Raw genomic sequence first — 230,686 nt, forward strand, 5'->3', positions numbered from 1 at the left:
AAAGAATTTCCAAATGAAAAAAGTTACCAAAATTCTAAAGAAAAAATTGAAGATATATAATCCAAAATTAAAAGAAGAGTGTGGAGTTTTTGGTGTCAGCAATAGTGAAGATTCTGCGGCACTTACTGCCTTAGGCTTACATGCTTTACAGCACAGAGGTCAAGAAGGTTGTGGAATTGTCACTTTTGATGGCAAAAAATATCATTCTGAAAAAAGATTTGGTTTGGTGGGTGATAATTTCAATAAAGAAAAAGTATTAAATAGTCTACCTGGTAACTATGCTATTGGTCATAATCGATACAGTACAACTGGTGAAAACACTTTAAGAAATATTCAGCCTTTCTTTGCTGACACTAATGCAGGAGGCATAGGTGTTGCGCATAATGGAAATTTAACCAACTCCATTACCTTAAGAAATAAATTGGTTGAAGATGGTGCAATTTTTCATACGACATCTGATACTGAAACTATTGTCCAACTCATTGCAAAATCAAAGCGTAATAAAACTATTGATAAAATTATTGACGCAATTTTTCAAATTCAAGGTGGTTATGCTTTAGTTATGCTTACCCAAAATATTTTAATCGGTGTTAGGGATCCTCATGGAATAAGACCATTGGTGATTGGTAAAATTAAGAATAGTTTTGTATTTGCATCTGAAACTTGTGCGCTAGATATTATTGGCGCAAAATATATTAGAGATGTTGAAAATGGCGAAGTTGTTTATGTTGAAGAAAACGAATTAAAAAGTATTAAACCTTTTCCTCCTAGAAAAGTTCGCCCTTGTGTTTTTGAATATATTTATTTTGCAAGGCCAGATAGTTTACTAAATGGTAAATCGGCTTATGAGTATAGAAAAAAGTTTGGTATTGAACTTGCAAAAGAAAATAAAATTAAAGCAGATATAGTAGTGCCTGTTCCAGATTCTGGAAATTCAGCAGCTCTTGGGTTTGCCCAACATTTAGGGATAAATTTTGAATTAGGCTTAATTAGAAATCATTATGTTGGTAGAACTTTTATTGAACCTAGTCAAAAAATTAGAAGTCTTGGGGTTAAATTAAAATTAAATGCTAATCAATCTACGATTAAAGACAAAAGAATTATTTTAATAGATGACTCGTTAGTAAGAGGAACGACCTCTCACAAAATTGTTAAGATGTTATATGATGCGGGAGCTAAAGAAGTTCATGTAAAAATTGCTTGCCCAGAAATTAAATATCCTGATTTTTATGGGGTCGATACTCCAACTAAAAAAGAATTATTAGCGGCTAATAAAACTAATGATGAAATTTGTGAATTCATTGGTGCTAAATCTTTAGACTTTTTATCAATTGAAGGTTTGTATAGAGCGATGGGATTTGAAAAAAGAGACGAAATTTATCCACAACTTACAGATCATTATTTTACAGGTGAATATCCTGTTAAACCAATCGATATCTTAGGTGATGATAAAATTACACAACTATCTCTTTTAAGCACAGCATCAAATAATTAAATTTCTATATATAAAATATGATCACTCATAAAGAAAATATCATTAATTATTTCAAGTCCGGTATTAAAGAGGTTAAGAACTTTAAAATTGGAATTGAACATGAAAAATTTTTATTTGATCAAAAAACAAATAAACGTATCGACTACCCCACTATACTCAAAATGTTTTCAGCTTTAACTGAATTTGGTTGGCAGCCTATTATGGAAAAGCAAAATATTATTGGACTTCAAAAACAAGGAAAAAGTATTACTCTTGAGCCTGGAAATCAAATTGAGCTATCAGGTGATAAACTTAATAACATTCATGAGGCTTGTGCAGAATCTCATGACTATTTATTTGAATTACAACAGGTTACTAAAAAATTTGATTTAAAAATTGTAAGTTCAGGTTTTGATCCAATATCAACACGAGCAGAAGTGCCAAACAATCCAAAACAAAGATATATAGTAATGACTAATGATATGCCAAATGGTGGGCCCTTAAGTTTAGATATGATGTATAGAACTTGTGGTACTCAGTTAAATCTAGATTACGATTCAGAAAAAGATTTTATTAAAAAATTTAAGGTTGTAAATTCAATAGTTCCTATATCTATTGCCCTTTTTGCAAACTCATCCATTGTTGAAAAAAAAAATAGTGGTTACATGTCTTATAGATCAAAAGTTTGGCAAGAGACCTCTAGAGGTGGATTGCCTAAAGTTTTTTTTGATAACATGGACTTTGAAAAATATGCTGACTTTGCAATGAATTTTCCTCTTTTATTTATTCAAGACAATAAAGAGTACTTATCTGGAAACAATTATTCCTTTCAAGATTTTATGGATGGCAAAATTAAAGAGATCAATAACAGAGTTCCTACTGAAGATGATCTAACAACACACTTGAGTACAATCTTTACTGAAAATAGATTAAAAAAATATATTGAATTAAGATCAATGGATACTTGTGGGTGGGACTGCTTATGTTCAGGTCCAGCTTTTAACACTGGAATTTTGTATGGTAATTTAGATGAAGCATATGATTTAATTTCTAAGTGGGATAAAAACAAAATTATTAATGCCTACCTTGAGGCTCCAAAAAAAGGTTTTAATACAGAATTAATGGGTAAAGATTTACTTTACTGGTCTTCAATTTTACTTGGGATTTCTAAAAAAGGTCTTAAAACAAGAGATGTTTTAAGTAAATCTGGAGAAAGTGAAGTGAAATTTTTAAATCACCTAGATAAATTAATTGATAATAAGACAACAAACGCAGATCATATGATAAATAAATTTTCTAAAAATGAAAATTTAAATGACTTATATGACAAATAAAATAGTTGGTATTCAAGCTAACCATCCTTCAAAATTAAATCCAAAAAGTGATACAAGTGTATTTTTAGCAGTAGAGGCTCAAAGATTAAATTATAAAATATTCCATTATGACCCTAAGGATCTATCTATTATCAATGATAAGGTTTTAGCTAAAGGTTTTTTTATAGAATTTAATTATACAAATAAAAATTTTTTTAAGATTAAAAGTAAACAAACTTTAGATCTTTCAAAGTGTAAATATATCTTAATACGTCAAGACCCTCCTTTTAACTTAGAATACATCACTACAACCTACATCTTAGATAAAATAAAAAATAAAGTTAAGGTTATTAATAATCCAACGTCAGTTAGAAATGTTTCTGAAAAATTATATTCAGCAAAATTTCAAAAATTTATGCCAGCAACTATTTTTACTAGAGACCTTCAGGAAGTTTATAAATTTTTTAAAAAATATAAAGAAATGATTATTAAACCCATACATAGTTTTAGTGGAAATGATATTCATCTTATTAAGGGTAAGCTTAATAAAAAATTGGTTGAAAATTTTATAAAAAAACACGGGCATATTATGTGTCAAAAATTTTTATCTAAAATTAAGTTTGGTGACAAAAGAGTTTTTATTATCAATGGTAAAATTTCTGGTGCCATTTCTAGAGTTCCTAAAAAAGGCTCGTTCTTAAGTAATATGAGCAAAGGTGCAGTTCCTATTTCAATTAAACTAACACAGGTTGAAAAGAAAATTTCAACTATAATTGCAAAAGACCTTAAGAAAAATAATGTCTATTTTTCTGGTATTGATTTTATCGATCAAAAATTAAATGGAGATATTAATGTAACTTCTCCGACAGGTTTAAAAACTTATTATGACCTAACTAATATAAATCTTGCTAAGGTTTTTTGGAAAGGATTAAAAGCTTGAAAAATTTAACTGATCAACAAAAAGGTTCATTACTTGCATTTGTTGCAGTAATGTTTATCACCCCCGATAGCTTATTTATTCGGCTTTCTAATGTTGATACTTGGGGCTTAGTATTTTATCGAGGCTTAATTCCTTTTGTTACTGTTTTTTTAGGAATGTTAATAATCTATAGAATTAACTTTTTTAAAATGCTTTTTGCTAGTGGTTATTATGGTTTACTTTACATAGCGACATTCTCCGTTACCAATATTACCTTTGTGGTCTCTATACAAAATACTAATGTTGCTAATACTTTAGTCATGATTGCAATGGCACCCATGTTATCTGCAGTCTTAGGAGGTATTTTTTTAAAAGAAATGCCTGATCGTAAAACTTGGATTGCAATTTTTGTAACCTTTATGGCTGCAATTTATATATTTTACGACTCTATTCAGTTGGGTAATATTTTTGGCGATATTTTAGGTCTTATAACTGCTCTAGGATTGGCAGTTGGCGCAGTTACTATTAGAGCTGCAAAAGATAAAAATTTAATACCTGCCGCAGTAATTGGTAAGTTAATTGTGGCTTTATTTGCTCTAATGTTTATAGAAACCTTTGCTCTAGTTGGCAATGATCAAATTATAGTACCTTTAATGTGTATTTTATGTGTGGCAATCCCTTTTGTGCTGGTTACGATTGCTCCAAGATTTATACCTGCGGCTGAGGTTAATTTATTTTTCTTACTTGAGACCATTATAGGCCCTATTTGGGTATGGCTGATTATTAAAGAGCAACCAAGCCTTGAGACGATCCAAGGTGGAGTTGTGATCATAACAGCCATAGCTATTCACTCATTTATCAAGCTAAAAAACTCATAATAAAATCACATTTAAGACTTGATTTAAAAGTACATGGGAAATATGTACGGTCAAATTTATGAATAAAGTATTAAAGAATTCTTGGGCACTTTTTACGGGCATGGGTTTTCTAATGATGGCCTATGGGTTTCAAGGCTCTCTGCTAGGTGTTAGAGCGGTTGCAGAAGAATTTAGTTTAATGGCAACTGGCTTTATGATGTCAGGCTATTTTGTTGGATATTTCATTGGTGCAAAAATTATACCCAATATTGTAGCAAGCGTAGGACACATTAGAGTATTTGCAGCATTTGCATCTATTGCATCACTTATTGTTTTAATGCATTCAATTTTTGTTAATCCCTATATCTGGTTTATTTTAAGAGTACTCACTGGAATAAGCATGGTCTCAATTTATACTGTAACTGAAAGTTGGTTAAACGATAGAGCGACTAATAAAAATAGAGGTAGTATTCTCTCTATCTATATGGTTATTTTATATGGTGCCATGGGAATTGGTATGTTTCTTTTAAATTTTAGTGATCCAATTAAATTTGAGCCATTTATTTTAATTTCTGTACTTACATCAGCTGCACTGGTACCAATTTTACTAACTAAAAAGAAGCCCCCCACCTTTAAAAAAGTTAAAGGAATGAGTTTAAAAGATGTTTATGCTGCATCTCCCTTTGGAATGGTTAGTTCATTTTTTTATGGAACCATTCAATCAGCTTTATTTACATTACTTGCGGTGTACGCTGCATCAATGAATTTTACAATTTTTCAAATTTCTGTTGTAACTTTTTTATTAGCTATTTCTGGTGCCGTATCTCAATGGCCCATAGGTAAAATTTCTGACATATTTGATAGAAGAAAAGTAATCATCTATTCAACTTTTGGAGCAGCTTTTTTTGCGCTTTGTGCAATTCTAGCTTCAAGACAAATGTATTTACCTGGAGAATTAGCGACTAATAAAACTTGGTTTTATTTATCCTTAATTTTATTTTCATTTTGTAGTTTGCCAATGTTTTCTTTAATTCTCGCTCACACCAATGACTTTATCCCTAAAGAACAATTTGTTGCAGCAGGTGCTAGTTTACAATTTACGTTTGGTATGGGCGCTATGAGTGGTCCGTTTTTATGTTCAATTTTTATGAATATTGTTGGATTAAATGGATTTTTTGTTTTTATAATATTTTTTCATATACTTATTGGTTTATTTGGCTTGTATAGAAACACAATAAGAAAAGTTATTGAGAATCCTGACTCTCAGTTCGTTGCAATGCCATCAACTATTACACCAGTTGGAATAGAATTAAGTCCTAGTACAGAAGATATAGATGAACCTAAAAAAACTGAAGATACACAAGTTACTAATTTTTAAATAAGATTATTTAGGCGTATTGCCCAGCAACAAATCCAGATGACCAAGCCCATTGAAAATTATAACCTCCTAAATGACCAGTAACATCAACTACTTCTCCTATAAAGAATAAGCCCGGATGTTTCTTAACCATCATTGTCTTTGAAGATAATTCATTAGTATTTACACCTCCCAAGGTAACTTCTGCTGTTCTGTATCCTTCTGAGCCAGTGGGATTAATTGCCCATGAATTTATAGCATCACTTAATTGTTTAATTTTTTTTGAAGATAATTCACAAATATTACCATTAACTTCATTCTCTTTACATATTATTTGTGCAAGACGTTTTGGTAAAATTTCAGAAATGATTAAATTTATATCTTTTTTTGGTTCCAATTTTTTCTTGCTCTCTAATGATTGAAATAGATTTAATTTTGGGGCTAAATTTATATTAATATTATCTCCTAATTTCCAATATGAAGAGATTTGCAATACAGAGGGTCCACTTAAACCTCTGTGAGTGAATAACATGCCCTCTTCAAAAAATGTCTTTTTAAACGAAACCACAGCTTCAACTGATAAGCCTGCAAGCTCTTTACATTTAGCAAGAATTTTTTCACTAAACGTTAAAGGAACTAGCGCTGGTAATGTCTCAACAATATCTAGATCAAATTTCTTAGCCACTTCATAGCCAAAGTTACTAGCACCAATTTTAGGGATAGATAAACCGCCTGTTGCTATGATCAAGGAATTTGCAATGTATTGATTGGAGTTTGTGGTTATAAAGTACCCTTCATCTTTTTTTCCAACATCATCAACAATTACTTCTTTTTTAAGTACTACATTCGCTTTTTCACATTCTAACAACAGCATATCAATAATTTGCTGTGCACTTTCATCGCAAAACAATTGTCCTAATTTCTTTTCATGAAATTTTATATTGTGTTTTTTAATTAAATTGATGAAATCATTTTGTGTATATTGATTTAATGCCGATATGACAAACTTTGGATTTTGAGAAATAAATTTATTAGGCTTTGTATGAATGTTGGTAAAATTACATCGCCCTCCTCCTGATATTCTAATTTTTTCTCCTATTTTTTTTGAGTGATCCACTAAAAGAACTTTTCGACCTCTTTTGCCAGCCTCTATAGCGCTCATCATGCCAGCAGCGCCCGCACCAACTATAATTACATCATAGGCTTCTGTATTCATTATTTTTTCAATTAGTAATGAGGGGGTTTTTTATTATCAGTGATAATATTTGCGTCTGATCCGTCATTAAGCTCATTAATTCTTTTATTTAAATTTAAAATTTCCTGTTTTAAAGTTTTAATTTCTTTTTGTTGGGAGTACAGCTCCTCACTCATTTGTGATATTTCGTGTTGGAGAAAGCTAATTTGTTCTTCTAATTTTTTAACTAAATTTTCCATATAATGTTAATTTATGTGACTTTTGAGATAAAACAAGAATTGGATCTTTTTTGATTGATATAATTTGTCTTTCATTAAAATAGAGCTAATTGAGATTGCCCTAATTAAAAAATACATTATTGTATTAGCAATTAAAAAGTTATGCCTTCATTTGATGTAATAAGTAAAATTAATCACCAGGAATTTGATAATGCTTTAGCAAATTGCTTGAGAGAAATTGGTAATCGGTTTGATTTTAAGGGACTTAATATCTCAATTGAGCGAAAGGACCAAGTAATCACAACTTTAGCACCAGACGAATTGAAGTTAAAACAAGTTAACGAATTGCTACAAGTTCATCTAATTAGAAGAAAAGTAGATCCAAGAGTAATTGTTGTAAAAAATTCAGAAAATGCAGCAGGTTCATCTATTAGACAGGTTAGTGAACTTAAAGAGGGTATTAACCAAGAAAATGCTAAGAAAATTATAGCTGATATAAAAAAACTAAAGCTTAAAATTCAAATCAAAATTCAAGGGGAAGAACTACGAGTTGAAGGAAAAAAAAGAGATGACCTTCAAGAAGCTATGTCGGCCATTAGAGGAATTGATATTGGTCTTCCTGTAGAATTTGTAAACTTTAGAGACTAAAAATCATAAAATAGCAATCATAGGTTGAACTCATTTTAGACAGTATTTAAAAAAATTAATATAAATCTAGTTGAATATTAATAATTTCTTTGATCAAATAATTTTTTAAAATATGCCTTTAAAAAATAAAAAAAAAAGAAAATTAAATCTTCAAAAAATAAGTCTAGCTTAATAAAGCTAGCTTCTATTACCACCAATACTTTAAGTAATGCATATTCAAAATATAAACAAAACTTAGAAAAGAAAAAAATCAAAGAAATTAAGCTAAAAAAACTTCAAGAAAAAAATGAGATTTTAAAAGAACAAAAAGAATTAAAAATTTTGAAAGAAAAACTTGAAAAAGAAAATAATAAATTAAATTTAAAAGATAAAGAATTAAAAATTAAAGAAGAGTCTATTAAAATAGAAAATAAAAGACTAATTAAAAAAGATGAAGATTTGGGTCAAATTGACAAAGATCTCAGAGTAAAAGAAAAAGAGCTTAAGCTTAAAGAAGAAGAGCAAAATAGAAAAGAATTAGATTTAAAAGTTAGAGAAGAAGAACAAAAAAACAAAGAATTAAAGGAAAGAAGAAAAAAAGAAAAATTTTTAAAAGAATTAAGAGAGCAAGAGGAATTAAAGAAAAAAATTGAAAATATTAAATTGAAAGAATGGGAAGAAAAGTTTGACCAAGAACAAAAATTAAAATTACAAGAAGAATTAATAAAAGAACAGAAGTTTAAAGAAAGAGAATTTGCAAAAAAAGAGATAGATAACAATCAAGACTCAGAGGTAACTACTTCAGCTTTAGAAAATTTTAAAATTGACAAAACCTCTCAAAACTAAACTTGGATAAAGAAAACGCAAGTAAACTCTGGAAAATGATACAGGAAGCTGGCGATTATTTGGGGGGCTAGCGGGACACACTACCTCACACTACTCCACACTACCCTACACTAGTTATGCGGACTATTTAACTTTCATTAAAAATAAATCGCCCACAGACTCATCAATTTAATCAAAAAACTATACCTGCAACTATACTTTTTAGAGATAAATCAAATAGTCAATTCTAGAGGTTTTTGATAACATTTTATTATGAAAAAACTTTTAGGGATCATAGTTCTGGGTTTGTTGTTCAGTGGGAGTGCTTATGCAGGTGTTAATGAACCTGGAGTAACGTCTATTGCAGGGTGTGATAGAGGGCTTAAATTTCAACACAAAAAACTTATAAAAAAATATTTAAAAGAATTGATAAAAAAAAATGAAACTGGTGTTCTCTATGCTAGTTGTAATTATGACCTATATTCCTGGGCAGTTAATAAAGGTAAGGATTTAGAAAAACTTCATAAGAAAACATATAAACAATGTATGAAATCTGCTAAGAAACATACAGGCAAAGAATGTTATTTGTATGCAGTTAATGAAGAAATTGTTTGGAAATACGACAAGGCTAAAGCATCAACTATAGCAAAAACTAAAATAGCAGAAAGAAAAGCAGAACAAGAAAAGCAAGCACAAATTGATAAAAAACCAGGTAGATTTTTTGAAGATCAACCTGATGTTAATGATGATTATCAAGTTCATTTTTTTTATGTACTAGCTAAAGATTCTAAAGATAAAGAAATTGATATTAATGGCTGGCTGGAAAAAAGATTAACAACTGTTAATAATAAATTTGAGAAATGGTCAAAAAAAAATAAAAAATCTAATGGTGTTGGTCAAAAATTTAAATTTGATTATAGAAAAGATGGAAAGATAGATATTACTTTTGTTCGAATAGATTTGACAGAAGCAGGGCTTCCAAAATATCCAGAACGATTGATTTACGGATTCTTGTCTAAAGATAATTATTTAAATAATCCAAAAAAAACTTATGCAATATTTACTGGTTTTAAAGCTAAAGCAGGAGATAGTCATGGAGGTTCTGGTTCACCACCTATAACAACAATTTTTACTCCTGCAGGGATGTCTTTTGGTGTTACAGAAAAGGATAAAGTAATTCTTCATGAGTTATTTCATACTCAAGGAGCATCTTATAGTTGTGGAAAAAGAACATATGATGGTGCTCATGTTAAGGGATCAGATGTCTTAGCAGTAAATACAATATACCCAATAATTGATAGCAAAAATGATACTTACTATCTTCATGGGATAAAAGATTGCCCTGATTTATCAAAGAGTGTTTACTTAACTCCAACAGCAAAAGATTCATGGGATCCTTATTCAGTATATTGTCTTAAAAAAACTGATAATTTCAAAAAATTTATAAACAGCCGTGTACATAATGCGGACTGTCAAGTTATCAAACCTACACAGTAAAGTAAAAAATATGAAAAAACTTTTAGGGATCGTTGTTCTGGGTTTGTTGTTGAGTGAGAATGCTTATTCTAAAACAATAGTGGTTAAAGCTAATCCAGAAAAAGGTTTTAATTTTCCTTATTTGTTAAAAACTTCAAAAAAAACTTCAGATGCAAAATATTTAATTGTTGAGTCAAATAACACTGGTAACGGTAAATCAATAAAAGATATGACCAGTAAAGCTAAAAAGTCTCTGGGTTGGATTTTGGGTTCTGATATTGCAAAAAAATTAAATTTCCCTTTATTAATGCCTGTTTTTCCATTCGCTACTAAAGAAATTGAAAAAGATTTACCTAATTTAAAATGGCATTATTATTTTCCTCAATTAGATAGCGACACTATAAAAATAAATAATGATAAATACAAAAGAATTGATTTGCAGTTAATTGCCATGATTGACGATGCAAGAGAAAGATTGTTGAAAGAAAATAACCAAAGTATAAATGAAAAGGTTATTTTTACTGGTTTTTCATCATCCTCTCTATTTGCAGCAAGATTTACTTTTTTAAATCCAGACAGAGTATCAGTTGCAGTTGGTGGAGGAATAGGAGGTTTGCTACCTGTTCCAGCTGATAAAATTAATGGAATTGAAACTATATACCCTATTGGAACGTATGATTTTGTAAAAATTACTGGAAAAAAATTTAATCTAGAAGAATACAAAAATACACCTCAATTTTACTGGCAAGGAACAAAAGATAAATCAAATCCATTTAGGAAAGGTGCTGAAGATTTAACAGATAAAGAGTTTGGAATAGTAAAAAAACTTTTTGTAGATGGGCTACTTTTTGAATCAAGTCCTGTTTCTTTAGAAGTTAATACCGTGATGTGGAAAAATTCTCAAAAATACATAAATCAAATTGTAGATAATGTTAAATTTGAAAGCCCAAAAAACTTAGGACATCAAGTAGATAATAAAATGCTTCTTAAAAGTGTTAAATTCATAAAAGAAAACTTATGAAAAAACTTTAAGGGATCATAGTTCTGGGTTATAGGATTTTATAGGACAACTATACCTGCAACTATACCTGGAAGGAGATAAAACAATGATTAGACTAGTATGAACGAAGAAAACCGGCGTAAACTGTGGACTTTGATACAGGAAGCCGGACTTTATTTACTAGGACAACTTCCCAGTCATCCAAATCATCCTAAAGGCAGAAACCCCTACGCACATGTTGCCTTGTGTGTAAAAAATAAATTTCAAGCAAGTTATAAAGATATTCCAGACACTAAGTACGATGAAGTTGTAGATTATATTAATTTTTTAAAAGACAATCCAAATTAAGATAAAAAAACTTCATTTCCTTCAAAAATTTCTCCATCCTCCAAGGGCAGCAAATAAACCCCCATATCCATATGATTATAATTTCTTCTGAGTGTTAAAGGTAGATTGATATCTTGTTCATCTGAATTAATTCTCAAATTCGTTGCTGAACATCTCGGGATATGTCTTAAGACTTTAAATTGAGTACCATTAATTGTAATAGTTTTTCCAAGCCACTGTCTTTCTTTCCAAGCTTTTAAACCTTTGATATAAATATTTCCTCTAAAACGCTCAAACTCAATTTTTTGATTAATCTTTAACTCAAAATCTTTAATGCTATTTAAATTTATCAGTGAGATGGTGTTCGACACACTTTCACCACTTGTAGTATCATAAAAGGGATAAGCCTCATTTTTAAGCAAATAACTTGGCTGGGGTAAATCTTTTTCAAGCTCAATAATTTTATTAGCAAGCTCTTGTCTTTGCTCCTCACTATCAATTGATGAACAGATAATCTCTTTTGTATCCTCTGATAAATAAATACAATTATCTTTGAGTTCAAAATTATATTTATTAAGTGCAGGTGTATTTTTTAAAGTCATAAAATTAATTAGTTCTCTTTGTGTTGGATCTTGCTCTATTTGTTTTGCCTTTGTCAGATCCACTCCTCTAGAAAATGCTAAAATTCTATCGTGTAAAATTCCAATTTGCTTTTTAATAGTTGCTTTTTTAATATTTTGAAAAGACAGTGATTTAATTGGGGAAAAATATAGAGATGAAATAGTTAAACTCATTCTCTAAGGTTTATTTAGATTGATTTATACTTTCAAGAAAACTCTCAACATCTGAATTTTGAGTATTCCATGCAGCAACTAAACGAACTGCTTGGCCATCTAGCTCATCTTCATTCATTTTATACCCAAGTGAATTTAGGTGTTCAATCATTTCTCTTGGAAATTTTGCAAATACTTCGTTGGCTTGTGTTGGGTAAGCAAGTTTTATACTATTGTGTTTCACTAAACCGTCACTTAGCTTTTTACCCATTTCATTTGCTTGTTTAGCATTTTTTAACCATACATCATTTGAAATGTATGCATCTAATTGGGCAGAGACAAAACGCATTTTAGATAATAGGTGCCCTGCTCGCTTCATTAAAAAAGAAATATTACCCACTAACTCTGGTTTGAAAAAAATAATTGCTTCTGCTGCGATACAACCATTTTTTGTGGCACCGAAAGATAGAACATCTATTCCTGACTTCCATGTCATTTCAGCAGGTGTACAATTAAGAGCAACTAACGCATTAGCAAATCTTGCACCGTCCATATGCATATTTAATTTATGTTTGTGTGCTACATCAGCTATTTTTTTAATTTCATCTAATTCATAAACCTCACCTGTTTCACATACCTGTGTAATACTTACTGATGAGGGTTGCGTATGATGAACAATACCTGTTCCACTAATATTTTTTTCTAATTCTTCAGGAGTAATTTTACCATTAATGCCAGTTAAAGGGATTAATTTAGCACCACCCGTATAAAACTCAGGAGCACCACATTCATCAGTATTAATATGAGCTAGTTTATGACAATAAATATTACCAAATACAGGTGTCATAGTTGATAATGCAAGAGCATTAGCGGCAGTGCCTGATGCTGTTGGATAAACAATTACTTCTTTTTCAAATATTTCAGAAAATTTTTCCTGTAAAACTTTAGAGTAATCATCATTGCCATAGGGTGCACTATCTCCTTCGTTAGCTTTCATTAAAGCATCTAAAACTTCAGGACAAGCTCCTGCGACATTGTCAGAGGCGAATTTAACTCGCTCTCTTTTTGTTTTAATTGTTGCCATAATTATTGTTTTGGAAAATAATCTTTAAGTTCACCTTCACGGTAAACATCTGCTGTACAACAATGGAGACCTCCACCAAATGCATATGCCTCTCTTAAATCAACGGGGATTACTTCCATTCCTAATTTATCTAATTGTTCTGCTTGATATACTTCACTTTTTTCAACACACACTGTTTTAGGATCAAGCACCAATACATTCATTGATAACCAAGTAGAAGAATAACATAATGGAGGTGGTTCATTGTGTGCCGGCTGAGCACTATCAATTATTTTCCATCCATTATTTTCAAATAATTTTCTTTGTTCTTTTGGCAATCTTCTTTGAGGATTATTAATGATTAATCCTTCTTTAATAGGAGTAAAGGTTGCATCAATATGAATTGGATAAGGATCACCTGGAAAATTTACAGCGTGTACTCTGTGATCTTTGAAATGCCTTTTAAGCCAATCTATGCCTTTAAGATTAGTAGTAAATCCATGCTGTACTACTAAATCTTTACCAAATCTTAAAACATCTGCTGCATCAAATAATGGCTCTTCTTCAGTTGTTACAAAAAACTTGTCTTCAGTCCATTCTAATCTTTTTTGAATACCAATTTTATCTGATAAATAATCTTTTCTGTAATCTGCATCCGTTAACCTTGGTTTAGGCGCAGACTCGTGTCTCATATTTGGATCGTCATTATAATATTTTTGTAATAATGGTCGGTAACATAGGTATTCAAACCATCTGCATCGATAACTCATTGTCGCCTCTAAAATTTCACTGCCTACAGTTAACAAAACATCTCGTGGAGGCATACAGCCAAACATTGTTTCTGCTTGCCAATCTGGTGTTGAAATTTTTTGATTAAAATCTATTGGGTCTGGTCTATCGACTTTAATTCCTCTTTTTTCAAGCATGCTCGAAAAATCATCTAATAATTGATTGGCTTTATCGACTGTATCTTTAGTTCTTGGTCCAAACTGACCTCGCATATCACTGTCTTCTGGAACCTTTGCATCTAATGCAGGTTCTGGTGCTGGAATACAAGTGCCCTCAGCCTTACCAACAATTACATGTTTTAAAGGATCCCATTCGTTCCAACTGCTAACTATAGTCTTATCACTCATAATTTAGGATTTGATAATATTATGTTCTGGTCCAAAAGGAAACTTAGTAATATTTTCAGCACTATCTTTTCCTATAACTAAAATATCGTGTTCTCTGTATCCTCCTGCACCAGGATTACCTTCTGGTATCATGATCATGGGTTCCATTGAAACCACCATATTTTCTTCTAATACCGTATCAATATCTTCTCTAAGTTCTAGTCCTGCCTCTCTTCCATAGAAATGAGATAAAACTCCAAAAGAATGTCCATAGCCAAATGTTCGGTATTGTAGATAGCCTAATTCTGCAAATAATTCATTTAATTCATGACAGATGTCAGAACATTTAACTCCTGGTTTGATTAACTCTAAACCTCTTTTGTGAACTTTTATATTAGCTTCCCAGGCTTTCAATGATGCATCATCTATTTCATTTACAAATAAAGTTCTCTCAAGTGCCGTGTAATAACCTGAAATCATTGGGAAAGTATTTAAAGATAAAATATCACCTGATTTTAATTTTCGATTAGTTTTTGGATTGTGTGCACCGTCAGTATTTAAGCCAGACTGAAACCAAACCCAAGTATCCATGTATTCAGCATCTGGATATGTTTTGGCAATTTCTCGCTCCATTTTATCTCGGCCTGCAATTGCTATTTCAAGTTCACTTTCTCCAACTTTAATATGTTTAACAATTTCTTCTCCTCCAAGATCAGCAATTCTTGCTCCATTTTTAATCACTTCAATTTCTTCTTTAGATTTAATCATTCTAAGCTTCATTAAGTCTTGTGAAACATCACTAAAAGTTGAAAAAGTAAAAATAGAGTTAAGTTTTTCTTTAATATCAATAGTTACATGATCATTTTCTATACCAATACTTTTTGGCGGTTCGTCTCTACCAATTATAGAAACTATTGCTTTTAGAAAATTATCTCTTTTCCAGTCAGTATAAATTACATTATCACAGTGAGACCTTCTCCAAGGTTGACTAGCATCAATATTGGCAGAAATAGTTGAGATTTTATTTTCTGTTACAATGCAGCCATAAGGTCTACCAAATGAACAATAAATAAATCCAGTGTAATAAGCAATATTGTGCATTGAGGTTAAAATAATCATATCAAGATTATTTTTACTCATTGCTTCTCTTAATCCATTAACTCTATTTTGATACTCCTTATCAGTGAATGGTAGTTTTGCTTTATCACCATTGTGTAATGTAAAAAAATCTGGTCTTTCCATCTAAAGTTTCTAATTTAAAGCTATAAATCTTCGGTTGGATTTAATTGTTAAACTATAATAGATGATAGACATAAAAAGAAAGAAGCCACCTATTATAGTATTGGTTGATGGTATCTCATTAATACCTAAAATTGGTATCCAAACCCAAAAAATTCCACCTATAACTTCAGTTAACGATAGCAAGGTAAGTTCTGCTGCTGGAATAGCTTTAGAGCCTATTGAATATAAAATTAATCCCATACAAACTAATGTTCCATGCAAAGAAAACAAAGCACCATTATGGCTTGAAGATAAAAATTGCATATCATTACTTAGGATTACAATTGTTGCAACGGCAAAACAGAAAAAACCTGAAAAAGCTACAGTTGTAAATTTTGGTGTTTCTTTTTTCCATCTAAGGCTTACTGAGAAAACTGAAAAGCCTATAGAAGAAGTCATACCAAAAATAAGCCCCAATAAAGAACTTGGTTCAGTGTTTCCAAATGCAATAATTATAATGCCGATAGTTGCAATTATAATTGCTATCCAAACATTTAAAGAAATTTTCTCTTTTAAGAATAAAAAACCCAATAAAGCTGTAAAAAATGGCATTGCCGCTAAACAAAGTAAAGTTACTGCAGCACTTGTATTCGTGATTGAATAAATAAAGGTAATCATTGCAATACCAAGTCCTGTGCCACCTACAACTCCTGAAATACCAATTTTGAAATAATTTTTATAAAAATCTTTGCCCTCTTCAAAAAAAAGATAAAGATTTAAGACTAAAAAAATAGTTAATCCTCTTGTAAAGATATACTGCCATGGAACTAGATTGGGTTGATCCATGTATCTGACAACTAAAGGTCCAAAAGACCAAATAAGCCCAGCCAATAAGACAACAGGTATGGCTATCTTTTCATTTTTTAATTCATCCATGTTCAGATTATTTAATAGGTATTAATTAGGACTACAACAAAATAGCTTTCGACTAACTTATATTTTGATTAGGGGTGTTAATAAAAAAACAATCAATAATATCGCCTTTTTTAAATCTAGATTTACCTGCTGGCATTAAAGACCAGCTATTTGACTTAACAAATGATTTTATTCTAAAAGATTCTTGGCCCTGAAGTACCTCAACTTCAATTTTTCCATTTTTGGTTGTACTTAATTTACTTTTTACAAATTTGGTAAAATTCTTCTTCTTGTCAAAGCTATTTTTCAAAATTGCCTTTAATGGTTTTTCTGCATCGAGCTTTAAAATATATTCAATAAAGGGATAAACAAAAAATCTAAAACAAGCTGCAGATGAAATTGGATTTCCAGGTAACCCAAAAATTACTTTTTCTTTACCTTTAATTTTTGCAAATAATACTGGTTTACCTGGTCTAATGGCAACATTTTTAAAGTAGTTAGATAGTTTAAATGAATTTATAACACTTGGTATAAAATCAAATTTGCCTGCTGACACCGCTCCTGAAGTAATCATAATATCTGTATCTGATTTAAACATTTGATTTATTTTAGATTTAAAAATTTTTTGATGATTATCTCTTAAAATTCCACCATTTTTAAAATTAAATAGAAAGTTGTTATTTAAATTATTTAAATAAGGACCATTAGAATTTCTCACTTGCCAAAAAGGAACATTGTCTTTATTTGATATTTCATTTCCAGTTGAAAAAAATGCAATATTAATTTTCTTTTTTACAGTAATATTTTTAATACCTAGTGTCTTAAATGCTAGTAAATGATTAGGTTTAATGATGTTATTTTTCTTTAACACTAATTCTTTTTTTTTATAATCTGATCCTTGAAATCTAACATGGTTATATTTTTTTATTTTTTGATTAACTAAAAAATATTTTCTATTACTATTGCTTGGGTAAAAAATAATTTGTTCAATTGGAATGATTGTATCAAAACCTTTTGGGATAATTCCACCTGTCATAATTTCTACTGCTTCGTATTTATGAATCTTTTTCTTAAAAGGTTTGTTTCCTGCTGCAATAGAGCCAATAATTTTGAATTTTTGCTTAATACCTTTTTTTATATTATTTGTGTCTTTTGCATTAATTGCAAAACCATCAAATGCTGCATTGTTGCCTGCTGGATAATGAATGGGAGAATAAATATTTTCTGATAATATTCTATTTAATGAGTTTATACTTTTTATCTTTTCATCTTTTATTTTGATGACTCCTCTTTTTAAAATGTTTCTTGAGTTTTGATAACTAATCATTGCCTATCTTTGCTTTAGCTTTTTCTAAATCTTCTTTAGTATTAATATTAAAAAAAGGATCATCTTTTTCAAAGTCCATATTAATTACTTTAACACCAACGCTATTTGCCCAAACCTCTACTTTACGTTCTCCTTTATTTAAATCTTCCTCTAACTTATTCATCAATTCTAAAGACCATAACCCAAATATATTATGCCTGGTATTATTAGATTTGATAAAAAATAATTTACTTTCTTCGGGGTGAATTTCATTAAAAAAGTCTTTTAATATCTTATTTTTAAAGAATGGAGAATCTGTTGGGAAAGTTGAAACCCACTGATAATCTTTATTATTATCTTTAATCCACTTCATTGCAGTAAAAACTCCTCCCAAGGGTCCTAAATCTTTTTTAAAATCTTCAATAACCGAAATCTTATTAGATTTTTGAAAATCTATTGATTTGTTTGCAACAATTAGAATTTCTTTAAATTCTTCAATAATTTCAGATAGGATATAATCAATTAATAACTTATCAGCCAATTTTACTTGGGATTTGTCCATGCCCAACCTTACCGATTTCCCTCCCGCTAGAACTGTGCCTAAAATCTTGCTATGATCCATTTACAAAATATAAAACATTAAAGTTTTAATTAAAGAAATATAATGGACCTTAGAATTTTAGAAATTGCTGCACATACTGAAAATAATAAAGCAGTTAGTAATTACACTCATAAATCTAAAAATAAGAACCCCTTATGTGGAGATGAAATGGAAATCAGTTTAATTGTCAAAAATGATATTGTAATAGATATGGGTTATCAATGTAAATCTTGTGTTTACTGCCAAGCATCCGTTAGCTTGCTCTCTAGACTAATTAAGAACAAGAAAATCGATGACATAAAATCTTTTATCTCATTAAGTGGCAATTTATTTGAGGGTACTAAAGCTTTATTAAGCAAAGAATGGAGAGATTTTAAAGAAATCCTAGATAAAAAAAATTTAGCAAGAAAAGAATGTTTGCTGTTACCCCTAAAAACAGTTTTAAAGGCTTTAAATTCTTAATGATAAAAATTACCAAACCTCTTTTACAAAAAGCAATAATTGCTGGTTTCTTTTCTACACTAACAATTGGGGTCTTAACGTTACTTACTTATAAAAGTACATTGGGATATTTTCTAGCTGGATCATTTGGCTCCTCAATGGTTTTATTATTTGGTTTTCCAGAAAGTCCTTTTGCTCAACCCAAAAATGTTTTTTTTGGTCATCTGTTAACTGCGGCTGTTGGGGTATTTTTTGTAAACTTTATTTCGTTACCTATTTATATCAATATTTCACTCGCAGTTGGTTTTGGAGTTTTTTTAATGATATTACTAAATGTTGTCCATCCTCCAGCAGGTGGTAATCCTATTATGGTTATAATTGGCAGCGCTTCTTATGAATATTTAATTAATCCAATAATCTTAGGCTGTATTATAATTTTATTATTAGCAATTATTATTAATAAATTTATTCTAAAAAAAAATTATCCTTTAAAATAATTTATGAGCTCTAAATATAAAGTTTTGAAATATGATCTTAACAAATTTGAAAATATTGATGACTTAGTTTCAGTAGAAGAACCTTTAGAAATTTCTATAAAATATAAAGATAAAAATAATTGGATTACTAAAATTTTATCAATCACTATGCGAACACCTGGAAATGATAAAGATCTAGTTCGAGGTTTTTTATTTAATGAACAAATAATCACCAATATTAAAGATGTTGATTCAATTGAGAGTTATGGTGAAAAAGTTGGGCAATATAATATTCAAAATAAAATTTTAGCAACTGTGAATAACTCAAAAAATATTGATATCACAAAAATAAAAAGAGATTTTATAACAAATTCATCATGTGGGGTTTGTGGAAAATCTTCTTTAGATGCATTAGAAATTATTAAGTCAAATAAAACAGATCTAAATTTACCAAAGATAAGTAAAGAGATAATTATTCAATCACCCTCAATATTGAGAAAAAATCAGTCAGAATTTAGTAAAACTGGTGGAATACATGCGAGTGGATTATTTAATGCTAGCGGAGAATTAATCGACCTTAAGGAAGATGTGGGTCGTCATAATGCCTTGGACAAACTTATCGGCAGCACCCTTCTCGCTGGCCAAATAAGTCCCTTAGATCAATTCATCACTTGCTCTGGGAGACTTAATTTTGAGCTAGTTCAGAAAGTTTTAATGAATGATATTGGTATAATGATTGGGGTGGGTGCGCCAACAAGTCTTGCAATCGATTTAGCTAATAAATTTAACATAACTCTGATTGGTTTCGTAAAAAGTGATAGTTTTAATATTTACACCAATACCAAAAAAGTTATTGTGGGCTAACTTAAAAAAAGGAAATTGTGTCAAAGAATATTAGTAATTTGTCGGGTAGAATTGGCTTAAAAAATAATTTATTTAAGCAACTTTCTGAAAACCTTTTAAGCGACAATCCTAAAGATATAAAAGATATAGCAAAACAACACAATTTAGGTGTTTCAACTCTTCATGGTGCTGAGAGTTTTTATGAATTTTTAAGACCTTCCCACAGAGAAAAGAAGGCTTTTGTATGCAATGGTAGTGCTTGTATGTGTGCTGGCACTCAAGATCAATTAAAGAAAACACTTAAAGAAAAGTTGGGTGACGATAAAGTTGGCGAAATGTTTTGTTTAGGACATTGTTATGAAAATAAAGCTTTTCATTATGATGGTGAAAACTACGCTGGTAATGACATTGAAAAAATAGATCAAATCTTAAATGGTGAAGAGATTAAACAAGAAAAATTTTTTTCAAAAAGTTATGCAACGACAAGCTTCTTAATGGATGAAAAACTTTCTTCCTTTGATCAATTTAAAGATCAGTTAAATAACTTTTTAAAAACTGACAAAAAAGAAATAATTAAATCTCTTTTGGATTCTAATTTAACTGGCAGAGGTGGAGCGGGATTTCCAACGGGGATGAAATGGGATTTTTGCAGCAAAGCAAAGGGTGATAAAAAATATGTCATTTGTAATGCTGATGAAGGTGACTCAGGTGCATTCTCAGATAGATATTTATTAGAAGATCAACCTTTAAAAGTTATTTTTGGAATGGTCATTTGTGGAATGGTTATTGGTAGTGATGAAGGAGTTTTATATATAAGAGGTGAGTATCCAAAATCTATTGAGGCGATCAATGGATGTATTAACGAATTAAAAAAATTAAATTTATTAGGAGAAAATATATTGGGAACAGATTTTTCATTTGATCTTGGTATTTGTATTGGTCAAGGTGCTTATATTTGTGGTGAAGAAACTGCACTCATTGCTTCAATAGAAGGTAGAAGAGCAGAAGTAGATGTTCGACCTCCTTTTCCAGTAACAGAAGGTTTATATAAAAAACCAACAGTAGTTAACAATGTTGAAACATTAGCCGCCGCGGCTGGTATTTTAATAAATGGACCTGAAAAATTTTCTTCAATAGGTAATAAAAAATCTGCTGGAACAAAACTTGTTTGCCTTGATAGTTTTTTTAACAACCCTGGTGTTTATGAAATTGATATGGGAACACCAATGAGTAAAATATTTAATGAAATTGGAGGTGGTTATACAAAACCTGTTAAGGCCTTTCAAATTGGTGGACCTTTAGGTGGTGTGATCCCTTTAGGTGAGATTGATGATTTAAATTTAGATTTTCAAGAGTTTACAGCAAAAGGTTTTATGCTTGGACACGCTAGTGTTGTTAGTATTCCAAAGGATTTTCCAATGGTTGAGTATATTCATCATTTATTTGAATTTTCAGCAGAAGAATCTTGTGGAAAATGTTTCCCCGGCAGACTTGGTTCTTACCGAGGAAAAGAAATGTTTGACCAAGCTAAAAGTGGTACTGCTAAAATACCCCTTAAATTACTCAATGAATTACTAGTAACTATGCAAAAAGGTTGTTTGTGTGCACTTTGTGGAGCAATCCCTACCCCAATAATGAATATTCTTAAATACTTTGGTGATGAAATGAAAAATGATATAGTCAAGGATAATTAATGAGCTCTGAAAAAAGAAAAATAGCCTATATAGATGGAAAACCGCATGAAATAAGTGCAAATCACACTTCTATTTTAAAATTTGTTAAAAGCTACTTTGGTGAAAAAAAAGTTCCTACTTTATGCGATGATCCTAATTTAGCTCCATATGGTGCTTGTCGTGTTTGTTCGGTTGAAGTTGCGTTAGAAAAAGATGGTCCAACTAAAATTGTAGCCTCTTGTCATACGCCAGTAGTTGAAAATCAACATATCTTTACTTCTAATGAAGCGTTAACAAGCCTTAGAAAAAATATTGTCGAACTAGTTTTAACTGACCACCCAATGGAATGTGGAACTTGTGAAGTAAATAATAATTGCGAACTTCAAGATGTTGCAAATGACTTAGGTATATCAGATCATAGATATAACAGTCCTAAGCAACACAAGGGTATTACTAAAGATACATCTCACGATTATATGAGAATGAATTTAGACAATTGTATTAACTGTGGAAGATGTGTTCGTGCTTGTGACGAAATTCAAGGATCTTTTGTTTTAACAATGAGTGGCAGAGGATTTGAATCTAAAATTACAACTGATAACGATGCTTTGTTCGGAGATTCGTCTTGTGTATCTTGTGGTGCTTGTGCGCACACTTGTCCAACAGATGCTATCTCTGATGTTTTCCAATCAAAATCTGTTGCTGTAGATGAAAAAGTTAGAACTACTTGTTCTTACTGTGGCGTTGGATGTAATTTAGAAGCATCAATTAAAGATAATAAAGTTGTTGCAATTTCTACCCCTAAAGAATCTGAAGTTAACGCAGGTCACACTTGTATTAAAGGAAGATATGCATTTGGATTTTACGATCATCCAGATAGGTTAAAAACTCCTTTAATTAAAAGAAATGGAAAATTTGAAGAAGCTTCATGGGATGAAGCATATGACTTTATTAAAAAAGAATTAAATAGAATTACAAAAGAAAGTGGTCCTGATGCTGTAGCTGGAATTTCTTCTGCAAGATGTACTAATGAAGAAAATTATGTATTTCAAAAAATGATTAGAGCTGCAATTGGAACTAATAATATTGATTGTTGTGCAAGAATTTGTCATTCACCAACAGCTTGGGGAATGCAACAAACTTTTGGAACTGGTGCTGCAACTAATTCTACAGAAGATATTTATCACGCAGATTTATTTATGGTTATAGGAGCAAATCCTACAAATGCTCACCCAGTTACTGGAGCAAAAATTAAACAACAAGTAATGAAAGGAAAAAAACTAATAGTTTTAGATCCTATTACTACTGAATTAGCAAAACTTGCTGATCATCATATTAAACTTAGACCAGGAACAAATGTGGCTGTTTTAAATATGATGTTACATTTTATATTAAAAGCAAACCTTCATGATAAAGATTTTGTTAGAGATAGAACTGAAGGTTTTGCAAATTTCATTAAAGAAATTGAAAGACAAGATATGGATCATCTAGCGAAAGTTGCTGGTGTTGATAAACAGTTAGTTAAAGAAGCAGCAATTGCTTATGCGACAGCTAAAAACTCTATGGAATTCCACGGTTTAGGAGTTACTGAACAAGAACAAGGATCTAAGACAGTGATGTTAATTGCTGATCTTGCAATGATTACTGGAAATATTGGTAGAAAAGGTGTTGGAGTTAACCCATTAAGAGGACAAAATAATGTCCAAGGTGCAGCTGACATGGGTTGTCAACCTCATCAAGGAGCTGGTTACTTTGAAGTAGCTGATGAAAAAGTTCAAAATTTCTACACTGAAAAATATGGAGTAGTTCACCCAACCAAAGCAGGATTAAAAATTCCAGAAATGTTTGATGGGGCTATTAATAAAGAAGTTAAAGCGGTCTGGATTATTGGAGAAGATATTGTTCAAACAGATCCAAATAGTGCACATGTGGTTCAGGCAATGAACTCATTAGAATTATTAGTAGTTCAAGAAATTTTTATGAGTGAGACTGCAAAACTTGCAACAGTAGTATTACCTGGAACAACTTTCTTAGAAAAAAATGGAACCTTTACTAATACCGAAAGAAGAATTCAAAGAGTTAATCGAGCCGTTCCTCCATTACCTGGTACTAAAACTGATGGAACAATTGTAACAGACATGATGCAAAAATTAGGCTTTGACCAACCTGAATATGACGCTGATCAAGTTCTAGCAGAAATAGCTGATGTCGTTCCTTTCTTTAAAGGTGTAACAAGAGAAAGACTTGGCAAAATGGGATTACAGTGGCCAGTTCAAGAAGATGGAACAGACACTCAAATTTTACACCAAGAAACTTTCAAACTTGGAAAAGGACGTCTTAAAAATTTTGATTGGAAAGAGTCTACAGAAATTGAAACTAATAAAAAAGAATATCCATTAATCTTAACAACTAGTAGAGTTCTACAACATTACAATGCTGCGACGATGACAAGACGTACAAGTAACATCAATATAGTTTCTGAAGATTTATTATTAGTTCACCCAAATGATGCTAATAAAAGAGAGTTAAATACGGGTGATATAGCAAGACTTTATTCTGGACGAGGAGAAGTTGCTCTAAAAGTAGAGGTTACAGATAAAGTTAAAGAAGGCATAGTATTCACAACATTCCATTTTCCAGAACATATGGTCAATATGGTAACCGGTCATGGTAAAGATGAAGAAACAATGTGTGCAGAATACAAAGTTTCAGCAGTTGAAGTTCAAAAAATCTCAAACCAATTTAAAACTGAAATCAAACCAAAAGAAAATCAAGCAGAAGTTAACTAATCGATAAAATGACAATTGGTTGGCATTTCGACAATAGTTATTCAAGATTATCAAAAACATTCAAAGAAAATATCAACCCTGTTGCTGTAAACGCACCAGAAATATTAATATTAAATAAAGATCTAGCAAATAAATTAGATCTAGATTTTTCAAATGTTAATGATAGCGATTTATCAAAAATTTTTTCAGGAAATATGTTGCCTGAAGGATCTAACTCTATAGCACAAGCTTACGCTGGTCACCAATTTGGCCATTTTACAATGCTTGGTGATGGAAGAGCCGTTTTGATTGGCGAACACTTAACCAAAAATAATGAACGATTTGATATACAGTTTAAAGGTTCTGGTAGAACTCCATTCTCACGCAGTGGTGATGGTAGGGCTGTTTTAGGCCCTATGTTGAGAGAATATATAATAAGTGAAGCAATGCATTTTTTAAAAATACCTACTACTAGAAGTTTAGCGGTAGTTAAAACTGGTGAAGATGTGGTTAGGGAACAAATTTTACAAGGTGCAATTCTTACAAGGGTAGCCTTAGGCCATCTAAGAGTTGGAACATTTCAATACATTGCTGCAAAACAAAATATTAGAGATTTAGAAATCTTAATTAATTACACAATTGAAAAGTACTACCCCAATATAAAATCATCAAAGAATAAAGCATTAGACTTACTAAATGTTTTAATCGAAAAACAAACCCGACTTGTAATTGATTGGATGCGTGTTGGTTTTATTCATGGGGTTATGAATACTGACAATATGTCTATATCTGGTGAAACAATAGATTATGGCCCTTGTGCCTTTATGGATGTTTATGATCCTAAAACAGTTTTTAGTTCAATAGATCAACTAGGTAGGTATGCCTATGACAATCAACCAAAAATTACCAAATGGAATTTAACAAGATTTGCTGAATGTCTAATTCCTCTTATTAGTAAAAATGAAGATGAAGCAATTAAATTAGCCACAGAAGCTTTAAATAACTTTGAACAAAATTACGAAACAAAATGGTTAAATATGATGAGAGATAAACTTGGGTTATATGGTGAAGATAAAGAAGATAAAAATTTAATTATGGAATTATTAAATTGGATGTATGAAAAAAAAGCAGATTATACAAATACTTTTATTTTTTTGATGAATAATGCAATTAAAAATTCTGAAGTTTATGATAATGCCGACTTTGATTTATGGAAAACTAAATGGATGAAAAGATTAGTAATGTTTGGTAACACTCATGATAAATCTTTGGTTTTAATGAGTTCTTCTAACCCAATGGTAATACCTCGTAATCACAAAATTGAAGAGGCTTTAATATTAGCTAATAATGGTGATTTAACCTTATTTAATAAATTAACTGAAATTTTAAAAGATCCATATCAGGTTAATGAAAATGATTTAGAATTAATGTCCCTTGCTCCTCATAGTCATGTGAAGTATCAAACTTTTTGTGGAACTTAATTTTTTATAAAACGTATGGTTCTGGTCTAGCATTATTACCAAGAACTCTTTCAACAGAAAAATCACTAATATCAATCGTTTGATAAGATCCTGTAGAAATTAATTCAGTTAATGCTCTTCCTATTCCGGGGGCTTGCATTAATCCTCTGCCTGTAAACCCTGAAGCCATATATACATTCTCATATTTAGGGTGTTTGCCTACCACGGCGTTGTTATCTAATTTATTACAATCATAATAACCAGCCCATCCACCAGTTAATTTTAATTCTTCAAAAGCAGGAATTCTTTGTGCTAATGCAGGCCATACTAATTCCTCAAAATCATTCCAAGCTGGTTCTAAATCAGTAGCATCAAATACTGAATTAGGTGAACCTGCTAAATACTCTCCACCCTCAGGTCTCCAGTAAACTCCTGTTGTTAAATCTCCCGTTAATGGCATTTCTTTAATATATTTAGGGCATTTAACTCTAAAAACTGTGTGTTTTTGTGGAACCACTGGAATATCTTTTAATAATTCTTTAGTCCAACATCCTGCTGCCGATATAATTGTTTTAGCTTTGATATCAGAAATATTTTTTACTTCACCTTTAATAAATTCAGCACCTAATTCAATTGCCTTACTTTTTAAAGCACTATGAAACATAAAAGGATCAATCCATCCCTCACTTTGATTGTCAGTATAAGTTGCTGTTTCAATACCTTCACTATTTATATAAGGAAATATTTTTGATAGTTCAGAACCTTTGATATTTTTAGTTCCAGCATCACAAGCTTCATGATTTTTTAAGGCTTCATATTGTTCCTCGGCATGCTCTGGACCAAACATTAACAAGTAGCCATTTGTAACCATGCTTGCTGTAGGGTTTGGATTTTTTTCAGTTTTAAGTAATTCTGGTATTTGAAAGATAAATTCTCTAGCAAACTTTCCTAGTAATATGTTTTCTTTTTGAAAAAACTGTCTTCTAAATCCACCAAGTGATAATGGGAAAGAAGCTGTTTTATAAGTCGGGTCTCTTTCTATAACTTTTACCTTTCTACCTTCTTTAGATAAAAAATAAGCTGTAGCAGTCCCTATTATTCCACCACCTACTATTACAACATCATCCATAGTTTTATTTTAATTTAATATGATTAAACTTACATTAAGAATTAATGCAAAGAGACACCAAAGTAAATAAGGAATCATCAAATAATAACTGTACAAGTTGACACGCTTAAATCTAATTATGAGAATAATTATCAATAAGATTAAAATTACCAATACAATCATGGCTAAAACAATTTTATGAAAAACAAAAAAAACTATACTCCAAGTTGTATTAAAAATTAAATGAATGAAATAGATGTAAATAGTGTTCATGTCTCTATTTTTACTATGCCAAAATTTCCAGATAGCAATTGTCATAAAAAAATAAAGTGTTGTCCAAACTGGTGCAAAAATCCAATCTGGTGGATTAAATGAAGGTTTGATAATTAAAGAATACCAAGGCTCTTTAAAACCTACTGTAGCTAAACCTCCTATTGTGGATGCAGAAAAAGTTACAAGCGCAAATAATAAAAAAGATAAGAATTTGTTTTTTAACATATTTCTATTATACAATAGAATATGGAAGAAAAAAAAGTTATTTGGATAACCGGTGCAAGTAGTGGAATTGGTAAAGCTCTTGCAATCAAATTTGCAGAAAATGGGTGGGTAGTTGCTGCATCTGCAAGACGTGAAAATTTATTAAATGAACTTAAAAAAATTAATCAAAATATATTTCCTTTTCCTTTGGATGTTACTAAAGTCGATTCATGTAAATTAGTTGCAAAAGATATAATCAAACAATTAAATAGTATTGATATATGTGTGTTCGGTACTGGCATGCATGATCCAAAATCAGAGAAAAAATTTAATTTAGATAAGATAAGAGAAATAATGGAAGTTAATTATTTTGGAACAATGAATTCAATTAATTCAATCTATGATTATTTTTCTGAGAAAAAAAATGGTCAAATATCTATAATTTCTTCTGTTGCTGGCTACAGAGGATTACCTGCAGCTGGGGCATATTGTGCTTCAAAATCAGCACTTACCAGCTTTGCTGAAAGTTTAAACTTTGATATGAGAATGAAGAATGTACGAGTTTCATTAATCAGTCCTGGTTTCATAAAAACGCCTATGACCGATCAAAATGACTTTCCAATGCCCATGATTAAAACCCCAGAATTTGCTGCAGAGGAAATTTATAAAGGATTAGTAATCAAAAAAAGTTTTGAAATACATTTCCCAAAAGCCTTTACTTATTTTTTAAAATTTCTTCAAATGCTACCTAGTAGTTTATATTTTAAGCTAGTTGCTAGAGGCATGAAGAAAATTGATTATTAATTTTTTTTAAAGAAAACAGTCAATTCACCAACTTTAAAGCCAAATTTTGTAAGTGTGGCTCGATTAATTGCAACATCTTCATCCTGTTTAAAAATCCAATCATCAAAAGAAACTTTAATATTCTTTCCTTTAAATGGGACCATTAAATCATATTCAAATTTAAAAGCTGATCCATATTGATAGCCTTTAGCTGTACCCACTACATCAGGTGCCGTACCTTCATAGTAATTTTGATCAATCTTTTTTATTTCCCATATTCGATTTTGTTTTTCTCCATCTGTCCAATAAAAATCTTCTTTAAGAGTTAAAATATCTCCTTCAAAACTGCCGGTCATATCTGCTTTAAATTGTCTAGTAACCTTACCACTACGGTCTTGTAATAGACCCCATGCTTTAACCGGCCCATCAAAGTATTGCTCTATAGTCATAGTTGGTTTTGTATTTTTGAAATCTGTAGGCTTCATAGAGTTATTGTTTATACAACTTGCTGTAAAGAATAAAGCAATTATTAACACTGTTAATCTAGTTATCTTAAAGTTTATCATGTATCTCCTATTGTTATTTATTTTGTAGTGAAAATTGAATTAAGTCTATATTTTTTGATTTGAACCCAGCTTCACAATATGAAAGGTAAAATTCCCACATTTTTTTAAATTTTAAATCAAAACCTTGTTTTTTAATTAAGTCCCATTTTTTATTAAATATTTCTCTCCAAACAATCAAAGTCTCCGAGTAATGGTTGGCATATGAATTATATTCATTAAATTTTAATCCATTTTTATCAACATAATTTTGTAATTCACTTTTTGAAGGCAAAAAACCACCTGGGAAAATATATTTTTGAATAAAGTCTTCTTTATTTTTGTATCGATCAAATAATTGGTCATCGATAGTTATTGCTTGAATAGCAGCCGTGCCAGAAGGTAACAAATTATTTTTAATAGTATTAAAATAACTATTCAAGTAATCTTGACCTACCGCTTCTATCATTTCAATTGATGCAATATGGTCATACTTAGCTTTCAAATCTCTATAATCTTTTAATTCTATATTAACTTTTTCGTTTAACCCGTATTTATGAATTCGTTCTTTAGCAAATTCAAATTGCCTTTGAGAAATGGTTATACAATCTAATTTAACATCGTAATTAGTGCCTAAGTACTCAGCAAAACCTCCCCAACCACATCCAATCTCTAGCACTCTACTCCCACTTGATGGTTGTAAAAGGTCTATTAGTTTTTGATATTTATTATTTTGTGCTTCAAATAAATCTTGATCAGGTTCTTTAAATATTGCACTTGAATAAGTTAACGATCTATCTAGCCATAAAGAAAAGAAATCATTACCAAGGTCATAATGCCTTGCAATATTCTCTTTACTTCTGGTTTTAGTATTTTTAACAAACTTTCTCTTTATATAATTAATAATAGTTAAATCTAGAATCCCTGAAAACTTGTAAATGATACCTATGTTACGAGCAGTTAATTCAATTAAATCTGAAAGGTTATTTGTTGTAAAAAATCCTTTCATGTAAGATTCGCCCAATCCCACGCTTCCATTCTTAATCAGGTTATAAATGAAACTTTCATCTTTAATTTCTAATGAAACTTTTAAAATTTCATTTGGATCACCAAACTTTAGGACTTCGCCATTCATTTTTATAACTTCAAGATGTCCGTGCTTAATATTTTTTAATAAGCTAAATACAATTAAATCTGACAGTTTATAAATGAACATTAATTTTCTATTGTAATATTATTTTTAATTTTAATTTTTTTTTGAATAAACTTTATCTTTTTTATCCACAATTTAAATGCCTCAAAATGTATCGCCACAATAACTTTAAATGTCATTAATGGGTGTTTTAAGTAAGACTTGATTAAAGATGCATTATTTAATTCACTTTTAATCCCATCTTGAGATGCATAAAGAATTTTACCTTCTGGGTCTTGTACATCAATTATTACTGAAATTTTATTTCCAGGTTTCAATATTCTAAAAAAATAAACACAATTCATATTTATAAAAGGAGAAACATGAAATTTCTTTTTACAAATTTGCTGTACTAAATTTTCATTTTTATTAACTTTAAAGATATAAACGTGTTGTTCACCAAACGTATTTTTGACTTCATGCATGATTGATATAAGATTTGATTTATTATCATATATATAAAAGACACTTAGTGGATTAAAAACATAACCAAATATTCTTGGATAACATAAAAGTTTAATTTGTACGTCTTCATACTCTTGATTATTTTTTTTAGATTATCTTTAACCCAATTTTCAACTGAGCTACCATCTCTTGGTCCATGATCTACATCAAAAAAACTAACGATATTGAATTTATTATATGAAAATATTTTTAAATTTTTTTGTAATATATCTAACTCAGCAAGATCAATTAGTAATGAAAATACTTTATATTTAAAACTATGAATGGTTGGCTTGAATCTTTTGTGTATTACAGAACCTGTATAAATATATGAGTTTTTAATCATTAAGTTTTTTTAGCATTTCAATAGAAGATTTTATTCCATCTTCATGAAAACCATAGCCAAAATAACTTCCACAAAACAATATATTTTCTTTATTTTGAATTTTATGTAGTTCACCTTGATTTAGTAATGCCTCTGCATCGTAATAGGGATGAGTAAACGATACCTTTTTAAAGATTTTTTTAACAGGTATTTCCTTAAATGGATTTAAGGTTAAAAAAATATTTCTATCAATCTCTAGGTTTTGTAACTGATTTAACCAATAGGTAACTGACGTCTTTTCAATATTATTTGGATCCATTGAAGAGTTCCATGAACACCAAGCTTTCTTGTTTTTTGGCATAACGCTCTCATCAAAATGAATAACAGCAATATTACTTTTATATTTAAAATTTTTTAAAATTAATTCCTCTTCTGATGTTGGGCTATCTATAATATTTAACGCTTCATCTGCATGTGTTGCAATTACAACTTTGTCATAATCAAAGAATTCATTTTCTTCACCATAAAAAACTTTAATACCTGTACTTTGTCTAGTTATTTTATTAATGTTATAATTTTTGAAATGTTGACCACTAATTTTTGAAATTATTTTATCAACATATGTTTTGCTCCGATTTGCAACCGTATACCATTGCGGTCTATTTTTTATTTTAAACAATCCATGGTTTTTAAAAAAACTTAAAAAGAACGTCAGTGGCATTTGTGAGGCTTCATAGGGAGGCATTGACCAAATTGCTGAAACCATAGGAATAATATGATAATTTATAAAATAATCTGAAATTTTTATTTCTTTAAGATAATTTCCTAGTGTTGTGGATTGTATTTTTGCAATATCCAATTTTTCACAGTTTTTATAAAAGCTAAGAATTTCAAAAAACATTTTGATAAATTTTAAATTAAATAAATTTTTTTTATTTGAAAAAATTCCTTTTAACCCTTTGCCACAGTATTCAATATTAGTGCCCTCAACAGTAACAGAAAATGACATATCACTTTTTTCTATTGCAATTTTATTTTCAGAAAAAAAATTGATTAGATTTGGGTAGGTATTTTTGTTAAATACCATAAATCCAATATCTACAGCTATTTCTTTGTTTTGTCCGTAATCAACTTTTATTGTATTTGCGTGACCACCAAACTGATTTTCTTTTTCGAATAAATCAACTTTATGTTTTTTAGATAAATAATATGCTGCACTTAAACCTGATATGCCAGCTCCAACTACAGCAATTTTCATTTTATAATATTTTTATTATGCTGCTGTCTCTTCGTATTCGTCCATTGAAGGACATGTACAAAATAAGTTTTTATCTCCATAAACATTATCTACTCTAGCAACTGGAGGCCAAAACTTAAATGATCTTAAAAATTCAGAAGGATAAGCTGCCTCTTCTCTTTCATATTTATGATCCCATGTATTTGAAGCTAATTCAACGTGCGTATGTGGCGCATTCTTTAACGGATTATCTAATTTATCAAAAGCACCTGATTTTATCTTATCTATTTCTTGTTTAATCTTAATCAGAGTATCGCAAAACCTATCAATCTCCTCTAAGCTTTCACTTTCTGTGGGCTCAATCATCATCGTTCCTGCAACAGGCCAAGACATAGTAGGTGCATGAAAACCATAATCTATTAATCGTTTTGCAATGTCTTCCTCTGTTATTCCTGTTTCAGTTTTTATTTGCCTGATATCAATAATACATTCATGTGCAACGTTGCCATTTTTGCCTTTGTATAAAATAGGAAAAGAGCTGTTTAATTTATAGGCAATGTAATTAGCATTTAAAATTGCAACTTCTGATGCCTTTCTCAAACCTTCCGATCCCATCATCTTCATGTACATCCAAGATATGGAAAGAATACTTGAACTACCCCATGGAGCTGCAGAAATTGCACCCACACCTGTTGCTGGTCCACAATCTTTTACAACTGAATGGTTAGGCAGAAATTTTTCTAAATGTTTTTTACAGGCGATTGGTCCCATTCCAGGTCCACCTCCACCATGAGGTATACAAAAAGTTTTATGTAAATTTATATGACAAACATCAGGCCCAAATTTCCCAGGCTTTGCTATTCCAACAAGTGCATTTAGATTGGCACCATCCATATAAACTTGTCCACCGTTACTATGTACAAGTTCACAAATATCTACTATCTTTTCTTCAAAGACACCATGTGTCGAAGGATAAGTAACCATCAATGCTGCTAGATTATCTTTATGTTTTTCAACTTTATTTTTTAAATCTTCAAAATCTACATTTCCATGACTATCACAACTGACAACTACAACTTTCATGCCAACCATTTGTGCACTAGCAGGGTTTGTTCCATGTGCTGAACTTGGAATTAAGCATATGTTTCTATTATGATCTCCATTGTTTTCATGAAATTTTCTAATCACCATAAGTCCTGCAAACTCTCCTTGAGCTCCAGCATTAGGTTGTAAAGATACACCTGAAAACCCAGTTATTGAACGTAGCCAATTTTTTAAATCAGTAAATAATGTTCTATATCCTTCCATCTGCTCTAAAGGTGCAAATGGATGTGGTTCTGAAAATTCTCTCCAAGTAACTGGAATCATTTCAGCAACTGCATTTAATTTCATTGTACATGATCCAAGAGCAATCATTGATCTGTTCAATGCTATATCAGAATCTTCTAATCTTTTTAGATATCTCAACATATCTGTTTCTGAATGATAACTATTAAACACTTTGTGTTGTAAAAATTTAGAAGTTCTTAATAAGTTTTTAGGAATATTGGTTAAATTTTCATTCATCTCTTCTTTGATAGTTTCTGAACAATTAAAAACTTTAAGCAATTGATTAGCACGATAAACATTTTTCTTTTCATCAAATGAAACTGCTAACATTTGAGAGTTTACTTTTCTTATGTTGATATTTTCTCTTAATGCGTTGTTATAAATACTGTCAGTTTTATCTAAAGTTTTGATAGTAACTGTATCAAAGAAGTGTTCTGAGTATAATTCATAGCCTGTCTGCTTTAGCTTATCTGAAAAGTTTTTTGCTAATTGAGATGTGTTGTTAGCAATTTTAAGAATTCCCTCTGGCCCATGATAAACTGCATAGGCTGCAGACACTATTGCTAGTAAAGCTTGAGCTGTACAAATATTACTTGTTGCTTTGTCTCTTCTTATATGTTGTTCACGAGTTTGTAGCGCAAGTCTGTATGCTTTTTTGCCATGACGATCTACCGATACCCCTATAATTCTTCCTGGCATTGATCTTTTATACTCATCTTTTGTTGCAAAAAATGCTGCATGGGGTCCACCGTAACCCATTGGAATTCCAAAACGTTGTGAGCTTCCAACTGCTATATCCGCACCAAGTTCAGCAGGTGTTTTTAGTTTGGCTAACGAAAGTAAATCACAAATTAAAACTGCCTTACCTTTATTCTTATGAATTTGACTGATTGCTTCACTTGGATCTTTAATATCACCTAAAGTTCCAGGGTATTGAATAATACCACAAACAATTTCACCTTTGATATCTTTATATTCATCTCCAACAATAACCTCTAAACCCATAGGTTCAGCTCTTGTTTTAATAACATCGACCGTTTGAGGGTGACAATCTTTTGATACAAATACTTTATTACTTTCATTTTTACTAACTCTGTAACTTAGTCCGACAGCTTCAGCTGCCGCAGTACCTTCATCAAGTAAAGAGGCGTTAGCTATATCCATTCCTGTAAAATCAATAATCATTTGTTGGAAATTTAAAAGCATTTCTAATCTACCTTGGGCTACTTCAGGTTGATATGGAGTATACGATGTATACCAGCCTGGATTTTCTAAAATATTTCTAAGAATTACATGTGGTGTAAAAGTTCCATAATACCCCATACCTATAAAGTTTGAATTAATTATATTTTTTTTTGAAATTTCTTTTAGTTTTCTTAAAGCTTCATATTCTGAATTAGGCTCACCAATTTCAAGACTTTCTTTAAGTAAGATTTTTTCTGGAACTGTTTTGTTTATTAGTTCATCCAAATTTTTAAATCCTAATTCTTTGAGCATAAAATTTTGTTCAGTATCAGATGGTCCAATATGTCTTTTAATAAAATCTTTTTGTGAAGCTTTAAGCATTTTTAATTACCACTTTCTTTTGCAAATTTATCGTATTCCTCTATATTCATTAGAGTATCCAACTCTGCCTTATCTTTAATTTTAAGCTTAAAAAACCAAGCTTCATTTTCTGGATCACTATTTATTTTACCTGGGTCATCAACAATTGCTTGATTGTTTTCAACTACTTCTCCAGAAACTGGGGTATAAACATCACTTGCAGCTTTTGTAGATTCAACCACTCCTGCATTACCGTCTTTTTCAACATTTGATCCTAGTTCAGGAAGTTCAACAAAAACAATATCTCCCAACATTTCTGTTGCATGTTGTGTAATCCCTATTGTGGCTATATCACCATCCATTTTAATCCATTCATGTTCTTTTGAAAATTTTACATCACTCATTAGTTTGCTCCTTTCACATAGCTTTTTTTATAAAATGGTAATTTACATATTTTAGCTGGGTATTTTTTACCTCTAACTTCTAATAAAATCTTTGTATCTAATTTAGCATACTCACTTTGTACATAACCAAGTGTAATTGGTTTTTGTATGCTTGGTCCAAAAGTTCCACTTGTTATTTCTCCTATAACTTCATTATTCTCATTAAACACTTTTGTTTTTTCTCGAGCTATAATTCTTTCTTCAGGAGCAATGCCTACTCTTAATTTTTTAGTACCTGATTTTATCTGACTATCAATTTTATCAAACCCTCTGAAACCACCATTCTCTAACCTTTTTTTAGAGATTGCCCATTTAAGATTTGCCTCAATTGGTGTTGTCTCTAGATCAATATCATGGCCATATAAACAAAGACCTGCTTCCAATCTTAAGGTATCTCTTGCACCCAAACCTATTAATTTTGCCCCTTTTAGTATTAAATTTTTAACTAAATCCTCTACTTTGTTATTGCCTATTGAAATTTCAAAACCATCTTCACCTGTATATCCAGATCTTGTTATATAAACTTTATCATCTGAGTAATTAAACCAATCACCATTCATAAAATTAAGATTATCAGGACCTGCAATGACTTCTTTTAAGATATTAGCAGCTTTAGGGCCCTGAATAGCAATGAGTGATAAATCAGAATTTAAAACCATTTCATATTTATTATTTAATAATTTTGCTATGATTTGATAATCTTCATTTTTGCAAGCTGCGTTCAAAATAATATTGTATCCTCCTTCTACTTTTGTGATAATCAAATCATCGTGAATAAAGGCTTCTTCATTCATTAAGAAACTATACTTGCTTTGATTTAAGGAGATATTTTTTAAATCTAAGGGAAAAATTTTTTCTAAATCTGCAGTTAATTCCTCGCCACCTTTAATAAAAAGTTGTCCCATGTGAGAAACATCAAATAATCCTGCATCTGATCTTGTGTATTTATGTTCCTCTACAATGCCTTCAGGATATTGTATCGGCATTTCATAGCCTGCAAATGGAACAAACTTTGCTCCATGCTTTTGATGTAAATTGTAAAGTTTAGTTTTTATATTTTCCATATTAACTTTTATACCCATCTGTATGTTTGCCTGAGAGTTTTGCTCCTTCGGCGAGAACTAAATCTCTTTCCAGAGTTAATATGGTACGGTCCTTTTTGCCTGAGAGATTCCTGGGTGGTTGCTCCTTCGGCGCTACATAGTGTAGTCTCTCCCGTATGTTGTGATAATCTATGAGTTGATGTTAAGAGTCAACTTCTAATTTTTTTTTACTTGGAAAAAGCAATGCATAAAATTGCAGTAATACTGCAAAAAGAATAATACTGCCTCCAATTAATGTAAATAATGATGATCTTTCACCTGCAAATAAAAATGCCCATATAGGTCCTAAAACAGATTCGGATAACATTATAATACCAACCATCGCAGAAGGAGTGCTTCGAGCACCCATAGTTATAAATATAAATCCAAATCCAACTTGAAAAAAACCTGCAGTAAATCCTAAAAAGATATCATTAGAGGAAATCATAAGTTTGTCTGATAACAAATATCCAATAATACATGAGCTTACACCCGCAATAAATTGTGCGGGCACCATATCGACATTGGGAAATTTTCTCACAATCATAATCAGAACAGCAAATGTAATAGGCATACTAAAAGCTGCTAAATTGCCAGACATTTCTCCTGGTGATAAAGAATTTCCAACCATTAACAAAACTCCAGTGATCGCAAGGATAATTGATACTAATGTTAAAGATGTAATTGTTTCTTTTAAGAATAAGTATCCAAATATTGCTAGAAACAATATTTGTGTTGAAATGATAAAATTAGTGTTTGCAACAGTTGTATTGTACATCGCAAAAACATATCCACAGAAACCCAAGGATAAAATAATTCCACCAAAAAACCCTGGCAATCCTGAGTCATAAAATGCCTTAAATAATTTTTGCTTATAAGTGATTACTAAAAACAACAAAATTGTTAATGAAAAAAATAATGACCGCCAAAATAATATTTGCCACAAAGTTGCACCCTCGAATGATTTTACAATCAAACCTCCAAAGCTTAAGCAGCATGCACCCATAAAAACGAGTATCGGGCCAGGAATTTTGCTAATTATTTTCATTTAAATATTTATTTGTATCAATCGTATATGCTTTAAATATATTTTGAGCTTCTGCAAGGCTTACTTCTTTAAATCTTATTTTAGATCCAGGTGTAAATTGACCAACTTGATCTAAATCTGCTGAAATAACAACTCCGATCTTTGGGTATCCTCCAATAGTTCCATGATCAGAAAGCATTATAATTGGGTTTCCATCAGCTGGGACCTGGATTACTCCTCTTACAAGACCTTCTGATTTAATATTTGTGTTAACGATATTTTCTAACTTAGGTCCAGTCAATCTAATGCCCATTCGATCTGCATCTTTAGTTACTGAAAACTCATCATTAAAAAAACTATCTTGTGATTTTTTTGAAAAATAATTGAAATTAGTACCTTTAATTATTCTAATTAAATTATCAGATCTTTCATTATAATTTATTTTATTTTTTTTATTTAATACAAGATCTTGATTATTAATTAGAATTTTATCTTGTAGTGAATATTTTTTACCATTGTTTGGACCAATATTTGCTTTTGTATTTATTGAATAACTATTCCAAATCTTTTGTAATTTAAAACCATTGCTAACTGATAAATATCCATAAGCAGTATTTTTGGTTGAGATTATATCTAATTGCTCTTCATCATCTAAAGTATAACTTTCATAACAAGTGCCGTCTTCTATTGAACCATCTTTTTTAATAATCTTAAAAATTACATCACCAGTGATACAAAAATTAATTGAACCATTTTTTAATTTTAAGAGAGGGCCTTGATAAGCAAACTCTATAACTGCTTCATTTAACGAATTGTTTACAAGTTTATTACTTAAAACATAGTTTCTTTGATCAATTGCACCACTAATTGTAATGCCTAAGTGATACATATGATTTCTTCCAATATCTTGGATTGTTGTATTAACTCCTGCTCTTAAAACTTCAAAATATGTATTACTCATTCCAATTTAAATATTCTTCTTTAGATATTTGATAAAAACTAACTCTATCTCCAGGTTTAATTAAAGCAGGTTCTTTGCTGTTTAAATTATCAAAAATTTTTTCAGGGGTATTGCCTATAATGTTCCATCCTCCAGGGCTTTCAAAAGTATAAATGTTTACAAACTGCTCGGTTATTCCAACTGAACCTTTTGGAACTTGTAATCTTGGTGTCTCTAAACGATTACATCTAATGTCCTTATTTATATCTCCTAAAAAAGGCATACCCGCAATAAATCCTGTCATATAACAAAAGTATTCTTTATTTAGACTTAAGTTTAAAATTTCTTCTTTCGAGAGTTTAGTTATTTTTGAAATTCTATTAAAATCTAGACCAAATTCATCATCACAACAAACAGCAATCTTAATTTTTTTAAAATTATTCTTGGTTTGATTTTTAACATCTAATGCTAAAATTTTTTCTTTAACTTCGTTAAATGTAGTTTGAGACAAATCAAAATTGATGATTAATTTATTATAGGAAGGGATAATATTATTTATTCCAGTAATTTCATTTGTTTCAACTAACTTTGAGATTTCATTAAAATAACAAATTACATTTGAATTTATTTGTTCATTTACGTCTGATCCGAAATCACAATATACTGATGCGTCACCAAGATTTGATATATTTTTGATCATAGCATGTTATACTCCAAGGTATAGGTTATGGAAATTAATATCAATTGCGACTTAGGTGAAAAATCAAAATTTCATTCAATAGAAAATGATCCTGCTTTATTAGATATTATAAATTCAGCAAATGTTGCTTGTGGTTATCATGCTGGAGACAATGATACAATGAGAATGGTTGTCCAAATTTCAAAAAAAAATGGAGTAAGTATTGGAGCCCATCCTTCATTTAATGATCCAGAAAATTTTGGAAGAAAAAGAATGAATTTAAATTCATCTGAAATTTCAAAACTTATTATTGACCAATTTCAAACTCTAAATAAAATTGCTCAAGAGTATGGTGAAAAGGTTACTCATATAAAGCCACATGGTGCGTTAAATAATATGGCTTGTGAAGACTTAGAGCTTGCAACACTATTAGCAAAAACTATCTATCAAATTGATAAAGAAATAATCTATCTAGTGCCAACTGGATCTAAAATGGAAATAGCTGCAAAAAAACTCAATATGAAAATTGCATGTGAAATATTTGCAGATAGAAACTATGAAGATAATGGAAATTTAGTTTCTAGAAAAAAACCTCACGCTTTAATAATCAACCCAGAACAAGCAAAAAAACACGTATTAAGTATGGTAAAAAATCAGTCGCTTAATTGTCACAGTGGTAAGCAAATACCTTGTGAAATAGACTCTGTTTGCATACATGGGGATAATGAAAGTTCATTAGCTACTGCAAAATCAATTAAAAAAAATTTAATAGATAATGGACTTAAACTAAAACCACTTAACCTAATGAAAAAATTTATATAATTGTGAAAAATATTTTTGTTACTCTTTCTGTTTTAATTTTATTATTAACAAATTCTTATGCCGCTGGGTCTAGTAGTGACAGTTCTAGCAAAGTAAAATCAAATTATGATAAGGCAGTTACGATTATTAAAGCTGCAAAAAAATATGAAAAACAAGGTAAAACCAAAAAAGCCAACAAAAAATATGAAAAAGCTTTAGATCTTTTGGTTGCATCTAATAAAGAAAAACCAAATAAAGCTGATACTCTCAATTATCTTGGTTTTACAACAAGAAAGCTTGGAGATTATGCTGGAGGTGAAAAATATTATTTACAAGGACTTTCTATAGAACCCAACCACAATGGAATTAATGAATACTTGGGTGAACTTTATGTTGTTACTAACAGAATTGATTTAGCAAAAGAAAGACTTGATGTGTTAAAATCATGTAATTGTGAAGAATATGAAGAACTTAAAGCAATAATTGATGGTGGAAAAAAATCTAAATATTAGTTTTAATTATTTCGTGATGATCTGTCCTAAAATCAATTTAAGAAATTGTATGTCTTATTAAGCCTTTAATATATTGATTTATTATAGATTTTTACTATTATTCAATCATCTTGATTGAAGAAGGCATAATACTACTCCAAATTATCTTTATAGATATTATCCTAGCTGCAGATAACGCTATAATTATAGCTTTAATCGCAGCTAACTTCGTTCCAAAAAATAGAAAACAAATAATTCTCTGGGGTGTTGTGGGCGCATTAGTTTTTAAAGTTATTTTTGCATTATTTGCCACTTATTTATTTGAATTCTATTATATAAAAATTTTAGGTGGGTTGCTTCTAATTTGGATTGCTAACGATTTGAGAAAAGATTTAGTCGAGATGAAAAATAAAATAAAATCTCCAGTTAAAAAATCTACTGAACCATCTTATATACAAAGTGTTTACAAGGTATTATTTGCAGATATTACAATTAGTTTTGATAATGTCATTGGGGTAGTTGGGGCTTCTAAAGGTTACTTTGGTTTTATGATTTTTGGTCTTGTTTTATCTGTGGTTCTAACTGGTGCATTAGCTACTTATTTAGCTAACTATATTCAAAAGCATATTTGGATAGCATATGTTGGTTTATTTTTTATATTAATAGTTGGACTGCAATTAATCATTGGTGGATTGAATGATTATGGAGTCTTGTCAATAAATCAAACTTTTCAAAAATATTTTTAATTAACTTCAAATATTTTTCCATAACCTTTAACAATATTTTTGTTACCAACTAAATTCAAAGCATCCCATATCAATGTTTGATTGCTTGATAAAACGACTTTATTCAATTCTTTTTCAAGCTTATCAATAATTGATAAAACTGGTAAAGCTGTGCATGAAACAAACAAGGCTTCGCTTTCACTTAAATCAATTTTTGATAATACATCGAATAAATGTTCTTCTTCAACCTTGCCAATATCAAGATCCGATGCAATATCAAAATATGTTAAAGAGTTAACAGTAATATTTTGATCTTTAAAATAATTCAAAACTGTGTCGTTTATTGTTTTTGTATATGGGGTAAATACAGATATCTTTTTTATGTTCAGTTTTTTGAGAGCTTTAATTGCTGATGTAATGGGAGTTGTAACTTTTGCCTCTGGCTTTGCTGCATTGATTTTTGTCTTAATCACTTCATACCCAGCAGCAACAGTTCCTGAAGTGCATCCATAAGCAACACAATCTATTTTTTGATCAGGTAAAATATCATTTGTCACCTCTGTAATATCATCTGCCATTTTAGCTAATGTTTCATTAGTTAATGGGTTGTAGCAATGTATTCTATTAACGTAGAGATCTATATCTCTACCATAAATCACATTATTAAAGTCTTTTTCAATTCTAAAATCACTACCTAGGGCTATTAAACCTATTCTAGGGTTGGCTTTAGATATGAACTTTGGGTCAATTTTATTTAGTTTCATTGATAATCTCTATAAAGGTCGATTAAATATATATTGATTAAATAGTCTAGCTAAAATAATGTTTATATAAAGCGATACATAACTCGTCGTTATTCAAAAAATACGAAAGCGGGATCAGTCGTCTTTAAATTTAATTATTTAGGGAGGTTTGAATGAAATTTGGATATTTTTGTAACACTACCAATTGGGACCATAAACCATACACACAATTACTTGATGAAACTAAAGAGATAACTGAATATTGCGATAAAAATGATTGGGACTCTATTTGGTATACAGAGCATCATTTTAATCATGAGGGAATGGAGTCTTGTACTAATCCATTAATGATGGGTGCAGATGCTGCAGCTAGAACTAAAAAAATTAGAATAGGTCAAGCTTGTAACGTAATTACATTTCATAACCCAATACGTTTAGCAGAAGACATAGCATTATTGGATCAACTTTCAAACGGCAGAGTAGAAGTTGGTATTGGCAGAGGAATATATGGAAGAGAAGCGATAAATATGAATAAAGAGGCTGATCTAAAAGATCAGGCTAAAAATTTTCGTTTGTTTGATGAGACTCTAACTATTATGAAAAAAGCTTGGACAGAAAAGTTTTTTAGTCACAAAGGTGAATTTTATACTTACCCTACTCCTGGTTTTGTTTGGCAACATGATATGAGTCCACCAAGTAAAGAATTTCTAGATATCAAAACTAATGAAATAAAAAAAATAAGTATTGTGCCTAAACCAAAACAGTATCCACATCCTCCAATATGGCAGGTGGTAGATGGAGCAAGATCAATTGAATGGGCTGCACAAAATGGTTTAAATACAATAATGTGGATACCAACTGTAAAAGCATTGAAAACTAGATTTGAAATATATCGAGATGCAAAATCTAAAGCTGAAAATAGAGATGTTCCGCTTGGAGAAGGTATTTCTTTAGTAAGAGATATGTTTGTTGCAGAAACTATGGAAGAAGCAGAAAAATTAGCAGGTGAACATATTATAAAATATATGAAATGGGTTTGTCACTGGAGAGGCTTAGGAAATCATATGGATCCAGGAGAAGAACTACCAGAAACAAAACATAAATTAGATTTACTTAATTATGATTTTCTACATAAAAGAAACTTATTATTTGGAACACCAGAATATGTTGTTAATAAAATAAATGAATTAAAATCAGAATTAAATTTACAAAATCTTCAAGTTTGGTCTAATTTTCCTGGAATAGATCATGAAGCTTGCATGAGAAGTATAAAACTGTTTAATGATGAGGTTATACCAAAGATTAATCTAGATAATTCAAGTATAGAAAAGGCAAGTTAGTGAAATTAGAGCTTAGAAAGTTTACAAAATTTGTAGATAAAACTTTTATCGAAGGTGGCAAGGAAGCTAAAGAGCCAGTTTTGATGGTTTCTGTTGCAGCTGTATTCAAAAATCCATGGCATGGAAAAGGCTTTGTTGAAGATTTAAAACCAATTATTTTAGATTTGGCACCTAAATTAGGTGATATTTTAGTTCCAGAGTTAATAAAAGAGATTGGATCACCTGAAAAAATTTTAGCCTATGGAAAGGCAGGTACTGTCGGGCTTGATGGTGAAATTGAGCATGCTTCAGCATTTATTCATACTTTAAGATTTGGAAATAAATTTAGAGATGCGGTTGGTGGAACTTCTTACTTAAGTTTTACCAATACCAGAGGTCCAGCTGGATCCAAAATTTCTATTCCAATGATGCATAAAACAGATTCAGGTCTAAGGCCTTATTATTTAACTCATGAATTTACGATTCATGATGCTCCTTTTGATGATGAGATAGTTATAGCAATTGGTGGGGCCTCAACAGGTAGAGCTCATGCTAGAACAGGTGATCGTTATCAAGACATGAAAGAAATGGGATTAGATCCTAAATAAATTAATGTTTCAAAATTTTGATCCAAATCAAAATTATTATTCATTTAATGATAAAAATACAGTTCCTGTGGTTTTTATTCATGGAGTTGGACTTGATCAACGGATGTGGGAACCTCAAATTGAAGCTTTTAAAGAATATTCAATAATTACATATGATTTATTGGGACATGGCAAGACTATTCTCAATAAAGATGATGTAACATTAGATGATTTTTCGAACCAACTAAAATCGATATTAGAATTTTTAAAAGTGGATAAGATTAATCTTGTCGGTTTTTCTTTAGGCTCTTTAATTGCACTAAATTTTGCCTCTAAATTTCAAGACAAACTAAACAGTCTTGTTGTAATGGGTACAACATATAAAAGAAGCTTGGAACAAAGGTCTTTGGTTATAGAGAGATTTGAACAGGCTAAATTAAACAAACCTATTTCAAAGCAAGCCCTAAAAAGATGGTTTACCGATCAATACTTAAATGACCATCCAGAAACTTATAATCAATTTATAAAAATTTTGACAAAAAATAAAAAAGATCATTTAAATTTTTTAAAAGCATACAAGTTATTTGCTTATCATGAGGATAATGCAGATATAATTAATAATATTAAAACTAGGACCCTTGTGATGACAGGGTCAAATGACTCAGGATCTACTGTTGAGATGTCAAAATCCTTATGTGAAGATTTAATAAACTCAAGTTTTATTGAGATAAATAATGGAAAACATCTTTGTAGTATAGAGTGTGCAGATGATGTTAATATCAATCTTAAAAATTTTATTAATAGATAAATGACAAAAATTCAAAACTTTAAAATGTATATAAATGGACTGTGGGTTAATTCAGAGTCTGGAAAAACAATAGAAACTGTAAACCCAGAAAATAACGAAGTTTGGGCAACTGTTCCTGAAGCTAACGAGAAAGATGTAGATAAAGCAGTTAAGGCTGCACAAAATGCTTTTGAAAAATCTTGGTCAAACTTACACCCAAGAGAAAGAGCTAAGTATTTAAGATCTCTTGCAGATCAATTAAGATTAAACGCCAAACATCTTGGAACTATAGAAACAATTGATACTGGTAAACTTTTTAGAGAAACAAAAACACAAGCTAACTATATTGCTGAGTATTATGATTATTTTGCTGGACTGGCCGATAAAGTTGAAGGAACAGTTGTACCAATTGATAAACCAGACATGCAAGTTACGACTACTAGAATACCTATTGGTGTTGTTGCAGCGATAATTCCTTGGAACTCCCAAATGTTATTAACTGCAGTAAAACTAGCACCCGCATTAGCAATGGGTAATACTGTTGTGATAAAAGCTTCTGAACTAGCGCCTGTAACATTATTAGAGTTTGCAAAACTAGTTGAAAAATCAGGTATACCCAAAGGTGTTGTAAATATAATTACTGGTCTAGGTGAGCCTTGTGGTAAAGCTCTAACTACACATGACCTTGTAGAAAGAATTGCTTTTACAGGTGGTCCTGAAACTGCAAAACATATTGTTAAAAATTCTGCAGAAAATTTATCACAGGTAAGCTTAGAACTTGGTGGAAAAAGCCCTGTTGTCGTATTCGATGATGCCGAGCAAGAGAACGCACTAAATGGAATTACTGCTAGTATTTTTGGTGCAAGCGGTCAAAGCTGTATTGCAGGATCACGACTTTACATTCAATCTAAAATTTATAATGACTTTTTAAATAAGCTAATAGCAAAAGCTGAAAAAATAAAATTAGGAGCTCCTATGGATAATGAAACTCAAATGGGACCTTTAAATAGTTATAAACAACTAGAAAATATAGAAAAAAATATCAAAGCTACTGTTGAGCAAGGTGGGAAAATTCGGTGTGGAGGTAAAAGATCTAATATATCAAATAAAGGTTATTATTTTCCAGCTACAATTATTGAATGTAAAAATCATAATTTACCTACAGCAGAAAATGAATTGTTTGGTCCTATCTTATCTGTGATGAAATTTGAAACAGAAGATGAGGTTATTAAATTGATGAATGATAACAAATATGGTTTATCGTCTGGTGTTTTTACGTCTAATTTTGGAAGAGGTATTAGAGTTTCAAAAGCAATTAGAGCTGGAATAACTTTTGTAAATACTTATAGATTAATATCTCCGATGGCACCATTTGGTGGAATTAAAGATAGCGGATATGGCAAAGAAGCAGGAATAGAGTCGATTAAAGAGTATACAAGAATTAAGACCACATGGTTGAATTCATCTGATAAACCGATGTCTGATCCATTTACAATGGGCTAATATTTGACTGTCAGACATTATTTTTTAGTTTTATTTATCATGTTTCTTTTTGGAAGTTCTTATCCAATTAATAAACTTGCATTAAACACATCTTTAACACCTATATTGGCAGCTTCTTTAAGAATGTTAATACTTTTTGTATGTCTTGCTCCTTTTTGCAAATTTAAAATTCCAAGTAAAAAATATCATCTACCTTTATTAGGATTTTCTTTATCAATGGGTTTTGGTGTTTTTATTTTTTTAAATCTGTCTTTACAAAAGGCAACTATGGTTGCACCTATTATTATTGGAGCACAACTTGCAATTCCTTTTGCAATACTTTCTAGTTCTATTTTTTTAGGTGAAAAAGTTTCTTTTAAAATGTGGTTTTTAATTTTTATTTCTTTTTTTGGAATTTTTCTTATTGGATATGATCCAAATTTAAAAAGTGAAATTTTTGCAATTTTTCTATGTGCTATTTCTGCTTTTTTCTATGGTGTTGCAAATGTGTTTTCTAGATATATCAAAGATATAGATGTGAAATTAACAAACACAGTTATGGGCTTTACTGGTTTTATACTGCTTTTTCTTTTTTCCATTTTTTTTGAAGGAAATACAGTTTATCAATTACTAAATATTGATTTTTATACTTGGCTTTTATTACTCCATAATGGGGTGATGGTTTCTGTAATTGCACACACCTCATTATTTTATTTATATAAGTTTTATTCAGTAAACAAAATTATGCCCTTTTATTCTTTATTTCCTGTATTTGGCCTAATACTAACCTTCTTTATATTCGGAGAAATCCCAACTCTACTTAGTGCGATTGGTGGTTTAATTATAATATTTTCCGTATATAGGCTTCAAAAAATTAGATAATTCTCCTATTGAAAATTTATTTAAATAGTCTTTAATTTGGTTTTTATAAATCGTTAACAATTAAAGAGGAAAATAATGAAAAAACTATTTATTGCTGCATTTATATTCGTTTCTACTTTTTCAACGAATATATTCGCAGAAGTTAAAATGGGAATCATTTTAGGATTTACTGGTCCTATTGAATCTCTAACACCAGCTATGGCTGCATCTGCAGAGCTTGCATTTAAAGAAGCTTCTGACTCAGGTTCACTTTTAGGTGGAGAAACTATTTCAGTAGTAAGAGCAGATTCAACTTGTGTTGACTCAGCTGCAGCAACAGCAGCAGCCGAAGGTGTTATCTCACAAGGTGTTGCAGCTATCATGGGTGCTGACTGTTCAGGTGTAACTGGTGCTATTGCATCAAATGTTGCTGTACCAAATGGTGTAGTAATGATTTCACCTTCAGCAACATCTCCAGGATTAACAACTTTAGATGATAAAGGGTTCTTTTTTAGAACAGCTCCATCTGATGCTAGAGGTGGTCAAATTTTAGCTGATATTACTAAAGATAGAAGAATTAAAAGTGTAGCAATTACTTACACTAATAATGATTATGGTAAAGGGTTAGCAGATGTTTATGAAGCAGCAGTAAAAGCTCATGGCATTAAAGTAACAACTGTTTCAGCTCATGAAGATGGAAAAGCAGATTACTCTTCTGAAGTTGCAACTTTAGCTGCAGCTGGTGGAGACGCAGTGGCTGTTATAGGTTATCTAGACCAAGGTGGAAAAGGAATTATACAAGGTTCTTTAGACTCTGGTGCATTTGATAAATTTATTTTATCTGATGGTATGATTGGTGACTCATTAACTGATGCTTTTGGTAAAGATCTAAATAAATCTTTTGGTTCAATACCGGGTTCTATGAATAAAAAAACTGCAGGTACATTTGAAACTGTTGCTAAAGCAGCAGGAATTGATTCTTCTGGACCGTACACTGGTGAATCTTATGATGCAGCTGCATTGATTGTTCTTGCAATGCAAGCAGGTGGATCAGCTGATAGAGCTTCAATTGCTAAGAATGTAATGGATGTTGCTAATGCACCAGGAACTAAAATTTATCCTGGCGAACTTAAAAAAGGTTTGGATTTATTAGCAAAAGGTAAAAAAGTTGACTACGAAGGTGCAACTGGAGTTACTTTTACTGATGTCGGTGAAGCTACTGGATCATTTCTAGAAAAAGAAATCAAAGGTGGAAAATTTAAAAATAAAAAACAAAGATAATTAATATTTTTTTTAGAACCCCTAGCGATGAAAATTGTTAGGGGTTTTTTTTATTAAAAACTACTAAGCACTCTTAAAATTCCTATAATTGAAATAACAATTAAAAAATAAAATACTACTTTTCTATATGTTTCTTCTTTACTTTTAATAAAAAATTTATTTCCTATGAAAACTCCAATTGGTAAAATAATGATTAGTGGTATAGTTCGATAAAAAGTAGTTAGATCTACAATTCCACCTGTATAACTTAGAGTAAAAGCATATACGTCGGTTAAGAAAAATAAAGCAGCTAATGAAGCTCTTATAACTGCAGGCTGAATTCCTATAACCAATAAAAATAATGCCACAGGCATTCCACCTAATGTTGCAAATCCATTCACAGTTCCTGAAATTCCACCCGTAATAATTTTACTATAAAAATTATTAAGTCTCTTATTCAAATAACCTTTCATTAATAAAAATGAAAAAAAAATAACAATTAAACAAATAAAAATATGTGTAATATTTTGTGGAAGATATTTTAGTAGATATAAGCCTACAGGTGAGCCTATAGCTATCCCTACTAATAACTGAAACACAAATTTCCAATCGACTTTATTCCATACGTATGGAATCATAAAAATACTAATTAGCACCTCTAATATTAAAATTACTGGAACTATTTCAATCGTAGGCAATACAAAAGAGAAACCAGAAACACAAATGGCAGAAAAACCAAAACCATTAAATCCTCTAACTATTGAGGCGATAAAAACTACAAATAATATAAAAATTGCACTTGAAAGACTTATCTCAAGTAATGAGAGAAGACTCATTTAGAAAATGTATTTGTCCCCTAAATAAAGAGCAAAACCAATCATCATTCCTAATAATATATATTTCATAATTGGTTTATTTTATTTCTATTTTCTCTGGAAGTATACCTTTTGGACGATATCTCATGATCAACAGTAGTCCTATTCCCATCATCAAATATCTAAAATATGGAATACTTTCTATTAAATGAACTTTTAATACATGGGCATTATCTAAGCCTGATGTAAACATATTGATTAAGAATAAAGCAATTGGTGCAGCTTCTATCCATAAAAACCAAACAACAAAACCACCCAAAATTGCTCCAAAATTATTACCACTACCACCAACTATAACCATTACCCAAATTAAAAAGGTATATCTCATTGGTTGATAGCTTCCTGGGGTAAATAATCCATCTTGTGTAACTAGCATAGCTCCAGCCAATCCTACTATCGCTGATCCTAAAATAAATATTAACAAATGTTGTTTAACAACATTTTTTCCCATTGCATTTGCTGCTTCTTCATTATCTCGAATAGCCCTCATCATTCTTCCCCATGGAGAGTAAAGTGCTTTTTGAGTAAAGATTAATAAAATAACAACAACAATTAAAAATAAACCTGAATAGCATAGTTTAACAAATACAGATGATCCTTCTATTACTAATTGATTGAGGGCTGCTTGTTTATCTGAAATGCTTGAAATTACATCTAGCTTACTTGAATTAAATCTAGCTACTAAATTAACAAACCATTCTTTAGTCTGTAATTCAACTTCATAGGGTGCAGGTCTTTTTAAACCAATTACATTTTTAACACCTCTAGTTAACCAATCTTCATGTTTAATAATTGCTATAACTATTTCTGATATTAAAAGTGTTGCTATAGCTAAATAATCAGCACGTAAACCAAGTGCAACTTTACCAACTATAAATGCAAGACCAGCTGCAAAAAAAGCACCTACAATCCAAGAAAACATAATAGGAAGTCCCAGTCCACCAAGAAAACCTGTTGTTGCTGGATTTACATTTTCAATGGCTTCAATACTTGATTGAGTGGTAACTTTTATTATTATAATTCCTGAAATAATTATTAAAGCGATTCCATATGTTCTAAATTTAGACTTTTGAAAGTGCTTTAATATAAATTTTACAATAAATATCATCGCAATTATTAACCATAAAGCCATAAGAATACTAAAACCTCCTGCAACCCATGCTTCTTGCACTGGATCTACTGAAATTAGAACTGCAGCTAATCCTCCAAGAGCCGCATAACCCATAAGGCCAAAATTAATTAAACCTGCGTAACCCCATTGAATATTCGCACCCATAGTCATGACTGCTGAAATCAAGCACATATTAAAGATAGAAAGTGCAACATTCCATGACTGAAAAATACCAACAAAAATAATAAGCCCTAGCATGATTGTATAAGCTAAAATTACATTTAAATGTTTTCTCACAAAACTTTTCCTTTAAAAATACCATTAGGTCTATAAAGCAAAACAATAATTAATATTGAAAATGATACAGCAAATTTATAATCAGTTGAAAGTAGTTGTACTAAACTTTCAGGCTCCATACTTGCTGGCAGAATATACATAAAGAATTTCTTATATGCATAGGTTAAAAATATTTCTGAAAAAGCTATTACATATCCACCTAAAAAAGCTCCAAATGGATTTCCAATTCCACCAACAATGGCTGCAGCAAAGATGGGCAACATATTGTTAAAATAAGTAAAAGGTTTAAAGCTTTTGTCTAAACCATATAAAGCTCCTCCAATAGTTGCTAAAATACCAGCTATAATCCATGTAATCATCACTACTCTTTTAGGATCAATCCCTGACAATAAAGCTAAATCTTCATTATCAGAATAAGCTCGCATACTTTTTCCTGTTTTAGTTTTGTTTAAAAACCAGAATAAAGTTGAAACCAACACTATGGTTATAAAAATTGTTAATACCTGACTGGATTTAATTGCTAAACCTTCATTAAGTCCTGTCATCTCTTTAAATTCACCTGCCTTGATAATAAATCTCTCTCCATCATAAAATCTTCTATCTGCTGGACTAATTATTATTCTAACAATAGCTTGTGTTACAAACATAACACCAATACTAACCATTGCTAATTGAACAGGAGGGCTTTTGTTTGTTCTGTAATATTTAAATACGAATTTATCAACTAAAAGCATGTAGAAAATTGTCAAAACAATTGCAAATGGAATTGCAAGTAAAGCAGTAGGCAAAACACCAAGGGAAATTCCCAAAGATTGAAAATACCATGTAAATAAAATAGTAAACATTGTTCCAAAAGCCATCATGTCCCCAGTTGCAAAGTTAGCAAATCGTAAAATTCCATAAATTAAAGTTACAAATATTGCTCCTAATGCTAATTGCGATCCGTACGCAAGTGCTGGCATAAAAATATAATTTAATAATAAAATAATTGCGTTTAAAAAATCCATATTATTTATCCACCTAAAAAAGAGCTTCTTACTCTTGGGTCGTTTAATAAATCTTTTCCAGTTCCTGAATATTTATTCTCACCAGTAACTAATACATATCCTCTGTCAGAAATATTAAGTGCTTGTTTGGCATTTTGTTCAACCATTAAAATTGCAACATTAGTTCTCTTTACTTTTATTATATGATCAAATAATTCATCCATAACAATTGGTGACACTCCTGCAGTAGGTTCGTCCAACATTAAAACAGAAGGTCTGATCATCAATGCTCTTCCAAGGGCTACCTGTTGTCTTTGACCGCCTGATAATTCTCCAACTAATTGATTTCTCTTTTCTCTTAAGATGGGAAAAAGTTCATAAATCTCTTCCATAATATTTCTAAAATTATCATCTCTTAAGTAAGCACCCATTTCCAAATTTTCTTCAACACTCATACCTGAGAAAACATTTTTGGTTTGGGGGACAAATGAAATTCCTTCTCTAACTCTATCTTGTGGTGAGAATTTTGTAATATCTTTGCCATCAATTACCACAGATCCAGATTTTAAATTTAATAGTCCAAGCATTGCTTTCATAGCTGTTGATTTGCCAGCACCATTAGGTCCAAGAATAGAAACTATCTCTCCTCTATTCACATCCACAGAACATGAATTAATAATATCTGGTCCACTGCCATAGCCTCCAGTCATTTTTAAACCTTCAAAAAAAGCCATTAGTTCTCATCCTTTAATTTTGATCCTCTGCCTAAATAACTTTCTATAACTTTTTCATCCTTCTTAGCTTCTTCAGCGGTTCCTTCAAATAAAACTGAGCCTTCCGCCATAACAATAACAGGGTTACATAATCTGCTTATAAACTCCATATCATGCTCGATCATGCAAAAAGTATATCCCTCTTCCCTATTTAATTTATATATTGCAGTTCCAAGGTCTTTTAATAAAGTTCTGTTAACACCTGCACCAACCTCATCAAGTAATACTAATTTTGCATCAACCATCATAGTTCGTCCAAGTTCTAACAATTTTTTTTGGCCACCAGATAAATTTCCTGCTAATTCATTTGATAAATGTGTCAAATTTAAAAAATCAACTACATCCTGAGCTTTTTGTTTTACAGCAAGTTCTTCAGTTCTAACTAGACTTGGTTTCATTAAAGCAGTCATTAATTTTTCACCTGATTGATTTGCTGGCACCATCATTAAATTCTCTAGCACTGATAGATTTGTAAACTCATGTGCTATTTGAAAAGTTCTCAGTATTCCTTTGGAAAATAATTCATAAGAAGGAACATTGGTTATATCTTCATCATTAAAAAATACTTGTCCGGTTGATGAATTTAAGTTTCCTGCAATTAAATTAAACAGTGTTGTTTTTCCAGATCCATTTGGCCCAATAATTCCAGTAATTGTTCCTTTTTTAATATTAAAAGAGCAGTTTGATACTGCAGCAAGTCCACCAAAATATTTAGTAAGGTTTTTTATTTTTAAAATATCTTGGCTCATAAAATTTTACTTACTTAATCTTTTATGAATACTATTGAGTGTTTTGTCTAATTTCTTATAAAACCCTAGTTTAGTTAATTCTCTAACACCCTGCTCATTTAATCCTTTAGGTGTTTGTGACTCTTTTACTAAATATTTTAAATCTTTTTTAGAATTTATAACTGCATCTTCTGATAAAGCTAAAAATAAAGATGTAATGTATTTTTGTGCATTTTCTCTTTTAATACCCTTTTTTACCAACCAATTACTCATTACGTTTAATAATTCATAAAAAGGTGCCATCATTCCAGATATTGACCAAAAATTTATTGATAATTTTTCATTTTTAATTTCAACGGTCGTTCCAATTTTATTGAAAAAATCTTTTACTCTTTTATTAGGTGGACAAATAGGAACGGGTCCTTTTTTTAAAGAAATTGGAGGCAAAGGTATGGCTCTTACTATTTTTGCTTTTACCTTAATTGCTTTTTTTAATTCTAATAAAGTGATTGTTGAAATAAAACTAATAATTATTTGACTGGATTTAAAGTTAAGATTTTTTATAATTTTTTCACCTACAGTTGGTGTAATTGATAAAAAAACCCAATTGCAGTTATCCACTATTTCTTGATTGTTTTTAGCAATCAATACTTTTTTAAATTTTTTATTAAGTTGACTCGCAATTTTTTTATTACGAGGTGATATTATAATCTTATTGAATTGTATTTTTGAGTTACAAATACCTGTAATAACTGAAGATGCTATTTTACCAGTGCCTATAAAACCTAATTTCATTTTATAAATATAACAGCATTTATTTGAATAACGTGCAAAAAAAAAGCCCCACTTAAGGGGCTTTAAATTTTAAATTAATTGAATTATTTAATTAGAATGCTTTACCAATTGAAAGTTTAGCACCATATCCAGTTATACCGTCTGCAGTTACTGATTTAGCACTGTCAGCTGTATTGGTTAAAGTGGCACCATCAAATTCCATATAGGTTGCTTCAACTCTTACAAATGCACTATTATCTAAATCTGCATTGTAACCTAGACCTACAACAAAACCATCAAGTGAAGTGTCCCCATAAGCACCGCCTGTTGCTAGTACTTCATTAGTTACAACATCTACTTCCATGTAACCAGCTTTAGCATAAACGTTGTCGTTTAAAGCAATTGTTCCATAAACAGTCATCATATTTTCAAAATCAATTTGTACTTTGTTAAGACCTGTAGCTGAGCTATCTGATGAAGTTTGTGTGTTTTCAGTAGTTTCAGATTCTAGAGAATGAGGAACGTAATCTAGTCCTAAAGCAAATTTACCAAATGACTTTTCAACAAAGATTGATGCTATTCCAAATAATCCCTCTGCTTCATCACCATCTGAAGATGCGTTCTTTGTTAAAGTAGACCCTGCACTACTTGAGTGTGAACCTGAAAATTTCTCAGATGCGCCATCTACTTCAAAAACTCCTGCTGATAAAGATAATCCAGCTCTCATTTCAGCTTGAGCTGTAACTGCTAAAAGCATGAAACCTGAGATTAATGTTATTAGTTTTTTCATATTTTTTACCTTTTTTAATTAATTAGCTAATTGTGCGTAATTCATACATTAATTTAATTAAATTAGTACATTTTTTAACTGTAATAAATATAAATAATATTATGTTGTATTTTTACAACAATAAACTCTATAAAATAATGACTATTAATAAGTAAAATTGACTTTGATAAATAAAATTAATTTTTCAATCTTTAATTGAACAAATTACATACAATTTTTCAATTTTAATTGAAAAAAGAGCCTCTGATTCTTAATAACTCTCTACTTAGTTCTTTATTTTCCTTAAAGGGCCTTCTTCCATGTAGCCAAAAATAATTATTAGCCACAATGGTTGATCCAGGTACTAATTTAGTGATTACTTTATTCTTACTCTCTTCTAAAGCGTCTGATAATTTTTGTAAAAAAATTCCTTGATCCATATTTTTTGGTTCAGGGAATTGATCAATATAAGAAATATTTGGCTTACCGTTATCATCTGTTGTGAAAACTGGATGTTCAACTTTATATTCTATATTTTTACTTTTAGGAGATCCCCATACAAAGTTTTGTTTTCCTATGGGGTCATTAAATAAATCCTCACAATGTTCCCAGTCATCAAGATGCAACATTGCTGTTTCTCCTCCTTGGACATTTTGTTCTTCAATTTTAGTCATCAAAAGCCAATCTGTAATCTCTTTAACATATGTCCCATCTGTATGGAGATCCATATTTGTGTAAGCTTTTCTTAAGTACGAGTCACTTTTATCTTCATGTTTAACGTGAAATCTTGCATAATATTTTCCAGCCATGGCGTCATGGTTTGGATTGCCAATTAAATATGCAATTGCTGTTGATAATTTAACCAAAAAAATATCATTAATTTTTGAACTAATATTTTTTGGACCTATTATAAAACAACCTGTATTTCTATCTCTAATTATCGAGTTAAGTAATTTGCTTAACTTATTAGAAGTTAAATCATCTAAACTTTTAGCAATAGTAAATCGAGTAAATGGTTTGTATTCTAGAGCAGTAATATCAAATTTATTAAATGGAAATATTAATTTTTCTAAAATTTCATCGTTAATTTGAATGTTAACTATTCTTTTTGAACTTGGGTTTTCTGTTATGGTTAGTTCCGGTATGTCTTCCATTATATAAAATTACTTAATAATGTCATCATAATAGCAGAAATAACTGTTGGATAAACAAAATTTCTTTTTGAAATAAAGAAAATAAATAAACAAAATAGAACAACTAAAACTCTACTGGTATAAGTTGCATCAGATAATACTCCTACAGGAAATATTATTGTTCTAGCAATTAATGCAGCTAGTGTTGAGTATGCCAGACAATTGAACCATCTAAATAATTTTGAAGTCTCTTTTATTCCTTTCGATGAAATCACACCTAAAAATCTTGATAAAAAAGTTGCTAAAGAAGTAACTAAGATTGCAAGAACTACACTAGTTGACATTTAGTTCTCCTATAAAATAAGCAATCGTTCCACCAACAAGTCCACCTAATAAAATTGACCACTCAGGTGAAAAAAAATAAAAAATTGGCCCTAATATCAAACCTAATATTACAGAAAAAGTAATTTGAATTGTTTTCATTGCACCAACCATCATACATAAAAAATAAATTGGATTTAAAATTGCTAACCCCATCATCATATTTTTATCCAAATAATCAGATGCATAAAATCCTATAAATGTTCCTATTACTGCTGTAGCCCAAGTAGCGCAGCCAATCCCAATCCAAAAATCTATCCTATTTTTTTTGTCTACACTTTTGTAATTACTTTTCATTATTAGCCATGCTGAGACTGCTATAAAATGACATGAAAAATAATATTTCCATTTAGGTTGGCTTTTGTGCATCATCAATGGAAATAAAGAAACGGCCATTGGATATAGTCGAGCATTAACAAACCACACAGCTAAAAAAATATTTAATAATGATGCCCCAACTAACAATGACTCTGCCATAACTAGTGACCCTGGCAAAGCATAAGTTAACATTGTTGAAAAAATACTTTCCTGAATATTAAAGCCTAAATTTTTAAGAAGTGCCCCTATAGCAATAAAGCAACATCCAAGTGCTAATGCAGGACTATCTGGAGCTAATATAGATTTAAAACCTTTAAAGAAAAATTCTTTATTAATCATTAACCGCCAAGGAATAATCTACCCACATCAGGATTTTCTAATAAATCATTCCCTTTGCCAGCAATAGCAGTCTGACCTGATACTAAAACATAACCAATATCAGCAAACTCTAACCCTTTTTTGGCATTTTGTTCCACTAGAATAATAGTTTTCTTTTCTGTTTGTTGAAGATCTCTTAATATTTCAAAAACCATATCTATATATCTTGGTTCTAAACCAATTGAAGGTTCGTCAACGAGCAATACGGAAGGCTTCATAACTAGTGCTCTAGAAATTTCTAATAATCTTCTTTCACCACCTGATAAAACTTTTGCAGGTTGATTTCTTCTGTTTCTTAATCTTTCATATTTTTCAAAAATTCTTTCAGCTTCTTGATAAGACTCATCTGTGTTTTCTTTAGTATAGCCACCCATTAGTAAATTTTCTTCAACCGTCATGTCTGGAAAGACTGAGTTATCTTGCAAGATGTATGCTATTCCACATGACTTAAGTTTTTCAGCTGGAGTTAGATGCGTAATTTCTTTACCATCAATTTCTATTTGTCCTGAAAAGATATTTGTAAATCCATAAATAGAGTGAAGGATTGTAGATTTTCCAGCACCATTTGGACCAATTAAACATAGTGATTGAGCTTTGCTTACACACAAATCAAAATTATGAAGAATTTCCATCTTGCCATATCCAGCAGATAATTTTTTTATTGTTACGTGGTTATTATCTGGAGATAGTTTTTTTAGTTCTTCCGGTCCTGGTGCTTTTCCTAATACATCATATTGATTTGACATTATTGTGCTCCCAAGTAAGCGTCTAGCACACGCTTATCATTTTTAATTTCATCTGGAGTTCCATTTGCTAACATTTGTCCATGTGCTAAACAAAAAACTCTTTGTGCTAAATTCATAATTACTTTCATATTATGTTCTATAACTAACAAGGTAATCCCATAGTCTTTATTGACACTAATTAAACGGTCAATAATTCCATTAATTAATGTTGGATTAATCCCAGCTGTTGGTTCATCTAATAAAAGCATTTTAGGCTCATTCATTAAGGCCATCGCTAATTCTAATAATTTTTGTTGTCCAAAAGAAAGGTCTCCCGCTCTAAGTTTTCTTTTTTGATGAAGTCCTACAAACTTTAATAATATTTCTGCTTTATCAGTCAAATCTGAAGGTATTTTTTGGAAAACTGTTAAAATTCCATCGTTTTCAGGTTTGTGACTAATTAGCATATTTTGAATACAGTTTAATTTTCCATAAATTCGAGTTTGTTGAAAAGTTCTAAGCAATCCAAGTTTAGCAATAACTGGTACGGGTAATTCAGAAACTTCTCTATCATTAAATTTAATTGATCCACCATCAATTGGATAAGTTCCAACAATAGAATTAAATAAAGTTGTTTTTCCAGATCCATTTGGCCCAATTAATCCAACTATTGAACCTTGCTCAACTGACATAGAAATATCTACATTGGCTTTAACACCACCAAAAGATTTACTTACATTGGATATATCTAATATTGCCATTACTTTAATTCTACCTGTGCTGTTCGGTCTGCTTCATCAATTACCTCTCCAAATCTTTCAGGGTATTTTTCTCTTAACCATCCCATTAAGCCTTCTGGAAAATAAACAACGATTACAATAATTAAAACTCCAAGAGCCACATACTGCCAGCCTAAAAAGTAAGTCCAAAAACCTTCTTTAAATAAATGAAATAAAACAGCACCAACAAGTGGTCCCCATAAAGTTCCTTTGCCACCAAGAATTGCCATTAACACCATGAATACTCCAAATGTAGGTCCAGCAAATGCAATTTCATTAGGTTCAATGTAACCATTAATATGACCCATTAGTCCTCCTGCAATTCCAACAAAGAACGCTGATACCATCCAACCTATAATTTTATACCTCATAGTGTGAATGCCCATTGCTTCAGCTTTATCTTCGTTATCTCTTATTGCATTTAAAACTAATCCAAATCTCGTGCTGTAGGCCCACTTTAAAGTAATAAAAGTTATAACTGCTAAACCAAAACTTAAATAATACATAAACTGTGACGATGATGCATTAGATCCTAAATCTTTTGGCCAAACCGGAACTGTCATACCTTGTCCTGCTCCAATAATTTCAATTCCACCAGCAATTTCGCCAGCAGCAATTCCTAAGGCTAAAGTACAAATTGCAAAGTAATGCCCTCTTAAACCTAAAATTCCATAACCAATTACTCCTGCAATTATTGTTGGTATAATTCCTGCTAACAATATTCCAACACCAAACCCTTGAAAAAATTGTGGGACTGTATGAACAAAAGTTTTTTCTCCACCAGCATCTGTCCACTCAGCTAATGAAAAGAACATTGCTATTTGTGTACTTGAAGCAACATACATTCCAACTCCAAAAAATAAAATATTTCCAAATGTATTGTAACCCATTTGTCCCCCTTGAACGTCCCAAGTCATCGCAAGTACGATTAAAATATAAAGAAACGACATCTGAAGTTTGTAAGCAGGAAATATAAATGCTCCTACCAAACCAAAAATTATTAAACCCGCGTATAAAAGAGTATTTTTATTCATTATTTTAGATATTCTCTTTTTCTTGATAATTTAAATCTTCTATAAACTAAAATTAAAACAAGTAACGAGAATACAGCCGCTATTCTAAATTCTGTTCCTAGTAAATAATCTGCCCATTCTTCAAATATTCCGAGACCCATTCCTGACACTGCTACAGCTGGTAAATTTCCAAGTCCAGCAATGATTACAATCATGAACGATCTAACCGTGTAAGGTAATCCTGTGTATGGATGAAGTGTAAACGTGATCGCAACACAAGCTCCTGCTATTCCACATAGAGCAGCATTTATTCCAAATGTTGCTGCATAAACTTTTTCTGTATCTACACCTAAAATTTTAGCAGCTCTTGCATTTTGTGCGGTTGCTCTAATTGCTCTACCTAATTTTGATTTTCTCATATAGATCACCAAAATAACTGCAGTTATGACACAAACAGCGCCTGCAAATAACTTAGCATTAGGAATTGTAACCATATCATTAAATAACGTTGTTGTTCCAAAATCTGATTGAGCAACAACTACGTCTGCACCAAATGCAAAATTCATTAATTGTTGTGCTAAAATACTAATTCCAAAAGTTGCAAGAATTGATGTAAATAAATCTTTATCTACAACTTTATTAATAACCAATTTATACATTCCCCAACCAACGCAATACATTACAATTGGAGATACAATTATCCCAAAGGCTGGATGAATTCCTGAGAGATACATAAAGTAAGCGATGTATCCACCCATAATTACTAATTCACCTTGTGCGATATTTATTATATTCATCACGCCCCATTGCAAAGCCATTCCATAAGCAATTAATGCAAACAAAATACCAAGAAGTATTCCATCCATTGATGCTTGGACCATTAGTATTGGTGCTTGAAAAATTAGAAAATCCATAAATTCTTTAAATGTTTGTAAAAAAATGCCCCCTACAAGTAGAGGGCATTTAAATTATTTGAGTATTTATCTTTCAGACCAAGATGGAATTGGGTGTACCAACTCAGCTGATGCCCATTTTGTAGGAGCAACAACTTTGTTTTCACACTTACTACCATCATCGTTACATGACACTTGGAAAAGTACCATTGGCTTAGAAACGTTCTGTCCACCTTCTGCAAATTTTATGTTCCCATAAAAAGTTTGCATATCAGTTGCGGCTAAAGCGTCTCTAACTTTTTTAGTGTCAAATGATTGTGCTCTCTCGAACGCATCTTTAAATACTAATAAAGCAGCTGACGACTCTGCAGCTTGGTATGGCGGTGCATAACCAAATGCTTTTGTAAAATCTGCATCATAGGTAGTTCCATCTTTAAAGAAATCATCTTTGTAAGATAATGATTTATGCCATTGCGAAGCACAAAGTGCATACTCAGAAGCTTTACCATGCATCTTAGATAATTTAGCAGCATCACAGTGAGTCATTGCTAACATAGGAACATCAACTTTCATTTCTGAAATTTGTCTAACAGCTGTTAAAGCTCCTTTTGTGTGACCTGAAACCACAAGAACATCTGGTTTTACAGCTTTTACTTTAGATAAAGTAGCAGCCATATCATTAAGTTCTTTCGGTAACTTATCGTCAATGATGATTTTAGAACCTGTTCTTTTAGCAGCATCAAGAATACCTAATCTCACATCTTGAGAAAAGGCATCTTGTTCAAATGCCATTGCAATCTTAACTGGTTTTCCACCGTTTTTTTCAACTGCAAGGTCAATTGCTACATCAAGATATAAGTTTGCTGGAGCAAGCACTGCAAATAAATATTTATAACCCTTAGTGAATAACGATCTAGACGCACCGTTTGCTTCAACCATAGGAATTCCATATTTTTCAGTTACAGGAGCCATAGCTTTTGTAAGTCCTGAGCTATAAGGCCCAAGCATGTATTGAACACCATCTTGTTGAATTAATCTTTCTGCAAGTTGTGCTGCTCTTCCAGAGTTTGACTCGTCATCATAATAAATGATTTCAAACTTGTAAGTTTTTCCACCAACTTTAACACCCCCCATGCTGTTAATTCTCTCTACGGCTAAGTTATAGCCATTTTGAGTGTGAACACCATTAGATGAATATTTTCCAGTCAATGAAACAGCTGCACCTAAAATAATTTTATCCCCAACAACCTTCGCGAAAGATATTGTTGAAGCTGAAATTAAAAGAGCAATTGCAGAAACTAACGTAATTAGTATATTTCTGATTTTCATTTTTATTTCCTTCTATTAGTTTTAAATTTAAAGAAATATTAAACCTTTAAATGTAATTCTCCGCAAGTACTTAAAACAAAGTGTGACCTAATATTTTTGAATAAAAGCTATAATTAATGCGATTATTATTAATACGCACGCTGAAATTGTATTAATGGTTTTTGGATTTGCTTGTATCCAAACAATTAACTTTCTAGCAAGCACAGCATAAGCAACTAAAGATAAAAAATCTAAGACTACATATGTTGTGATTAAAATTACAAATTGGACAATATAATTTGAATTAAAATCTATAAACTGTGGAAAAATTAAAGGAAAGAACATCCAAGCCTTTGGACTTGTTCCTGCAACTAAAAAACCATCTTTAAAGAATGAAAAAAAACTTTTTGATGAAATATTATTTGAGTTTATATCTTTTGGTCTTGAATTATAAATATCATAAGCAAGATAAAGCAAATAAACTATTCCAATCCACTTAAAAATATTTAAAAAGTTTGGATTATCAACAAAAAAAGATCCAAGAACAAAAATTACTAAAGTTGCTTGAATAAAATTTGCAGTAACGTCTCCTAGTGCTGTCCAAATACATTTTTCAACCCCATAATTCATAGAATAAGAAATGATCACAATTCTAGGAGTTCCAGGGGTGATAAATAGAAATAAGATTATCTGTAAAAAGAGGAAATAATTTAAAGGTAGCATTTTGGGATTTTTAGGATAGTCCAAAAAAACCGGGAGCTAAAGATGGCTAAGATGGACTATCTAGACCAGATAATACCATGCCCTTAATTAAAATGCATTAATCATTTTTTTCAAATATAAAGGATTTATGAAAAAAAAAGGTCGCAGACCCATCACCAAGGTCAAAAATCCAGAACCGAAAATTGATGACCCAGATTGGATCATCTGGGCAGCTTGGGCAGACCGGATCACTTTTGAAGAAATTGAACAAAAGACTGGAAAGACAGAATCTGAGGTAATCAAGATTATGCGAAGATCTGTTAAACCTGCTTCATTCAGGTTATGGAGAAAAAGAGTAAATCAAAAGAGTATAAAACATAGAAAAAAATTTGAATATTCTAGAAAAGAAATTACTAGTAAAATTAAAAAGAATGATTATTTATAAGCAATGAAATCAGTTACTATTTATACAGGACCTCTTTGTAATTTTTGTGATGCTGCAAAAAGATTATTAACTAGAAACAATATTGAATATAAAGAAATCAACATTGCATCAGTAGATGGTGCAATGGATGAAATGATTACTAAAGCTAGTGGAAAAAGAACTATACCTCAAATATTCTTTGATGATCAGCACATTGGTGGTTACGATGAAGTAAGAGCCCTAGAAAAAGAAGATAAATTACAAGATCTTTTAAAATAAAACGAAATAAATAACTAAAAAAACTAAAGTATATTCAAAAAAACTTTTAAAAGATGTTATTTGTTTTTCATTAAATCTTTGATTGATATATTTTTTTAATAAATAAAAACCAACATTCACTAACAAAACACCAATTATAATACCAATAACTGTAGATTTAACTGTAAAATTTTTATAACCAAAGTAACAAGCTGCAATTAAGCTAAGCCAAGAAATTTTTGTAATAAATATTTTAAATATTATTCCAGCCTTCTTACTAAACACTGATTGTGTTTTTATTATTGAATAAGACCAAATAATACCGATTAAAAAAGTAGTATACTTAATAATCATTTTACGTTTTTGGCTTAAAGACTAAACAAACACCATTATTACAGTATCTTTTTCCAGTAGGGTTTGGTCCGTCTTCAAAGATATGACCATGATGTCCACCACATTTTTTGCAATGATACTCAACTCTTTCATACCCTAATAAAGTATCTGTTTTAGTTTCGAAAGCATCAGGTAGTGACTGATAAAATGAAGGCCAACCTGAGCCACTTTCATATTTAGCAGTTGAATCAAATAATTTTTCATCACAGTTAGCACAGTGATAACTACCTTCTCTTTTTTCATAGTTTAATTCACTAGTACCTGGAGACTCAGTTCCATCTTCAAATAAAACTAATTTTTGTTCTGCAGAAAGAATCTTATTTATTTTTTTAATCATGATGATAGATAATTGTTTTAATTTTTAAATAAATAATAAAACTTTATATAATGTTTTCAAAAAATTTCTACAAGAGAATAAATTATCAAATACACAAAAAGGCTCCATTTACAATTTTTTTTCATTTTTTTTTAGATAGACTTAAACATCCGCTCGTTAAAAATAAAAAAAAAAAATTAAAAAAAAAACATCAAAATTTTCTCCAATCAAAAAAAACTACTACAGATTATTTTTCTATAAATGCTTACTACTGGGACCTAATAATTAAGCGTAATTTTAAAGATTTTTCTTATTTAGAAATAGGTTCTTGGGAAGGAAATAGTGCTTTATATATCCTAAATAATTTTATAACAAAAAGGGTTGTGTGTGTTGATATATGGGACTTATACAAAGACATCTATAAAGAAGAACATTTTGAAAGATTTTTAAACTTTAAGTATAATTTAGATCAATTTAATAAAAGATTTTCTTTTTTTAAAAGTACCTCTGATAAATTTTTTGATAATAATAGTGAAAAATTTGATATAATTTATATTGATGGCGCACATGAGGCCTGTCAGGTTTATAAAGATATAAGCAATGCATGGAAAATCTTAAACAATAAGGGAATAATTATTTGTGATGATTATTTTTATGGAGATATTAGTTGTAATCTAGATAATAATTTACCAGCTTATTCAATAAATAAATTCCTATCACAAAATAAAAAAAAATAAAAATTATTTGTGTTAATAATAACCAAATTTTTTTTAAAAAAATATTTGATTAATTATTCAATTGTTCTAATTGGGCTCTCATTCACACAAGCTTCTAAGTTCTCAATCATTTGCATGTAAAACTTACTGTAATTCTCAGCTGTTACATAGCCTACGTGTGGCATTAACAATGCATTAGGTAAAAATCTTAATTTATTATTTTCAGGTAAAGGTTCTTTTGCATAAACATCAAGTCCAGCACCCGCAATAACATTGGTTGATAATGCAATAATTAAATCGTCTTCATTTATAATTGAGCCTCGTGACGTATTAATTAAAAAAGCAGTTTTTTTCATCATATCTAGCTCTTTTAATTTTATTAACTCCTTATATCTTTCACCACCTTGAACGTGGATAGATATAAAATCTGAATTCTGTAATAAATCTTCTTTACTGCAAGGTAATACGTCTAATTCTTTACAGGTATCTAAATTTAAATTTTCACTCCAAGCCATAACCTGCATGCCAAAAGCCTTACCAATTTTAGCAACCTCGGACCCCACTCTACCAAGTCCAATTAATCCTAAAATCTTTCCCTTAAGTTCAAAGCCAATAGTGGTCTGCCAATACCCTTGATACATATTATCAATTTCTTCTTTAAAATTTCTAGCAAGGCCCAAAATTAAACCCCAAGTTAACTCGGACGTTGGAGTAAAATTAATTTCTGTACCACTAACTATAATTTTTCTTTTTTTTGCAGCCACAAGATCTATTGCCTTATTTCTTGATCCACTAGTAATGATAAATTTAAGATCATTAAGATTATCTATTAAATTTTTAGTGATTGGCGTTCTTTCTCTCATTATTAATAAAGCCTCAAAATCAGAAAGTTGTTCAATAGCATCAGCTTCATCAATAAATGGTTCACTAAAAATTTTAAACTCATATTTTCCTGAAAGTTTTTTTAAATCTACAAACTCATGTGATACATTTTGGTAATCATCTAATATTGCAACTTTAAGCATTTTTAATTTCCTTATTTGATAAAAATAAACCTATTATAATTAAAATAGCTCCAATCAAATGAAAAAATTGAAATTTTTCATCAAAGATTATTATAGCCATCATAGTACTAAACAATGGAATTAAGGATAATGAAATACCTGCTCTATTGGCACCTATAATTGATACCGCTCCAGCCCAACAATAATAAGATCCAATGCTAGGAAAAAGTGCAAGAAAAGCTAGAGTATAAATCAAGTTAACATCAAATTGAATCACTTTTCCATTTGAAAATTCGTATAAAAATTGTGGTAATACAGTAATCAATCCAAATGTACAAATGACATGCACTAACGCTAACAATGGTAAGTTAAATTTTTTTCTTTTTAAAAGAGTTGAATAAACTCCCCAAGCAAGAACACCTCCAATCATTATTAGGTCACCTTTATTAAAATTTAATGAAAGTATAATGTCTAGTTTAAGTTTGGTTATAATCACTATGATCCCACAAATAGAAACTATCAAACCTAGGATCTGAAATTTGTTAGTTTTTTCAACATTAAATAAAAAACAAAGTAAAATTATAATAGCGGGTATCGCAGCATTAAAGAGAGAAGCATTTATTACTTGTGTGTGCATTAGAGATAAATATGTAAATGAATTAAATAAACCAACGCTTGTAAAGCCTAAAAAAAACAACAATGGTAAATTTTTAAAAATGACTTCTTTGTATTCAATTATATCTTTATAAGTAAATGGTAATAAAATTATCCAAACTAAAGACCATCTATAAAAAACTAAAGATAAAGGTGGGATTTCTGTTAAAAAAGCAAATTTTCCAACTATAAAATTGCAAGCCCAAAATAAAGTTGCACATACCAGCATTGTATATGCTTTAGTGTTTTGCATTAATTAACCAAATCTTTTTGAGCTATAAGGTTCTAGATTTAGATTTGTATTTTCTTCAGCTATCATTCCAGAGATAATCTTTCCAGATATTGGACCCAAAGTCCATCCTAAATGATGATGACCAAAGCTATAAAAAATATTTTTATGATTTTTTGATGGACCTATTACTGGTAAAAAATCTGGTAAACTAGGTCTAAATCCCATCCATTCATCTTCATGCTCAGGTAAATCACCCAACATATATTTTGCATTATTAATTAAATTTTTAACTCTTCCTTTAGAAGGTGGGTTCTCAAGACCCCCGAACTCAACTGTTCCAACAACTCTAAGTCCTTGTTCCATTGGCGTAATACCAAAACCTCTATTAGAAAAAATTACCGGTCTATTTAAAAGATGATCACAACCTTTAAAATGAACATGATATCCTCTTTCTGTATCAAGTGGTATTTTTTCATCCAAATTATCTGTTAATCTTTTTGAAAAAGCACCACAAGCAATTACTAACTTGTCAAAAATAAATCTTTGAGTTTCAGTTTTTATAGCTGGTTTATCTTCATCAAAATTAATGTCTTGGACATTCATTTTTAAAAACTTTCCACCTTTTTTCAAAAAAAGATCAAAAAGTTTTAAAAGAATTCTTTTTGGATTTCTTGCGTGTCTTCCATACTGATAATAAACACCGCCATGATAAAAAGGTTTTATATTTGGTTCAAGATCGTGAATTTCTTTAGGGGTTACAACTTGTTGATCAACACCTAATTCATTTCTAACTCTAATCTCAAGCTCTCTACTCTTTAAATTTTGATCATTCCAAATATATAGAATACCTTTTTTTTCAACTAAACCCTCTAAATCTATTTCATCAAATAATTCATCATAAGCTGGTAAAGCTAAATCCAAAATTTGATGCATATTCTTTGCTGTATGCATCATTCTATTTGTGCTGCAGTTTCTAACAAATTGTAAAAACCATGGAATCATTTTGGGAACATAATTCCATTTAAGAGCAAGTGGACCTGTTGAGCTTAAAAGCATAGCTGGCACATCAGCTAAAACATCAGGCCTATTCATTAATACACAAGCATATGGAGAAAAATGACCTGCATTTCCATATGAAGCAACAGGACTACCTGGTTCCTCTTTATCAAAAATTGTTACATCGAAACCTTTTTTTTGTAAAAATAATCCATTTGAAATTCCTTGTATTCCAGCGCCTATAATTCCAATTTTTAATTTTCTATTCACAATCTCTATATAATTTCTCAATGAATTTTTTTCCAGCGGCAAATTGGTATGAATGGTTTAAAATTAAGCTATTAACTGTTTATGATTTATTTTTGCACTCATAACAATTGCAAATCCAATCATTGTGGCCAACATTGATGAGCCTCCATATGACATAATTGGCAGAGGTGAACCAACAATAGGTAATAAACCTAAAACCATTGACATATTTACTGAAATATAAAAAAATATAGATGAAGCATAACCATAACAAAAAATTTTTGCAAAATAACTTCTTGAAATTGAACCTATCTTTATAATTCTATAAATGATTATAATATAGATTAGTAGCAATCCTAATGATCCTAAAAAACCATACTCTTCTGCAAATAATGTAAAAATAAAGTCAGTATGTTTTTCGGGTAAAAATTCTAAATAGTTTTGTGTTCCCTTTAAAAAACCTTTTCCAGATAATCCACCAGAACCAACTGCTATTTTGGATTGAATTATTTGATATCCTGCACCCAAAGGATCCCTATCTGGATTTAAAAAAGTAAGAATTCTTAATTTTTGATATGGTTTTAAAAGTGAGATGGCAAAAGGCATCGAAATTAATAAAGTTAAAAATGAGTATATAAAATATTTGATGTTTAGACCTGAAAGCCACATCACAACTAGACCACTTAATCCAATAAGTATTGAGGTACCTAAATCTGGCTGCGATATTACAAGTATAATAGGAAGAACAAGAATTATTAATGAAAAAAATATATGCTTAAAAGTATTAACTTCTCGAAGTTGGACTCGATGATAATATTTTGCAAGACAGGCTATTATTGCAATTTTCATCAGTTCAGAAGGTTGTAGATTAATAAAATATAAATCAATCCATCTCTGAGAGCCTGAAACTTTAATCCCATAAATAGAGGCCCATATTAAAAGAAATAAAATTACCACATAAAAGAGATAAGAAAAGTAATGCCAAATATTTATATTAAATAATGATAAAAAAATCATCATAGAAAAGAAAATCAAAAATTTTGCAATATGACTTTTAGTGTGAAATAAAATCTCTCCACCATCTGTTGAATACATAGATAATGAGCTAATTAAACCTAATAATAAAATACAAAATAATAAAATATAATCAAAATTTCTTAATTTTTGAAACAAAGTTGAATGCGAACTTAGTGAGTTGATTTGCATCTATGTATTTATTATTTTTTGAGTTTGAGCTTGTTCTCTGAGATTATGTCTATCAATAATTAGCTTAAATAATTCTTTTGCAAGTGGAGCTGCTACTGAACTTCCAGATCCACCATGTTCAATAACTATACTCAAAGCATACCTTGGATTTTTAAAAGGTCCAAAGGCTATAAATAATGCATGGTCTCGATTTTTATAATCTATATCTTTTGTTGCTAAATCTAGTTCTCTCTCAGCTTCAGTAATTCTTTTAACTTGTGATGTGCCTGTTTTTCCTGCAAACTGATATTTTGGATCTTCTATTCTAGAAGAATAAGATGTTCCTCTAATTTCATTTGTTGATGCAAACATCGAGTTTCTAATTAATTCTATATTTTCTTTTTTATCAAAAAGTTTGGTATATTGATCATTTCCAAATGACTCTAAAAAATCCTGTCCTTCATTCATTAGTTCTTTAATCTCAGCAGCAGTTTTGTCTTTTTCATTAATAGTTATTTTGGGATAAATTTTAAATCCGCCATTAGCTAATTGTGCGGTCATTAAACATAATTGAAGTGGAGTAGTTTGAATATAACCTTGGCCTATTCCGGTTATTAATGTTTCACCTAAAACCCACCCTTTTCCCAAATTATTTTTTTTCCATTTTGTATCGGGAACCAATCCTTTTTTTTCATTATTAAATGTTTTGTCTAAAACTTTATCTCCTAGACCAAATTTAATTGAAGTTTCTCTTAAACGATCAACTCCAAGTTTTCTTGCTATTTCATAAAAATAAGTGTCACAGGATTGCTTCATGGCTTCTTTTAAATTTACAACTCCATGACCTTTCTCTTTCCAGCAGTGGTATGTTTGCCCATACATTTCAGTTTTTCCTGTACAGTTAACCTTAAAATTTTTTGTTATTATATTGTTTTCTAGTGCAGAAAGAGCAACCATTGGTTTAAATGTTGAACCAGGTGAATACAATCCTGATAAACTTTTATTAACTAAAGGCTTTAATGGGTTGTTTCTAATTAATTGCCAATCATCTTGGCTAATACCAAAAATGAATAGATTTGGGTCAAATGAAGGAGAAGACTGCATTGCTATAATATCTCCAGTATAAATGTCCATTACATTTATTGATCCAGCCATTCCTCTTAAAAGTTCGGCACTTTTTTTTTGAATCTCTGTGTCTAATGTAAGTTTAATAGTATTGCCTTTTAAACCATCAATTTGATCAACTTGATTAATTCTTTTACCATAAGCATTAACTTCGTATCTCTGGATACCGTTAGTACCAATTAATTGATTCTCAAACGATTTTTCTAAACCAGTTTTTCCAACCTTAAGACCTGGCACAAGATTGTCTTTGATAGACTGATTGTTTAAAATATCATTTTCACTAGCTTCACTTACATAGCCCAATACGTGTGTATAGCTTTCATCATACGGGTAGTTACGTGATACAGAAATGACAGGTTTTGCACCCACTAAATCATAAAGATAATGATTAACTTTAGAAAATTGTTCCCAAGTTAAATTTTTTGAAACAATCAATGTCTCCCAAGGCTTTTGTTGGTTTTTTTGTTTTATAATTTTTTCAAATTGACTGTTAGTAAGATTTAAAATTTCTTTTAGTCTTACTATTAGATATCTAAAATCTTCTACTTGCTCAGGTATTACGTGTAACTCATAAACCCTGTTATTTCCTGCAATTACATTATCAAAATAATCAAGAAATTCTCCTCTAATTGGTGGCAACCTCCATTCTCGCAGTCTATTTTTATCTGACAGCGTAGAATATTTTTTGTTATCTTTGATTTGTAATGAAAATAATCTTACTATAATTCCTGTGAAAATAATAAATTTTGCTGTTCCAATAATAAACATTCGTCTATTAATGGTATGAATTTTTTTTACACTAAAGTCATCACCTAGCACTGTGTCTACTCTCTATAAAATTAAACAAAAATGGAAAAATTAAATAAAGTAAAGAAGTGAAAATGATATTTGATATTTGATCAATATAACTTGTCTCATAATTAAGAAATATATTTAAGATTATAAAGGACAATGAATTTATAACTAAAAGAGTAATAACAAATGATATCCAATCTTTTAATAAACTTACACTTAATGTTATAGCTCTTAAATAGGCCGCAACACCACAAAGTAATAAATACATCAAGCTACTCATACCAATTGGCGTGCCATTAATCACATCATTAAATAAACCTGCAATAAATATTAAGGTATATCCTAAGCTAGCACTTCTTTTTAAACTAAAGTAAAAAATTAAAATGTATGAAAAATTAAATGAAAAATATTTCAAGTTTAAATAATTAAAATCAAAATTATTTAATATAGATACAAAAAGTAAAATTATTGGAATGTGGTTTAATAATATTTTTATAATATTTGTTTTATATAACGTCGACATTAATTTTCCGCTTTTTTATATGATAAAATTTTTACAAATTTCAATTGACTAAAATCAGAATAGAAATTTATTTTTTGATCTTCATTTTCAAAACTATTTATATCTATTTTACCGATAGATATTCCGGATCTAAACAAACCTCCAGCCCCTGAGGTATAAACAATCATGTCTCCATCAATTCTAGTTTGGTTTTGATTATACTCAATAATACCAAAATTTTTTCCCGAGCCTGACATTATCGCAAGGTGCCCCATGGGCTCAAGAATTATAGGAATTTTGCTATTTAAATCTGATAACAGTAATACTCTTGAAGAGGCAAAATTGACCTCAACCACTTTACCTACTAAATATTTTTTATCTAATGCAACAGAGCCTAATTTAATACCATGTTTACTGCCTTTGTTGATTATAACTGATTTAAAAAAAGGACTATTTTTATCACTAAGAACTTTTGCAAATGTACTTTTATCTTCAACTAAAAAATCATCTACTATTTCTTTTAATCGTTTATTTTCTAAAGCTAGAAAATCATTTGATAGTTCTTTTGCTCTCAACTCTTTTAGCTCAAGCTCATTTTTTTTATTAATTTCATATACATCTAAATGTGATTGAATTTTATAGTAGCTTTCTTTTATAAATTTTTCAGGTACTGACACAATAAATGTTGATCTATAAGCAATTTCCTTAATTGCTATTTTAATATAATTAATAGGTTTAAAATTAATTTCTCCTAGAATTAAAAATATTATAGAAAAAATTATAAGTGTTAGTATAGAAAATTTTTGCTGTGTTTCTTTTTTTAAAAATGCAGATCTAATTGCTATTACAAAATCGTCTCTGCTTGTTTCCATTTCTTTTAATATTCAGAAAGCATAGTAGAAAAGGTCTCCTCTTGCTCTAAAGCTTTTCCAGTACCAATTGCAACACATGCTAATGGATCATCTGCTATAAAAACTGGTAAACCAGTTTCTTTGGAAAATCTTTTATCAATATTTTTCAATAAAGCTCCACCACCAGTCAATGTTAACCCCATATCTACTAAGTCAGCTGATAATTCTGGAGGTGTGTTTTCAAGTGCACCCTTTATTCCATCAACCATATCTTTTAAAATATCATTTAAAGCTTCTGCTGTGTCTTCTTCAGTAATATTTACTTCTTTAGGAGTTCCTGACCTTAAATCTCTACCTTTAACAGCATATACATTTGAATTTGAAGGTATGGCTGTTCCAATTTCTTTTTTTATTTTCTCAGCTGTACTATCTCCAATCATAAGATTATATTCTTTTCGCATATAATTTACTAATGCAGCATCCATTGCATCTCCAGCAACTCTTAATGATTTAGAATATACCAATCCTCCTAAAGACATTACGGCTATTTCAGTAGTACCACCCCCTATGTCAACTACCATTGATCCTGTTGCTTCTGAAATTGGAAGTCCCGCACCAATTGCTGCTGCAATTGGTTCTTCAATTAATTGAACCCTTCTAGCACCAGCAGCTAAAGCACTATCTTGAATAGCTTTTCTTTCAACTGGTGTTGAGCCTGTTGGTACACAAATTAAAATTCTTGGATTTGCAAAAGTTTTATTTTTATGAACTTTTTTAATAAAATGTTTAATCATTTCTTCTGTAACTATAAAATCTGCAATAACCCCATCTCTTAAAGGTCTAATTGCACTTATATTACCAGGTGTTCTTCCAAGCATTGTTTTTGCTTCATCCCCCACTGCAAGTACAGTTTTCTTTCCACTATTATCTGCGATAGCAACAACAGATGGTTCATTTAAAACTACACCTTGTCCTTTTAGAACTACAAGTGTATTGGCCGTTCCAAGGTCAATTGCCATATCCTGACTCCATACACTGCTTATATTACTAAACCAATTAGCCATTTTAAATACCTTTCAATTGTTGGGATTCATACTCCATAGGAGCAACTTTTTTTCTTTTAATAATCATTTTATTTAATGCACTTAAATAAGCATTTGCTGATGCAACTAATGTATCTGTATCAGCAGCTTGTCCAACTGCAGTCTTTCCTTCTTCTTCAATTCTAACACTTACTGTAGCTTGTGCATCAGTTCCTTCAGTAACAGCATGAACTTGATACAATAACAATTTTACATCATGAGGATATAATACTTTGATGCATTTAAATATAGCATCTACAGGTCCATCTCCTGTTTCTGATGTTTTTTTAACTTCTCCATAAACATCTAGTGTCATTTCAGCTTTTTGTGGCTCACCTGTTCCAGCAAAAACTTTCAATGATTTTAAATTAATCATATATTTATCTAAAACCAAACTATCATCAACCAAAGCTGCGATATCATCATCATAAATATGTTTTTTCTTATCAGCTAAAATCTTAAATTTTCCAAAAGCTGTTTGAATTACATCATCAGTTACTTCTCTATAACCAAGATCATTTAATTTTTCTTTAAATGCATGTCGTCCTGAATGTTTTCCCATAACAAGAGATGTTTTTTTAACTCCTACACTTTCAGGAGTCATAATTTCATATGTTTCTCTATTTTTAAGCATTCCATCTTGGTGAATGCCCGCTTCGTGTGCAAAAGCATTTTTTCCAACAATTGCTTTATTAAACTGAACAGGAAAGGTTGCATTTGAAACAACTTTAGAAGCTTTACTTAACAATTCAGTTTTAATTCCAGTTGAATAAGGCATTAGATCATTTCTTGTTCTTATTGCCATTACAATTTCTTCAAGTGCTGCATTACCCGCTCTTTCACCAATACCATTTATAGTACACTCTACTTGTCTTGCTCCTGCTGCAACCCCTGCAAGTGAATTTGCAACTGCTAACCCAAGATCATTATGACAATGAACAGATAATATTGCCTTATCAATATTTGGAACTTTATTTTTTAATGTTGTAATTATTTTTGTAAATTCAGCTGGAATTGTATAACCAACAGTATCTGGAATATTTATTGTTTTCGCTCCACTGCTAATTGCAAGCTCAACTGACTTGCACATATAATCCATATCTGTTCTTGTGCCATCCTCGCATGACCATTCAACATCATCGGTCAAATTTCTTGCGTGAGTTACACTTTCTTTAATTGCTTCCAGAACTTGTTCTGGTGATTTATTTAACTTGTGCTTCATGTGTAATGGACTTGTTGAAATAAATGTATGTATTCTAAATCTAGGCGCTGCTTTTAAAGCTTCATGACATACATCTATATCTTTTTTACTTGCTCTTGAGAGCCCACAAGGTATGGAATTTTTTAGAATCTTACTTATTGCAGTTACCGCTTCAAAATCACCTGGAGATGCAATTGGAAATCCAGCTTCGATTATATCTATACCTAATTCATCAAAAATTCTTGCAATTTGAATTTTTTCCTCAAGACTCATTGATGCACCTGGTGATTGCTCACCATCACGCATTGTAGTATCAAATATAAAAATTTTATCTTTGTCGCTCATAGCTAATATTTAGAAAACTTATAATACAATCTATATTAGAGATTGCAAAATATTTGTTATATTTATGCTATGTTTCTTGGTCGATTTGGGTTTTTATTAAAAACTAACCTTTATCACTATCTATTAATTTTTTCTTACCAATCCAAGGCATCATAGCTCTTAGTTCAGCACCAACCTTTTCAATTGGATGATCTGCAAGATCTTTTCTCATTTTTAAAAAGTTCTTTTGACCTCCTTCACATTCTTTCATCCAATCTCTTGTAAATTTACCAGATTGAATATCAGCAAGAACTTCTTTCATTCTCTTTTTGCTTTCACTGTCTACCACTTTTTTGCCTGATACATATTCGCCATACTCAGCAGTATTTGAGATTGAATAATTCATATTTGCTATTCCACCCTCATAAATTAGATCAACAATTAATTTGACTTCATGTAAGCATTCAAAATATGCCATTTCAGGTTCGTAGCCAGCTTCAGTTAAAGTTTCAAAACCATTTTTTATAAGCTCAACTAATCCTCCACAAAGAACTGACTGTTCTCCAAATAAATCCGTTTCACACTCATCTTTAAATGTTGTTTCAATAATTCCAGATTTTCCACCACCAATTGCTGATGCATATGACAAAGCGAGATCTCTTGCTTTACCTGTTCCGTTTTGATGAACTGCAAATAAACATGGAACTCCTCCGCCTCTTTCAAACTCACTTCTAACTAAATGGCCAGGTCCTTTAGGGGCAACCATAAATACATCTAAATCTTTTCTAGCATCAATAAGTTTGTAATGAATATTTAATCCATGAGCAAAAGCTAGACTTGTGCCCTCTTTAATTCTTTGTTCAATATGATTTTTATAAATTGAAGCCTGTAATTCATCTGGAGTTAATATCATTGCAACTTCTGCCCATTCGGCAGCATCAGATAAATTCATTACTCTTAAACCTTTAGACTCAGCTTTTGCTTTGCTCACCGATCCATCTCTAAGAGCAACAACTACTTCTTTTGCTCCACTATCTTTCAAATTTAAAGCATGTGCGTGTCCTTGACTTCCATAACCAAAAATTGCAATTTTTTTGCTCTTAATTAGATTAACATCTGCATCTTTTTCATAAAACATTTTCATTTCTTTTCTCCTTTTGCTAATTAATTTAAGATTTCTGCACCTCTCGTCATTGCAACCGCCCCAGTTCTTGAAGCGCTAACAAGACCAAGTGGTTTTAAATTTTTTATCATACTATCTATTTCTCTTCTTAATGCCGTAATTTGAATTACTACAGATTTTTTTGTCTGATCTAATATAACTGGATTAAAGTTTTTACAAGTGTTTAAAGCTTTCTTAATTTTAATAGGATTTGCAACAATTTTTAATAGAGCCATTTCTCTAAAAATGACATTTTTATCGTCTCTTTTAAAATTAGCAACATTATGAACTGGTACGAGTTTTTTTAATTGTAGTACAATTTGTTCAATGACTTGTGGTGTCCCTGTTGTTACAATTGTAATTCTAGATAAGTTTTTTTTATGGTCAATTTCAGCCACTGCTAAAGATTCAATATTATATCCTCTACCTGAAAATAATCCAACCACTCGAGATAAAACACTCGCTTCATTATCTACCCAGACTACAATAATATGTGTATCAATTTTTCCTGATTTAGTTGGAGTGCTATATGCTGATTTTGATTTTGTCATTTATACTAATGCTTTTCCTTTACCGGTAATCTTATTGGCATCTTGATCATTTGGACCTAGCAACATTTGATTATGAGGCTTTCCAGAAGGTATCATTGGAAAGCAATTTTCATCTTGATCTACGTGACAATCAAAAATTACTGGTCTATCAGTATTGATCATTTCTTCAATTTTTTCATCTAGTTCATTAGGTTCTTTTGCACAAATACCAACACAACCATAGGCTTCTGCTAATTTAACAAAATCTGGTAGTGCCTTTGAATAACTTTCAGAATAGTTTTTTTCATGCAGAAGTTCTTGCCATTGCCTTACCATGCCCATGTATTGATTATTTAATATAAAGACTTTAATTGGCAAATTGTACTGAACCGCTGTGGAAATTTCTTGCATGTTCATTAAAATTGAAGCCTCACCAGCAATATCTACCACCAATTTTTTAGGATGGGCAACTTGCACACCAATTGCAGCTGGCAATCCATAGCCCATGGTTCCCAAGCCACCCGAGGTCATCCATCTATTTGGTTTATTAAATTTGTAATGTTGTGCAGCCCACATTTGATGTTGGCCTACTTCTGTTGTTATAAAAGTATCTTGTTTTTTTGTTAACTCATAAAGTCTTTCTACAGCATATTGAGGCTTTATAATTTTATCACTGCCAATATAACTTAGAGATTGCTTTTTTCTCCATTTTTGAATTTGTTGCCACCAGTTTGAAATTTTTTGTTTATTTGATTTTACTAGATTTAAATTTTTCTTTTTTAACGTTTTTGTTGTTGAGCTAATTACATCCACAACATCTCCAACAATAGATAGATCAACTTTTACAATTTTGTTGATTGAAGATGGGTCTATATCTATATGGACTTTTTTTGATTTGGGAGAAAACTCATCAATCTTTCCTGTTATTCGGTCATCAAACCTAGCACCTATATTGATAAGTAAATCACAATCATGCATTGCATTATTAGCTTCATAAGTTCCATGCATTCCTAGCATTCCAAGAAATTGATTATCATCTCCTGGATAAGCACCTAATCCTTGTAGTGTTGAGGTAATTGGAAATCCAGTAAGAGATACTAATTCTCTTAAAAGTTCACTTGCTTTTGGACCTGAATTAATAACACCACCACCTGTATAAAAAATAGGTTTTTTTGCCTTACTCATTAACTCAATTAACTGATCTATATCTTTTTGCTTAAACCTATTTTTAATTTTTAAGTTAGATTTTTTTTTGGGAGGTTTAAAGTATTTTGTTTTTGCAAATTGAATATCTTTTGGAATATCTACTAATACTGGCCCTGGTCTTCCTGTTGTTGCAACCTCAAATGCTTCATGCATTATCCTTGGAAGGTCATTTATATTTTTAACTAACCAATTATGTTTTGTGCATGGTCTTGTTATTCCTGTTGTATCGCACTCTTGAAAAGCATCTGTACCAATTAAATGAGTTGGGACTTGACCTGAAATACAAACAAGAGGAACAGAGTCCATGTAGGCATCTGTTAAAGCTGTCACAACATTTGTTGCACCAGGTCCAGACGTGACTAATACAACGCCAGGCTTTCCAGTTGATCTTGCATATCCCTCAGCAGCATGACCAGCACCTTGCTCGTGTCGAACAAGAATATGTTTAATTGAAGGATGGTTTTTTAATTCATCATAAATTGGAAGCACTGCTCCACCAGGATAACCAAAGATATGCTCTACCTTTTGATCTTCTAAACATTTAAAAACAATCTCAGCACCTGAATATAATTTTGGCATTCAGGCAATCTATCGGACTTTATGTTAATTGGTCAAGTTTAAGAGATGATTTATCTAATTTTTTTACAAAGGCATCAATTTTATTTAAAGATATTTTATCCCACGAAGTCATTCTCGTTCTGGCCCAAGTTGCTTGTCTTTTAGCATATTGTCTTGTTTTAATTGATATTAGTTCTATGGCTTGCTCTAAATTAATTTTATTCTGTAGATACTGTGTCAATTCCTCAATTCCAATGACCTTATTTACAGTTTGATCCTTTTTAATTTTTAATGAAATAAATTTTTGAACTTCTCTTGTGGCTCCTTTTTTAACCATAAGTAAGACTCTTTCATTTATTCTTTTGATTAACTCCTGTCTTTCGACATTGATATACAATTTCAAAAATTCATTTTCTTTAAAAACTGGTGTGGTTTTATCTAACCATTCATACATTGAAACATTGGTAAATGATTTAATTTCAAATGCTCTTATACTTCTTTGAGAGTCATTTGGATCAAATTTAAATTTAACCTTAGGATCAATTTGTAAAAGTTTTTTATAAAATTTTTTTTGACCTTCTTTTTTGTGTATTGCTCTAATTTTATTTCTAAATTTTATTGGAATCTCAGGGATTTCTACTAAACCATTGATCAAGGATTGAAAATATAAACCAGTTCCTCCAACTAAAATTGGAATTTTTTTTCTTTTTTTAATTTCTTTAATTTTTTTAATTACCTTTTTTAACCAATCTCCTGTTGAAAATTTTTTGTCTAAATCAATTAATCCGTACAAATGATGTTTGATACCTTTTTTATCTTTTAGGTTTGGTCTTGCTGTTAATATTTTTAATTTTTTGTAAACTTGCATGCTATCTGCATTAATTATTTCTCCTTTAATTTTTTTAGCAATTTTTACTGCAAAATTTGATTTACCTGAAGCAGTTGGACCTGAGATTAAAATGATCTTGGACAGATTGTCCATTGTTAGTCTAGCTTAACACCAATATATCTTCTTTGGTTTTGATTGTTGTAAATCACAATCAAAATTGTTTTTTGATTTGATTTAAGCGCGCTCTCAACTATTTCTTCAAGATCTTTTATAGATTTAATTTTTTTCTTTTGAGCTTCAATAATGATGTCACCTACATTTAAGTAATTTATCGGGCTATTTTTACCAATATTAGTGATCACTAGACCTGTTGTTTGATTGGGTAATTTTCTTTCCTTAATATCATCATCATTTAAAGGTCGTGCTATAATCTTTAATGATTTAACTTCAGAAATTTCTGGAGTTTCGTTTTTACTTGTTTTTTTTTCAACTTTAAAATCCTCTGAAGTCTCAAGTCTTCCTAATTTAATTTTTTTTGTAATTTCTTTTTTATTTCTCCAAACTTTAACATCAACTGTTTTACCTACTTCTGTTTGAGCAACAATAATTGGTAGTTCTTTCATTTCATTTATTTTGGTATTGTTAAACTCTAAAATTATATCACCATCTTTAATTCCTGCTTTATCAGATGGGCTATTCTCAGCTACACTTGCAACTAAAGCTCCTCTTGGTTCATCTAACTTTTCTACATCAGCAATTTCTTGAGTGACCACTTGAATTCTTACTCCAAGCCATCCTCTTTTAGTTTCACCAAACTCAATTAATTGGTCTATTACTTTTTTTGCACTGTTAGAAGGTATAGAAAAACCTATGCCAATTGAACCACCTTTGCCTAAGATTGCTGTATTAATTCCAATTACATCGCCGTTCATATCAAACAAGGGGCCTCCAGAATTTCCTGAATTTATAGAAGCATCTGTTTGAATGTAATCTTCATAACGAGAAAGCCCAATGGATCTATTTCTTGCAGAAATAATTCCAGCTGTAACTGTTCCACCTAAACCAAATGGATTACCAATTGCAATTACCCAATCACCAATTCTCGCTTTATCTGAATCTCCAAATTTTACAGGTATGAACTTTTCTTTTGATTCTATTTGAAGAACAGCAATATCTGATAAGGGGTCAGCTCCAATAACTGTCGCTTTATACTCTTTGTCACCATCAACTCTTACTAAAATATCTTCTGCATCTTGTATGACATGGTTGTTAGTTACCACAATTCCACTTTTTTCAATTATAAAACCTGAGCCTAGAGCAGCTGATTTTCTTGTCTGTGGCGTTCCAAATTCTTTAAACATATCCTCAAAAGGAGAACCTGGGGGGAATTGAAATCCTGGAAATGGATTTGAATTAGTAACAACTGTTGTGGTTGTTGAAATGTTTACAACAGAAGGCATTAGTTTTTCTGCTAAATCTGCAAATGAATTCGGTACTTCTTTTGCAATTACCTGTGAAGCAAAAGTAATTGAAAAAACAATGAGTATAAATTTTTTAATCTTTTTCATTTTAATTTTTAATATACCAAATAACAACAAAACCAATAACTGCAAAAATTAATCCGCCACTTCTCAATTGTGAGTCGCTTATTAACTCAATCTTTTTTATCATATTTTTCATCTTTGATGGAAATAAGGCATACATAATACCTTCAATAAAAAGGAAGAGACCAAAAGCTATGATCAATTCTTTCATGTTTAATTATTATTGAGATTTAGGTTTTATATTTCCAAAAAATTTAAAAAATTCACTATCAGGAGATAAAATTAAAGATGTCTCTCCGCCGATTAAAGCTGTTTCATATGCCTGCATAGCTCTGTAAAATGCAAAAAATTCAGGGTCTCTTCCAAAGGCTTCTGCAAATATTCTATTTCTTTCACCATCACCTTCACCCTTCATGATCTCAGAGTTTTTATTGGCATCTGCTAAAATTATTGAAACTTCTTTATCAGCCGTTGATGTAATTGTGACTGCCATTTCCGCACCTCGTGCTCTAAATTCCTTAGCTTCTCTTTCTCTTTCAGTTTGCATTCTTCTAAAAATTGCTTCACTGTTTGCTTGTGGAAGGTCTGCTCTTTTAATTCTCACATCTACAATTTCAATTCCAAATTTTTGAGCCTCTGCATTAACCCCTACTTGAATTAAAGACATTTGTTTTGATCTATCCTTAGATAATAATGTTTGTAGTTCTTGTTGACCTAAAACATTTCTAATTCTTGAGTTAATAACTGTTGCCAATCTTGATCTTGCAACTCTTTCATTTCCAACTGAAATATAAAATTTTAATGGATCTACAATTTTAAATCTTGCAAATGCATCTACAATCAATCTTTTTTGATCTGAGGCAATAACCTCTGCTGGTGGAGTATCTAAATTTAATATTCTTTTATCTAGATAAACTATGTTTTGAATAAATGGGATCTTAAAGTTTAAACCTGGTTCTACTATAATTCTTTTTGGATCACCAAATTGCAAAACTATTGCTTGATTAACTTCTTTAACAATAAATACTGAAAAGAAAACTGCAGCTCCTAAGACTGCTATAATGGGTAATAAAATTTTTTGTACTTTCATTTAATTAGTTACCTTCTTTTTTCCTAGTTCAGGTAGTGGTAAATAAGGAACGACCCCTGATCCAGCATTTTTCTCAATAATTACTTTATCAATATCAGCTAAAACTTTTTCCATAGTTTCAAGATACATTCTCTCTTGCGTCACTTCTTTTGCTTTATCATATTCATTGAAGATTGATATAAATCTACTTGCTTCACCTTCTGATTGAGCAACTACTTTTTGTTTGTAAGCTTCTGCTGCTTGCATAATTTTTGCAGCTTCCCCTCTTGCTCTTGGGATAACGTCATTTGCATATGCTTCAGCTTCATTTTTAGATCTTTCCATATCAGCTCTTGCAGCTTGAACATCTCTGAATGCATCAATTACTTGATCTGGTGGATCAGCTTTTTGAGTTTGAACTTGTGTAATTTGAATTCCACTTTGATACTCATCTAATATTTTTTGAATAATTTCTTGTGTTTCAATTTCAATTTCAGATCTTCCTTCAGTTAGAATTGGTTGAATCTCACTTTTAGCAATTACTTCTCTCATTGCAGTCTCTGCTGCAGCTTTAACAGATCCTTCAGGATCTTGAATTTCAAATAAAAACTTTCCCGCATCTTTAATTACCCAAAAAACTGAAAAGTCTATGTTCACAATATTTTCATCACCTGTTAACATTAAACTTTCTTGAGGAACATCGGCTACTCCACCGCCTTGAGAAAAACCACTATCTCTCTCTGATCTAAACCCAATATCAATTCTGTTAACTTTTGTAACTTTTGGAGTTTCAACAGCCTCTACTGGAAAAGGAATGTGGTAGTTTAATCCTGGTTGAGTAGTTTTTATAAATTTACCAAATCTTAATACAACTCCCTGTTCATCTGGAAGCACTCTATATAATCCGCTTGCAAGCCAAACAAAAAGTAAAATAATTAAGATTAGACCAATTGGTTTTCCGCCTGATTTACTTCCACCAGGTAAAAATTTATTTATTTTATTTTGGATGTCTTTAATAATTGCATCTATGTCTGGTGGTGTTGGACCTCTACCTGAGCCGTTTCCTCCTCCAGGGGGTGTTCCCCATGGACTTCCACCTCTACCTTGAAAATCATCTGACATATAGTTAAGTATATAGTGCCTTTAATTAGAAAAACAAGTATTGATAGCCACATGACAGATAAAAAACCAGAACCAAGTGACGCAATGAAAAAAAAACTGGAGCCTAGAAAGTTCACTAAAAACCCAATTCTTGGAACAAAATTTACCATAGCAATTTCAAGTGCAAAAGGTGGAGTTGGTAAATCAACTTTTGCAACAAATCTTGCTTTAGCATTAAAACAAATTGGTTGTAAGGTTGGTTTGCTTGATGCTGACATTTATGGTCCTTCAATACCAAAAATGTTTGATATAAATGAAAAACCAAAAAGTGATGGTCAAACTTTAACTCCTATTACAAAATATGACATTCAATGTATGTCCATTGGTTTTCTAGCTGATCAACAAACTCCAATGATTTGGCGTGGACCTATGGTAACTAGTGCAATTAAAACTTTCACACAAAAAGTTGGTTGGAAAAACTTAGATTTCATCATTGTTGATATGCCTCCTGGAACTGGTGATACTCAATTAACTTTTTCTCAAGAAATTAAGATGGATGGAGCAATAATTGTTTCAACTCCTCAAGAAGTAGCACTTCTTGATGTTAAAAGAGGCATTAAGATGTTTGACAAACTTGGAGTTAAAATTTTAGGTCTGGTTGATAATATGAGTTATTTTACTGGTGATGACGGTAAAAAATATAAAATATTTGGTGAGGGTGGAGTTAAACGAACAGCTGAAGAATTTGAAAAAGAATTTTTAGGAGAAATTCCAATAAATCCTGAAGTTGGTAAATGTGGTGATGAAGGAAAACCAATTGTTGAAGCTGATCCTGAACATGAAATTTCTAAAATTTATTTAGACTTTGCTAAAAAAATAAGAGCTACTTATTTAGATAATTAATTTTTTTAATAATTAAATCATTAATCATTTTTGCACCTATAAGTGAAGGATGATATCCATCATAAAAAAAAAAGTTATTTTTATCATGAGTTGAACATAAAGGAGCAGATTCTTTTTTACAAAATGCTTTATATGAATAAACTTTATGAACTCTGGGCTTGTTTATGCTATCAAAAAATTCAATTACTTCTTTATTCTGCTTTAAAAAATCTGAATACTTATAGTTAAATACTCTGACCTTATTTTCAAATTTTTTTTTTGTAAATTTCTACCTATTTCAGGAATAGGATATAAAAGGATCACCTCATTGTTTTTTGATAATTCATCGATAAGATCAATGAAAGCTCGTTCAACAACTTGTGGGTTATGTTTTTTAGATTTTTTATCAACAAAAAGATTATCCCAATGTAAGGCTCTATCTTCTATTCTTTTGTTATAAAAATATAATGAAGTTGCACCACCTAAAATTATTATATTATTTCTAGATTTTTTTAAAATCTTATCGATTTTAATTCTTAAATTATCATAATCTATATTAATTTTTTTTGAATGTTTGTTTATTTGGTTAACATTTTTTAAATGAAAATATCCGGCACTTGTAATACTTAAAAATGAATAGTCAGATTTAGTTTTATCATAAAGATCATATGCAAGACTTCCCAAATGTGAGTCACCTAACAAAATTATTTTTTGCTCTATTGATCCAAAATTGCAAATTCTACCAAAACAAGGTTCATTATCTTGCTCTAAATAAAGAAAGGTGTGTTTCTTTTGATAGTTTTTTACTTTCAATCTATTGGTAAACCCCTCCATTGTAATAACGGTTACCGAATAAGTCGCAATAATGAAAAAAATTATTGTTAATGAAGAGATGATAATCTTTAGAGAAACTTTTTTTCTAGCTGGTTGTTCAATAAAATAATATGTAAATATTGATAAAATAAATGTCACTAATATTAATAAAAATTTTTCTAAGTTATTATTAAAAAAAATTTCTAAATGATTTGCAAATGAAAATATTGGATAATGCCAAAGATATAAAGAATAAGAGATTAAACCAATTTTAACGAATACTTTATAGGATAATATCTTTAGTATAAAGTTGTCTTCATAGCTAAACCATAAGATTAAGCTAACACCTATTGCTGGTATCAATGTGTAAAATGATGGGTGAAAAATTTTACCGTCAAAAGAAAAAAATGAATAAACAATTAACGTTAAACCTAGAATTGGGAATATTTGACAGAGAATTTTGTTTTGCCCTCTGTGACCTAGTTTAATTTCATAATATGCGAGTAATGAACCTAGAATTAATTCCCAGATTCTAGTATGTAGAAAATAAAAAGTAGCTGAAGGATAATTTTTACTACCCCAATCAGCTAATAATAAGCTGATAAAAAAACAAATTAAAAAAAAATAAAGAAGATGTTTTCTTAGAAATTTAAATACAAGCACTAGCCCAATTGGAAATAGAATATAATACTGTTCCTCAACAGATAAGGACCAGGTATGTAGAAAAGGTTTCAATAAGCCCTCAGGAGATCCGTATTCTAGACCAGAAAAATGAAAATAGAAATTCGAGGTAAATCCTAAAGAATATAAAATTGATTTTGAAAAACTTACTAGGTCAGTTGGATATAAATAAATCCAAGAGAAAGAGATTGACACCAACATTACAAATAATAAGGCTGGTAAAATTCTTTTAATTCTTTTTATATAAAAGTTTTTAAATGAAAAACTATCTTTCTCTATTAACTCTTTTAAAATTATGGAAGTTATTAAGTATCCAGAGATTATAAAAAAAATATCAACACCTAAATATCCACCTGAAAAAACTAGACTACCAAATAAATAGAAATTTGCGTGATAAATTATTACAGCTAATACAGCTATTGCTCTTAATGTATCGATTTCTGGACGATACTTAAGTTTGATCATTTTAATTCTAATCTTTAAACTACTTTATTTTTCAAATCAAAAGCAATCATAAGTTCATTCCATTCTCTTTTGGATAAGCCTGAGTTATCTGGATTAACATCCTCACCTTTAATAAGCTTTTGAATTATAATTTTTCCTTTAGCTGAAACTTCTGTGCCCCCTACTCTATAATCCATAAATGCATCATAAGTTATAGGTACCCATTTCTTAACAGTGTCCAACATAATATCTGCATAAACTCTTATTTCATATTGTGCATGACTATCCGCTCTTAGTCTTAAGAAATTCATCAAATTTAGTAAGTCTGTTTTCCAGTACCACTGGGTATAAGTATTTAAAGTTAAATTCATTCTAGCAAGTTCTCTTGCAAGTCCTTTTTTATTTTCATCGATCGTTGAGCCATCAAACCTTTCATTCAGCATCATTTCATAATTGTCATAGGTTCTTTCAGCATCATTTTTTAAAAGTTCCAAAACTTCTTTTGCTTGTTCACCTTCAATAACATCTCCTCTTCCTTGTCTGTTACTTGAAGATTGTGCTGCTAAATTTTCTTGTGATGGTAAATAAAACTCTTTATCTAAAATTGAATACCTTGCTGAATACTCATTAACATTTGCTGTTCTATGTCTAATCCATTGTCGTGCAATAAAAATTGGAAGTTTAACATGGTATTTAATTTCACACATTTCAAATGGAGTGCTATGCCAATGTCTCATCAAATATTTTATAAGGCCTGCATCTGTTGAAACTTGCTTGGTTCCTTTTCCATAGGAAACTCTAGCAGATTGAACAATTGACGTGTCATCTCCCATGTAATCAATAACTCTTACAAAGCCATGATCAAGCGCTGGCATTGCTTCATAAAGAATGTTTTCAAGTTCAGGAGCAGTAACCCTTTTTGTTTGATTTTGTTGGGCCTGTTGATCTTTGATTTCTTGCGATTGTTCTTTTGTTAATTTCATGATTTTTATTGAATCTCCTTCAAATGCTTTTATAGTAATAGTGTTGGCTTGCCAACTACGACGATAAACGAATTTCGTAATAACCATTACGGACGTGGGGGCAGTACCCACCACCTCCACCATTTACAACTTAAGGGGGTGAAATAGGATCGACGGGTGACTAAAGGTTATTCTTTCGTTCGGGATTGTTCCACCGTGACGGGCTAAACTTTAAATGCTAACGAAAGTTACGCTATTGCTGCATAATTAACTTAGGTTAATTATAGAAGCACGGTCTGGGGCACCGGGTAACAGAACGCCCCTTCACACTCTCCTACTTCTCTTTATTTATAATGTTGATTAACGTTTAGATTATTTTTTGGCGGACTGGTGTCGGCATTTTAATGCAAAACTTTATCTAAAATATTAACAATGACATAACGATGTTGATCATCACTCTCAACATCAAATTCTATTTGTGGGTCAACATCCCCTATCACTACATCTGCCATTAAAGTTATATAATCACCTAATTCATTATCCGTTGCATAATAATCAAATGTTTTTTTAAAAGTTATCATTAAAAAATTTTTTTGGTTTTATCTAGTTTTTTACATTTCATGTGCCAATAAAAAGGAGGAGTTTGGTAAAGGATAAGCGATAACTCTCCTGTATATCGATTGAATGATAAAGTTCTTTTAACATCTGCAAAAGTACTAGCCCTAATTTTTTGATCTGTTATCGAGGTTATTTTATATTTGAAGATACCAAATTGCATAATTTTTTTATCTAAGTCGATTTTAAAAGAGTTGTTTTCTCCAGATGTACCAATGGTATCACAATAAAATGATGCAATACTATTATTGGCTACAGCACTATTAATATTGAAAAACAATAAACCCAGAACTATGATTCCTAAAATCTTTTTCATTTAATTTTTGCAGAAATAAAATCAAAGATTTGAGGATAATAATCTTGAAAACAAGAATAATAAAGCATTACATGCCCTCTAGCTTTTTTCTTCATTTCTTTCTTTTCTTTTTCATCAACTGGCTTAAATCCTTTATGTTTTTTTTTAACATCATGGGTCTCTTCCCATCCCGCTTGCATTCTTGGCAAATCTTTACACAGTTTTCCATTTACAGAAATTTCTCTACCATTTTTTGCATTGTGACCAGCTAATTCAATCATAGTGGCACCCGGTATATCTCCTATCCATTTTAAATATTTGTAATCACTATGCCAGTCTGCATGACCGTCAACGGGACTTGAAAAACTAATTGAAGAAAGTTCTTTAAAAGTTTTCATTTCATCAATTAACATTTTTCTTATAGGTCCATTTGGTTTTCTGTCCCAACAATTAGGCATATAGGCGATAGCACTGTTAAAAGCATCAGGGTATTTTCCTTTAAGTCTAAGTGCGTTCCATGCACCACAAGAATGTCCTGATAAAAATATTTGGTTTCTAGGTGTGCCTTTACTTGCAAAATAATCTATAGCTTCCTTTGTTCTTTTTTCTCTTAAATAAGTAGGAAAATTATTTATAACACAGTCATACCATGGAGGATGATAACCTCCTCTAAGTTTCCATCCACAAGCATATCCAATTTCTTTCCCTTTAAAAGGATCATTCTTTTTGTCAATTAAACTTCCATTCATCCATAAAACAGTTTCTTTTCCTTTAATATTTTTTCCAGAAAGATTAGGTGCCATTAATTTTGCTAAGCTAGAAGCCCAGCCTGGTCCCCAGCTTTTATCCCATCCCCACCCACCATGATTGAAGATAATTATGATTTTGTTTTCTGGGTTTTCAATATCTCTACCTTTCTGAATTTTTAATTTTTTTCCATCTGACCAAACAAAAGCATCAAAATTATTTGGCTTATGGTCGTTAGCAAAAGAAGTATTAGTCCACAACAAACTCAGAACTATAATCCCTAAAATCTTTTTCATGAACCACGATCCTAGCACCAATATCTTTGTCGGGCTAGTGTCGGGATTTTAGGTAATTTTGTACCCTCTAGTATTTCAACTTTGTTGCAAAATAAGGATTATATAAGCACGGTCTGGGGCACCGGGTAACAGAACGCCCCTATAAATTTATAAATTTACTTAAATCAGGTTTAAAATATTTAGGACCCTTCATAACTTTTCCAGACTCATTATAGATAGGTTTACCATCTTCACCTAGCTTACTCATATTTGAATTTTGAACCTCTTCAAAACATTTATCAAGATCGATACCAAATGCATGTCCAGCACCATAAGTTACATATAAAATATCTGTTAAAGCGTCAGCAACTTCTAAAAGATCTTTATTTTCCATTGCAATTTTAAGTTCTTCGAGTTCTTCTTTAATTAGATCGTATCTTAAAGTATTTATCTTATCAGAGCTAAAAGAAGGCTTAATTTTAACCTCTTGGCCAAAGGTTTTCATAAAAGTTTTTACTTTGTTAAAATTTGTCATTTAGCTCCTGTAAGTTTTTTAATTTTAATATATAAGTATACTAAATTAAAAATAATATATTAATCAATGAAATTAAGAAAAGAATTTGACAGTATTGGAAGTATAAACGTTTCAAATGATAAATATTGGGGAGCGTCAACCCAAAGATCTAATAAATTTTTTAACATTGGAAAAATTTTAATAAATATTTCAATAATTAAATCAATAGCAATTATAAAAAGATCAGCAGCGTTAGTACATTTTAAAGAAAAACAGATTGATAAAAAAATTACTAACTCAATCATAAAGGCCTCTGATGAAGTGATAAAAGGAAAACTAGATGAAAACTTTCCTTTAAAAGTCTGGCAAACAGGTTCTGGTACCCAAACAAATATGAATGTAAATGAGGTTATTGCAAATAGAGCAATTGAGATATTGGGTGGAAAAAAAGGTTCAAAAAAACCTGTTCATCCAAATGATCATGTCAATAAATCTCAATCTACTAATGATGTTTTTCCAACAGCTATGCATATATCTGTTGCACAAGAAACTGTATCAAAATTATTACCAAATTTGAAAATTTTAGAAAAAGAATTAACTAAAAAATCTAAAGAATTTAAAAGTATTATTAAAATTGGTAGAACCCATTTACAAGATGCAACCCCATTATCACTTGGTCAAGAGTTTTCAGGATATCAAGTTCAATTAAAGAAATCTATTGAAAGAATAGAGTTTGCCCTTAAAGAGATATTCTTTTTAGCACAGGGTGGCACTGCTGTTGGAACTGGAATTAATTCAAGAAAGGGTTTTGATAAAAAAATTGTTAAAGAAATTGCTAAATTTACAAAATTACCTTTTAAACCTGCCATAAACAAATTTGCTGAATTGGCTGCTCACGACTCTATTATAAATTTCTCAGGAACTTTAAATACTTGTGCTGTTGCCTTGATGAAAATATCAAATGATATAAGATTTCTTGGATCAGGACCTCGAGCTGGTTATGGAGAATTAATTCTTCCTGAAAATGAACCTGGCTCATCTATTATGCCTGGTAAAGTTAATCCTACGCAATGTGAAGCTGTTACGATGGTTTGTGCCAATGTTATTGGAAATCATACGGGTATTACTGTTGCTGGTTCTCATGGTCACTTTGAATTGAATGTATTTAAACCAATGATAGCCCACAATGTTCTTCAATCCATAGATCTTATTGCAGATAGTACAAAAAATTTTGCTCTCTTTTGCGTTAAAGGAATTAAAGCTAATAAGAAAAAAATTAAAGAGCATCTTGATAACTCTCTAATGTTAGTTACTGCTCTCGCTCCTAAAATTGGATATGACAATGCTGCAAAAATTGCAAAAACTGCTTTAAAAAATGGAACTACTTTAAAAGAAGAAACTTTAAAAACTGGTCTTGTAAAAGAGAAGGATTATGATCAGATAGTAGATCCTAAAAAAATGATTTACCCCTCATAAGCATCAAGTACATTATTTAATAATCTTTTAGTTTTAATTGTATTATTTAAATTATTATCCTCAAATTCCTCAATAATATTTAAAATTTGATCACCTACTTTTTTATTGTCAATTTTGACATTATTAAATTTAATCACATTATTTGAAAAATCATAATCAAAATTTATTAAAACATTATTAATTTTTCTTCTAGATTTTTTTCTTGTGTTAAGAGATGAGTATAATTCATTACTATTCTTGATATCAAAAAATAAATTTGTATTTAAAATCAACCTATTATCTTGGACAAATAAATTACTATTGCTTAACTCAAATGATCCTATGTCACTATTAATAAATTTTGTTTTATCAAAGTTTATTTTGCCATTAGTTATATCTAGATAAATTTTAGAATTTTGAAAAAGATTCTTTTGGTTATTTGAATTGACATTGATAAGAGTTTTTAAACTTATATTACTATTAAATAATGATCCTGATTTTATTAATTCTATTAAAATAGAATTAAAATTTAATAGCTCAGATATATTATTATGATTTAAATCAATTTTTAATTCTAGATCAAATGGATTAATTGATAAAATTCCATTGTAGTCAATTTTGTTATTTTTAATTTTTGAATTTTTGGAAAAAAAAATAACACTGTTGTTGTTTAATTTAAATTCTGAATTTATTAGAACTCCTAAAAAAGTAACAATATTATTTCCTTTAGCTTGACCATCATTATCAACAATATAATTATTAATAATTTCTAAATTAAGAGACTTTGCATTAAATAAAATTTTTTTTTCAATTTGTTGATCATATTTACTTTTTATTTCGAATGTAAACGGTATTGAAAAAATACTCCCTTTGAGATTAAATTTGTTATGTAGTGCCTGATCATCAAAAAAAAGATTTGCATAATTAATTTTTACTATAGCGAATATTTCATTAATGTTATCTTTAAAAAAGATATTGCTTTTGTCAAATTGAATTTTTTTTTCAGAAAGTTTCTCGTTTATTGAACTATAAAATCTTTTTAAATCAATACCAGATAAAGAAAAATTTGTATCTTTTATAATAATATTTTTTAAAGTTATTTTTTCTTTATCAAAAAAATTACCTTGATTGATAAATACTTTTAAATTTCTAACCTCACCTATTGTTTTTTTATTGTTTGGCTCATTTGATAATATATTGGTATTTTTAATTAAAAAATGTGGAGATGGAAGAATACGGTAAGAAATATCTTCAGTAGATGTTAAATCAATTTTAAATTCACTAAGAAGATTTTTTTTGATTTTTTCCTCTACCCAGGTTTTATCGTATATACTGGGTAATAATAAATAAAAAATATATAAGAACAATGAACCAATTAAAGTTATTAAAACTTTATTTAATCCACTAATATTAAATTTATTATTTGTTTTATTCTTAACTTTTAATATTGTCTTTTGTATTAAGTTATTAAAAGTTTTAATAATTTTTTTCATAAATGCTATTAAAATTAAAATATCTTATAATGAAATTTAAAAAATGATAAACTCTGAATATCTAAGCAATCTTAACGCAGCTCAAAAAGAGGCTGTTATGCATTTAGATGGCCCACTTTTAATAGTTGCGGGCGCAGGTTCAGGTAAAACTAAAGTTTTAACGTCTAGGATTGCTCATATTATTAATGAAAAAAAGGCTTTTCCCAATCAAATACTATCTGTAACCTTTACTAATAAAGCAGCAAAAGAAATGCAAAACAGAGTTAGTGCCATACTAAATTCTGAGGCTATTGGCTTAACATGGCTAGGAACTTTTCATTCAATTTGTGCAAAATTATTGAGAAAACATGCTCCTGCAGCTGGTTTAACATCTAATTTTACGATCATTGACACAGATGATCAGGTAAGACTAATTAAGAATATATGTAAAGCTGAAAATATAGATATTAAACAATTGGCTCCAAAATATATTTTATCCATTATTGATAGATGGAAAAATAAAGGATTTTATCCAAATGAAGTCATTATAAATAAAAATGATATTTATGAAAAAACTGTACTTCCTTTATATAAAATTTATCAGCAAAAACTATTAGATTTAAATGCGTGTGATTTTGGAGATCTAATTTTACATGTTGTAAAAATTTTAGAAAAAAATTTAGATATAAGAGAAATATATTCAAATAATTTTAAATATATTTTGGTCGATGAATATCAAGATACAAACTACATTCAGAGTAGATGGTTATATCTATTATCGGAAAAACATAAAAATTTATGCTGTGTTGGAGATGATGATCAATCTATTTACAGTTGGCGTGGTGCAGAAATCAAGAATTTTTTAGAATTTGATAAGGTTTATGAAAATGTAAAAGTAATAAGATTAGAAGAAAATTATAGATCCTCACAAAATATTTTATCCGTTGCCTCAAATTTAATAGCTAATAATCAAAATAGAGTTGGCAAAACTTTAAAAACCACAATGGATGAGGGTGATTTAGTTAAACTTAATTGTTTTAAAAATGGAAAAGATGAAGCGATAGGAATTTCAGATGAAATAGAAAACAAATTAAAAAAAAAATATTCTTTTAATAACATAGCAATTTTAGTTAGGGCAATTTTTCAAACTAGAGAATTTGAAGAACGTTTTTTAAAAATTGGTCTTCCTTATAGGATCTTGGGAGGTACAAAATTTTATGAAAGAGCAGAGATTAAAGATTGTGTTGCATATTTAAGGTTAATTCATCAACCTAAAGATGACTTAGCATTTGATAGAATAATAAATAATCCTAAACGATCTATAGGTGAAAGTACTATTAAATTAATACATGAATTTTCAAAAGAAAACTCCTTAAGTTTAGAAATTTCTTCTAAGCAATTAATTGAGCAAAATTTAATTAAACCAAAAACTAAAATGGGCTTGAGTTCTTTTTTATTTTTAATGGATAAGTGGAGAAATGATGTCAATATAAAAAAAATTAACCATGTAAAATTACTCCAGCTAGTCTTGGATGAGTCGGGCTACTCTTCAATGTTGAAAAATAAAAAAGACGTAGAAAATGAAAATCGGCTAGAGAATATTAAAGAGCTTCTCAGTGCAATGAAAGAGTTTGATAATTTAGAGAGTTTCTTAGAACACGTTGCATTAGCAACATCAGTTGATCAAGATTGGGATGGTGAAAAAATTAATATGATGACTATGCATGGCTCAAAAGGGCTTGAGTTTGATGTGGTTTTTCTACCTGGATGGGAGGAGGGACTTTTTCCACACCAAAAATCAATTGAAGAAAAAGGTCAAAATGGACTTGAAGAGGAAAGAAGGTTGGCTTACGTAGGAATAACTAGAGCAAAAAAGAAAGCACTTGTATCTTTTGCAATGAATAGGTTTTACCAAGGAAATTGGATTGATAGTATGGCCTCAAGGTTTATCGATGAACTGCCAGAAGAATTTTTAGAAAAAAACTCATATTTTGATGACAGTAAAGATGATGATTTTGAATTTAATCAAGATTTTGAAGCCAATGAAGAAATAAGAAGCCCAGGTTGGATGCGATATCAAAAAAGAATTAAATGATTATAAAAAAAATAAATAATTTAAGAAATAAATTCAAAAAATATAAAATTGATGGCTACATTGTTCCTAAAAATGATAATTATTTTTCTGAATATGCCAAAAATAATAGATTAAAGAAGATTACAAAATTTTCAGGTTCAGCAGGCTTAGCTGTTATTTTAAATAAAAAAAATTATTTATTTGTTGATGGTAGATATACTATTCAAGCTCAACAAGAATCTTCGGATAATTATAAAATAATTGAGATTCATAAAAAACTTCCAAATGAAATTATTAAAAATCTAAACTTAGGTTATGATCCAAGTCTATTTACAAAAAATATACTTAAGAAATATTTTTCAAATAATAATTTAACTGCAATAAACCATAATTTAATCGATCAAATATTTAAATTTAAAAAGATAAAAACAAAACCTTTTTTTTCCTTGGATAAAAGTGTTGTAGGCGAATCACATTATTCAAAAATTTCTAAAGTAGTAAAATTGATTAAATCAAATAATGCTGATTATTTGTTTGTGAGTGCACCCGAAAATGTTGCCTGGTTACTAAATATTAGAGGCCATGATAATCCTAACAGCCCAATACCAAATGCAAGATTAATTATTAGTAAAAATAAAAAGATATATTTAATAACTAAAAAATCTAACGCAAAAACTATTATTAAAGAAAAAAAAATAAATACAAAATATATTGTTGATGAAAATAATTTATCTAATTTATTCTATCAGTTAGAAGAGGGTAATTTTATAATTGATAATAAGTCTTGTTCAATTTTATATGAAAACATCATAAAAAAAAGATTCAAATTATTAAAAATTGAAGATCCAATTTATAAATTGAAATCTATTAAAAATGAGCAGGAGATAAAACATATGATGGAAGCTCATAAAAAAGATGGGCTGGCATTAACAAAATTTATTTATTGGATTAAGAATGTTAATAAAAAAGTAATTACAGAAGTTGATGCACAAAATAGATTGGAAAAATTTAGAAAATTAAATCCAGCCTATTTATACCCAAGTTTTAATACAATAGCTGGCGCTGGATCTAATGGGGCCATAGTTCACTATAGAGCAACACCTAAAAATACTAAAAAGATCAAAAAACAAGACCTTTTATTAGTTGATTCAGGTGGTCAATATAAATTTGGTACAACAGATGTTACTAGAACCATTTGTTTTTCTAAGCAAAAAAAATCCATAATGAATACTTATACTAATGTTTTGAAGGGACATATTGCAGTTGTTCAAACCAATTTAAATAAAATTAAAACAGGAAAAAAAATAGATATTAGAGCTAGAAAATTTTTAAAAAAAGTAGGCTTAGACTATGCACATGGAACAGGACATGGTGTTGGTTTTTTCTTAAATGTTCATGAGGGTCCACAATCAATTTCAAAATATAATAATATTAAATTAACCAAAGGAATGATTTTGAGTAATGAACCTGGGTTTTACAAAAAAGGACATTTTGGAATTAGAATAGAAAATTTGATATATGTAAAAAAATTTAAAGATAAGTTATTATTTGAGAATTTTACGCTTGCTCCCATAGAAAAAGATTTGGTCAATTACAAGCTACTAAACAAATCTGAAAAAGATTATTTATTTAGATATCATTTAAAAATTTACTCTGAGTATTCATCTTCATTAAATAAAAATGAAAGAAGATGGTTAGCCAGTCTTATTTAGCATTTTTAATAATTCTTTTTGATCAATAATTTTTATATTTAATTCTCTTGCTGTATTTATCTTTTTAATAGTTGGTTTTTCACCTGCTATTAAATAATTTAATTTTTTATTCACATTACTAATTATTTTTCCTGAATTTTGCTCAATTAAAGATTTTGCCTCTGCTCTACTAATTCCATTTAACTTACCTGTGAGCATAAAAGTTTTATTATTCAACAATCCTTTATCATTTATTAAAATCATATTTTGTATTTTAAGTTTTTTTCTCAATTCAGATAGCACATCCAAATTTGTTTTATTTAAGAAAAACTTTTTTATTGACTGAATTTGAGTATTACCAATACCATCAATATTTGATAAAATTTCTATGTTCTTATCATTTAATAATTTAAAAAAATTATCTGAAGTTTTTAAATGCTTTGCTATAAGTTTAGCATTTTCTTGTCCTATATGCCTAATTCCTAGAGCGTAGATAAACCTATCTAAAGAGATTGTTATTTTTTTTTCAATTGAAAATTTTAAATTTTTAACAGATAATTTTCCCCATCCTTCTAATTTTTCTATTTTATCATAATTAAAATTAAAAACATCTTGTGGGTATCTTATTAGCTTTAAATTCCAAAAGTTTTCAACAATCTTTTTACCCAGTCCATCAATATTAAATGCCTCTTTTGATACAAAATGTTTAATTTTTTCTATTGCAATTTTTTCACATTCATATCCCTCACTAGTACATCTTCTAACAGCATCTTTTTTTTTTGTTGTCTCATTATAATCTTTGACAGTTTTGTTGCCACACGATGGACAAATGAGAGGGAAATTAAATTTTTTAGAGTTTTTATTTCTTTTTTTTATATCAACTGAAACAACATGGGGTATTACATCGCCTGCTCTTTCAACGGTCACTGTATCCCCAATTCTTATATCTTTCCTAATAATCTCATCTTCATTATGTAGTGTGGCATTAGAAACTATAACACCACCAATATTAACTGGCTTAATCTTTGCAACAGGTGTTAGGGCGCCTGTCCTTCCTACTTGGATCTCAATATTTATTATTTCAGAAATTGAGCTATTAGCTGAAAATTTATGTGCAATGGCCCATCTTGGGGCATTAGCAGCAAATCCTAATCTTTTTTGTAAACTATAATCATTAACTTTATAAACTACACCATCTATATCAAATGCTATTTCTTTTCTTTTTTCTTCTAAATTCTTATGATTAAGCATTAAATTTTTGATCCCTGATATTTTTTTATTAAGTGGATTTATCTTAAAACCCCAGACTTTTAAGTTTTCTAAAAATTCACTTTGATTATAAATGTTCATTTCTGATGTATAACCAAAGGTATAAGCAATAAATTTTAATGGAATTTTAGCAGTAACATTTGGATCTTTCTGTCTTAGTGATCCTGACGCTGCATTTCTAGGGTTTGCAAATTTTTCACTAATCTTTTTAAAGTCATCATTTTCTATAAACACTTCACCTCTAATATCTATTTCATTAGGAAAATTTTTTGTACTTACATTATGTGGGATGTCCTTAATTGTTTTTAAATTTTCTGTAATATCTTCTCCTTCGTCTCCATCTCCTCTGGAAAGTCCCTTTATAAATTTTCCATTAATATAAATTAATGATGCTGATATTCCATCAATTTTAGGTTCAGCGCTATAATCAATTATATTTTTTTCATCTAAGCTTAAAAAATTAAATATTTTTTTTTCAAAACTTTTTAAATCTTCTTCGTCGAATGCATTTCCAAGTGATAACATTGGAACTTTATGTTTTACTTTTTCAAAATTTTTTGATGGCTTAAAACCTACAATTTTTGATGGAGATTTTTTATTATTTAAAAATTTGTAGGAATTTTCTAAATCAATTATCTTCTTTTTAAAAAAATCATATTCTTGATCTGAAATAATTGGACTATTATTATCATAATAATTTTTATTATATGCCTCTAATAATTTTAATTTTTTTAAATAATCTTTACTTATTTTTTTCTTATCCATTTATTAAAAAAGTTTTTTAAATTTTTCTCTCAAACTTTTTTTTTCATTTTCAACTTTTAATGTTTTATATTCTTTATTAAATATACTGTAGGTTTTTTTATACCATTCACTAGATAGATAGTTGTATCCCAATAAACTTGCATATTTTTTAGCTTCACCCTCAAGACCAATTTTATAATGAATTTCTACTAGTCTGTGAATTGCCTCTTCTGTATAAATTGTTGTATCATAGTCATTAAGTATAATTTTAAACCTGTTGATTGCTGCTACCCATTTCTCTTTTTTTATGTAGTGCCTACCTAAATACATTTCCTTTGATGCCAAAACATCATTGATCAAGTCTATTTTAAACTTTGAATCAAGTGCAAAATCAGTGTTAGGATAATTCTGAATTACAAATTTAAATTTATTTTTAGCTTCTATTAATGGTTTAATATCTCTTTTTTCTCCTTCAATATTTTCGTAATAAGACAAACCAATTAAATAATGCACATAGTCTATTCTAGGGTCTTTAGGATATGTTTTTAAAAATCTTTCAAGATTGTATAAGGCCTCTGAATAATTACCTTCAATATAATAGGCATAAGATGCCATTAAAGATGATTTTGATGCCCATTCAGATTGTGGGTATAATAGCTCCGCTTCTAAAAATTTTTTAGCTGCAAAAAAAGTATCATTTTCGTCAAGAGCTTTTACACCTTCTTTGTAAGCTTGTATCATTTCATCTTCTTGATTAATCTCTTTAATTAAAGAAATTTCCTTATCATTTTTTGAACAACCATTTAAAATAAAGATTGATAATAATATTATTAATTTAGATAAAAATTTCATTTAATTTATTATAATTTATATAATAAAAAAAATTAAGCGATAGACCTTAAATGACTTTTATTTATAAAAGAATTTGGCAGATTTTTTTCAGTAATTTCGATTAGTGAAAAATTTTCATCATTTTCAAAAACTTTTCTTAATAATTGATTTGTAAGCTTATGACCGCCTTGAGAACAAACTATTTTTCCAATTATTTTATAGCCAGCCAAGTACAAATCACCCATACAATCTAAAATCTTATGGTTAACAAATTCTTTTTGATTTCTAAGTCCATTTTGATTTAATACCTGATTATCTTTAACAACTATTGCATTATCAATAGTACCACCTTTTGCTAGGCCCAATTCTTTTAATTTTTCTATATCTTCAAACAAACAAAATGTTCTAGAGTTATAAATATCACTCAAGTCAGATTCGAAAACTTTTACTGAGTTTCTTTGTCTTCCTATAAATTCATTTGTATATTTTAGTTCAAAATCTATATCTAAACTAATTTTACTTGGCTCAATAGTTATTGTTTTGTTTCCATCTACAAATTCTATTTTCCTTAAAATCTTAACAATTTTAATGGGAGTATCACTATTTTTAATTCCAATTTTAGTAATAGCTTCAACAAAAAGTTTTGCTGAACCGTCCAAAATTGGCACCTCTTGATTATCAATTTCAATTAATGCATTATCAATGCCTAAACCATATAAAGCACCCATTAAATGTTCTATAGTCGATACACTCACCCCATGATCATTTGAAATGGTCGTACAAAATACTGCACTGCTTACATTAAATATATTTGGAACAACAATATTATTCTCTTTTAAATCTATTCTTTTAAAAATTATTCCAGTATTTGGCGCAGCAGGCTTTACAGTCATGGTTACGGCTAAGCCGCTATGAAGGCCAATACCATTAAATGTAATATCTTGATTAATAGTTTTTTGATTTAAAACAGACATAGAGGTCTTATAAATAGTTAGATTAAATTAAGAAAAACAAGAAATGTTACAGTAAAATACTAAAAATTCTTAACTGGTTATCTAAATAAATGAAAGAGTTTTTCAAAAAAACCTTGTTTTATTGATTTTTTTGGAACTACTAAAACTTCTTGTTTATTTGGTTTTGAAATTAAGCTGAAACCTGACCAACAAATATCCTCAAGTGTTTCTTCCAAAAAATCAATATCATTAGCAAAGGAAATATTATCTTTGAGCTTACTATCAAGTATTTTAGATCCTTGACCAGTTAATACCATCTTAAATTTCTCAGTTAAAAATAAATTTGATTTAATTGACTTGCTGCATAACTCAAGGATTTCTTCCGTCCTAGCAAAAATTATTTTTTGAAGTATGTCTACTGATTCAATTTCATCACTTAGAGTATTATTTTGATCAAAATTGAGTTTAATTTTTTCAGATTTTTGTAAACTCATATCCAATATCTTGGAGAGATCTTTTGTAATATGGTTACCGCCAACAGGTAAAACATCTAACAGAGCTATATTTTCATTTAAATACGTAATTACAGATGTTTTATCAAATCCAACATCAATAAATGATACGGGCCCACTAAGATTTAAGTTACTTTTATAATGAATGGATTTTGCGTAGCTTGTACAAATAATTCTATCAACTAAAATATTTAATCTAGAAAAAATATCTTTAAAATTTAAAACTAATTCTATAGGTAAGCAAATAAAAAGTATGTCTAAAGAAAAAAAATTACAATTAATTTTATCTGGTAAAAAGGGGTAATCAACTCCATCAATCTTATAATTATTAATGATGATATGAGCTATATTGTAACCAGTATAATATTTTAAAATTTCTTGTTTTGCTTCTTGAACTAAAAATTTTATATTTTCTTTTTTTAATTTTGATCCATCAAGTTTTTTGGATAAAGAAATACTTATTGAGAGCATCTTAGGGCTATCTACCATGAGATTTACACTGTTGATATATTTGTTTGAATCTTTCTCAAGTGAATTTACAATTTCTTTAATTTTTAACTCTAGGCTTATATTGTCTTTAAGAAATTCACTTTCTGTAAAGTATGCATCATTGTCATTATCTATATTAAATGTTGCTGCTCTTATTTTAGATGAACCACAATCAAAAAAAGTTTGATAATTTGTATTAGACATTAATTTATTATTAAACGATCCTTTACCCTAAGATCAATAATTTTTTTATTAACTTGATCGTCTTCAATAATCTTATATGCAAGATTTAAAGCTACTAAGGAATTTTCTAAAGGCAACTTAATCAGAATATCATTATTGGTTAAAATATCCCATCTATTTGACTTAAAAAAATATAATGTCTTAAATCTATCAAAGGTAAACTTTGATTGTTCAATATCTTTTTTTAAACTTAAAAAGCTTTTTGATTTAAAATCTCCAAACAAGAAAGGTAAATTTTCTGAATTTTTTGCATCTTTAATAAGTTTACCATTTGCTCCAACTAATAATTTATTGTCATTTGATGTTCGGGCTAGATATCTGGTGGGTGTAATTTTTATCACTATATTTCCAGGATAAATTCGTTTAACACTATATTTTTCTATAATATTGTAGTCATCAATTATGTCGACAATTTCTTTACGATTAATCAATAAAATATTTTTATTAACTAAATTTTTAAGTCTATTTGAAATGTCAAAATTATTATCATTTGAAAGACCTTGAATTGTTATTTTATTATTTGTAGATAAGTATTCTTTATTGTTGAGTGTAAATTTACCACTTATTGTACTTAATGTAATTAGCAATATAAAATAAATTACTATTTTATTTTTTTTACCTATTGATTGATGCATCTTTTAAAATCCACTCAATTAATTTGATAAAAGTTATACCTTTGTAACTAGCAATTTCTGGTACTAATGAAAGTTTAGTCATACCTGGCTGTGTATTAATTTCTAGTAAATAAAATTTACCTTTATGATATTTAAAATCTGATCTTGATACTCCCCGACAGCCAACTATTTGATGGGCTTTATTTGCGATGTTTTCAACCTTACTCAAATCTTTTTTAGATAAATCTACAGGAATTATGTGTTTTGTTTTAGCGTTTGAACTATATTTTGCTTCATAGTCATAAAATTTTCTTTTAGGTTTTAATTCAATTGCGCCAAGCACTTTTGGGCCCATTACGGCAACCTGTATTTCTCTTCCTTCAATAAACTCTTCAATTAAAATTTGTTTATAAATGTTTAATTTTTTCAAATTTTTTATGAAATCTTTTTTTGTGCATATATAAACATGTACACTTGATCCCTCATTTATTGGCTTTATTACAACTGGAAATTTTAATTTTTTATCAATTTCTTTAGTTATATTTTTGATTGGTCTTAAAAAATCGAACTTGATATATTTTGGTGTTAAAATCTTGTTTTTAAGAAAAATTTTTTTTGATAATTCTTTATCCATAGCAATTGATGATGCAAGTATACCTGAATGAGTATAAGGAATTTTTTGTGTTTCTAAAATTGATTGAATATAGCCATCTTCTCCATATTGTCCGTGCAAAGCATTAAAAATTATATTTGGCTTAAATGATTTTATATTTTTAAGTAAATTATTATTTGGTTCACTTATTTTAGTTCTATAACCATTTTTTTTTAACTCATTAAAAACTTGCTTTCCAGTATCTAAACTTATTAATCGCTCTTTGGATATTCCTCCACAAAGTACTAAGATTTTTTTTTTCATAGCTATTCCAATATTTTTATTTCTTTTTCAAGTATAATTCCTGTTTTTTTTTTAACTTGTTCCTGAACAAAGTTGATTAATTTAATCATATCATTGAAACTAGCGTTACCTTTATTTACAAAAAAATTAAAATGTTTTTCTGAAATACTAGCATCTCCAAAATTCAAATCTTGTGGCACAGACTCTTTAATTAATTGCCAAACTTTTTTATCTGATTGATTAATAGGATTTTTAAAAGTGCTGCCACTTGTCTTTATTTTAGTTGGTTGAGAGTTATCTTTTTTATCTTTTAGATCTATGATTTCAGTTTTAATCTTTTCTTTATCTTTATTGAAACCTTTGAAAGAAGCACTTAAAAAAATCAAATCTTCTGGTAAGTCATTATTTCTATATTCAAACATAATTTTTTTAGCAGGTATTGTTAAAACTCTACCATTCCTATCGATGGCTTGCACAGATAGAAGTATGTCTTTAAATTCTCTGTTAAAGCAGCCGGCATTCATTCTTAAACCACCTCCAACGGTACCTGGTATACAAGCTAAAAATTCGAAACCGCCCACTTCATTTTCCATAGCAAAATCTGATAATTTTTTATCAGAACAAGCACTACCGGCAATAATTGTACTATTGGGAAGCATCGAAATATTGGCAAAATTTTTACCTAATTTAATAACAACACCTTCATAAGTTTTATCACTTATTAGGGTGTTTGAGCCAGCACCTAGAATATGAATTTTTTCTTTTAAGCCAAATTTTTTTAAAAATAGAATTAAATCTGACAAATTATCAGGTTTAAAATATGCCTTAGTTTTACCACCTATATTGAACCAATTGCTTTTCTTTAGATCAAAATCAAATAAAAATTTACTATTGATCTCACTTGAGAATTTTTTTAATTCTTCTATTTGCATTATATTATTTTTGGAAGTTCTCTCATCCAGGAAGAAATTGTCCCTGCACCCATTCCAACAACTATTTTTTTTCCATAAATATTATTTTTAATAAATTTTGCTAATTGGTACTGATCATTAACCATAAATAATTTAACATTAGAATTTTTAATAATTTCTTTTGCAAAATTCATGTAATTAAATCCAAGCTTAATTTTCTCACCTGCAGCATAAATTGGGCACAAAATAACTGTGTCTGCTTTTTTAAAAGATAGGCTAAATTCTTTTTTTAAATCTTTTAATCTTGATATTCTATGAGGTTGAAATATACAAATAACTTCTTCTTTTTTATATGCGGCTCTAACTCCATTTAAAACTTCTTTTATTTCAGTTGGATGATGGGCGTAATCATCATAAAAATGAGTTTCTCTGTAGCTAAAAATTTTATTAAATCTCCTTTGAACACCTTTAAATTCTCTTAAACCATTTTTTATAAGTTTTGGAGAAATTCCAATTGTTAATGAAACAGCTGCTGCAGCAGTTGAATTACGTATATTATGAATACCAAGAAGGGGGATCTTAATATTTTTTATATTCAAATTTTTCTTCCCAGGAAGCTTTATTGATAAATCATATTCTGAAAAATCTTTTAATTGTTTTATATCTTTTATATAAAATTGAGATTTTGGGTTTGTTCCATATGTAAAATAATTTTTTATTTTTAGTCTCTTTAATAAATCATTATTATTTTTATCATCAATACATATGAATGATTTACCAAAAGTGGGAACTTTATTTATAAATTTTATAAACAAATTTTTAAGATCATCCATGGAATTGTAATAATCCATATGTTCTCGGTCTATATTTGTTATTATAGAATAGGTTGGAGGCACATAAATAAAACTTCCATCAGACTCATCCGCCTCTAATATACACCAATCACTTTTTCCAAGCTTTGCTGAATTTTTAATTGCATTTAGTACTCCACCATTAATGATTGTTGGATCTAATTTCGTTTTTGCAAAAATTGCTGCTAATAAAGATGTTGTAGTTGTTTTACCATGAGAGCCTGTAACAACAATATTTTTAGTTAAAGAGACTATATTTGCCAACATTTGTCCACGTTTATAAATTGGCAGCATCTTTTTTTTTGCTTCAATTAATTCTGGATTATTTTTTTTAATGGCTGAAGAGACAACAACAATCGTTGCTTTTGAAATATTTTTTTTATTATGTTTAATATTAATCCTGATCTTATTTTTTTGTAATCTTTCTATATTTTTATTATTTTGAACATCGCTTCCCTGAATATTAAAACCCATTCTTTTCATAATAAGAGCCAGGCCACTCATGCCAATGCCGCCTATACCTATAAAATGTATAATTTCAGTTTGTGCTAATTCAATTTTCATTAATAATAGAGTTAATTTTGAGATTTATATTATTCCAACTATTTTGATAGCTAAAATTTTCCATTTTAATTAGTCTTTCATTATATTGTTTTTTATTTTCAATGATATTTGTTAAAAAACTCACCATTTTATCTTCAGTAGTAGTATTTTGATTTAAGATCCAATTGCATCCTATTTCATTATAAAAATTTGCATTTTCAAATTGATGATTATCTTTTGAACTAGGTAGTGGTATTGCAACATGCGGTAAATTTAAAAAAACTAATTCTGCTAATGTTGTAGCTCCTGCTCTTGTAATACATAAATTTGATTTTTCCATGAAGATTGAGACATCTTCGCTATATTCAAACAATTCATAATCAATTTTATTTTCTTGGTAGGTCTTTTTTATACTAGTAAAATTATTTATGTTTGATTGTTGGTAAACTTTAAATTTATATTTTTTTGATAGTTTGACTATTGAGTTTTTAACCAATGTATCAAAAATTTTTGCTCCTTGACTGCCACCAATAACCAGAAGTTTAATTTGATCATTTATTGTCTTAGTTTTATTAAGTTCATAAAATTTTTTTCTTAATAAAGGGAGTATAATTTCAATTTTATTTTTTTGATTTTTAGGAAAATTTTTTATTTTATCAGAATAACAAAATATTTTTTTACAATATCTTAGAAAAAGCTTATTAGATCTTCCAATAACAATATTTGGTTCAAATAAATACAACTTTATGTTTAATAACCTTGATGCTAAACATAATGGTAAGGACATATAACCACCTGTCGCTATTAATACTTCTGTCTTTTTTTTTTTTAGAAAAATGAAAGATTTGATTGTTAAAACTAAGATTTTAAGAATATTTAAAGGGAGTAAAAAAAAATTTGTTTTAAATGGATTTATATTAAATATTGTTAAATCATAATCTTTTTGATTTAAAAATTTTAAGCCTCTATTATCACAAGTCACAGAAACTTCATTTAAATCTTTTAAATGTTGATATAATATAGTTGCTGGTACAACATGGCCACCTGAACCACCTGTACTTATTAAAATTTTTTTTTTCATCTAATTAACTTTTCTCTTAGTTAAATTTAATATTATGCCAGACAGAATAGACACGCCAATAATTGATGAGCCTCCATAGCTTAAGAATGGTAATGTCATGCCTGTAGTTGGAAATAATCTGATATTCACACCAAAATGTATTAAGGCTTGAAAAATTAATAAACTTATAATCCCAGTTAATACTAATTTTATTTTTTCACTTTTTTCTAAATATATTTTTTTAAAGACGGTATAGATAAAAAATAGAAATAGGATTAACAATAATATAATAGCAATCACACCGAATTCTTCTGAAATTACTGATACAATATAATCAGTATGTGCTTCTGGAACTCTATTTTTTAATGTGCCCTCTCCTATTCCTTTTCCAAAATAACCTCCACTACTTATTGCATCTATTGCTTTATCGGACTGAAAGTTATGTGTGCCGCTATTTGGGTTAAAAAAAGATAAAATACGACTTTTTATATACAAAAATTTTGGAATAAAAAAAATCATGTAAATAAATATTGATAATAGAAGACTTAGAGCGCTAATTATTATTGGTAAGCTGATACCTGATACAAAAATTAATGTAGCCCAAGACAAAAATACCAAAAGAGTCTGACCAATATCAGGTTGGATTACCAATAAAAAGATTATTGGTAGAATTGCTATAAAACTTATGACGTATTTAAAAAAAATATTAAAATTTTTTTCTATACATAAAATAGTGGCTATAAAAATAATGACGAAGGGTTTTACAAGTTCAATTGGCTGAAACCTTGGCAGAAAAAAAAGATTAAGCCACCTTCTAGATCCTTTTACTTCAACTCCGATAATTGGCACTAAAATCAAAAAAAAAATAGAAATGAAAAATAGATATAAAGATATCTTAAATAGATTTTTTTCGCTTAATGAAGAAAAAAAAATTAATACACCCATACCTAGTAATATAAATATTAAATGCTTAAAGAAAAAAAAATAATTATTAGTATCTAGTTTATCAGAGGCTATTAATGAGGTTGATACTAAAGAAAAAAATAATCCTAAACCAAATAAAAAAATAATTAATAAGAACAAAGTTTTATCTATATTTTTCCACCACTCATAATAAAATTTATATATCTCGTTAAAGTTTAACATTTATATATTTATTAATAATTTTGTTAAAATATTTTCCTCTTTCTTCAAAATTTTTGAAACTATCAAAAGAAGCTGCTGCAGGACTAAAAAGTATTATTTTATGTTTTATTTTATGATCTGATTTTATATCTATAAATATTTTTTTTATTAAATCTTTAAGATTAAAAAAAGACTCATATTTCATTAATCTTTTTATTTTATTTTTAAAAAAAATTTTATCTTTTCCAAAAATGTATGCTTTAATATTTTTATTATTTCTTTTATTTAATAATAATTTATCTCCTTTCTTTGCTAACCCTCCTACTATCCAATATACATTAGATAATGAACTTAATAGACTTACAGAAGAGGAAAAAGAAGTTGCTTTTGAGTCATTGATGATTGTCAATCTATTTGAATTATAGATTATTTGTTGTCTAAAATTAAGCCCCTTAAATTTTTCCAATGTTCTAAATAAAACATCTTTTTTAAGTTTTAATATATTTGCAACTACTAAAACAAACTTTAAGTTTTCTTTATTACCTTCTGTTAAAAAATATTGATTTTTGATCCTTGAGATAGCATTAATATTCGTCTTTTTACTTATCTTGATTATTTTTACTAAAAACTTTTTTAATTTTAGATAACGTTTTATGTAAAAATTATCATAATTTAAAATAGCCAAATCATCATCTGATTGACTTTTAATCAGTTTAAACTTTGCATTAATATATCCACTAATAGTCTTGTGTCTATCTAGGTGATCTGGCGATATATTTAAAATCATCGATATATTTGATTTAAACAATTTACTGTATGCTAACTGGTATGATGAGGCCTCAATTATGAAAATTGTCTTATTAGTTATGTTTTTCTCTAGTAAAATAGGGTTGCCAATATTACCCACTAATCTAACGTCTATCTTTTGAGCCTTCATAACTTCATATAGAATTTTAGCAGTCGTAGATTTACCATTGGTACCAGTTATAGTTATTTTATAATTGTATCTATAATTGTTGTAAAAAATATCTAAATCTGTGTGAATTTTACTATAATTTTTTTTTAAAAAATTACTTAATTTACATTTATTAATATCTATTCCTGGACTAAGTATTATGTAATCAAATTCTATTTTTCTAATTTTTTCATAATTTTTATTTTTTTTGTCATCATATTCAATAACTTTGTTATTTCTTTTTAAAAATTTTGATGCTGATAATCCACTTTTACCTAAACCATAAATTAAAATTTTTTTGTTATTGAAAATATTATGAGACTCTAACATTATCTAAGTTTCAAAGTCGCCAAACCTATCATTGCAAGAATTATTGAAATTATCCAAAATCTAATAACAACTGTTGACTCTGGCCAACCTTTTTTTTCAAAATGATGATGAATGGGTGCCATTCTAAAAATTCTTTTTCCAGTTAATTTAAATGATATAACCTGAACAATAACTGATACTGCTTCTAGCACAAACAGGCCACCTGTAATCGCTAGAACAAACTCATGCTTAGTAATTATTCCAATCGCTCCTAATGAGCCTCCTAATGCTAAGGATCCTGTGTCACCCATAAATATTTTTGCAGGTGGTGCATTAAACCATAAAAACCCCAAACAAGCTCCGATAATTGATCCACAAAAAACAGCTACCTCACCCATGCCTTCCAAATAAGGAATGTTTAAGTATTCAGAGAATACAATATTGCCAGTTACATAACTTATAAATGCAAAACATCCTGCAACCAATATAACGGGTACGGTAGCTAAACCATCAAGACCATCTGTTAAATTGACTGCATTTGATGAGCCAACAATTATAAATATAGAAAATGGTATAAAGAACCAACCCAGGTTAATAATCAGGTTTTTAAAAAATGGAAAATATAAATTTGTTAATTCAGTATTTTGAGAAAAATGTGCCAATCCCCAAATTCCAACTAAAGCTATTACTATTTGTGAAATAATTTTGAACCTAAAAGATATACCAGATGAATTCTTAAATTTAATCTTTTTATAATCGTCATAAGCTCCCAATGAACCATAACTACTTACTATGAAAAGTAAAAACCATATATGATAATTGGTTAAGTCTCCCCAAAGTAATATCCCTGAAAACAAACCTAATAATATTAAAACACCTCCCATTGTGGGAGTACCAATTTTTTTTATAATATGGTCACTTGGACCATCATCCCTAATTGGGTTTAAAATTTGTCTTGCTGAAAAAAACTTTATAAATGGAGTGCCTATTAACAACACAACAAACATTGAAGTAAACATAGCTAAACCAGTTCTAAATGTTAAATATTTAAAAACATTTAAAAAACCAAATTGATCAACTAAATTAACAATAAGACTATAAAGCATTAATTTTTCCGATTTTTATTTGTTTAACAAGAGTATTAAGTCCTGTTGAGTTTGAACCCTTAATCATTAAATAATCATTATTATTTAATGAATTTTTAATCAAATCAAATATTTGAGTTTCATTTTTTAAGATTAATCCTTTTTTATCTTTATTTAACACCTTATGGGTTATCTTAATATCTTTACCAAAAACATTAATGTTTTTAAGTGATAGCTTGTTAATACTCTTGCCAATTGCCAAATGTAATGATTTTGAATATTTTCCAAGTTCTAACATATCTCCAAGAATTAAGTGTTTTTTAGAGTTTACCATTTTAATATTGTCAAAATTATTTAATGCTGACTTTAAGGACAATGGATTGGAATTATAGCTCTCATCTATTAAATAAAATGATTTTTTAGCAAATTTAATTTTTTGTATATCACCTCTTCCTTGTGGTTTTTTGTAATTATAAAAAATATTTTTATTTAGATTATTCATATTCATAAAAATTGAAATAATTGTAATTGATGCCAATATATTTTTTAAGTCATTTTCAAAAATAGAATTGACATAAAAAAAAGTTTTTACTTTATTAATTTTTATAAATATTTTGAACTTCGACTTAACTTTAATGATTGATATTAAGTTGATATCTGAATTTTTATCTTTCAAGCTAAATGATAAAGTTTTTAATTTTCTTTTTTGGGCTAGTTTTTTATGAAAACTAAAGAAATCATCATCTCGATTTAAAACAAGATAACCATTACTTTTTATATTGTTAATAATTTCAGATTTAGCAAGTGCTATTTCATTAATATTTTTAAAATTTTTTATGTGGGCATGTGAAATATTTGTAATAACTCCCACATCTGGTTTTATAATTTTTGATAATTTATCTATTTCATCTTTTTTATCCATTCCAATTTCAAATATGCCATAATCATCATTGGCTTGTAAATTAAACACACTCAAAGGAACGCCAAATTTATTATTGAAAGATTTCGGAGAGTATGTGACTTGAAAAATTTTACCCAATGTTTTTCCTGTCAATTCTTTTAAAGAAGTTTTTCCACAACTTCCTGTTATTGCAATTATTTTTGTTGATAAATTATCTCTAAGTAATGAAGAAGCTTTTGTTAAAAAGTTTAAAGTATTTTTTACAATTATTTTTCTTTTTTCTTTTTTTCCTTCGCTAGCAACCACTAAACTTGCTCCTCTAGTAAATGCTTCTTTTACAAAAAGATTACCATTATTTTTTTTTCCTTTTATTGCAAAAAAAATATCATTTTTTTTTATCTCTTTAGAGTTTATTGATGCTTTTTTTATAATTGTTTTTGGGTTTACTGAAATATAATTAGATAAATCATTTAAAATGTTAATTTTTAAATTATCTGAGAGTATTTTATTTTTTAATTTAATATTTTTTAATATTTGTTTTTTATCAGAAAAAGCTTTTTTTTTGGTTCCATAGTCTTGTGTTTCTTCGTGACCCTTACCAGCTACAACTAAAATATCTCCTGTTTTTAAATTTAAAATTGCCTGCTTGATTGCTTTAGATCTATCTGCGATCTCATAAATCTTTGACTTTTCAATCTTTTTTTTAATATCTTTTCTAATATTGCTTGGATTCTCATTTCTAGGATTGTCGTCTGTTAAATAAATTTTTTCACAATATTGATTAGCAATCATTCCCATCACTGCTCTCTTGCCCTTGTCTCTATTACCACCACAACCAAAAACAATAGAAATCTTTTTATCTGCAAATTGTTCCTTCAAATTCAACAAACATGCCTTTAGTGCATCGGGTGTATGCGCATAATCAAGGATCACCTTAGAGTTATTTTTTATGTTACCTATTTTTTCAAGTCTCCCTCTAACAGGTTTAATATATCTAATAGAGTTTACTATTTTCTTAAATATTAAATTGCTTTTTTCAGCAGCAAGCATTGCCATAAAAATATTTTTTAGTTGAATTTTTCCTATTAAATTTACTAAAATTTTATAAGTATTTTTTTTATACCTAATATAAATTAATTGCTTGTCGTCTTGATATTCAATTGAAATTAAACTTAAGCTACTTTTTTTATTAGAAATAGTGTTAAGATTAAATTTACTCTTTAGTGCTATATTTTTAATTCTTTTATACTCTTGAATTGAATCGTCTGTAATTATATTTGCTTTTTTTTCTAACAGATTTCTAAATAAGTACAGCTTAGATTTTAAATAATCTTTGAAAGTTTTATGATAATCTAAATGATCGCGAGATAAATTTGTAAATATTCCAGTTTTAAATTTTAAACCATCTAACCTATTTTGTTTTAATCCATGACTAGAAGCTTCCATTATAACATTATCAATATTTTTTTTTTTAAGATTTTTTAATATTTTGTTTAATCTTATAGAATCCATTGTTGTGTTAAATGACTCGGAGGTTGAATTATTTGTTTTAACCCCCAAGGTTCCTATTGATGCTACTTTAATTTTATTTAATTTCAAAATTTGAAAATAAAAATCTACAATAGATGATTTTCCATTTGTACCTGTTACTGCTATTAAATTATTAGGTTTGTTATTATTGGTTGCATAAGAAAATTCGGATAATGCTCTTCTGGCATTTGGCGTGTTTATAAATAATATTCCTTTTTTTATTCCTTCAAATTTTAATTCTGAAACAATTATTTTTGCACCATTTTTTATTGCATCATTTATGAAGAGTGCGCCATCATTTGTTGTGCCTTTAATGACAAAAAATATATAGTTATTTTTACATTGCTTGCTATCGAAACTAAATCCTGAAAAATAATAATTTTTGTATTCAGGTTTTATATTTTTAAAGAAATGCCCAATCTGCATATGAATTTTAATTTTCTATATGTTTTGTGGCCAAAATAGGCCCAATTCTTTCTATGATATTTCCAGCAACTTCAACAGAGGTCCAGCCAGCTGTATTATAAGGTGTGCCTTTTGTAGGTTGTTTTCCATCTTTGTAATAATAAATATACTCACTATTAGTTTTGGGTTCATCTAATAAAACAATTAATGTGTACTTTGGTTTTGAAGTTGGAAATATAGAGGCAAACGTATTAACTTTTAAATTAGAATAACCGCCTAATGTAGTTTTTTGGGCCGTTCCAGTTTTACCACCTACTTCATATCCATCTATGTTAGCTAATTCTGCGGTACCTTCTTTATTTGTAACAATTTTTCGTAGAATTGGATTTAATTTTTCTGAAATGCCTTTCTTAATAATTCTATTTTTATTGTTAATGTCATCCTCATCTCTTTTAATTAAAGTAGGTTTAATATCAAAACCACCATTTGTAATAATTGAATATCCTTTTGCAAGTTGCAACGGTGTTGTAGTTATTCCATGTCCAAAAGAAACAGTGGCTAATTTACATTTTCCCCACTTGAACGGATATGGTTCTCCTACTTCTTCAATATCAAAATCAATTTTATTTAAAACTCCAATTTTTTCTAAAAAAGATTTAAGTTTGTCTATTTCTAACTTTTGTCCAATTCTAACTGATCCTATATTTCCAGATCTAATTAAGATTTCTTCCACTGTTAAATCTGAAGGAATATTATCACTATACTCTCCAATAAGTTGACCAGCACAACGAATTGATTTTGGCAAATCTAAAAACTCAGTATCAATATCTATTAAATCTTGGTTTAATCCAGCAGCAACTGTAAATGTTTTAAAAACTGAGCCTAACTCATAAACACCTTTCGTTGCTCTATTGATAAAATCTAAATCTACAATTTTTTCTCTCTTATTAAGGTCAAAATCGGGATATGAGACCATAGAAATAATTTCTCCATTATTTACATTCATTAAAATCGCAGCCGCACCTTTACTTCTAAAAATTGTATTAAATTTTATAAGCTGTTCTCTAACTAAGAATTGTACATCCGTATCAACAGTTAATTTAAGTGGTTTTTTTTCTTGCCTCAATCTATCATCAAATGATTTCTCAATACCTGATATACCCTGATTATCATCATCTATCTGACCAATAATATGACTAAAAAGATTTTTTTGAGGATAGACTCTAGCCAACTTCTCTTCTGGCACAATTGATTTATCTCCAAGTAACATGATTTTTTCATAATTTTCTAAAGATATTTTTTTTTCAAAATAAAAAAATTTATTTAGATCAATTTTTTTTTCAATTTCTAAATAATTCTTTTTAGGGAATAACAATTTTAAATTTATTAAAAGTTTTTGTTTATCTATTATTTCAACAGGATTAATACCAATATCAATAGAGCTAACAGTTTTGGCTAAATAATTGCCATTTCTATCCATAATATCTGCTCTGTAATTTTTTACATTAGAAGCTGGTGTAACTTTTTTATCTTGTTTTAATGAGCCTAAGTGAAGAAGCTGAATAGAAAATATTATTGAAATAACTAGAAATACAAAAAAGATAAATGCAATTCTATTAAACTCTATGTTGAGATTTGTTTTACTTTTTTTATATGAAAATTTATTTTCATATTCTTCTAAAATTATATTACTTTTCTTGTGAACCATTTTTATCTTTAATTAAGCTATTTGTGACTATTTGATCTTTATTCTCTCTTAATTCTTTAATTTGAGTAATATCTATTTTGATTAAATCTTTTTCAAAATATTGATTTTGATATTGAGTTAACTTTTCTGGAGAAGTCAGGAAATTATATTCTAATAATGCTTCACCAAGTTCTGTTTTTAAAGGCCTAATATTTTCTTTTAATACAAAAATTTTATCTTCAATTTCTTTTGTAGAATTTTTCACAATTGAAGTAGCTAAAACTAATATTAAGATTATTAAAAATGCTATTTTCTTCATAATTTCTGTGAAAAATTTTCAATTTTAATTAAATGATCAAACTTTTCTAGAATATCTGTCTCAAAATCATAAAAATCCTCTTTTTTAATAACGTATCTTAATTTAGCTGATCTAGATTGTGGATTTTCTTTAATTTCTTTTTCACTAGGTACAATAGGTTTCTTATTAGTAGTCTTAAATAAATTCACTTTTTCCTCACCTTTAGGCATGTATCTTGAAACACTTTTGTTTTCAGACATGCTTTTAAAAAAGTATTTTACTATTTTATCTTCAAGTGAATGAAATGTTACTACCGCTATAACTCCATCTTTTTTGACTACTTTGGCTGCATTAATTAATCCATAAATTAGTTCACTTATTTCTTTATTAACAAATATTCTTAATGCTTGAAAAATTTTTGTAGCGCTATGGGTTTTGCTATTATTTTTTCTCTTTGAAGACTCTATTATCCTTACTAGCTCCTCTGTTGTAATTTCTCTTTTAGCTCTATCTTCCACAATATTGTGTGCTATTCGATTGCTGTCTTTTTCTTCACCAAAATACTTAAATATTTGTGCAAGTTCGACTTTGTCTAGAATATTTATTGCCTCTTTGGCTGAAAACTCATTTATTCCCATCCTCATATTGAGTGCACCAACAGTCTCAAAAGAAAGCCCTTTTTTTGGATCCTTTATTTGATTAAGCGAATAACCTAAGTCGAAGATCACTCCTCTTATATTTTCATTTTTAAGCTTTAAATTATTTAACTGGCTAAATTTAATGTTCTTAAATAAAAACCTATCTTCAAAAGAACTTTGAATTATATTTGCTTTTTTTTGACTCTCTAAATCTCTATCTAGTGCAATTACTTTTGTTTCAGCAAAATTTAATATTTTTTTAGAGTATCCACCTTGACCAAAGGTGCAGTCAATAAATGTGCCACCATATTGAGGGGTAATAATGCTAATTAATTCACTTAGCAGTACCGGATAATGACTTCTCACATCTGGTACTATGGTGGCTATCATTTATTTTTTTGAAGACCATTAATTCTTTTGTCTTCTTAAAAATGCTGGAATTTCAAGATCATCATCTTCAGAGTTATTTTCATTATTCTCTGTCGATAAAAAACTATCTGATTCATTTTGTTCATTATCTGAACTAAATAAATCTGGAGCCGCATCTTCATCCACACCAAAGTTTTCAAGTCCATTAGAAGTTTGCTCAGTTTCTAATGGCATATTACTCTCTTCAGTCTCAACTGTGGTATTGAACGCTTCTTCAGTAAAAGATTGCTCATGATCAGCTGTATGATTATTTTCAACAACACTCTCAACCTCTTGAGAGTGTAAATTTTGTTGATTAATCATATCTGAAGTTGATTTATCTAAACTTGGCCCTGCAATAACTTCATTTTCTAACTTCAATGCATTTGCACCATGTGAAATGGGACTAGACATTGTTGGAGAAAAATTAAATGATTGAGCTGAACTAGCACTACCAAAGTCTGAATAACCTGGGTTTCTGTTTTGTATTCTATGAACCATATTAATTACAGATTTACCTTCAGGTTGTTGGCCATCTAGTGATGTTGCCACAATAGATACTCTCATTTTACCATCTAGCTCTGCTGAGGTAATTGCACCAATAATTAATTCTGCTTCTGGATCAACTTCAGCTCTTACTTTATTTACCGCTTCATCAACTTCAAAAAGTTTAAGATCTTTTCCACCAGTGATGTTTACTAATAAACCTTTGGCTCCTTTTAAAGTATAATCATCAATCAATGGATTGCTTATTGCCATCTCTGCAGCTTTTATAGCTCTACCCTCTCCTTCAGCCTCTCCTGTACCCATCATTGCTTTACCCATTGAGGCCATAACAGTTTCAACATCTGCAAAATCCAAGTTGATTAAACCAGGTCTAACCATAAGATCAGTTATACTTTGAACACCATGCATCAAGACATTATTTGAAAGATTAAAAGATTCTTCAAATGTAGTTTGTTCATTTGCAATCTTAAATAAATTTTGATTTGGAATTACAATAATTGTGTCTACATGTTTTCTTAATTCTTCAAGTCCTTGTTGAGCTCTTCTCATTCTTGAAGGGCCTTCATATAGAAATGGTAGTGTAACAACACCAACGGTTAAGATATTCAATTCTTTTGCAGCTCTTGCAATAACATGTGCGGCACCCGTTCCAGTTCCACCACCCATACCTGCAGTTATAAAAACCATATTTGCACCTTGAAGAGTGTTTACAATATCATTTAAAGACTCATCTGCAGCTGCTTGACCAATATCAAGTTTTGCTCCAGCCCCTAAACCTTTAGTTAAATTTAATCCAATTTGAATTCTTGCTTTTGCTTTACTTAATTTCAAATCCTGAGCATCGGTATTGACAGCAATAAACTCCACTCCTTGTAGACCATTATCTATCATTTCATTGATTGCATTTCCTCCTGCCCCACCAACACCTAAAACTAATAATCTTGGTTGTAATTCTTTTATCTCTGGCGCTTTAAAGTTAATTGTCATTTTTATTTCCCCTCATTGTTATTAAAATGTTTTTCCCATTTAAGGCTTGCTCTATTTATGTTTGCTTTTTTTCTAGCTATCACCTTAAATTTTTCAAATGCTGTTGGTTCCCATATTTGGAATGTTTGACCTTGACCAACAAATAACATGCTATTTTTTATTTTTGCGTGTTTTAATAATTTTGTAGATAAAGAAATTCTGCCTTCACTATCGAATTGTAAATTCACACTATCAGATAAAACTGATGTAGAAAAAAAATCTCTATTTTCTTCATAGGGACTTAAAGAGTCTATGCTTGCTGAAAGTTTTTCAATTCTATCTTGTGAGCAAGCTTCAATAGATTGATTATTAAATGATGGATAACAAATAACCCCGTTATATCCTAAATTAGAAAGATGAGATCTAAAACTAGCAGGCACGGACACCCTTCCCTTTTTGTCTATTTTGTTCTCGTAAGTAGATAAAAACATATTTTTTATATTTCATAAATTCCATATTTGGGAATATATGGGATATTATGGGTTTTTAGACATGCTGTCAATATGTTCATTTTAGGCTTATTTGATGAAGTTTATGAACAACTTGTTGTCTATCTCTTTAGAGTTTTAATTCAATTTTTAAGTTTGAAACCAATACAATTGTGGGATTAAAAATAAGAACATAAATGACTCAATTATGAATCAAAAGGTGAACACCTATTTTATTATTAAGCAATAGTTGTGGATAAGTTTGCTAGACGAACTATAAGCCGGGTTCTGTCATTAAAACTTATCATTTCTCTAGACTTAAGATCACTCTTAAGCTCAAGCAACTAACCCTGATGACTAGCCAAAGACGGCTTTTAGTTTTGCAACAATGTCATCTCTACTTAGTCTTGCTCCCAGTGGGGTTTTCCAGCGTTCATTGTTACCAATAGAACCGGTGTGCTCTTACCACACCTTTTCACCCTTGCCATGTTATGGCGGTATATTTTCTGTGGCACTATCCCTAGGGTTTCCCCCGCCAGGTATTACCTGGCACTGTGTCTTTGCGGAGCCCGGACTTTCCTCTTTAATAAAATTAAAGCAATAAGTCGTTCATCTAGCATTTACAATTTATTACTAAACTCAAAAACTTCAAGAAAAATTTATTTAAATTCTCCAACAAGATTTTTACTAATAAGCAAGCATTCTCGATCGATTTTACCATTAACTAATTCTTGTCTAAACCTTCTTTGAAATGCCTTTACTAACTCTCTTGAATATTTTACTCTATTAATATTTAATGGTTTCTTTTTTGAATACCCAATCTTAAATAAATTTTTATAGAAAAAAGTTTCTTCTTCTTCATTTATTTTAAGTTTTCTATTTTTTATCAGTTCTTGCTTATGCTTTAATGTATGCCATATCCCTATATTTTTTTTTGATAAATATTCCCAAGGAAACTTTTCTCCAGGATCTTTCTTTCTTTGTGGGGCTATATCTGAATGTCCTAAAATATTTTTAGGAAGAATATTGTATCTCTTTATTAATGATTTAGTTAATTTTAAAAGTGAAGATATTTGTTTTTGTTTGAATTTTTTATATCCATGCTCATGTCCTGGATTTGTAATTTCAATTCCAATAGAGTTTTGATTTAAAAATTTATAATTTTTCCATGAAGATTTTCCTGCATGCCATGCAATATATAAATCGGGTACCATGTTTATAATCTCTCCATTATTTTTGATAAAATAATGACAGCTAACCTCAGATTGTATATCTGCAAGTCTCCTCAAAGCATCAGATTCGCTTTTCATTCCCGTATAATGAAAAATTATAAATTTGATTTGCTTAGATGATCTTTTCTTTGGATTAAAGTTAGGTGAGTAGTTTAATGCTATCTTTAGAGCCATTTTTGGGTCATATTTATAACTATTTCTAGATTTACATTGAGCTTATATACATTATATAATTAAATAATAATGAAAAATTTTTTATTAACTTCACTAATTAGTTTAATGCTAGTCACCAATGTAAGTGCCGATACTGATGGTGAAAATAATATGTCTAACAAAAATTCAGGTGAAGTAAAAGATTGTTTTGAAAGTGTAAATAGAGCAACTTTTAAATTTAATCAGGTTTTAGATGGTGTTGTTTTTGAACCTCTTGCTAAAGCTTATAGGGTTTTGCCATCTCCAGTAAGAGCTGGAACAAGTAATGCTTTGGACAATCTTTCAACACTTGTAACAATTCCAAACAATCTACTTCAAGGAAATTTTAAAAAAGCTACTGTTAACACTGGTAGATTTATAGTTAATACAACTATTGGAGTTGTTGGAATATTTGATGTCGCAGAAAAAGTAGGTTTTCCAGAATATGAAAAAGAAGACTATGGTCAAACACTTGGTGTTATGGGTGTTGGTGAAGGATGTTATGTAGTGCTCCCTGTTTTGGGGCCTTCAAATGTAAGAGACACAGTTGGTTCATTGGCGAACTTAATGGGAGGTGATGCATGGTATAATGTTACTGTTGCAAATGACACTCAACACTTTTCTGATTTTGATTATTATGCGACAAGAGCAGGTGCTGGAATTGATTTTAGAGCAAAAAATATAGAGTCTTTTGATAACCTAGAAAAAAACTCAATAGATTTTTATGCATCTGTTAGAAGTTTATATCTACAAGATAGACAACAAAAAATTGCAAACTCAAATGCAATAACTGAAACCCAAAACGATAGTGATTGGGAAGAAATAGAAACTCAGTAAAAAAATAAAACTTAATGAGATTAAAAAAGTTTTTAATATTTTCTTTTATCATAATAAATTTTGTTAGCTTTAATCAATCCTATTCGATGGAACCTGATATATTTGTGCAATCAACGGTAAATAGAGCTTCAGAAGCTTTAGATAATAAATATTCAAAAGAAGAAAAAATAGAGAAGTTAAAACAGATCGCAATTGAAACTGTTGATATAATTGGAATTGGTTCTTACACTTTAGGCTCTTATAGAAAAAATATGAGTGAAAGTGAAATAAGTGAATATGAAAGACTTTTTAAGCAATATTTTTTAAAGAGCTTTTCTAGTAGATTGGCAGAGTATTCAAATCCTGAAATAGAAGTTGTGTCTAAAGAAAAGTTAAGTGAAAAATATACAATGGTTTCTAGTAAATTAGTTGCAACCGATCAAAGACCAGAGATTAAAATTGATTGGAGAATTTATACAAAAAATCCTGAAAACCCTCTAATTAGAGATTTAATTATTGAGGGCTTGAGTCTTGCAAGAACTCAGAAGGAAGAATTTTCATCTATCATCCAAAGTAACAACGGAGATATTAATGGTCTTTTTTCTACTTTAAAAGAATTCGTTAAATAATTTTTTGTAAAAAAAGATTATTTATTGGTGGGCCCGCCAGGACTCGAACCTGGGACCAATACATTATGAGTGTACTGCTCTAACCAACTGAGCTACAGGCCCTGAAAATTAAACTTTAATTATATTATAATGCAACCGATGTCTAGTATAGGTAAAAATAATGAGAATGGTGGGACTGGTTGGTTACGCTCCAACTACCCCTGCAATGTCAATGCAGTACTCTACTATTGAGCTACAGTCCCATAAATATAATTTATCTATTAATTTTTAATTTAATCTAAATACATTAGTTTTGTTTCCAGCAGCATACATAATAGATAAGTTTATCCAAAAAATAGTTAAATTGTAATCTGCAAAAAACGCACCACTGGGTAGCAATGGAATAAATGAGGTTAACAAAAATGTTAAACAACCTAATTGTAGGTAATTTTTAGAGTCAAGAATAATCCTAATTTTACTTAATATTAGACTAAATAAAATTAAAATTAAGATCAAGGCCCCCACAATTCCATGTTCCGCCAAAAACTCAAAATATAGCTGATGAGGATGGGTGCTACAAAAATATTTGGGATTTTTTTCATTTGTGCACGTCTCTAATCTATAATTTTTATTTCCTACACCAAAAATTTTATATTTTTTAAAAACCTCAAATCCAGATTGATAAAGAGCAATATATACATTTTTATTTGCTACTCTCTCTATGCTAATTTCATTATTAGTCTGAAAAATAGAAATTATTGGTTTAAAAAATTGACCACCATATCTTAATTTTAAAAAATTAGAGGTATTAAACAAAGATATAAATATTAAAACTAATAATAAAACTGAAATTATTTTTTCTTTAAATTTGAAATGATCATTCAAAAAATAAAATAAAAAAAAACCTAGAATTGCCTTAATCGAATTTGATCTTTCACCTGTCAATATTATTGCAGTAATGAAAAAAATAGTTAAAATTAAGATAATATATTTATACTTATTCATTATTTTATCATTTAAATAAAATAGAAATCCAATAATAATTAGATAAAATCCATTAATATAACCGCCTACAATTGGCTCATCCTTGAAAAAACTTACTATTCGTGATCCATAATCTTCACCATAGCCGAGTATATTTGTTCCAGATATAATTTCTATATAAGCATCTAGAGATAAAAAAGATAGGGTAAGGGCCCATATTACCAAAACTCTATTTGCAAAATCCTTATTGTAAAAAAAATAATTAAATGCCAAAAAAAGTATTCCAAATCTAATAAATCCAAGATTTCTAAGTGCACTCATTGAAAAATCTTTTGCTATAATGGAATTAAAAATTAAATATAAATAGAGCAGTATAATAAGTTTAACGTTTTTATTAGATAAAAACTTAAAATCTTTTTTGAATAAAATAAAAAAAATGAACGAAATATCAATTAGCAGAATATTAAACAAAGAAAAAGCGGATCCAATAATCATAGATGCAGGTATGAAAGAAAATAAAACAAGGAAATAAGAATTATGAATTTTACTGTTCATTTAATTAATTTAATACTCTATTAAATATTAAAAATAAATAAGATCTACCTTATGTTAATAAATAGATTGGTTTATTTAGCTTTCTAAAAAGCTTTTTAGTTGTTTGGATCTACTTGGGTGTTTTAACTTTCTAAGAGCTTTTGCTTCAATCTGTCGAATACGTTCTCTAGTCACTGAAAACTGAAGTCCTACTTCTTCAAGAGTATGATCTGTATTCATTCCAACACCAAATCTCATTCTAAGAACTCTTTCTTCTCTTGGTGTTAGTGTTGATAAAATCTTAGTAGTTGCCTCACTTAAATTTGATTTAATAGCTTGTTCTAGTGGCGCTAATGCTTTTGTATCTTCAATAAAATCTCCTAAACTACTATCTTCTTCATCGCCTACTGGCTTTTCAAGTGAAACTGGTTCTTTTGATATCTTTAAAACTTTTCTAACTTTATCTAATGGCATTCTTAATTTTTTTGCTAATTCCTCTGGTGTCGCCTCTCTACCAAACTCACTTAAAATTAGTCTTTGTGTTCTAACAATTTTATTAATGGTTTCAATCATATGAACTGGAATTCTAATCGTTCGCGCTTGGTCAGCGATAGATCTTGTAATCGCTTGTCTTATCCACCATGTGGCATATGTTGAAAATTTATATCCCCTTCTATATTCAAATTTATCTACTGCCTTCATAAGACCGATGTTTCCTTCTTGAATAAGATCTAAGAATTGAAGTCCTCTATTAGTATATTTTTTGGCAATAGAGATTACTAATCTCAAGTTAGCTTCAACCATTTCTTTTTTTGCAATTCTAGATTCTTTTTCACCCTTTTGAATTCTACTTACTAATTTTTTATAATCTGTAACTGAGATCCCAAGCTTATGACTAATCTCAATTAATCTTTCTCTAATATTTTTAAATTCATCTTTGTTTTTTGAAAAAAACTGTTTCCACATGGGATTGGTATCAAGAAATTTTTTAAGATTTGGATTAATTTCATTGCCTATATAAAACTTAATAAATTCATTTCTTGGAATTTTTTGATCCATTGCAAGTCTCAAAAGATTTCCCTCTAAAGAAACAATCTTTTTATTTTCTACATAATGTTTTTGAACTAATTCTTCTAATACAGATGGAGATAACTGAAGAGATTTAATATTTTCTAAAATATCACTTACAATTTTGTCATAGCCTTTTTCTTTGGCAGTTGAAAAACTGCCTGAATTTAAAATACAATCTAATTTCTCTTTTTGATATTTAATTAATTTTGCGTACTCTTTTGTTAGAGTGTTAACAGTTTTTAAAACCTTTGGTTTAATTTCAGTTTCCATTGCAGCAAGTGTAGGATTAAATTCATCATCATCATTGCTATCTTCATTTTTATCTGTTTCACCTGAATTTCTTTGTTTAGCACTAGGACCTGTATTTTCGTCCTCCATATAATTTGTATCAATATCAATAATTTCTCTTACTAGAATTTCATCCTTTTGAAGTTTTTCATCCCACTCAACAAATTGCTGTGCTGTAATTGGGCTTTGTGCTAATGCAATAAGCATCACATCTTTTCCAGCTTCTATTCTTTTAGCAATTGCAATTTCACCTTCACGAGATAAAAGTTCTACTCCTCCCATCTCCCTTAAATACATTCTTATAGGATCATCACTCTTTTCAATAGTTTTGCCTTCTTCTTTAGAGGAGTTTTCTTTTTTTCTTAAAACTTTAAAATCTGATTTTTTTTCTACTAGAGAAACGCTCTCGTCAAGAATGTGCATGAAGGCCTGTTCTAAATTTTCATTAGAAAGATTTCTTTTACCTAGAGATTTGTTTAACTCATCAAAAGTTATAAATCCTCTATGGGTTCCTCTACCCATAAGTCTAGCAAATGATTTTGTAATTATTCTTTCCACAATCGTATATATTTGAGAAGTCTTATATAAGCGCAATTTTAGAAAAATCCATGTATTTTTTGTTGGATTTAATTGATATTTTTTTGCTTTTTAAGCTCTCTTAATTCATTGAAAGTACTTTCGCTTAAATCCTTTGAAAATTTCGATTCTAGCTCTTCAATTCTAAACTCTAAATCGTAATTTTTGAGATCTCTTGAAACCTCATCTAATAATTCAAACATCTTTTCTTGATTATTTTGATGACTATTTAAAATATGCTTGATGGAAGCAAACTTGAAAATTTTTTCTATTAATTGTGGATCAATAGGAATTTGCTCAAGCGTAAGTTTCTCTCCACTTTTTAACTTTGATAAAAGAGTTTCATAGATCAATTTATTTTCATCACTGAACAATCTAATATTTTCAATTAAGTGAATATTTTCTTGAAAAATATCTAAGTTATTTAATATCAGATAAAGTAATGAAAACTCTTTAAGTTCTACCCCGCTTAATGATTTACTTTCATTGAAATATTTTTGTGTTGATTGTAAAGACTTAATCTTTTTTGTATAAAACTGTTTTTTACCTACGTTACTATGAGGTGTTAAAGATGAGATTTTTTCTAAGAAAAACTCAAGCACATATTTTTTAATAAAATCATCTTTAATGGTTCGCGCAATAGATCTTAATTTTTTTTCAAAAATTGCCATTGATGAAGGATTATTATCAGTTTGTTGTTTGTAGTGATTAAATATGAATTGATGAATAGAAATTTTTGCTTGTTTGGTAAAATCTATAAAATTAGCTTTACCATTTTTGTTTGCATAACTATCTGGGTCTTCTCCATCTGGTAAAAAAAGAAATGAGATTTGTTTTTCAGGCTGTAATTCTTTTATTGAATTTTCAGCTGCTCTAAGTGCTGCTTTATATCCACTTTCATCTCCATCAAAACAAATAATTATGTCATCAAAAAATTGATTTAAAATTAAAATTTGTCTGTCAGTTAATGAGGTTCCAAGGTTTGCAACAACGTTTTCTATTCCATTTTTACTTAAGCCAACAACATCCATGTAACCTTCAACAAGATACACGTGATCAATTTTATTGGATAATTTTCGAGCTAAATCTAAATTATATAAGTTAGAACCTTTTTTAAAAAAAGGAGTCTCTGGAGAATTTATATATTTTGCACCATAACTATTTTCATTAATGGTTCTTCCTCCCAATCCAATAGGCTGACCGGAAATATTATTTATTGGAAATATAATTCTATCTCTAAATCTTTCTATATAGGTATTTTTTTTTTCATCTAAATAAAAAAGACCACTTTCTGCTAATATTTTTTCACTAAATTGATCTTTTAACTTTTCATAAAAGTTAGAATTTCTTTCAACAAATCCAATTTTAAAATTTTTTACCTCATCTTTGCTAAGGTTTCTTTTTTTTAAATAGTCTCTTGCAATAGTTAAACTTTCATTTTTTAAAATTTCATCATGATAAAATTCGACATATTGATTATAAATTGAAGAATACTCTTGCCAATTTTTCTCTCTTTCCTCATCTTGTTTAGAAAATGTGTATGGTCTCATCCCAGCAAGATTAGCTAGAGATTTTACAGCTTCACCAAATTTTAAATTTTGAGTTTTCATTACAAAATCAAAAATATTTCCGTGTTCTGATGTCGCAAAACAATGATAGAATTCTTTTTCATCATTGACCGTAAAAGATGGTGTTTTTTCTGTCTTAAATGGTGATAGACCAACAAATTCTTTGCCTCTTTTTTTTAAGCTAACTGATTTTGAGACAACTGTTGAAACTTTTAAACGAGTTTTAATTTCGTCTAAGTATTCTTTGGGATATTTCATTATTTATTTAATAATTCTTTAAGCAATGGTCCAGCTTTAGCAAAGTCTAAGTTGTCAGGATAAGACTTTTTAAGCTCACCCATCACTTTGCCCATATCTTTAATCGATGCTGCTCCTAATTTGCTTATTGTATCAACGCATATTTTTTTAGTTTCTTCGTCATTTAATTGCTTAGGCAAAAAACTAGATAATAGTTCAAATTCGTTTTGCTCCACTTCTAATAAATCTTTTCTATCGTTCTTTTTATAGATCTCTATTGATTCGGTTCTTTGTTTGATCATTTTCTTCAAAAGTTTCTTGATGTCCTCATCGTCTGTTTCTTTTTTGTCAGGTCCAGATCGATTAACAATATCAAGATCTTTAATTGAAGATAAAATTAACCTATAGGTTGATATTTCTGTCTTATTTTTTGCTTTTAAAGAATTTTTATAGTTAGTTTCAATTTTTTCTTTCAATGTCATAATATTTTTTAATCTACTGCAAAGTAAAAATTCTTCAAAAGAAAAATTGTTTTTTTATAATTTTATAATACATCTCTGTTGCGGTAATTAAGGTTTTATTGTATTAACCTTTAACTCATGAGTTGTAATTGATCAAAAAAGCAAAAAAAACTAGCTCAAAAAAAATCTCTCAGATTCCCACAGGCATTTTAGTTCTTGATAATAAAACAATCTTTAAAGGTATTGGTATTGGATATCAGGGAACTGCGACTGGTGAGGTTTGTTTCAACACTTCCTTAACAGGATATCAAGAAATTATCTCAGATCCATCTTATGCCGGACAAATCATTAATTTTACGTTCCCTCACATTGGTAATGTTGGAACTAATAAAGAGGATTTAGAGTCTGATAAGGTTTGGACTAAAGGTGTAATTTTTAATTCTGAAATAACAAGTCCTTCTAATTACAGATCTTTCGTTAACTTGGACATGTGGTTAAAAAAAAATAAAATTGTAGGGATCACTGGACTTGATACTAGAAGTTTAACTAATTTTATTAGAGATAAAGGTGCTCCAAAGGGAACAATTTCTTTTTCTAAAAACGGTAATTTTAATATAAGCAAATTAATTAACATTACTAACAAATGGAGTGGATTAAATAATTTAGATTTAGCAGAACAGGTTACTACTAAAAAAAGTTATATTTGGTCAGGGTTTAAGACTTGGAAAAAAGAAACTGGTTATTTAAAAAATAAGAAAAATTCATTACATGTTGTTGCTATTGATTATGGAATAAAAAAAAATATCTTAAGATATTTTTCAGATCTAAACTGTAAAGTAACTGTTGTTTCTTGCAAAACTAGTGCAAAAGATATTTTAAAGCTAAAACCAAATGGTATCTTTTTATCTAATGGCCCTGGAGATCCTGCGGCAACTGGAAAATATGCTATCGAAATTATAAAAGAATTAATCAATAAAAATTTACCTATTTTTGGTATTTGTCTAGGTCATCAAATTCTTGCGCTAACTCTTGGTGCAAAAACAAAAAAAATGAAATTAGGTCATAGAGGAGCTAACCATCCTGTAAAAAATCTACTTAAAGATAATGTGGAAATTACAAGTCAAAACCATGGTTTTGAAATTGTAAGAGCAACGCTTCCTAAAAATATTGAAGTCACTCATAAATCTTTATTTGATAATTGTATTGAGGGAATTAGATTAAAAAATAAACCAGTTTTCTCTGTTCAGTATCATCCTGAATCAAATCCAGGGCCACAAGATAGTGTTTATTTATTCAAAGAATTTTTTAATAACATGAAAAAAAATGCCAAAAAGAAAAGATCTTAAAACTATATTAGTTGTTGGTGCTGGACCAATAATCATAGGTCAAGCTTGTGAGTTTGATTACTCCGGTACGCAAGCTTGTAAAGCACTTAAAGATGAGGGTTATAAAGTTATCTTAATCAATTCTAATCCTGCAACTATTATGACAGACCCGGGTGTGGCTGATAAAACTTATATTGAGCCGATAACTTTAGAGGTGCTTGAAAAAATTCTTAAAAAAGAAAAACCAGATGCAATTTTACCAACCATGGGTGGTCAAACAGCTCTGAACTTAGCAATGGCCGCTGAAAAAAAAGGTATTTTAAAGAAATATAAAATCGAACTTATTGGTGCAAATTCTAAAGCAATATCCAATGCTGAGGATAGAAAAAAGTTTAGAAAAAATATGTTGGATATAGGTTTAGACCTTCCAAAATCTAAAGTTGTAAATCATGTTAGAGACGCTGCAAAGGTTTTAAAACAAATTGGGCTACCTGCAATAATTAGACCAGCTTTTACTCTAGGAGGACTGGGTGGAGGAATTGCAAAAACAGAAAAAGAATATTTTAAAATAGTTAAAGATGGTTTGCATGAGTCCCCTGTTAGTCAAATTTTAATAGAAGAGTGCCTTGAAGGTTGGAAAGAGTTTGAAATGGAAGTTGTCAGAGATAAAAAAGATAACTGCATTATTATTTGTTCAATTGAGAATATTGATCCAATGGGAATTCACACTGGAGACTCGATTACAGTTGCACCTGCACTAACCCTTACTGATAAAGAATATCAAGTGATGAGAAATGCTTCTATTGCTTGTCTTAGAAAAATTGGAGTAGAAACAGGTGGATCGAACGTGCAATTTGCAATCAATCCTAAAGACGGCAGGATGGTTATCATAGAAATGAATCCAAGAGTTTCAAGATCTTCAGCCCTTGCTTCTAAGGCAACTGGATTTCCAATAGCAAAAGTTGCTGCCAAACTGGCTATCGGTTACACGCTTGATGAATTGAAAAATGAAATTACCAAAACAACCCCTGCCTCATTTGAGCCAAGTATTGACTATGTTGTAACAAAAATTCCACGATTTACATTTGAAAAATTCTCAACATCTGAGGCAATTCTTGGGACATCAATGAAATCTGTTGGTGAAGCGATGGCAATTGGTAGAAACTTTAAAGAGTCTTTACAAAAAGCTTTAGTTTCTCTTGAAATTGGCTTTTCAGGTCTTGATCGTATTTTTCCATTAAACAAAAAACAAATTGAAAAAGAATTAAGAAAAAATATTCCAAACAGAATACTGTTAGCTGCAGAAGCATTTAGAAAAAAAATAAATATCAAAAGAATTCATCAACTTTGTAAAATAGATCCTTGGTTTTTAGAGCAGATAAAAGAAATTGTTGATGAGGAAAACCAAATTCAAAGAAAAGGTCTACCTAAAGATTACAATGAATTTAATAGAATTAAGTCCATAGGTTTTTCAGATAAAAAATTATCTGAAATCACTAAAATTCCTGAAGACCTTATTAGAAAAAAAAGAACTGCTTTAAAAGTATTACCAGTTTACAAAAAAGTAGATACCTGTGCTGCTGAATTTAAATCTTTCACCCCTTATATGTATTCAACATATCAAAGAAACTATGCTTTAAATTCAGAGTGTGAGGCAGACCCCTCTTCTAGAAAAAAAATAATAATTTTAGGTGGCGGACCAAATCGTATAGGTCAAGGTATTGAATTTGACTATTGTTGTTGTCAGGCAAGTTATGCACTTAAAGAAAGTGGCTTTGAAACTATAATGATTAACTGTAATCCAGAAACAGTTTCAACGGATTACGATACTAGTGACAGACTATATTTTGAACCTCTAAAAGAGGAGTATGTTTTTAATATTATTAAAAAAGAACAACAAAAGGGAAACCTTGTAGGAATCATTGCTCAGTTTGGTGGACAAACTCCTATAAGACTTGCTAAATTTTTACATGACAACAGGCTGCCAATTTTAGGTACTCAATACACATCCATAGATCTTGCTGAAGATAGAGATAGATTTAGTAAATTACTTGATAAATTAAGATTAAAACAAGCAGAAAGTGGTATCGCTCAGAATTACAAACAAGCTATTCAAATTGCTGAAAAAATTGGACTGCCTTTAATGGTAAGACCATCCTATGTATTAGGTGGTAGAGCAATGGAGATTGTCTACGAAAAAAGTCAGCTTAAAAATTTTGTAGAAGAAGCTTTTAAGGCTGCAGAAGAAAATCCAATACTAATAGATAAGTTTATAAGTCACGCAATGGAAGTGGATGTAGATGCCATATCAGATGGAAAAGAAGTTTATGTGGCAGGAATTATGCAACACATTGAAGAAGCCGGAATTCACTCAGGGGACTCTGCTTGTTGCCTTCCCCCTGTATCAATTAAACCTAAGCTAATCGCTGAAATAGAAATTCAAACTAAAAAATTAGCCATAGCATTAAAAGTAAAAGGTTTCATGAATATTCAATTCGCTATTAAAAATGATGAAATTTATGTAATTGAAGTTAATCCGAGAGCTAGTCGAACTGTTCCCTTTGTCTCTAAAGCTAAAGGATTGCCACTTGCAAAAATTGCCTCAAGGGTGATGGCTGGAGAAAGGTTATCTAAGTTCAATTTAAAGAGTAAAAATAAAAATTTATTTGCTGTCAAAGAAGCAGTTTTCCCTTTCAATAAATTTCCAAACAGTGATGTTTTATTAGGCCCTGAAATGAAATCTACGGGAGAAGTGATGGGGTTTGATAAAGATTTTGGAATGGCTTATGCAAAAAGCCAAATCGCTGCATCAAATTCACTACCCACAAGAGGCTTAGCGTTTATTTCTTTAAAAGATGGTCATAAGGATGAAGGAGTTGATTTAGCAAAACAACTCTTAAAGTTAAATTTTACTTTATGTGGAACTGGTGGTACCGCAGAGTACATTCGTAAGCATGGAATGAAATGTAAAACCATCAATAAAGTTAGTGGGGGATCACCACACATTGTTGATGTGTTAAATTCTGGAAAAATTGCATTAGTGATTAATACAGGGGGCGGAAATAGTGAACACCGTCTTCATGATGCAATGGCTTTAAGAAGAGCGACCCTGGTTAATAAAGTTCCTTATTGTACAAACATGTCTACTGCTCAAGCTTGCTTAATGGGAATTAGATCTTTAAAGACAAAAGAGATTACAGTTACAGCACTTCAAGATATTTAACGTGAAGACAGTCCAGTATTTGCAATACTAAAAATCATATCTTCGTAACTCATATCAAGGTTTAAAACACACGATCTATAGAAATAACCTGTTCGTAGACCTGGCATTAAATTAGGTGCTTTTTGCTAATTCTATGCGAAAATTAGACTAGGCTACTTTCCAATCAGTTGGGAAAGTTACATAGTTAACCTGAAGGCATCTTCTTTCTTTAACTATTTTTTTCTTCTCCATGCCATGCCAAGTATTAGGTCCACTTGAAAAGAGATAGCCATAATTGTTTTTATACGGAACTGTTTTAACTTTCTCTAATTTTTCATTATAAAAATCAGTGCCAAGCTCTTCAGATTCGTTGGCATTATTAACAAAAATTAAGCCTGACAATAGTTTTTCTTTGATATCACAGTGAGGTTTTAACCAGAACCCTTCCCTATCACAAATAACCTCAACTCTAACGTATGAATTAGACAAATCTTTATTGATCATTTTTGAAATAACTTCATGAGTTTCTTTTGATTGAAGCTCGTTAATAAATTTAACTAAATTTGGAAATTGTTTTTCATTTTCTTTTGTAACAAAACATCTAAATTTAATAGCTTGGCCACCAGATGCGTTACCTTCTCTAAATTCAGCAGCACCTCCATCTATTGCTCGTGTGCCATCATAATTTAAATCATGTTCCCTAACATCAGGTATATCTGCAGTTATAATTTCTTGAATTGCTCCATCGGTTAATACATTGGTATATTCCCAGTGTGTAAAGGGTGTGTCATGTTTTTTTGCGTTATTTTGAATTGAATTTAAAAATGACATTATTGTTTAATTTTGTGATTTATTATTTTTGCTACTCTATTCGTTTCATCAAGCTTTTGATAGTTCCAATTTTCTAAATCTTCTCCTAAATTTCTAGTTATATTCAACTCTTTAAATAAATTTCTGAATTTTTGAAAACGATTGTCATTTTTCTTAGGCTCAATATTTGCAATATAAATTGGCTTTCCTGTTAGTGCTGCTTCTGAAATCATTGAACTAGAATCGCATGTTACAACAATATATTCGGAAATTGCTAATGCTGATAAATAAGCTTTTTTGTCCACATCATCAATAACAGTATGATTTTCTCCAAAAAATTCTTTGGCATAATTAATAATATTTTTTGGTGTCCTCATCGATGGAATAACTACTAACTGAAAATTATTATTTTCTACTAAGGTTTTTAAATTAGTAAAAATTTTTTCAACATTTTCAGTCGAATAGTCATAATATTTAGTTGGGCCACCAATAATTAGGGTTATAATTTTTCTTTGATCTTTTTTAATAAATGAATCAAGATAGTTTTTATTTGTTAGAATTTCTTCTTTTGTTAAATAGTGTATTGCTCCTTTTGTATTAATTACATTTTCTCCAGTAATTCCGTCATGCTCAGGTGCTACAATGAAATCAAAGTTTTTAAAATTTACTTTTGGATTTTGAATATGAATATTAATAACTTTTTTATTAGAATTCTTTTTTAAGTGAATGGATGGGATTACACTTTTTCTACCACATGAAATAATTACGTCAAAGTCAGATGATATTATTTTTTTATAAACATTGCTTGAAACTGGTGTTAGCTTCGGTGGAAATAATTTCCAAAAACTATTAAGTTCAATCTTCTCGTGTATAAAATCTAGATCAAGAGCTTTGGCTAAGCCTTCAACTTGACTAATCATGCCATGCATACCCTCTGTCAATAATAACCCTTTTAATTTTATCATTTATCCTTATATAACTTCTGCATGAGTGAAAATCCAACTAAACACACAAAAGTGTTAATAATAGGGTCAGGTCCAGCTGGCTATACAGCTGCTGTATATGCAGCAAGAGCAATGTTAAGTCCTGTTTTAGTTTACGGTTCTGCACCTGGTGGACAATTAACTACAACAACAGATGTTGAAAATTATCCAGGATTTTCAGATGTAATTCAGGGTCCATGGTTAATGGATCAAATGAGAGATCAGGCTAAAGCTGTTGGAACAGAAATGATTGAAGATCATATCTCATCAGTAAATTTAAAATCTACGCCCTTTGAAGCTATAGGTGATAGTGGTCAAAAATATACTGCAGATAGCATAATTATTTCTACTGGTGCTCAAGCAAGATGGTTAAATTTAGAATCTGAACAAAAATTTAGAGGCTTTGGTGTATCTGCTTGTGCCACTTGTGATGGTTTTTTCTTTAAAGAGAAAGTTGTGGCAGTTGTTGGTGGTGGTAATGCTGCAGTTGAAGAGGCAATGTTTCTTACAAAATTTGCATCTAAAGTAAAACTAATTCATAGAAGAGATGAATTAAGAGCTGAAAAGATGCTTCAAAAGAAATTAATGGAAAATAAAAAAATTGAAATTATTTGGGATAGTGCTGTTGATGAAGTTATTGGGGATAACGAACCTAAAAATGTTAAAGCCATTAAGATTAAAAATTTAAAAACTAATAAAGTTGAAGAAATGAAAATTGATGGTTTATTTATTGCAATTGGTCATGATCCAGCAACTGCTTTATTTAAAGAACAATTAGATATGGATAAAGAAGGTTATTTAATAACAAAACCAGATTCTACCGAAACCAATGTCCCTGGAGTTTATGCTGCAGGAGACGTTAAAGATAAAACTTTTAGACAAGCTGTAACCGCTGCTGGAATGGGTTGTATGGCAGCATTAGAAGCCGAAAAATTCCTATCTCACTAAACTTAAATATTCACTATCTTAGAGATTTCTTTTTTTCTACCTAAGCTCCATTTTTTTAAAGCAGATATTATTGGTATTGCTGAATTACCGAATTCACTTAACTTATATTCTACATTTTGAGATTTATTAATAATTTTAACAACCAAACCATCTTTTCTCATTTCATCAAGTTTTCTTGCCAACACTTGTGGACTGATATTATTTACTAATCTTTTAAGCTCATTAAATCTTATTTTCTTACTTTCATAGACTCTTGCAATAATAAAAATTTTCCATTTCCCTCCTAATAATTTCATAACGTTTGAAAAAGGACATGATTGTTTTTGATTATTTTTTTCCATATCTCTTTTGTAAACTAATAACAAAAAATGACCAGTCATGATTTAAGTAACTTTTAAGTGACTAGTAAACTTATAATTAGTTGATAAAAAATTATTTATGTCCATATGTAACAAAACAAAAATTTAATTAAAAGGAATAACAGAATGACAAATAAAGTATTATTAACTGGAATAAGTGGCTGGATAGCAAAACATATAGCAATTGAATTATTAAATTCTGGATATGAAGTTTTAGGAACTGTTAGAAGTCAAAATTCATTAGATGAAACAAAGAAAACTCTAAGCGAATATGTTTCAACAGATAAATTGTCATTTGTTGAATTGGACTTATTAAAAGATGATGGTTGGGTTGAGGCTGCTAAAGATTGTAAATATATTATACATACTGCTTCTCCCTACCCTATGAAAAGTTCAAGAAATAGGGAAGCTTTGGTTCCAGCTGCTAAAGGTGGCGCATTAAGAGTTTTAAATGCTGGTATAGAGGCTAATGTTGAAAAAATAATTCTTACTTCGTCAATAGCTGCTATGTTTAAAAAACCTAATAGAACAAATCCATATACTTTTGGGGAAAATGATTGGTCAGATACTGATTGGAGTGGATCGTATGACTACATTGTATCAAAAACTAAAGCTGAAAAAGTTGCCTGGGAATTAATGGAAAGTAAAGGATTGAAAGATAAATTAACTGTTATTAATCCAGGAGGAGTTTTTGGTGATGCTTTAGATAAAAAAACAAATACCTCAACTAGCTATGTTGAGCTTTTCCTTAAAGGAAAATATCCAATGGCCCCAGATTTTGGAATATTGATTTCTGATGTAAAAGATGTAGCAAGAGCACATGTTTTATCTATTAAAAACTCCAAAGTTAATGGAAGACGATTGATTATTGGTTCAGAAGTAAAAAAAATGCTTGAACTTTCTAAAATTATGCAAGAAGCATTTCCAAAGTATGCAAAAAAATTACCAAATAAAGAAATGCCAATTTTTATGGCTAAATTAATTAGCTACTTTGACTCTTCTGTAAGAAAGTTGTTGCCTGATCTTGGAATTTTAATGCAGACTGACACTTCATATTCTGAAGATTTATTGGGTATGAAATTTAAACCTGCAAAAGATAGTATTATAGATGCTGGAAATTCTGTAATTAGACTTGGAATGGTTTAAGATTTTAATCGATCATTATTTTTATCAAAGGCAGGTTCATTAATTATTTTTGCTTTGACTTTTTCTCCTTGAATTTCGATAAATAATTTATTTCCTATTTTTGCATATTCAGGCTTAACATATGCAAAAGCTAAACTTTTTTTAACTCTAAAACCATAAGCTCCTGATGTAGTAAGACCTACCTTTTTGCTATCAAAATATACAGGTTCATTCCCATGGGCATCAGCATCTTTTGCTTCAACCTCAAGATATACTAACTTTGTTTCTATTCCATTTTTTAATAGTTTTGTAATCGCTTTAGACCCTTTAAATTCATTTTTCTTTTCAAGATTAAAAAATTTATCAAGACCTGCTTCTACAACACTAATTTCAGGAGTAAGCTCAGCTCCCCACCCTCTATATCCTTTTTCAATTCTCATAGAATTCATTGCTCGAGTTCCAAAATCAATAATATTTTCTTTTTCACCTTCTTTAATAATAAGATCATAAATTTCGCTCATCTTTTCCATTGGATGGTGGAGTTCCCAACCTAATTCACCCATGTAATTAACTCTGAGAGCAATTATATCTACATTATTAATCTTTATATTCTTAGATTTTAACCATGGAAAATTTTCATTGCTCAAATCTGTATCAGTTAATTTTTCAAGTACATTCCTAGATTTAGGTCCTATTAAACCTAAAACTCCTTTTTCAAGAGATAAATTTTTTATTGTTACCCTCTCACCCTCTAACTTGTTATGATTGAACCAATCTAAATCTCTTATTTCAGAGATTGCTGCAGACAAGGCATAATAATGATTATCTTTTAACTTTGTGACTGTTAATTCAGTTTGAATTCTACCAATGTCATTTAAAACATGAGTTAAAACAATACTACCATCTTTTTTTGGAATCTTATTTGAGCATAATCTATCTAAAAATTGATAACTATCCTCACCTATTATTTCGAATTTAGAAAAGGTACTTAAGTCAATCACACCAACGTTATTATGAACATGCTCACATTCATTTTTAATAAATTGAAAAACATTATTTCTCTTATAGCTCAAAACTTCTTTAATATTTTCTTTGTTAAACCAATCAGGTTTTTCCCATCCATATAAATCAAAATATTCTGCACCTTTATCTTTAAGTTTTTTATATATTGGTGTTGTTTTCATTGGCCTGCCGATTTCAATTTTATCGTGAGGCATTGGGGTAACATACATTCTTCGATATTGTTCTTTTGATTTTTCAATAGAGTACTCTTTATTTACCCAGCTCATATAACGTCTTGGTTCAAATTCTTGCATATTAATTTCAGAATCTCCATGAACAATCCATTGAGCCATATACTTACCTGCTCCACCTCCATGAGCTATGCCGATGCTCGCAGCACAAAACATCCAGAAATTTTTGAGACCAGGCGCAGGACCTGCTAAAAAATTATCATCAGGTGTGTGGGTAATTGGACCACATATTATTTTTTTTATACCAACATCTTTAAATTCTGGAATTCTATCCATGCCTCTTTCTAGGTGATCTGCAATTCTATCTAAATCTGGTTCTAGTAATTCCATATCAAATTTCCAATCCATTCCATCTAAGGCCCATGCAGCTACATCTTTTTCATATGGACCTATTAATAATCCTTTGCCCTCTTGTCTTAAGTATGATGAAGAGTCTGGATCTCTAACTACAGGTAATTCTTTGTCTAATTTTTCTATTTCTGGATGGGCTTCTGTAACCAAATATTGATGAACCATATTGATGCTAGGTACATTTTTTAATCCTACCATTGCAGCTACTTCAGGGCAAAAACTTCCAGCAGCATTAACAACATGTTCACAAACTATATCTCCTTTTTCTGTAATCACTTTCCATTCATCTGAGGATGTTTTTTTAATATCGGTTACTCTATTGTTTCTGTATATTTTAGCTCCTCCATTCCTAGCACCTTTAGCCATTGCATTAGTAGTACTAGTAGGATCTGTATAACCATCTTCAGAAGTATAAAATGCTCCTTTAATTCCATCGAGTTTTATAAATGGATGATGCTTGTGAATCTCTTCTGTTCCAATAATTGAGCATGGAGCCCCAACTATATCTAATATTCCTTTAGTATAATTAAACCATTCTAAATCATCATCCGTGTATGCAAGTCTTAGACTGCCAGTTTCATGAAATCCTGTTGGTTGCTCAGTTTCTTTTTCTAAATTTTTATAAAGATTAGTTGAATGAAGATGAATTTTTGCAAGATTTAAACTTGTTAACATATGAGGACATTGACCTGCTGCATGCCAGGTAGAACCTGAAGTAAGTTCACTTTTTTCAATTAAAACTACATCACTCCATCCTTCTTTAGTTAAGTGATATAGAAGACTTACTCCCATTATACCACCTCCAATAATAACTAGTTTGGCATGTGACTGAATTTTATCCATATGTTTTAAGTCTAATATAGATTTGTTGATAAATAATCAAAAAAGATCAAAATAACAAAGTTATTCTGATTACTTTAAGGAACCTTCCAATATATATTTCAATATACGAAAAGCTTGTTTTTGATCTGAAGCAACAGCAGCAGCAGAACCATCCACTTCTTTAAGAGCATGTTGATGATCATCGTTATGAATAACTATCATTGACTTATTAAGTGCTGTAGCATAACCCGCATCAAAGGCTGCATTCCATTGCTTAAATTTTTCACCAAACTTAACAATAATTACATCACAATCTTGAATAGATTTTTTGGTTCGAATGGAATTAATATTAGCGCCTTTTCTATCTTTCCAAAAATTTTTTTCTTCTGCTCCTAGAATTTCTACACCACAATTGTCAGAGGATTCATGATCAGTGATAGGAGATGTAAATTTAATATCTAATTTTTCTTTTTCACAAAGTTGAATGATTTCTTCTCGCCAATTACTATGAATTTCGCCTGCTAAATATACGTTTAACATTAGTTTAAGCTTTTACAAAAAGTAGATATTTTTTCTAATGCTTTTTTTAGATTTTCCATAGAAGTTGCATAAGATATTCTAAAGAAACCCTCTAAACCAAATGCAGAACCTTGAACAACTGCAACACCACTATTTTCTAATAAAGATTGAACAAAATCTGTATCTGTTTTAAGTTCTTTGCCATTTGTATCTTTTTTTCCAATTAACCCTTTGCAGCTTGGAAAAACATAAAATGCTCCATCTGGATTTAAACATTCAATCCCATCTATTTCATTTAAAGCTTTAACAACAAAGTTTCTTCTCTCTTGAAAAGATATTGCTCTCTCTTTTATAAAATTTTGTGTTCCATTTAACGCTTCAACTGCTGCAGCTTGACTAATTGAAGATGGATTAGTTGTTGATTGTGATTGTATTTTAGCAATTGCTTTAATGATATCTTTTGGTCCAGCTGCATATCCTATTCTCCAGCCAGTCATTGAGTAAGCTTTACTTACACCATTCATCGTTAGAACTCTTTCTTTCAAGCTATCAATTTGTGCAATAGTAAAAAATTTAAACCCTTCGTACGTTACATGCTCATAAATATCATCACTTAAAATATGGACGTGAGGATGTTTTGCTAAAACATCTGCAATTTCTTTAATATCACTTTCAGTATAACAAGCACCCGTTGGGTTTGATGGTGAATTTAATATGATCCACTTTGTTTTTGGAGTGATATGTTTTTCTAATTCAGCTGGATTAATTTTAAATCCTTGTTTTTCATTACACTCCAAAATAATTGGAGTTCCACCAGCTAATAAAACCATATCAGGATAAGAAACCCAATATGGCGCAGGAACTATAACCTCGTCCCCTTCATTTAGGGTTGCCATCATAGCATTATAAATTACATGTTTTCCGCCAGCACCAACTGTAATTTGATCAGTTGTATAATCTAGATTATTTTCTCTTTTAAATTTTTTAACAATAGCATCTTTTAAGGCAGCCGTTCCATCAACGGCTGTATATTTAGTATCACCATCATTAATGGCTTTTATAGCCGCTTGTTTGATGTTATCTGGTGTATCAAAGTCAGGTTCTCCAGCTCCAAGGCCTATAACATCTTTTCCAGCAGCTTTTAACTCTCTTGCCTTTTGAGTTACAGCAATAGTTGGTGAGGGTTTAATTTTTTTTAGACTGTTTGATATAATGCTCATTGAAATATATTTTTATTCTAATAGTTTTATAGATAATGCCAAATACATATCAAGATTTAATTACTGAAATCCAAAGTAAAAATCCAGAAATTCACCAGAAACTGGAAGGTGGACAAAAATTTAAACTTACAACAGAATTTAAACCTGCCGGTGATCAGCCACAAGCAATAAAACAATTGGTTAATGGAGCAAATAAAGATGAGTTAAACCAAGTCTTACTTGGTGTAACAGGTTCTGGAAAAACTTTTACAATGGCACAGGTTATTCAACAAACTAATAGACCAGCTCTTATACTGGCTCCAAACAAAACATTGGCAGCTCAACTTTATGGAGAGATGAAATCATTTTTTCCAGAAAATGCTGTTGAGTATTTTGTGTCTTATTATGATTACTATACTCCTGAAGCCTATGTTCCAAGATCTGATACCTATATTGAAAAAGAAGCATCCATTAATGAACAAATAGATCGAATGCGTCACTCAGCAACAAGATCACTTCTTGAAAGAGATGATGTGATTATTGTTTCCAGCGTTTCTTGTATTTATGGATTGGGCTCTGTTGAAGCTTATAGCAAGATGACTTTAAGTTTAAAAAGGGATTACGATTATAACAGAGAAGAATTAATAAAGACCCTGGTGCATTTACAATACAAAAGAAATGACCAAAATTTTTATAGAGGAACTTTTAGGGCAAGAGGAGAATATATTGAAATATTTCCATCTCACCTTGAGGATAGAGCTTGGAGACTTAGTTTGTTTGATGACAAATTGGAAAAAATTGAAGAATTTGATCCTTTAACAGGAAATTTATTGAAAGAATTAGATGTTATAAAAGTTTATGCCAATAGTCACTATATCACTCCAAAACCAACCATAGAACAAGCAGTCATAAAAATAAAAAGAGAATTAGAGTCAACTTTAAAAAAATTTAAAGAACAAAATAAACTTCTAGAGGCACAACGATTAGAAGAAAGAACTAAATTTGATTTGGAAATGATCGAAGCAACTGGTTCTTGTGCTGGAATTGAAAACTACTCAAGATTTTTATCGGGTAGAAAACCTGGAGAACCACCCCCTACTCTGTTTGAATATTTTCCAGATAATACATTAATTTTTGTTGATGAGTGCCATGTAACTGTTCCGCAATTAAATGGAATGTATAAGGGAGATAGATCTAGAAAAAGTAATCTTGCAGAATATGGTTTTAGGTTGCCATCTTGTATGGATAATAGGCCACTTAAGTTTGAAGAGTGGGATGCAATGAGAACACAAACTGTTTTCGTATCAGCAACACCTGGTCCATGGGAATTAGAGCAGACTAAAGGTAAGTTTGTTGAACAAATAATAAGGCCTACAGGCTTAATTGATCCACCAGTTGCAATCAAACCAGCTAAAAACCAAGTCGATGACGTAATGCATGAGTGTAAGAAAACAATCGATAAAAATTTTAGAGTATTGATTACAACTTTAACTAAAAAAATGGCTGAAGATTTAACTGAATATTTTCACGAAAATGGTATTAGGGTCAGATATCTACATTCTGATATCGATACACTTGAGAGAATAGAAATTATGAGAGATCTAAGACTAGGAGTTTTCGACGTCTTGGTTGGTATAAATCTTTTAAGAGAGGGGCTTGATATACCTGAGTGTGCATTAGTTGCAATTCTAGACGCTGATAAAGAGGGATTTCTAAGATCTGAAACTTCACTAATCCAAACTATAGGAAGAGCAGCAAGAAATTTAGATGGCAGAGTCATTCTTTATGCCGACAAGGAAACTAAAAGTATAAAAAAAGCAATTCAAGAAACTGATAGAAGAAGAACAATACAGGTCGCCTATAACAAAAAACATAATATTGATGCAGCCTCAATTAAAAAAGAAATAAATGATGTTTTGGAAAGTGTTTATGAAAAGGATTACCTAAAAGTTGGAACAGGTGACAATATTGGTGGTAACTTAAAGAAACATTTAAAACAATTAAATAAAAGAATGAAAGATGCTGCAACTAACCTTGAATTTGAAGAAGCTGCAAAAATTAGAGATGAAATAAGAAATCTTGAAGCGTCAGAATTAGAAATTGTGTTAAATCCAAAAGTAAAACACTATAATCAAGAAAATAGAGTGTATCCAAAAGGTAGATCTACAATGGGTCTACCTGGTACAAGAGCTCAAAAAGGTAAAAAAAAATGGAAGCAAACAAAATAATTATCACAGGAGCTGCAACAAGAATGGGTGCTGCTATTGCAAAGAAACTCTCAGGTCCAGGAGTTGAAATGGTTATTCATTACAATAGATCTAAATCTGAAGCTGAAAAATTACAAAAAGAATTATCAAAAAATAAAACAAAAGTTTATTTAGTAAAAGGTGATCTTGCAAAAGAGCAAGATTTAAAAAAAATTATAAAATTCTCAAAGTTAAAATTAAAATACTTTGATTGTTTGATTAATAATGCTTCATTATTTGAAAATGATAGTCTTAAAAATTTTTCTTCTAAAAGTTGGAACCAGCATATTGATGTAAATTTAAAGGCACCTGCGTATCTTACAAAAGAATTTTCAAAAAATGTTAAGGGTAAAAACAACAATATTATAAATATAATAGATCAAAGAGTTTTTAAGTTAACTCCTTTTTTCTTTTCTTACACTTTAAGTAAAACTGGGCTTTACACACTAACAAAAACTAGTGCTATGGAATTAGCTCCAAATATAAGAGTTAATGGAATTGCACCAGGGCCTACTATTAAAAATAAAAGACAAACTGACATGCATTTTAAGAAACAGTATTTAGCAACCCCTTTAAAACAGCAGGTAAATGTAAAAAATATATGTTCTGCTGTTGACTTTTTTATCAAAAACAGTTCAATTACTGGTCAAGTAATAGCAATAGATGGTGGGCAAAGTTTAAACTGGCAAACACCAGATGTAATTGGAAAAGAATGAAAAAGATATTTTTTATAACAATTTTTTTATTATCTCTAAATACTTTTGCTGAAGCAAGAGAATGTAAAAGCGGTCATATAAACGGTGATGCATTTATCTATAGTGATGGAAAAAAAGTTAAAGTAATAAAAGGCACTGATATTCCAAATCCTGCAAATAAGATTATAATAATCTTTAATAAAGGTGGCTGGAAAGTTAAACAAGGGAAGGACTCTGGAGAGTGCAAAAATCATATACCAAAACAATTAGGGCAAATATCTGGGACAAAAATAAAAGGTAAAGAACTAGTTTTGTTTATAAATGGTAGACTACACAAGGCAGGTGGTGCTGATGGGTATGCTTGTGGATGGAAATTTAAGGGTGCTTTTCATCAACCTTGGTATGATTGTATATTTAAAAACTGGGGTATCCCCAATAGGGTTAATGTTAATAAAGAAATTATTGACGAACTGGTTGCAAAAGGAACTCCCAGAAATCAAATATTTATGTCCGGTCTATCTTGTGGTGGAATTGATACGCTGAGACATAAAGGTTTGCATCCAGAAGACTTTAACGCAACCATTTCATTTATGCCTAATTGTTGGGATCGAAAACCAGACACACCATTACGTAAAATGCAAATTGATGAATTAAAAAGCTTTGAAAAAATTAATGCATTAGTGTTTACAAGTCCAGTTGATGGAGAACCTGATTGGCATAGTAACAGTGAATGGATGAAAAAAGATCTTAAAAATATACCTGGATTACAATGGGTGGATACACCTGGGCATACGGGCAAAGATATAACTATCAATGGGAAAAAATGTAACATCGCAGATAAAATGAAAGGTGGCTGGGAAGAAGCTTGGCCAGAAGGTAAGGAGAAATTAACAAGTGACAAAAAATTTATTAAAGTTGATAAGAAATTATACAAAGAGATGAAAAAAAAAGCTGCTGGACATTACTTAATTTCCTACTCTTGTTTTAATTATTACCACCCAAAAATAATTGAATATATAAATTCAAGAATTTAGATATGAAAAAAAATAATCTTAGAGTTGTAAAAATAGATAAAAATAAAAGCCTATTTAATTACGAAAAAAAAATTTTAATTAAAGATCTAATTTTAGATTTAAAACTTGGATATTATGATTTTGAAAAAGAAAAATCACAAAAAGTAAAATTTTGCCTTGAAATTGACTATGAGGACAGAAAACCAACAAATGACAAGGATATTAAGTCAATTGTAAATTATGGTCAGGTTGTAAAATTGATTAAAAAACTTGTTAAAAATAAACATTACAATTTTTTAGAAACATTGGCTGAAGATGTATTTGATGTATTATTTAAAGATAAAAGAATTGGAAAAATCATGCTTCAAATTGAAAAACTAGAAATTATAAAAGAATGCGCCTCTGTTGGTATCCAAATTACCAAAAAAAGAAGTCATGAAAAGCTCTGAATTAGGTAAAGACGTAATCAGAAAAGAGCTCCCATTAATTCCTAAAAGCCCTGGAGTTTATAGAATGTTAAATCATAAAGATGACATTTTATATGTAGGAAAAGCAAAAAATTTACCCAATAGATTAAAGAGCTATGTATCAGAAAAAAATCATATCATTAGAACAGAGAGAATGTTGTCACAAACATTTAAATTAGAAATCACTACTACAGCAAATGAAAGTGAGGCTCTACTTTTAGAGGCTAATTTAATCAAAAAATATAAGCCTAAATTCAATATTTTACTTAAAGATGACAAATCTTTTCCTTTTATTTTTATCAGCAATAAAGATAAGTGGGCTCAAGTTACAAAACATAGAGGAAAAAAAGACAAAGAAGGTTTTTACTTTGGGCCATTTGCTTCTGCGGGAACTGCTAATTGGACCATAAAAATGTTGCAAAAAATTTTCCAAATAAGAGTTTGTGATGATGGAACTTTCAAGAATAGGAAAAGACCTTGTATACTTTATCAAATAAAAAGATGTTCTGGTCCTTGTGTTGATTACATAAGTAGAGATGACTATAAAAAATCAGTAGATCAAGCAATTCAATTTGTGTCTGGTAAATCAAGAGACATACAGAAAAACCTGTCTAGGCAAATGGAGGAAGCTAGTGAGAAACTTGATTTTGAACGAGCTTCTATTTTTAGAGATAGAATAAAATCTTTAAATATAATTCAATCATCTCAAAGGATTAATGAAGCAAATCTGGTAGATGCAGATGTAATCGCAGCGTACAAAGAATCTGGTAAAACTTGTATTCAAGTATTTTTTTATAGATCAAAACAAAATTGGGGTAACCAAGCCTATTTTCCAAAACATGATTCGGATCAAGAAATTTCTGAAATAATGTCGTCTTTCTTAATGCAGTTCTATGAAAATAAAAGTGTTCCAAAATTAATAATCATTAATAGTGATATCAACGATAAAAAACTAATTGAAGAAACTTTAAGTAAAAAAGAAGGAAGTACTATTTCAATTAATATAGCAAAAAAAGGATCTAAAGCTAAAGTAATTGCCATGGCTGAAAAAAATGCCAAAGAGTCACTTAGTAGAAAAATTTATGAAACAAATAACAATAAAGATTTGTTTGATGGTGTTGTTAAAAAATTTGAACTTAAAAATAATCTAAACCTTGTTGAGGTTTATGATAACAGTCATATTTCAGGTGCAAATAGTGTTGGGGCAATGATTACTTTTGGAAATGAAGGGTTTGTGAAAAAAAGGTATAGAAAGTTCGATATTAAAACAAAAGGTTCTGAACAAGATGACTTTGCTATGTTGAAAGAGGTTCTTTCAAGGAGATTTAAAAGAGCAATGTTAGAAAAGGGGAACTATTTAACCCTACCAGATTTGATATTAATTGACGGTGGTAAAGGTCAATACTCAACTGCCAAAGAAGTGCTAGACGAGTTTGGTTTACATGACCTTCCAATGATTGCTATTGCTAAAGGTAAATTAAGAAATAGTGGTGATGAAACTTTTTTCTATAATGGAAAAACATTTAAATTTGATAAAAATGATCCTACCCTATTCTTTTTACAAAGGCTTCGTGATGAGGCTCATAGATTTGCTATTACTTCTCATCGGGCTAAAAGAGCAAAAGGCATTACAAAATCACTTTTAGACCAAATTGATGGTATTGGATCTATTAGAAAAAGAGCATTATTAAACCATTTTGGTTCAGCTCGAGCAGTTGAATCAGCTAGTTTTGATGAAATAAAATCAGTAGAAGGTGTTGAGGAAAAAGTGGCAAAAAAGATATATAACTTTTTTCACGAATAATTATGCTTAAAAAAATTCCAAACATTTTAACTATCGGCAGAATAATAATTGTTCCTTTTTTTGTTCTAGCATTTTACTTACCAGGTTTTTATGGTGACTTAACTGCTTTCGCTTTGTTTTTAATTGCTTCATTTACAGATTTTTTAGATGGAATGCTTGCAAGAATGTTGGGTGAAGAATCTAAATTGGGTGAATTGTTAGACCCTATTGCTGATAAAATTATTGTTGCCACAGCATTAATATTGCTTGTGATGAGTGGGACAATTAAACATTACGAAGTTATTGCTGCAATTATCATATTAACAAGAGAAATTCTAATTTCGGGTTTAAGAGAATTTTTAGCAAAAGGTAAAATCAGACTGCCTGTGTCTAATTTAGCAAAATTAAAAACTTTTTTACAGATGGTTGCTATAGCACTTTTATTAACTGGTGAAACTGGAAATAAAATTTTAAACTTCCAAGACTATAACGCACAAACTATTGGAATAATCTTGCTTTGGCTTTCTGCTTTTTTGACTTTATATACTGGTTATGAGTATTTAAGAAAAGGTATTGATCATGCAATGTCTGAAGATAATAAAAATTAATTTAATTGCTTCTTACTAAAGCTTGATAGCTTTCATTTAAATCAATTATAGTTTCACAGACTTTAAATTCATTGTCAGCTATACAAGATACAGGCGTAACCTCTGCTGCTGTTCCAGTTAAAAAACAACCAACAAAATCTTTGAGCTCCTCAGGTTTAATCTTTCTCTCATGGATCTTAATCCCTTTTGATTTTGCAATATCAATAACTGTTCTTCTTGTAATTCCATCTAAAAAGGAATCTGGGATTGGAGTATGCAATTCATTGTTCTTATCTTTAAAAAATATATTTGCCCCAGTAGCTTCTGCTACATTGCCTGCATGATCTAACATTAGAGAATCGGTGTATCCTTGTTGCTCAGCCTCATGCTTGGATAAAGTACAAATCATATACAATCCTGAGGCTTTAGTATCCCAAGGTATTGTATTTGGAGCGGGTCTTCTCCAGTTTGAAATATTTAACCTAATTCCATTTATTTTTAATTTAGGATCAAAATAAGAGCCCCATTCCCAAGTAGCTATTGCAACATGTATTTTTGTTTGTTGAGCAGAAATTGCCATCATCTCACTACCTCTCCAAATCATTGGTCTTACATACCCATTTTCAATTTTTTGTACTGAAATGATTTCATTAGATGCTTGGTTTATATCTTTTTCAGAGTATGGAATTGTAATTCCCATTCGTTTTGCTGAATAAAAAAGTCTTGAAGTGTGTTCCTCTAATTTAAAAATCTTACTATCATATACTCTTTCACCTTCAAAAACGCAGCTGGCATAATGAAGACCATGATTTAGTATATGAATTTTAGCATCAGCCCAATCAACAAGCTCATTATTATACCAAATTTTACCAGATCTTTTGTCGTAGGGTATCATGTGTGAAATTTTTTTTAATTATTTTTCAAAATTATCTTTGTATCTATAATATGTCAATATAACTTACCAATAATGAAAGAACTTTTATATTTAAAAGATGATCAACTTAAAGAGTTAATAGAGAAGTTGTTTACAAGCTATAGAGAAATCTTTGCAGACTCCAAAAAAACCTTGGATAAGTACTCAATTGGGATAGCACATCATAAGGTTTTACACATTCTTTCTATGTATCGAGGTATTACAATTTCAGAACTACTAAAAAAACTTAACATTACTAAACAAAGTTTAAATCGTGTTTTAAAAGATTTGATCAAACTAGAAGTTGTTTTTTTTGAAAAAGATCAGCAGGATACAAGGGTAAAACATATTTTTTTAAATGATAAAGGTGAAAAAATTTTTAATGACATATTCTCCACTCAAAAAAAGCGAATTTATAATGCTCTTCTAAACTCAAGTTCAGAGCAAGTTATTAATTTTGATAATGTACTAAAAAAAATAATTAATGAATGATTTTATAGCCCATATCTTAGTAGTTGATGATGATGATGGAATAAGATCATTAATAAAAAAATTTTTAAATGAAAATAATTTTTTAGTTACGACTGCTAATAGTGCTGAAAATGCTAAAGAAAAAATATTAATAGTAAAATTTGATTTGATCATTCTTGATGTGATGATGCCTGGAAAAAGTGGTTTAGATTTTATAATGGAAAATAAATCAAATATTGATACACCAATCATTCTTTTAACTGCCAAAGGAGAAACTGAGGATAGAGTTAGTGGATTAGAAATAGGTGCAGATGATTATTTGCCAAAACCTTTTGAGCCTAAAGAACTAGTATTAAGAATAAAGAATATACTAAATAAAACAAAAAAAAATGATTTAAAGAGAATTATAACTTTTGATAATATAAAAATAGATTTAAATAAATTGCTAATCATTAAAAATGATAGTGAATTTAAAATTAACAATACTGAAAAAATTATCTTAGAAAAAATGATTAATAACCCTGGAAAAACTTTTTCAAGAGAAAGTATTGGTAAACTAATTGATTTAGACAAAGAGAGATCAATTGATGTTATAATTACAAGACTAAGAAAGAAAATTGAACTTGATCCAAAAAATCCAAAATATTTGCAAACTTTAAGAGGTGCTGGCTATGTCTTATGGATTGAGTAGCTTTATTAAAAATTTATTACCTCGTAGACTATTTTACCGTGCATTACTAATTGTTGCAGTTCCAATAATAGTTTTGCAATTGGTTATCACCATTGTTTTCTTTGATAGTCTGTGGATTAAAACAAATAAAGGAATGACACGAGCACTTGTAGGTGAAATGAAAACTTTCATCGTAGCCTATGACAATGGTAAATATAATAATAATGATTTGTCAGGTCTTTTTTCAATTTACCTAGATCTTAACGTTGAGTTTAAAACAGATGATTCATTTGAATTACCGCAAAAACAAAGGTGGTTTAGTCCAATAGATCGAACATTAAGAAGAGAATTAAAATCAAATATTGGAACTAATAATTATTGGTTTGATACAACAACATATAAAGAGCTCATTCATATAAATATTAAACATAATGATGGTTATTTTGAATTTTTTATTCCAAAGGACAGGGTAACCAGCACATCCGCCAGATTGTTTGGATTATGGATAACCCTTCCAGCATTGCTGATGATAACTATAGCTATAATATTTCTAAAAAATCAAACTCGCCCTATTGTAAATCTTGCAAAAGCTGCTGAGAAATTTGGAAGAGGTGAAAAAGTTGATGAGTATAGACCTTCTGGTGCAATGGAAATCAGACAAGCAGGTCTAGAGTTTGACAAAATGCGAAAAAGAATTATGAGACACCTTAATCAAAGATCGGAAATGTTATCTGGAATAAGTCATGATTTGAGAACACCATTAACAAGATTAAAATTACAACTCTCCTTTATTGAAGATAAAGATCTATCAAAAAAAATGTCTGCAGATATTGATGAGATGGAAAAAATGTTAAACGAATATTTACAATTTACAAGTTCAACTTTTGTAGAAAAAGATGAGACTTTTGATATTTCAGAATTAATAGAAGATATAATTAAAAAATATAATAATAAAGACATATCAAATAAAATAGTAGCAAGAATCTACATGAGTGGTCGAAAGAATTTAATTAAGAGATCTATTAATAATCTTATTGATAATTCAATTAAATATGCCAAAAAAATTGAAATACAATTAAATAAAAAAAATAATAATATTACAATTACTTTAGATGATGATGGGATTGGTATTCCTAAAAATGAATATCAAAATGTATTTAAACCCTTCTACAAAATAGACAAGGGAAGAGCTGATTCTAAATCAAGCGTAGGTCTTGGGTTAGCTATAACATCAGATATCATTAAGTCTCATGGTGGAAATATTATACTAGAAAAATCTCACTTGAATGGCTTGAGAGTTAAGGTTTTTTTACCTTTGTAGCTTTCTTTTTTAAATTATTTTTTTCTAGTTTTTCTAATTTTTTTTCAAGATTTTCTACTCTTTTAATTAAAATATCAGTTTCCTCTTTACTAACTAGCTTCATTTTAAAAACTATTTCATCTCTCTTTGATTTTAAAACATTTATAATTTCAGAACTTAAATCTTTATAAGAAATAAGACCTTGCTCAAATAGCTTAGATAATTTATCAATTACAAATTTAGATTTTGTCATATATTCATTTATAAAATTAATATACTTTATAAGTAGTTTTTAAAAAATGTTTATTAATAATTTTGACCCAGTTGCCTTTGAAGTTTTTTCACTAGAAATTAGGTGGTATTCTTTGGCCTATATTTTTGGAATAGTGCTTGGTTGGATTTATTGTAAAAAAAAATTAATTAAAGATCCCATTGTACTTGATCTATTTGATGACTTTATTACCTATTTAATCATTGGTATAATTTTAGGTGGAAGAATTGGTTATGCCCTATTCTACAACTTCTCATATTATATAAACAATCCATTAGAAATTCTAATGGTATGGAATGGTGGGATGTCATTTCATGGTGGTTTAATTGGAGTTATTCTATCCTGTGTAATATTTGGAAAAAAACATAAAATTAATTCATTTATCTTTTTAGATTTAGTTGCGCTATCAGCTCCTATTGGTATTTTTTTTGGTAGAGTTGCAAACTTTATAAATTCTGAACTTTATGGAAGAGCTACAGATTTGCCTTGGGGTGTTCAATTTGTATTAATAGATAATATCAAAAGACATCCTTCTCAAATTTATGAAGCTTTTTTTGAAGGTATTATTCTTTTCTTTATACTAAATTATCTTTTTAGACGAAAATATATTGCAACGCCTGGAAAACTTTCTGCTTTATTCTTAATTTTTTATTCTTTGTTTAGATATTCTTTAGAGTTTTTCAGAGTGCCAGACCCACAAATTGGATTTCTATTTTTGAACTCAACTTTAGGTCAAATCATAAGCCTTCTGTTTTTTGTAATTGGAGTGCTTCTATTTTATTTAAAAAAAAATGAAAATTAAAAATGGTGATAAGATTACTCTAGATGAATATATAGAGGAGTCTCTCTATAATAAAAAATTTGGATATTATGTTAAAAAAGTTCCATTTGGAAAAAGTGGTGACTTTATTACTGCACCCAATATATCTGTATTATTTTCTGAAATGCTGGCAATTTGGGTAATTTCGTTTTGGGAAAATCTAGGTTGTCCAAAAAAATTTAATTTAATAGAGCTAGGTGCTGGTAACGGTGAAATGATGAGGGTATTAAATAAAACATTTTCAAAATTTCCAAAATTTTTTAGTGCTTGTAAAATTAATATATTGGAAAGAAGTAAATTACTTAGAAAAATTCAAAAAAATATTATCAATAATAATAAAATTAGATGGCTAAATAATTTAGATCAATTGAATAATCTGCCTTGTATTTTTCTAGCAAATGAATTTTTTGATGCATTGCCAATTAAGCAATTTATTAAAAAAGAGAAAAAATGGCACGAAAGATATGTAAAATTTATAGATAATACACACAAAGAATATTTGGATATACCACTTGATATAGAGAAGTTTGAAAAAAAAATTAAATTTAAGATTTCAGATAAACAAACTTTTATTGAATATTCACCTCAAGCTGATGATTATTTAAAAAATATAACCAATAAAATTAAAAAAAATAATGGTGGGGTATTAATAATTGACTATGCTTATGTTGATAAAAAAATAAAAAATACACTTCAAGCAGTATCAAAACATAAGTACTGTGGTGTTCTCGATGAATTTGGAAATTCAGATATTACTTATAACCCAAACTTTGATTTGATCATTAAAATGCTGAAAAGATTTGGCACTTTTAATTCTTTAATGACCACACAAAAACATTTTCTAACAAAGCTTGGAATAATGGAGCGAGCTGAAATTATCTCTAAGAATATGCAATTTAGTGAAAAGGCTGATATTTATTTTAGAATTCAAAGATTAATTGATGAAAAACAAATGGGAAAATTATTTAAAGTATTGTTTATAACAAATCATAAAAATAAATTCAAACTAGGGTTTGGTAATGATTAAATCAAAAAAGCTTAGTAAGTTACAAAATTTAAATCATGCTTTTTTCAATAGAGCTGGGGGCAAATCTACTGGTATTTTTAAAAGTTTAAATTGTGGTCCTGGATCGAATGACAATAAACGAAATATCTTAAAAAATCTTAATATTGTTAAAAAAAAAATTAATACTACTGCCAAAAAAATTGTTTTACTAAAACAGGTGCATAGTAATAAATTTCATTTTATAAGTAAAAATACACAAGTTCCAAAAAAAAAACTTGAAGGTGACGCTTTAATTACAAATAGAACAAATCTTCCAATTGCAGTTCTAACTGCAGATTGTGCGCCTATTCTTATACATGATAAAAAAACAAAAATGATAGCCGCAATACATGCTGGCTGGAAAGGTGCTTACAAGGGTGTCATTCAAAGTGTTATTAATTTTATGATTAAAAAAGGTTGCTCTTCTAACAACATAACTGCTGTTATAGGGCCCTGCATATCTGTAAATAATTACGAGGTTAAAGAAGATTTTATCAAGAAATTTATAAAAAAAGATAAAAAGAATGTCCTTTTTTTTAAAAAAACAAAAGATAAAAACTACTTTAGTTTAGGTAAATATATTCATCATCAACTAAAAGCTCTAGATATTAAGAATATTGATGTTATCAAAAAAGATACATTTGTCTTAAAAAACAATTTTTTTAGTGCAAGACGATCTATCAGGCTTAATGAGAATGATTATGGTAGAAATATTTCAGTAATTATGATTAATTAAGTTTATCTCATGAAATTATTAACTGGAAATAGCAATAAACCTCTCAGTAAGAATATTTCAAAATATTTAAAAACAAAACTTGTTAACTCAAGTATCAAAAAATTTTCTGACGGTGAAATTTATGTGGAAATAAATGAAAATATTAGAGGTAATAGCATCTTTATCCTTCAGTCTATTTCATCACCAGCGAATGATAATTTAATGGAATTATTACTTTGTATTGATGCATTAAAAAGATCTTCAGCAAAAAATATTACTGCTGTTATTCCATATTTTGGATATGCTCGACAAGATCGTAAAGTTGTCCCTAGAACTTCTATTTCAGCAAAACTAGTTTCAAATTTAATTACTAAAGCTGGTGCTGATAGAGTAGTGACAGTAGACCTTCATGCTGGCCAAATACAGGGCTTCTTTGATATTCCTGTAGACAATTTATTTGCTACACCCATTTTTGCAAGACATGCCAAAAAAAATATTAAAAGTAAAAATATTATTTGTGTTGCTCCAGATGTTGGAGGAACCGAAAGAGCAAGAGCTCTTGGTAAAATGTTGGATGCTGATCTTGCTATTGTAGATAAAAGAAGACCTAAACCAGGACAGTCAAAGGTTATGAATGTCATTGGAAATGTTAAAGATAAAACGTGTATCATAGTTGACGATATAATTGACTCGGGTGGAACTATTGTAAATGCAGCTAAAGCTCTTAAAGATCGAGGTGCAAAAGAAGTTTTTGTTTATATTACTCACGGCGTTCTTAGTGGAGAAGCTGTAGAAAAAATTAAAAAATCAGTTATTAAAAAATTAGTAATAACTGACACAATTGATAATGGGAATAAAATTAAAAATGTTAAAAATATAGAAGTTTTGCCTATTTCAACCCTTATGGGAGAAGCAATTAAAAGAATTTCCAATTCGACCTCTGTTTCAGATTTATTTAAATAATTATCTTGAGTTATTAACAAACTTGGGCTAGAAACCTCTTTTTTATGAATTCACTTGATGCAAATACTAGAGACTCAAAATCTAAAGGGGATGTTAGATCTCTTAGGTTGGCTGGTAACATTCCAGGTATAGTCTATGGTGGTCCTGAGCAAAACCAAAAAATTACTGTATTAAAAAAGACAGTAAAATCTTTACTTGATAAAGGAAGTTTTTTATCAAACATAATAACTCTTAATTTAGATGGTAAACCTCAAAACGTTTTACCAAGAGAAATTAGTTATAATGTATTATCTGATGAGCCAACTCATATTGATTTTTTAAGAATTGTACCTGGTGTAAAAATTAGAATTGAGGTGCCTGTTGAATTTATTAACCATGAAACATCTCCAGGTTTAAAAAGAGGTGGAGTATTAAACATAGTTAGAAGAAAAATTGAATTAAAGTGTCCAAGTGAAAAAATTCCATCTGTAATTACATTGGATTTGGACGGAGTAGATATTGGAGAAAGCTTTAAAATCTCTGCAGTTAAACTAGAAGAGGGTGTAACACCAACAATTACAGGTAGAGATTTTGTGATTGCAACTTTAGCGGCTCCTACAGTAATGAAAGAACCTGAGAAACCAGCTGAAGAGGCTGCGGCAGAAGAAGGTGCAGCAGAAGAAGGTAAAGAAGCAGCTCCAGCAGCAGCTGATGGTGATAAAAAAGATGGCGATGACAAAAAAGCCTCTGAAGAGAAAAAATAATTAACTAATCATAGTGAAGTTTCCTAGATACGATTTAAAAAAAATATGCTTTTATTTGTAGGTTTAGGAAATCCAACACCTGATAGTGAAAACAATAGGCATAATATTGGTTTTAAGTTAATTGATGCCCTTAATCAAAAATTTGGGCTTTCTAAACAAAAACCAAAATTCAAAGGCTTGCTAACGACGGGTAATATTGAGGATAAAAAAGTTTACGCAATAAAACCTCTTACCTTTATGAATAACTCTGGAATTTGTATCAGAGAATTAATTGAATATTTTAAAATCGATGCTGAGGATGTAATTGTATTTCATGATGATCTGGACATTGAATTTGGCAAAGTAAAAGCGAAGTTTGCAGGTTCAAGTGCAGGACATAATGGAATTGAATCTATAGATAAATTCATTGGAAAAGATTATTCGAGAGTGAGAATTGGAATTGGAAGACCAAAAACTAAGTCAGACGTTTCAGATCATGTTTTGAAAGATTTTGATGAAGATGAAATGTTACAATTAGAAAAAATTACAGAAAACATCATTGATTCAATATCTATACTACTTGATAAGAAATTAGATTTATTTTCAAGCACAGTAAATAATAAATAATGAGCTTTAAGTGTGGAATTGTTGGATTGCCCAATGTTGGAAAATCTACTTTATTCAATGCACTAACGAATTCTAGCAAAGCACAAGCAGCCAACTTTCCTTTTTGTACAATTGAGCCAAATGTAGGAATTGTTCCAGTTCCTGATGAGAGACTAGATAAATTAGTTGAAATTTCAAAATCAAAAAAAAAGATTAATACCACTATAGAATTTGTGGATATTGCAGGATTAGTAGAGGGTGCATCTAAAGGTGAAGGCCTGGGAAACAAATTTTTATCACACATTAGAGAGGTTGATGCTGTAATTCATATGATCAGATGTTTTGATTCTGATGATATCCAAAATGTAAATCCCACGGTTGATCCTGTAAGAGATTTGGAGATTATTGAAACTGAAATGATGCTTGCTGATCTTGAGTCTATTCAAAAAAGATTAGAAAAGAGTAATAAAAAAAATGTAGATGAAGAGCAAGTAAAAATATTAGAAATTGCATTAGATTGCATAAATAATTCTAAAGATATTCAAATTCTACGTGACCAATTTGAAAAAAAACTATTAAATCAAAGTGGTTTATTATCTTTAAAGCCAAAAATTTTTGTATGTAATGTTGATGAACCAAGTGTTCAAAATGGAAACAAATATACTGAGGCTTTTATTAGTAAATTTGGAGAAAAAAATACCTTAATAGTTTCAGCTGATATTGAAAATCAAATAAATCAGTTAGAAAATGAAGAAAAAGAAAACTATATGGAGATGATCGGTTTAAAAAAAACTGGTCTAAATATGTTAATTCAAAAGGGTTATAATATCCTAGAGTTAGATACCTATTTCACATCCGGGCCTGAGGAAACCAGAGCTTGGACTATTCAGAAAAATTGTACAGCACCAAAAGCAGCTGGTGAAATACATTCTGATTTTGAAAAAGGTTTTATTAGAGCTGAAACAATTGCTTATGAAGATTTCATAGCTAATCAAGGTTGGGTAAATTCTAAAACAAATGGAAAAATGAGACTTGAAGGAAAAGATTATATTGTCAAAGATGGTGATATATTAAACTTCAGATTCAATACGTGACCAAATTTTCTTCATACTGAAATAAACTAAAACTGTCAAAATTATTAAATATAAGATGGCTTTAAATCCCATCTTGTGTCTGCTTTCTAAGTGCGGTTCAGCTGCCCACATTAAAAATGTCGTAACATCTTTAGCCATCTGTTCTTTTGTTGCAGGAGTCCCATCTCCATATTCTATTAAATCATCAGTAATTGGCTCAGCCATTTTAATTTTATTACCATACATAAATTTATTATAGTAAACGCCATCATCAAGTTTCACATCACTTGGCGCATCTTCATAACCAAGGAGCAATGAGTAAATGTAGTCAACTCCTCCACTTCTAGCTTTGGCCAATACAGACATGTCTGGTGGATAGGCACCACCGTTTGCAGCTTGTGCAGCTTTAACATTTTCGTAGGGCATAACAAACTTATCTGATAATTTTGCTGGTCTTAGAAACATTTCGCCTTCACTGTTAGGTCCATCATTCACCTCATAACTTGCGGCTATTGCTTTCACCTGTTCCTCAGTAAATTCTGGTCCGCCTGGTTCTGATAAGTTTCTAAAACTTACATATTTCATCGAATGGCACGAAGCGCATACTTCTTTGTAGACTTGATAACCTCTTTGCAATGAAGCTCTATCAAACTTACCAAAAAGACCTTTAAAGCTCCAATCTGTTTTTAAATAATCTATTTTTTCTGCCGAATTAACCTGAATTGTTCCAGTTATAATGAATATTATTAGATAAATGATTTTAAAAATATTGTTCACTAAATTAATTTAAACTTTCTTTTTTTTTAACTGCTGAGGCCATTGGAGACCCTCCTAAAACTGGCTCTGTAATACTGAGTGGTAAAGGCATAGTTTTTTCTTTAAAACCTAATATTGGAAGAACTACTAAAAAGTGAATAAAGTAATAACCAGTTGCTACTCTAGCAATTAATAAGTACAGCCCCTCAGCTGGCATTGCCCCTACGTAACCAAGTATTAGTACGTCAGCGACTAAGATCCAATAAAACTGTTTATACAAAGGTCTAAATACAGCTGATCTTATTTTAGATGTATCAAGCCAAGGTAGAGCAGCTAAAATTAAAATTGCTGATAGCATTGCAATCACACCTAATAATTTATCAGGTACAGATCTTAAAATTGCATAAAAAGGTAATAGGTACCATTCAGGTACAATGTGAGCTGGCGTTACTAATGGATTTGCTTCAATATAATTATCAGCATGACCTAAAATATTTGGTGTATAGAACACAAAAAAAGCAAAAACGATCATAAACATTAGTAAAGCAAAACCATCTTTAATGACAATATAAGGATGGAATGGAACTGTATCCTTTGATGGTTTTTTAATATCAATACCTACCGGATTATTATTTCCAGGTACGTGTAGTGCCCAGATATGAAGAACTACTAAGCCTAAAATTAAAAATGGAATTAAATAATGTAACGTAAAAAATCTTGTTAAGGTTGGATTATCAACTGAATAACCACCCCATAGCCAGTTCACTATACCCTCGCCCACTAAAGGTATTGCGCTAAAAAGATTTGTAATTACAGTTGCACCCCAGAAACTCATTTGTCCCCATGGAAGAACATAGCCCATGAAAGCTGCTGCCATCATTAAGAGATAAATTATAATTCCCAAAATCCAAATAATTTCTCTTGGGGATTTATATGATCCATAAAATAAAGATCTAAATATATGAATATAAACTGCTAGAAAAAACATTGAAGCACCATTGGCATGGATATACCTTATTAACCAACCATAGTTAACGTCCCTCATGATATGTTCAACACTTTCAAAAGCCATGTCAGCATGAGCAATATAGTGCATAGCTAAAGTCAAACCTGTTACGATTTGAGTTATTAAACAAAAAGTTAAAATTCCACCAAATGTCCACCAGTAATTTAAATTTTTAGGTGTTGGATAATCTGTTAAATGACTGGCAAGAGATAAAAGTGGCAGTCTATCATTAAACCATTTTCCAAACTTTGATTTAGGTGTGTATTCGTGATCACTCATAATAATTCTTATCCGATTTTTATTGTATTACTATTAACGAATTCATATTTGGGTATTTCCATGTTCGTTGGCGCTGGTCCTTTTCTAATTCTACCAGATGTATCGTAGTGCGATCCATGACAAGGACAAAACCATCCATTGTAGTCACCTTTATCATTTAAAGGCACGCATCCTAAATGTGTACAAACTCCCACCATAACTAGCCACTCTGGATTTTTAGCTCTATCCTCATCTTTTTGAGGATCCTTCAAGTCTTCCATCTTAACAGCTCTTGCTTCAGCGATTTCTTCTGAAGTTCTTCTTTTTATAAAAACTGGTTTTCCTCTCCAAAGTACTGTGATTGTTTTACCGGGCTCCATTGTACTTACATCTACTTCAGTGCTTGCTAATGCTTTAACTGATGCATCAGGATTCATTTGATCAATTAAAGGCCAAACAACTGCTCCTACACCTACCGCACCTACTGCATACGAGGCTGTAAATAAAAATTCTCTTCTTTCAGGTTTTTTGTCAGACATCTGTAATTTTTTGTATATTGTTATCTAATATATGATTTCATATAAGAAAAAAGTTTTTTTTCTACTGAAACAATGACACAGAACCAATGAATTTGAGACCTAAAATAGCCTTATATGAACCTGATATTCCCCAAAATACAGCCGCTATTATAAGAACATGTGCGTGTCTGGGCGCAGATTTAGAGATAATAGAACCTTGTGGTTTTCTGTTTAGCGATAAAAGATTTAAAAGAGTAGTAATGGATTATATGGATGAAAAAATGATAAAATTCTATCAAAGTTCTGAAGAATTTTTTAAATCAAAAAAAGATCAGCGAGTTATATTACTAACTACTAAATCTTCCGAATCTTATGCAAAATTCAAATTTGAAAATAATGATACATTATTATTTGGTAGAGAAAGTGCCGGTGTACCTAATCATGTGCATAATTCTATAAAATATAAGTTAAAAATACCAATGAAAGATAATAAAAGATCTTTAAACATAGCCTCTTCAGTTGCTATAATTCTTTCAGAAAATTTGAGACAAACTATTTTTATTAAATGATGGATAAGGAAATTAAAAAAAAAATTGCCTCTAATTGGTTCAAGTTATTACAAAATACTATTTGTAATGATGTTGAAAAATTAGAAAACCACAAACTTAAATTTAAATCTAAAGTGTGGAAAAGAAATCAAATTAAAGATGAGGGTGGAGGTGAATTTAGAATTTTAAAAAATGGAAAAATTTTTGAAAAAGTTGGAGTAAATTTTTCTGAAGTTTATGGAAAGTTTTCTAAAGAAATGGGTAAAAAAATACCTGGCGCCTCAAGAGACCCTAGATTTTGGGCATCTGGAATTTCTGTTGTAATGCATATGCATAATCCACATGTTCCTGCTATTCATTTTAACACAAGATTTATTTATACAACTCATGGCTGGTTTGGAGGGGGAATGGATGTAACACCCTGCATAAAAGATTCTAAAGAAAAAAAATTTCTTCATAAAGAGTTAAAAAAGATGTGCGATCGACATAATAAAAAATATTACAAAAATTATAAAAAATGGTGTGATGAATATTTTTATCTTCCTCACCGAAAAGAAACCAGAGGTATTGGTGGTATTTTTTTTGATTATAAAAAAGATAATTGGGAAAAAGATTTCAAATTTGTGACTGATCTTGGTGTTACTTTTCAAATGTTATTTAATTCAATAATTAACTCTAAATATCAAAAGAAATGGACTACAAAAGAAAAGGAGATGCAGTATATTAAAAGAGGTAGATATGCTGAATTCAATTTACTCTATGATAGAGGAACTAAGTTTGGCCTACAAACAGGTGGTAATGTCGAAGGAATTCTGATGTCATTACCTCCAATAGCAAAATGGAATTAATATGGATAAAGAACCAATAACATCTGCTGGACTTGAAAGTTTAAAAGAAGAGCTAATCTTTTTAAAAGAAAAAAAACGTCCTGAAATAGTAGCGGCAATTTCTGAAGCTAGGTCACATGGAGATTTAAAAGAAAATGCTGAATATCATGCGGCTAAAGAAGAGCAGTCTCATAATGAAGGAAGGATTGCTCAGATCAATGATATTATTGCAAGAGCAAATGTAATTGATGTTACCAAATTAAACAATGATGGAAAGGTTATTTTTGGTTCAACTGTTGACTTAGAGAACCTTGATACTGGAGAAAAAATTACCTACAAAATTGTTGGTAGAGATGAAGCAGATTTGCAAAAAAAACTTATATTTTTTCAATCCCCGATAGGCAAAGGATTAATTGGCAAAAATAAGAATGATTTGGTTGAAATTAAAACTCCAGCTGGTGTTAAAAACTTTGAAATAAAAAACGTTAAATATATTTAATTATTTACAATTTTTTGAATTTCTTTCTCTGAAATCTTAAAATTATTATTACTCCAAATTTCCTCGATAGCTTTTAATTTTTTTCCTAATTCTATCCCTTCAGGAATTTGATATTTCTCTATCAATGTATTTGCTTTAAGGGGCAATACTGGAATTTCTTTTTCCTTAAAAATTTTAATCAGTTTTATCAAATTATCATCTACTTTTTTGGATAAAAAAATTTTAAAATAAATAATATCATTTAAGGCCTCCCTTCCATTAAAATAGAGAATTTTATCTAAATTTTTTTCTAAAAAAAATGACCTATTAACTTTTTTGGAATAAAATTTATTTAAAAATAAAAGACGTTTTTGATCCTTTTTTGATAAATTGTATTTATAAATAAAATAATCCACATTATCTGTCCCATCAATAATCATTAGAGATAATAATAAAATAAAATCAACGTTAGCAATATTTTTTAGTGCAAAACTATTTAGTTTACTGAATAATGAAATATTCTTAAGTTGTGGAAAGATAAGACTTATTATTTCAAGGCTATCTTTATCTTTTGCTAATTTTGTAAACCCTCTTGATCTTACTAATTTTTGTAACTCATCCAGTAATCTTTCAGCAGATATATTCATCATACCTGTAAGATTTTTTTTAATTATCTTAATGACTGATGTCTCATGCTTAACTTTTGAATAATTTAAAAAAAATCTGATATATCTCAAGATTCTTAGGTAGTCTTCTTTAATTCTTGTTTCTGCATTTCCAATAAAAAGAACCTTTCCATTTTCTAAATCTTTCTTTCCATCAAAGGGGTCAAAAAGACTTCCATCAATATCAGCATAAATAGAGTTTATGGTAAAATCTCTTCGTGAGGCATCTTCTTTCCAATTTTCAGAAAATTCAACTTTGGCATGTCTACCATCGGTATCAATGTCTTTTCTAAGGGATGTAATTTCAAACTTAATATCATTAATTAATGCTGTAATCGTGCCATGCTTGATACCACTTTCATAATATTTGATATTTTTTTTATCAAGCGCCTCACAAACATCTTTGGGATTTAAATTTACTGCTAAATCAATATCATCAAAGTCTTCTTTATTAATAATTTTCCTGACACATCCACCAACATATCGAATTTCACTATTTACAGAAAATGAGTGAATAGCCTTAAATAACTGCTCTACCTCAGTTTCTTTTTTTATTTTTTTGAAGCCTAAATTTATATGATTTAGATTTTGAGATCTAAAAAAAATTTTATCTAATAAGTTGTTCATATATGGCTGGGGCGCTAGGATTCGAACCTAGGATGCCGGTACCAAAAACCAGTGCCTTACCGCTTGGCTACGCCCCAATATTAATTGCATATAACACAAAAAAAAAAATTATATAGTTTTTGATTCAATACACCAATGACTATTGAATTTCCTTTTAAATTGCCTGTATGCGTTGCTGCAATCCTTTTGAGAATGAAAATAGGCTACAATTGAAGAGCCTGATCCTGTCATTCTTACAAATATATTTTTTGGTAAAGTTACCATAAAAGATCTGATCTTATTTAGTTTTGGATATTTCCTTAAAGCAATCTTTTCGAGATCATTATTTAGGGCTTTTAAATATTGTGGTTGAAACATTTTTTGTTGCGGTCTTTTAAATTGAGACTTTGAAAATGAAACAACTTTTGAATAGATGAGTTTTGTAGAACAGCCAAAATACGGCTTAGCTATTAAAACATATAGTGCCTTTTTATTAACAAATCTCTTAATTTTACCATTCGATGAAAGAATGGTATTGCCTGGTTTTAAACCCAAAACGACATCAGAGCCTATCTTAGCAGCTAAATCATTTAATTTTTTATTTTTAATCTTTAAGATTTTTTTACTTATCAAAAAATTTATTAAACTTGCAGCATTCATTGAACCACCTCCCATACCAGCTCCATGAGGTATATTTTTTCTAATTTTTATTTCAAATTTTTGATTATTTAAAAGCTTCTCTGCGTCTAATAAGTTTAGCAAAGTTGATATGGTATTAATTTTGCTAATATTTTTTGAAAATTTTCCTGTAAAAAATATTTTGTGATTATTACTTTTTATTTTTTTTAAATAGATCAAATCATGTAAGCTTATAAAGGATATCAAGCTTTCAATCTTGTGGAGTTTTACAGCTCGTCCTATTACATTCAAAGCAAGATTTAATTTTGCATGAGATTTTATTTTAAATGAGGTCATAGGTTAAGATTGCTTGATTCCATCAATTAATTTCTCTTTGATGTTTTTTTTCATTTCATCTTCTGTCTCTTCAAGCTTCAAAATATATTGCCAAAAATACCTTGCTTGTATTTTTCTATTTAATTTCCAAAGAATATCTCCATAGTGATCATTAACTATTGGATCTTGAGGCATTAATTCAACAGCTCTTTTTAAAAAGTTTTCAGCCTTTTCATATTGTCCAACCAAAAAATAAGCCCATCCAATAGAATCTATTATATAAGGATCATTACTTCTTGAAGCATAGGCATTTTCTAGCATTTCAAGAGCTGTATCTATTTTATATTCTCGCTCAAGCCACGAATACGCTAAATAATTTAGTACATAAGCATCATCTGGGTTAATTTCTAGTGATTTCAAAAGATCGTTGTCTGCGTTTTTATAGTCACCAGAGCGCTCGTAACTTCCTCCCCTCCTGTAAAGGATCTCAGCATATAAATCAGAATTACTATCAATGTTTAGGAGTATTTGGTCATAATAATTTATCGCCTTTGCGTATTTTTTTGCATTTTTATTGAAATTTGCAATATCAAAAATCATTTTCTTGTTAGGATTTTTAATTCCTTTAAATTTTGAATTAATAAACTTTAAAGAAACATCTTTATCCAAATTATTTGATATAATTTGTGCTTCTTTCTTTATTTTAAACCAATAATAAAATTCATTTGTTTTATCAAAAACTTCTAATGTCTTTTTAGTATTTTCATAATCTTCATTTGTATAATAATTTTCTGCTAGAAGAGATAAGTTTAAAGTAAATTTTGGGTTTAAATAATTAGATATATTCAAATAGAAATTTGATTTTTCATAGTCCCCTTGAGATGAATATAAATTAGCAACTAGAAAAAAAAATTCACCCATAATATCACTGGAATTAGTACATGAAAAAATATCTAAAAAATTTTTAAATTTTGTATCTTCTATCCATTTTTTTCCTTGGGAAATTAAAAGAGAAGAATTTAGATAATCAAAGTCATCTGTGATTTGCTTTGCCTCATCATATTTTTCACTTTCTATCAAATAGTTCACAAAAAAAAATGCATACCTTGAATAATCTGCATCATTTTGAGAATTAATTAATCTTTTAAAGTAAGTTTTTGTACTTTGATCACCTAAATAACACCTTTGGAAAACTTCATTGATATAAGAAAAATTGCCAAATTTTTTTTTTGATTTGGGAATTTTTTTCTCATTAAAGACATAAAGATATTCTTTAAAAATTTCTGCAATAATTACGGAAAATCTATCATTATTAATAAGCTCGTACGATCTATTAATATATTGCTCACTACTTTTATAGTCCCCCTTTTTTAAACTATCTATTGCTAATAATAAATTAGCTTGAAAAAAATTAGAATTATCTTTTGTAGAGTTTTGTTTAATTTGATTGATTGCCTTTTTTACTTTACCATTTAAAACTAATGCAAATGTGTATTTCTCTAAGTAAATTTCATGCTGTTTAATTAAAAATTTTGATGAATTAAAAAATTTCAGTGCCTGAGAATTATCTGAATTTTCATATGCAACAATTCCAGAAAAATAATTAGATAAAAAACGTGAATTAAAGTCGTTTAAAGTATTATTTTTTGAGTATAATGGGCTTTGATAAATTAATAATATTAAAATAAATTTAAGAAATTTTACTAACATTTTACTATTGTATGTCTAAAAAAGTAATAAATCAAAATTCGAATTTTAAAGCTAAATTCTTAGACTCAATTGGATCAGACTTTGTTTTTAATGAAAAGCCTATTAATCGATTAAAAGATACTAACTTAAATTTAAAAGAGGCAAATAAAATCGATAAAATAACTCAATTAACTGAACTGAAAAAACAAATAAACTCAATTAGTGATTGTAGTCTAAAAAATAATTCAAAGAATATTGTTTTGGGTGATGGAAATATTAATAGTTCAATTATGTTAATTGGTGAAGCTCCCGGAATAGAAGAGGATAAAACTGGTTTGACTTTTAGAGGTGAGGTCGGAAATCTTTTAGAAAAAATGTTACTCGCAATTAATATCAAAAAGCAAAATATTTATACATCTTATGCTGTTAATTTTAGACCTCCTGAAGACCGAAAACCAACTTCAGCTGAAATAAAAAGATATTCACAATTTCTACAAACACATATTTCAATAATTGACCCAAAAATAATTATTCTCATGGGTAGTACTGCTATGGAGTCTTTAACAGGCCTGAATAGTAAAATATCCAATGAAAGAGGAAAGTGGAAAGAGATAATTGTTAAAAATACTAGCTATAATGTTATTATAACTTTTAATCCTTCATATCTTTTGCGCACACCAGAAAATAAAAAATATTCTTGGGAAGACTTAAAAAGGATTAAAAAAAAAATTATAGATTTAAAGATTAATATTTAATGAAAATTGTAGCTGGTGTTGATGAGGTTGGCAGAGGAAGCTTGATTGGTCCAGTTTATGCAGCTGCTGTAATATTAAATAACTCAATTAACCAAAAACTACTTAAAGACTCTAAGAGTTTAACAAAAGAAAAAAGAAACGAGCTTTATAAATATATTAGACAAAATTCAGTATGGGCAATTGGCCAAGCATCTACTAAGGAGATAGAAAAAATTAATATATTGCACGCTAGTCTACTAGCTATGAAAAGAGCAATTCTTAAATTAAAAAAAAAACCTTCTTTAGTGCTAATAGATGGAAATAAACTGCCCACAATCAAAAATTATAATTTAAAATATATAATTAAAGGTGATCAAAAAATTTCAAGTATTTCAGCAGCATCAATTATTGCTAAAGTTAGCAGAGATAAATTTATAACTAAACTTTCTGAGGAATTTAGTCAGTATGGTTGGGACACAAATTCTGGTTATGGTACAAAAGAACACCTAAAAGCAATTAAGAAATTTGGTATTACTAAATATCATCGAAAAACTTTCTCACCTATTTGTGATCTTTTATAATTTTCACGTGTAACAGCACAACATCTGGTTCCCTCAAAAAATTCAGACACAATTTGAATCTAGTTATTTCAATCTCAGGTTGACGCTAGAATCTCTATGGAGTCTAATTGTTTTATACAAAATGGATATCAATTTTAAAAATAAGATTATTAATGGTGACAGTCTCAAGGAATTAAAAAAAATTCCAAGCGAAACCTTTGATCTTGTTTTCGCTGATCCACCATACAATTTACAACTAAAAAATTCACTCACAAGACCAGACAGAAGCAAAGTCAGTGCTGTTAACGATAAATGGGATCAATTTGAAAACTTTAAAAAATATGATGAGTTTACAATTGAATGGCTTACTGAATGTAAAAGAATTTTAAAAAAGGACGGAGCCATCTGGGTTATAGGAAGCTATCATAATATTTTTAGAGTAGGAACTGCAATACAGAACTTGGGTTTTTGGATTTTAAATGATGTTATCTGGAATAAGAATAACCCAATGCCTAATTTCAGAGGAACAAGATTTACAAACGCTCATGAAACTTTAATTTGGGCCTCTAAAAGTGAGAAATCAAAATATACTTTTAACTATCAATCTTTGAAATGTTTAAATGATGATCTACAAATGAGATCTAATTGGAATTTACCCATTTGTAATGGTGCAGAAAGACTTAAAAAAAATGGTATAAAAGTTCACTCAACTCAAAAACCAGAGTCTCTATTACATAGAGTTTTATTGGCATCATCAAACAAAAATGATTTAATTCTAGATCCATTCTTAGGATCTGGAACAACAGCCACAGTTGCAAAAAAATTAGGTAGAAACTATTACGGTATAGAAAAAGAAAAAAACTATTTTAAAGCTGCAGAGGAAAGACTAAAGAAAACAAAACCAATAGAAGATGATTTCTTAGACACTTTAAGGAATAATAGATCAAAACCTAGAATACCTTTTGGATCACTGGTAGAGCTTGGAATAATAAAGCCTGGAACAAGTATTTTTGATCAAAAGAAAAAAATTGTTGCAAAAATTATGGCCGATGGAAGTATAAAACATGATCAAGCTGAAGGATCAATTCATAAAGTTGCAGCAACAATACTGGGTTCTGAAAGCTGTAATGGATGGACTTATTGGCATTGCACAGTGAATGGTGTTTCTGTTCCAATTGATAATTTAAGACAAAGATTAATTTCTAAAAATTAGTCTTTATAGATTTTACCAAGATAGCTGTTGATAAATTTTTCATTTTTAACTAATTTTTTTATTACTAAGTTTCTAATCCAAATTATTAATGGATTGGATAAATGAAAAGCAAAGTAATTAAGTTTTGATTTCATATCAATCATCCTTACTCTTTTAACTCTTTCAGAGTTAAATTGAGTGTTTTCATTTTCTAAATTTTTATAAAGTTCATGAGCAACCTCTATTGATTGAGAGGCACCTTGAGCAAAAGTTGGAGGTAAAGCAAAAAAAGCATCTCCAATGATAAAAGTATTTTTATTTTTTGGTTCATGCACCTTAGAACTCACAAATATTGGGAAGCATTTAATGCTTTTTAGATTGTTAATTGTTTCAGGAACTACTTGCTTTGATATTTCAGATATAATATTTGCAGTAAAATCTTTGCTCTCAAACAAAGAATAGTCCGATAACTCTTTAGTACTAAGCTTTTTTCTAAGAACGGTAACGAAATTAAACTGTCCTTTGCTATTAACTGGATAAAGAACTGAGTGTAAATTAAATCCTAAAAATAAAGATATATTCTCTGGGTTAATACCCTTGAGGGCATCCTGGTCTATTGTTGCTCTTAAGGCAATAGAGTTAAAGTATTTTGGTTTAATTTCTTTATTGGCAATTAATGATTTTGTTATTGAAAAAGTTCCATCAGAGACAATTAAGTAATCACATTTAATAGATGAACCATCCTCAAAAGAAACTTCTTTATTTTCAGCTTCTTCATTAATTTTTATAACTTTTTTATTATAATGGATAATATTTTCATGAAGCCCATCTTTTAAGAAATTAATTAAAGTAGAGCGCTGCAAGGTAGTATATTTTGTATCAGCACTGTTAAACATGGATATATCTAAATCACATATTTTCTTATTATTTTTTAAAGAATAGAAGTCTAGTTTATGAGGGTGAAATTTATCTTCTACACTAATTTTTTGGAAATTTATTTGATTTAATAGTTTGATGCTATTAACTGAAAGTTGAATACCGTATCCTTTTTCTAAGTTAACAGAACTATTTTTCTCATAAATTGTAATTTTATAATTTGAGTTTTGGCTAAAAAGATTTGCAATGTACAGACCTGAAATACCCGCTCCTATTATTGCTATATTTTTCATTAATTTTTTTTTAAATAATTAAAAATTTTTTTAGTAAATGTGGGCAAAGTATAATCTTCAAGCTTAGAGCTATCAATCCAAGAAGAGTTAGAAATTGTACCCTTTAACTTAGAAAACTTGATTATTATATTCATATTCATATTTGATATCTTGAAGTTTAAAGCATTTACTGAATTGTCAGGTTTGGGTATTTGTTTCATAGGAAATATTTGTAAATTCTTTAAAAAATTTAATTTAGTATTTTTTATCAGTAAAAATTTATTATTCTTTTTATAAACTTCTAACAAATAAAATTTATCAATTTTCTTTTTTCTTACTTTTATTATTTCAAAATCTTTTTTTTTAAAAGACTTACAATTTTTAATTAAAGGGCATTGGTAACATAAGGGATTTTTAGGTCGACAAATCAATGCACCTAGCTCCATTATCGCTTGTGCATAATCACTTGCTCTAGTTGAATTACCTAATATTTTTTTACTCTTTGCAAGATTATCTTTTGTAATTTCTTTGGGTAATTTTAAATTTAATAATCTTTTAATTACTCTTTCAATGTTTCCATCAAGGGGAATAAATGGCTTGTTAAAGGCAATTGCCATTATTGCATTAGAGGTGTAGTCACCTATTCCAGGTAATAATTTTAATTCGTCAATCGTGCTTGGTAACCTTCTGTTAAAATTTTTTTCTAATATTTGTGCAGTCTTTTTTAAGTTTTTTACTCTTGAATAATAACCAAGCCCTTCCCAATACTTTAAAAGTTTATGTTCCTTAATTTTTGATAGAGATTTAATATCTGGAATATCTTTTACAAAATTATTGAAATATGGAATTACAGTTGCAACCTGCGTTTGCTGCAACATAAATTCACTTACTAGCGTGTAATATTCTCTCTTAACTTGAGATAGCTTTTTTCTCCATGGCAGTGATCTTTTATTATTATCGTACCAATAAAGAATTTTTTTTGTTAGTATGGATTTAGTCATATGCAATTTAAAAATAATACTAAGCAGAGGTTTAAAACTATTCAAGGCTTAAGGTCTTTTAAAGACACTTTGCCAAAAAACATTAAAAAAATAATCAAAAAAAAGGGTCATATATTTTCTGAAACACTTAGTAACTGGAAGTATATAGTTGGAGATGATCTTTTTCAGATATGCTATCCCAAATCCTTTAAAAATTCGAATAAATTTGGAGTAAGCACTCTTCAAATAATGGTAAAGAGGGGACATGAAATTGATTTAGAATACTCAAAAAAAATAATAATGGATAAAATGAATAGTTTTTTTGGTTATGCCGTTGTTGAGAAATTGAAATTCATAAGCTTTGATGATGCTCAAACAAAATTCAAAAAATTAGATACTAATGAAAATCATGTGACAAATAATAAATATACAGATAGAATTAATAATATTAAAAACGATAAAATAAAAAAATCACTACTAGAATTAACTAAATTATTTAAACAAAGATGAAAAAATTTGCCTCAACATTATTCATAATATTTTTAATCTTCTCCTCTAAATCGTTTGCTGTAGAAAATGAAATTGTTAAAAGAATTACTGAAGGAGAAGAAAGTGCTAAAATAACAATAATTGCTTACGAGTCGTTGACTTGTAGCTACTGTGCAAATTTTCATAAAGATGTGTATCCAGAACTTAAGAAAGACTTCATTGATAACGGGTTGGTAAAAATAGAATTTAGACATTTTCCATTAGATATTGCAGCATTTAATGCCTCAAAAATTGCTCAGTGTAATAACGACGGCAGTTCAAGCATTATGAATATTTTATATTCGGGCCAGAAAAAATGGGCTAGAGGAAAAACACCGGAAGAAGCTACAGGATATTTAAAAAAATTTTTAAAAGGTGAGAATGTAAACATAGATTTTGATAAATGTTTAAGTGATAAAATTATAGAAGATTACATATTAAATGACCGAATCGAAGGTGTTAAAAAATTTAAGGTCAATGCTACTCCTACGATAATAATAAACGATAAAAAGTTTGAAAAATCCCTAAATTATAAGAATTTAAAAAAATATCTAGAAAAACTGATATAAGTTAGTTCATGGAGTTTAAAAAAATCCAATTAAATGGGTTTAAATCATTTGCCGAAAAAACAAATTTTTTAATTGAAAATGGCCTGACAGGTATTGTCGGCCCAAATGGTTGTGGCAAATCCAATATTGTAGAATCCTTAAGATGGGTAATGGGCGAAACATCTGCTAAAAGTATGAGGGGCTCAGGTATGGAAGATGTTATTTTTAATGGCACTTCGAATAAAGCATCTAAAAATATAGCGGAAGTTTCTATTACACTGGATAACGATAGCCATGAAGGACCCATGCAATATAAAGAATTAGACCAGATTGAAATTAGAAGAAAAATTGAAAAAGATAAAGGTTCAAAGTTTTATATAAATGACAAAGAAGTTAGAGCAAGAGATGCTCAAATTTTTTTTGCAGATTTATCTACAGGCGCCCACTCACCATCAATAATAAGTCAAGGTCGTATAGGAGCTCTTGTTACAGCTAAGCCTACAGACAGAAGAGCTATTTTGGAAGAGGCAGCAAATATTTCGGGTCTACATGTGAGAAGACATGAAGCGGAACTTAGATTGAATGCTGCAGAAACAAACTTAAAAAGAGCAGATGAATTAAGAAGACAACAAGAAAAACAATTAGCCAACCTACAAAAACAGGCTGAAGAAGCAACTAAATACAAACTAATCTCTGAGGAAATAAAAAAAATTGAAGCAGGTTTGTATTATTTAAAATTATTAGAAATTGACAATGAAATTAGGGTGGAAAATGTAATTAATAATGAGGCCCAAGGAGAGGTAAGCAATTTCAATCAACAAATAGCTCAGTTTGAAGGTTCTATTAAAACTGAAACTGATAAAGTGTCACCACTAAGAGAAAAAAATATAGAAAATCTCTCTAAAATCCAAAGATTAAATTTAGAATTACAAAATTTAGATGAAGAAAATGTAAGAACTCAAGATGAGATAGAAAATATTAAAAAATCTTTAAAAATAATTGAAGAGGATATTGATAGAGAAAAAGGGATTGTAATTGATGCAAATTCAAACGAAAAAAGATTGAAAGAAGAAAAAGCTGAATTAATAGAAATTGACTCCAAGTACTTTGAAACTGAGAAACTTTCCAATGAAGATCTTGAAAATGCAAAAAATCAATTAAAAGAGGAGCAAAAAAAAGTAGATGAAATAATTAATGTTTTTGCCGATGGAAATATAAATATTGGTGTTGGCCCAATTAGAAATGTCAAAAGTACAATAACAAGAGCAAAAGAGCTAATCAATAATAATGAAGTAAGTCAGGCACTTGTTTTACTTGATAGATGCCAAATAGAGATAGATGATTTTTTGAATAACCTTGAAGATGAAGAAAGTAAAAAGAAACTTTCTAATATTAATGAAAAAAATGAAAATATAAAACTATTACAAGAAAAATATGCAGATAGTTTTAGTAAAAACCAATCAATTAAAAAAGAGTCTGTAAAAAGAAATGAGCGAATTAAAGCGATAGAAACAGAAGTTGAAAGCTGGAAGAACTTATATTCAAATTCTCAAAAAATGGTTACAGAATTAACTGAAAGAAAAAATAAATTACTATCAAATTTAAATGAACGTGATCAACAGCCAAAAGCTCAAGCAGAAAGAAAAGGTCAGATTACTGAAGGCTTACGAATTGCTTCAGCTGAAAAAATTGAAAATGAAAAAATAATAGAAGAAACAGACAAAAAAATAAATTCTTTAAGACTCGAATTAAATGAAGTTCAAGAAAAATCTATTCAGATAAGAGAAAGAAAAGCAAGTTCTGGTGCAACGATTGAAGGATTAAAAAAACGTAAAGATGATCTACTTGATAGGGTACGCTCTGAGCTTAATCTTGACGAAGATAAAATTCTTGAAAACTCAAATTTAAACGGTGTTGAAGAGTTGCCAAATTCTACAATACAAGAAGATGCTTTAGATAAAAAAAAAAATGAAAGAGAGAAATTAGGATCTGTTAATTTAAGAGCTGATGAGGAAACTAGTAAATATGAAATTGAAATAAAAAAAATGGAACAAGATAGAGAGGATCTTGTAACGGCTATTATAAAATTAAAAGAGAGCATCAATGAATTGAACCAAAAAGGAAGAGAAAGATTATTAGAAGCTTTTGAAAAAGTTAATAGAAAATTTAATGAAGTTTATACAAAACTATTCAATGGTGGTAATGCTAAATTAGAATTGATTGACTCTGATGATCCACTTGAAGCAGGCTTAGAAATGCTAGTAAGTCCCCCAGGTAAAAGACTTCAATCAATCACTTTATTATCAGGTGGAGAGCAAGCTTTGACTGCTCTTTCTCTGATCTTTGCTGTTTTTTTAACTAACCCTTCTCCAATTTGCGTTTTAGATGAGGTTGATGCACCCTTAGATGACGCCAATGTCACAAGATTCTGTGGCCTATTAGAAGAGCTAACTAAAATTACAGATACTAAATTTATTATTGTAACCCACCACGCTTTAACAATGTCTAAAATGGATAGGCTTTATGGAGTTACAATGCCTGAGAAGGGAATTAGCCAGTTGGTTGCTGTTGATTTACAAAAAGCTGAAAGTATGGTTGCATAATACTAGATGCCAAAAGAAGACCTTAAAACTCGCTTGGAGATTGCAAAAACAAAGTTTACAAAGAAAAATCTTATTAAAAATGAAGAGGCAACCTCCTCTATTGGAACTGCCTTTAAATTAAGTACAGAATTAGTGTCTGCAGTGGCAGTTGGGACAATTATAGGGTTTATTTTAGACAAGACCTTTGGTACTAAACCCTGGTTAATATTAATATTTTTTTTTGTAGGTGTTGTTGCTGGAATTATAAACGTATTTAGATCTGCAAAGAATATGCAAAAATAGACTTAAAAAATTATGGCTACAAACCCAATGAACCAATTCGAAGTTTATAGAATTGGACCAGAAATTAAATTAGGAGCAATAGATATTTCTTTCACAAACGCAAGTTTGTTTATGGTAATTAGTTCACTTGCAATCTTATTAGTTTTTAATTTAGGGTCAAAAAAAAACTCTTTACTACCAAGCAAGATGCAACTTCTTTCTGAATTAAGCTATACTTTTGTTTCCAAAATGATTAGTGATACAGCAGGATCAAAAGCAAAACCATACTTTGCGTTTATCTTCTCAATATTTATGTTTGTACTATTCTGCAATATGTTTGGGATGATCCCTTACGCCTTTACAGTAACTAGTCATATTATTGTTACTTTTATTTTAGCTTCATTTATTTTTTTGGGAGTCACAATTATTGGATTTATGAAACATGGATTGGGATATTTAAAATTATTTGTGCCTAGCGGGGTGCCTGCTTTACTATTGCCGCTAATAGTTGTTATAGAAATAATTTCTTACTTAAGTAGACCAATTAGTCTTTCAGTTCGTTTGTTTGCAAACATGATGGCTGGTCATACTATGATGAAAGTTTTCGGAGGCTTTGTAATAAGCCTTGGAATAGTTGGTGGATGGCTTCCACTGAGTTTTTCGGTTGCGCTAACTGGCTTGGAAATATTAGTTGCTTTTCTTCAAGCATATGTTTTCGCAATCTTAACCTGCATCTACTTAAATGATGCATTAAATTTACACCATTAACTAACATAAGGAGGATATAATGGAATTAGAAGCAGCAAAAATGATCGGAGCAGGACTAGCAGCAATAGCTCTAGCAGGTGCCGGTGTTGGAATTGGAATTATCTTTGGTAATTACCTTTCTGGTGCAATGAGAAACCCATCTGCAGCTCAAAAACAATTTCCTAATCTTTTATTAGGTTTTGCTTTAGCTGAAGCAACTGGCCTATTTGGATTAGTTGTAGCGTTAATTATTTTATTTGCATTTTAAATTTAATGATTAAAAAAATATTTTTTCAGTCGATATTTTTAAGCTTCCTGTTTTTTATGGAAGCTTTTGCAGCTGAAAGTGGTGGAATGCCTCAATTAAATCCTGAGTTTTGGGTTTCTCAAATTTTTTGGCTAATTATTACTTTTGGAATTTTATATGTTGTTTTATCTAAACTTATACTTCCAAAAATAAGTGCCAATCTAGAAAATAGAAAATCTCAAATTTTAGAAAACATTGAGGCTGCGGAAAAGCAAAGAGAAGAAAGTGAACAAAAAATTAAAGAATACGAAAAAATAATACAAGGCAGCAAAAATGAGGCAAAAAACTACTTTAAACAAGCTAGAGAAGAAGTGCTGAAGGACATTAGTATAAAAAAAGAAACACTAGAAAAAGAACTTGATGAAGAAGTTAATAAAGCTGAGATTGAAATAAAAACTTTTAGAGATAGCGCTCCAGAGAAAATTAAGAAGATTGCTGTTGAGACCTCTTCAGACTTACTACAGAAACTAATAGGGGCTGAAGTTAACAGTAGTAGCATCTCTGCAATAGTAGAAGATCTTTCGAGAAAAAAAATGGTTAAATATTATGATAATTGATGGAACTTTTTGGGTAGCTATATCTTTTTTAATATTTTTAGGGGTTTTAATTTATTTAAAAATACCTCAAAAAATTAATGAACTTTTAAATAAGCTTATCCTTGATATTAAAAATGAAATAGATGAAAGTGAAAAGCTAAGACAAGAAGCGAAAGTCTTGTTGGATAACGCTCAAAATAAACTTGATACCGCACAAACAATAAGTAATGATATTTTGCGACAAGCTAAAAAAGATAGTGAACATCTTATAATCGAAATGAATGATAAATTTCACAAATCTTCAGAAATTAAAAAAAAATTAGCAGAAAATAAAATTTCACAAATGAAAGAGGCTGCACTTAAAGAAATAAAAGATGTTTCAATTAAAATCGCTGTTGATTCTGTTAAAAAAATTATTAACACATCTGTTGATAAATCAAAACTTGATGGTCTTTTTGAAAAAAATGTTGAAGAAACAAAAATAGCTTTAAAAGAAATAAGCTCATAATTACCTTACAATTCTTTAAAAAAAATATAAATTAACCTAATGAAATCTATAGTCATTGGTTCTGGGTTTGGTGGTATAGCTGCAGCATTAAGATTAAGAGCTAAAAATCATAAAGTAACTTTAATTGAAAAACACCCTGACTTAGGCGGAAGAGCTAGGGTATTTAAAAAAAATGGCTTTACCTTTGATGGCGGTCCAACAGTAATTACTGCACCTTATCTAATTGAAGAGCTTTTCACTTTATTTAATAAAAAGTCTCAAGATTACATAAAACTCACTCCTTTAAAAATTTGGTATAGATTCATTTATGAAGATGGGGGTGTATTTGATTATTCTGGAGATGAAGATCAAATGAAAAAGCAAATTGAGATAATAAGCAAAGAAGATGTAAAAGGTTATGAGCAGCTTGTAAAATTCACAAAAAAAATATTTGATAAAGGCTTTACAGAACTAGCTGATGTTCCATTTGATAAGCCTCTTGTGATGATGAAGCAATTACCTTCTTTACTAAAGCTTAAAAGCTATAAATCAGTTTATTCATTAGTTTCTTCATATATAAAAAATGAAAAATTAAGACGTATGCTGAGTATGCATCCTCTATTAGTTGGTGGAAACCCTTTTACAACAACCTCTATATATGGATTAATTCTATATCTAGAGAAAAAATGGGGCATTCATTACTCAATGGGTGGAACTGGTAATATAATCAACGGCTTAGAAAAATTAATGATTGAACAAGAAATTGAATTAATCAAAGGACATGAGGTTACAGAAATAATTTCAAATAATGGAAAAATTAGTGGAGTAAAATTAGATAATCAAAAAGAAATTCATTCAAATAACGTAATATGTAACGCTGATCCTCCTGCTGTATATGAAAAACTTCTAAGTTTAAATAAAACAAGCTCTCTATTTAAATGGAAGCAAAATCGAATGCAGTATTCTATGGGTCTATTCGTTTACTACTTTGGAACAAAAAAAACATACCCAGATGTAGAGCACCACACGATCAAATTTGGTGAAAAATACAAAGAACATCTGAGTGATATTTTTGAAAATAAAAAATTAAACGATGACATAAGTTATTACCTGCATAGACCATCAGCTACAGATAAATCAATGGCACCTGAGGGAAATGATTGTTTCTATGTTCTTGTGCCAGTCCCAAACAATCAATCCAAAATTGATTGGAAAATTGAAGGTGAAAAAATGAAGAATTTAGTAATAGATAAGATGGAAAAAGCATTGCTACCCAATCTTAGAGAAAATATTATTGAAGATTTCTATTTAACACCAGATTATTTTGAAAATGAATTAAATACCAAATTTGGATCAGGTTTTTCGATCCAGCCAAAATTTACTCAATCTGCATATTTTAGATTTCATAATAAATCAGAAATTTATGATGGATTATATTTTGTTGGAGCAGGAACACACCCAGGTGCAGGAGTTCCAGGCGTACTATCTTCAGCAAAAGTTTTAGATAAAATATTATAATGTTAAAAAACAATTATTTATCTATTTATGCCAAGTCGTTTAATTGGGCAGCTTTTTTTCTTCCAAAAAATACATACAAAGATTGTTCTTCTTTATACGATTTTTGTAGAACAGTAGACAATATAGCAGATGACAAGAATGATTTAGATATTAAAATAAAAAAACTATCGGAGTTTAAAAGTCAGTTCTTAAATAAAAATTTTGATAGCTTAGTAATAAGAAATATGTGGTCTTTAATAGAAAATTATAAGATTTCAATAAAGGTTATAGATGATTTATTTGATGGTATTGAATCTGATCTAAGTGAAATAGTTAAACTAAATACAAAAAAAGAACTATTAATTTATTCTTATCGAGTAGCTGGCACAGTCGGTTTAATGATGGCAAAAATTTTAAATGTTGAAGATAAAAAATCAATGAAAGCTGCAATAGATCTTGGCATAGCGATGCAGCTAACCAATATATCCAGAGATGTTGTAGAAGATGCAAATAATAATAGATTTTACATAGAATATGACTTCAAGAACATAAAAAAAACTTTAAGGATAGCTGATCTTTTCTATGAGAGCTCTTTTAACTCTATAAAAAAAATTCCTTTTACTTTTAGATTTGCAATATTGGTAGCTAGAAGAATTTATAAAAAAATCGGAGACAATATTTTACAAAAAAGAAATATTGATAATTATAATAAAAGTGGAAAGATTTATGTGAGTAATTTTAGTAAATTATTTGAAACATTTCTCTCAATATATGATTTAATTTTATTATCATTTACGAATGAAAAAAGTCATCTAAGAGAAGAAGAACATCTCTTGATTAAAGAAGAAATAAATTTAGATGAAAGAATTTGATTACGTTATAATTGGTGGTGGTTGTGCAGGTCTATCCCTAGCCTATGAGCTTGAGATTCACAATAAGCTCAGAGACAAAACTTTAGCAATAATTGAACCAAGGTTAGAATATAAAAGAGATAAAACTTGGTCTTATTGGAAGACTTTAGAGCACAACTTTACAGATTGTGTAAAAAAAAGTTGGATTAATTTTTCAATTAATATTCCCAATAAAACTAAATTTATAGAATGTAGTGATTTGCCTTATGAATCTATAGATAGTGGCTTGTTTTATGAAAAAATTAATAGCAAATTAAATACAAATAAAAATATTAGCTTTTATAAAAGTTCTGAGGAAATAAATTTGGATAAAGGTTTTATTTTTAATAGTGTTTCTTCATTTAAAGCTAATCAAAATCAATTATGGCAACACTTTAAAGGTATTGAAATTGAAACTAAAAAAAATGACTTTGATGACCAAATTTTTAATTTAATGGATTTTGATTGTGATCAAAGAAATAGTGTTCATTTTTTTTATACACTTCCATATTCTAAAAATAGAGCACTAGTAGAAACAACTTGGTTATCAACAATGGCTAATAATTCACTAAAAGATTATGATAATCAATTGCAAAATTATATTGTTAATCATCTTAATATAAAAGATTACAAAATATTATATGAAGAGGAAGGTGCAATTCCTTTATTTTATCCTAAAACCAATGATAAAAAAAATATAATAAATATTGGTACCGCCGGGGGAATGACTAGACTAAGTACCGGTTATACTTTTTTAAATATTCAAGAACATAGCAAATATATAAGAAAAAATATTCATAATATCCATGAATGTAAAAAATATAATATTGGTGCGAAATATAAATTTTTAGATAAAATATTTTTAAGAGTGCTTAATAGTCACCCCAATAAAATGCCAAATATATTCATGAACATGTTTAATGGTCTACCTAAGAATGTTATAAAATTTTTATCAAATAAAAGTAATTTATTCCAAGACTTATCTGTAATATTGAAAATGCCAAAATGGATATTCATTAAAGCTTTATTTAAAAATGATAAATAGTCAAATTAACAAAATCAATTTTTTTCACTCTTTAGTTTTTTTTATTTTTACTAGTATATTTTCAATCATTTTTGACCAGTTTCAAAATTTATATATATCTCCTATGATTTGTTTATTTCTTATACTTTCAATTGGTATTTCTCATGGTGCACTAGATAACCAAAAAGGGAAAAGGCTTCTAAACTTTTATAAAATTAAAAATAATTCTATTTTTTACTTACTGTATTTACTGATTGCTATTATCATAATTATTTTTTGGCTTTCTATTCCCGCATTATCTTTGGTTGTATTCTTGATTGTGGCTGCTTACCATTTTGGAAAAGAAGATACAGATTTTTTGAGACAAAAAAAATTGAATAAAGATATTATTTTTTATTTTTTTAAAGGCTTACTTGTGATTATAGCACCTTTAATGTTTCACTTTACCGAAACAGTCAATATTTTTAAATTGCTATTAGTTGAAAATGAAAATTTTTATCTAATATTAAGTTTTATTGAGACTAATAATCTAATTTTTTATATATTTTTGATTACTCTAATTGCTCATATTTACTTATTTAGCAGGGATTTTAAAACACTTAATATTCTAATTTTTTTTGACTTTATTTCGATATTAATTTTAAACTATTTTTTTTCACCTTTGGTTGCATTTACAGTTTATTTTTGTTTTTTACATTCTTTTAGACACTCCATTTCATTAATAAATGAAATAGATAATATTGATTTCAAAAGTGGAAGTCTTAAATTTATGAAAAAAGCTATGCCACTAACAATATTAACTGCAATATTTTATATTATAAGCCTATATTTTCTTACAAATTATTATCCTATCAATGATGCTATATTTAAAACTATATTTATTGGTTTGGCGTCTTTGACCTTTCCACATATATTGCTCGAATACCTTTTAGAAAAAAATGAAAAATAAAGAGATAAAAATTTTACTATCTGCTCCACGCGGATTTTGTGCGGGAGTAGAAAGAGCCATAGAAATTGTAAAAAAAAGTATAAATAAATATGGCGCACCAGTTTATGTTCGTCATGAAATAGTTCATAATAAATATGTTGTAGATAGCCTTAAAGCCATAGGGGCAATTTTTGTTGAAGAGCTTGATGAAATTCAAGATAAAAGCAGACCAGTAATATTTTCAGCACATGGTGTTCCAAAATCGGTACCTACACAAGCTAATGATTACAAAATGGAATATATTGATGCTACATGTCCACTTGTTTCTAAAGTTCATAGAGAAGCTGAAAATTTACATAAAGCTGGTTATCATATAGTTCTTATTGGGCACAATAACCATCCAGAAGTTATTGGTACTATGGGTCAGCTACCTAATGGAACAATTGATTTAATACAAGATGAGCATGATGTTGAGGCCTATGAATTGGATGGGAATAAAAAAATTGCTTATGTAACTCAAACAACTCTCTCTATTGATGACACTAAAGGAATAATTAAAGCTCTTAAAAAAAAATTCCCAGAAATAAAAGAGCCATTTAAAGAGGACATTTGTTATGCAACAACTAATCGTCAAGCAGCAGTTAAGAATATTGCAAAAAAGTGCGATATGTTTTTTGTCCTTGGAAGTAGAAATTCCTCAAATTCTGTAAGATTAGTTGAAGTTGCAGAACAAGCTGGTTGCCCACATTCTGAACTAATACATTCTGAAAGTTCCATCCCATTTGATAAATTGAAAAATTGTAAAACAATTGGTATTTCATCAGGAGCCTCTGCCCCTGAAATTTTAGTTGAAAACTTTATTGATCAAATTAAAAGTAAATATAAAGTAAAGATTGAGGTTGTTGAAATTATAAAAGAAAATATTGTTTTTAAAGTTCCTAGCAAACTTAATTAGATGGCTGTATATACAAAAATTTCAAAAAGAGATGTCTCTTCATTGGTTAATGATTATCAAATAAATGAAGTTAAAAAATTTCAAGGTATTAAAAAAGGAATAGAAAATACCAATTATTTACTTAAAACAAAAAAAAATAAATTTATCCTGACAATTTTTGAAAAGAGAGTTCAAAAAAAAGATTTACCATTTTTTATGAACTTGATGGAAGAGCTTAATAAAAAAAAAATTGCATGTCCAAAGCCATTACGTACTAAAAAAGGTTCCCATATAAGTAAAATTAAAAAAAAATCTGCCTGTATTGTAACCTTTTTAGAAGGCAAAGATAAAACAAATCTTAACTACAAAAATTGTTTTGATATTGGAAAAAATATTGCAAAATTTCATACTGTTACATCTAAACTAAAGTTAAGTAGACAGAATTCCATGTCAATTAATAAGCTTGGTGGCTTAATGAAGAGTATTAATTTTAAATCCTATAAATTTTTACCTAACCTTAAGAAAACTCTAAATCTATGTTTTAAAGATATTCTGAAACATTGGCCTAAAAACTTACCCCAGGGAATTATTCACGGAGATTTATTTATAGATAATATTTTTTTTAAAAAAAACAAATTTTCAGGATTCATTGATTTCTATTTTTCTTCTAATGATTATTTTATTTATGAAATTGCAATTTGTATAAATGCATTATGTTTTGATAAAAAGAAAGATAATTTTGTAATGAATAATAAAAAGATAAAAAATTTAATTAATGGATATGAAGCAATAAGATCTCTATCAAAAAAAGAAAAGCAGTCACTTAATTTAATGTGCAGAGGTGCTGCCTTGAGATATCTTTTAACAAGAATTTATGATTTTTTTAATACACCAAATAATGCATTAATTAAGATTAAGGACCCTAGAGAATATTTACAAAAATTAATTATTCACAACAATCTTACGGACTACAAAGATTATTATAAATAATGATCAAAATTTATACAGATGGCTCCTGTTTAAATAATCCTGGAAATGGAGGTTGGGCTGCAATTATAAATGATAATGAGATAATTAAAAAAATTAGCGGAAGTGTTAAAGATACTACTAATAATAAAATGGAGCTGATGGCTCCAATCATGGCGCTTCAAGAAATTGACAAAAATAACGAAATCGAAATTTATACTGACTCACAATATGTAAGGTTGGGTATTACTGAATGGATCCATAAATGGATCAAAAATAATTGGCAAACTTCTAAGAAAGAGCCGGTTAAAAATAAAGAGTTATGGATGCAACTTTATGAATTAACTAAATCGTATAAAATAAAATGGATCTGGGTTAAGGCTCATGCTGGCAATGCCTTAAATGAAGAAGTTGATTTATTAGCTAAAAAAGCTGCTGAACTAAATTAAAGTTAAAAAATTTTGACCTGCTGAAATTTCACAAGCACCTGTATCTTTTTCTTCTTGTACTTTAATGACCTTAAGATTATCTACTAACATTGTATATCTATTCGATCGAATACCTAGGCCTCTAGCACTCTTATCAATATCTGCACCAATAGCTCTGGTAAAATCTAACATTGGGTCTGCCATCATTATAATTTTGTCACCAACATTTTGACTTTTTCCCCATGCATCCATTACGAAAGGATCGTTAACTGAAATACAAGCAATATGGTCGATGCCTTTAGCTTTATATTGCTCATAACTTTCAACATAGCTAGGTAAATGCTTGGCTGAACAAACTGAAGTATATGCACCAGGAAGTCCAAATAAAACTATTTTTTTATCCTTAAAAAATTCTAATGTGTTTTTTTTTATAGGATTTCCATTCTCTAAGATAAAAAAATCAGCACTAGGAATATTTTCATTTTCTCTCAACTTCATTTTAATTTGTCCTTAATGTATTGTTTAGTTTTACTTACGTTATTAGGAACTATATCGTAATACTCTTTTTTATCCATAATATATTGTAATTCACTGGGTAGGCTTGGCTTTATTGAAATTGATTTATCTATAGCATCTGGAAATTTGCAAGGATGTGCCGTTGCTAAAACAATATTATTTCCCTCTATATTTATTTTATTTAAAGCGCCGAGACCTATCGCTGTATGAGGATCTAATATTACTTTATATTTATCATAGATATTTTTTATCGTTTCTATTACTTCCTCTTCATTCATACTTTCAGAGAGAAAATCCTTTCTAATTTTTTCTAATCTATTTTTTGCAAAGATATACTTTCCTTCATCTTTTATTTTTTTCATTACATTTTTAGTTTCTATGTCATCAAAATCATTCAAATCATAAATTAATCTTTCAAAATTACTGGCAACTTGAATATCCATACTTGGTGAATTAGTTTCGAAAACTGTTTCAACCTCATATTTTCCAGTTGATATTGCTCTATGTAAAATATCGTTTTTATTCGTTGCAACTATTAATTTATTTATTGGAAGACCCATCTTTTTTGATAAGTAGCCAGCATATACATCACCAAAATTTCCTGTGGGAACTGAAAAATTAATTGATTTTTTATCTTTAATTAAGAAGTAAGTATAAAAATAATAAACAGCTTGGGCAATTATTCTTGCCCAATTTATAGAATTAACTCCCGACATATTAATCGAGTTTGAAAAATCCTTATCTGCAAACATCACTTTAACTAAATTTTGACAATCATCAAAGTTTCCTTCTATGGCAATATTAAATACGTTATTCTCTTTTACAGTGGACATTATTTTTCTTTGAACGGGTGAAACTTTATTATGAGGGTGAAGCACAAATATATTTACATTTTTTTTACCCTTAATTGCATCTATGGCCGCAGCACCAGTATCTCCTGATGTTGCAACAATAATATTTATATTTTTACTATTTTTGCTTAAATAAAATTCATAAAAATTTCCAAGCAACTGCATTGCAACATCTTTAAAAGCAAGTGTTGGACCATGAAATAGCTCTAAAACTTTTGTGTCACTAAGTTTTATTAAATCAACAACATTTTTTTTTCGAAAAGTTGAATATGATTTATCTATGATCAAAGACAGCTCGGACTCAGACATAAAATCACCTATAAAGGGATAGATAATCTTTTTAGCTAAATCCTGGTAGCTCAATTCACTTAATGAGTCTAATTCTTCTTGAGTATATTTTTTAATCTCCTTTGGAATAAATAGTCCACCATCGTCAGCTAATCCTTTTATAAATACTTCTTCAAAACTATGCTCTTTTGAATTATTTCTAGTGCTTATATACTTCATCTAATAATTTTTTTTTCTTAAATATAAATATATTAAAAGAATCGAAATCGCTAATGAAAACCAAGTTAGTGCATATTTTTTATGATTATTTGAAATGTTTGCAGTAATTGATTTTGTTTTAGGAAGATCATTTTGTCCAGAAAGATAAATTATATAAGGAGAAAAATTTTTCCCAGTATATTTAAAAACATCCTCTCTGTTTAAAGTAAACCAATAATTATTTTGGATGTCATTTTCTGGCTTGAACATATTAGACTTTGTTTGCTTTTTTAAAATTCCATTAATATTACTAGAGTCTATAAGATTTATTCTTTGATCATTTTTTTTATCAAAAGGTATCCACCCTCTATTTAGTAAATAGTTTCTATTCTCAACTGTTAATGGACTAATAACTTCAAATCCTGGTTTGCCTTTTTCATCTAAATTATAAAGATAGATTTGTTTTTCAAAATCAATCAAACCACTAGTTTTAACTCTAAGATAGTTTGTTTGTTTACTGCTTGATAAATCAACCGGAGTATCCTTAAGGGATGTTTCTATTTGATTAATTAATTCTAACTTCCAATTAAGTCTAACAATTTGCCAACTTCCTAAAGCTACAAATACAGATATGAAGAAAAAAACAAAAATAGAAAATAAAAATTTATATCTCAAAGGCTAGAAACTAACTTCCCCAAACATAAATAGCTGCAAATAAAAACAACCAAACAACATCAACAAAGTGCCAATACCATGCAGCTGCTTCAAACCCAAAATGATGGTCTTTATTAAAATGACCTAATTTACCTCTCCAAAGGCATACAGCTAAAAATATAGTTCCTATGATGACATGAAATCCATGAAATCCAGTTGCCATATAAAATACTGATCCATAAATGTGTCCTGAAAAATTAAAGGCTGCATGACTATACTCATATGCTTGAAGTAACGTGAAGCTAAACCCTAAGATAACTGTAAAAATTAATCCTTGAATAAAACCTTTTCTATCACCTTCAATCAATGAATGATGTGACCAAGTTACTGTTGTTCCAGATAATAGTAGAATAAGTGTATTAATTAATGGAAGATCCCAAGCATCAAGTGTTTCTATATCTTGAGGTGGCCAAACACTTCCTACAAATTCATTGGGAAATAAACTTATATCAAAATAAGCCCAAAACCATGCAACAAAAAACATTACTTCAGACGCTATGAATAGTGTCATTCCATATCTATGGTGAATTTGTACAACTGGAGTATGATGACCTTGATGTTCTGCCTCGATAACAACATCTCTAAACCACATGTATGCTCCATATAAAAGTAAAGCTAAACCAAGGTACATTCCCCAAGATACTTCGTTGTGTAAATAATAAACCGAACCTATGGCTAGAACTAAACAAGAGAAAGATACATAAATAGGCCAAGGGCTTGGATCTACTAAATGATAATCATGTTTTTTTTCTGCAGACATATTTTATATTTGAGGCTGTTTATAGTAATCTGATGAGAAAAAAGTATAGGACATAGTTACATCTTTAATATTTTTAGTACCAGGATCATTTACCATTTCTGGATCCAAATAAAAAGTCATTATGTATATAGCCTTTTCCCCTGGTTTTAACTCTTGTTTTTCAAAGCAAAAACAACCTAATTTACTATAATACTTCCCAAATGTTGATGGTGAAACATTAAAGCTTGCAACACCATAGGTTGTCTCATTTCCATAGTTCTCAACTTCAAATTCTATACTATTTACTTGACCAATTTTTACATCCATAACATTTGTCTTGGCTTTAAAGTTCCACGGAAGTTTATTAACATTGGTATCAAATCTAACACTTACTTTTTGATCTAAAACTAACTCAGGGGCCTGTCTTGATACCTGGGTGGTACCACCAAAGCCTGTTACTTTACAAAATAAATCATACAAAGGAACTGCAGCAAAAGATAATCCTAACATTAGAAAAAATATTCCTGCTAATAGAATTGGTGTAAGTGTTTTATTTTGCATTATATTTGTCTATCAAAAACACCCGTATTATAGAGAGTAAAAAAAAATAAAAAAATCATAAATGCTAATATTGCAACTGCTGTTAAAATATTTTTTCGCTTAGTTTTTTTATCAGGTACCATCATAATATTTTATCTATTAAAAAAATAACGAATATCAAAAATAAATATAAAATTGAGTATCCAAATATTGTTTTAGCTTTCTTGGGGTTAAATTTATTTTTTTTGAATTTATAAAGTTGAAAACATAAAAGATTGTAATAAAGCGTTAAAGCTAAAGCAGGTATTAAAAATATTAGTCCAACAAAATCAATTGCATATGGTAAAACAACCATTGGCAACATTAACAGTGAATAAACAAGAATATTTATTTTTGTAGCCTCAATACCATTAGTTAATGGTAACATTGGTATTTTAGCTTTTTTATAATCATCTGACTTATAAAGACTTAATGCCCAAAAATGTGATGGTGTCCAAAAAAATATAATTAAAAAGAAAGTTAATGCTTCTAAAGAAAGTGAATTGGTTGCAATAGTCCAGCCTATTACTGGAGGTAAAGCTCCTGCTGCCCCTCCTATAACAATATTTTGTGGAGTTTTTCTTTTTAACCAAATTGTATAAATGAAAACATAAAACAAAATTGTAAAAAGTAGTAGAACTGCTGATAAAGTATTTGCATAATAGTCTAGTGCAACTACAGAAAAAAATGATAGCAAAATTCCAAAAATTAAAGCTTGTTTTTTATTCACTTTACCCATTGGAATTGGTCTTAAACAAGTTCGAGTCATTAACGCATCAAGGTCAGATTCGTACCACATATTTAATGCACCAGCTGCTCCTGCCCCAACTGAAACAATGAAAATTGCAATCATTGCGTCTAGAGTTGGTACTGTAACAGGCGCCATTAAAAGTCCAACAGCACAAGTAAAAATGACCAAAGACATAACTCTTGGTTTCATTAATTTAAGTAGTTCAGAAAAACTAAAAATTTCTGCTTGTCTTAAATTTCTATTTTTTAATTTAGAATTAATCATTAATATTCAAAAAAATTATAGTTTTACTAACTAGTAGATTTTTCGACACCATCAATATCTTCAAACTTTGGTAACTCTTCAAAAGTGTGAAAGTTAGGTGGTGATGGAACTGTCCATTCCAAAGTTGTTGCACCTTCTCCCCAAGGGTTTTGAGCCGCAGCTTTTTTCTTTGAAAAAGAATAAATTAAGTTAACAAAAAATACTAGCAAGCCTACAACTGCAATATAAGAACCCACAGAGGATACGTAATTCCAACCTGCAAATGCATCTGGATAATCAGCATATCTTCTTGGCATTCCAGCTAAACCTAAAAAATGTTGAGGAAAAAATACTAAGTTCACTCCAATGAATGTTAACCAAAAATGCAATTGCCCCATCCATTCTGAATACTCATACCCAGACATTTTACCAAACCAATAATAAAATCCTGCAAAAATTGCAAATACCGCACCTAAAGATAATACATAATGAAAGTGAGCAACTACATAATAAGTATCATGCATTGCAGTATCAACACCTGCATTTGCAAGAACAACACCTGTTACACCACCTACTGTAAATAAAAATATAAAACCTAATGCCCACATCATGGGAGTTTTAAATGAAATTGATCCACCCCACATTGTTGCAATCCATGAAAATATTTTAATCCCAGTTGGGACCGCAATAATCATTGTTGCAGCTAAAAAATATGCCTTAGTATCTGTGCTTAAACCTACTGTGTACATGTGGTGAGCCCAAACAACAAACCCGACAACACCAATTGAAACCATCGCATAAGCCATTCCTAAATATCCAAATACAGGTTTTTTAGAAAATGTTGAAACGATATGACTGATCATTCCAAAGCCAGGTAAAATTAAAATATAGACTTCAGGGTGACCAAAGAACCAAAATAAATGTTGGTATAAAACTGGATCTCCTCCAGTTTGAGCATCAAAAAATGCAGTTCCAAAATTTCTATCCGTTAAAAGCATTGTTATTGCACCTGCTAAAACAGGAAGTGATAATAACAATAAAAATGCAGTAACTAAAACCGACCAAGCAAATAATGGCATTTTATGCAAAGTCATACCTGGTGTTCTCATATTTAAAATTGTTGTAATAAAGTTAACTGCTCCTAAAATTGAAGAAGCCCCAGCTAAGTGTAAACTTAAAATAGCAAAATCCATTGCAGGTCCTGGTTGTCCAGCTTTTGATGATAAAGGCGGATATAAAGTCCATCCTCCACCAACACCTTGTTGACCTGGAGGGCCATCTACAAAAATTGAAAGTAATAATAAAATAAATGAAGCTGGTAATAACCAAAATGAAATATTATTCATTCTAGGAAAAGCCATATCAGGTGCACCAATCATAATTGGCACAAACCAATTACCAAATCCCCCAATCATTGCAGGCATTACCATAAAGAAAATCATTATTAATCCATGACCTGTAACCAACACATTGTATAGGTGATAGTTACCACCTAAAATTCCATCACCAGGATGCATCAATTCAATTCTCATTAATACTGAAAAAGCTGTACCAATAATTCCTGCAACAATTGCAAAAATTAAATACATTGTACCAATGTCTTTGTGGTTAGTTGAGTAAGCCCAACGTTTCCAACCTGTTGGCGTGTGGTGATCGTCGTGTGATGCTGTTTGTGTGTACATTATTATTTACTCGCTATTTTTTTATATTCATTTTCTGTAATTGGCTCTTTAGCAAATTTCATCTTAGCCTCTGTTAACCATATCGCATATTCTTCATCTGTCACAACTTTTACTGTAATAGGCATAAAAGCATGCTCTATTCCACAAAGTTCAGAACATTGACCGTAGTACGTTCCAACTTTTTCAGCTTTAAACCAAGTTTCATTAATTCTTCCAGGAACAGCATCTCTCTTAACCCCAAATGATGGTAATGCCCAAGCATGCAAAACATCATTAGCTGTAATTAAAACTTTAACCACTTTATTAACTGGAACGATAACTTCATTATCAACAGTTAGTAATCTAGGTTGGTTTTCTTTTAGGTCTTCATCTTTGATCATATATGATTCAAAAATAATATTTTCATCTGGGTACTCATATCCCCAGTACCACTGGTAACCTACAGCTTTAATTGTTAGGTCAGCTTTTGGAATCGTATCTTGTTTATATAAAATTTTAAATGATGGAACGGCCATCACTATCAAAATTAAACATGGAATTAATGTCCATAAAACTTCCACAGCAACATTATGAGTAGTTTTTGATGGGTTAGGATTGTTTGACGCTCTAAACCTTATACAAACGTAAATCATTAGGAATAAAACAAAAACACTAATAGCAATAATTACAGGAAGAAGAATATTGTTATGAAAACTAACAATCTCAGTCATACTTTGAGAAGCTGAATCTTGAAAGCCTAGTTGCCAGTTTTTAGGCTGATCCGCCCAAGCACTAGTCATTAACATTGTAGCTATAATTGTTATTAAAAATTTTTTCATTTGTTACACACTATATAAAGTGTCTTTTAAAAAATTACACTTTAGTTTTCGCGACAAAATATCAATTAATTGCATAATTAACAATTGATAACGCTGAAATTACAGCAGTTTCTGACCTTAGTATATTGTCATTTATCTTAATTGGCTGAACCCCATCAAAACTAAGAATCTCCTTCCTTTCCTCTTCAGAAAAATCTCCTTCTGGACCAATAATTACACACGTTGGATTATGAGTTAATTTATTTAATTTTAATTTTTTATTTTCAGAGTTTAAATCTGTAAATATTAAATCCATTTTTTTTTCCTTTAAAAAATTTTGCAAAGATTGAGGATCTTCAACAAAAGGGACATTAATACGATTAGATTGTTCAGCAGCTTCTATGATTATCTTTTCTAATCTATCTTTGTTAATTTTTCTTACAATTGTTCTGTCAAATATTATTGGAAGAAATTTTGTGACCCCAAGTTCTGTTGCTTTTTGAATCATAAAATTAAAATAGTTTGATTTGATGGGTGAAAAAGCTAACCATAATTCATTTAAAGTCTCTTTTTGTCTTAATTGTTTCGTTATATTAAATTCAACTATACTTTTTGAAATAGTTAAAATTTTTGCTTCCCACTCTCCGTTGCTATTAAATAATGAAAAAATTTCACCAACTTCAATCCTCATAACTTTGTTTACGTAGTGAGATTGTGATTTATTAAGTTTAGCGGTTAAATTAAGTGATAAACTTTCTTTAAAAAATAATCTAATATTACTCATTAATATTAAGTTAAATTATGAAAAATATTAAAGCAATAATTTTTGATGCATATGGCACTTTATTTGATGTCAATTCAGCTGCAGAAAAATGTAAAGATAAAATTGGTGATAAATGGGAAGGCTTTGCTAATTATTGGCGAACTACTCAACTTGAATACACTTGGCTTAGAAGTCTAATGAATAGACATAAGGACTTTTGGCAAGTAACCGAAGATAGTTTGGATAAATCTATGAAGGCTTACGAAATAGATTCATCAATGAGAAATGAATTATTAAATCTTTATAAGGTTCTCTCACCTTTTCCTGAGGTACCTGAGGTTTTAAAAAGATTAAAAGAAAAAAATTATAAATTAGGTATTCTTTCAAATGGAACGCCCTCTCTTCTTAATGAATTAGTTAAGAGTAATAATCTAGATAATATATTTGATGATATTTTTTCAATTGAAGAGGTTGGAATTTATAAACCAGACGCAAAAGTTTATGACTTGCCAATTAAAAAATACAAAATACAAAAAGAAGAAGTTGCATTTTTAAGTGCTAATACTTGGGATGTTTCTGGTGGTGGGAATTATGGTTACAGTTCTATTTGGGTAAATAGAAATAATAATATTTTTGATAATCTTGATTATAAACCTAAAGATGAAGTTAAAAACTTAAAACAATTACTTGATATTATTTAATTCTATTCTCTTCAAAATTCTTATTTAGTTTTACTGAAATAGTTCGAGTATTTTTTTTGTTCCATTCAGAAAAAGATTTTAAAATAGGCATAACTGAAAGACCAAATTCAGTAAGTGAATACTCAACATTTGGAGGCATTATTTGAATAACTTTTCTATTAATTATACCATCAGCCTCTAACTCTTTAAGCTGCTTAGATAACATTTGTTGTGTAATAGTTTTTAATGCTTTTTTAAACTCACCAAATCTCATTTTTTTTCTTTGTAGCAAACCAAACAAGATCCTAATTTTCCATTTACCTCCAAGAAAGTAAACGGCTCTTTCAGCTGGACAATCTATTAAGTTTTTCATGGTATGTTTTTGTATACTAGTATGATTATTTTGCGTTATTGCATTACCAGTAACAAAGCTCTATGAACAAGTCAATTAAATTGAAAGGGTAAAAATGATTAAAGGACAAAACGCAGGTAACGGACCAATCGCAGTAGATGTAGAGAAAGATAAATCTTACTACTGGTGCTCTTGTGGAAAAAGTGCAAAGCAGCCTTTTTGTGATGGATCACATAAAGGTACAGATTTTACACCTCTGGCATACAAGGCTGAAGAAACTAAAAAAATGTTTTTTTGTGCTTGTAAACAAACTAACAATCAACCATTTTGTGATGGATCACATAATAAAAAATAAAGGATAAGATGCAAAATTTAAATAATAAAGTTAATAATTTTTTTTCAAATATAGATGGATTAGCCTCTTTATTTTTTAGATTTGGAATAGGGATAGCTTTTATAATTCATGGCTTAGGTAAATTTCCCTTACCTCCTCAAGGATTAATTGATTATTTTGGTCTGTCACCTATGTTAGCATCAACTGTTGCTATATCTGAATTGTTGACTGGATTGGTATTAATAATAAGTGGTTTTATTAAAAATCCTTTTGGAAATATACTCACAAGGCTATCAGGGCTTAACATAACTATCTTAATGATAACTATACTGATCTTTGCTCACAAAGACTGGTTCTTCACAACAAAACTATTTACAAGTGAACAAATATTTCTTTTAATTGGTGGAGTTTATTTTTTAATTAAAGGTAATCGAACATAAATATGAGCCAAATCGAAGTAGAAAAAATAATAGAACCAGTTGCAGCATCAGATGGTGCTGGTGTTAAATTAAAAAGAAGCATTGGCACTCACCTTATTGACTACCACGATCCTTTCTTAATGCTGGATGAATTTGGCTCTGAGAATAAAGATGATTACATTGGAGGCTTCCCTCCTCATCCTCACAGAGGAATTGAAACAGTAACCTATATGCTTGCTGGTGATTTTGAACATAAAGACAGTACAGGTGGTGAAGGAATAATGACTGCTGGAGATGTTCAATGGATGAAAACTGGAAGCGGCATTATTCATTCAGAAATGCCCGCTATGAAAGAAGGTAAGCTTCATGGATTTCAATTATGGGTAAACATGCCTGCTAAATTGAAAATGACTAAGCCAGAGTATATTTACATTGATGCAGATAAAATGAGTACTCACAAGGATGATGATAAAACAGTTAAAGTAATTGCTGGAAAATTTGAGGATGCAGAAGGACCTGTTAAAGGTCATAATGTTGAACCTGTTTATTTTGATGTAGAACTTGAAAAAGGAAAAGAATTTAATTTCGATCTTCCCTCAACTCACAATTCATTAATATATTTAATTGAAGGAGAAATTAAAGTTGGCAATCAAGAGCATGATGCCGTTAAAGACTCTACTCTAATTATTTTAACCAGAGGTGAAAAATTAAAAGTTTCTAGCTTAACTAAAGCTAAGTTTTTATTGATATCTGGAAAGCCAATTGGTGAGCCTATTGCTAGAGGAGGTCCATTTGTAATGAACACTAAAGCTGAGATCTTGCAAGCAGTTCAAGATTATCATAATGATACATTTGTAAAATAATGAAAAAAATTCAAATAGAAAAATTTGGTGGCCCTGAAGTTTTAGAAGTTAAAGATATTGAGATTGGTAAACCAGGCGCAAAGGAAGTTTTGATAAAAAATTTATCAATTGGTCTTAACTATATTGATGTTTATCACCGAACAGGCTTGTATCCTATTCCTCTTCCAAGTGGAATTGGCCTAGAGGCATGTGGAGTAATTGAAGAAGTTGGTTCTGATGTTAATCTATTTAAAGTTGGCGATAGAGTGGCTCACTCGTCAATGCCAATTGGAAGTTATTCAGAAAAACAATTATTTCCTCAAGAAAAATTAGTTTTAGTTCCAGAGGGTATCTCAGATGAAATTGCGTCTTGTATTATGCTTAAAGGAATAACTGCTGAATACTTATTACACAGAGCTTATCCAATTAAAAAAGGGGATAAAGTTTTATACCATGCAGCAGCTGGTGGTGTTGGCCAAATATTATGTCAGTGGGCTAATGCATTAGGAGCTGAAGTTATTGGAACAGTTGGCTCTAAAGAAAAAGAGGCTATTGCTAAAAAAAATGGTTGTCATCATGTAATAAATTATACAGATACAAACTTTGTTGAAGAGGTGGAAAAAATTGTAGGAAAAAATGGAGTTGATGTTGTCTATGATGGTGTTGGTATTAAAACATTTGATGGATCGATTGAAACCTTAAAAGTTAGAGGCATGATGGTCGCTTTTGGTAACGCATCAGGTTACGTTGATACTATAGATGTTAAAAAACATATTAATGCAAAAGGATTGTTTTTTACTCGTCCTTCTATTGCACATTATACCATGACAAGGGAAGAATTGGTTGAATCAGCTAAAAAAGTTTTTGATGCAATTTTGTCTGGAAAATTTAAAGTTGAAATTTCAAAAAAATACTCACTTGATGATGCTAAAAAAGCTCATGAAGAATTAGAAGCAAGACTGTTAACTGGTCCTGCGGTTATTATTCCTAATTAATCTAAATCGACATCCATATCAGACATATGCCATTTAAGTGCATTAGTAGATACTTGAATTTCTCTTAAAAAAACAACAATTGAAACCATCATAGATAAACAACAAGATCCAAAAATTATTCTAGCAACAAAAATCTCATTTAGGTACAGAGCAAAAACAGTTAATAAATTAAATAGAAGACCAAATGCAGCAAACATAATCGTCCATTTTAATAAAACTATTCTTCCATTTAAATTAATAAATTGCTTTTTCCATTCAGGTGGAATGTGATTTTCATAGACATGTTCATCATGAAGCTGCCTAATAAGCTTACTTAATGAGTGAAATCTATTACTATAAATGTTCATAAGCAAAGGTATTGCTGGAAACATCAATGCTGTAACTGTGTAATCTATATTCATACGAATCAGTTTGATTATGAAACTAGCCTTTGTTATTTACAAGTAAAATATTATGAAGCAATTAAATCTCTTTATCGAATTAACTAGATTAAAAAAGCCTATTGGCTTTATGCTATTATTTTGGCCTTGTGCATGGGGTTTAACACTTGCCTATGATTTTTCAAATTCACTCAATAATTATTTTTTTTATTTATTTTTATTTTTTATTGGATCAGTTCTAATGCGTTCTGCAGGCTGTATTATAAATGATATTTCTGATAAAGAATTTGATAAAAAAGTAGAGAGAACTAAAAATAGACCGATCACTTCAGGTAATGTCTCTGTTAAATTGGGATTGCTCTATACTATTATTTTATGTTCGATTGCTTTTTTAGTTTTAATTAATTTTAATAATTTAACAATTATCTTAGCCCTTGGTTCTATGCCTTTAGCATTTACTTATCCATTAATGAAAAGGTTTACTTATTGGCCTCAACTATTTTTAGGAATAACATTCAATTATGGTTTGGTTCTTGGATGGACAGCAATACAAGGGGAAATAAATGCTGTGGCTATTATCTTTTATTTTGGAGCCATATTTTGGACACTGGGATATGACACTATTTATGGGTTTCAAGATATTAAAGATGATGAAATTATAGGTGTAAAATCAACTTCAATAAAATTTAAAAAAAAACCAAAATTATTTTTAACAACATGTTATTTACTCTTTTTAATTTCTTTAATTTTAGTAAGTTTTATTATGAAGTTTAATTCAATGTCTTATTTTTTTATTCTTATCTCAGCTGTACATTTATTTTTTTTTCAAATCTATAACTTTAATTATCAAGATCCAAAAACTTGTTTGAAAATTTTTAAAAGTAATAATTTTTTTGGTGCTATAGTTTTGTGTAATATTTTGATTGGGAAACTTTAAGTGAATAAAATCGATATTATAAAAAGACTTTTTTTTGATTATACAAAAAAACATATTAATAAAATAATATTATCTGTATTTTTTGCCTTACTTGTGGCTGGTAGTACATCAGCCATTGCCTATCTTTTAGATCCAGCAATAAAAAAAATATTTATTGAAAAAGATCAAGCTTTAATAATTATCATCCCAATTTTCATTATTGTTGCTTTTGCTGTGAAAGGCTTTTCACTATATGTGGCAAAAGTTCTTATGATAGGTGTTTCAGAAGAAGTAAGAAAAGACCTTCAATGTGACATGTTAAATAACTTAGTTGAGGCTGACACAAAATTAATTGATGGAAAGCATACTGGAAAATTTATATCCAATATAACTAATGATGTAAGTCATATTACCAACTTAATCAGCACTGCAGTTTTAAATATTTTTAAAGATAGTTTAACTTTAATCGGATTATTGATTGTAATGTTTTTTCAAAATTGGAAGCTTTCCTTAGTGGCAATTATAATGATACCTCTAGCAACTTTTGCAGCAAGAACCTTGGGTAAAAGAATAGGTAAGGTTGCAACAGAACAAATGCTAAAAGCTGGAATTCTTAATACATATTTAATTGAACTTTTTAAAAATCATAAACTTATTAAAATTTTTCAACAGGAAAAATATGAAAAAATAAGAGCAGAAAAGTTCATAAATGATGTTAAAGAAAAAAGTATAAAAATTGCAACTGTCTACGTTAGATCATCACCAATAATGGAAACCTTAACTGGTATTATGATAGCAGTTTTAATTTTTTACTCTGGAAAGTTAGTTTTAAAGAATGAAATTGATATAAATAATTTTTTCTCTTTTCTTGCAGCTATGATGCTAGCATATCAACCGGTTAGATCACTTGCTACATTGAATATAACAATTAGCCAAGGACTTTCAGCTGCAAAAAGAATTTTGCCTGTTATTGACGAAAAATCTGAACTTCTTCAAAACAAAGATGGCTCTGAAATAAAAGTTGATACAGGCAATATTGAATTTAAAAATGTATCTTTCAAGTATGAAAAAGAAAAAGAAATCAGAACCTTAAATTCAGTAAGTATAAAAATGTTAGGTGGAAAAATGACCTCAATTGTTGGTCATAGTGGTGCTGGTAAATCAACAATATTAAATTTAATTCCAAGGTTTTATGATGCAATTTCAGGAGATATAGAGATAGATAATCAATCTATTTATAAATGTACCATACAATCTTTAAGAAAAAATATTTCGCTAGTTAGTCAAGATACTACTTTATTTGATGATACAATTAGAAATAATATCGCTTATGCAAACCTACATGCAAGTCAAAAAGAAATTGAGGAAGCAGCAAAATATTCTTTTGCAAGTGAATTTATAGAAAAACTTCCGAATAAGTATGAAACTATTATCGGTGAAAATGGAACTAGATTATCTGGTGGTGAAAAACAAAGACTTTCAATAGCAAGAGCAATGCTAAAAAAAAGTCAAATTATTTTATTGGATGAAGCAACATCATCACTAGATGCGGAAACGGAAAATAAAATTCAAGATGCTATAAATTTTTTAACTAAAGATAGAACAACAATAGTGATAGCCCATAGATTATCGACAATTTTAAATTCAGATAAAATTTATGTAATTGACTCAGGTGGAGTTGTTGGTGAAGGAAATCATGAACAGCTACTAGCAAACTCAAAGGTCTATAAAAACTTCTACGAAAAACAAATTAAGAAAGTTTAATGTTTTTTTTTTACAGGCTTCTAATAAATTTAATTTTTATTTTATCACCTATAATTGTAATAATAAGATTATTACAAAAAAAAGAAGATCCATCAAGATTTAGGGAAAAGCTAGGTTTTTTTTCAAAAAAAAAGACTAAAGGAAATTTGATATGGTTTCATGGTGCGAGTGTTGGAGAAATCTTAAGTGTGGTTCCTCTAATAGAAAAACTAGAAAAAAATAATAAAATAAAACAAATTTTAGTAACTTCAAATACTCTAAGTTCCTCTAAGATTTTATCAAAATTAAAATTAAAAAAAACTATCCATCAATTTTTTCCAATAGATACAAACTATAATGCTCACAAATTTTTAGAATATTGGGATCCATCTATTGCAATATTTATAGACTCTGAAATATGGCCAAATATGCTTACAAATATAAAAAAAAAATCAATATCATTAATGTTAATTAACGCAAGAATAACTGAAAAATCTTTTAAGAAATGGAAGTTTTTTTCTTCCTCTGCTAAAACGATATTTCAAAATTTTGACATATGCATATCATCAAGCTTGGCGTCAAAGAATTATTTAAGATTACTTGGTGCAAAAAAAATTTCATATTTTGGTAATTTAAAATTTACTCAAAGCAAACAAGCTACAAATGAATTAAGTAATAATTTAAATAAATTTTTTTTAACAAAAAAAATATGGTGTGCATCCAGCACACATGGAATTGAAGAAAAGCTATGTGCAAATACACATAAAAAACTTAAAGTTAAGTATAAAAACTTATTAACAATTATAATACCAAGACATATTCATAGAGTTAAAAAAATTCTCCAAGATATAAGGGAAATGAATTTAAAAATTCACTTGCATGACTCTAAAAAAAAGATTGATAAAAAAACAGATATATACCTAGTAAATACTTTTGGACAAACCCAATCTTTTTTTAAGATTAGTAAAACTGTTTTTTTAGGAGGCTCAATTATTAAACATGGAGGGCAAAATCCTTTGGAGGCAGCAAAGTATGGGTGTCAAATATTACATGGCCCAAATATATGGAATTTTAAAGAAATTTATAACCTTTTAAAAGCTAATGGAGCATCACATAAAGTTACCACGCCCAATCAATTAACTCTTAAAGTTAGCAAAATACTGAACAATAAAAGTAACTCTAAAAAACTTCAATTAAAAATAAAAAATCTTAGTTCTAAAATTTTAAACTCAACCTTAAATGAGATAAACTTTCATATAAAGAAAAAATGAAATTTAAAAAACCAAAATTTTGGGACTATCAACGTCCAAATTTATTGTCATATATTTTGTTGCCACTAACTTTTCCACTAATTTTAAATAATTTTTTCTTAAATAAAAAAAAAAATAAAAAAAAAATCATAAGCCTAAAAAAATTTGTGTAGGAAATATATATGTGGGTGGCACAGCAAAAACTCCATTGACAATAAAAATTTATCAAATTTTAAATAAACTTGATATTAATGCTTGCACTATAAAAAAGTTTTACAAAAGCCATTATGATGAGCAAAAAATGCTATCTGAAAAAACTTTACTTTATTGTGAAAAAAATAGAATTGATGGACTTAATAAGGCAATTCTAGACAATAAAGATGTGGCAATTTTTGATGATGGTCTACAAGATGGCTCAATAAATTATGATCTAAAAATTGTTTGCTTCAATGATTTAAAATTAATTGGAAATGGTTTTTTAATTCCTGCGGGACCTCTAAGAGAAAAAATAAATAGTATCTCAAAATACGACATGGCTTTTATTAATGGGAATGAGATAGATAACTCTAAACTAAAGTTACTATTAAAAAGATATAATGCTAATATTGAAATATTTGAGACCAGCTATAAAGCTACAAATATCAAAGAATTTAATATTAATGATAAATATATGATTTTTTCAGGCATAGGTAATCCTGATAGTTTTAGACAAACATTGATCAGTAATAATATTAAGATAACCAAAGAAATAATTTTTCCTGATCATTACAACTATACTCATAAGGATATTGACCAAATAAAATATCAGGCAAAAAAACTTAACTTAAAAATATTAACTACTGAAAAAGATTATATTAAGATTAAATCAATCGATAACAATGATATTAGATATTTAAAAGTAGAGCTGGATATCAAGAATGAAGATGGGCTAATAAATCATTTAAAAAAATATATATGAAATTAATAAAATATTTTTTTCAATTTGTAATTATAATAACACTTCTTCTTTTATTTAAAATTTTAGGGCTTAAAATTGCTTCATTTATTTCTAATAAAATTGCATCTAGTTTTGGGCCCTTTTTTAGATCTAAAAATTTAATTAAATCAAATATTCTTAAAGCACTTCCACATTTAAATCCTGAGGAATTAGATAAAATTTCAAAAAAGATGTGGGGAAATTATGGAAGAATACTTGCTGAATACGTTTTTATAAAAAATTTTAGAGGGCCCAAATTTAATAATAATATAAAAGTTAAAGGTCAAGATGTGCTTGAAAAAATTAAAAAAGATAATGAGCCTGTTATATTTGTTTCAGGACATTTCAATAACTTTGAATTAATGGCTCTACATATTGAAAAATCAGGGATTAACCTAGCAGCAATTTATAGACCGCTTAATAATAAATTTCTTAACTATATAATGGAGAGGGTAAGAAAAAAATATATTTGTAAAAATCAAATCAAAAAAGGAATTTCAGGTACTAAAAAATTACTTGGATTTTTTAAACAGAAAACTTCTATAGCACTCATGATTGATCAAAGAGTTTCTCAAGGTATTAAGGCTAAATTTTTTAATGATGAATGTTTTACAACTACTATTCCTGCACAATTTGTTAAAAAATTTAAATGCAAAATAGTCCCTGTTTATATTGAAAGAATACAGAGCACAAATTTCCAAATTACTATACATGAGCCAATAAATTTTTCAGGTGATGAAACAATTGAGTCGATAACTTTAAACTTAAACAGTTTGTTAGAAAAAATGATTTTAAAAAATCCTGAACAATGGATTTGGTCTCATAATCGTTGGAAATAAAAATTCTTTAAAGTTATTCACTTTCTCTTTTTTTTGCTGCCTCGACGTACGAATAATATGGTTCTTGCAAATCCACATTCCAATAATTCAAAGTATTTAGATCAATCTTCTTACCAGATACAGCACAAATTACATGATCACCCTCTTCAATAACTTCAAAATTATTTGGTAAATATTTTATTTTTGCTAATTTTTTATTCATTTTTAGTTTATACATTATTACATGAAAGTTGGGATAATAGGAAGTGGTGGTCGTGAACATGCTATTTGTCACAAACTCAGCACTATTAAAAAAATAGAGCAACTATATTGTTTTCCCGGAAATGCTGGAACAGCAAAAATTGCCAAAAATATTTCAATAAACTTAGAAAATTTCAATGAATTAAAAGATTTTATAAAATTAAATAAGATTGATTTAATTATTGTTGGTCCTGAAAAGCCACTCGTAGAGGGAATTGTAGATTTTTTAGAAACAAACAATATTCAAGTTTTTGGTCCCAACAAAATTGCATCTCAATTAGAAGGTTCAAAAATTTTTACAAAAAACTTATGTAAAAAATATAATATTCCGACTGCTAACTTTGGAATTTTTCAAAATATTGATGAGGCTAAGCAATTTATAAATAAAACTAAATATCCTATTGTTATAAAGGCTGATGGATTGGCTTCTGGAAAAGGTGTTTATATTTGTAATAAGCTAGATGAAGCTAAAATTGCAATAGATGAAATTTTTAATGGTAAATTTGGTGTTGCTCATAACTTGCTAGTTGAAGAATTTTTAAGTGGTGAAGAAATGAGTTATTTCATAATTAGTGATGGTAAAACAATAAAAAAGTTTGACACTGCTCAAGATCATAAAAGAGTTTCAGAAGGAGATGTGGGTAAAAATACTGGAGGTATGGGTGCCTACTCTCCCTCAAGATTAATCAATGATGAATTAGATAAAAAAATTTTATCAAAAATTATTGAACCGACAATTTTAGGTTTAAAAGAAATGGGCACAACCTATAAAGGTTTTTTATATGCAGGCCTCATGATTGTAGAAGGTGAGCCCTATTTAATAGAATATAACGTACGTATGGGAGATCCTGAGTGTCAAACTATTCTACCAAAACTAAAATCTAATTTATTAGAAATTTTTTTATCTTGTTGTAATGAAAAACTAAATAACACTCAGATAGAATGGCATAATAAAAAAAGTTTATGTATTGTAATGTGCTCAAATGGATATCCAGACCAATTTGAAAAAAATATTTTGATTGAACATTTGGATGAAATAAAATTAGGCACAAATGAATATTGCTTCCATGCTGGAACGAAACTTATTAATGATAAATTTTATGCAATTGGTGGGAGAGTTTTAAATTTTGTCTCTTTATCAGAAAATTTTTCTACATCTAGAATAAAGATAATAGATATAATCAAATCACTTAATTGGAATGGTGGCTTTTATCGAAAAGATATCGGTTACAAGGTTATTAATGAATGAGAATAATATCTGGAAAATCTAAAGGTAAAAAAATATTTGATCCTATAGATATTAATACGAGACCACTTAAAGATTTAACAAAAGAATCTATATTCAATATAATTACTCATTCAAATAAATTTAATACTGCACTAGAAAAATCAAATATTTTAGATTTATTTTCTGGAGTAGGGTCTTTTGGGCTTGAGTGCCTTTCTAGAGGTTCTAAAAGTGTAACTTTTGTAGAAAACTACAGTATTGTTTTGCCAATCTTAAAAAAGAATATTTTTAATCTTGGTTATCAAGATAATTCATCGGTGATGAATAAAAACATCTTAAGCCAATTAAATTTTAAAAACTTTGATACCAAGTTTGATATTATTTTCATGGATCCTCCTTATAAAGAAAAAAACCTGAGCAAAATAATAAAAGATATATTTGAGGCAAAGATAATAAAAGATAACGGAATAATAATTATTCATAGACACAAAAAAGATAAAGATGAATTTCCAAAAGTATTCAGGATTATTGAAGAAAAAACTTACGGAATATCAAGGGTATTTTTTGGTTCGTATACTTATTAAAATAATATTTTTTTTGTCTCTTTTTTGATGAGCTCTACAGCTGGTTGATCATATGGGTTAATTTTTAGCGCTCTTCCAATTAAAATAGTTTCTAAGATAAAAAAACAAAATAACTCTCCTAAAGCATTTTCATTCCGATTGATTATTTTGAAACTTCTAAATGGAATTTTTTTATTTAAAAAAACTTTTTCCGTTGCTAATTTTTGAGAAATAATTATTTCGCTGAGACTTTTATTTTTTAAATGACTGTGTGAAGCAAGAATCTTGTTATTAATAATTTTATCTGAGTTTTTATTGCTAACATGAAAAAAAGTAAAAAAATTATTTTTTGGACCATCCAAGTAAAGCTGCATCACACTATGGTTATCTTTCGGCATTAAAGATATTGTAGGCAAAATTCCATTGCCCTTTTTTCCTAAACTTTCAGCCATTAATTGCTGATACCATCTGAATAAACTTTCTGAACTTTCGTCATAATTAAGAATAATTGAGTTAAATTTTTTTTTCTTTAAAAAATATAAAGAATTATTTACATTTATTACTAAAGCATCAATAAATTTTTTGTTTTTAATCAGATTATTTAATTGTTTAAATTTAGTACTATTTAAGCCCATAAGTTCAGCAGGTAACATTCCCACTTCAGAGAGAACAGAATATCTGCCTCCAATAAAATTATTATGATGTACTATTTCAGTTTTTAATTTTTGAGCCAATAAGTGTAAATAATTATTTTTATTTTCTGTAATAAAAATATTTTTATCTTGATTTTTAATAATAATATTTGAATTTGATATTGTCTCAAGAGTGTTTCCTGATTTTGAAACAATAATATTTAGATACTTTTTTTTACTAGAACCTGTATCCATCTTTGACTGAAGATTATTAAAAAAAAATAAATTTTTTTTTATTCTGCTCTTTAAGAAAGAAAAAATAGCTTCTGTTCCAAGAATCGAGCCACCCATACCGATTATTCTTATATTACTAAATTTTTTAAATTTAAGGATGATTTTTTTATTATAGCTATTCTTATAATTTGTACTTAGAGAATTTAATACTGCATTTCTATTAAGTAAAATATTTTTTAGGTCTTTTTTTATTTGCTTGCTATTTTTTTTTATCTTAAAATTTTCAAATTTAATATTTTTTGTAAGCATTAATTGCTTTTAATTTTTTCTAATATACTTTTTTCTAATGAGCTATCTGGTGACTCGGATAAAGTAACTGTGCTCTCAGTATTAGAACCTTTAGTTAAAATTTCTTTCAAACTAATCTCACTTTCTTCCTGATTATCATCTTTATTTAAAGTTGTTGGTTCTGGTAAATTTTCAAAATCTGGTGGAAGTGATAATGGATTTTTTTTCTTAACTAAAAATTCGTCAGAATTTGATTGTTTTTTTCCAGTCAAACCATCTTTGACACTTTGACAGGCGCTGACCGTAAACAAAATTATTAATATAAGAAATATTTTTTTAAATAGATTTTTCATTTTTTTTATTATTAGCAAATATTTCATCAAAAATAAGGCATATAATACCTAATGTTATAAATATATCTGCGATATTAAAGACAAACCAATGAAAATCCTTAAAGTGAAAATCAATAAAGTCTGGTACAGCAGAATAATATATTCGATCAAAAAGATTTCCTAAAGCTCCACCAAGAACAAATATTAAGGAAATTTTTTTAAAGCCATTATTATTATAGATCATTATCGCTAATGTAATACTTATCAGTGCTATTATTAAAGTGATCGAGTTATAAATAAAACTTTCATTAAAAGAAAATAATCCAAAGGCGACCCCTTTATTCCAAATAAGGTAAAAATTCAGATACTCGGTCAAATATATATCAACTTTACTTTCTATTTCACTAATTTTAATAATGTAAATTTTAGAAACCCTATCGACTAAAAAAATAAAAAAGATAAGTAAAATGTCGATTGATATTTTTTTTAAATTCACTTTAGGTATTTAATTTTTTTAGTTTGGATGTCTTTCACAGCCATTTTTATTTATTTTCCAGCATACAGTACATTTTTCGCCTTCAGCTTTATTAGTAATTACTGTTATTTCACTTGATGAACTTTTTTCAACTATAGCACTTGAAGTGATACATAACTCTGAAAAATCTATATCTTTAAAACTATCAATCATTTTATCATTTAAATTAATTAATATATTTGCCTCTAAGCTTGAGCCTATCTCTTTAGTTGCTCGTTTTGCTTCTATACTAATATTACAAATATCTCTTATTTTTTTTAACTCTATCCATTTTTTATTTAATTGTTCATTTTCAAATGATTTTGGAAATTCCATAAATTCTTCTAAATGAATACTTTTTTTATCTTTGCTTATTAGCGTAAAAATTTCTTCTGTTGTAAATGACAATATTGGTGCAAACCATTTAATAAGGGATTCAAGAATTATATTTGAAACAACAATACAACTTTTTCTTCTAGCTGAATCTTTGCTGTCACAGTACAATGCATCTTTTCTGATATCAAAATAAAATGCTGATAAATCTACAGTGCAAAAGTTTAATAATTCTTTATAAAGATTATGAAAATCATATGATTTGAAATAATTATTAAAGTTTTTATTTAATTCAAAAACTCTATGAAGCATATATTGCTCTAATTCGGGTAATTGATTTAAATCTAATTTTTCTAAATCTATCTTTTTAAATTCATCATTTAAATTTCCTAATAAATATCTAAAGGTATTTCTAATTTTTCTATAAGAATCTGCATGTTGTTCTAAAATCGAATAATCTATTCTTAAATCTTCTGCATAATTTGATGATGCAACCCAAATTCTTAAAATATCTGCACCATATTTTTTTAATATATCCTCAGGTGCAATTACATTTCCTAGAGATTTGGACATTTTAAGTCCCTTGCCGTCGACTACAAATCCATGTGATAAAATAGCTTCATAAGGAGCTCTACCTCTAGTTCCACAAGACTCTAATAATGACGAATGAAACCAACCCCTATGTTGATCAGAACCTTCAAGATACATTGAAGCGGGCCATTGCAAATCTTCTCTTTTTTCTAAAACAAATGAGTGGGTGCAGCCACTATCAAACCAAACCTCAACAATATCACTCATCTTATCATAATCTTCTGCCTTATACTTGCTACCCAAAAATCTTTGTGGGTTGTCTGAAAACCAACAGTCAGAACCTTCTTTTTCATAGATACTTGCAATATTTTCATTTACCTCATCATCAACCAAAACTTCTTTGGTGTTTTTATTAATAAATATTGGTAGAGGAACTCCCCATACTCTTTGTCTTGATACACACCAATCTGGTCTTGTCTCAATCATTGCTTTTATTCGTTCTCTTCCTTTATCTGGATAGAAAGTGGTGTCATCTAAAGCTTTTAATGCTTTCTTTCTAAGTCCATGGCTTTCCATTGAGATAAACCATTGAGGAGTTGCTCTATGAACAAGAGGTGCTTTAGATCTCCATGAGTGTGGATATGAATGAATTAATTCTCCACTAGATAATAATTTTTTTTCTGCTTTTAATTTTTCAATTACAATTGGGTTAGCTTTAAAAATGTGAATACCATCAAATAAAGGTAGGTTCTTAGTATATTTTCCATCGCCATCGACAGTCTCTATTGCTTTAATTCCATGATTTAAACAAAGATTAAAATCGTCTGGCCCATGACTTGGTGCACAGTGTACAATTCCTGTTCCTTGTTCTGTTGTAACAAATCTAGCCTCAAGCATTGGAACATCATAGTTATAGCCAAGTGCTAAAAAAGGATGGCTACAAATTGTGTCTTTAAAATCACTTCCCTTAATTTTTTTAATTTCTTTATAATCATTAATATTACAGTCTTTAATAACAAACTCTAATAGTGCATCTGCTACTACTATTTTTTTTCCTTTAAAGTCACCCTCATCATTTAATTGAATGATTTGATAATCAAGGGCCTCATTGTAAGCTAAAGCTTTATTTGCAGGAATTGTCCAAGGTGTTGTAGTCCAAATTATAATTTCTGTTCCTTCTAGTTCTTTCAAGTTTGTTTTTACAACTGGAAAGGCTGTGTAAATTGTATCAGACTTATGATCTTGATACTCTACTTCAGCATCAGCCAATGCAGTTTTTTCAACGGTTGACCAAAGAACAGGCTTAAAGCCTTTATATAAACTTCCTTCTTTTAAAAATTTTCCTAATTCTCTTACAATTTGAGCTTCAGCTTCAAAACTCATTGTTGCATAATGGTTGTCCCAATCTCCAACAACGCCTAATCTTTTAAATTGTGTTTTGTGAACTTCAATCCATTTTTCAGCAAACTCTCTACATTCTTTTCTAAATTCAGTAATTGGAACTTCATTTTTGTTTTTTTTGTTTTTTTTGTATTGTTCTTCAATTTTCCATTCAATGGGTAATCCATGACAATCCCAACCTGGAACATATACTGAGTCTTTTCCATCCATTTGATGAAATTTAACAATAATATCTTTTAATATTTTATTTAAAGCAGTACCCATATGAATATTGCCATTTGCATATGGTGGTCCATCATGAAGAATAAATTTTTCTTTTCCTTTGTTGGATTTTCTTAACTCTTTATAGAGATCAATTTTTTTCCAATATTCTAAAATTTCAGGCTCTTTATTTTGTAAATTAGCTTTCATTGAGAAAGCTGTTTTTGGTAAATTGATATGTTCTTTACTCATTTTAACTTTTAGCAACTTTTAAGTCACTTTGAATTTGTTTTTTTAATTGATCAACTTTTTTGAACTTTTTTTCTTTTCTTATAAATTTTGTGAACTCCACTGATAAGTGCTTATTATAAAGATTTCCAGAAAAATTAAAAATATGAACTTCTAATAATATTTTTTTTTGGTTAAAAGTTGGCCTATATCCAAGATTAGCTATAGCTTTAAGAGATTTATTTGAATTTTTTTGCTTCACATTAACTGCATAAACCCCCGGCATTGAAATGACATAATCTTTTATATCTATGTTGCATGTTGGAAATCCAATTTTTTTTCCTTGTTGTCTTCCTTTTTGAACTATTCCTTCAATTGACCAATTTCTACTTAAAAACTTGTTAGCTTTTTTTAAATCTCCTTTTTCTAAAAGAGATCGAATATAGGTTGATGAGATAACTTTTTTATTTAAAATTAATGGTTGAGGTTTGACTATTTTGTAGTGATATTTTTTTTCATTTTCTATTAATTGCTTTACGTTACCCTCTCTTTTATTGCCAAACCTAAAGTTATCACTTACGAATATATATTTTGCTTTCAATTTTTTTGACAAAATTTCTTTTATAAAAAAATCAGATTTTATTAATGAAAATTTTTTATCAAATTTTTTAGTTATAATAAAATCTGCTCCTAGATTTTCTAAAATTATATTTTTTTGATTTATGTTTGAAATTCTAAAATTTTTAAAACCTTTATTAAAAAACATTTTGGGCATTGGCTCAAAAGTTAAAACCCCAATTTTTAAATTAAATTTTTTTTTATAATTATTAGCTTGTTTAAATAATTTTTGATGTCCCAAATGAACTCCATCAAAATTTCCAATCAAAATGATTGAATCTTTATGATTATTAGAGACATTAAAATTTTTATATAGCTTCATATTTTACCATTTTAATTCTGTTTGGATGAAGTTTACAATAACCTCATATTTCTTTGAAACCAAATCTATACCTTCTTTTTTAATTTCATCTTTATGAATACCATTTGCTATAATTAAAGAATCATAATTTAAAAGATTTGCACCTTTAATATCAGTATTTAAATTATCACCGATTGATAATACTTTTTTTCCCTGATTGTTAATTGCTTGATTATATACCTCAGGAAATGGTTTTCCAAAATATATAACCTCACCACCTAATTTTTCAAAAACTAATGCTACTGATCCTGCACACAATTCTCTTTGGTGACCTCTATCTACAATCAAGTCAGGATTTGTGCATATCATTTTTTTATTAATCTGATCTTTAAATAGTTCTTTATAAAAATTTAAGTTATTACCCTGATCTTCAAACAAACCTGTGCAAAGCAAATATTTGCTTTCTTCAATTTCTAATGTCTTATTTTTTTTAAAGTCTAAAAATAAATCAAAATCTCTTGGCGGACCAACATGATAAAACTTATCTTCTAATAAATTTTTTTTTAAATAATTTAACGATGCTTCTCCAGATGAATAAACTTTTTTTCTTATTTCTTTATTCATACCCATCTTTTCTAGAAATGCATTTACCGTCTTATTGGGTCTTGGTGCATTAGTCAAAAGCACGTAATCTTTTTTTGATTTAGTAATTTGCTCTAACGTTTTAACTGCTTCCTTATGAAGGGTGATGCCATTATGTACTACGCCCCATAAATCAATATAAAAAATATCATAATTCTCAACAATTGACCTCAATCCCTCTTTATCTAAATTCTTAGCCATAATGGGAGGTATAGCTTATTAAAATCACAATTTCTCTCGTTTTTTGACCCACATATTTTTTTAACCAAACCTTGAAATAGTTAGCCTAATAGCTATATGAGTCGCACAATAAAAGGAGAATTTATGAAATTTAAACCGTTACACGATAGAGTTCTAATAGAAGTTTTAGACAGCAGTGAAAAAACTGCTGGAGGAATAATTATCCCTGATACAGCTCAAGAAAAGCCTCAAGAGGGTAAAGTGATTGCTGTTGGTGGTGGTGCAAAAACTGAAGATGGAAAATTAATTCCAATGGATGTTAAAGTTGGTGACAAAGTTCTTTTTGGCAAATGGTCAGGAACTGAAATCAAAATAGATGGCAAAGAATACAACATAATGAAAGAATCTGACATTATGGGTATTTCGGGAAAATAATTAAATTAAAGGAGAAAAATAAAAATGGCTAAAATTATAAAATTCGACTCTGAAGCAAGAGCGGCAATGATAAGAGGTGTTGATATCCTTGCAAATACTGTGAAAGTTACTCTTGGACCAAAAGGTAGAAATGTCGTTATCGACAAATCTTATGGTGCTCCAAGAATTACTAAAGATGGTGTCTCTGTTGCTAAAGAAATCGATCTAGAGGATAAATTTGAAAACATGGGTGCTCAAATGGTTAAAGAAGTTGCCAGCAAAACAAATGAAGAAGCTGGTGATGGAACAACTACAGCAACTATTTTAGCTCAAGCGATTATTAAAGAGGGTGTAAAATATGTTACTGCTGGTATGAACCCGATGGATGTTAAAAGAGGAATAGATGCAGCTGTAGATCATGTTAAAGCAAGTTTAATTTCTTCAGCAAAAAAAGTTAAAGACACTGATGAAATTGCTCAAGTTGGAACTATTTCAGCTAATGGTGATAAAGAAATTGGTAATATGATTGCGAAAGCAATGCAGAAAGTTGGCAATGAAGGTGTAATCACTGTTGAAGAAGCTAAAGGAGTTGAAACTGAGTTAGATGTTGTTGAAGGTATGCAGTTTGATAGAGGTTATCTGTCACCATACTTTATTACAAATGCAGATAAAATGACTACAGAGTTAGAAAACCCTTTCATTCTATTGCATGAAAAGAAATTGACTAACTTACAGCCAATGGTTCCACTTTTAGAAGCCGTTGTACAAGCTGGTAGACCACTAATGATTATTTCAGAAGATGTTGAGGGCGAAGCTCTTGCAACTCTTGTTGTAAATAAACTTAGAGGTGGTTTAAAAGTTGTTGCAGTTAAAGCTCCAGGTTTTGGTGATAGAAGAAAATCAATGCTTGATGATATTGCAATTTTAACTGGCGGTCAGGTTATCTCTGAAGATATTGGTGTTAAACTTGAAAACGTTAAACTTACAGATCTTGGATCTTGTAAGAGAGTTAAAGTTGATAAAGATAACAGCACAATCATTAGCGGCAATGGTAAAAAATCTGAAATTGAAGCTAGATGTGCACAAATCAAACAACAAGTAGGTGAAACAACTTCTGATTACGACAGAGAAAAACTTCAAGAAAGACTAGCTAAACTTGCTGGTGGAGTTGCTGTAATCAAAGTTGGTGGTGCAACTGAAGTAGAAGTTAAAGAAAGAAAAGATAGAGTTGAAGATGCTCTTAACGCAACTAGAGCCGCTGCTGAAGAAGGTATAGTAGTTGGTGGTGGTTGTGCCCTTTTATACGCTTCACAAAGTCTAGAGTCACTTAAAGTTAAGGGTGATGACCAAAAAGCTGGTGTTGCATTAGTAGCTAAAGCTTTACAGGCTCCAATTAGACAAATAACTTTAAATGCTGGAGTAGATGGTTCAGTTGTAGTTGGAAAATTACTTGAACAGAATAAAAAGAATATGGGTTACGATGCTCAGAACGAAGAGTACGTTGATATGTTTGCTAAAGGTATCATCGATCCTGTTAAAGTTGTAAGAACAGCTTTACAAGATGCAGCTTCGATTGCTGGATTACTTGTAACTACTGAAGCCATGATTGCTGACAAACCAGACGACAAAGACTCTGGCGCTGGTGGAATGCCTGGTGGAATGCCTGGTGGAATGGGCGGCATGGGTGGTATGGGTGGAATGGGCATGTAATACGGTTCCATCTAGAGAACACTCTAGATACAAATACTAAACAAAATTAGAACCCTCGAAATGAAAGTTTCGGGGGTTTTTTTTAATTCTTAATCACCTTGTAAACAATTTTGTTCCAATTGTAGTGACGATCTATTGCGTGAACAATAACAATTCTACCACTTGTCATATCTATTAATATTTGTTGACCTGCATAACCATCCATTGCAAATACAACATTCTTTGTACCTTTAAGAGACATATGAAACTGGCCACCATATTGTTTAGTATATGCAAATACAGATTTAGTATCATCTTGTTTTTTCTTTTTATCAACTCTGTTGTCATAGATGTTTCTTAAATAATCTCCAATACAACTATCTGAATGGTAATCATTCATAATTGTTTTTGCTATTCGTAAATAATCTTCTGAAGTAGCAAAAAAACTATATCTTTGACTGCCTTTTGCTATATCTTTTGAAGACCAAGAAACTTTCATAAAGTGTACGGTATCTTTTACACCAACGTGATCAGTAAAGATTTCTTTTAATAGTTTCTCATAATCTTTACCAACTTTGTGTATCACATAGTTGATTGCAACATGAGTTGACATTGCACTGTAATTATAGGGAGAGTTTTCTTCTTTCTTTTTTGTGCCTTTAAACCACAACATACTCTCTGCAACAGTTCTTCTATTAATTTGTTTATTTTTATTACCTTTAAAATATCCATCACCTTTAAACTTCTTTTCACCAATATAATTATGATCACCTGAAGTCATATTCAATACTTGTGATAAAGTGTTATCGGCATACAAAGTATTATTTAAAACAGCCCAATCATTCATTTTGGCATTTAGATCAATACCATACTTACAAACAGCATGACCTGTAACATAAGAGATCATAGATTTACCCATTGAGTTTGATCTCAATAAATTTATATTCTTTCTAATTGCATCGTTATAATTTTTCTTATTGATAACAATCTTACCATTTTCAAATAATAGGTAATTAACTAATCCTGTTTTGTCTCTGTTATCTAATTGTTTTTGAACATATTGAGAAAGTTTGTTATCAACTAATTCTGTTTCTAACTTTTGGTAATTATCACTACCTTGGACTGAATAACTAACACCAGAAAAGTATTGTTCTTCTGGTTTGTGAGCAGAGTTTGCAACACCAAACCATAGTAATAAGTTAAAGAAAATAATTAATAATAACTTCGTATTACTTTACCGTACTTTTCTTAAAGGGTTCCACCATAAGTTTTTTGATATTATATTTGTACTTCTTGTTATTAAAGTGAATTGAATTAATTACTACAATTTTTGAATTATCCATATCAATTAACATAGTATTCCCACCATAGCCGCTAATACCGAATATTATTCTATCTTTCAAACCAGGATATTCCATATGAAAAAAACCACCATACGAAAGACCAGGACTAAATGCTGGTTCTTGAAAATCTGTACCTTTAACTTTCTTTTTAATTTTATTTGACTCCAGGGTTTTTAGATATTTACCAGCACATGTACTGTTTTGATAATCATACATCATTTTTTTACCAATTCTTAACCAATCATATCTTGACGCAAAAAACATATTAGAGGCGTCTCCTTCAGCAGTTGGATCTTTAAGTCTATTAAAATAAACATCATTTTCTATACCTGCTGTCTGAAAAGTTTTGTTTAGAACATCTTGAAAATTATCTCCTGTTTTGAAAAGAACATAATTAAATATAATGTTAGGTAATAATTGATGATAACTGTATTTTTTACCAACATGTTTTTCTTTACTTTTTGAGCCTCTAAAAAAGAAATTCATATTTTTTTGTACTGACCTTGTATCGGTAGACCAATCGCTATCCTTAACTAAACCAAAATCATTTATAATATGATTATCACCAGCCGCCATATTGACTAAATCAATTAACTTTTTATCATAATAAAGAGTGTTGGTCATCATTGGCCAATCACTCATTGTAGAATTCAAACCATCAATATATCCTTCACATATTGCTGTACCTAAAACTAGAGAAACCATTGATTTGCCCATTGAGTTTGATCTTAAGTCAGTATTATTATCTATAAAATCGCCAAATCTATGTTTGGGTGAAATTTCATCAATTTTAATTTTTCCATTGTCATAATACAAATAACTTAAGATGGCTTTTGTGTTCATTTGTTTCTGAATAAAAGCGTTTGGTGTTACATCAAATATAAATTCATGTTTATTATTTGGTAATACTTTATATGATCCAAACTGGTAAGTGTTCCTGTCACCATTTGTATGAGACCAGGTATTTTTATAATGGTAATAGATTAAAGTATCTCTATTAGGATTTGAATGATAAGGCTGTGCCCACCTTCCTTTGTAAGGTTTTACATCTAAAGCGATATCACCATTTTCTGTTAAATATTCTGTATAATTGTTTTTCTTTAACCATAAATGAAACTCAACAAGGTCATTGTTGTAACCTTTGGATATTTTAGTTGTTTTATTGGCAGAATTAGCAATACCGCCCAGACCAAACAATAATAATATTTTTAGTGTTATAATAAATGTTATATATTTTTTCATATTAAGATCATTTCAATTTTTAATTTAATTTTCAATACTTTTGACTTCCTTTTGAATTACCTATGAAAAGTGATGAATCGTGATGAACAATCTAAGAAAGTATAAGTAAAATTTAGTATTATCACATATCATATTATAATTTTATTCTTGAAATTGATTAATTTAATTATAAGGTTAAGTATGAATTCCGAAAAAAAATTTGAAGATACAGGTGCATTTAAACTCTGGTCTTTTATCGGGGGATTTGGACAATTTTCTACACTGTATGGGGACACATCAACTAAAAGTAAATTTATGGTGATAACTCATCCAAATTTAGTTGTTATCGTTTGGAACTTATTTTTATCATTTCTTCTTTCAGCAACACTTATGGGTTTATTTTTAACAATCCCTGCTTGGAGAACATTTAAAAAGCACAATGCTAAAATACCTTTAGCAGTATATTCAGTAAGTATTGGTTTAGCCTTACTTTTATGGATTTGGATGGGTGTTTCATCTGATTGTTGGGCTACAGATCCGATCACAGGCAAGTGCCCTGTATAAATATTAAATTTATCTTTAAGATAACTCTTTTTTTAATTATTTAAGTTTTTTCATTGAAGTCATCTTATGGATTGGTTAGAGATTGAGTGTAAAAAAAGATGAACTTAGATGAACAATTTTAAGAAAAGATAAGTAAATCAATACTCAATGAACTAGTGAATGAGAATGTAATCCCACTCTTTTCAAAAAGAAATTCAAAGGCCATCTTTTTAGATGGCCTTTTTTTTATTAAGCTGTTATAGGATTAAGATATGTCAAAAAGATACAGTGGAAAATCATTTAAAGATTCAAGTACTGCTAAAAAACCAAAATTAAGCCTGAAAGAAAAAAGAAAAAATAAAAAAGAGAAATCTAAAAAATCTTAGACTTAAGATCTTTTTTGACTGTGTTTTTTGAAGGTAAAGCTTTTAGGTCTATCACTTCTGCTTTTAAACTTCTTCTTTCCATCAAAACTAGAGCTTTTTTTTCTCCACTCGTTGATGAGCTTTCCGATGTTTTTTTTCCAAAGTATTTTGGATTATTTGTGAATCCTGTTGGTTTCGAGTTATCTTTTTTTGTAAAACTAGATTTTCCTTTGTAACCGAAACTTTTTTTCTCTCCATCTCTTGATGATCGGTCAGGTCTTCCATAGCTAGAGGGTTTTGATTTATCGCCAAAACTAGATTTTCCTTTGTAACCGAAACTTTTTTTCTCTCCATCTCTTGATGATCTATCAGGTCTTCCGTAACCAGATGGTTTTGACTTGTCACCAAAACTGGATTTTCCTTTGTAACCGAAACTTTTTTTCTCTCCATCTCTTGATGATCTATCAGGTCTTCCGTAACCAGATGGTTTTGACTTGTCACCAAAACTGGATTTTCCTTTGTAACCGAAACTTTTTTTCTCTCCATCTCTTGATGATCTATCAGGTCTTCCTTTGCTAAAAGATTTTTTTTCATCTCTAAATTTTCTTTTTTTATTGTAAGGAGCTTTTCCTCTTTTTTTTCCTCTTGAGTCTCCTCTTGCACCACGTGGTGCAGGTTTAAAATTTGGATCAATTAATTTACTAATTTCATTCCACATCGATCTATCATCAGGTGTTAAAAAAGTTAAAGCAGAACCTTCTGTTCCAGCTCTAGCAGTTCTTCCAATTCTGTGAACGTAATCTTCTGGAACTTGTGGAAGATCAAAATTAATAACGTGCTGGATTAAAGGAATATCCAGTCCTCTTGCAGCAACATCAGTTGCTATTAATATTCTTTTAAGACCTTTTCTAAATGAATTAATTACACGGTCTCTTTTACTTTGACGAAGATCTCCATGAATAGCATCAGCTGAATGGCCCTCTTCTTTAAGACGCTTAACCATTTTATCAGCACCTCTTTTAGTTTTAACAAAAACTAAAATTGATCCTTTTCTTGCTATAAATTGGTCTACTAGTTGATCGTATTTATTTTCTTTAAAAACCTGAAGAGTTTCTTGTTTAATTTTTGCAATAGGTACTGATGTTGACCCTGTTGAAATTCTTTCAGGCTTATTTAGATATCTTTCAGAAATTCTAACAATATTCTGAGGTAGTGTTGCAGAAAATAATAAAGTTTGATGATCTTTTGGAACAAATTTTAAAATTAATTCTATTTGAGGGGTAAAACCCATATCTAACATTCTATCAGTTTCATCTAATACTAGATATTTGGTAGCTGATAAATTTAAGCTTTTTCTTTTTAAGTGGTCATTAATTCTTCCAGGAGTTCCAACTATTATTCTTGATCTATTACCTAGTTGTCTAAGTTGTTTTTGCATTGCCTCTCCACCAATAAGTAAGGCAGTTTTAATGTTAATTTTATCACTAATAATGCTTTTAATTGCAGCCATTACTTGAGTTGCAAGCTCTCTAGTTGGACACATAACTAATGCAAATGCATTTTTATCTAATATTAATTTATTTATTAGAGGAATACTGAATGCCAATGTTTTTCCAGTTCCTGTTTGAGCTGTTCCTAAAATATCTTTTCCCTCTAAAGCAACAGGAATTGCCATTGCCTGAATTGGAGTTGGTTTCGTAAATTTCATTTTTTCCAATGAATTCTTTAACGAATCTTCTATTTTTAATAATTTAAAATTTTCCATTTAGGTATTTAGATTTTTTAAAATTTAAGGAGATGTGCTCTTAATCCTTTAATACGTCTAATTTATATAGGGATATCTATACGTTTTTATAACAATCACAAGAAGTCAATTTTTAGAATAATTAATTTAAGTGAGTAAATATTGATTTTTTTTAAGTTTTCAAATGACTCAATTAATGTATAAGAGCGTCAAATTATGAGTAACAATATTCGAAACATCACAATTATCGCTCACGTTGACCATGGCAAGACAACTATGATCGACAACTTAATGAAGCAAAGTGGTTCATTTAGAGAAAATGAAGTTGTAGATGAAAGGCTGATGGATTCTGGAGAATTAGAAAAAGAAAGAGGAATTACTATTTTAGCTAAACCTGCTTCTATAGATTGGCAAAACACTAGAATTAATATTATTGATACTCCGGGTCACAGAGATTTCGCTGCTGAAGTTGAACGTGTTTTAAGTATGGCTGATGGCGCGTTATTATTAATAGACTCAGCTGAGGGTGTTATGCCTCAAACAAAATTTGTATTAGCTAAAGCTCTTAAACAAGGTTTAAAGCCAATAGTTGTAATAAATAAGTTAGATAAAACAGATCAAAGAGCTAATGAAGTTTTAGATGAAACATTTGACTTATTTGTAAGTTTAGATGCAAACGAAGAACAGTTAGATTTTCCAGTTATGTATGCAAGTGGTAGATCTGGATGGGCAGATAAAGAAGTAGATGGACCAAGAGAAAATTTACACCCATTATTAGATTTAATTATAGAACATGTTAAGCCAGCAGATCTTGATAAAACTAAACCTTTCGCAATGCTATCTACTTTATTATACGCAGATAGTTTTTTAGGTAGAAGTTTAGTTGGAAAAATATCTCAAGGAACAGCAAAAGCTAACCAGCCTATTAAGGCAATAAATCTTAAAGGTGAGAAAGTTGATGAAGGTAGATTAACTAAAATTTTTAGATACGAAGGAACTAAAAAAGTACCCATCGAAGTTGGTGAAGCAGGAGATATTGTTGTAATTGCAGGTTTAGAAAAAGCTAATGTAGCAGATACAATTTGTGATCTTGAAGTAAACGATCCAATTCCAGCAACTCCGATAGATCCTCCAACAATGTCTATTACTATAAGTGTGAATAGTTCACCTTTAGCTGGAACAGAAGGTAAAAAATTAACAAGTACTCAAATCAGAGATAGACTGGTTACTGAAGCACAAAATAATGTTGGAATTTCTTTTTCCCAGAACAAAAATGTTGATGCCTTTGTAATTAGTGGTCGTGGTGAGTTAATGCTTGAAATTCTACTGACACAAATGAGACGTGAGGGTTTTGAAATGACTGTAAGTCCTCCAAAAGTTTTATACCAAAAAGATGATAATGGTAACAGACTAGAACCAATTGAAGAGATTACTGTTGATGTAGATGAAGAGTTTTCATCAAAGATTATTGACTCCATGAATAGAAGAAAAGGTAAATTACTTGATCTTAAAGATACAGGAAAAGATAAAAAAAGATTAATCTTTCATGCACCAACAAGAGGCTTGATGGGTTACACAAGTAGATTTTTAACTTTAACAAAAGGAACTGGTGTAATTAACAGAATTTTTCATGGTTATGGAAAATTTGAAGGTGAAATGGATGGTAGAAAAAATGGTGCTTTAATTTCAATGGCAAACGGAAAAGCTGTTGCGTTTGCAATATTTAACCTTCAGGCAAGAGGTGAAATGTTTGTTACACATAATGACCCTGTTTATGAAGGAATGATTGTTGGCTTAGCACCAAAACCTGGAGATATGATTATAAATGTCATGAAAGGTAAACAATTAACTAATATGAGAACTCAAGGAACTGACGAAAATGTTGTACTTACTCCAGTAAGACAAATGTCAATTGCAGAACAATTAAGTATGTTAAATACCGATGAAGCTTTAGAGATTACCCCAAAATCTCTTAGACTGAGAAAAGCTATTCTTAATCCTACAGAGAGAAAAAAGAACGAAAAATCTGGGACACCTCTTTAATTACTAAAAATTTTTCCAACAAGATATAATCCTAAAGCAACCGCAGGTCCTATTCCAAAAGCAAACAATAAAGTTCCAAGTCCCACTATCCCTCCAAGATACCAACCTACAGACATTACGGTAATTTCAATAGCGCCTCTTACTAATGCAATTGGTAAATTAGTTTTTTTTTGTAAACCCACCATTAGCCCGTCTCTTGGCCCTGCTCCTAAATTTGCAACAAGGTAGATACCACCACCCAACCCAACGATAAGCACAGCAGCAATAGCTAAAAGAACTTGGTTAATATAATTTTCTGGAGTTGGTACAAAATTAATACAAACATCAATCATTAATCCAATAATAATCGCATTCAAAATTGTTCCAATTCCAGGTTTCTGTTTTAAAGGTAACCAAAGAAGTAAAACTCCTATACTTACAAAAATAGTTATTATTCCTGTTGAAAAATTAACATTTAATGAAATACCTTGAGCAAGAACACTCCAAGGTGAAGCTCCTGCAAATGATACAATTAATAACCCCTCACCTAAACCGAACAAAATAAGACCAAACACTAAAAAAAAAAGTGAGGAAAATTTTGGTTTGAGATTTAAAGGTTTTTCAGAACTCCATGATACTTTAGGAATATTTTTAATATATAAAAACATACAATAATATTTTATGTATTTTATACTTATCGAATTTACAAGATTATTGTTATCAAAAATTTATTTAGGAGTGTAAGCAACATTATAATGTTTTTTACTCATTTTATAAATTAAAGACTTCCTTCAAAAAAAAAGAGGTCTAATATTCTAATTTATAATGAAAAAATTATTAATATTTATTTTTACACTGGTAGTGCTTACTTCAAACCTTTACGCACACACCTCTCATTACAAAGACTTTAAAAAGATAGAGATGGAAATTTTAAAAGATGGAAAAGTGATTGGGTATAATTATTATTTTTTTGAAAAAGTTGATGACATATTGATAATTAAAAATCAAATTCAATTTAAAGTAAACCTATTTGGCATTGAAGTTTTTAATCTTGAGGGGTATGGAGTAGAAAAACATAAAGATGATAAACTGATATCATACGAGTCAAAGACTTTACAAAATGATAGAGAGAAATTTGTAAATCTTATTTATGATTCTAAATCAGATAAATTCAAAATTAATGGATCATCTTATATTGGTCTTGCAGATACTAAAAATATAATAGGAAATTGGTGGAACCATCAGATATTACAAGCAGAGTCACAAATTAGCCCTATATCAGGCAGTATAAAAGAACAGGTTGTAAATTTTTTAGGTAAAGAAAAAATTGAATTATATGGAAGTATAATTGAGGTCGACCACTTTAAATTGACATCAAAAGATATGGCCATTCCTAAAGATAAAAGACTAGATTTCGATGTTTGGTACGATAGAAAAAAAGCAATGATTGTAAAAGTTGCATATTCAAGACTTGGAAACTGGGAGTATAGATTAAAGAGCTACAAATAAAATTTATTATTTAATTTTAAGAGATAAATCTTTTGCACTTAGCCATCCTGACTCAAGTCTTGATCCAACAAACCAGTCAGCGCATACACCCAATCTTAAAGAACTATTCCAGTAACTTTTTATTTTAAGTGGGTTTGAATTAAAGGCATACTTCCATCCATGATTTTTTGAATGTAAAATTTTACTTTTTTTAAAACCTGTAAGTTTAAAAAATTTATCTATTAATATTTTGGAATTTTGTAGTTTATTAATTCTATTATTATTAATGACTTTGTTTGCCCATTTAGGAGTACTTTGAAGAGTCCATAAATCATAATTGCTCTTAAATCTTTTTTTACTATTTTCATAAGCAGCCCACCCCAGAACTGAGTCTGAGAAAAAATAACTACTGATTTTTGATCCTAAATTTTTAACAACCATCATAATTGTTATATTGGCTTCCATTTTAATTTTCTGATTGATAAAAGAATTTTTAATGTATTTTTTTGATAATTTTTTTAGTTGAGGAAATGGACATGTTAAAATTATTGATTTGTAAAATTTCTTAGAACCATCATTTAAAGTAAGTTGCCAAATACTATTTTTGTGTAAAATATTGGTAACCTCACTATTAAAAAAACAATTAATATCTTTTAAGAGGTATTTGCTGATGGCATTATTGCCATTCTTACCAATTATTTTGATATGTTTTTTATTTTCTTTGATATTTTCTTTTAAAAAAAGATGTTTACCAGGCCATTTTTTTAAAATTTTTTTTGAAATTAAATTATCTACAAACCTTTTAAATTTGATGTTTTTTGGAGAAATATATTGGGCCCCATGATCAAAGCTTTTTTTGAGATTAAATTTTTTATTTGATGCTCTTCCACCGGCACCTCTAGCTTTATCATATACATCTACAATATATTTTTTACTTAGATGATTTGCTATTGTTGCGCCTGATATGCCTGAACCAATAACACAAAAATCTTTCATTTACCGGCAACTACCATACCTTCAATTAATATTGTTGGTGCATTTGTTGAATATTTAAACTCTAGATCATCTGCTAAGGTAATATTTTTAAATATATCCTTAAAATTTCCTGCAATAGTAATTTCACTAACGGGATATTTAAATATTCCATCTTCGATCATAAAACCATTTGCACCCACTGAATAATCTCCTGTAACTAAGTTGCTCCCATGACCGATTGTTTCAGTAATATACAATGCTCTTTTATTAAGTTTTAAAAGCTCTCTGTATGAAACTGAGCCTTTTTCAAAAAATAAATTACTTGTTCCACCAGATCTGCCATTAGATTTTAGGTTTAATTTTTTTCCATTATAGGTGTCCACTAAATAATGTTTTAAAACACCACAATCAACTAACTTTAATTCTTCAGTTTTAACACCCTCAGAATCAAAATATCTTGAGCCCAATCCTTTAACAATGTCAGGTTTATCATAAATGTTGATTGAAGATGAAAATATTTCTTCATCAATTTTACCTTTTAAGAAAGATGTGCCTCTTGCAATAGATGATGCTGATATAGCATTTGCTAAAACACCTAATATCCCTTTTGAAATTCTTCTATCAAAGATAATGCTAATCTTTTCACTTTCTATTTTTTTTGGATTTAATTTCTGTATTGTTTTTTTTGCAGCAACTGATCCAATTTGTTGAGGTCTAATCATATCCTGTAAATGACAAGTGCTTGTAAATTCATAATCTCTTTCCATTTTGTCATTTGCATCTTTGGCAACAGCAACACATGATGCTGAAAAAGATGAAGATTTATAACCATTTATAAATCCATCACTGTTTGCTAATATAAAATTAGACTTAGATTCAGTAAAACCTGTTTCAGTATTAATAATTTCTTTTTTTTGAAGTGCTGCTTCTTCAGCTTCTTTTAAGTATTCAATTTTTTCATCATTTTCGATATGATCGTCATCATATAAGTTTAAGTCATTAATTTTATCAGCCAGCAATTCTTTGTCTGGTAAAGAATTATACTCATCCTCTGGTGTAATTTTTGTTGTCTCAATGCATCGCTCAATTAAAGTTTCTATATTATCATCATTAAGATTTGATGATGTAATGCTAGATTTTTTTTTTCCAATATAAGTTGTTAAACTTATAGCTAAGCTGTCTGACCTATCAGATTCGTCTAACTTTTTATTTCTGTAATTAACTGTCTCTGATATAGAGTGCATAACAGCAGCACTGCTTTCTGTAGCACCTAACTTTTTAGCTAAATCAATACAAAATGAAGCTTTTTTTTTTAAATATTCCTGATCTTTTACCATTTATATTATAATTGAGTTCCACCAACAGTCATTTTGTCAATTAAGATTGAGGGTTGCGCAACACCAACAGGAACACCTTGACCCGCTTTACCACATGTTCCAATACCTGGATCAAGCATCATATTATTTCCAACCAATGAAACTTCTTTTAAAATAGATGGTCCATCACCAATTAAAGTTGCACCCTTAATAGGAGAGCCTATTTTTCCATTTATAATTTCGTAAGCTTCAGTGCAATTGAATACAAATTTTCCTGAAGTAATATCAACTTGTCCTCCACCAAAACTTACAGCAAATATTCCCTTATCAACTGACTTAATCATTTCCTCTTGAGAATATTTTCCATTCATCATCATGGTATTTCTCATTCTTGGAAGGACAACATGCTTGTAACTTTCTCTTCTACCACTACCTGTAGATCTTGTATTCATTAATCTTGCATTTAATCGATCTTGCATAAAATTTTTTAATATTCCATTTTCAATTAAGACTGTTTTTTCAGTTGGTGTGCCCTCGTCATCAATTGTTAGACTACCTCTTCTGTTATGAAGTGTTCCGTCATCAATAATTGTTACACCTTCACTAGCCACTCTTTGGCCCATTAAGTTATGAAATGCAGATGTTTTTTTTCTATTAAAGTCACCTTCTAATCCGTGTCCTATTGCTTCATGTATCAATATTGCAGGCCAACCTGATCCTAAAACAACTTTCATCTCTCCTGCGGGGGCTGGTTTGCTATCAAGGTTTACTGATGCAATTCTAAAGGCTTCATCACATACATTTTTCCAATTGTCATCTTTTAAATATTCATCATAGGATTGTCTTCCTCCAATTCCATAAACACCAGTTTCTTTCTTTCCATTTTTCTCAAGCATTACCGAAACATTAAAACGAATTAATGGTCTAACATCGGTTAACACCTCTCCACCTGACCTTATGATTTCTATAGATTTATATTCTCCTGCAAAACTAGCAGTGACCTGCTGAACTATTCCACCTTTTGCTCTAGTATAACTATTAACTTTTTTTAAAAGCTCTAATTTAGACTCAAGTGATTTTTCATCTATCGGATTAATATCTTTATAAAGTTTTTCATTGGTCTTGGGAATTTCATGATTATAAATACCTTTTTGTGATTTAAGAGTTGAACTTAAATTGTTAGCAGACTGCTTTAACGAATTTCTTGAAATCTCATTAGAATGAGAATAGGCAACTACCTCACCTGTAACTGCTCTTAAACCATATCCTAAATCAGAACTATAACTTGAGCTCTTAATTTTATCATCATCCAGTACAATTGACTCACTCTTTGAATTTTCTAAATATAGCTCACCATCATCACAATTATTTAAAGTCTCAGAAATAATATTTTCTGCATCTTTTCTAGATAAATCTGTTTTAGTAAAAAAATCACTCACATGTAATAGATAATAGGTATATTTATATTTTCAATCTGCGTATTTCACGCATATACAAAATGATTGATTATGTGTAATTTTATTTTTTAACAAAAATAAGGATAAAATGAAAAAATTTGATGAATTAATGAGCGTTTCCAATGAAATAACTAATATATCTGTAGATGAAGCAAGAGAAAAGTTAAAGGACCCAAATGTTCAATTTATTGATGTTAGGGACAAAAGTAGTTTTGACTCAGAGACTATAGGAAATGCAATTAATCTTGAAAGAGGCTTGCTTGAATTTTATTTAGCAGAGGGTAGTCCTTTAGAAAATGAAAATTTTAAAAACAACCCTGATAAAGAATATATAGTTTTTTGTGGTCTTGGTGGCCAAAGTACTCTTGCAACAAAAACGATGCAAGAAATGGGAATAAAGAATGTAAAAAATATGACAGGTGGAATTAAGGCTTGGAAAGAAAATAAATAATTCGTGAAAGTGTATTTTAATAATTCGTGTAAAATTTGTCGAACAGAGATCAATCTGTATAAAAAACAAAACATAAAAAATATTGAATGGGTTGATATCACAGACAATGAAACAGCAGAAATAGAAACTCAGAAAGATGCAAAAAGTCTTTTAAGAAGACTTCATATTAAAGATGGTGAAAATATTATTGAGGGTGCAGAAGCTTTCTTATTAATCTGGAAAAATATTCCTAAATATAGATTTCTCTACAAAGTTTTAAAAAAACCTATAATCTTTAATTTATTTTCATTTTTTTATGAAATTGTTGCATTTTTTTTATTCCTAAAAAATAAAAACCAGCTTTTAAAGTAGAAATTAGGTTTTTTTATTCTTGAGAATAAATATTGAATAAAATATCTTTTGCAAATGAGAGTTTTAATATTAGTTATATTATTTTTAAACCTTTCTTATTCTACTAGTTTTGCAGAAAAAAAAATTCTAAATAATCTATTCGATCAACTTAGAGATGTTACTAACCCAAAAACTGCTGAGTTACTGGAAAGAAAGATCTGGGATATTTGGAACGAACATCCAAATAATACGGAATTAACTCAAAAATTAGAATTAGGAACAGAGCTTATGCAATATGGAGATTATAATTATGCACTGAAAGTTTTTAATAATGTAATAGATAGTGATCCTGAGTGGTCTGAAGCATGGAATAAAAGAGCAACTGTATATTTTTTAATGAGTCAGTTTACAGAATCTTTAAGTGATATTGATAAAGTTTTAAGTATAGAGCCTAGGCATTTTGGAGCTTTATCTGGACAAGCAAGAATTTATATAAATTTAAAAAAGTATGAAAAAGCGATTAAAAGTATTGAAGAAGCATTAAAATTTCATCCTACATTTAAAAATCAAAAACTAATACCTGAAATTCAAAGGCTTATTAACGAAGAAAGTGTTTAATTTAATCTTTTTTAGCTCTTATTCTTGAAATTAATTGAGTTAATGAATCCACCATTAAGTCTGATGCTTTAAATATTTCATTGGCCTTAAATTCATGAGAGATATTTTTTTCTGGATTTGATTTATCTTCAATAACAATTCCTTCTTCTGGAGAATTATTCTTTATATAAATTAATAACAACCATTCTTCATCTGGAGCTTCATCCCATTTGATAAATATTTCTCCCGTTTCAAATCTTTGGTCAATACATCTAAAAATAGACATATGTCTTGTAATATGTCTTTTGTTAAGTTGAAAAACCAAACTACTTGCACTTCTATAGAAACTCTCAAGAGATAGTTCAATTTTTTGTCTAGCAATTTTATAGTCTCTTTCTTTTTGAAGTAGAGTTTCTCTATCTTCATTACCTTGAATTTCAACACCTAAAGCTTCTACTCTTTCTCTAATTTTTTGATCTCGTATAATTCTATATTTATCTTTTAATTTTTCTATTCTTGCCTGAAGACCTGTATAATCATCTCTTTTTTCCTTTAATGAAATTTTTTCAAGTTTTTCTAATTCTTTAATTTCTCTTATTCTGAATTTTTCAATTTGTTTATCTAGCTGTAACTGTTTTAAAAATTGTTTTTGTCTTTCGGCATGTTCAATTCTTATTAATACTTGTTCCTTTCGTAAAAATAACTTTATATCTCTTGCTCTTTCTTTCTCAAGTCTAGCCTCTTCCTTTAAAGCCTTCTCCTTAAGTTTGGTTTGTTCTTCCTCTTCTTTGATTTTTTGTTTTTGAATTAATAGTTTTTCTTTTTCTTTTTTTTCAATTTCTTCTATTTTTTTTCTTTTTTTTCTTCAGCTTTTAAAATCTTATATTCAACTATTCTATTAGCTATGCCATCAAAAAAGGCTTGTATATATTTTTCTAAACTAAAATTAATTTTAAAATTAAATTCTGGCTTTAAAGATTGTTGAAACTTAACTATTTGCGAAACAAGGCTTATTTTTTTTTTATTACTAAATTTTTGTTTTTTAATAAATTTTTTTGAAATATTTTTTATTTTTTTTTTGTTATTAATTTTTCTCTTTTTTTTTAAATTTTTATATTTTTTCTTAATGCTTTTTTTTACCTTATTTTTTTTTGAAGGTTTGTTTTTGATATTTTTTTTTTTATTTTTTTCATACTTTAAAAAGATTAGATTTATCAATTAATTACTGATAAATATAGTCTCTTGTAGTAGGTGTTGAAGTGTAATTTTTAGCTAGTTGAAACTGGTAAACTACCTGATCACCATATTTAAAAGCAATCTCACAAGACGTTAAGTAAAACTCCCACATTCTAAAAAATTTTTCATCAAACATTGATATTACTTTATTCTTATTGCTTAAAAACCTTTCTTTCCAATGTCTTAAAGTTAATGAGTAATGAAGCTTTAAAACCTCAACATCAGATACAATTAAGCCTGATTTTTCTATTGGTTTTGTCATCTCACTCATGCTTGGTGTGTACCCTCCTGGAAATATATACTTGTTAATCCAGGGCTGAGGGTCTCTTGGAGGGTCAACTGAACCTATAGTATGAACTATTGCTACTCCATTTTCGTCTAGTAAATTAAATATCTGATCAAAAAATTTTTTATAATATTTACGACCAACATGCTCAAACATACCTACACTTACCACTCTATCAAATTTATCATTAATTTGTCGGTAATCTAATAATTTGAAACGAACTTTTTTTTCTAAACCTAAATCCTTAATCTTTTTTAAACTAAAATTATATTGATTTTCTGAAAGCGTAATTCCTGTAACATCACAATCTATGCTTTTAGCAATATCGATAGCAAGAGAACCCCAGCCACTTCCTATATCAAGTATCCTTTGACCAGACTTAATATTTAATTTTTTTATGATATGATTAATTTTGTTATTTTGTGCAGTTTCTAAAGTATCATCTTCATTCTTAAAATAAGCACATGAGTATTGTTTTTTTGGATCAAGAAATAACTCATATAACTCATCAGAAATATCATAATGATGAGCAACATTCATTTTAGATTTTTTTATAAAATTAAAATTAGTTAAATATCTATAAGACCCTCTTAATTTATTTAAAATTTTATTAAATATATTTATATCTGTTCTGCCAATATTCATTAATGCGATATTTAAAAAATCAGTCAAAGATCCATTTTCAATCTCAATATCTCCTTCAGCATAAGCCTCGCCAAAATATAAATCTGGATAAAATAATAGTTTATAATTTAGTTTTTTATTTAGTAGTCTAACAACTATAGGGTCCTTGTTAAATGGTGTGCCTATTATATATTTATTAGAAAAAGCATCAATTAATACAAAGCCATCCTTTTTAAAAATATTATTTAAAAATCTTGCTAATTGCATTTAAGCTGCCTCTAATGCTTCTAATTTAAAATTAAGCTTATTAAGATCATCAACAAGTTGTTTTTTTTCTTTTTCATTTAAAAGACTCATAGGGGGTATAACATTTTTATAATTATCGTCTTGATCAGACATCAATGAATGTAATCCAGAAATTAAATTATATTGGTCAAATACACCTCTAACTTTACATAGAGTTTCATTGACTGTTTGCTTTTCTTTTTTACTGAAATCATCATAAACTTTTCTAGCTAAATTAGCTGTGACATTGCAAGTTGCAGTAATTATACCATCACATCCATTCTCAAGTCCTCTTAAAAGTTTCAATTCTGATCCTGGCATGACAGAAAAATTATCAATTTTCAAATTTTCATAAAGGTTATATGAGCTATCTTTTACTCCAATTATTTGTTTTGGAAATTTTTCAACAAGTTTTTCAACACAACTGATGCTAAATTTATAACCACACAATTTTTCAAAATTATATAAAACAATCCTACTATCTGGCACGGCATCTACTAATCTTGAATAAAATTCAACTACTTCACTATCACCATACTTATAATAAGCAGGAGGCATTATTAGAAATTCATTAAATTTTAAAGAATTAGCAATCTTCATTAAATTTATAGTCTCATTTAAAGAATTAAGACCAGTTCCAATTAAGTATTTATCTTTATAAACACTTTTTGATAATTTATTTAATAAACTAATTTTTTCACTAATTGGAATAAGTTGTGCTTGACCAGTGCTTCCAAAAATTACCACTCCATGACATCCTTGATCTATGATTTTTTCAGCATGGGCAATAGTTTTTTCAATATTTAGACTTAAATCATCGTTAAGAACTGACATTGAAGCTGCATAAATACCCCTAATTTTACCCATAACTAAAATTTATATAAAAAAAAAGTTTAGTAAAGGTATAAAAGCCTAATATGAAAATTTTAATAGTACAAAATAAAATGGGGATTGGAGATATGGTCATCTATTTGCCATTTATAAATGCTATATCTAAAAAATTTAATACACCCGTTAACATCCTTGTTAAAGAAAGTTCAAAAGCTGAAAAAATTTTAAAAGATGATAAATCAATAGATAAAATCATAATTCTAAAACAGGGCAATAAACAAAAAAATGCTGAGCATCAAGGCTTTAAAGGTTTTTTTAAATTAGTAAGGGAGCTAAAGGAATACAAATTTGATAAAATTTTTATTTTTAATTCATCATTAAGATTTAATTTGATTGCAAAATTTGCTGGAATCAAGAATGTTTATCAGTACCCTTTGTTTGACAAAAAAGAACAAAATATTATTGATGCCCCAAAAAAACTTTTAAAAAAAAAATTAAATCTAGATATACAAGAAAATCCAAAAATTTTACTTAATGAAAAATCTATTTTTGAAGCAAAACTAAAATTTAGAACTAAAAATGATGAAAAAAATATTTTACTTGGTATTGGAGGATCGGGTCCAACAAAAAGAATTCCTGCTAAAACATTTATAGAGCTTATTCGACTAACATCTAATACTCTCCGTTGTAAATTTTTTTTAGCCACTGGGAAAAATCAAGATGAACAAGAAATTCTAAAAGAAATATTGAATTCAGAGTTTAAGGATAAATGTATTCCTTTAGATGATCTAGATATTTATGAAATTTTAGGAATAATTAAAAATTGTGATATTTCTATTTGTAATGACTCAAGTTTTAGTCATCTTTCTTCAGGTCTTGGTATTAAAACAATTGTTTTAATGGCAGACACGCCATTAATATATGGGAGTTATAATACCTTGATGTACCCAATTCTGCCTGATGGAGAAAGCTTTGTAACGCATAACACTTTCGGTAAAGATAAAATTAATCCAATAAAAATTTTTGATCAATTGAAACAAATTTTAAATTAAGAAATATTTTTTAAGACTAGATCCTTCGCTTCATTTACAATTGAAGATAGCCTGGCTGTTTCTGGGGAAATATCAGGGTGAATTTTTTTTTGAATTTTTATATGAGCTTTCTGAACATCATCTTTTGTTACTCTTTTCTCAATATCTAGATTTAATATTTTGTAAGCCTCCTCTAGTGACAATGTTGAAAGATTCTTAATATTTTGATTTTGATTAAACGAAAATCTTCCTGATCTTCTAAGAGTTTGAATAAGTCTAAATAATCCAATTAATTGAAATATTGAAAGACCTTTTAATTTAACTACAGCCAAACTCAAAAGCGTCAAGGGCACGCTTAGTAAAAATTTTCCACCTATAAATAGAATTATAGCCAAGATAATTGATCCGACAAAAATTAATTTTCTTAAATGTTTTGATATTTTTTTAGAAGAAGCATTAGCTAAAAATTTTAATAAAAGATAAATAATTCCTAAAAAAACTAGTATATATATAATAATATTCATATATTTAATTTGTCCTCATGAAAATACCACAACTCAAAAAAAAATCAGAAATAAAAACGTGTCACAATGTCAGTTGGGAAGATAACTATAGCTGGATTCATCAGGCGGACATTCTAGAAGTTTTAAAAGATAATACAAAACTTAATCCAGAGGTTAGAAAATATCTTGAAGAAGAAAATTCATATACTGATTTTCACTTGTCTGACACCAAAGAAATACAAAAAAAATTATTTGATGAAATTAAAGGTAGAATAAAATTAGATGATGAGTCTCTTCCATTTAAAGATTTTGATTATGAATACTGGTCAAAGACCACCACAAAAGGAAATTATTCTATAAAATTAAGAAAAAAAATTGGCGCTAATAATATTGAGGAAATTTGGAATGGTGATGAAGAAAAAGAAAAACTTAACGTTGAATATTTTGGTGTTGGCGATTTAGAAGTTAGTTTTAATGATAAATATTTAGGATACTCTTTAGATACAAAGGGTTCAGAGTACTACACAATATATATTAGAGATATAAACACAAAAAAATTAATTACTGAAAAAATAGAAGAGACGTCTGGTGGTATAACTTTTAGCTTAGATGATAAATATATATTTTATTCAAAGCTTGATGAAAACCATAGACCAAGAAAAATTTATCGACACAAATTAGGAACCTCTGTTAAAGAAGATCAGTTAATATTTGAAGAAAAAAGTGAAGCTTTTACTGTTGGTATAAGTTTGAGTTCTGATGATAAATACTTTTTTATTAGCTCTTCAGACCATAATACCTCCGAACAGTATTACTTTGAAGTAAGTGAAATAAATCCTAAGCCTAAATTAATAAAAAAAAGACAAAGAGGAATTTTATATTCTGTCAATTCTTGGGATGGCAAATTTTATAATCACACTAATGAAAATGCTGAAGATTTTAAAATAGATATTAGTGATAGTTTAGAAAGTCCCAATTGGAAAACTTTTATATCTGCAAAGGATGAAGTTTTAATTGGTGGATTAACTTTTTTAAAAAATTGGATTATTAGATCAGAAACTTCTGATGCTTTAGATAAACTATTTGTAAAAAATATCACTACAGGAATAGAAGAAGAATTAATTTTTTCTGATGAAACTGTATATGTGCCTGGTGTATCTTTAAAACAAAGAGATAAAAATACTGATGAGATATACTTAAGTTATTCTTCACCAAAAACACAGTCTAGAGTTTACTCTTATAATCTAAGCACAAAAGAAAAAAGATTAGTTAAAGAACAAGAGATTCCTTCCGGTCATAATCCTGATAATTACATAGTTGAAAGAATTGATTGCAAATCTCATGATGGAAAATTGGTTCCTCTTACAATAACAAGACATAAAAATACTAAATTAGACGGATCTGCACATTTATTACTCTATGGTTATGGCTCTTATGGCAGTTCAATGAGTCCAGGGTTTTCTTCAACTAAATTAAGTTTAATCAATCGAGATATAATTTGGGTTACCGCTCATATAAGAGGTGGCATGGAAAGAGGGATGAAATGGTGGAAAGATGGAAAACTACTTAACAAAAAAAATACATTTGAGGATTATATTGCTTCTGCAAGATTTTTAATTGAAAATAAATATACTTCAAAAAATAAAATAATTGGGATGGGTGGTTCTGCTGGGGGACTTCTTATGGGTGCTGTAGTTAACCTAGCACCAGAACTTTTTTTAGGAATTATAATGGCTGTACCATTTGTAGACTCTTTAACTACAAACCTTGATCACTCTTTACCTTTAACTGTTGGAGAGTTTGACGAGTTTGGTAATGCAAAAGATAAAAAAGATCATTTTGATTATATATATTCATACGCACCTTATAATAATATTAAAAAGATGGACTATCCTCATATGCTCATAACAACTAGTTTAAGTGACAATAGAGTTTTATTTGATGAGCCAGCAAAATTTACAGCTAAACTTAGAGAATATAAAACCGATAATAATTTATTACTTTTAAAAACTGAAATGAATGCAGGCCATGGTGGTAAATCTGGGCGTGATGGTGCTATTGAAGAAATTGCATTAGATTATGCATTTGCCTTAAAAATTTGTAAAAAAATTTGATTATCCCATCTTGAAATTTTCAGACTAGTTCCTAAATATCAATTGTAAGTCGCCTAATGGGGCTTACTAAATTAACCTTGCTAACAAAGGAGGAAACTATGACAAGTAGGGATCTATCTATATTTAACACTCTAAGACCTTTTTCAATTGGTTTTGATGATATGTTTGACCAATTTGAAAATATGCTAGGAAATGGAGGGTTAACCATGCAGTCCAATTACCCACCTTACAACATTAGAAAAACTGGCAAAGACAACTACGCTATCGAAGTTGCTCTGGCTGGATTTAATAAAAATGATGTTGAAGTTGAGTTTGAGGATAATTTATTAACTGTTAGAACTAAACAAGTTGATAAATCAGAAAATAAATCTGATGATGGTGAAATTATTCATAAAGGTATTTCACAAAGACAATTTGCCAGATCATTTACAATTGCAGAGGATGTGAGAGTTAATGGTGCTGAATTAAAAGATGGTCTTTTGACAATCGCCTGTGAAAGAATTGTACCTGAATATAAAAAGAAAAAGCTTATTGAAATTAGATAAGTATTAACCTTATTTGTGGGGAGCACTTCCCCACAGGTATTAAATATTTAAAAACAACCATTTGACACAAAACCAATTACAATAGAGCTCGAATCTACTTCAAATCTTCTTTCACAAAGTATTCCATATTTTTTGGAATTATAAACAAGCTCCAAATTTCCTTTATCATTTTTAAAATCTTCATCAGGCTTACCTAGTTCCATTTGCAAACTATCTGAACTCTTTCCAATAAATTGACTTAATTTTGTATTTTCTTTTTCAACAATCTCATCAGTTTTATCTTTAATTGTTTGACAACCACTCACTAGACTAAAAAAAAATAAACTTATAAAAATATATTTTAATTTTCGCATGAAACGATGATAGCACCAAAAATATGGCTTAAATATAACTTATAAGTTGAATTGTGTTAATAAACATAGGTTTTTAAGAGAATTTACAAAAAAATTCTAATAAAACTCAAGTCTAATCTTAGGAGGATAAATGTTAGATAAATATTTTAACTACAAAAAACACAAGACAGATTTTAAAACAGAAGTAATAGCTGGTGTAACAACATTTTTGACAATGGCCTACATTATGTTTTTAAATCCATTTATATTATCAGGTGAATTTGCTGGACCAGAAAAAGGTTTCTTTGAATTTGGAGCAGTTTATACGGCAACAATTGTTGCTACAGCACTTGCTTGTTTCATAATG

Annotated in this window: 235 protein-coding genes, 3 tRNA genes, 2 other RNA genes, 1 pseudogene and 1 riboswitch (2 of these 242 only partly in view); of the genes and pseudogenes, 102 read left to right on the top strand and 139 right to left on the bottom strand. The window is 29.3% G+C overall.

Going from position 1 to position 230,686, the window contains the following annotated elements; genetic code table 11:
* The 6 genes in view from AC5SLL_RS04460 to AC5SLL_RS04485 are tightly spaced (at most 58 nt apart) and all read left to right on the top strand, a layout consistent with a single transcriptional unit that may run on beyond the window.
* Positions 1-60, top strand: partial view of a CvpA family protein gene (locus AC5SLL_RS04460; protein WP_494586241.1) — the 3' end only. The gene continues 486 nt to the left of window position 1, outside the view; 60 of the gene's 546 nt are visible here — the last part of the coding sequence; its start codon lies off the left edge, out of view; it ends in the stop codon at positions 58-60.
* The gene (gene purF, locus AC5SLL_RS04465) at positions 14-1,495 is read left to right on the top strand and encodes an amidophosphoribosyltransferase (protein ID WP_494586242.1); all 1,482 of its coding nucleotides are present in this window, start codon (positions 14-16) and stop codon (positions 1,493-1,495) included. The genes AC5SLL_RS04460 and purF overlap by 47 nt, the downstream gene beginning before the upstream one ends.
* Before the next feature lie 17 nt (positions 1,496-1,512).
* The gene (locus AC5SLL_RS04470; protein WP_494586243.1) at positions 1,513-2,808 is read left to right on the top strand and encodes a glutamate--cysteine ligase; all 1,296 of its coding nucleotides are present in this window, start codon (positions 1,513-1,515) and stop codon (positions 2,806-2,808) included.
* Complete coding sequence (gene gshB, locus AC5SLL_RS04475; protein WP_494586244.1) at positions 2,798-3,727, top strand: glutathione synthase; 930 nt, start codon at positions 2,798-2,800, stop codon at positions 3,725-3,727. Before AC5SLL_RS04470 ends, gshB begins: the two co-directional genes overlap by 11 nt.
* Entirely contained in the window at positions 3,724-4,584 is an 861-nt protein-coding gene (locus AC5SLL_RS04480) for a DMT family transporter (protein ID WP_494586245.1), read from the top strand. Before gshB ends, AC5SLL_RS04480 begins: the two co-directional genes overlap by 4 nt.
* A gap of 58 nt (positions 4,585-4,642) precedes the next feature.
* Positions 4,643-5,941 (top strand): MFS transporter, encoded by a 1,299-nt coding sequence (locus AC5SLL_RS04485; protein ID WP_494586246.1) that lies wholly within the window; start codon positions 4,643-4,645, stop codon positions 5,939-5,941.
* Positions 5,942-5,951: 10 nt separating this feature from the next.
* Here AC5SLL_RS04485 and AC5SLL_RS04490 read toward each other — a convergent pair whose 3' ends face one another.
* Positions 5,952-7,136: a BaiN/RdsA family NAD(P)/FAD-dependent oxidoreductase gene (locus tag AC5SLL_RS04490; RefSeq protein ID WP_494586247.1), complete on the bottom strand. Its 1,185-nt coding sequence runs from the start codon at positions 7,134-7,136 to the stop codon at positions 5,952-5,954.
* Positions 7,137-7,147: 11 nt separating this feature from the next.
* Entirely contained in the window at positions 7,148-7,354 is a 207-nt protein-coding gene (locus AC5SLL_RS04495; RefSeq protein WP_494586248.1) for a SlyX family protein, read from the bottom strand.
* Between the two features lie 141 nt (positions 7,355-7,495).
* On the opposite strand from AC5SLL_RS04495, the gene AC5SLL_RS04500 reads away from it, so the two are divergent.
* The 5 genes from AC5SLL_RS04500 (at position 7,496) to AC5SLL_RS04520 (ending at position 11,609) form a co-directional block, all read left to right on the top strand.
* Positions 7,496-7,981: a YajQ family cyclic di-GMP-binding protein gene (locus tag AC5SLL_RS04500; protein ID WP_494580308.1), complete on the top strand. Its 486-nt coding sequence runs from the start codon at positions 7,496-7,498 to the stop codon at positions 7,979-7,981.
* A 321-nt stretch (positions 7,982-8,302) separates the two neighbouring features.
* A complete protein-coding gene (locus tag AC5SLL_RS04505) occupies positions 8,303-8,806 on the top strand; it encodes a hypothetical protein (RefSeq protein WP_494576404.1) in 504 nt (167 codons plus the stop codon).
* 252 nt (positions 8,807-9,058) lie between these two features.
* Complete coding sequence (locus tag AC5SLL_RS04510; protein ID WP_494586249.1) at positions 9,059-10,282, top strand: hypothetical protein; 1,224 nt, start codon at positions 9,059-9,061, stop codon at positions 10,280-10,282.
* A gap of 10 nt (positions 10,283-10,292) precedes the next feature.
* Positions 10,293-11,282, top strand: a complete 990-nt coding sequence (locus tag AC5SLL_RS04515; protein WP_494586250.1) for a hypothetical protein — start codon at positions 10,293-10,295, stop codon at positions 11,280-11,282.
* Between the two features lie 99 nt (positions 11,283-11,381).
* The gene (locus AC5SLL_RS04520; RefSeq protein ID WP_494586251.1) at positions 11,382-11,609 is read left to right on the top strand and encodes a hypothetical protein; all 228 of its coding nucleotides are present in this window, start codon (positions 11,382-11,384) and stop codon (positions 11,607-11,609) included.
* Here AC5SLL_RS04520 and AC5SLL_RS04525 read toward each other — a convergent pair.
* From AC5SLL_RS04525 to AC5SLL_RS04555, 7 genes are read right to left on the bottom strand one after another with little or no spacing between them, the layout of a single operon-like run.
* Positions 11,606-12,382, bottom strand: coding sequence for an MOSC domain-containing protein (locus tag AC5SLL_RS04525; RefSeq protein WP_494586252.1), 777 nt, complete (start codon positions 12,380-12,382; stop codon positions 11,606-11,608). The two genes, AC5SLL_RS04520 and AC5SLL_RS04525, sit on opposite strands and share 4 nt — an antisense overlap.
* Positions 12,383-12,392: 10 nt before the next feature.
* Positions 12,393-13,445, bottom strand: coding sequence for a threonine aldolase family protein (locus AC5SLL_RS04530; protein ID WP_494586253.1), 1,053 nt, complete (start codon positions 13,443-13,445; stop codon positions 12,393-12,395).
* 2 nt (positions 13,446-13,447) lie between these two features.
* A complete protein-coding gene (locus tag AC5SLL_RS04535; protein ID WP_494586254.1) occupies positions 13,448-14,560 on the bottom strand; it encodes a serine/threonine protein kinase in 1,113 nt (370 codons plus the stop codon).
* Positions 14,561-14,563: 3 nt separating this feature from the next.
* Complete coding sequence (locus AC5SLL_RS04540; protein WP_494586255.1) at positions 14,564-15,781, bottom strand: aminopeptidase P family protein; 1,218 nt, start codon at positions 15,779-15,781, stop codon at positions 14,564-14,566.
* Between the two features lie 9 nt (positions 15,782-15,790).
* Complete coding sequence (locus tag AC5SLL_RS04545; RefSeq protein ID WP_494586256.1) at positions 15,791-16,696, bottom strand: DMT family transporter; 906 nt, start codon at positions 16,694-16,696, stop codon at positions 15,791-15,793.
* A 52-nt stretch (positions 16,697-16,748) separates the two neighbouring features.
* Entirely contained in the window at positions 16,749-18,002 is a 1,254-nt protein-coding gene (locus AC5SLL_RS04550) for a molybdopterin molybdotransferase MoeA (RefSeq protein WP_494586257.1), read from the bottom strand.
* On the bottom strand, positions 17,995-18,603 hold the full coding sequence (locus AC5SLL_RS04555; protein WP_494586258.1) for a molybdenum cofactor guanylyltransferase: 609 nt from the start codon (positions 18,601-18,603) through the stop codon (positions 17,995-17,997). The genes AC5SLL_RS04550 and AC5SLL_RS04555 overlap by 8 nt, the downstream gene beginning before the upstream one ends.
* A 42-nt stretch (positions 18,604-18,645) precedes the next feature.
* Here AC5SLL_RS04555 and AC5SLL_RS04560 point away from each other — a divergent pair, with 42 nt between their 5' ends.
* Genes AC5SLL_RS04560 through AC5SLL_RS04585 form a run of 6 tightly spaced genes read left to right on the top strand, consistent with a single transcriptional unit; the run spans position 18,646 to position 26,264 of the window.
* Positions 18,646-19,044, top strand: coding sequence for an iron-sulfur cluster assembly scaffold protein (locus AC5SLL_RS04560; protein ID WP_271517159.1), 399 nt, complete (start codon positions 18,646-18,648; stop codon positions 19,042-19,044).
* The gene (locus AC5SLL_RS04565) at positions 19,044-19,520 is read left to right on the top strand and encodes an HPP family protein (RefSeq protein WP_494580291.1); all 477 of its coding nucleotides are present in this window, start codon (positions 19,044-19,046) and stop codon (positions 19,518-19,520) included. Before AC5SLL_RS04560 ends, AC5SLL_RS04565 begins: the two co-directional genes overlap by 1 nt.
* Positions 19,521-19,523: 3 nt before the next feature.
* Positions 19,524-20,363, top strand: a complete 840-nt coding sequence (gene fdhD, locus AC5SLL_RS04570; RefSeq protein WP_494586259.1) for a formate dehydrogenase accessory sulfurtransferase FdhD — start codon at positions 19,524-19,526, stop codon at positions 20,361-20,363.
* A gap of 17 nt (positions 20,364-20,380) precedes the next feature.
* The gene (locus AC5SLL_RS04575; RefSeq protein ID WP_494586260.1) at positions 20,381-22,036 is read left to right on the top strand and encodes an NADH-ubiquinone oxidoreductase-F iron-sulfur binding region domain-containing protein; all 1,656 of its coding nucleotides are present in this window, start codon (positions 20,381-20,383) and stop codon (positions 22,034-22,036) included.
* Positions 22,036-24,804 carry a formate dehydrogenase subunit alpha gene (gene fdhF, locus AC5SLL_RS04580; RefSeq protein ID WP_494586261.1) on the top strand — a complete coding sequence of 923 codons (2,769 nt, stop codon included), beginning with the start codon at positions 22,036-22,038 and terminating at the stop codon, positions 24,802-24,804. The genes AC5SLL_RS04575 and fdhF overlap by 1 nt, the downstream gene beginning before the upstream one ends.
* An 8-nt stretch (positions 24,805-24,812) precedes the next feature.
* Positions 24,813-26,264 (top strand): protein adenylyltransferase SelO, encoded by a 1,452-nt coding sequence (locus AC5SLL_RS04585; protein ID WP_494586262.1) that lies wholly within the window; start codon positions 24,813-24,815, stop codon positions 26,262-26,264.
* Between the two features lie 4 nt (positions 26,265-26,268).
* On the opposite strand, the gene AC5SLL_RS04590 is transcribed toward AC5SLL_RS04585, so the two are convergent.
* Entirely contained in the window at positions 26,269-27,372 is a 1,104-nt protein-coding gene (locus tag AC5SLL_RS04590) for an NAD(P)/FAD-dependent oxidoreductase (RefSeq protein ID WP_494586263.1), read from the bottom strand.
* A gap of 9 nt (positions 27,373-27,381) precedes the next feature.
* Positions 27,382-27,849, bottom strand: a complete 468-nt coding sequence (locus tag AC5SLL_RS04595) for a TspO/MBR family protein (RefSeq protein ID WP_494586264.1) — start codon at positions 27,847-27,849, stop codon at positions 27,382-27,384.
* A 21-nt stretch (positions 27,850-27,870) separates the two neighbouring features.
* Between AC5SLL_RS04595 and AC5SLL_RS04600 the strand changes: the two genes are divergently transcribed.
* Positions 27,871-28,632, top strand: a complete 762-nt coding sequence (locus AC5SLL_RS04600) for an SDR family NAD(P)-dependent oxidoreductase (RefSeq protein WP_271516605.1) — start codon at positions 27,871-27,873, stop codon at positions 28,630-28,632.
* Here AC5SLL_RS04600 and AC5SLL_RS04605 read toward each other — a convergent pair.
* From AC5SLL_RS04605 to AC5SLL_RS04650, 10 genes and pseudogenes are all read right to left on the bottom strand, one after another.
* Positions 28,629-29,177, bottom strand: coding sequence for a DUF3833 domain-containing protein (locus AC5SLL_RS04605; protein WP_271516607.1), 549 nt, complete (start codon positions 29,175-29,177; stop codon positions 28,629-28,631). The two genes, AC5SLL_RS04600 and AC5SLL_RS04605, sit on opposite strands and share 4 nt — an antisense overlap.
* Positions 29,178-29,190: 13 nt before the next feature.
* Positions 29,191-30,369: a class I SAM-dependent methyltransferase gene (locus AC5SLL_RS04610; RefSeq protein ID WP_494586265.1), complete on the bottom strand. Its 1,179-nt coding sequence runs from the start codon at positions 30,367-30,369 to the stop codon at positions 29,191-29,193.
* Positions 30,369-31,135: pseudogene (locus AC5SLL_RS04615) on the bottom strand (DUF1365 domain-containing protein). Before AC5SLL_RS04615 ends, AC5SLL_RS04610 begins: the two are co-directional and overlap by 1 nt.
* Positions 31,128-32,372: an NAD(P)/FAD-dependent oxidoreductase gene (locus tag AC5SLL_RS04620; protein WP_494586266.1), complete on the bottom strand. Its 1,245-nt coding sequence runs from the start codon at positions 32,370-32,372 to the stop codon at positions 31,128-31,130. Before AC5SLL_RS04620 ends, AC5SLL_RS04615 begins: the two are co-directional and overlap by 8 nt.
* 15 nt (positions 32,373-32,387) lie before the next feature.
* Positions 32,388-35,246 carry an aminomethyl-transferring glycine dehydrogenase gene (gcvP, locus tag AC5SLL_RS04625; RefSeq protein ID WP_494586267.1) on the bottom strand — a complete coding sequence of 953 codons (2,859 nt, stop codon included), beginning with the start codon at positions 35,244-35,246 and terminating at the stop codon, positions 32,388-32,390.
* A 2-nt stretch (positions 35,247-35,248) separates the two neighbouring features.
* Complete coding sequence (gene gcvH / locus AC5SLL_RS04630; RefSeq protein WP_494586268.1) at positions 35,249-35,629, bottom strand: glycine cleavage system protein GcvH; 381 nt, start codon at positions 35,627-35,629, stop codon at positions 35,249-35,251.
* Entirely contained in the window at positions 35,629-36,732 is a 1,104-nt protein-coding gene (gene gcvT / locus AC5SLL_RS04635; RefSeq protein ID WP_494586269.1) for a glycine cleavage system aminomethyltransferase GcvT, read from the bottom strand. The genes gcvH and gcvT overlap by 1 nt, the downstream gene beginning before the upstream one ends.
* 76 nt (positions 36,733-36,808) lie before the next feature.
* A riboswitch (glycine riboswitch) is annotated at positions 36,809-36,896 on the bottom strand.
* 17 nt (positions 36,897-36,913) lie between these two features.
* Positions 36,914-37,798 carry a DMT family transporter gene (locus AC5SLL_RS04640; protein WP_494572791.1) on the bottom strand — a complete coding sequence of 295 codons (885 nt, stop codon included), beginning with the start codon at positions 37,796-37,798 and terminating at the stop codon, positions 36,914-36,916.
* Positions 37,785-38,738 carry a 5-oxoprolinase subunit C family protein gene (locus AC5SLL_RS04645; protein ID WP_494586270.1) on the bottom strand — a complete coding sequence of 318 codons (954 nt, stop codon included), beginning with the start codon at positions 38,736-38,738 and terminating at the stop codon, positions 37,785-37,787. Before AC5SLL_RS04645 ends, AC5SLL_RS04640 begins: the two co-directional genes overlap by 14 nt.
* On the bottom strand, positions 38,731-39,417 hold the full coding sequence (locus AC5SLL_RS04650; RefSeq protein ID WP_494586271.1) for a 5-oxoprolinase subunit B family protein: 687 nt from the start codon (positions 39,415-39,417) through the stop codon (positions 38,731-38,733). The genes AC5SLL_RS04645 and AC5SLL_RS04650 overlap by 8 nt, the downstream gene beginning before the upstream one ends.
* Positions 39,418-39,444: 27 nt before the next feature.
* Here AC5SLL_RS04650 and AC5SLL_RS04655 point away from each other — a divergent pair, with 27 nt between their 5' ends.
* The 3 genes from AC5SLL_RS04655 (at position 39,445) to AC5SLL_RS04665 (ending at position 41,434) form a co-directional block, all read left to right on the top strand.
* On the top strand, positions 39,445-40,218 hold the full coding sequence (locus AC5SLL_RS04655) for a 5-oxoprolinase subunit PxpA (RefSeq protein WP_494586272.1): 774 nt from the start codon (positions 39,445-39,447) through the stop codon (positions 40,216-40,218).
* A 2-nt stretch (positions 40,219-40,220) separates the two neighbouring features.
* Complete coding sequence (locus tag AC5SLL_RS04660) at positions 40,221-40,709, top strand: tetratricopeptide repeat protein (protein WP_494586273.1); 489 nt, start codon at positions 40,221-40,223, stop codon at positions 40,707-40,709.
* A 110-nt stretch (positions 40,710-40,819) separates the two neighbouring features.
* Positions 40,820-41,434: a YjbE family putative metal transport protein gene (locus tag AC5SLL_RS04665; RefSeq protein WP_271516633.1), complete on the top strand. Its 615-nt coding sequence runs from the start codon at positions 40,820-40,822 to the stop codon at positions 41,432-41,434.
* Here the strand turns inward: AC5SLL_RS04665 and AC5SLL_RS04670 are convergent.
* The gene (locus AC5SLL_RS04670; protein WP_271516635.1) at positions 41,431-42,177 is read right to left on the bottom strand and encodes an aspartate racemase/maleate isomerase family protein; all 747 of its coding nucleotides are present in this window, start codon (positions 42,175-42,177) and stop codon (positions 41,431-41,433) included. The genes AC5SLL_RS04665 and AC5SLL_RS04670 overlap by 4 nt on opposite strands.
* Positions 42,178-42,329: 152 nt before the next feature.
* Here AC5SLL_RS04670 and AC5SLL_RS04675 point away from each other — a divergent pair, with 152 nt between their 5' ends.
* The 6 genes from AC5SLL_RS04675 to AC5SLL_RS04700 all read left to right on the top strand — a co-directional run bounded on the left by AC5SLL_RS04675 (position 42,330) and on the right by AC5SLL_RS04700 (position 48,473).
* A complete protein-coding gene (locus AC5SLL_RS04675; protein WP_494586274.1) occupies positions 42,330-43,496 on the top strand; it encodes an LLM class flavin-dependent oxidoreductase in 1,167 nt (388 codons plus the stop codon).
* On the top strand, positions 43,496-44,083 hold the full coding sequence (locus tag AC5SLL_RS04680; RefSeq protein WP_494579283.1) for an amino acid synthesis family protein: 588 nt from the start codon (positions 43,496-43,498) through the stop codon (positions 44,081-44,083). The genes AC5SLL_RS04675 and AC5SLL_RS04680 overlap by 1 nt, the downstream gene beginning before the upstream one ends.
* Positions 44,084-44,087: 4 nt before the next feature.
* Entirely contained in the window at positions 44,088-44,870 is a 783-nt protein-coding gene (locus AC5SLL_RS04685; RefSeq protein ID WP_494586275.1) for an alpha/beta fold hydrolase, read from the top strand.
* Positions 44,871-46,352, top strand: coding sequence for an aldehyde dehydrogenase (locus tag AC5SLL_RS04690; RefSeq protein WP_494586276.1), 1,482 nt, complete (start codon positions 44,871-44,873; stop codon positions 46,350-46,352).
* A 3-nt stretch (positions 46,353-46,355) separates the two neighbouring features.
* Positions 46,356-47,213, top strand: a complete 858-nt coding sequence (locus AC5SLL_RS04695) for a DMT family transporter (RefSeq protein WP_494586277.1) — start codon at positions 46,356-46,358, stop codon at positions 47,211-47,213.
* Positions 47,214-47,288: 75 nt separating this feature from the next.
* Entirely contained in the window at positions 47,289-48,473 is a 1,185-nt protein-coding gene (locus tag AC5SLL_RS04700; protein ID WP_494586278.1) for an ABC transporter substrate-binding protein, read from the top strand.
* Positions 48,474-48,526: 53 nt separating this feature from the next.
* Here the strand turns inward: AC5SLL_RS04700 and AC5SLL_RS04705 are convergent, their stop codons facing one another.
* The 16 genes from AC5SLL_RS04705 to AC5SLL_RS04780 form a co-directional block, all read right to left on the bottom strand.
* Positions 48,527-49,288 carry a sulfite exporter TauE/SafE family protein gene (locus tag AC5SLL_RS04705; protein ID WP_494586279.1) on the bottom strand — a complete coding sequence of 254 codons (762 nt, stop codon included), beginning with the start codon at positions 49,286-49,288 and terminating at the stop codon, positions 48,527-48,529.
* Between the two features lie 76 nt (positions 49,289-49,364).
* The gene (locus tag AC5SLL_RS04710) at positions 49,365-50,696 is read right to left on the bottom strand and encodes a branched-chain amino acid ABC transporter permease (protein ID WP_494587070.1); all 1,332 of its coding nucleotides are present in this window, start codon (positions 50,694-50,696) and stop codon (positions 49,365-49,367) included.
* Between the two features lie 35 nt (positions 50,697-50,731).
* On the bottom strand, positions 50,732-51,742 hold the full coding sequence (locus AC5SLL_RS04715) for a branched-chain amino acid ABC transporter permease (RefSeq protein ID WP_494586280.1): 1,011 nt from the start codon (positions 51,740-51,742) through the stop codon (positions 50,732-50,734).
* 5 nt (positions 51,743-51,747) lie between these two features.
* Positions 51,748-52,455: an ABC transporter ATP-binding protein gene (locus AC5SLL_RS04720; RefSeq protein ID WP_494572804.1), complete on the bottom strand. Its 708-nt coding sequence runs from the start codon at positions 52,453-52,455 to the stop codon at positions 51,748-51,750.
* Positions 52,455-53,243, bottom strand: coding sequence for an ABC transporter ATP-binding protein (locus tag AC5SLL_RS04725; RefSeq protein ID WP_494586281.1), 789 nt, complete (start codon positions 53,241-53,243; stop codon positions 52,455-52,457). The genes AC5SLL_RS04720 and AC5SLL_RS04725 overlap by 1 nt, the downstream gene beginning before the upstream one ends.
* A 6-nt stretch (positions 53,244-53,249) precedes the next feature.
* Positions 53,250-54,017 carry a pyrroline-5-carboxylate reductase gene (locus AC5SLL_RS04730; protein ID WP_494586282.1) on the bottom strand — a complete coding sequence of 256 codons (768 nt, stop codon included), beginning with the start codon at positions 54,015-54,017 and terminating at the stop codon, positions 53,250-53,252.
* 91 nt (positions 54,018-54,108) lie between these two features.
* Entirely contained in the window at positions 54,109-54,786 is a 678-nt protein-coding gene (locus AC5SLL_RS04735; RefSeq protein ID WP_494586283.1) for an outer membrane protein, read from the bottom strand.
* Positions 54,787-55,010: 224 nt separating this feature from the next.
* Entirely contained in the window at positions 55,011-55,919 is a 909-nt protein-coding gene (gene glaH / locus AC5SLL_RS04740; protein ID WP_494586284.1) for a glutarate dioxygenase GlaH, read from the bottom strand.
* On the bottom strand, positions 55,919-56,242 hold the full coding sequence (locus AC5SLL_RS04745; protein ID WP_494586285.1) for an AzlD domain-containing protein: 324 nt from the start codon (positions 56,240-56,242) through the stop codon (positions 55,919-55,921). Before AC5SLL_RS04745 ends, glaH begins: the two co-directional genes overlap by 1 nt.
* Complete coding sequence (locus AC5SLL_RS04750; protein WP_494572810.1) at positions 56,232-56,936, bottom strand: AzlC family ABC transporter permease; 705 nt, start codon at positions 56,934-56,936, stop codon at positions 56,232-56,234. Before AC5SLL_RS04750 ends, AC5SLL_RS04745 begins: the two co-directional genes overlap by 11 nt.
* Complete coding sequence (locus AC5SLL_RS04755) at positions 56,936-57,721, bottom strand: ABC transporter ATP-binding protein (RefSeq protein ID WP_494572811.1); 786 nt, start codon at positions 57,719-57,721, stop codon at positions 56,936-56,938. The genes AC5SLL_RS04750 and AC5SLL_RS04755 overlap by 1 nt, the downstream gene beginning before the upstream one ends.
* Complete coding sequence (locus AC5SLL_RS04760) at positions 57,721-58,461, bottom strand: ABC transporter ATP-binding protein (RefSeq protein WP_494572812.1); 741 nt, start codon at positions 58,459-58,461, stop codon at positions 57,721-57,723. The genes AC5SLL_RS04755 and AC5SLL_RS04760 overlap by 1 nt, the downstream gene beginning before the upstream one ends.
* Positions 58,461-59,513, bottom strand: coding sequence for a branched-chain amino acid ABC transporter permease (locus tag AC5SLL_RS04765; RefSeq protein WP_494572813.1), 1,053 nt, complete (start codon positions 59,511-59,513; stop codon positions 58,461-58,463). Before AC5SLL_RS04765 ends, AC5SLL_RS04760 begins: the two co-directional genes overlap by 1 nt.
* A complete protein-coding gene (locus AC5SLL_RS04770; RefSeq protein WP_494572814.1) occupies positions 59,513-60,406 on the bottom strand; it encodes a branched-chain amino acid ABC transporter permease in 894 nt (297 codons plus the stop codon). The genes AC5SLL_RS04765 and AC5SLL_RS04770 overlap by 1 nt, the downstream gene beginning before the upstream one ends.
* A 66-nt stretch (positions 60,407-60,472) precedes the next feature.
* On the bottom strand, positions 60,473-61,714 hold the full coding sequence (locus tag AC5SLL_RS04775) for an amino acid ABC transporter substrate-binding protein (protein ID WP_494572815.1): 1,242 nt from the start codon (positions 61,712-61,714) through the stop codon (positions 60,473-60,475).
* Positions 61,715-61,801: 87 nt separating this feature from the next.
* Entirely contained in the window at positions 61,802-62,416 is a 615-nt protein-coding gene (locus AC5SLL_RS04780) for a LysE family translocator (RefSeq protein ID WP_494572816.1), read from the bottom strand.
* Between the two features lie 127 nt (positions 62,417-62,543).
* Between AC5SLL_RS04780 and AC5SLL_RS04785 the strand changes: the two genes are divergently transcribed.
* Together AC5SLL_RS04785 and grxC are read left to right on the top strand one after the other, a co-directional pair.
* Entirely contained in the window at positions 62,544-62,840 is a 297-nt protein-coding gene (locus AC5SLL_RS04785; RefSeq protein ID WP_494586286.1) for a TIGR03643 family protein, read from the top strand.
* 3 nt (positions 62,841-62,843) lie between these two features.
* Positions 62,844-63,098: a glutaredoxin 3 gene (gene grxC, locus AC5SLL_RS04790; protein WP_494586287.1), complete on the top strand. Its 255-nt coding sequence runs from the start codon at positions 62,844-62,846 to the stop codon at positions 63,096-63,098.
* Here grxC and AC5SLL_RS04795 read toward each other — a convergent pair.
* Both AC5SLL_RS04795 and msrB read right to left on the bottom strand, forming a co-directional pair.
* On the bottom strand, positions 63,090-63,431 hold the full coding sequence (locus AC5SLL_RS04795) for a hypothetical protein (protein WP_494579305.1): 342 nt from the start codon (positions 63,429-63,431) through the stop codon (positions 63,090-63,092). The genes grxC and AC5SLL_RS04795 overlap by 9 nt on opposite strands.
* A gap of 1 nt (position 63,432) precedes the next feature.
* Positions 63,433-63,807: a peptide-methionine (R)-S-oxide reductase MsrB gene (gene msrB, locus AC5SLL_RS04800; protein WP_494586288.1), complete on the bottom strand. Its 375-nt coding sequence runs from the start codon at positions 63,805-63,807 to the stop codon at positions 63,433-63,435.
* 50 nt (positions 63,808-63,857) lie between these two features.
* On the opposite strand from msrB, the gene AC5SLL_RS04805 reads away from it, so the two are divergent.
* Positions 63,858-64,523, top strand: a complete 666-nt coding sequence (locus AC5SLL_RS04805) for a class I SAM-dependent methyltransferase (protein ID WP_494586289.1) — start codon at positions 63,858-63,860, stop codon at positions 64,521-64,523.
* A gap of 53 nt (positions 64,524-64,576) precedes the next feature.
* Here AC5SLL_RS04805 and AC5SLL_RS04810 read toward each other — a convergent pair whose 3' ends face one another.
* The 17 genes from AC5SLL_RS04810 to hflK form a co-directional block, all read right to left on the bottom strand.
* Entirely contained in the window at positions 64,577-65,527 is a 951-nt protein-coding gene (locus AC5SLL_RS04810) for a D-2-hydroxyacid dehydrogenase family protein (protein WP_494586290.1), read from the bottom strand.
* Entirely contained in the window at positions 65,520-66,413 is an 894-nt protein-coding gene (locus AC5SLL_RS04815; protein WP_494586291.1) for a DMT family transporter, read from the bottom strand. The genes AC5SLL_RS04810 and AC5SLL_RS04815 overlap by 8 nt, the downstream gene beginning before the upstream one ends.
* A gap of 3 nt (positions 66,414-66,416) precedes the next feature.
* Positions 66,417-67,658, bottom strand: a complete 1,242-nt coding sequence (locus AC5SLL_RS04820) for an NAD(P)/FAD-dependent oxidoreductase (RefSeq protein WP_494586292.1) — start codon at positions 67,656-67,658, stop codon at positions 66,417-66,419.
* Positions 67,659-67,721: 63 nt separating this feature from the next.
* The gene (gene rodA, locus AC5SLL_RS04825; RefSeq protein WP_494586293.1) at positions 67,722-68,843 is read right to left on the bottom strand and encodes a rod shape-determining protein RodA; all 1,122 of its coding nucleotides are present in this window, start codon (positions 68,841-68,843) and stop codon (positions 67,722-67,724) included.
* On the bottom strand, positions 68,844-70,766 hold the full coding sequence (mrdA, locus tag AC5SLL_RS04830) for a penicillin-binding protein 2 (RefSeq protein ID WP_494586294.1): 1,923 nt from the start codon (positions 70,764-70,766) through the stop codon (positions 68,844-68,846).
* Entirely contained in the window at positions 70,756-71,265 is a 510-nt protein-coding gene (mreD, locus tag AC5SLL_RS04835; protein WP_494586295.1) for a rod shape-determining protein MreD, read from the bottom strand. Before mreD ends, mrdA begins: the two co-directional genes overlap by 11 nt.
* Entirely contained in the window at positions 71,265-72,116 is an 852-nt protein-coding gene (gene mreC, locus AC5SLL_RS04840) for a rod shape-determining protein MreC (protein ID WP_494586296.1), read from the bottom strand. Before mreC ends, mreD begins: the two co-directional genes overlap by 1 nt.
* Positions 72,117-72,121: 5 nt before the next feature.
* Positions 72,122-73,159 carry a rod shape-determining protein gene (locus AC5SLL_RS04845; protein WP_494586297.1) on the bottom strand — a complete coding sequence of 346 codons (1,038 nt, stop codon included), beginning with the start codon at positions 73,157-73,159 and terminating at the stop codon, positions 72,122-72,124.
* A 1-nt stretch (position 73,160) separates the two neighbouring features.
* On the bottom strand, positions 73,161-74,723 hold the full coding sequence (locus tag AC5SLL_RS04850) for a 2-isopropylmalate synthase (RefSeq protein WP_494586298.1): 1,563 nt from the start codon (positions 74,721-74,723) through the stop codon (positions 73,161-73,163).
* 103 nt (positions 74,724-74,826) lie between these two features.
* Positions 74,827-75,846 carry a ketol-acid reductoisomerase gene (ilvC, locus tag AC5SLL_RS04855; RefSeq protein WP_494586299.1) on the bottom strand — a complete coding sequence of 340 codons (1,020 nt, stop codon included), beginning with the start codon at positions 75,844-75,846 and terminating at the stop codon, positions 74,827-74,829.
* A 20-nt stretch (positions 75,847-75,866) separates the two neighbouring features.
* Positions 75,867-76,415 (bottom strand): acetolactate synthase small subunit, encoded by a 549-nt coding sequence (ilvN, locus tag AC5SLL_RS04860; protein ID WP_494586300.1) that lies wholly within the window; start codon positions 76,413-76,415, stop codon positions 75,867-75,869.
* Positions 76,416-78,179, bottom strand: coding sequence for an acetolactate synthase 3 large subunit (locus AC5SLL_RS04865; protein ID WP_494586301.1), 1,764 nt, complete (start codon positions 78,177-78,179; stop codon positions 76,416-76,418). It lies immediately after the preceding gene.
* A 19-nt stretch (positions 78,180-78,198) separates the two neighbouring features.
* Positions 78,199-79,140 (bottom strand): tRNA (adenosine(37)-N6)-dimethylallyltransferase MiaA, encoded by a 942-nt coding sequence (gene miaA, locus AC5SLL_RS04870; RefSeq protein WP_494586302.1) that lies wholly within the window; start codon positions 79,138-79,140, stop codon positions 78,199-78,201.
* A gap of 2 nt (positions 79,141-79,142) precedes the next feature.
* On the bottom strand, positions 79,143-80,555 hold the full coding sequence (locus AC5SLL_RS04875) for a Do family serine endopeptidase (protein ID WP_494586303.1): 1,413 nt from the start codon (positions 80,553-80,555) through the stop codon (positions 79,143-79,145).
* Between the two features lies 1 nt (position 80,556).
* Positions 80,557-80,742 carry a DUF2065 domain-containing protein gene (locus AC5SLL_RS04880; protein ID WP_494586304.1) on the bottom strand — a complete coding sequence of 62 codons (186 nt, stop codon included), beginning with the start codon at positions 80,740-80,742 and terminating at the stop codon, positions 80,557-80,559.
* A gap of 9 nt (positions 80,743-80,751) precedes the next feature.
* Positions 80,752-81,621 carry a protease modulator HflC gene (gene hflC / locus AC5SLL_RS04885; protein ID WP_494572836.1) on the bottom strand — a complete coding sequence of 290 codons (870 nt, stop codon included), beginning with the start codon at positions 81,619-81,621 and terminating at the stop codon, positions 80,752-80,754.
* Complete coding sequence (gene hflK, locus AC5SLL_RS04890; RefSeq protein ID WP_494586305.1) at positions 81,622-82,722, bottom strand: FtsH protease activity modulator HflK; 1,101 nt, start codon at positions 82,720-82,722, stop codon at positions 81,622-81,624.
* Positions 82,723-82,773: 51 nt separating this feature from the next.
* Here hflK and AC5SLL_RS04895 point away from each other — a divergent pair, with 51 nt between their 5' ends.
* On the top strand, positions 82,774-83,604 hold the full coding sequence (locus AC5SLL_RS04895) for an Mrp/NBP35 family ATP-binding protein (RefSeq protein ID WP_494587071.1): 831 nt from the start codon (positions 82,774-82,776) through the stop codon (positions 83,602-83,604).
* Here AC5SLL_RS04895 and AC5SLL_RS04900 read toward each other — a convergent pair.
* From AC5SLL_RS04900 to thyX, 3 genes are read right to left on the bottom strand one after another with little or no spacing between them, the layout of a single operon-like run.
* Positions 83,585-83,788 (bottom strand): hypothetical protein, encoded by a 204-nt coding sequence (locus AC5SLL_RS04900; protein ID WP_494587072.1) that lies wholly within the window; start codon positions 83,786-83,788, stop codon positions 83,585-83,587. The genes AC5SLL_RS04895 and AC5SLL_RS04900 overlap by 20 nt on opposite strands.
* Positions 83,789-83,805: 17 nt before the next feature.
* A complete protein-coding gene (locus AC5SLL_RS04905) occupies positions 83,806-85,542 on the bottom strand; it encodes an acyltransferase family protein (RefSeq protein ID WP_494586306.1) in 1,737 nt (578 codons plus the stop codon).
* Positions 85,543-85,556: 14 nt separating this feature from the next.
* Complete coding sequence (gene thyX, locus AC5SLL_RS04910; RefSeq protein WP_494586307.1) at positions 85,557-86,504, bottom strand: FAD-dependent thymidylate synthase; 948 nt, start codon at positions 86,502-86,504, stop codon at positions 85,557-85,559.
* Between the two features lie 4 nt (positions 86,505-86,508).
* On the opposite strand from thyX, the gene ssrA reads away from it, so the two are divergent.
* Positions 86,509-86,810, top strand: a transfer-messenger RNA (tmRNA) gene (gene ssrA, locus AC5SLL_RS04915).
* A 74-nt stretch (positions 86,811-86,884) separates the two neighbouring features.
* Here ssrA and AC5SLL_RS04920 read toward each other — a convergent pair.
* The 4 genes from AC5SLL_RS04920 to AC5SLL_RS04935 all read right to left on the bottom strand — a co-directional run bounded on the left by AC5SLL_RS04920 (position 86,885) and on the right by AC5SLL_RS04935 (position 88,950).
* On the bottom strand, positions 86,885-87,064 hold the full coding sequence (locus tag AC5SLL_RS04920) for a hypothetical protein (RefSeq protein WP_494586308.1): 180 nt from the start codon (positions 87,062-87,064) through the stop codon (positions 86,885-86,887).
* Entirely contained in the window at positions 87,064-87,414 is a 351-nt protein-coding gene (locus AC5SLL_RS04925) for a hypothetical protein (RefSeq protein WP_494586309.1), read from the bottom strand. Before AC5SLL_RS04925 ends, AC5SLL_RS04920 begins: the two co-directional genes overlap by 1 nt.
* On the bottom strand, positions 87,411-88,436 hold the full coding sequence (locus tag AC5SLL_RS04930) for a hypothetical protein (protein ID WP_494586310.1): 1,026 nt from the start codon (positions 88,434-88,436) through the stop codon (positions 87,411-87,413). Before AC5SLL_RS04930 ends, AC5SLL_RS04925 begins: the two co-directional genes overlap by 4 nt.
* 139 nt (positions 88,437-88,575) lie before the next feature.
* On the bottom strand, positions 88,576-88,950 hold the full coding sequence (locus AC5SLL_RS04935) for a pyrophosphohydrolase domain-containing protein (protein ID WP_494586311.1): 375 nt from the start codon (positions 88,948-88,950) through the stop codon (positions 88,576-88,578).
* Positions 88,951-89,016: 66 nt separating this feature from the next.
* Here AC5SLL_RS04935 and fumC point away from each other — a divergent pair, with 66 nt between their 5' ends.
* The gene (gene fumC, locus AC5SLL_RS04940) at positions 89,017-90,405 is read left to right on the top strand and encodes a class II fumarate hydratase (RefSeq protein WP_494586312.1); all 1,389 of its coding nucleotides are present in this window, start codon (positions 89,017-89,019) and stop codon (positions 90,403-90,405) included.
* Here the strand turns inward: fumC and AC5SLL_RS04945 are convergent.
* Positions 90,393-91,877: a hypothetical protein gene (locus AC5SLL_RS04945; RefSeq protein WP_494586313.1), complete on the bottom strand. Its 1,485-nt coding sequence runs from the start codon at positions 91,875-91,877 to the stop codon at positions 90,393-90,395. The two genes, fumC and AC5SLL_RS04945, sit on opposite strands and share 13 nt — an antisense overlap.
* A gap of 43 nt (positions 91,878-91,920) precedes the next feature.
* On the opposite strand from AC5SLL_RS04945, the gene AC5SLL_RS04950 reads away from it, so the two are divergent.
* Entirely contained in the window at positions 91,921-93,951 is a 2,031-nt protein-coding gene (locus tag AC5SLL_RS04950; protein WP_494586314.1) for an ATP-dependent helicase, read from the top strand.
* On the top strand, positions 93,948-95,642 hold the full coding sequence (locus AC5SLL_RS04955; protein ID WP_494586315.1) for a M24 family metallopeptidase: 1,695 nt from the start codon (positions 93,948-93,950) through the stop codon (positions 95,640-95,642). The genes AC5SLL_RS04950 and AC5SLL_RS04955 overlap by 4 nt, the downstream gene beginning before the upstream one ends.
* Here the strand turns inward: AC5SLL_RS04955 and ligA are convergent.
* The 20 genes from ligA to AC5SLL_RS05055 all read right to left on the bottom strand — a co-directional run bounded on the left by ligA (position 95,625) and on the right by AC5SLL_RS05055 (position 118,244).
* The gene (gene ligA, locus AC5SLL_RS04960; RefSeq protein ID WP_494586316.1) at positions 95,625-97,655 is read right to left on the bottom strand and encodes an NAD-dependent DNA ligase LigA; all 2,031 of its coding nucleotides are present in this window, start codon (positions 97,653-97,655) and stop codon (positions 95,625-95,627) included. The genes AC5SLL_RS04955 and ligA overlap by 18 nt on opposite strands.
* 3 nt (positions 97,656-97,658) lie before the next feature.
* Positions 97,659-98,486 (bottom strand): outer membrane protein assembly factor BamD, encoded by an 828-nt coding sequence (locus AC5SLL_RS04965; RefSeq protein ID WP_494586317.1) that lies wholly within the window; start codon positions 98,484-98,486, stop codon positions 97,659-97,661.
* A gap of 32 nt (positions 98,487-98,518) precedes the next feature.
* Positions 98,519-99,439: a UDP-3-O-acyl-N-acetylglucosamine deacetylase gene (lpxC, locus tag AC5SLL_RS04970; protein WP_494586318.1), complete on the bottom strand. Its 921-nt coding sequence runs from the start codon at positions 99,437-99,439 to the stop codon at positions 98,519-98,521.
* A gap of 77 nt (positions 99,440-99,516) precedes the next feature.
* Positions 99,517-100,623 carry a cell division FtsA domain-containing protein gene (locus AC5SLL_RS04975; protein WP_494586319.1) on the bottom strand — a complete coding sequence of 369 codons (1,107 nt, stop codon included), beginning with the start codon at positions 100,621-100,623 and terminating at the stop codon, positions 99,517-99,519.
* Positions 100,623-101,297: a cell division protein FtsQ/DivIB gene (locus AC5SLL_RS04980; RefSeq protein ID WP_494586320.1), complete on the bottom strand. Its 675-nt coding sequence runs from the start codon at positions 101,295-101,297 to the stop codon at positions 100,623-100,625. The genes AC5SLL_RS04975 and AC5SLL_RS04980 overlap by 1 nt, the downstream gene beginning before the upstream one ends.
* Positions 101,278-102,192, bottom strand: coding sequence for a D-alanine--D-alanine ligase (locus tag AC5SLL_RS04985; RefSeq protein WP_494586321.1), 915 nt, complete (start codon positions 102,190-102,192; stop codon positions 101,278-101,280). Before AC5SLL_RS04985 ends, AC5SLL_RS04980 begins: the two co-directional genes overlap by 20 nt.
* Positions 102,193-102,194: 2 nt before the next feature.
* The gene (murB, locus tag AC5SLL_RS04990; protein ID WP_494586322.1) at positions 102,195-103,103 is read right to left on the bottom strand and encodes a UDP-N-acetylmuramate dehydrogenase; all 909 of its coding nucleotides are present in this window, start codon (positions 103,101-103,103) and stop codon (positions 102,195-102,197) included.
* Positions 103,103-104,497 (bottom strand): UDP-N-acetylmuramate--L-alanine ligase, encoded by a 1,395-nt coding sequence (gene murC / locus AC5SLL_RS04995; protein WP_494586323.1) that lies wholly within the window; start codon positions 104,495-104,497, stop codon positions 103,103-103,105. Before murC ends, murB begins: the two co-directional genes overlap by 1 nt.
* Positions 104,487-105,557, bottom strand: coding sequence for a UDP-N-acetylglucosamine--N-acetylmuramyl-(pentapeptide) pyrophosphoryl-undecaprenol N-acetylglucosamine transferase (locus AC5SLL_RS05000; protein ID WP_494586324.1), 1,071 nt, complete (start codon positions 105,555-105,557; stop codon positions 104,487-104,489). Before AC5SLL_RS05000 ends, murC begins: the two co-directional genes overlap by 11 nt.
* Positions 105,558-106,682: an FtsW/RodA/SpoVE family cell cycle protein gene (locus tag AC5SLL_RS05005; protein ID WP_494586325.1), complete on the bottom strand. Its 1,125-nt coding sequence runs from the start codon at positions 106,680-106,682 to the stop codon at positions 105,558-105,560.
* Positions 106,669-107,946, bottom strand: a complete 1,278-nt coding sequence (murD, locus tag AC5SLL_RS05010) for a UDP-N-acetylmuramoyl-L-alanine--D-glutamate ligase (protein WP_494586326.1) — start codon at positions 107,944-107,946, stop codon at positions 106,669-106,671. Before murD ends, AC5SLL_RS05005 begins: the two co-directional genes overlap by 14 nt.
* Positions 107,946-109,031, bottom strand: coding sequence for a phospho-N-acetylmuramoyl-pentapeptide-transferase (gene mraY / locus AC5SLL_RS05015; protein WP_494586327.1), 1,086 nt, complete (start codon positions 109,029-109,031; stop codon positions 107,946-107,948). The genes murD and mraY overlap by 1 nt, the downstream gene beginning before the upstream one ends.
* A complete protein-coding gene (locus tag AC5SLL_RS05020) occupies positions 109,021-111,867 on the bottom strand; it encodes a UDP-N-acetylmuramoyl-L-alanyl-D-glutamate--2,6-diaminopimelate ligase (RefSeq protein ID WP_494586328.1) in 2,847 nt (948 codons plus the stop codon). The genes mraY and AC5SLL_RS05020 overlap by 11 nt, the downstream gene beginning before the upstream one ends.
* A gap of 7 nt (positions 111,868-111,874) precedes the next feature.
* Positions 111,875-113,554: a peptidoglycan D,D-transpeptidase FtsI family protein gene (locus AC5SLL_RS05025; protein ID WP_494586329.1), complete on the bottom strand. Its 1,680-nt coding sequence runs from the start codon at positions 113,552-113,554 to the stop codon at positions 111,875-111,877.
* Positions 113,535-113,852, bottom strand: coding sequence for a cell division protein FtsL (locus tag AC5SLL_RS05030; protein ID WP_494586330.1), 318 nt, complete (start codon positions 113,850-113,852; stop codon positions 113,535-113,537). Before AC5SLL_RS05030 ends, AC5SLL_RS05025 begins: the two co-directional genes overlap by 20 nt.
* Positions 113,849-114,859 (bottom strand): 16S rRNA (cytosine(1402)-N(4))-methyltransferase RsmH, encoded by a 1,011-nt coding sequence (gene rsmH, locus AC5SLL_RS05035; protein WP_494586331.1) that lies wholly within the window; start codon positions 114,857-114,859, stop codon positions 113,849-113,851. Before rsmH ends, AC5SLL_RS05030 begins: the two co-directional genes overlap by 4 nt.
* 18 nt (positions 114,860-114,877) lie before the next feature.
* Positions 114,878-116,371, bottom strand: coding sequence for a cell division protein FtsZ (ftsZ, locus tag AC5SLL_RS05040; RefSeq protein WP_494586332.1), 1,494 nt, complete (start codon positions 116,369-116,371; stop codon positions 114,878-114,880).
* A gap of 2 nt (positions 116,372-116,373) precedes the next feature.
* The gene (mraZ, locus tag AC5SLL_RS05045) at positions 116,374-116,841 is read right to left on the bottom strand and encodes a division/cell wall cluster transcriptional repressor MraZ (protein ID WP_494586333.1); all 468 of its coding nucleotides are present in this window, start codon (positions 116,839-116,841) and stop codon (positions 116,374-116,376) included.
* Positions 116,842-117,099: 258 nt separating this feature from the next.
* Positions 117,100-117,455: RNase P RNA component class A (gene rnpB / locus AC5SLL_RS05050), an RNA gene on the bottom strand.
* 42 nt (positions 117,456-117,497) lie between these two features.
* Positions 117,498-118,244 carry an N-acetylmuramoyl-L-alanine amidase gene (locus tag AC5SLL_RS05055; RefSeq protein ID WP_494586334.1) on the bottom strand — a complete coding sequence of 249 codons (747 nt, stop codon included), beginning with the start codon at positions 118,242-118,244 and terminating at the stop codon, positions 117,498-117,500.
* A gap of 69 nt (positions 118,245-118,313) precedes the next feature.
* Here AC5SLL_RS05055 and AC5SLL_RS05060 point away from each other — a divergent pair, with 69 nt between their 5' ends.
* Positions 118,314-119,099 carry an MlaA family lipoprotein gene (locus AC5SLL_RS05060; protein WP_494586335.1) on the top strand — a complete coding sequence of 262 codons (786 nt, stop codon included), beginning with the start codon at positions 118,314-118,316 and terminating at the stop codon, positions 119,097-119,099.
* 14 nt (positions 119,100-119,113) lie between these two features.
* A complete protein-coding gene (locus tag AC5SLL_RS05065) occupies positions 119,114-119,707 on the top strand; it encodes an MlaC/ttg2D family ABC transporter substrate-binding protein (protein ID WP_494586336.1) in 594 nt (197 codons plus the stop codon).
* Between the two features lie 25 nt (positions 119,708-119,732).
* Here AC5SLL_RS05065 and AC5SLL_RS05070 read toward each other — a convergent pair.
* The 6 genes from AC5SLL_RS05070 to AC5SLL_RS05095 form a co-directional block, all read right to left on the bottom strand.
* Positions 119,733-119,809, bottom strand: a tRNA-Ile gene (locus AC5SLL_RS05070).
* Between the two features lie 65 nt (positions 119,810-119,874).
* Positions 119,875-119,949 (bottom strand) — tRNA-Val (locus AC5SLL_RS05075).
* A gap of 25 nt (positions 119,950-119,974) precedes the next feature.
* Complete coding sequence (locus tag AC5SLL_RS05080) at positions 119,975-120,991, bottom strand: O-antigen ligase family protein (protein WP_494586337.1); 1,017 nt, start codon at positions 120,989-120,991, stop codon at positions 119,975-119,977.
* Positions 120,992-121,300: 309 nt separating this feature from the next.
* A complete protein-coding gene (rpoD, locus tag AC5SLL_RS05085; RefSeq protein ID WP_494586338.1) occupies positions 121,301-123,121 on the bottom strand; it encodes an RNA polymerase sigma factor RpoD in 1,821 nt (606 codons plus the stop codon).
* Between the two features lie 68 nt (positions 123,122-123,189).
* Positions 123,190-124,965, bottom strand: a complete 1,776-nt coding sequence (gene dnaG, locus AC5SLL_RS05090; RefSeq protein ID WP_494586339.1) for a DNA primase — start codon at positions 124,963-124,965, stop codon at positions 123,190-123,192.
* Entirely contained in the window at positions 124,965-125,426 is a 462-nt protein-coding gene (locus AC5SLL_RS05095) for a GatB/YqeY domain-containing protein (RefSeq protein ID WP_494572877.1), read from the bottom strand. The genes dnaG and AC5SLL_RS05095 overlap by 1 nt, the downstream gene beginning before the upstream one ends.
* 128 nt (positions 125,427-125,554) lie before the next feature.
* On the opposite strand from AC5SLL_RS05095, the gene carA reads away from it, so the two are divergent.
* A complete protein-coding gene (carA, locus tag AC5SLL_RS05100) occupies positions 125,555-126,751 on the top strand; it encodes a glutamine-hydrolyzing carbamoyl-phosphate synthase small subunit (protein WP_494586340.1) in 1,197 nt (398 codons plus the stop codon).
* Positions 126,729-129,953: a carbamoyl-phosphate synthase large subunit gene (gene carB / locus AC5SLL_RS05105; RefSeq protein WP_494586341.1), complete on the top strand. Its 3,225-nt coding sequence runs from the start codon at positions 126,729-126,731 to the stop codon at positions 129,951-129,953. Before carA ends, carB begins: the two co-directional genes overlap by 23 nt.
* A 147-nt stretch (positions 129,954-130,100) precedes the next feature.
* On the opposite strand, the gene AC5SLL_RS05110 is transcribed toward carB, so the two are convergent.
* Together AC5SLL_RS05110 and AC5SLL_RS05115 are read right to left on the bottom strand one after the other, a co-directional pair.
* Entirely contained in the window at positions 130,101-130,763 is a 663-nt protein-coding gene (locus AC5SLL_RS05110; protein ID WP_494572880.1) for a hypothetical protein, read from the bottom strand.
* Positions 130,763-131,707, bottom strand: a complete 945-nt coding sequence (locus tag AC5SLL_RS05115; RefSeq protein WP_494572881.1) for a mitochondrial fission ELM1 family protein — start codon at positions 131,705-131,707, stop codon at positions 130,763-130,765. The genes AC5SLL_RS05110 and AC5SLL_RS05115 overlap by 1 nt, the downstream gene beginning before the upstream one ends.
* A gap of 21 nt (positions 131,708-131,728) precedes the next feature.
* Between AC5SLL_RS05115 and trxB the strand changes: the two genes are divergently transcribed.
* On the top strand, positions 131,729-132,673 hold the full coding sequence (trxB, locus tag AC5SLL_RS05120) for a thioredoxin-disulfide reductase (RefSeq protein ID WP_494586342.1): 945 nt from the start codon (positions 131,729-131,731) through the stop codon (positions 132,671-132,673).
* 2 nt (positions 132,674-132,675) lie between these two features.
* On the opposite strand, the gene AC5SLL_RS05125 is transcribed toward trxB, so the two are convergent.
* Positions 132,676-133,053, bottom strand: coding sequence for a winged helix-turn-helix transcriptional regulator (locus AC5SLL_RS05125; protein WP_494586343.1), 378 nt, complete (start codon positions 133,051-133,053; stop codon positions 132,676-132,678).
* Positions 133,054-133,158: 105 nt separating this feature from the next.
* Between AC5SLL_RS05125 and AC5SLL_RS05130 the strand changes: the two genes are divergently transcribed.
* Positions 133,159-134,178 (top strand): NAD-dependent epimerase/dehydratase family protein, encoded by a 1,020-nt coding sequence (locus tag AC5SLL_RS05130; protein ID WP_494586344.1) that lies wholly within the window; start codon positions 133,159-133,161, stop codon positions 134,176-134,178.
* On the opposite strand, the gene AC5SLL_RS05135 is transcribed toward AC5SLL_RS05130, so the two are convergent.
* The 3 genes from AC5SLL_RS05135 to AC5SLL_RS05145 form a co-directional block, all read right to left on the bottom strand.
* Positions 134,175-136,604: an FAD-dependent oxidoreductase gene (locus AC5SLL_RS05135; RefSeq protein ID WP_494572883.1), complete on the bottom strand. Its 2,430-nt coding sequence runs from the start codon at positions 136,602-136,604 to the stop codon at positions 134,175-134,177. The two genes, AC5SLL_RS05130 and AC5SLL_RS05135, sit on opposite strands and share 4 nt — an antisense overlap.
* A gap of 69 nt (positions 136,605-136,673) precedes the next feature.
* Entirely contained in the window at positions 136,674-137,123 is a 450-nt protein-coding gene (locus tag AC5SLL_RS05140) for a YtoQ family protein (protein WP_494586345.1), read from the bottom strand.
* Entirely contained in the window at positions 137,123-138,322 is a 1,200-nt protein-coding gene (locus AC5SLL_RS05145) for a pyridoxal phosphate-dependent aminotransferase (RefSeq protein WP_494586346.1), read from the bottom strand. The genes AC5SLL_RS05140 and AC5SLL_RS05145 overlap by 1 nt, the downstream gene beginning before the upstream one ends.
* A gap of 35 nt (positions 138,323-138,357) precedes the next feature.
* Between AC5SLL_RS05145 and uvrB the strand changes: the two genes are divergently transcribed.
* Genes uvrB through pgsA form a run of 6 tightly spaced genes read left to right on the top strand, consistent with a single transcriptional unit; the run spans position 138,358 to position 145,113 of the window.
* Complete coding sequence (gene uvrB, locus AC5SLL_RS05150; protein ID WP_494586347.1) at positions 138,358-140,529, top strand: excinuclease ABC subunit UvrB; 2,172 nt, start codon at positions 138,358-138,360, stop codon at positions 140,527-140,529.
* A complete protein-coding gene (locus AC5SLL_RS05155) occupies positions 140,511-141,263 on the top strand; it encodes an SDR family oxidoreductase (protein WP_494586348.1) in 753 nt (250 codons plus the stop codon). Before uvrB ends, AC5SLL_RS05155 begins: the two co-directional genes overlap by 19 nt.
* Positions 141,260-142,276, top strand: coding sequence for a hypothetical protein (locus AC5SLL_RS05160; RefSeq protein ID WP_494586349.1), 1,017 nt, complete (start codon positions 141,260-141,262; stop codon positions 142,274-142,276). The genes AC5SLL_RS05155 and AC5SLL_RS05160 overlap by 4 nt, the downstream gene beginning before the upstream one ends.
* Positions 142,277-142,278: 2 nt before the next feature.
* The gene (locus tag AC5SLL_RS05165; RefSeq protein WP_494586350.1) at positions 142,279-142,704 is read left to right on the top strand and encodes a dihydroneopterin aldolase; all 426 of its coding nucleotides are present in this window, start codon (positions 142,279-142,281) and stop codon (positions 142,702-142,704) included.
* A complete protein-coding gene (gene uvrC, locus AC5SLL_RS05170; RefSeq protein WP_494586351.1) occupies positions 142,691-144,526 on the top strand; it encodes an excinuclease ABC subunit UvrC in 1,836 nt (611 codons plus the stop codon). The genes AC5SLL_RS05165 and uvrC overlap by 14 nt, the downstream gene beginning before the upstream one ends.
* A gap of 2 nt (positions 144,527-144,528) precedes the next feature.
* Positions 144,529-145,113 carry a CDP-diacylglycerol--glycerol-3-phosphate 3-phosphatidyltransferase gene (gene pgsA / locus AC5SLL_RS05175; RefSeq protein ID WP_494586352.1) on the top strand — a complete coding sequence of 195 codons (585 nt, stop codon included), beginning with the start codon at positions 144,529-144,531 and terminating at the stop codon, positions 145,111-145,113.
* Between the two features lies 1 nt (position 145,114).
* Here the strand turns inward: pgsA and AC5SLL_RS05180 are convergent, their stop codons facing one another.
* Positions 145,115-145,987, bottom strand: coding sequence for a branched-chain amino acid aminotransferase (locus AC5SLL_RS05180; protein ID WP_494579408.1), 873 nt, complete (start codon positions 145,985-145,987; stop codon positions 145,115-145,117).
* 72 nt (positions 145,988-146,059) lie between these two features.
* Between AC5SLL_RS05180 and AC5SLL_RS05185 the strand changes: the two genes are divergently transcribed.
* The 3 genes from AC5SLL_RS05185 to AC5SLL_RS05195 are packed head-to-tail and all read left to right on the top strand — an operon-like array spanning position 146,060 to position 148,467.
* Positions 146,060-146,497, top strand: coding sequence for a MarR family winged helix-turn-helix transcriptional regulator (locus AC5SLL_RS05185; RefSeq protein ID WP_494572892.1), 438 nt, complete (start codon positions 146,060-146,062; stop codon positions 146,495-146,497).
* On the top strand, positions 146,490-147,167 hold the full coding sequence (locus tag AC5SLL_RS05190) for a response regulator (protein ID WP_494572893.1): 678 nt from the start codon (positions 146,490-146,492) through the stop codon (positions 147,165-147,167). Before AC5SLL_RS05185 ends, AC5SLL_RS05190 begins: the two co-directional genes overlap by 8 nt.
* Complete coding sequence (locus AC5SLL_RS05195; protein WP_494586353.1) at positions 147,148-148,467, top strand: ATP-binding protein; 1,320 nt, start codon at positions 147,148-147,150, stop codon at positions 148,465-148,467. Before AC5SLL_RS05190 ends, AC5SLL_RS05195 begins: the two co-directional genes overlap by 20 nt.
* Here AC5SLL_RS05195 and AC5SLL_RS05200 read toward each other — a convergent pair.
* Positions 148,445-148,699, bottom strand: a complete 255-nt coding sequence (locus AC5SLL_RS05200) for a hypothetical protein (protein WP_494586354.1) — start codon at positions 148,697-148,699, stop codon at positions 148,445-148,447. The genes AC5SLL_RS05195 and AC5SLL_RS05200 overlap by 23 nt on opposite strands.
* A 46-nt stretch (positions 148,700-148,745) precedes the next feature.
* On the opposite strand from AC5SLL_RS05200, the gene lgt reads away from it, so the two are divergent.
* Genes lgt through ychF form a run of 7 tightly spaced genes read left to right on the top strand, consistent with a single transcriptional unit; the run spans position 148,746 to position 154,682 of the window.
* A complete protein-coding gene (gene lgt / locus AC5SLL_RS05205; protein ID WP_494586355.1) occupies positions 148,746-149,519 on the top strand; it encodes a prolipoprotein diacylglyceryl transferase in 774 nt (257 codons plus the stop codon).
* The gene (locus tag AC5SLL_RS05210; protein WP_494586356.1) at positions 149,509-150,564 is read left to right on the top strand and encodes an SAM-dependent methyltransferase; all 1,056 of its coding nucleotides are present in this window, start codon (positions 149,509-149,511) and stop codon (positions 150,562-150,564) included. Before lgt ends, AC5SLL_RS05210 begins: the two co-directional genes overlap by 11 nt.
* Complete coding sequence (pgeF, locus tag AC5SLL_RS05215; protein WP_494586357.1) at positions 150,557-151,318, top strand: peptidoglycan editing factor PgeF; 762 nt, start codon at positions 150,557-150,559, stop codon at positions 151,316-151,318. Before AC5SLL_RS05210 ends, pgeF begins: the two co-directional genes overlap by 8 nt.
* Positions 151,319-151,327: 9 nt before the next feature.
* Entirely contained in the window at positions 151,328-152,260 is a 933-nt protein-coding gene (locus tag AC5SLL_RS05220) for a ribose-phosphate pyrophosphokinase (RefSeq protein WP_494572899.1), read from the top strand.
* Between the two features lie 44 nt (positions 152,261-152,304).
* Positions 152,305-153,003, top strand: a complete 699-nt coding sequence (locus AC5SLL_RS05225; RefSeq protein WP_494572900.1) for a 50S ribosomal protein L25/general stress protein Ctc — start codon at positions 152,305-152,307, stop codon at positions 153,001-153,003.
* A 45-nt stretch (positions 153,004-153,048) separates the two neighbouring features.
* Complete coding sequence (pth, locus tag AC5SLL_RS05230; protein WP_494586358.1) at positions 153,049-153,609, top strand: aminoacyl-tRNA hydrolase; 561 nt, start codon at positions 153,049-153,051, stop codon at positions 153,607-153,609.
* On the top strand, positions 153,609-154,682 hold the full coding sequence (gene ychF / locus AC5SLL_RS05235) for a redox-regulated ATPase YchF (RefSeq protein WP_494572902.1): 1,074 nt from the start codon (positions 153,609-153,611) through the stop codon (positions 154,680-154,682). The genes pth and ychF overlap by 1 nt, the downstream gene beginning before the upstream one ends.
* On the opposite strand, the gene AC5SLL_RS05240 is transcribed toward ychF, so the two are convergent.
* From AC5SLL_RS05240 to petA, 3 genes are read right to left on the bottom strand one after another with little or no spacing between them, the layout of a single operon-like run.
* Entirely contained in the window at positions 154,659-155,438 is a 780-nt protein-coding gene (locus AC5SLL_RS05240; RefSeq protein WP_494572903.1) for a cytochrome c1, read from the bottom strand. The two genes, ychF and AC5SLL_RS05240, sit on opposite strands and share 24 nt — an antisense overlap.
* A 4-nt stretch (positions 155,439-155,442) precedes the next feature.
* Positions 155,443-156,702 carry a cytochrome b gene (locus AC5SLL_RS05245; protein WP_494579419.1) on the bottom strand — a complete coding sequence of 420 codons (1,260 nt, stop codon included), beginning with the start codon at positions 156,700-156,702 and terminating at the stop codon, positions 155,443-155,445.
* Positions 156,703-156,710: 8 nt separating this feature from the next.
* Positions 156,711-157,220, bottom strand: a complete 510-nt coding sequence (gene petA, locus AC5SLL_RS05250; protein ID WP_494572905.1) for a ubiquinol-cytochrome c reductase iron-sulfur subunit — start codon at positions 157,218-157,220, stop codon at positions 156,711-156,713.
* A gap of 86 nt (positions 157,221-157,306) precedes the next feature.
* Between petA and AC5SLL_RS05255 the strand changes: the two genes are divergently transcribed.
* The 3 genes from AC5SLL_RS05255 to greA are packed head-to-tail and all read left to right on the top strand — an operon-like array spanning position 157,307 to position 159,073.
* Positions 157,307-157,768, top strand: coding sequence for a tRNA (cytidine(34)-2'-O)-methyltransferase (locus AC5SLL_RS05255; RefSeq protein ID WP_494572906.1), 462 nt, complete (start codon positions 157,307-157,309; stop codon positions 157,766-157,768).
* Positions 157,768-158,595 (top strand): oxygen-dependent coproporphyrinogen oxidase, encoded by an 828-nt coding sequence (gene hemF, locus AC5SLL_RS05260; RefSeq protein ID WP_494587073.1) that lies wholly within the window; start codon positions 157,768-157,770, stop codon positions 158,593-158,595. Before AC5SLL_RS05255 ends, hemF begins: the two co-directional genes overlap by 1 nt.
* Position 158,596: 1 nt before the next feature.
* Positions 158,597-159,073, top strand: a complete 477-nt coding sequence (greA, locus tag AC5SLL_RS05265; RefSeq protein ID WP_494572907.1) for a transcription elongation factor GreA — start codon at positions 158,597-158,599, stop codon at positions 159,071-159,073.
* On the opposite strand, the gene AC5SLL_RS05270 is transcribed toward greA, so the two are convergent.
* The 4 genes from AC5SLL_RS05270 to AC5SLL_RS05285 form a co-directional block, all read right to left on the bottom strand.
* The gene (locus AC5SLL_RS05270) at positions 159,070-160,344 is read right to left on the bottom strand and encodes a CCA tRNA nucleotidyltransferase (protein WP_494586359.1); all 1,275 of its coding nucleotides are present in this window, start codon (positions 160,342-160,344) and stop codon (positions 159,070-159,072) included. The genes greA and AC5SLL_RS05270 overlap by 4 nt on opposite strands.
* Before the next feature lie 3 nt (positions 160,345-160,347).
* A tRNA-Gln gene (locus AC5SLL_RS05275) sits at positions 160,348-160,421 on the bottom strand.
* Between the two features lie 31 nt (positions 160,422-160,452).
* On the bottom strand, positions 160,453-161,298 hold the full coding sequence (locus AC5SLL_RS05280; RefSeq protein WP_494586360.1) for a 4-(cytidine 5'-diphospho)-2-C-methyl-D-erythritol kinase: 846 nt from the start codon (positions 161,296-161,298) through the stop codon (positions 160,453-160,455).
* A 3-nt stretch (positions 161,299-161,301) separates the two neighbouring features.
* A complete protein-coding gene (locus AC5SLL_RS05285; RefSeq protein WP_494586361.1) occupies positions 161,302-162,987 on the bottom strand; it encodes a tetratricopeptide repeat protein in 1,686 nt (561 codons plus the stop codon).
* Between the two features lie 11 nt (positions 162,988-162,998).
* Here AC5SLL_RS05285 and AC5SLL_RS05290 point away from each other — a divergent pair, with 11 nt between their 5' ends.
* The 3 genes from AC5SLL_RS05290 (at position 162,999) to AC5SLL_RS05300 (ending at position 165,473) form a co-directional block, all read left to right on the top strand.
* Positions 162,999-163,721, top strand: coding sequence for a uracil-DNA glycosylase (locus AC5SLL_RS05290; protein WP_494572911.1), 723 nt, complete (start codon positions 162,999-163,001; stop codon positions 163,719-163,721).
* Positions 163,721-164,281 carry a ribonuclease HII gene (rnhB, locus tag AC5SLL_RS05295; protein ID WP_494586362.1) on the top strand — a complete coding sequence of 187 codons (561 nt, stop codon included), beginning with the start codon at positions 163,721-163,723 and terminating at the stop codon, positions 164,279-164,281. The genes AC5SLL_RS05290 and rnhB overlap by 1 nt, the downstream gene beginning before the upstream one ends.
* 121 nt (positions 164,282-164,402) lie before the next feature.
* Positions 164,403-165,473, top strand: coding sequence for a site-specific DNA-methyltransferase (locus AC5SLL_RS05300; protein WP_494586363.1), 1,071 nt, complete (start codon positions 164,403-164,405; stop codon positions 165,471-165,473).
* Here the strand turns inward: AC5SLL_RS05300 and AC5SLL_RS05305 are convergent.
* Positions 165,470-166,621 (bottom strand): FAD-dependent monooxygenase, encoded by a 1,152-nt coding sequence (locus AC5SLL_RS05305; protein WP_494586364.1) that lies wholly within the window; start codon positions 166,619-166,621, stop codon positions 165,470-165,472. The two genes, AC5SLL_RS05300 and AC5SLL_RS05305, sit on opposite strands and share 4 nt — an antisense overlap.
* A complete protein-coding gene (locus AC5SLL_RS05310) occupies positions 166,621-167,601 on the bottom strand; it encodes an A/G-specific adenine glycosylase (protein WP_494586365.1) in 981 nt (326 codons plus the stop codon). The genes AC5SLL_RS05305 and AC5SLL_RS05310 overlap by 1 nt, the downstream gene beginning before the upstream one ends.
* Here AC5SLL_RS05310 and AC5SLL_RS05315 point away from each other — a divergent pair, their 5' ends adjacent.
* From AC5SLL_RS05315 to rnhA, 15 genes are all read left to right on the top strand, one after another.
* On the top strand, positions 167,602-168,090 hold the full coding sequence (locus tag AC5SLL_RS05315; RefSeq protein ID WP_494572916.1) for a DciA family protein: 489 nt from the start codon (positions 167,602-167,604) through the stop codon (positions 168,088-168,090).
* Positions 168,087-168,677, top strand: coding sequence for a thioredoxin domain-containing protein (locus AC5SLL_RS05320; protein ID WP_494586366.1), 591 nt, complete (start codon positions 168,087-168,089; stop codon positions 168,675-168,677). Before AC5SLL_RS05315 ends, AC5SLL_RS05320 begins: the two co-directional genes overlap by 4 nt.
* Positions 168,678-168,685: 8 nt before the next feature.
* Positions 168,686-171,259 carry a chromosome segregation SMC family protein gene (locus AC5SLL_RS05325; protein ID WP_494586367.1) on the top strand — a complete coding sequence of 858 codons (2,574 nt, stop codon included), beginning with the start codon at positions 168,686-168,688 and terminating at the stop codon, positions 171,257-171,259.
* A 6-nt stretch (positions 171,260-171,265) separates the two neighbouring features.
* The gene (locus AC5SLL_RS05330; RefSeq protein WP_494572918.1) at positions 171,266-171,541 is read left to right on the top strand and encodes an AtpZ/AtpI family protein; all 276 of its coding nucleotides are present in this window, start codon (positions 171,266-171,268) and stop codon (positions 171,539-171,541) included.
* Positions 171,542-171,553: 12 nt separating this feature from the next.
* On the top strand, positions 171,554-172,288 hold the full coding sequence (locus AC5SLL_RS05335; protein ID WP_494572919.1) for a F0F1 ATP synthase subunit A: 735 nt from the start codon (positions 171,554-171,556) through the stop codon (positions 172,286-172,288).
* A gap of 19 nt (positions 172,289-172,307) precedes the next feature.
* The gene (locus AC5SLL_RS05340; protein ID WP_006997791.1) at positions 172,308-172,535 is read left to right on the top strand and encodes a F0F1 ATP synthase subunit C; all 228 of its coding nucleotides are present in this window, start codon (positions 172,308-172,310) and stop codon (positions 172,533-172,535) included.
* Positions 172,536-172,540: 5 nt separating this feature from the next.
* Positions 172,541-173,131, top strand: coding sequence for a F0F1 ATP synthase subunit B family protein (locus AC5SLL_RS05345; RefSeq protein ID WP_494572920.1), 591 nt, complete (start codon positions 172,541-172,543; stop codon positions 173,129-173,131).
* Positions 173,121-173,618, top strand: a complete 498-nt coding sequence (locus AC5SLL_RS05350; RefSeq protein ID WP_494572921.1) for a F0F1 ATP synthase subunit B family protein — start codon at positions 173,121-173,123, stop codon at positions 173,616-173,618. Before AC5SLL_RS05345 ends, AC5SLL_RS05350 begins: the two co-directional genes overlap by 11 nt.
* A gap of 39 nt (positions 173,619-173,657) precedes the next feature.
* Positions 173,658-175,115, top strand: coding sequence for a phytoene desaturase family protein (crtI, locus tag AC5SLL_RS05355; protein WP_494586368.1), 1,458 nt, complete (start codon positions 173,658-173,660; stop codon positions 175,113-175,115).
* Complete coding sequence (locus AC5SLL_RS05360; RefSeq protein WP_494586369.1) at positions 175,115-175,966, top strand: phytoene/squalene synthase family protein; 852 nt, start codon at positions 175,115-175,117, stop codon at positions 175,964-175,966. The genes crtI and AC5SLL_RS05360 overlap by 1 nt, the downstream gene beginning before the upstream one ends.
* A complete protein-coding gene (locus AC5SLL_RS05365) occupies positions 175,953-177,029 on the top strand; it encodes a lycopene cyclase family protein (RefSeq protein ID WP_494586370.1) in 1,077 nt (358 codons plus the stop codon). Before AC5SLL_RS05360 ends, AC5SLL_RS05365 begins: the two co-directional genes overlap by 14 nt.
* A gap of 103 nt (positions 177,030-177,132) precedes the next feature.
* Entirely contained in the window at positions 177,133-177,957 is an 825-nt protein-coding gene (locus tag AC5SLL_RS05370) for a Brp/Blh family beta-carotene 15,15'-dioxygenase (RefSeq protein ID WP_494586371.1), read from the top strand.
* Entirely contained in the window at positions 177,947-178,891 is a 945-nt protein-coding gene (gene ispH / locus AC5SLL_RS05375) for a 4-hydroxy-3-methylbut-2-enyl diphosphate reductase (protein ID WP_494586372.1), read from the top strand. Before AC5SLL_RS05370 ends, ispH begins: the two co-directional genes overlap by 11 nt.
* Complete coding sequence (locus AC5SLL_RS05380; RefSeq protein ID WP_494579448.1) at positions 178,892-179,860, top strand: homoserine kinase; 969 nt, start codon at positions 178,892-178,894, stop codon at positions 179,858-179,860. It abuts the gene before it with no gap.
* Positions 179,860-180,285, top strand: coding sequence for a ribonuclease HI (rnhA, locus tag AC5SLL_RS05385; protein ID WP_494572928.1), 426 nt, complete (start codon positions 179,860-179,862; stop codon positions 180,283-180,285). Before AC5SLL_RS05380 ends, rnhA begins: the two co-directional genes overlap by 1 nt.
* Here the strand turns inward: rnhA and AC5SLL_RS05390 are convergent.
* The 9 genes from AC5SLL_RS05390 to AC5SLL_RS05430 all read right to left on the bottom strand — a co-directional run bounded on the left by AC5SLL_RS05390 (position 180,277) and on the right by AC5SLL_RS05430 (position 188,406).
* Positions 180,277-180,762 (bottom strand): peroxiredoxin, encoded by a 486-nt coding sequence (locus AC5SLL_RS05390; protein ID WP_494572929.1) that lies wholly within the window; start codon positions 180,760-180,762, stop codon positions 180,277-180,279. The genes rnhA and AC5SLL_RS05390 overlap by 9 nt on opposite strands.
* The gene (gene thrC, locus AC5SLL_RS05395) at positions 180,759-182,138 is read right to left on the bottom strand and encodes a threonine synthase (protein ID WP_494586373.1); all 1,380 of its coding nucleotides are present in this window, start codon (positions 182,136-182,138) and stop codon (positions 180,759-180,761) included. Before thrC ends, AC5SLL_RS05390 begins: the two co-directional genes overlap by 4 nt.
* On the bottom strand, positions 182,139-182,792 hold the full coding sequence (locus AC5SLL_RS05400) for an SURF1 family protein (protein WP_494586374.1): 654 nt from the start codon (positions 182,790-182,792) through the stop codon (positions 182,139-182,141).
* Positions 182,793-182,802: 10 nt separating this feature from the next.
* Entirely contained in the window at positions 182,803-183,591 is a 789-nt protein-coding gene (locus AC5SLL_RS05405; RefSeq protein WP_494572932.1) for a cytochrome c oxidase subunit 3, read from the bottom strand.
* Between the two features lie 3 nt (positions 183,592-183,594).
* Complete coding sequence (locus tag AC5SLL_RS05410) at positions 183,595-184,131, bottom strand: cytochrome c oxidase assembly protein (RefSeq protein WP_494572933.1); 537 nt, start codon at positions 184,129-184,131, stop codon at positions 183,595-183,597.
* A 121-nt stretch (positions 184,132-184,252) separates the two neighbouring features.
* Positions 184,253-185,164: a heme o synthase gene (gene cyoE, locus AC5SLL_RS05415; protein WP_494586375.1), complete on the bottom strand. Its 912-nt coding sequence runs from the start codon at positions 185,162-185,164 to the stop codon at positions 184,253-184,255.
* A gap of 26 nt (positions 185,165-185,190) precedes the next feature.
* On the bottom strand, positions 185,191-186,825 hold the full coding sequence (ctaD, locus tag AC5SLL_RS05420; protein WP_494572935.1) for a cytochrome c oxidase subunit I: 1,635 nt from the start codon (positions 186,823-186,825) through the stop codon (positions 185,191-185,193).
* Positions 186,826-186,827: 2 nt separating this feature from the next.
* Positions 186,828-187,643: a cytochrome c oxidase subunit II gene (coxB, locus tag AC5SLL_RS05425; RefSeq protein WP_494586376.1), complete on the bottom strand. Its 816-nt coding sequence runs from the start codon at positions 187,641-187,643 to the stop codon at positions 186,828-186,830.
* A gap of 61 nt (positions 187,644-187,704) precedes the next feature.
* Positions 187,705-188,406: an RsmE family RNA methyltransferase gene (locus AC5SLL_RS05430; RefSeq protein ID WP_494586377.1), complete on the bottom strand. Its 702-nt coding sequence runs from the start codon at positions 188,404-188,406 to the stop codon at positions 187,705-187,707.
* 17 nt (positions 188,407-188,423) lie between these two features.
* Between AC5SLL_RS05430 and AC5SLL_RS05435 the strand changes: the two genes are divergently transcribed.
* The gene (locus AC5SLL_RS05435; protein WP_494572938.1) at positions 188,424-189,086 is read left to right on the top strand and encodes a haloacid dehalogenase type II; all 663 of its coding nucleotides are present in this window, start codon (positions 188,424-188,426) and stop codon (positions 189,084-189,086) included.
* On the opposite strand, the gene AC5SLL_RS05440 is transcribed toward AC5SLL_RS05435, so the two are convergent.
* Entirely contained in the window at positions 189,079-189,438 is a 360-nt protein-coding gene (locus tag AC5SLL_RS05440) for a winged helix-turn-helix transcriptional regulator (protein ID WP_271516308.1), read from the bottom strand. The two genes, AC5SLL_RS05435 and AC5SLL_RS05440, sit on opposite strands and share 8 nt — an antisense overlap.
* A gap of 94 nt (positions 189,439-189,532) precedes the next feature.
* Here AC5SLL_RS05440 and AC5SLL_RS05445 point away from each other — a divergent pair, with 94 nt between their 5' ends.
* From AC5SLL_RS05445 to AC5SLL_RS05460, 4 genes are read left to right on the top strand one after another with little or no spacing between them, the layout of a single operon-like run.
* A complete protein-coding gene (locus tag AC5SLL_RS05445) occupies positions 189,533-189,772 on the top strand; it encodes a CDGSH iron-sulfur domain-containing protein (RefSeq protein WP_271516307.1) in 240 nt (79 codons plus the stop codon).
* An 8-nt stretch (positions 189,773-189,780) separates the two neighbouring features.
* Positions 189,781-190,191, top strand: coding sequence for a DoxX family membrane protein (locus AC5SLL_RS05450; protein ID WP_271516306.1), 411 nt, complete (start codon positions 189,781-189,783; stop codon positions 190,189-190,191).
* A 2-nt stretch (positions 190,192-190,193) separates the two neighbouring features.
* Positions 190,194-191,033 (top strand): pirin family protein, encoded by an 840-nt coding sequence (locus AC5SLL_RS05455; RefSeq protein WP_494586378.1) that lies wholly within the window; start codon positions 190,194-190,196, stop codon positions 191,031-191,033.
* Entirely contained in the window at positions 191,033-192,007 is a 975-nt protein-coding gene (locus AC5SLL_RS05460) for a quinone oxidoreductase family protein (protein WP_494586379.1), read from the top strand. The genes AC5SLL_RS05455 and AC5SLL_RS05460 overlap by 1 nt, the downstream gene beginning before the upstream one ends.
* On the opposite strand, the gene AC5SLL_RS05465 is transcribed toward AC5SLL_RS05460, so the two are convergent.
* Positions 192,004-192,408 carry a DUF2721 domain-containing protein gene (locus AC5SLL_RS05465; protein WP_494586380.1) on the bottom strand — a complete coding sequence of 135 codons (405 nt, stop codon included), beginning with the start codon at positions 192,406-192,408 and terminating at the stop codon, positions 192,004-192,006. The two genes, AC5SLL_RS05460 and AC5SLL_RS05465, sit on opposite strands and share 4 nt — an antisense overlap.
* A gap of 52 nt (positions 192,409-192,460) precedes the next feature.
* Here AC5SLL_RS05465 and ubiA point away from each other — a divergent pair, with 52 nt between their 5' ends.
* From ubiA to AC5SLL_RS05490, 5 genes are all read left to right on the top strand, one after another.
* Positions 192,461-193,324: a 4-hydroxybenzoate octaprenyltransferase gene (gene ubiA / locus AC5SLL_RS05470; RefSeq protein WP_494586381.1), complete on the top strand. Its 864-nt coding sequence runs from the start codon at positions 192,461-192,463 to the stop codon at positions 193,322-193,324.
* Positions 193,325-195,067, top strand: coding sequence for an ABC transporter ATP-binding protein (locus AC5SLL_RS05475; protein ID WP_494586382.1), 1,743 nt, complete (start codon positions 193,325-193,327; stop codon positions 195,065-195,067).
* The gene (locus tag AC5SLL_RS05480) at positions 195,067-196,317 is read left to right on the top strand and encodes a 3-deoxy-D-manno-octulosonic acid transferase (RefSeq protein ID WP_494586383.1); all 1,251 of its coding nucleotides are present in this window, start codon (positions 195,067-195,069) and stop codon (positions 196,315-196,317) included. Before AC5SLL_RS05475 ends, AC5SLL_RS05480 begins: the two co-directional genes overlap by 1 nt.
* 163 nt (positions 196,318-196,480) lie before the next feature.
* Positions 196,481-197,254 carry a tetraacyldisaccharide 4'-kinase gene (gene lpxK / locus AC5SLL_RS05485; protein ID WP_494586384.1) on the top strand — a complete coding sequence of 258 codons (774 nt, stop codon included), beginning with the start codon at positions 196,481-196,483 and terminating at the stop codon, positions 197,252-197,254.
* Positions 197,251-198,111, top strand: a complete 861-nt coding sequence (locus AC5SLL_RS05490; protein WP_494586385.1) for a lysophospholipid acyltransferase family protein — start codon at positions 197,251-197,253, stop codon at positions 198,109-198,111. Before lpxK ends, AC5SLL_RS05490 begins: the two co-directional genes overlap by 4 nt.
* 13 nt (positions 198,112-198,124) lie before the next feature.
* Here AC5SLL_RS05490 and AC5SLL_RS05495 read toward each other — a convergent pair whose 3' ends face one another.
* Positions 198,125-198,313 (bottom strand): DUF2093 domain-containing protein, encoded by a 189-nt coding sequence (locus AC5SLL_RS05495; RefSeq protein WP_271486152.1) that lies wholly within the window; start codon positions 198,311-198,313, stop codon positions 198,125-198,127.
* A 21-nt stretch (positions 198,314-198,334) separates the two neighbouring features.
* Here AC5SLL_RS05495 and purD point away from each other — a divergent pair, with 21 nt between their 5' ends.
* Together purD and rsmD are read left to right on the top strand one after the other, a co-directional pair.
* Complete coding sequence (gene purD, locus AC5SLL_RS05500; RefSeq protein ID WP_494586386.1) at positions 198,335-199,600, top strand: phosphoribosylamine--glycine ligase; 1,266 nt, start codon at positions 198,335-198,337, stop codon at positions 199,598-199,600.
* Entirely contained in the window at positions 199,597-200,163 is a 567-nt protein-coding gene (rsmD, locus tag AC5SLL_RS05505) for a 16S rRNA (guanine(966)-N(2))-methyltransferase RsmD (RefSeq protein WP_494586387.1), read from the top strand. The genes purD and rsmD overlap by 4 nt, the downstream gene beginning before the upstream one ends.
* Here rsmD and AC5SLL_RS05510 read toward each other — a convergent pair.
* Genes AC5SLL_RS05510 through AC5SLL_RS05535 form a run of 6 tightly spaced genes read right to left on the bottom strand, consistent with a single transcriptional unit; the run spans position 200,160 to position 206,598 of the window.
* A complete protein-coding gene (locus AC5SLL_RS05510) occupies positions 200,160-201,317 on the bottom strand; it encodes a phosphoglucose isomerase-related protein (RefSeq protein WP_494586388.1) in 1,158 nt (385 codons plus the stop codon). The genes rsmD and AC5SLL_RS05510 overlap by 4 nt on opposite strands.
* Complete coding sequence (locus AC5SLL_RS05515) at positions 201,317-201,649, bottom strand: DUF3035 domain-containing protein (protein ID WP_494586389.1); 333 nt, start codon at positions 201,647-201,649, stop codon at positions 201,317-201,319. The genes AC5SLL_RS05510 and AC5SLL_RS05515 overlap by 1 nt, the downstream gene beginning before the upstream one ends.
* The gene (gene lspA, locus AC5SLL_RS05520) at positions 201,633-202,133 is read right to left on the bottom strand and encodes a signal peptidase II (protein WP_494587074.1); all 501 of its coding nucleotides are present in this window, start codon (positions 202,131-202,133) and stop codon (positions 201,633-201,635) included. The genes AC5SLL_RS05515 and lspA overlap by 17 nt, the downstream gene beginning before the upstream one ends.
* 9 nt (positions 202,134-202,142) lie before the next feature.
* Positions 202,143-204,860: an isoleucine--tRNA ligase gene (ileS, locus tag AC5SLL_RS05525; protein ID WP_494586390.1), complete on the bottom strand. Its 2,718-nt coding sequence runs from the start codon at positions 204,858-204,860 to the stop codon at positions 202,143-202,145.
* 1 nt (position 204,861) lies between these two features.
* Positions 204,862-205,776, bottom strand: a complete 915-nt coding sequence (gene ribF, locus AC5SLL_RS05530) for a riboflavin biosynthesis protein RibF (RefSeq protein WP_494586391.1) — start codon at positions 205,774-205,776, stop codon at positions 204,862-204,864.
* A 3-nt stretch (positions 205,777-205,779) separates the two neighbouring features.
* Positions 205,780-206,598: a TIGR01459 family HAD-type hydrolase gene (locus AC5SLL_RS05535; RefSeq protein ID WP_494586392.1), complete on the bottom strand. Its 819-nt coding sequence runs from the start codon at positions 206,596-206,598 to the stop codon at positions 205,780-205,782.
* Positions 206,599-206,721: 123 nt separating this feature from the next.
* Between AC5SLL_RS05535 and groES the strand changes: the two genes are divergently transcribed.
* Positions 206,722-207,012, top strand: coding sequence for a co-chaperone GroES (gene groES / locus AC5SLL_RS05540; protein ID WP_494587075.1), 291 nt, complete (start codon positions 206,722-206,724; stop codon positions 207,010-207,012).
* Between the two features lie 24 nt (positions 207,013-207,036).
* Complete coding sequence (gene groL / locus AC5SLL_RS05545) at positions 207,037-208,701, top strand: chaperonin GroEL (RefSeq protein ID WP_494586393.1); 1,665 nt, start codon at positions 207,037-207,039, stop codon at positions 208,699-208,701.
* 82 nt (positions 208,702-208,783) lie between these two features.
* On the opposite strand, the gene AC5SLL_RS05550 is transcribed toward groL, so the two are convergent.
* Both AC5SLL_RS05550 and AC5SLL_RS05555 read right to left on the bottom strand, forming a co-directional pair.
* The gene (locus AC5SLL_RS05550) at positions 208,784-209,614 is read right to left on the bottom strand and encodes a serine hydrolase (protein WP_494586394.1); all 831 of its coding nucleotides are present in this window, start codon (positions 209,612-209,614) and stop codon (positions 208,784-208,786) included.
* 295 nt (positions 209,615-209,909) lie between these two features.
* Positions 209,910-211,265 (bottom strand): hypothetical protein, encoded by a 1,356-nt coding sequence (locus tag AC5SLL_RS05555; RefSeq protein WP_494586395.1) that lies wholly within the window; start codon positions 211,263-211,265, stop codon positions 209,910-209,912.
* A 180-nt stretch (positions 211,266-211,445) separates the two neighbouring features.
* Between AC5SLL_RS05555 and AC5SLL_RS05560 the strand changes: the two genes are divergently transcribed.
* Positions 211,446-211,808 carry a hypothetical protein gene (locus AC5SLL_RS05560; RefSeq protein ID WP_494586396.1) on the top strand — a complete coding sequence of 121 codons (363 nt, stop codon included), beginning with the start codon at positions 211,446-211,448 and terminating at the stop codon, positions 211,806-211,808.
* 351 nt (positions 211,809-212,159) lie between these two features.
* Here the strand turns inward: AC5SLL_RS05560 and AC5SLL_RS05565 are convergent, their stop codons facing one another.
* Positions 212,160-213,917: a DEAD/DEAH box helicase gene (locus AC5SLL_RS05565; protein WP_494586397.1), complete on the bottom strand. Its 1,758-nt coding sequence runs from the start codon at positions 213,915-213,917 to the stop codon at positions 212,160-212,162.
* A 195-nt stretch (positions 213,918-214,112) separates the two neighbouring features.
* On the opposite strand from AC5SLL_RS05565, the gene typA reads away from it, so the two are divergent.
* Positions 214,113-215,939: a translational GTPase TypA gene (gene typA, locus AC5SLL_RS05570; protein ID WP_494586398.1), complete on the top strand. Its 1,827-nt coding sequence runs from the start codon at positions 214,113-214,115 to the stop codon at positions 215,937-215,939.
* Here the strand turns inward: typA and yczE are convergent.
* Entirely contained in the window at positions 215,936-216,586 is a 651-nt protein-coding gene (yczE, locus tag AC5SLL_RS05575; RefSeq protein ID WP_494586399.1) for a membrane protein YczE, read from the bottom strand. The genes typA and yczE overlap by 4 nt on opposite strands.
* Before the next feature lie 157 nt (positions 216,587-216,743).
* Here yczE and AC5SLL_RS05580 point away from each other — a divergent pair, with 157 nt between their 5' ends.
* A complete protein-coding gene (locus AC5SLL_RS05580; RefSeq protein WP_494586400.1) occupies positions 216,744-217,427 on the top strand; it encodes a DUF6134 family protein in 684 nt (227 codons plus the stop codon).
* A 6-nt stretch (positions 217,428-217,433) separates the two neighbouring features.
* Here AC5SLL_RS05580 and AC5SLL_RS05585 read toward each other — a convergent pair whose 3' ends face one another.
* Genes AC5SLL_RS05585 through tldD form a run of 3 tightly spaced genes read right to left on the bottom strand, consistent with a single transcriptional unit; the run spans position 217,434 to position 221,136 of the window.
* Positions 217,434-218,402 (bottom strand): NAD(P)/FAD-dependent oxidoreductase, encoded by a 969-nt coding sequence (locus AC5SLL_RS05585; protein WP_494586401.1) that lies wholly within the window; start codon positions 218,400-218,402, stop codon positions 217,434-217,436.
* The gene (locus tag AC5SLL_RS05590) at positions 218,399-219,718 is read right to left on the bottom strand and encodes a TldD/PmbA family protein (RefSeq protein ID WP_494586402.1); all 1,320 of its coding nucleotides are present in this window, start codon (positions 219,716-219,718) and stop codon (positions 218,399-218,401) included. Before AC5SLL_RS05590 ends, AC5SLL_RS05585 begins: the two co-directional genes overlap by 4 nt.
* Before the next feature lie 5 nt (positions 219,719-219,723).
* Positions 219,724-221,136, bottom strand: coding sequence for a metalloprotease TldD (tldD, locus tag AC5SLL_RS05595; RefSeq protein ID WP_271516261.1), 1,413 nt, complete (start codon positions 221,134-221,136; stop codon positions 219,724-219,726).
* Positions 221,137-221,242: 106 nt separating this feature from the next.
* Between tldD and AC5SLL_RS05600 the strand changes: the two genes are divergently transcribed.
* Genes AC5SLL_RS05600 through AC5SLL_RS05610 form a run of 3 tightly spaced genes read left to right on the top strand, consistent with a single transcriptional unit; the run spans position 221,243 to position 222,553 of the window.
* Complete coding sequence (locus AC5SLL_RS05600; RefSeq protein WP_271516260.1) at positions 221,243-221,605, top strand: rhodanese-like domain-containing protein; 363 nt, start codon at positions 221,243-221,245, stop codon at positions 221,603-221,605.
* 3 nt (positions 221,606-221,608) lie between these two features.
* A complete protein-coding gene (locus AC5SLL_RS05605; protein WP_271516259.1) occupies positions 221,609-221,956 on the top strand; it encodes a thiol-disulfide oxidoreductase DCC family protein in 348 nt (115 codons plus the stop codon).
* 54 nt (positions 221,957-222,010) lie between these two features.
* A complete protein-coding gene (locus AC5SLL_RS05610; RefSeq protein WP_494586403.1) occupies positions 222,011-222,553 on the top strand; it encodes a tetratricopeptide repeat protein in 543 nt (180 codons plus the stop codon).
* 1 nt (position 222,554) lies between these two features.
* Here AC5SLL_RS05610 and AC5SLL_RS05615 read toward each other — a convergent pair whose 3' ends face one another.
* The 4 genes from AC5SLL_RS05615 to AC5SLL_RS05630 form a co-directional block, all read right to left on the bottom strand.
* Positions 222,555-222,818, bottom strand: a complete 264-nt coding sequence (locus AC5SLL_RS05615) for a hypothetical protein (protein ID WP_494586404.1) — start codon at positions 222,816-222,818, stop codon at positions 222,555-222,557.
* A gap of 557 nt (positions 222,819-223,375) precedes the next feature.
* On the bottom strand, positions 223,376-223,750 hold the full coding sequence (locus tag AC5SLL_RS05620) for a hypothetical protein (protein ID WP_494586405.1): 375 nt from the start codon (positions 223,748-223,750) through the stop codon (positions 223,376-223,378).
* A gap of 4 nt (positions 223,751-223,754) precedes the next feature.
* Complete coding sequence (locus tag AC5SLL_RS05625) at positions 223,755-224,945, bottom strand: class I SAM-dependent methyltransferase (RefSeq protein ID WP_494586406.1); 1,191 nt, start codon at positions 224,943-224,945, stop codon at positions 223,755-223,757.
* The gene (locus AC5SLL_RS05630; RefSeq protein WP_494586407.1) at positions 224,946-225,830 is read right to left on the bottom strand and encodes a dihydrodipicolinate synthase family protein; all 885 of its coding nucleotides are present in this window, start codon (positions 225,828-225,830) and stop codon (positions 224,946-224,948) included. It abuts the gene before it with no gap.
* A 50-nt stretch (positions 225,831-225,880) separates the two neighbouring features.
* Here AC5SLL_RS05630 and AC5SLL_RS05635 point away from each other — a divergent pair, with 50 nt between their 5' ends.
* Complete coding sequence (locus AC5SLL_RS05635) at positions 225,881-226,846, top strand: glycosyltransferase family 9 protein (protein ID WP_494586408.1); 966 nt, start codon at positions 225,881-225,883, stop codon at positions 226,844-226,846.
* Here the strand turns inward: AC5SLL_RS05635 and AC5SLL_RS05640 are convergent.
* On the bottom strand, positions 226,843-227,349 hold the full coding sequence (locus tag AC5SLL_RS05640; protein ID WP_494586409.1) for a J domain-containing protein: 507 nt from the start codon (positions 227,347-227,349) through the stop codon (positions 226,843-226,845). The two genes, AC5SLL_RS05635 and AC5SLL_RS05640, sit on opposite strands and share 4 nt — an antisense overlap.
* 17 nt (positions 227,350-227,366) lie before the next feature.
* Between AC5SLL_RS05640 and AC5SLL_RS05645 the strand changes: the two genes are divergently transcribed.
* Together AC5SLL_RS05645 and AC5SLL_RS05650 are read left to right on the top strand one after the other, a co-directional pair.
* Positions 227,367-229,442: a S9 family peptidase gene (locus AC5SLL_RS05645; RefSeq protein ID WP_494586410.1), complete on the top strand. Its 2,076-nt coding sequence runs from the start codon at positions 227,367-227,369 to the stop codon at positions 229,440-229,442.
* A 98-nt stretch (positions 229,443-229,540) separates the two neighbouring features.
* Positions 229,541-229,987, top strand: coding sequence for an Hsp20 family protein (locus AC5SLL_RS05650; protein ID WP_494573789.1), 447 nt, complete (start codon positions 229,541-229,543; stop codon positions 229,985-229,987).
* A 47-nt stretch (positions 229,988-230,034) separates the two neighbouring features.
* Here AC5SLL_RS05650 and AC5SLL_RS05655 read toward each other — a convergent pair whose 3' ends face one another.
* Positions 230,035-230,292 (bottom strand): hypothetical protein, encoded by a 258-nt coding sequence (locus AC5SLL_RS05655; protein WP_494586411.1) that lies wholly within the window; start codon positions 230,290-230,292, stop codon positions 230,035-230,037.
* 178 nt (positions 230,293-230,470) lie between these two features.
* On the opposite strand from AC5SLL_RS05655, the gene AC5SLL_RS05660 reads away from it, so the two are divergent.
* A protein-coding gene (locus AC5SLL_RS05660) for an NCS2 family permease (RefSeq protein ID WP_494572973.1) crosses the window boundary here: on the top strand, positions 230,471-230,686 show its 5' end (the start). Its footprint extends 1,095 nt past the window's final position; the window shows 216 of its 1,311 coding nt (coding positions 1-216); the start codon lies at positions 230,471-230,473; the stop codon falls past the right edge of the window.

The sequence above is a fragment of the Candidatus Pelagibacter sp. PS_43 genome, from assembly GCF_059417795.1.

What these genes read in the sequence shown, in the direction of transcription:
- AC5SLL_RS04760 (WP_494572812.1), bottom strand. Translation starts at nt 58,461, where the DNA reads ATGGCAATATTAGATATATCCAATGTAAGTAAATCTTTTGGTGGTGTT.
- AC5SLL_RS05585 (WP_494586401.1), bottom strand. Translation starts at nt 218,402, where the DNA reads ATGAAAGATTTTTGTGTTATTGGTTCAGGCATATCAGGCGCAACAATA.
- AC5SLL_RS05300 (WP_494586363.1), top strand. Translation starts at nt 164,403, where the DNA reads ATGGATATCAATTTTAAAAATAAGATTATTAATGGTGACAGTCTCAAG.
- AC5SLL_RS05610 (WP_494586403.1), top strand. Translation starts at nt 222,011, where the DNA reads ATGAGAGTTTTAATATTAGTTATATTATTTTTAAACCTTTCTTATTCT.
- purF (WP_494586242.1), top strand. Translation starts at nt 14, where the DNA reads ATGAAAAAAGTTACCAAAATTCTAAAGAAAAAATTGAAGATATATAAT.
- AC5SLL_RS04560 (WP_271517159.1), top strand. Translation starts at nt 18,646, where the DNA reads ATGGACCTTAGAATTTTAGAAATTGCTGCACATACTGAAAATAATAAA.
- murC (WP_494586323.1), bottom strand. Translation starts at nt 104,497, where the DNA reads ATGAAAATTGAATTAGCACAAACTGAAATTATACATTTTATAGGTATA.
- msrB (WP_494586288.1), bottom strand. Translation starts at nt 63,807, where the DNA reads ATGATTAAAAAAATAAATAAGATTCTTTCTGCAGAACAAAAATTAGTT.
- AC5SLL_RS05615 (WP_494586404.1), bottom strand. Translation starts at nt 222,818, where the DNA reads ATGTCTATTTTTAGATGTATTGACCAAAGATTTGAAACGGGAGAAATA.
- pth (WP_494586358.1), top strand. Translation starts at nt 153,049, where the DNA reads ATGCTTTTATTTGTAGGTTTAGGAAATCCAACACCTGATAGTGAAAAC.
- greA (WP_494572907.1), top strand. Translation starts at nt 158,597, where the DNA reads ATGGATAAAGAACCAATAACATCTGCTGGACTTGAAAGTTTAAAAGAA.
- ychF (WP_494572902.1), top strand. Translation starts at nt 153,609, where the DNA reads ATGAGCTTTAAGTGTGGAATTGTTGGATTGCCCAATGTTGGAAAATCT.
- AC5SLL_RS04595 (WP_494586264.1), bottom strand. Translation starts at nt 27,849, where the DNA reads ATGTTAAAAAACAAATTCTTATCTTTTTTATTATTTGCGCTTGTAACT.
- AC5SLL_RS05210 (WP_494586356.1), top strand. Translation starts at nt 149,509, where the DNA reads ATGAAAATTAAAAATGGTGATAAGATTACTCTAGATGAATATATAGAG.
- ubiA (WP_494586381.1), top strand. Translation starts at nt 192,461, where the DNA reads ATGAAGCAATTAAATCTCTTTATCGAATTAACTAGATTAAAAAAGCCT.
- AC5SLL_RS05460 (WP_494586379.1), top strand. Translation starts at nt 191,033, where the DNA reads ATGAAAAAAATTCAAATAGAAAAATTTGGTGGCCCTGAAGTTTTAGAA.
- AC5SLL_RS05325 (WP_494586367.1), top strand. Translation starts at nt 168,686, where the DNA reads ATGGAGTTTAAAAAAATCCAATTAAATGGGTTTAAATCATTTGCCGAA.
- AC5SLL_RS04685 (WP_494586275.1), top strand. Translation starts at nt 44,088, where the DNA reads ATGTTTCAAAATTTTGATCCAAATCAAAATTATTATTCATTTAATGAT.
- AC5SLL_RS05290 (WP_494572911.1), top strand. Translation starts at nt 162,999, where the DNA reads ATGTCTAAAAAAGTAATAAATCAAAATTCGAATTTTAAAGCTAAATTC.
- hflC (WP_494572836.1), bottom strand. Translation starts at nt 81,621, where the DNA reads ATGAAAGTACAAAAAATTTTATTACCCATTATAGCAGTCTTAGGAGCT.
- AC5SLL_RS04620 (WP_494586266.1), bottom strand. Translation starts at nt 32,372, where the DNA reads ATGAAAATTGCTGTAGTTGGAGCTGGCATATCAGGTTTAAGTGCAGCA.
- rsmD (WP_494586387.1), top strand. Translation starts at nt 199,597, where the DNA reads ATGAGAATAATATCTGGAAAATCTAAAGGTAAAAAAATATTTGATCCT.
- ilvN (WP_494586300.1), bottom strand. Translation starts at nt 76,415, where the DNA reads ATGACAAAATCAAAATCAGCATATAGCACTCCAACTAAATCAGGAAAA.
- AC5SLL_RS04975 (WP_494586319.1), bottom strand. Translation starts at nt 100,623, where the DNA reads ATGTCTAATACAAATTATCAAACTTTTTTTGATTGTGGTTCATCTAAA.
- pgsA (WP_494586352.1), top strand. Translation starts at nt 144,529, where the DNA reads ATGCTTAAAAAAATTCCAAACATTTTAACTATCGGCAGAATAATAATT.
- AC5SLL_RS05350 (WP_494572921.1), top strand. Translation starts at nt 173,121, where the DNA reads ATGATAATTGATGGAACTTTTTGGGTAGCTATATCTTTTTTAATATTT.
- AC5SLL_RS04905 (WP_494586306.1), bottom strand. Translation starts at nt 85,542, where the DNA reads ATGATCAAACTTAAGTATCGTCCAGAAATCGATACATTAAGAGCAATA.
- AC5SLL_RS05380 (WP_494579448.1), top strand. Translation starts at nt 178,892, where the DNA reads ATGGCTGTATATACAAAAATTTCAAAAAGAGATGTCTCTTCATTGGTT.
- AC5SLL_RS04605 (WP_271516607.1), bottom strand. Translation starts at nt 29,177, where the DNA reads ATGATAAACTTTAAGATAACTAGATTAACAGTGTTAATAATTGCTTTA.
- thrC (WP_494586373.1), bottom strand. Translation starts at nt 182,138, where the DNA reads ATGAAGTATATAAGCACTAGAAATAATTCAAAAGAGCATAGTTTTGAA.
- AC5SLL_RS05155 (WP_494586348.1), top strand. Translation starts at nt 140,511, where the DNA reads ATGGAAGCAAACAAAATAATTATCACAGGAGCTGCAACAAGAATGGGT.
- AC5SLL_RS05645 (WP_494586410.1), top strand. Translation starts at nt 227,367, where the DNA reads ATGAAAATACCACAACTCAAAAAAAAATCAGAAATAAAAACGTGTCAC.
- AC5SLL_RS05590 (WP_494586402.1), bottom strand. Translation starts at nt 219,718, where the DNA reads ATGGTAAAAGATCAGGAATATTTAAAAAAAAAAGCTTCATTTTGTATT.
- uvrB (WP_494586347.1), top strand. Translation starts at nt 138,358, where the DNA reads ATGCCAAATACATATCAAGATTTAATTACTGAAATCCAAAGTAAAAAT.
- hemF (WP_494587073.1), top strand. Translation starts at nt 157,768, where the DNA reads ATGGATAAGGAAATTAAAAAAAAAATTGCCTCTAATTGGTTCAAGTTA.
- AC5SLL_RS04950 (WP_494586314.1), top strand. Translation starts at nt 91,921, where the DNA reads ATGATAAACTCTGAATATCTAAGCAATCTTAACGCAGCTCAAAAAGAG.
- AC5SLL_RS04540 (WP_494586255.1), bottom strand. Translation starts at nt 15,781, where the DNA reads ATGGAAAGACCAGATTTTTTTACATTACACAATGGTGATAAAGCAAAA.
- gcvT (WP_494586269.1), bottom strand. Translation starts at nt 36,732, where the DNA reads ATGGAAAATATAAAAACTAAACTTTACAATTTACATCAAAAGCATGGA.
- AC5SLL_RS05625 (WP_494586406.1), bottom strand. Translation starts at nt 224,945, where the DNA reads ATGCAATTAGCAAGATTTTTAAATAATATTTTTAAAAAGGATGGCTTT.
- AC5SLL_RS05405 (WP_494572932.1), bottom strand. Translation starts at nt 183,591, where the DNA reads ATGTCTGCAGAAAAAAAACATGATTATCATTTAGTAGATCCAAGCCCT.
- AC5SLL_RS05340 (WP_006997791.1), top strand. Translation starts at nt 172,308, where the DNA reads ATGGAATTAGAAGCAGCAAAAATGATCGGAGCAGGACTAGCAGCAATA.
- ispH (WP_494586372.1), top strand. Translation starts at nt 177,947, where the DNA reads ATGAAAAATAAAGAGATAAAAATTTTACTATCTGCTCCACGCGGATTT.
- AC5SLL_RS05005 (WP_494586325.1), bottom strand. Translation starts at nt 106,682, where the DNA reads ATGTTAAACTTTAACGAGATATATAAATTTTATTATGAGTGGTGGAAA.
- AC5SLL_RS04735 (WP_494586283.1), bottom strand. Translation starts at nt 54,786, where the DNA reads ATGAAAAAACTAATAACATTAATCTCAGGTTTCATGCTTTTAGCAGTT.
- gcvP (WP_494586267.1), bottom strand. Translation starts at nt 35,246, where the DNA reads ATGCTTAAAGCTTCACAAAAAGATTTTATTAAAAGACATATTGGACCA.
- gcvH (WP_494586268.1), bottom strand. Translation starts at nt 35,629, where the DNA reads ATGAGTGATGTAAAATTTTCAAAAGAACATGAATGGATTAAAATGGAT.
- AC5SLL_RS04530 (WP_494586253.1), bottom strand. Translation starts at nt 13,445, where the DNA reads ATGGCAACAATTAAAACAAAAAGAGAGCGAGTTAAATTCGCCTCTGAC.
- AC5SLL_RS05365 (WP_494586370.1), top strand. Translation starts at nt 175,953, where the DNA reads ATGAAAGAATTTGATTACGTTATAATTGGTGGTGGTTGTGCAGGTCTA.
- ftsZ (WP_494586332.1), bottom strand. Translation starts at nt 116,371, where the DNA reads ATGACAATTAACTTTAAAGCGCCAGAGATAAAAGAATTACAACCAAGA.
- AC5SLL_RS05330 (WP_494572918.1), top strand. Translation starts at nt 171,266, where the DNA reads ATGCCAAAAGAAGACCTTAAAACTCGCTTGGAGATTGCAAAAACAAAG.
- mreC (WP_494586296.1), bottom strand. Translation starts at nt 72,116, where the DNA reads ATGGAAACAAGCAGAGACGATTTTGTAATAGCAATTAGATCTGCATTT.
- AC5SLL_RS05360 (WP_494586369.1), top strand. Translation starts at nt 175,115, where the DNA reads ATGTTAAAAAACAATTATTTATCTATTTATGCCAAGTCGTTTAATTGG.
- AC5SLL_RS04745 (WP_494586285.1), bottom strand. Translation starts at nt 56,242, where the DNA reads ATGTCAACTAGTGTAGTTCTTGCAATCTTAGTTACTTCTTTAGCAACT.
- AC5SLL_RS05490 (WP_494586385.1), top strand. Translation starts at nt 197,251, where the DNA reads ATGAAATTAATAAAATATTTTTTTCAATTTGTAATTATAATAACACTT.
- AC5SLL_RS05315 (WP_494572916.1), top strand. Translation starts at nt 167,602, where the DNA reads ATGCAATTTAAAAATAATACTAAGCAGAGGTTTAAAACTATTCAAGGC.
- AC5SLL_RS05130 (WP_494586344.1), top strand. Translation starts at nt 133,159, where the DNA reads ATGACAAATAAAGTATTATTAACTGGAATAAGTGGCTGGATAGCAAAA.
- AC5SLL_RS04485 (WP_494586246.1), top strand. Translation starts at nt 4,643, where the DNA reads ATGAATAAAGTATTAAAGAATTCTTGGGCACTTTTTACGGGCATGGGT.
- AC5SLL_RS04880 (WP_494586304.1), bottom strand. Translation starts at nt 80,742, where the DNA reads ATGAAAGAATTGATCATAGCTTTTGGTCTCTTCCTTTTTATTGAAGGT.
- AC5SLL_RS04490 (WP_494586247.1), bottom strand. Translation starts at nt 7,136, where the DNA reads ATGAATACAGAAGCCTATGATGTAATTATAGTTGGTGCGGGCGCTGCT.
- AC5SLL_RS04705 (WP_494586279.1), bottom strand. Translation starts at nt 49,288, where the DNA reads ATGAGTCTTCTCTCATTACTTGAGATAAGTCTTTCAAGTGCAATTTTT.
- AC5SLL_RS04750 (WP_494572810.1), bottom strand. Translation starts at nt 56,936, where the DNA reads ATGATTAATAAAGAATTTTTCTTTAAAGGTTTTAAATCTATATTAGCT.
- AC5SLL_RS04675 (WP_494586274.1), top strand. Translation starts at nt 42,330, where the DNA reads ATGAAATTTGGATATTTTTGTAACACTACCAATTGGGACCATAAACCA.
- AC5SLL_RS05025 (WP_494586329.1), bottom strand. Translation starts at nt 113,554, where the DNA reads ATGGTTCACAAGAAAAGTAATATAATTTTAGAAGAATATGAAAATAAA.
- uvrC (WP_494586351.1), top strand. Translation starts at nt 142,691, where the DNA reads ATGAAAAGCTCTGAATTAGGTAAAGACGTAATCAGAAAAGAGCTCCCA.
- AC5SLL_RS05000 (WP_494586324.1), bottom strand. Translation starts at nt 105,557, where the DNA reads ATGAAAAAAAAAATTTTAATAAGTACAGGTGGTTCAGGTGGCCATGTT.
- grxC (WP_494586287.1), top strand. Translation starts at nt 62,844, where the DNA reads ATGAAATCAGTTACTATTTATACAGGACCTCTTTGTAATTTTTGTGAT.
- AC5SLL_RS05020 (WP_494586328.1), bottom strand. Translation starts at nt 111,867, where the DNA reads ATGCAGATTGGGCATTTCTTTAAAAATATAAAACCTGAATACAAAAAT.
- AC5SLL_RS05580 (WP_494586400.1), top strand. Translation starts at nt 216,744, where the DNA reads ATGAAAAAATTATTAATATTTATTTTTACACTGGTAGTGCTTACTTCA.
- AC5SLL_RS05285 (WP_494586361.1), bottom strand. Translation starts at nt 162,987, where the DNA reads ATGTTAGTAAAATTTCTTAAATTTATTTTAATATTATTAATTTATCAA.
- lgt (WP_494586355.1), top strand. Translation starts at nt 148,746, where the DNA reads ATGTTTATTAATAATTTTGACCCAGTTGCCTTTGAAGTTTTTTCACTA.
- AC5SLL_RS05450 (WP_271516306.1), top strand. Translation starts at nt 189,781, where the DNA reads ATGCAAAATTTAAATAATAAAGTTAATAATTTTTTTTCAAATATAGAT.
- AC5SLL_RS05225 (WP_494572900.1), top strand. Translation starts at nt 152,305, where the DNA reads ATGAATTCACTTGATGCAAATACTAGAGACTCAAAATCTAAAGGGGAT.
- AC5SLL_RS04550 (WP_494586257.1), bottom strand. Translation starts at nt 18,002, where the DNA reads ATGATTAGTTATCAAAACTCAAGAAACATTTTAAAAAGAGGAGTCATC.
- lpxC (WP_494586318.1), bottom strand. Translation starts at nt 99,439, where the DNA reads ATGTCTGTTTTAAATCAAAAAACTATTAATCAAGATATTACATTTAAT.
- AC5SLL_RS04535 (WP_494586254.1), bottom strand. Translation starts at nt 14,560, where the DNA reads ATGAGTGATAAGACTATAGTTAGCAGTTGGAACGAATGGGATCCTTTA.
- AC5SLL_RS05320 (WP_494586366.1), top strand. Translation starts at nt 168,087, where the DNA reads ATGAAAAAATTTGCCTCAACATTATTCATAATATTTTTAATCTTCTCC.
- AC5SLL_RS05255 (WP_494572906.1), top strand. Translation starts at nt 157,307, where the DNA reads ATGAATTTGAGACCTAAAATAGCCTTATATGAACCTGATATTCCCCAA.
- AC5SLL_RS04470 (WP_494586243.1), top strand. Translation starts at nt 1,513, where the DNA reads ATGATCACTCATAAAGAAAATATCATTAATTATTTCAAGTCCGGTATT.
- AC5SLL_RS05635 (WP_494586408.1), top strand. Translation starts at nt 225,881, where the DNA reads ATGAAAATTTTAATAGTACAAAATAAAATGGGGATTGGAGATATGGTC.
- AC5SLL_RS04810 (WP_494586290.1), bottom strand. Translation starts at nt 65,527, where the DNA reads ATGCTTAAAGTTGCAATATTAGATGATTACCAAAATGTATCACATGAG.
- AC5SLL_RS04640 (WP_494572791.1), bottom strand. Translation starts at nt 37,798, where the DNA reads ATGAAAATAATTAGCAAAATTCCTGGCCCGATACTCGTTTTTATGGGT.
- AC5SLL_RS04925 (WP_494586309.1), bottom strand. Translation starts at nt 87,414, where the DNA reads ATGAAAAAGATTTTAGGAATCATAGTTCTGGGTTTATTGTTTTTCAAT.
- murB (WP_494586322.1), bottom strand. Translation starts at nt 103,103, where the DNA reads ATGCAAATAGAAGAATTAAAAAAATTCTCAAGTGAGATCAATAGTAAA.
- AC5SLL_RS05345 (WP_494572920.1), top strand. Translation starts at nt 172,541, where the DNA reads ATGATTAAAAAAATATTTTTTCAGTCGATATTTTTAAGCTTCCTGTTT.
- AC5SLL_RS05165 (WP_494586350.1), top strand. Translation starts at nt 142,279, where the DNA reads ATGAAAAAAAATAATCTTAGAGTTGTAAAAATAGATAAAAATAAAAGC.
- AC5SLL_RS05370 (WP_494586371.1), top strand. Translation starts at nt 177,133, where the DNA reads ATGATTTGTTTATTTCTTATACTTTCAATTGGTATTTCTCATGGTGCA.
- AC5SLL_RS05555 (WP_494586395.1), bottom strand. Translation starts at nt 211,265, where the DNA reads ATGAAAAAATATATAACATTTATTATAACACTAAAAATATTATTATTG.
- AC5SLL_RS05410 (WP_494572933.1), bottom strand. Translation starts at nt 184,131, where the DNA reads ATGCAAAATAAAACACTTACACCAATTCTATTAGCAGGAATATTTTTT.
- AC5SLL_RS04765 (WP_494572813.1), bottom strand. Translation starts at nt 59,513, where the DNA reads ATGAATAAAAATACTCTTTTATACGCGGGTTTAATAATTTTTGGTTTG.
- pgeF (WP_494586357.1), top strand. Translation starts at nt 150,557, where the DNA reads ATGATTAAATCAAAAAAGCTTAGTAAGTTACAAAATTTAAATCATGCT.
- yczE (WP_494586399.1), bottom strand. Translation starts at nt 216,586, where the DNA reads ATGTTTTTATATATTAAAAATATTCCTAAAGTATCATGGAGTTCTGAA.
- AC5SLL_RS04610 (WP_494586265.1), bottom strand. Translation starts at nt 30,369, where the DNA reads ATGTTCATTTATAAACTGTCAGATTTAATTGTATTTAGCTTATTAAAA.
- fumC (WP_494586312.1), top strand. Translation starts at nt 89,017, where the DNA reads ATGAAATTAAGAAAAGAATTTGACAGTATTGGAAGTATAAACGTTTCA.
- typA (WP_494586398.1), top strand. Translation starts at nt 214,113, where the DNA reads ATGAGTAACAATATTCGAAACATCACAATTATCGCTCACGTTGACCAT.
- rodA (WP_494586293.1), bottom strand. Translation starts at nt 68,843, where the DNA reads ATGCAAATCAACTCACTAAGTTCGCATTCAACTTTGTTTCAAAAATTA.
- AC5SLL_RS04585 (WP_494586262.1), top strand. Translation starts at nt 24,813, where the DNA reads ATGACAATTGGTTGGCATTTCGACAATAGTTATTCAAGATTATCAAAA.
- AC5SLL_RS04520 (WP_494586251.1), top strand. Translation starts at nt 11,382, where the DNA reads ATGAACGAAGAAAACCGGCGTAAACTGTGGACTTTGATACAGGAAGCC.
- AC5SLL_RS04710 (WP_494587070.1), bottom strand. Translation starts at nt 50,696, where the DNA reads ATGCTAGGGCTTATTATTTTTGTTGGTATTTTTCAGTCATGGAATGTT.
- coxB (WP_494586376.1), bottom strand. Translation starts at nt 187,643, where the DNA reads ATGAAAAAATTTTTAATAACAATTATAGCTACAATGTTAATGACTAGT.
- AC5SLL_RS04700 (WP_494586278.1), top strand. Translation starts at nt 47,289, where the DNA reads ATGAAAAAACTATTTATTGCTGCATTTATATTCGTTTCTACTTTTTCA.
- AC5SLL_RS05430 (WP_494586377.1), bottom strand. Translation starts at nt 188,406, where the DNA reads ATGAGTAATATTAGATTATTTTTTAAAGAAAGTTTATCACTTAATTTA.
- groES (WP_494587075.1), top strand. Translation starts at nt 206,722, where the DNA reads ATGAAATTTAAACCGTTACACGATAGAGTTCTAATAGAAGTTTTAGAC.
- AC5SLL_RS04930 (WP_494586310.1), bottom strand. Translation starts at nt 88,436, where the DNA reads ATGAAAAAGATTTTAGGGATTATAGTTCTGAGTTTGTTGTGGACTAAT.
- AC5SLL_RS04720 (WP_494572804.1), bottom strand. Translation starts at nt 52,455, where the DNA reads ATGGCTTTTTTTGAAGGTTTAAAAATGACTGGAGGCTATGGCAGTGGA.
- ribF (WP_494586391.1), bottom strand. Translation starts at nt 205,776, where the DNA reads ATGAAGCTATATAAAAATTTTAATGTCTCTAATAATCATAAAGATTCA.
- AC5SLL_RS05510 (WP_494586388.1), bottom strand. Translation starts at nt 201,317, where the DNA reads ATGCTTACAAAAAATATTAAATTTGAAAATTTTAAGATAAAAAAAAAT.
- AC5SLL_RS04865 (WP_494586301.1), bottom strand. Translation starts at nt 78,179, where the DNA reads ATGCCAAAATTATATTCAGGTGCTGAGATTGTTTTTAAATGTTTAGAA.
- AC5SLL_RS05390 (WP_494572929.1), bottom strand. Translation starts at nt 180,762, where the DNA reads ATGAAGTTGAGAGAAAATGAAAATATTCCTAGTGCTGATTTTTTTATC.
- ilvC (WP_494586299.1), bottom strand. Translation starts at nt 75,846, where the DNA reads ATGAAAATGTTTTATGAAAAAGATGCAGATGTTAATCTAATTAAGAGC.
- AC5SLL_RS05190 (WP_494572893.1), top strand. Translation starts at nt 146,490, where the DNA reads ATGAATGATTTTATAGCCCATATCTTAGTAGTTGATGATGATGATGGA.
- AC5SLL_RS04920 (WP_494586308.1), bottom strand. Translation starts at nt 87,064, where the DNA reads ATGATAACTTTTAAAAAAACATTTGATTATTATGCAACGGATAATGAA.
- AC5SLL_RS04785 (WP_494586286.1), top strand. Translation starts at nt 62,544, where the DNA reads ATGAAAAAAAAAGGTCGCAGACCCATCACCAAGGTCAAAAATCCAGAA.
- fdhD (WP_494586259.1), top strand. Translation starts at nt 19,524, where the DNA reads ATGAGCTCTAAATATAAAGTTTTGAAATATGATCTTAACAAATTTGAA.
- purD (WP_494586386.1), top strand. Translation starts at nt 198,335, where the DNA reads ATGAAAGTTGGGATAATAGGAAGTGGTGGTCGTGAACATGCTATTTGT.
- AC5SLL_RS05335 (WP_494572919.1), top strand. Translation starts at nt 171,554, where the DNA reads ATGGCTACAAACCCAATGAACCAATTCGAAGTTTATAGAATTGGACCA.
- AC5SLL_RS04875 (WP_494586303.1), bottom strand. Translation starts at nt 80,555, where the DNA reads ATGAAAAAGATTAAAAAATTTATACTCATTGTTTTTTCAATTACTTTT.
- AC5SLL_RS05115 (WP_494572881.1), bottom strand. Translation starts at nt 131,707, where the DNA reads ATGATAAAATTAAAAGGGTTATTATTGACAGAGGGTATGCATGGCATG.
- AC5SLL_RS04670 (WP_271516635.1), bottom strand. Translation starts at nt 42,177, where the DNA reads ATGAAACTAAATAAAATTGACCCAAAGTTCATATCTAAAGCCAACCCT.
- mraY (WP_494586327.1), bottom strand. Translation starts at nt 109,031, where the DNA reads ATGCTTTATAGTCTTATTGTTAATTTAGTTGATCAATTTGGTTTTTTA.
- AC5SLL_RS04515 (WP_494586250.1), top strand. Translation starts at nt 10,293, where the DNA reads ATGAAAAAACTTTTAGGGATCGTTGTTCTGGGTTTGTTGTTGAGTGAG.
- AC5SLL_RS04935 (WP_494586311.1), bottom strand. Translation starts at nt 88,950, where the DNA reads ATGACAAATTTTAACAAAGTAAAAACTTTTATGAAAACCTTTGGCCAA.
- AC5SLL_RS05435 (WP_494572938.1), top strand. Translation starts at nt 188,424, where the DNA reads ATGAAAAATATTAAAGCAATAATTTTTGATGCATATGGCACTTTATTT.
- dnaG (WP_494586339.1), bottom strand. Translation starts at nt 124,965, where the DNA reads ATGAAATATCCCAAAGAATACTTAGACGAAATTAAAACTCGTTTAAAA.
- AC5SLL_RS04645 (WP_494586270.1), bottom strand. Translation starts at nt 38,738, where the DNA reads ATGAGTAATACATATTTTGAAGTTTTAAGAGCAGGAGTTAATACAACA.
- rnhA (WP_494572928.1), top strand. Translation starts at nt 179,860, where the DNA reads ATGATCAAAATTTATACAGATGGCTCCTGTTTAAATAATCCTGGAAAT.
- AC5SLL_RS04510 (WP_494586249.1), top strand. Translation starts at nt 9,059, where the DNA reads ATGAAAAAACTTTTAGGGATCATAGTTCTGGGTTTGTTGTTCAGTGGG.
- AC5SLL_RS04775 (WP_494572815.1), bottom strand. Translation starts at nt 61,714, where the DNA reads ATGAAAATCAGAAATATACTAATTACGTTAGTTTCTGCAATTGCTCTT.
- AC5SLL_RS04600 (WP_271516605.1), top strand. Translation starts at nt 27,871, where the DNA reads ATGGAAGAAAAAAAAGTTATTTGGATAACCGGTGCAAGTAGTGGAATT.
- AC5SLL_RS05535 (WP_494586392.1), bottom strand. Translation starts at nt 206,598, where the DNA reads ATGGCTAAGAATTTAGATAAAGAGGGATTGAGGTCAATTGTTGAGAAT.
- AC5SLL_RS05650 (WP_494573789.1), top strand. Translation starts at nt 229,541, where the DNA reads ATGACAAGTAGGGATCTATCTATATTTAACACTCTAAGACCTTTTTCA.
- AC5SLL_RS05125 (WP_494586343.1), bottom strand. Translation starts at nt 133,053, where the DNA reads ATGACTGGTCATTTTTTGTTATTAGTTTACAAAAGAGATATGGAAAAA.
- AC5SLL_RS04850 (WP_494586298.1), bottom strand. Translation starts at nt 74,723, where the DNA reads ATGAGCGACAAAGATAAAATTTTTATATTTGATACTACAATGCGTGAT.
- AC5SLL_RS04565 (WP_494580291.1), top strand. Translation starts at nt 19,044, where the DNA reads ATGATAAAAATTACCAAACCTCTTTTACAAAAAGCAATAATTGCTGGT.
- AC5SLL_RS04770 (WP_494572814.1), bottom strand. Translation starts at nt 60,406, where the DNA reads ATGGATTTTCTAATTTTTCAAGCACCAATACTAATGGTCCAAGCATCA.
- AC5SLL_RS05080 (WP_494586337.1), bottom strand. Translation starts at nt 120,991, where the DNA reads ATGAGTGCACTTAGAAATCTTGGATTTATTAGATTTGGAATACTTTTT.
- AC5SLL_RS05030 (WP_494586330.1), bottom strand. Translation starts at nt 113,852, where the DNA reads ATGAAGAAAATAGCATTTTTAATAATCTTAATATTAGTTTTAGCTACT.
- AC5SLL_RS04795 (WP_494579305.1), bottom strand. Translation starts at nt 63,431, where the DNA reads ATGATTATTAAGTATACTACTTTTTTAATCGGTATTATTTGGTCTTAT.
- trxB (WP_494586342.1), top strand. Translation starts at nt 131,729, where the DNA reads ATGAGTGAAAATCCAACTAAACACACAAAAGTGTTAATAATAGGGTCA.
- AC5SLL_RS05245 (WP_494579419.1), bottom strand. Translation starts at nt 156,702, where the DNA reads ATGAGTGATCACGAATACACACCTAAATCAAAGTTTGGAAAATGGTTT.
- AC5SLL_RS04980 (WP_494586320.1), bottom strand. Translation starts at nt 101,297, where the DNA reads ATGCATCAATCAATAGGTAAAAAAAATAAAATAGTAATTTATTTTATA.
- AC5SLL_RS05465 (WP_494586380.1), bottom strand. Translation starts at nt 192,408, where the DNA reads ATGAATATAGATTACACAGTTACAGCATTGATGTTTCCAGCAATACCT.
- AC5SLL_RS04545 (WP_494586256.1), bottom strand. Translation starts at nt 16,696, where the DNA reads ATGGATGAATTAAAAAATGAAAAGATAGCCATACCTGTTGTCTTATTG.
- AC5SLL_RS05060 (WP_494586335.1), top strand. Translation starts at nt 118,314, where the DNA reads ATGAAAAATTTTTTATTAACTTCACTAATTAGTTTAATGCTAGTCACC.
- glaH (WP_494586284.1), bottom strand. Translation starts at nt 55,919, where the DNA reads ATGGAAGACATACCGGAACTAACCATAACAGAAAACCCAAGTTCAAAA.
- AC5SLL_RS05055 (WP_494586334.1), bottom strand. Translation starts at nt 118,244, where the DNA reads ATGGCTCTAAAGATAGCATTAAACTACTCACCTAACTTTAATCCAAAG.
- murD (WP_494586326.1), bottom strand. Translation starts at nt 107,946, where the DNA reads ATGTTAGAGTCTCATAATATTTTCAATAACAAAAAAATTTTAATTTAT.
- groL (WP_494586393.1), top strand. Translation starts at nt 207,037, where the DNA reads ATGGCTAAAATTATAAAATTCGACTCTGAAGCAAGAGCGGCAATGATA.
- carB (WP_494586341.1), top strand. Translation starts at nt 126,729, where the DNA reads ATGCCAAAAAGAAAAGATCTTAAAACTATATTAGTTGTTGGTGCTGGA.
- cyoE (WP_494586375.1), bottom strand. Translation starts at nt 185,164, where the DNA reads ATGATTAATTCTAAATTAAAAAATAGAAATTTAAGACAAGCAGAAATT.
- AC5SLL_RS04725 (WP_494586281.1), bottom strand. Translation starts at nt 53,243, where the DNA reads ATGAGCCAAGATATTTTAAAAATAAAAAACCTTACTAAATATTTTGGT.
- AC5SLL_RS05200 (WP_494586354.1), bottom strand. Translation starts at nt 148,699, where the DNA reads ATGACAAAATCTAAATTTGTAATTGATAAATTATCTAAGCTATTTGAG.
- AC5SLL_RS04945 (WP_494586313.1), bottom strand. Translation starts at nt 91,877, where the DNA reads ATGAAAAAAATTATTAAAACTTTTAATAACTTAATACAAAAGACAATA.
- AC5SLL_RS05305 (WP_494586364.1), bottom strand. Translation starts at nt 166,621, where the DNA reads ATGAAAAATATAGCAATAATAGGAGCGGGTATTTCAGGTCTGTACATT.
- AC5SLL_RS05095 (WP_494572877.1), bottom strand. Translation starts at nt 125,426, where the DNA reads ATGACATTGAAAGAAAAAATTGAAACTAACTATAAAAATTCTTTAAAA.
- AC5SLL_RS04525 (WP_494586252.1), bottom strand. Translation starts at nt 12,382, where the DNA reads ATGAGTTTAACTATTTCATCTCTATATTTTTCCCCAATTAAATCACTG.
- AC5SLL_RS05310 (WP_494586365.1), bottom strand. Translation starts at nt 167,601, where the DNA reads ATGACTAAATCCATACTAACAAAAAAAATTCTTTATTGGTACGATAAT.
- petA (WP_494572905.1), bottom strand. Translation starts at nt 157,220, where the DNA reads ATGTCTGACAAAAAACCTGAAAGAAGAGAATTTTTATTTACAGCCTCG.
- ileS (WP_494586390.1), bottom strand. Translation starts at nt 204,860, where the DNA reads ATGAGTAAAGAACATATCAATTTACCAAAAACAGCTTTCTCAATGAAA.
- AC5SLL_RS04495 (WP_494586248.1), bottom strand. Translation starts at nt 7,354, where the DNA reads ATGGAAAATTTAGTTAAAAAATTAGAAGAACAAATTAGCTTTCTCCAA.
- gshB (WP_494586244.1), top strand. Translation starts at nt 2,798, where the DNA reads ATGACAAATAAAATAGTTGGTATTCAAGCTAACCATCCTTCAAAATTA.
- AC5SLL_RS05270 (WP_494586359.1), bottom strand. Translation starts at nt 160,344, where the DNA reads ATGAACAACTTATTAGATAAAATTTTTTTTAGATCTCAAAATCTAAAT.
- ligA (WP_494586316.1), bottom strand. Translation starts at nt 97,655, where the DNA reads ATGGATAAGAAAAAAATAAGTAAAGATTATTTAAAAAAATTAAAATTA.
- AC5SLL_RS04985 (WP_494586321.1), bottom strand. Translation starts at nt 102,192, where the DNA reads ATGAAAAAAAAAATCTTAGTACTTTGTGGAGGAATATCCAAAGAGCGA.
- AC5SLL_RS05220 (WP_494572899.1), top strand. Translation starts at nt 151,328, where the DNA reads ATGAAATTATTAACTGGAAATAGCAATAAACCTCTCAGTAAGAATATT.
- AC5SLL_RS05565 (WP_494586397.1), bottom strand. Translation starts at nt 213,917, where the DNA reads ATGGAAAATTTTAAATTATTAAAAATAGAAGATTCGTTAAAGAATTCA.
- rnhB (WP_494586362.1), top strand. Translation starts at nt 163,721, where the DNA reads ATGAAAATTGTAGCTGGTGTTGATGAGGTTGGCAGAGGAAGCTTGATT.
- ctaD (WP_494572935.1), bottom strand. Translation starts at nt 186,825, where the DNA reads ATGTACACACAAACAGCATCACACGACGATCACCACACGCCAACAGGT.
- miaA (WP_494586302.1), bottom strand. Translation starts at nt 79,140, where the DNA reads ATGGACAATCTGTCCAAGATCATTTTAATCTCAGGTCCAACTGCTTCA.
- thyX (WP_494586307.1), bottom strand. Translation starts at nt 86,504, where the DNA reads ATGAAATTAACAAAAGAACAATCGCAAGAAATCAAAGATCAACAGGCC.
- AC5SLL_RS04555 (WP_494586258.1), bottom strand. Translation starts at nt 18,603, where the DNA reads ATGGATCATAGCAAGATTTTAGGCACAGTTCTAGCGGGAGGGAAATCG.
- crtI (WP_494586368.1), top strand. Translation starts at nt 173,658, where the DNA reads ATGAAATCTATAGTCATTGGTTCTGGGTTTGGTGGTATAGCTGCAGCA.
- AC5SLL_RS05195 (WP_494586353.1), top strand. Translation starts at nt 147,148, where the DNA reads ATGTCTTATGGATTGAGTAGCTTTATTAAAAATTTATTACCTCGTAGA.
- AC5SLL_RS05495 (WP_271486152.1), bottom strand. Translation starts at nt 198,313, where the DNA reads ATGAATAAAAAATTAGCAAAAATAAAATATTTACCAAATAATTTTGAA.
- AC5SLL_RS05160 (WP_494586349.1), top strand. Translation starts at nt 141,260, where the DNA reads ATGAAAAAGATATTTTTTATAACAATTTTTTTATTATCTCTAAATACT.
- AC5SLL_RS05180 (WP_494579408.1), bottom strand. Translation starts at nt 145,987, where the DNA reads ATGATACCCTACGACAAAAGATCTGGTAAAATTTGGTATAATAATGAG.
- rsmH (WP_494586331.1), bottom strand. Translation starts at nt 114,859, where the DNA reads ATGATAGCCACCATAGTACCAGATGTGAGAAGTCATTATCCGGTACTG.
- mreD (WP_494586295.1), bottom strand. Translation starts at nt 71,265, where the DNA reads ATGTCGACGTTATATAAAACAAATATTATAAAAATATTATTAAACCAC.
- mraZ (WP_494586333.1), bottom strand. Translation starts at nt 116,841, where the DNA reads ATGTTTTTATCTACTTACGAGAACAAAATAGACAAAAAGGGAAGGGTG.
- AC5SLL_RS04715 (WP_494586280.1), bottom strand. Translation starts at nt 51,742, where the DNA reads ATGGATTTTTTAAACGCAATTATTTTATTATTAAATTATATTTTTATG.
- fdhF (WP_494586261.1), top strand. Translation starts at nt 22,036, where the DNA reads ATGAGCTCTGAAAAAAGAAAAATAGCCTATATAGATGGAAAACCGCAT.
- AC5SLL_RS04815 (WP_494586291.1), bottom strand. Translation starts at nt 66,413, where the DNA reads ATGCAAAACACTAAAGCATATACAATGCTGGTATGTGCAACTTTATTT.
- AC5SLL_RS05480 (WP_494586383.1), top strand. Translation starts at nt 195,067, where the DNA reads ATGTTTTTTTTTTACAGGCTTCTAATAAATTTAATTTTTATTTTATCA.
- AC5SLL_RS04780 (WP_494572816.1), bottom strand. Translation starts at nt 62,416, where the DNA reads ATGCTACCTTTAAATTATTTCCTCTTTTTACAGATAATCTTATTTCTA.
- AC5SLL_RS05455 (WP_494586378.1), top strand. Translation starts at nt 190,194, where the DNA reads ATGAGCCAAATCGAAGTAGAAAAAATAATAGAACCAGTTGCAGCATCA.
- AC5SLL_RS04690 (WP_494586276.1), top strand. Translation starts at nt 44,871, where the DNA reads ATGACAAAAATTCAAAACTTTAAAATGTATATAAATGGACTGTGGGTT.
- AC5SLL_RS04500 (WP_494580308.1), top strand. Translation starts at nt 7,496, where the DNA reads ATGCCTTCATTTGATGTAATAAGTAAAATTAATCACCAGGAATTTGAT.
- AC5SLL_RS05640 (WP_494586409.1), bottom strand. Translation starts at nt 227,349, where the DNA reads ATGAATATTATTATATATATACTAGTTTTTTTAGGAATTATTTATCTT.
- AC5SLL_RS05110 (WP_494572880.1), bottom strand. Translation starts at nt 130,763, where the DNA reads ATGTCATTTTTAAATTCAATTCAAAATAACGCAAAAAAACATGACACA.
- AC5SLL_RS04965 (WP_494586317.1), bottom strand. Translation starts at nt 98,486, where the DNA reads ATGAAATTTTTATCTAAATTAATAATATTATTATCAATCTTTATTTTA.
- AC5SLL_RS05280 (WP_494586360.1), bottom strand. Translation starts at nt 161,298, where the DNA reads ATGACCTCATTTAAAATAAAATCTCATGCAAAATTAAATCTTGCTTTG.
- AC5SLL_RS05445 (WP_271516307.1), top strand. Translation starts at nt 189,533, where the DNA reads ATGATTAAAGGACAAAACGCAGGTAACGGACCAATCGCAGTAGATGTA.
- AC5SLL_RS04655 (WP_494586272.1), top strand. Translation starts at nt 39,445, where the DNA reads ATGGAAATTAATATCAATTGCGACTTAGGTGAAAAATCAAAATTTCAT.
- AC5SLL_RS05440 (WP_271516308.1), bottom strand. Translation starts at nt 189,438, where the DNA reads ATGAAAAACTTAATAGATTGTCCAGCTGAAAGAGCCGTTTACTTTCTT.
- AC5SLL_RS04590 (WP_494586263.1), bottom strand. Translation starts at nt 27,372, where the DNA reads ATGGATGATGTTGTAATAGTAGGTGGTGGAATAATAGGGACTGCTACA.
- AC5SLL_RS04650 (WP_494586271.1), bottom strand. Translation starts at nt 39,417, where the DNA reads ATGATCAAAAATATATCAAATCTTGGTGACGCATCAGTATATTGTGAT.
- AC5SLL_RS05145 (WP_494586346.1), bottom strand. Translation starts at nt 138,322, where the DNA reads ATGAGCATTATATCAAACAGTCTAAAAAAAATTAAACCCTCACCAACT.
- AC5SLL_RS05065 (WP_494586336.1), top strand. Translation starts at nt 119,114, where the DNA reads ATGAGATTAAAAAAGTTTTTAATATTTTCTTTTATCATAATAAATTTT.
- AC5SLL_RS04955 (WP_494586315.1), top strand. Translation starts at nt 93,948, where the DNA reads ATGATTATAAAAAAAATAAATAATTTAAGAAATAAATTCAAAAAATAT.
- AC5SLL_RS04895 (WP_494587071.1), top strand. Translation starts at nt 82,774, where the DNA reads ATGACAGATAAAAAACCAGAACCAAGTGACGCAATGAAAAAAAAACTG.
- AC5SLL_RS05515 (WP_494586389.1), bottom strand. Translation starts at nt 201,649, where the DNA reads ATGAAAAATCTATTTAAAAAAATATTTCTTATATTAATAATTTTGTTT.
- AC5SLL_RS05600 (WP_271516260.1), top strand. Translation starts at nt 221,243, where the DNA reads ATGAAAAAATTTGATGAATTAATGAGCGTTTCCAATGAAATAACTAAT.
- AC5SLL_RS05560 (WP_494586396.1), top strand. Translation starts at nt 211,446, where the DNA reads ATGAATTCCGAAAAAAAATTTGAAGATACAGGTGCATTTAAACTCTGG.
- AC5SLL_RS05185 (WP_494572892.1), top strand. Translation starts at nt 146,060, where the DNA reads ATGAAAGAACTTTTATATTTAAAAGATGATCAACTTAAAGAGTTAATA.
- hflK (WP_494586305.1), bottom strand. Translation starts at nt 82,722, where the DNA reads ATGTCAGATGATTTTCAAGGTAGAGGTGGAAGTCCATGGGGAACACCC.
- AC5SLL_RS05630 (WP_494586407.1), bottom strand. Translation starts at nt 225,830, where the DNA reads ATGGGTAAAATTAGGGGTATTTATGCAGCTTCAATGTCAGTTCTTAAC.
- AC5SLL_RS04755 (WP_494572811.1), bottom strand. Translation starts at nt 57,721, where the DNA reads ATGTCAAATCAATATGATGTATTAGGAAAAGCACCAGGACCGGAAGAA.
- AC5SLL_RS04730 (WP_494586282.1), bottom strand. Translation starts at nt 54,017, where the DNA reads ATGAAATTAGGTTTTATAGGCACTGGTAAAATAGCATCTTCAGTTATT.
- AC5SLL_RS04805 (WP_494586289.1), top strand. Translation starts at nt 63,858, where the DNA reads ATGTTTTCAAAAAATTTCTACAAGAGAATAAATTATCAAATACACAAA.
- AC5SLL_RS05140 (WP_494586345.1), bottom strand. Translation starts at nt 137,123, where the DNA reads ATGTTAAACGTATATTTAGCAGGCGAAATTCATAGTAATTGGCGAGAA.
- AC5SLL_RS04845 (WP_494586297.1), bottom strand. Translation starts at nt 73,159, where the DNA reads ATGGCTAATTGGTTTAGTAATATAAGCAGTGTATGGAGTCAGGATATG.
- AC5SLL_RS05135 (WP_494572883.1), bottom strand. Translation starts at nt 136,604, where the DNA reads ATGGATAAAATTCAGTCACATGCCAAACTAGTTATTATTGGAGGTGGT.